Origin of the sequence: Nocardia sp. NPDC005745, from assembly GCF_040630775.1 — a bacterium.
In the GTDB taxonomy this organism is placed as follows: domain Bacteria; phylum Actinomycetota; class Actinomycetes; order Mycobacteriales; family Mycobacteriaceae; genus Nocardia.
Window position 1 is genome coordinate 1 of the sequence record NZ_JBEXYF010000013.1, and the last position, 203,618, is coordinate 203,618.

Genomic DNA, 203,618 nt, shown 5'->3' on the forward strand with positions numbered 1-203,618 from the left:
ACGCACGAGACAGCGGTGGCCACCGCGCCGATCGACTCGCCGATCGGGCCGATCGCGCCGGGAGGTGTCGCCGCGCAACGCTTCCGCTGGCAGGGTCAAGGGGCCGCGAACACCCAGCGCCGCAGGCGCTGGAAAACAACTCAGAACGCGGCCTCGTCCAGGTTCATGATCTCGTCGTCGAGGGCGGCGATGATCCCGCGCACCGCGGCCAGGTTGGGCAGCACGTTCTTCGCGAAGAAGCTCGCGACGGCGACCTTTCCGGTGTAGAAAGCGCGATCCTTCTCCGGCGCGTCGGTGGCCAGTGCGGTGGCCGCGATCTCCGCCTGCACCAGCAGGCGCCAGCCGATGAGCAGGTCGCCGACGGCGAGCAGGAAGCGCACCGAACCGAGGCCGACCTTGTACAGCTCGGTGGGCTTCTGCTGGGCGGCCATCAAGAAGCCGGTGAGCGAGGCGGCCATCGCCTGCACGTCCTCCGCGGCCGTGCGCAGCAGGTCGCGCTCGGTGTCGAACCGTCCGGTCTTCGCGTCGAGGAACGCCGCGATCCGCGCGCTGACGTGCCCGAGCGCCGCACCTTTGTCGCGAATGATCTTGCGGAAGAAGAAGTCCTGCGCCTGGATGGCGGTGGTGCCTTCGTAGAGCGAGTCGATCTTCGCGTCGCGGATGTATTGCTCGATCGGGTAGTCCTGTAGATAACCGGAACCGCCCAAGGTCTGCAACGACTCGGTGAGGAACTGGTAGGCGCGCTCGGAACCGACGCCCTTGACGATCGGCAGCAGCAGATCGTCCACCCGGTGCGCCAGATCTGGGTCGGCGCCCGAAACGAGCTGGGCCACATCGGCGTTCTGGTGCGCGGCGGTGTACAGGTACACCGCGCGCAGGCCCTCGGCGTACGCCTTCTGCATCGCCAGTGAACGACGCACGTCCGGATGCCGGGTGATGGCCACGCGGGGCGCGGCCTTGTCGGTCATCTGGGTCAGATCCGCGCCTTGGACACGTTCTCTGGCGTAGTCCAGCGCGTTGAGATAACCGGTCGACAAGGTGCCGGAGGATTTGACGCCGACCATCATGCGCGCGTTCTCGATCACCTGGAACATCTGCGCGATGCCGTTGTGCACGTCGCCGACCAGCCAGCCCTTGGCCGGTACGCCGTGGCCGCCGAAGGTCAGCTCGCAGGTGGGCGAGGATTTCAGGCCCATCTTGTGCTCGACCCCGGTGACGTACACGCCGTTGCGCTCGCCGAGTTCCAAGGTGTCGGGGTCGAAGAGGAACTTCGGCACGTAGAACAGCGACAGGCCCTTGGTACCGGGTCCGGCGCCCTCCGGCCGGGCCAGCACCAGGTGGAAGACGTTATCGGCGGTGTCGCCGACCTCCGCGCCGGAGATGAACCGCTTGACGCCCTCGATGTGCCAGGTGCCGTCTTCTTGCGGAATCGCCTTGGTGCGTCCCGCGCCGACATCGGAACCGGCGTCGGGCTCGGTCAGCACCATGGTGCCCTGCCAGCCCTTCTCGAAGCCGAGCGTGGCCCAGTGCCGCTGCTGCTCGGTGCCGACGTTGTACAGCACGGACGCCATGACCGGCCCCATGTTGAAGAACGACGCCGACGGGTTGGCGCAGGTGATCATCTCGGCGACGGCCCAGACCAGCGGCGCGGGCGCGGGGGTGCCGCCCATGCCCTCCGGCATGCCCAGCCTGCTCCAGCCCGCGTCGCGCACGGCGGCGACGGTCCTACGGAGCGGCTCCGGAACAGCGATCGAGAAGGTGGTCGCGTCATAGGCCACCGGATCGCGATCGGCCGCCGCGAAGGAGTCCGCCACCGGCCCCTCGGCCAGTCGCCGAACCTCCGAGAGGATCTCCCGGGCGGTGTCGGAATCGAGGTCGCCGTAGGCGCCGGTATCGAGGAGTTTGTCCAGCTCGAGCACTTCGAACAGGTTGAATTCGATATCCCGCAAGTTCGCCTTGTAGTGGCCCATCTGGTCCTCCTCGACTCGAGTCCGCGGCCCGCCGCCGCGGCTTGGGACGGTTCAGATGTCGTACGAATCGAAGCGTGCCGCATCGCGGCGACGCTACGCAACCGTAGCCACATCCGCCCCGGCCAGCGGGTTTGCCCGGATCTCACAACCGTTCACCGTCCGTTTACGGGAAAGGTTCACACGAGCGAAACAGACGAAATGGACTTGTCATCGAGAGATATTCCGGCGCAACAAGTCCTGTCTACCGTTCGCATCACGAATACAGCCGTTGTATACAGGCCCGTCTACAGCCGTGAGCGGGGCGAAGACGGCGGTATTCGATGCGGCGCCCTGCCGACGCCGCCGCAACACCTGATGAGGAGAGGGTTCGCCCCATGCCAGATTCCCGTGCCACCCATCGCTCCAGGCGTTTGGTCCGAGCGGTGGCGGTGCCCACCGCGGTCGCGCTCGCCGGCCTGTTGCTGACCGCCTGCGGCGCCAAGGACGACGCCTCGACCACCGGATCCGGCGCCGCCTCCTGCGTCGACACCTCGAAGGACACGATCAAGGTCGGTTCACTGCACTCGCTGTCCGGCACGATGGCCATCTCCGAGGTCACCGTCGCCAACTCGACCAAGCTGGCCGTCGACCAGATCAACGCCGCGGGCGGCGTGCTCGGCAAGAAGATCGATCTGGTGCTCGAGGACGGTGCCTCGGACCCGAAGACCTTCGCGGAGAAGGCGGAGAAGCTGATCAGCTCCGACTGCGTCGCCGCGGTGTTCGGCGGCTGGACCTCGTCGAGCCGCAAGGCCATGAAGCCGAAATTCGAGAGCCTGAACTCGCTGCTCTACTACCCGGTCCAGTACGAGGGCCTGGAGGACAGCAAGAACATCTTCTACACCGGCGCCACCACCAATCAGCAGATCGTTCCGGCGCTGGACTACCTCAAGCAGAAGGGCATCACGTCCCTGTACCTGGTCGGCAGCGACTACGTCTTCCCGCAGACCGCCAATCGTGAGATCAAGGCGTACGCCGCCGCCAACGGCATCGAGATCAAGGGCGAGGACTACACCCCGCTCGGCTCCACCGACTTCTCCACCATCGTGAACAAGGTCCGCTCCGCCAAGGCGGGCGCGGTGTTCAACACCCTCAACGGCGACTCCAACGTCGCGTTCTTCCGCGAGTACAGCAACGCGGGCCTCAAAGCCGCGGAGATGCCGGTGATCTCGGTGTCCATCGCCGAGGAAGAGGTGGCGGGCATCGGCGCGCAGCACATCGCAGGCCAGCTCACCGCGTGGAACTACTACCAGACCGTGGACACCCCGGTGAACAAGAAGTTCGTCGCCGACTACAAGGCCGCCTTCGGCGCCGACAAGCCGACCTCGGACCCGATGGAAGCCGCCTACGCGTCGGTCTACCTGTGGAAGAACACCGTCGAGAAGGCGCGGTCGTTCAAGGTGGAGGACGTCCAGGCCGCCGCCGACGGCGTCAGCTTCGAGGCGCCGGAGGGCCTGGTCACCATCGACGGCTCCAACCACCACATCACCAAGACCGCCCGCATCGGCGAGATCCGTCCCGACGGACTCATCTACACCGTGTGGGACTCCGGCAAGGCCGTGACGCCGGACCCCTACCTGAAGTCCTACGACTGGGCCAAAGGCCTGAAGTAGTCCGCGGCTGTCCGCGGCCCAGCTACCGGTGCCCGCCCGGCGACCCAGTCGCCGCGGCGATCACGCGGAGCGCGTAATGAGGGGGGCCGCGGACAGCATCGGACATCAAGGCACCCAACGCGCCCCCGAGCGCCTCGACTCCCGGTTTCGAGCGAAGCGAGACCGAGCATGTTCCGTTCGCGGCGCTGGAAAATCCAACACAGGAGCTCGCATGGACGTTGTGATCGGACAGCTCTTCACCGGGCTGAGTCTGGGATCGATTCTCTTGCTCGCCGCGCTCGGCCTCTCGCTGACCTTCGGGCAGATGGGCGTGATCAACATGGCGCACGGCGAGTTCATCATGGCCGGTTGCTACACGACCTACGTTGTGCAGAAGGTCATCTCGTCGGCGGGCGTCTCGCTCGTCGTCTCGCTGCTGATCGGTTTCCTGGTCGGGGGCCTGCTCGGCGCCGCGCTGGAGATGGGCCTGATCCGCTGGATGTACGACCGGCCGCTGGACACGTTGCTGGTCACCTTCGGCGTCGGGCTGGTGCTGCAACAGCTGGCCCGTGACATCTTCGGCGCGCCCGCGAAGAACGTCATCGCGCCGGAGTGGCTCAGCGGCGGCGTCACGATCCTGGGCGCGGTGGTGCCGAAGACGCGCATCTTCATCCTCGTCCTGGCGGTGGTCGCGGTGACCGCGCTGGCCGCGGTGCTCAAGGCGACTCCGCTCGGCCGCCGGATCCGCGCGGTGGTGCAGAACCGCGGCTTGGCCGAAACCTCGGGCGTTTCCAGCCGTTTCACCGATATCAGCACGTTCTTCATCGGCTCCGGCCTGGCGGGCGTGGCCGGTGTCGCGCTCACCCTGATCGGCTCGACCAGCCCGACCATCGGCCAGAGCTATTTGATCGATGCGTTCCTCGTGGTGGTCATCGGCGGGCTGGGCCAGATCAAGGGCACCGTGATCGCGGCGTTCGCGCTCGGCCTGCTCAATTCCTACATCGAATACTCGACCACCGCGTCCATCGCGAAAGTCGTCGTCTTCGTCGTCATCGTGATCTTCCTGCAGGTCCGTCCGCAGGGCCTGTTCACCGTCCGGACAAGGAGTTTGGCATGACCACACTCGTACAACGGTGGCGCGCGCATTCCTCGCTCACCGCGTTGGCCGGGTTCGCCGTCGCCGCCGTCCTGTTGTTCGCGGTCGCGCCCGCGGTGCTCAGCGATTTCCGGCTCAACCTGCTGGCGAAGTTCTTGTGCTTCGCGATCGTCGCGGTGGGCATCGGGCTGGCCTGGGGACGCGGCGGAATGCTCACCCTCGGGCAGGGCGTGTTCTTCGGCATCGGCGCCTACATCATGGCCATGCATCTGCAGATGGCCGACGCCGCCCGGCTCGGCAACGACGTGCCGGAGTTCATGGAGATCGCGGGCATTCGCGAATTGCCGTCGTTCTGGACGCCGTTCGCGTCGGGTCCGGTGGCGCTGCTCGGCATCCTCGTGCTGCCCGCGCTGATCGCGGCGGCACTCGGTTACGGCGTATTCAAGCGCCGCGTGAAGGGCGCGTACTTCGCCATCCTCAGTCAGGCGCTCGCCGCCGCGCTGGCCATCCTGCTGACCGGCCAGCAGGCCATCGGCGGATTCACCGGTCTGTCGGATTTTCGCGCGTTCTTCGGGTTCAAGCTGTCCGACCCGGTCAACCGGCAGATGCTGTTCTTCATCGCGGCGGGCACGCTGCTGGTGGTGGTCGCGCTGGTGCGGCAACTGATGCACAGCAGGTACGGCGAGTTGCTCGTCGCGGTGCGCGACCAGGAGGAGCGGGTGCGCTTCCTGGGATACGACCCGGCGAACGTGAAGATCGTCGCCTATGTGGTCGCGGCGTTCTTCGCCGGCATCGCCGGTGCGCTGTTCACTCCGATCGTGGGCATCATCTCCCCCGCCGACATCGGCGTCGTTCCGTCCATCGCGTTTCTCATCGGCGTCGCGATCGGCGGCCGGACCACCCTGCTCGGGCCGGTGCTCGGCGCGGTCGGCGTGGCATGGGCGCAGACGGCGCTGTCCGAGGAGTTCCCCTCGGGGTGGACGTATCTGCAAGGCGTGCTGTTCATCGTGGTGGTCGGTTTCGTGCCCGCGGGCCTCGCCGGATTGTGGCCCTTGCTGAAAGGTGTGCTGGGCAACCGGTTGCGGCGGCCAGCGGACCCGCCTGCCGCCACGGTGGTCGAGGCGCTGCCGGAACCCGCGACGGAGAAGGTGGAATCGCGATGACCGAGACGACGCACGAACCGAAGCTCGGCGGCAACGCGGGAATGTCCAGCGAGTACCTGGAGATCCGTGGCCTGTCGGTGAGTTTCGACGGTTTCAAGGCCGTCACCGATGTCGATCTGACGGTGTTGCAGGGCGATCTGCGTTTCCTCATCGGTCCCAACGGCGCGGGCAAGACGACGCTCATCGACGCGATCACCGGTCTGGTCCCGGCGACCGGGTCGGCGCAGAAGACCGGCGTGGAACTGCTCGGCAAGAAGGTGCACCGGATCGCCCGGCTCGGCGTCGGAAGGACGTTCCAGACCGCGAGCGTGTTCGAGCAGCTCAGCGTGCTGCAAAACCTCGACATCGCGGCGGGCGCGGGCCGTTCGGCGCTCACCATGCTGCGCCGCCGCAAATCGGTGCTCCCCGTGATCGAGGAGGCGCTGGAGACCACCGGTCTGACCCGCCTGCGCGACAAGCCCGCCGGGGTACTCGCGCACGGGCAGAAGCAATGGCTCGAGATCGGCATGCTCCTGGTGCAGAACGCGTCGGTGCTGCTGCTGGACGAGCCGGTGGCCGGCATGAGCGCCGAGGAACGGGAGGAGACCGGAAACCTGTTGCGCCGCATCGGCGGCGACCGGGTGGTCGTGGTGGTCGAGCACGACATGGATTTCATGCGCGCCTTCGCCACCTCGGTCACCGTTCTCGCGGGCGGCAAGGTGCTCAGCGAGGGGACCGTCGAACAGGTGCAGGCGGACCCGAAGGTCCAGGAGGTCTACCTCGGCACCGCCGCGGCCGTCGGCACCGAACTCGAGGACGCCTCGACCGCGCCGAGCCCGGAGTCACCCCGGAAAGGGGACAGCGATGCTTGAACTCACCGATATCCACTCCGGCTACGGCCGCACCGAAGTCATCCACGGCGTCTCGGTGACCGTCCCGGACGACAGCGTGGTCGCCGTCATGGGGCACAACGGCGCGGGGAAGACCACGTTGCTGCGCACGGCCGTCGGCCTGATCGGCACGAAGTCGGGCCGGATCGAGTTCGACGGGGAGGCCATCACCAAACTGTCGCCGTCGCGGCGGGTGCGTCGCGGGATCGCGTACGTGCCGCAGGGCCAGCAGAGTTTCCCGCAACTGACCACCGCGGAGAATCTGCAGGTGGTCGCGGACGGCCGTAAACGCGGCAAGGCGCTGATCGACGAATCGCTCGATCTGTTCCCCGCGCTGCGCGAACTGCTCGCGCGGAAGGCGGGCCTGCTGTCCGGCGGCCAGCGCCAGCAACTGGCCATCGCGCGGGCGCTGATCACCGAGCCGAAGCTGCTCATCCTGGACGAGCCGACCGAGGGCATCCAGCCGTCGGTGGTCGCCGAGATCGAGCGCACCATCATCGATCTCACCCGCCGGGGCGGACTGAGCGTGCTGCTGGTCGAACAGCACATCGGCTTCGCGTTGCAGGCGGCGCAGCGCTACTACGTGCTGCGTTCCGGCCGGGTGACCTCCACGGGCGCGGGTGGCGCGGGCGCCGAGAGCGAAGTCCGCTCGGCGATGGCGATCTGAGCGCCGCCATGACCCGCGGCAGGGGTCGGATTCCATTGCGCGAGCAGGTGTACGACTCGTTGCGGCGGGATCTGGCCACCGGAGCGATCGTGCCGACCGAACGGCTCGGCGAGGAACGCCTCGCCGAGGCCTACGGGGTGTCGCGCACCCCGGTGCGCGAGGCGCTGGCCCGGTTGCAGGCCGACGGCTTGGTCGAGCGGCTCGCCGACGGCCTCTACCCGTACCGGCCCCGGCTCGACGAACTCGATCACCTATACGAGTTGCGGCTGGTGCTGGAAGCCAGGGGGATGCAACGCGTGCGGGCGCCCGGTGAGGCGCCCGCGCACGATCTGGATCTCGTGCGCGCGGAACTCGACGCCTGGCGCGCGCTGCGCGACGACCCGCCCGAACCGGGACCGGCGCTGGTGGCCGCCGACGAACGGTTCCACACCACCTTGCTCGCCGCCGCGGGCAACGCCGCACTCGCCGAGGCGCTCACCGCCGTGCACATCCGGGTGCGCCCGGTGCGCACACTGGACATGCCGACTCCGGAGCGGATCGCCACCATGACCGCCGAGCACATCGCGGTCGCCGAACTCCTGGTGTCGGGTGCGGTGGACGCGGCGGCGGAGACCCTCACCGCCCATATCGACACCTCCCGGACACACGTGCTGGCTCGCGCCCAGCACGCACTGCGCCTGACCAAGCTGGGCCGCGCCGTGCGGGATTGACAGGTCAGCAGTTCTGCTGGAAGGGGAAGCATTCGGTGGGCCGGTGCGACGGCGGCGACGGGGTGGTAGTCGTCGTACCGGTGGCCGGAATCGGTTGCGCCGAGTCGTGCGCCAGCGCGGTGGCGATCACGCCGAGCACGAACAGGACCCCGACCACGGCGATCACGACGACCGACCAGCCCGCGTAGGCCTGGCTCTTCGTCGCGGCGCCGGGCTTCGGCTCGACCCGCGGCTTCGGTGTGCGCGGAACGGTCGTGACCGGCTCCGGCGCGTTCTCCTCGAAGCCCGCCTCGAGAAGTTCCGCGCGGGTCGGGGCGATCTCCGCCAGACCGAGCGCGCCGCACGCGCCGATCACCCGGTCCGCGGTCCAGTCGCGCGGTCCAGCGGAGAATCCCTCCAGGTAGATCCGCAACTCGGTCGCGTCGGTGACATTTCCGACCACCACGTCCAACCCCGGGCGCAGGTTCGTACGCGCCGGACGCACCACGGCACCACGGAACGGGACGAGCACCACGGCGCCGCTGATGTGCCCCGGGTCCTGCAGCGCCCGCTGGAGCATGTGCTTGACCGCGTAGATGCCGTGTTCCACGCGCTCGGCGGGGCTTCCGGATTCCGGGTCGTCCAATTCCACCGGCGCGTCGCTGATCTTCCACGGCCCTTCGGCCGGTGTGCTCAGAATGCCGCTCTGCCTGCGCTGGAATCCGTGCACCTCCAGCACGGTCAGGCCCCGCGGGGTGCACACCACCGCGTCGACACGCCGGTTGTCCGCCTCGAGATCGATCACGGCGAAACCGGTGGTCGGATACGACCGCAGGCACGCGACGAATTCCCGCTCGGCGCCGGAAAGCTCCGCTCCGGGCCTGATCCTCACCAGCATCTGTTCCCCTGCCGACCTGTTGTCCACACCTGACGCCGCGCCAACTCATTGCGGCCGCGGTGACCCGCACCGGTACTGATGATGACGGGGTACCCGGCCGAAAACCACTCCGAAAGCAAAAGAATGGCGGGCTCCGCGCGGGATACTGCCGAGTAGGCTCTTTCTCGGCCGGCACCGACGCCGGCCGCACAGACCACGCGGAGGTGGCAACCACGATGGTTTCAGCGCTGCAACCACGCATCTCGCCCGGACGGCTACGGGAACTCGGGCCGCTCAACTGGGTTGTCTGGCAGGTGCTTTCCCGCGCCGCGGGCACCGGCGACGCCCACTTGTTCAGCACCCTCGGCCGCACCCGCGGATTGTTCCGCGGCTGGCTGCACTACTCGGGCAAACTCATGCCGGGCGGGCGGCTACCGCGCCACGAGTCGGAACTGGTGATCATCCGGGTCGCGCATCTGCGCGGCTGCGACTACGAAATGGACCATCACATCCGGCTCGGTCGCCGCGCGGGGGTGACCACCGAAATCCTCGAGCGGCTGCGTAAGGGTCCCGAAGCGGCAGGTTGGTCGGACAAGCACCGAGCGCTGCTGGCCGCGGTGGACCAGCTCGTCGAGACGCGGGACCTCGACGACGACGCCTGGGCCGAGCTGGCGAAGCACTACGACGAGCGCAGCCTCATCGAAATCGTGCTGCTGATCAATCAATACGACGGGCTGGCCGCGACGATCACCGCCCTGCGCATCCAGCGCGACGGCGTCTAGACCCCCGCGGACGGTCCCTCGATGCGGCGCGCCAGGCCGTCGAGCACCAGCGTCAGCCCGAACTCGTAGGCATGGTCGGCGCTGTAGGCAGCGTCGTGCGCCTGGCCAGCGGCCGCGCCGACACGGGCGGCGAGCGGGTAGCGCTCCGCGTCGAACACCTGCGCCAGCACGGGCGCGGCCCGTTCCCACCACTGCCCGTCGGACAGCGAGCTGTCCGACGCCGCCCGCGCGCTGTCGATGGCGATACGGGCCACGGAGGTGACGAACCCGAGCACGAACGTGAGCGCGGCGTCCATCGCGACGTCGTCGAGCCCGAGGTCAGCGAAGGCCCCCAGCTCATGGTCGTACTTGGCGGCGAGGCCGGGGCCGAGTGGCGGCCGGGTGGTCGGCAGATACGCCACCCACGGATGGCGGGCCAGCATGGCGCGGTTCTCGGCCGCGATCCGGACGACCCGCTCGCGCCAGGGCAGACCGGTGAGGTCCGCGCGCTCCATCCGCGCGTACACCGTGTCCAGCATCAAGTCGATCAGCTCGGCTTTGCCCGGCACATACGTGTAGGTGGCCATGGGGGTCAGGCCGAGCCGGTTGGCGACGGCGCGCATCGTGAGCGCTCCGATCCCCTCCGCATCGGCGATCTCGAGCGCGGCGGCGATCACCGCCTCGACGCTGCTGCGCTGCTTCGGGCCCCGGCCCGCGCCCGACTCCGGCGGAATCCGCCATAGCAGCTCCAACGTGCGAACCGGGTCGCCCGCGCCGCTGCGTTCCTTCGGCTGTCCCACCGCTGCCTCCTCGACCACCTCGAACCACCGATGGTATCGGTGTGACACAGGTCATAATGCGCGCCGCTCAAAAATTCTCTACAAAGTACAGTGTACTTAGTACAGATTTCTGACGCCGAGGAGAGTTCATGAACATCACCGCTTCCGCCGTCTCACTCAACGTCCCCGACCCGGCCGCCTCGGCGAAATTCCTCATCGACCACCTCGGCTTCGAGGAGAAGATGTCGGCCGACGGGTTCGTCTCCCTCGCCCGCGACGACGCCGGACTGAACGTCATCTACTTGCGCACCGGGCTGGCGAGTTTCAAACCGAAGAGCAAGGCCGGCAGTGCGGGCGAAGGGCTGCTCGTCGCCTTCGTGGTCGACGACATCGACGCGGAATACGCTCGGTTGCAGGGCGAGGGGGTGCCGATCGTCACGCCCATCGAAACCGAGGAATGGGGCGAGCGGTACTTCCAGATGAGCGATCCGAACGGGATCATCATCCAGCTGGTGCAGTGGGTGTAGCACTCGAGCTTCACTCGAACCGGTAGCCGGGCCGGATGTGGCGGCATGGAAACAGGCCGCCGCATCGCACCCCCGACAGCCACCGTCGCGAGGCGGTGGCCCTACGCGCAACCGATAAGTGTCAGCCCAGCGCCGCGCGGAAGACTTCGACAGCCCGGGTAGCCGGTCGGCCCAGCAATTTCTCCAGGTCCCCGGAGCGAACGTCGAGGATGCCGCGGGCGATGCCCGCGTCGGCGTCGGCCAGCGTTTCGGCGTAGGCCGCCGGCAACCCGGCCTGGATCAGCGCGGCGGCGTAGTCCGCTTCCGACAGGTTCTCGTAGCGCACCGGCTTGCCTGCGGCTTCCGAAATCGCCTGCGCCAGTTCGGCATAGGTGAGGCTTTCGCCACCGCCGAGTTCGTATACCCCGCCCGCGTGACCATCGGTGGTGAGCACCCGGGCGGCCGCTTCGGCGTAGTCGGCGCGCGCCGCGCCCGCCACGCGCCCCTCGCCCGCGGCGCCGTACAGTACGCCCGACTCCACCGCCTGCGCGAGACCGCCCACGTAGTTCTCCCAATACCAGCCGTTGCGCAGCAGTACGTGCGGCACGGCCGATTCGGCGAGCACCGCCTCGGTGCCCTTGTGTTCTTGCGCGAGGATCAGCGGGTTGTCGGTAGCGCCCGGAATGCTCGTATAGGCGAGCAGTTCCACGCCGGCGCGTTCGGCCGCACGAATGACATTGGTGTGCTGCGCTACTCGCGCGCCGAACTCGTTGCCCGAGATGAGCAGCACCCGGTCGACGCCGTCGAGGGCGCGCACCAGCGCGGCCGGGTCGTCGTAGGCGGCCCCGCGGACGTCCACGCCGCGTTCGGCCAGGTCGGCGACCTTCCCCGGATCACGCACGATCGCGACGGGCGTCGATCCCGCGCGCGACAACTCCTCCACCACGAGTCGGCCCAGCTGCCCGCTCGCTCCGGTTACGGCGATGGTCATGACTACCTCCAGGGTGTGTACTGCTTTACATGCACTAACTATTCGTAAGTACTATGCATTCCATACCCACTGCGGTCAAGTTGGGTACGATGACGGGTATGACGACCCAGCACACCGGCTCGGCGGAGGCCGACGACCCGACGCTGGAAGCCGACGTCTTCGCGCGCAACTGCACCTCACGGCCGGTCCTGCAGACCGTGGCCAGTCGCTGGGGCACCCTGGCGCTGGTCGCGCTGCGTGAAGGCCCGTACCGGTTCAGCGCCCTGCGGCGAAGGGTCGACGGCGTGAGCGAACGCATGTTGTCGCAGACTCTGCAAGCGCTGGAACGCGACGGCATGGTGCACCGCGAGGTGCAGGAGACGATTCCGCCGCGCGTCGAATACACCCTCACCGAATTGGGCGCCGAGGTGGCCGCGCACCTGGAATCGCTGATCCAGGTGCTGGAGACCAACATGCCCCGCGTACGCGAGGCACAGGCGGCCTACCACCGCGATTGACCGGGGAAGAGACTCCCCGCGCCGCGGGTTACACGGGCATGGAACTCGCCGCCGCCGTCGCTTTCGCACGCGAACATCGCAGGTCCGTGCTCACCACGATCCGCCGCAACGGGCGCCCGCAGCTGTCCAACGTGCTGCACGTCATCGGCGCCGACGGCCGGATCCGCATCTCCATCACCGCCGACCGCGCGAAGTATCACAACCTCGTGCGCGATCCTTGGGCGGCACTGCACGTGACCCGCGATGATTTCTTCGCCTACGCAGTGCTCGAAGGCACGGTCGAACTCACTCCGGTCGCCACCGCGCCCGGCGACCCCACCGTCGACGCGCTCGTCGACTACTACCGCACCGCCAACGGCGAGCACCCCGACTGGGACGAGTACCGCGCCGCGATGGTCACCGACCGCCGCGCCTTGGTCCTGTTCACCCCCACCCACGCCTACGGCATGCTCCCGGCCGCCGGTTAGCGGAGCGGCCGAGGTCCGCAGCGACTACGACCGAGTGGCGGGCGCTCCGACGCGACTCCGATCCACCGCCGGACCGGCGCGGCGCACGGCCGAATCAGCGGGCCATCAGGTCGGACACGGTGACGAATTGATAGCCCGCGGCGCGCAATTCGGTGACGATGCGGGGGATGGCGGCGAGCGACGCCTCAGCGTTCCCGTACATGACGTGCAAGAGGATGATCGAACCGGGACGGACCTTGCCGAGCGTCTCGGCGACGATGTCGTCGGCGGTGACGTCCGCCCGGCCCGAATCGGGCTCTACGTCCCACGTCACGGTGACCCGGTCGTGCTCGGCGAGATAGTGCGGCAGCATCCACAATTTCTTGCCGTAGGGCGGCCGGAAGGTGATCGGGCCCGCGTAACCGGTCTTCGTGATCTCGGCGTCCGTGCCCTCCACCTCGTCCCGGACCGTGCCGGGGGTGACGAACACCATCCGCCGATGCGAATAGGTGTGGTTGCCGATCTCATGGCCCGCGGCCGCGATCGCCCTGCCGTGCTCCGGATGCGCGGCGAGATCACGCCCGTTCAAGTAGAACGTGGCGGGAACTCGCGCGTCAGCAAGGACTTTCAGCACTTCGGGAGCGCGATCGGACGGCCCGTCGTCCAACGTCAGCGCGACGACCCGCGCGTCGGTGTCCACCCTGCTGACCACGTGACCGGCCAACTGGAAGGTGCGCGCGTTCATCAGGTAGAAGGTGCCCGTCCCGAGCAGCACCACCACGACGAGCACCGGCACACTTCCGATCAACCACCTGCGAAGCATGCACGCTGTATAGCAGACCGTCCGCGCCCGCGCCGACCTCCAGCGACCCTACCGAGGCGGAAACCATTGGCCGACAAAGCAAAAGGGCGTGCGATCTACGACCGCACGCCCTCTCTCCGCGACCGGATCAGAAGTTGATCATGTGGCCGGCCAGGCCGTGGAAGGCTTCCTGGAGGGCCTCGCTGAGCGTCGGGTGGGTGTGCACGTTCCGGGTCAGCTCGTTGACCGTCAGGTCCCACTTCTGCGCGAGGGTGAGCTCGGGCAGCAGCTCGGAGACGTCCGGGCCGATGAGGTGCCCGCCGATCAGCTCGCCGTACTTGGCATCGGCGATGAGCTTGACGAAACCGGTGGGGTCGCCGAGGCCGTGCGCCTTGCCGTTGGCGGTGAACGGGAAGGTCGCGACCTTCACGTCGTAGCCCTCGTCCCGGGCCTGCTGCTCGGTCAGACCGAAGCTGGCGACCTGCGGCTGGCAGAAGGTGGCGCGCGGCATCATCCGGTAGTCGCCGAGGGTGACGGTCTCCGCACCCGCGATGGTCTCGGCCGCGACCACGCCTTGGGCCTCCGCGACGTGCGCGAGTTGCAGCTTGCCGGTGACGTCGCCGATCGCGTAGATGTGCGGCACGTTGGTGCGCATGTAGTCGTCGATCCCGATCGCGCCGCGGTCGGTGACCACCACGCCGGTGGTCTCCAAGCCGTAGCCGTCGACGCGCGGTGCGAAGCCGACGGCCTGCAGCACCTTGTCGACGGTGACGGTCTCGACCGAGCCGGACTTGTTGTCCTTGATCGAGACGGTGACCTTGGCGCCGTCGTCCTCGATGGACTGCACGGCCGCACCGGTGGTGATGGTGATGCCGAGCTTCTTGTACTGCTTGGTGATCTCCTTGGAGACGTCCGCGTCCTCGTTCGGCAGCGCGCGGTCGAGGAACTCGACGATGCGCACGTCGACGCCGTAGTTCTTCAGGACGTAGCCGAACTCCATGCCGATCGCGCCCGCACCGACGATGAGGATCGAGCCGGGCAGGTCACGGGTGAGGATCTGCTCCTCGTAGGTGACCACGTTCGCGCTGAGCTGGGTGCCGGGCAGCAGCTTGGTGACGGTGCCTGCCGCGATGATCGCGTTGTCGAACGTGATCGCCTCGGTGCCGCCCTTGGAGAGCTCGACCGTGAGCGAGTTCGGGCCGGTGAAGGTGCCCTTGCCGTCGAACTCGTCGATCTTGTTCTTCTTCATCAGGAAGTGGACGCCCTTGACCCGGCCGTCGGCGACCTTGCGGCTGCGGTCGAAGGCGACCCCGAAGTCGAAGTTCACCTCGCCGGAGATGCCGAAGGTCTTCGCCTCCTTGGTGAAGATGTGGGCGAGTTCGGCGTTTCGCAGGAGCGCCTTGGACGGGATGCAGCCGACGTTCAGGCACACACCGCCCCAGTATTTCTGCTCGACGATCGCTGTTCGCAGGCCGAGTTGAGCGGCGCGGATCGCGGCGACGTATCCGCCGGGACCAGCACCGAGAACGACGACATCGTAGTGGGAAGTCACGAACCGAGCCTAACTCCGCAGCGGTATGTTCACCCACCCATCCCCCACCCTGGTGAGGCGTGGGCCACACCCACCCGCAAACTTTCCGTGATCGGGAAGAACACGGTGGTGTCGCCGCGCTAGCATGCCGCCCGAGCAGGCGTATTCAACCGATCCCGGCACCCGTTCCCCCAGGCGCGCGAACGTCCGTGAGCGGCACCTGGCCGCGGTGAAACGCGAGTGGACCTCTCCGTGGTGTGCCCCTCGCGGGGGTCGCACCCGGTGGTGAGCCGCTGCGGTCAGCTGCGCCAGACCTGGCGGGCGGCGCGGCGGAAGTTCTCACCGAAGACCGCTGCCCGGTCCGCTGCGGTGAAACCACGACCGGCCAGCACCTCGTCGAGGCCGGGTACGTCGGCGGCCCCGGTCAGATCCTCGGGCGGCACCCATTGCAGCGCGCCCCATGCGGTGTATGCCTCGGAGAAGGCGTCCGGATTGTTCGCCAGTTCGGCGTTGAAGTCCTCGGCGTCGAAGGAGTAGTCCGAGCCGATTCCGATGTGCTCGATGCCGACCAGTTCGGCGCCGTATTCGATGTGCCGCGCCATCGCCGCGATCCGCTCGGCGCGTTCGTCGGCGGCGTTGCGGCCCAGGAAGATTCCAACGCCGTTGATTCCGATCACGCCGCCGGTCGCGGCGCAGGCCCGCGCCTGCTCGTCGGTGATGTTGCGCGGATGGTCCCACAGGGCCGCGAAGTTCGAGTGGCTGTAGATCATCGGGACGACGCTCAACTCGGCCAGTTCCAGCCCGGTGCGCCGGGAACAATGCGAGCCGTCGGCGAACATGCCGACTTCGTTGAGCGCATGGACGAGATCGCGGCCGTACCCCGTGAGTCCGGTGTCCTCGGTGTCCAGGCATCCGCAGCCCGCGGCGTTGGCGTGGTTGTAGGTGGGCAGCAACGACCGCACCCCGAGGTCGTAGAACCGCGCGACGTTGTCCAGGTCGCCCCCCAGCGGGCCGGAGTCCTCCAGATCGAACGCGAGCGCGACGGCGCCGGGCGCCCCGATGTCATCGATGCCGCGCACCAGGCGAAACCGGCCGTCCGCCGACGCCTCGCGGCGGAATCGGTCCAGCAACGCCAGCGAGTCCGCGGTCGACTGCGGCGAGTAACCCACGTTCACCGACAAATACGATCCGGCCGGGTAGCGCGCGAGGTCGCCGATGCGCGCGGCGGGCGAGAGCGGCAGGCAGCAGTGCTGCTCCCAGAGAAACGGTGGCAACCTCGAACCTCCTGCTCGGATCGGCCTCGCAGGCAGCGATCCTACTTGTCCGCGCCGAGCCGGCATCGGCCCCAGCGAACGGCGAGCCGCCGCTCCTCGGCCGCGGTGGACGAGTTTTCCCGTTCGCCAACACTTTTCGCCGCAATGGTCGGTAACAGCGCGCTCACCTCGACCGATGCACGTTGTACATCAATCCCCCGTGCCCCGAAGGCGGTGCGACCATGCGTCGCTTGCTTCCCCTTTTCTTCTCCTTCCTGACAATCGCCGGTCTCTGGATCGCGCCCGCCCCGGCCTCCGCCGCCCCGGCGTGTGCGTCCGGTTGGGGTTCGATGCCCAAGACGAGCCAGGCCCGCACGCTCACGCCGCTGACCGGGGTCCGCGCCGGGCGGCACGACTGCTTCGACCGCCTGGTGTTCGACCTCGCCGGGCCCGTGACGGGTTACCACGTCGGCTACGTCGAGCGGGTGACCATGGACGGCTCCGGCGCACCCGTCCCGCTGCGCGGGGAGGCGTACCTGAGCATCACCGTCAACGCCCCTGCCTACGACGACTCGTTCACCCCCACCTACAACCCCGCCAATCGGGCCGAGCTCACCGAGGTGCGGGACTACCGGACTTTCCGTCAGGTGGCCTGGGCCGGCTCTTTCGAAGGCCAGACCACGGTCGGTCTCGGGACGCGCGCCCGGCTGCCGTTCCAGACCTACACCCTCGACGGACCGGGCAGCGGATCGCGCATCGTGGTCGACGTAGCGCACTCCTGGTAACCGCGCGCCGGGCGGCTCGTCCACAATGTGGGGATGAGCGGTGTGGAGAATGTGACCGACCCCTACCTCTGGCTGGAAGAAGTGACCGGCGAGCGGCCCTTGGACTGGGCCCGCGCGCACAATGCCGTCGTGCACTCCCGGTTCGCCGACTCCGATCGCTTCCGGGAGCTGGAGCGGCGCATCCTCGGCATGCTCGACACCGATACGAAGATCGCCTACCCGTCTCGCCGCGGCCCCTGGCTCTACAACTTCTGGCGAGACGCCGAGCACCCGCGCGGCCTCTGGCGGCGCACTACGTTCGCCGAGTACGCCGAGGACTCGCCGGACTGGGACGTGCTGATCGATCTCGACGCACTGGCCGCCGCCGAGGACGAGAACTGGGTGTGGGGCGGAGCCGCGGTACTGCGCCCGGAACAGTCCCGCGCGCTGATCAGCCTGTCGCGCGGCGGCGCGGACGCGAAGGTGGTCCGCGAATTCGACCTCGAGCGGCGGGTGTTCGTCGACCCGGCCGACGGCGGCTTCTTCCTGCCCGAGGCGAAGTCGGAGATCCGCTGGATCGATATCGACTCGGTGTACGTGGGCACCGACTTCGGCCCCGGCTCGCTGACCGATTCGGGGTATCCGCGGATCGCGAAACGCTGGCGGCGCGGCACCGCCCTGGACGAGGCGACCACCGTTTTCGAGGGCGAGACCGGAGATGTCGCGGTCTCGGCGGGCTACGACCGCACACCGGGTTACGAACGGCACTACGTCGGCCGCGCCACCGACTTCTTCAACGAAGAGGTGTACCTGCTGGCCGACGACGGAACGCTGCGGCATCTCGACATCCCCAGCGACGCCAGCGAATCCTGGTACAAGGACTGGCTGCTGGTGCGGTTGAAGTCGCCGTGGGAGGTGGGCGGCGCGAGCTATCCCGCGGGTGCGCTGCTGGCCGCCGACTTCGAGAAGTTCCTGTCCGGCGCACGGGATTTCGAGGTCCTCTTCACCCCGGACGCGCACACCGCGCTGCACGGCTACGGCTGGACCGAGAATCACCTGCTGCTGGTCACGCTCGAGGACGTGCAGACCAAGCTGCACGTGCTCACCCCGGCCACGGACGGCTGGCGTCGCAGGCCACTGACCGATACCCCGCCGATGGCCACCACCAGCGTGCTGAATCTCGACCCGCTGGAGGGCGGCGACGAGTTCATGCTCAGCACCAGCGGGTTCACCACGCCGGCCACGCTGCTGGCCAGTGCGGTCGGCGGGCGCACCGAGCGGCTCAAGCAGGAGCCCGGATTCTTCGACGCCGGCGGCGTGGAGACCGAGCAGTTCTTCGCCACGTCCGATGACGGCACGCCGGTGCCCTACTTCGTGATCCGCCATCGCGACCGCAAGGACCAGCCTGGGCCGACGGTGATGTCCGGGTACGGCGGTTTCGAAGTGTCGCGCACTCCGGGTTACAGCGGCGCCTCGGGGATGGGCTGGCTGGAGCGCGGCGGTACCTGGGTGATGACGAACATCCGCGGCGGCGGCGAGTACGGGCCGCAATGGCACACCTCGGTGCAGAAAGCCAACCGGCACAAGGTGTACGAGGACTTCTCCTCGATCGCGAAAGACCTCGTCGGGCGCGGTATCACCACGGCGGATCAGCTCGGCGCGGTCGGCGGCAGCAACGGCGGGCTGCTCATGGGCGTGATGCTGACCCGCTACCCCGAATTGTTCGGCGCGATCGTCTGCCAGGTGCCGCTGCTGGACATGAAGCGCTACCACTTGCTGCTGGCGGGCGCCTCGTGGATGGCCGAGTACGGCGACCCCGACAAGCCGGAGGAATGGGAGTACATCGGCAAGTACTCGCCTTATCAGAACGTGCGCGCCGACCGCGCCTACCCGCCGATCCTGCTCACCACCTCGACCAGGGACGACCGGGTGCATCCCGGCCACGCCCGTAAGATGGCCGCGCTGCTGGAGGAGCAGGGCCACGAGTTCTGGTACCACGAGAACATCGAGGGCGGCCACGGCGGCGCCGCCGACAACAAGCAGTCGGCTTTCCAGGCGGCGCTGATCTACGAGTTCTTCACCCAGATGCTGATCGAGCGACGCGCCTGACGAAGGCCGGGCCGGACGCGGTCCGGGCGCGCCTCAGCGGTCGCGCAGCCACTTCTCGATCTGGTCGACGGTGCTCGCGCACTGCCGGATCCAGCCGTTGTGGCCGAGCGGTTCCGGCTGTCGCCAGCGCGTCACCTCGGCGTTGGGCAGCTTCTCCAGCAGGTGCTCGGCGGAGCTGGGCGGGGTGAGGTCGTCGCCGGTCATCGTGATGGACAGCACCGGAAGCCGCAGCCGTGCGATGCGCTCCTCGTAGTCGATGTCCGCGCCGACCGGGACGAACCGGCCGGTGCGCGCGAGCCGGGCCCAATCGGAGATCAGCACTTTGGACTGGCGGCCGAAGCCCATCGACACCCGGTCGCCGGGCCAGAAGCCCGCCAAGTTGGCCGTCAGCGAGATCGCCGCGGTGCCGACCAGCATGCCCGGGCCCGAAAGTCCGCGATAGCCGCGGTAATACGGCGTGCCGGACGCGACCAGGACGAGTCCGCCGAGCCTGCCGCGGATGCGGGCGGCGTACATGACGCCGAGCTGGCCGCCCATGCTGTGGCCGAGCAGGTACGGCGTGCTGTCCGGGAATTGTTCGCGGACCACCTCGAAGATCGCCGGGAAGTCGACCGAGACCAGCTCGTGGTAGCCGAAGGTGCTGGCGGAACTCGGCTTCGGCCTGCTGTCGCCGTTGCCGCGCAACTCACCGATGGCCACGTCGAACCCGCGTGCCGCCAGGCTCGAGGCGAACAGTTCGTAGTAACCCCCCGGGACACCGAGTCCGGGCACGATCACCAGCACCGGACGCGGCGCGTCCGGTGTGACCGGGTGCCGGTGCACGCCCCCGGCGGGGATCAACCGCACCGGAACCGTGGTGCCGTCCGGCATCTGGATCGGAACTGTCTGCATCCCCGAACGCTACCGCGCTCGTGCCTGCCGGTCCCGCAGGCCGGGACGCTATGCGCGGACCGCGCCGATGATCACTCTGCTCAGCACCCGGATCACGTCGTCGAGCGGCGGACGCGGCTCCGCACCGCTCCACGAGTCCACCACGTAGTTGACGGCGCCGATGATGGCCAGCATCCGCATCTCGTAGTCGCCCGCGGGTATCTCGCCGTGCAGCGCGGCGTCTTCGGCGGCGCCGGCCAGCAGCGAACCCCACTCCCGGCGCACCGCGAGACGGAACTTCTCCACCTTCGGGCCCGCGCCGACCACTTCGACCAAGGCGACGCGCGCCTTGCGCGGATCGGATCCGATGGATTCGACGTACGCGCGAACCGCGGCATCGATGACGTCCAGCGACTTGGCGCCGGACTTCGCGTCCAACGCCTTCTTCACGGCATCGCGCGACTCCCGGTCGATCTGCTCGTACAGCTCTAGGAGCAGGGACTCGCGACCGGTGAACTCCTCGTAGAACTGTCGCGAGGAGAGTCCGGCGTCCTTACAGATGGCGCCGACCGAACTATTGGCGTAGCCGTCCCGCGCGAAGACCGTCAGGCCTGACTCCAGAAAACGCGCACGCCGCTGACGCTGCCGGTCCTCCACGGGTTGCCCGGCATACATTCGACCCGTATTCGCATCCTGTGACATTGGGGCAGACAATACAGAAGGGCCCGAACTCATCGTCATGGATCGGGCCCTTCGTTACAACCTGCGGCCTACATCGCGTTAGCCGAAAGTTGGCTGAGCAGTTGCTACCTCATTGATCGGTCGCCGAGCCGAAGCCCGGCGACCATAGTAGTTTGCGCACAAGCACGCTCATCAGCGAATCGAGCATCCGGCAACTCCGATCTGTCCGTGAGACATTCCTTGTCACTGGCCATTTGCCGGAACAGACGATACCTAGCGGCGTCGTGTTTGCGGGCAATTTTAGAGGGAAACTGTAGAATTTTTTGTTTCATTCCGATTCGTCGGTTACGGCAAGTTCGCCCGACTCCGCCGACCCGGCCAGCAATTCCGGCAGCGCGGCCACGGAATCGATGACGTGATCGGGCGCGCGGTCGGCCGATGCCAGTACGCCGGGACGAAATTTACCGGTCCGTACCAGAACCCCGGTCAACCCCGCGTCCTGCGCCGCCAGCACATCCGAATACAGATCGTCACCGATCATCAGGACTTCCGAAGGATCCAGCCGCATCAGTGCGGCGGCGGTCCGGAAACCGGCTGCGGCGGGCTTGCCGACCACCTCGATGCGCGCATTGCCCGCAGCCTCCAGGCCGGGCAGGTAGGCGCCCGCGTCGACGCGGAGCCCTTTCGCTGTGGCCCAAGTCAACCCGCTGTGCATGGCGACGACGGGCACACCGTCCAGCATCAGTTCCACCACCCGGCTCAGCGCGGCGTGATCGAATTCCGGTCCCGCTCCGCCGATCACGACCACGTCCGGATGATCGTCGTCGAGCGTCAGACCGGTGAGATCCGCCGTGATGTCGCCGTGGTTGAGCACCCAGACGGCGGCATCGGGGTAGCGTCCGCGCACGAACTCGGCGGTGAGCCTTGCGGCGGTGACGATCTCGCCCTGCTCGACCTCGATACCGGTGTCGCACAGGCGCTGCGCGATCTCGGCGCAAGTGCGCGAGGTGGTGTTGGTCAGGAAAGCGCGGCGCAGCCCGCTCTCGCCGATCCGGCGCACCGCGGCGGCGGCGCCCTCGATCTCCTGCCAGGAGGTCACCAGGACGCCGTCGATGTCGTAGAGCACGCCTCGGATCCGACCGCGGTCAGGCATGGGTTCAGCGTACGACCGGCCCGCCCGCCGGGCACGCGGACTCGGGGTGATCAATGCCGAAGGCGCCGATACGCACTGGAGGAGGGCCGTCGCCGCTGATGTGGAGCACGCGCCCGGCGGCCGGTTCAGCGCTGAGCGCCGGTGATGACCGCGTCCAGCAGGCCGGGGAAGCGCTGCTCCAGATCGTCGCGCCGTAATTCGACCAGCCGGTTGCGGCCGGAGACGAAGGTCGTCGTAATGCCCGCGTCCCGCAGCACCTTCCAGTGGTGCGAGGCGGTCGCCGCCGTGATCTCCACGTCGAACTCCCGGACATTGCAGCTCAGCGGTTCGCGCTCGCCGGCGAGCGCGCGCACCAGTTCGAGCCGGACCGGGTCGGCGAGGGCGCTGAGCACCCGGACCAGGTCGATGTCGGCGGTACTCGGCTGCGGCAGCGGGCGCATCTCCATTCTCCGATCATTTGACAACAATCGAATCATATCCCACCCTCATCCTATGATGCTTCGACAATCATCTAACAATCTGTATCGATCGCTCCTACCGCTCGCCGTGGGCACTTTCGTGCTCGGCACCGACGGCTTCGTGCTCAGCGGCCTGCTCCCGCTGATCGCCGCCGACCTGCACGTCTCCGTGTCCACCGCGGGCCAGCTGACCACGATGTTCGCCTGGACCTACGCCATCGCCTCGCCCCTGATCGCCGCCGCGACCGGCTCCTGGGACCGCCGACGGCTACTCGGCGGCGGCGCCGCGCTTTTCGTGCTCGGCATGATCGGGCAGGCCGCCGCGGAGAGCTTCGGTGTCATGGCGGCGGCGCGTGTGGTGGCGGCCATCGGAGCGGCGGCCTTCCAGGCCAACGCGTTCGCCGTCGCGGGCGTCGTCGCCGATGACGCGCACCGGGGACGGGCGCTGTCGATCGTCACCGCGGGCATCACACTGTCCAGCGTCGCGGGCGTGCCGATCGGCATCTTCGCCGAGCACTGGATCGGCTGGCGGGGCGTGCTGTGGGGAATCGCGGTCGGCGGAGCCGTCGCGGCGGCGCTGGTCCTCCTGCTGCCCCGGGTGATGCTGCCGAGCACCGGCCTGCGCGACCGGATCGGCGTGCTGACCCGTCCGGCGGTGCTGCGCGTGCTGATCGTGACGACCACGCAGATCACCGCCGTCTACACCACCATCGTCTACCTGCCGGTGGTGGTCGCGACCTCCGTGCCGCAGAGCATGCTCGCGTGGTTGCTGCTGGCCATGGGCATCGGCCAGGTGATCGGCAACGCGCAGGCCGGGCGCGCGGTAGACCGGTACGGTCCGCAGCGCACGCTGACGGTGGGGCTGCTCGGCGCACTGGCGGGCCTGGCCCTGCTCGGCGTGGCCGTCCATGCCGCGTGGGCGGTGTTCGTCGTGCTCGCCGTCACCGGGTTGTTCGGTGCGGCGATCCTGGTACCGCAACAGCATCGCCTGTTCGGCATCGCCCACGACGCGCCCACCGTCGCCCTCGGCCTGAACGGATCGGCCATCTACCTCGGCGCGGGCATCGGGTCCATCGTCGGTGCGACCGTACTGGATTCCTCCGGTAGCCAGTGGCTGCCGTGGACATCCGCGCTCATCGCGTGCCTGGCGCTCGCACTCGCGCTCCGCAAGGCTCGGCCCGCCGTCCGAACTCCGGTTCCCGCCTAGCCCTGTCCAGCAACGATGCGACCACGACTCGCGCCGCCGGTGAGTCGATCCGCTCCACTCCCACGGTTCCACCACACCGGCCGGTCGACCCTTCGCCACACCGACCGGAGGGCGCCGAGCATCGCCGTTCGGTGACTCCGTGGCCGTGAGCGGCCCGATCCGGTCGCGGGTGCGTCCGATTTCTGCCCGCGGATGACTAAGCGGCCGGATCGGGCCGGATCGAGTCGAGCCGATCGGCGCATCGAATCAGCAAGTCCTGCAAGGTAGCTCGTTCGGCGTCGGTGAATTCCTCGGCCAGGGCTCGTTCGACGCGGACCGCGCGGGCGTCCGCGTCCCGCATCACCGCCGCGCCCTTCTCGGTCAGCGTGGTCTCCAGGACGTTCTTGTGCCAGGGGTGCGGCGTGCGTTCGATCAGCCCGCGGTCTTGGAGGTTGCTCAGCACGGTGTTCATCGAGGGCGGGGTGACGCCGCAGAGCCGGGCCAGGGCGGCGGCCGAGATACCGGGATTCTCCGCGAGGAACAGCAGTGCGGCGTACTGCGGCACGGTGACGCCCGCCGGCTTCAACGCGGCGTTCTTCGCCGTGTTGAGGGACTGCTCGGCACGTTTGAGATACGAACCGATCCGTTCGGCGGCGGGCAAGGACGTCATAAACGCATGGTATCCGCACAACTTATCGTTCCAGCCTTGACGATCATTAGAGTTCTAACTTAGATTTGTGCTCATTCTCAAGTGTGAACAAACTCGTTTGAGCGAGCCCTAAGAGGTAGACCCAATGTCCCATGCTCTGTCCCACCTGCTGTCGAGCCTGGCCGCAGGAAGCGCCTGCATCACACTCATGGCCTGCGGCACCGGCGATACGCCGACCAGCCCCGTCCATACCGCCTACGAACTGCCGGGCGACCACGTCTACCCGGAGGGGATCGCGGTCGACGCACGCACCGGAGACAGTTACGTCGGGTCCTACACCACCGGCGCCGTCTACCGCGCGACACCGGATGCCCATCGCGCCGAGGTCTTCCTGCCCGAAGGCGCCAACAACCACAAGACCGCCAACGGCTTGAAAGTCGACCCGGCCGGGCGGCTGTGGGTGACCGACTCGACCGCTGGCGTCGCGGTGTACGACGTCGCGACCCGCGCGCTGCTCGCCGACTTCACGGTGCCCGGAAGCGACCCTCGCTTCGTGAACGATCTCGCCATCACCCCGGACGGCACGGCGTACCTGACCGACAGCACGCGGGCGGTGGTCTATCGCGTCACTCCCGATCAACTGGCCGCCGCCAGTGCACACGGCGGGCGCGGGGAACTGACTCCGCAGTTCGACTTGCGTTCCGTACTGCCGCCGATCGAGCCGGGCGGCTTCAGCCTGAACGGCATCGTCGCCGATCCGGCGGGCCGTTACCTGCTCACGGTCGACATGCCGCGCGGCGACCTGTACCGCATCGCGTTGACGCCGGAAGCGAATCCGATCAGCAAGGTCGCCCTGCGTGGCGGCGATCTCCGGCAGGGCGACGGACTGGAATTGCGCGAGGACACCCTGTGGGCCGTCCACAACACGACCAACACGATCAGCCGCTGGACCGTCTCCGACGACGGCGCCACCGTGACGCTGGCACAGCAGCGCACCGACGAGGCGCTGTCCATCCCGACGACGCTGGCCCGCGCCGGTGACCGAACCCTGATCGTCTCCTCCCAATTCGACAAGGGCGGCCCGATGGGGCCCGGCAGCCCGAGGACGCCGTTCGCCGTCGTCACCCTCGACGGAATCTGACGCGCGAAAACGCCGGAAGCCGGCCCACCTCGCGGTGGACCGGCTTCCGGTTCGAACTGTGCTGCCGGGTGGCCGGACTCAGAAGTCCATGCCGCCCATGCCACCGGTCGGGTCGCCGGCGGGAGCGGCGGACTTCTCCGGCTTGTCGGCGACAACGGCCTCCGTGGTCAGGAACAGGGCCGCGATCGAAGCCGCGTTCTGCAGCGCCGAGCGGGTGACCTTGACCGGGTCGGCAACGCCGGCGGCCAGCAGGTCCTCGTACTCGCCCGAGTCGGCGTTCAGGCCGTGACCCGCGGGCAGGTTCGACACCTTCTCGGCGACCACACCGGGCTCGAGGCCCGCGTTGAACGCGATCTGCTTCAGCGGAGCCGACAGCGCGACCCGCACGATGTTCGCGCCGGTCGCCTCGTCACCGGTGAGCTTCAGCTCGTCCAGCGCCGGAGCCGACTGCAGCAGGGCCACGCCACCACCGGCGACGATGCCCTCCTCGACGGCCGCCTTCGCGTTACGAACGGCGTCCTCGATGCGGTGCTTGCGCTCCTTGAGCTCCACCTCGGTGGCCGCGCCCGCCTTGATCACCGCGACACCGCCGGCCAGCTTGGCCAGGCGCTCCTGCAGCTTCTCGCGGTCGTAGTCCGAGTCGGAGTTCTCGATCTCGGTGCGGATCTGCTGAACCCGGCCCTTGATGGCCTCCGGGTCGCCCGCACCCTCGACGATGGTGGTCTCGTCCTTGGTGACGACGACCTTGCGCGCCTGGCCGAGCAGCTCGACGCCCGCGCTCTCCAGCGAGAGGCCGACCTCTTCGCTGATGACCTCGCCGCCGGTCAGGATGGCGATGTCGGCCAGCTGCGCCTTGCGGCGGTCACCGAAGCCGGGCGCCTTGACGGCGACGGACTTGAAGGTGCCGCGGATCTTGTTCACGACCAGGGTCGACAGGGCCTCGCCCTCGACGTCCTCGGCGATGATCAGCAGCGGCTTGCCCGCCTGGATGACCTTCTCCAGCAGCGGCAGCAGGTCCTTGACGGTCGAGATCTTCGAGCCGACCAGCAGGATGTACGGGTCCTCGAGGACCGCTTCCTGACGCTCCGGGTCGGTGACGAAGTAGCCGGAGATGTAGCCCTTGTCGAAGCGCATACCCTCGGTGAGCTCCAGCTGGAGCCCGAAGGTGTTGCTCTCCTCGACGGTGATGACACCTTCCTTGCCGACCTTGTCCATGGCCTCGGCGATCAGCTCACCGATGGACGAGTCGCCCGCCGAGATGCCCGCGGTAGCAGCGATCTGCTCCTTGGTGTCGATCTCCTTGGCGGTGTCGAGCAGCTTGGCGGTGACAGCCTCGACGGCCTTCTCGATGCCCCGCTTCAGGCCCAGCGGGTTCGCACCGGCCGCGACGTTGCGCAGACCCTCGCGCACCAGCGCCTGGGCGAGCACGGTCGCGGTGGTGGTGCCGTCGCCCGCGACGTCGTCGGTCTTCTTGGCGACTTCCTTGACCAGCTCGGCGCCGATCTTCTCGTACGGGTCCTCCAGCTCGATCTCCTTGGCGATGGACACACCATCGTTGGTGATCGTGGGAGCGCCCCACTTCTTCTCCAGGACAACGTTGCGACCCTTGGGGCCCAGCGTCACCTTGACCGCGTCGGCGAGGCTGTTGAGGCCCCGCTCGAGGCCGCGGCGGGCCTCTTCGTCATACGCAATTGTCTTGGCCATGGCGTTGTTGAGATCCTCCATGTGGATGGCTGACACACAGGACGACCGCTGGTCGGGTCGCCCCAGTTACGCTGGCCAGGTTCGGTGCCCGCGACGGACGACCGAGGGTGTCTACGGAACCCGGTCTCACCGTCCCGACCTGGCACTCACCGATAGGGAGTGCCAAAAGCATTTTTAGCACTCTAGGGTGGCGAGTGCAAGGTCCGCGCCGGGCTAGCGCCGGTCATCCACGCGGAAGACCAGCGCGACGAACGCGTCGGTGCGCCGTTCCTCCGGCGTGCGGGGCTCTCCACCCTCGACCGTGACGAGCTCGGCGTCGTGCAGCAGCAACTCCGCCTCCACCCGCATGATGGCGCGAATGAACGGCGGGGCGACGTCCGGCGGAAGGTCGCCGTTCAGCACATAGCTGCCGTCCGGTTGGTGCTCGGTGGACACATACGAAAGCGCGCGCAGCAGATCTGCGCGCCGTTCCCCCGCTATTAGGTCGGAATCTGTTTCATCCGCCATTGCTATAGCTTAGCCGCCGGCGGTTCACATCTTCGGCCGGACGATTCGCGCCTCCCGGCCCCGTCGGTAGAAGCGCAGGTCACGAGGCCGCTGCCGGGTTATCCGCAGACTCACTGCCGCGCCCGCCCGCCCGCGGCGGCGTAGATTCCGAGGGGATCATGATCGACCTCATCCCGGAAGGGGACGCGGGTGACCGACCTGCCGTTCGATTCGCTGTACCGGCACGGCTTCGCGCGGGTGGCGGTCGCGGTCCCCCGGGTACGGGTGGCCGACCCCGCCTACAACGTCGAGCAGACCGTGGAGCTGGCCGCGCGGGCCGCGGCGGCCGGTGCCGTGCTGACGGTGTTCCCCGAGCTGGGGCTCTCCTCGTACACCGCCGACGACCTGTTCCACCAGGACGCGCTGGACGCCGCAGTCGAGGCGGCGCTGGCCCGGCTCGTCGCGGCGAGCACGGACATCGACACGGTGCTCGTGGTGGGCGCCCCGGTGCGCGCTCACCACCGGTTGTTCAACTGCGCGATCGCGATCTGCCGTGGCATCGTGCTCGGCGTCGCACCGAAGAGCTACCTGCCGAATTACCGGGAGTTCTACGAGAAACGCCAGTTCGCGGCGGCGCGGGAGGTGCTGGAGGATCACGTCACCGTCGCCGGGCACCGTGCGCCGTTCGGCTCCGATCTGCTGTTCCGGGCGAGCAATCTGGACGACTTCGTCTTCCACCTGGAGATCTGCGAGGACGGGTGGGTTCCGTTGCCGCCCAGCGGCTTCGCCGCGCTGGCCGGCGCGACCGTGCTGATCAACCTGTCCGCGAGCAACATCGTGATCGGCAAGGCGGACTACCGGCGATCGCTGTGCACCTCGCATTCGGCGCGCTATCTCGCGGCGTATCTGTACTCCGCCGCGGGGACCGGGGAGTCGACGACCGATCTCGCCTGGGACGGGCAGGCGCTGATCTGCGAGAACGGCGACCTGCTCGCGGAGGGCGAGCGGTTCTGCGATCATCCCCAGCTGGTCACCGCCGACCTGGACCTGCGCCGCCTCGCCGCGGATCGTCTGCGCACCACCAGCTTCGCCGACAACGTGCACGACCACCGCGACCGGCTGGCCGCGCTGCGACGCATCGACGTGCGGCTGCCGATCCCCGAGAACCCGGTCGCGCTGGAGCGTGAGATCGAGCGCTTCCCGTACGTTCCCGCCGACCCGGCTCTGCGCAACGAGCGCTGCGCCGAGGTGCACCACATCCAGGTCGAGGGCCTGAGCACGCGGTTGCGCGCGACCGGCACGCAACGCGTGGTGATCGGGGTGTCCGGCGGCTTGGACTCCACCCAGGCGCTGATCGTCGCCGCGCAGACGATGGACCGGCTCGGCCTGCCGCGGGCGAACGTGCTGGCCTACACCATGCCCGGCTTCGCGACCAGCACCAGGACCAAGACCGACGCGCACCGGCTGATGGCCGCTCTCGGCGTCACGGCACGCGAGATCGACATCCGCCCCTCGGCCACGCAGATGCTGCGCGACCTCGGCCACCCGGCCGCCGACGGCGCGTCGCAGTACGACATCACCTACGAGAACGTGCAGGCCGGTGAGCGCACCTCGCACCTGTTCCGGCTGGCCAATATGCACGGCGCGCTGGTGGTGGGCACCGGCGACCTCAGCGAACTGGCGCTGGGCTGGTGCACATTCGGCGTCGGGGATCATATGGCGCACTACAGCGTCAACGCGTCGGTGCCCAAGACGCTGATCAAACACCTGATCGCCTGGGCGGTGGACACCGAGCAGCTCGGCGCGGAAGCGGGCGAGGTGCTTTCGTCGATCCTGCGCACCGAGATCTCCCCCGAACTGATCCCGAACGCCGACTCCTCCGCACCGGGCCAGAGTTCGGAGGCCACCGTCGGCCCGTACGAATTACAGGACTTCCACCTCTATTACCTGTTGCGTTTCGGCTACCGCCCCAGCCGCGTGGCCTATCTGGCCAGGCACGCCTGGTCGGATGCCGCCACCGGCCGCTGGCCCGACCTCGTCCCCGTCGATCAGCGCAACGCCTACGACCTCGCCACTATCAAGCACTGGCTGGGCGAGTTCCTGCTGCGCTTCGTGCAGACCAGCCAGTTCAAACGCTCGACGCTGCCGAACGCGCCGAAGGTCGGCTCCGGCGGTTCGCTCTCGCCGCGCGGCGACTGGCGCGCGCCCAGCGACGCGTCCGCGGCGGCCTGGCTCGAGGAGCTCGCCCGCAACGTGCCGGATGCCTGAGGCATCGCAGCGCTCGACACCCCGACTACGACCGGATGCGCCCTGCCTATGGTGGCTGCGTGAGTGAACGACCCGGCTGGGATGCGATCGATGATGCGTTGCGGCCGCTGTACGGCGATATCGAGCCCTTCCACTGGGCATCCGACCACCCGTGGTCCCTCGGCGGGTCCGACCCGCTCGACGGGATCAGCGCGTACTCCCGCGCCGACCCGGTGCCGCACTGGCATTACATCAGCTACGGGATGACCGAGCTGCACGAGAAGGAGTGGGACGACCCGGCGGAGTCCGGCTGGGGCTTCGAATTCACCTTCCGGCCGGCGCGCGGGCCCGAGGACACCGAACCGCCCGCGTGGCCGGCGAATTTGATGCAGAACCTGGCCCATTACGTCTTCCAGTCCGGCAAGTGGTTCGAACCGGGACGCACCGTCAAAACGAACGGGCCGATCGCGGCCGACCACCCCGACTGCACCTGTCACGCCGTCTGTTTCACGACCGACCCCGAACTGGGCGCCGTCGACAGCCCGAACGGCCGCGTGCGGTTCCTGCAGATCGTCGGGCTGACCATGCCGGAATACCGTGCGGCACAAGGAGGAGGCGCACTGCCCCTGCTCGCCGAGCTGGAACCGCGACTACCCCTCTACGTCACCGACATCTACCGTGAGCCGCTGGTCGCCGAGCCGAAACCGCAGGCCCGCTGGCCACGGTGGGGTGGCGGCCTGGCCGGGCGCGGGTGATCAGGCCGCTGGGGTCGATCACCGGCGAGGACACCGCGAGGGCGAGTGCGATCCGCGCACGGAACTTCGCACCGCCCACGCGGGTCAGGATTTCTCGGAGCTGATGGACGCGAGCAGTTCGCCCAGATGCGTTTCGGCCTTCGCCTTGTCGACGCCGAGATCGCTGAGCAGACCGGCGCCGTTCTCCTGCTCGAGCAGGGCGAGCAGGATGTGCTCGGTGCCGATGTAGTTGTGCCCCAGCCGGAGCGCTTCCCGGAAGGTGAGTTCGAGGACCTTCTTGGCCTCCGCGCCGAACGGCACGAGCGCGGGGACGTCCCCCTCACCCGGTGGCAGGGACGCGGTGGCGGCGGCGGAGATCACGTCGACGGCGACGCCTTGGTGGACGAGTTCGTGCACCGCGAGGCCCTGTGGTTCGGTGAGCAGCCCCAGCACCACGTGCCCGACCGAGATCTCGCGGTTGCCCGCCGCGCGCGCCGCCTCCTGCGCCGCCATCACGACCGCCCGTGCCCGCTGGGTGAAGCGCGCGAAGCCCGTGTTCGGGTCCATGGCCGCCGCCGCGGCCGGCTCGGGCACCTTGGGCACGAACCGCTTCTGGGCGGCCTGCTTGGTGACGCCCATGCTGGCGCCGATGTCGGTCCACGAGGCGCCGGAGCGCCGGGCCTGGTCCACGAAGTGGCCGATCAGGTGGTCGGCCACTTCGTCGAGGTGATTCGCCACGACGACGGCATCGGACAGTTGCTCGAGCACGTTGTCGGGACGGGCTTTCTTGATGCCGTCGATCAGGTCGTCGAGGCGGAATTGTGAGGTCATACGTCAACCATAAGTTGACGATGACCTATCGTCAACCGTTAGTTGACGATTGGATTCAGGGGCGCGCCGCCCCGGCCGCGAAGCGCACGATGCGCTCCTTGACCCACGCCGCCGTCCGCCCGGTCAGCACCGTCCGAGCCGGTGCGTCGTCGGCGTGCACGGCCTGCACGACTCCGTCTGCGCGGCCCAGGCTGAGGCAATGGAGTACATAGCGGAACCGGAACTCCTTCGGCTCGCGACCACGCATCCGCGCGACGACGGCATCGGCCGCGTGTTTGCCGGTGGGCAGCGCCGTGGCGCATGCCATGCGTAGATCTCGCCCGCCGGGCCCCGCGATGACGGCGGCGTCACCCGCGGCGAAGATGTCCGGGTGCGACACCGAACGCAGGGTGGCGTCGGTGCGCACCCGGCCGTCGGAATCGACCGCCAGACCGGAGCGGGCGGCCAGGTCGGGCACCCGGAAACCCGTGGTCCACACCGTCGCCGCGGCCTCGACCAGCGAACCGTCGGCCAAGCGCGGCCCATCGGAGGTCACCTCGATCACCTTGGCGCCGGACACGATCTCGACGCCGAGCCGCTCCAACGTCCGCCTGATGTGCGCCTGCGCGCGCGCCGAAAGCCAGGCGCCGGGCTCCTCCGACCCGAGCAGCAGCACCCGGGTTCCCGGCCGGGATTCGGCGAGTTCCGCCGCCAGTTCGATGCCGGTCGCTCCGGCGCCGACGATCGCCACCGGCCCGCCGAGGGCGGACAGGTCGCGCACGTCTTCTTGCGTCGCAATGGAATACGCGTGTTCGGCGACGCCCGGGACGCTCTGGACATCGGCGATGCCGCCGAGGGCGTAGACCAAGGCGTCGTACTCGACCGCGGGCCCCGCGTCGAGCACCACGCGCTTCGCTACCGTGTCGATCTCCGTCGCCAGGGCGCGCACGAAGTCGATATCCCTGCGTGCCAGTGATTCCCGCAGGTCCAACGTGGCGATCCGCTGTCCGGCCGCCCGCTGGTGCAGTCGCACTCGCTCGACGAACGACGCGTGAGCGTCCACCACGGTGATCCGGGCGTCCCCCGCCGTGCGAGCGAGCCTGCGTGCCGCCGCCAGCCCCGCGTACCCGGCGCCGAGGACGACGATCCGATGCTGTCCGGTCATGATGTGGCTCCTTTCGATCGGCCATCACCCTTCAGACCGGACAGCCCCCCGATTGCTGACAGTCCCGCGCCGTGAAGCGCGTCACAGCGGACGGCGCGGCCGGTCCGGCAGCGTGCCCACCGACCCACCCGAGCCTGCGAAATAAGCCAGCTTGTCCGGGTTGAGGATCAACCGCAGCGCTGTGACCAAGCCGTCGGCCACATCGATCCCCAGCACCACCAGCGGCGCACCGTTCACCCGCGCGACGACGGCAGGCGCGCCGTTGACCTCTTCCACGAGCAACCGCGTCCCCGGCACCTCCCAGCGCGACAGACCCGCCAGGTACCGCGCCACCTGATTCGCGCCGTGTATCGGCCGCCGCGCCGCGGTGATCTTGCCGCCGCCGTCGGCCGTCGCGATCACGTCGGCGGCGAGCATCCGCTCCAGCGACGCGATGTCACCGTCGCGCGCCGCCTTCAGGAATCGTTCGATCAGCTCGCGGGCATGCTCCGGCGGAATGCCGAAGCGGGCCCGGCCTTCTCGCACGCGCTGGGCCGCCCGGCGGAAGATCTGTTGCGAGTTCGACTCGGTGACGTCGAGCATGTCGGCGATCTCGCGATGCGCGTATCCGAACGCCTCGCGCAGCACGAAGACGGCGCGCTCGACCGGGGTCAGCCGCTCCAGTGCCGTCAGCAGCGCGAGCGAGACCTGTTCGCGCTCCTCGACGGTCTCCAGCGGGCCGAGTTCGCCGCGCGCGGTCGGCACCGGCTCGGGCAGCCACGGCCCGACGTAGCTCTCCCGCCGCGCCCGCGCCGAAACAAGCCAGGTGCGGCAGAGATTCACCAGCGCGGTGGTCAACCACGCCTCGGGGGAGCGGATACCGGCTCGGTCGACGCCGTCCCAGCGCAGATAGGTCTCCTGCACCGCGTCCTCCGCCTCACTCGCCGAGCCGAGCATCCGGTAGGCGAGCGCGAACAGGCGCGGCCGATGCAGTTCGAATTCCCGCAACCCATCGGACTCCATCGCTGTCCCGCCTCTCCGAGTAATCAGGCCGTACCAGCCGGTGGCGCGAGATCCGCGTGCAGGTCCTGCGTTCGGCGCCGCTCGGTCTTCGGGCGTACCCGACCAGTTACCCATGTGCTCACGAGATCGATTGTCCGTCCGACTAATCGGCGTCCCGCGGCGGATAACCGTTCTCACGTTGCTTCGCCCCGGGTCGGCGCAGACGCAGACGCGCCGAGCCGCGGATCGCCGGACGCGGGATGGCCGGGCGCCGGATCGCGGGCAGCCGCCGGTTCGCCCGCCGTTGCGCACGCCGCTCGGCGGGTTTGTGCGTCCACGTCTCCGGACGCGCGGCCACCCAGCGCTGGGAATGCCAGGCGAACGGGATATGTCCCAGGTACAGCACGACCAGCACCAGCAACAGCACGATCGGATAGGTGACCAGCGCCGCCGCGGCGAGCGCGACCAGCACCAGCAGCCCGGCCGCGGCCTGCGGCGCCACCGACACCGATTTCATGGCCAGCGTCGGGATGGTGCTGACCGCCAGTGCGGCGGCGAACACCGTCCACGCGGCGACCTCGTAGAAGCCGACCCACCAGCCGTCGCCGAACTGCACGAACAGCGCCACCGGAACCATCGCGATGAGCGCGCCCGCCGGGGCGGGCACACCGACGAAGTACTCCCGCGCCCAGTCCGGCCGGTTGTCCTCGTCCATCAGGGTGTTGAACCGCGCCAGGCGCAGCACGATGCTGACCGCGAACAGCAGCGCGACGATCCATCCCACGCTGTTGCTGCTGAGCAGCGTCACATACAGGACGAGCGCGGGAGCGACGCCGAAGGAGATGGCGTCCGACAGCGAGTCCAGCTCGGCGCCCATCTTCGTGGTGGCGTCGAGCATCCTGGCCAGCCTGCCGTCGAGGGTGTCCAGCACGGCCGCCGCACCGATCATGGCCAGCGCGATACCGAGTTTGCCGTCCAGGCCGAATTTCACCGCGGACAGCCCGGAGCACAGCGCCAGGATGGTGACGATGCTGGGCAGCAGCCGAATGCTCCGCCGCCTGCGCCGCTGGGTGGGTACCGCCGCTTCCATCACGCGCCGGCGGGTGAGCCGAGCACGGCGAGCACGGTCTCGCCGCCGATAGTGCGCTGGCCGGGCTGCACGAGTAGTTCGGTGCCCGCCGGGAAGTAGGTGTCGACCCGCGAGCCGAAGCGGATCAGGCCGTAGGTGTCCGCGATGGTCAGCACGTCGCCGACCTGGGCGTCGCAGACGATCCGGCGCGCGAGCAGTCCGGCGATCTGCACCACCACGACCTGGCTGCCCTCCGGCGTCTCCAGCACCATGCTGTTGCGCTCGTTGACCGAACTCGCCTCGGGCAGGTCCGCGGAACGGAATTGTCCCGGCTGGTGCAGCACCGTGCGCACGACGCCGGAGACCGGCGTGCGCTGCACGTGGACGTCCAGCACGGACAAGAAGATGCTCACCCGCGGCAGCGGCGCGTCACCGAGACCCAACTCGGCGGGGGGAGCGGCGATATCGACCAACGCGATCTCGCCGTCGGCGGGGGCGACCACGACGCCCGGCCGGTTCGGCGGCACGCGATGCGGGTGACGGAAGAAGGTCGCGCAGGCCGCCGCGGCGAAGAGACCCGTGCGCCGCACCCATTTGCGCTTGCCGCCGACGACGGCGACCGCGAGGGGTGCGGCGACGAACGGGAGCCCGGCGGGATGCAACGGAGGGATCGCGTTGCGGACCAGGTCGACGACATGGCCGACTCCGGTCGTTTCAGGCGTGCCGGGCGGGGTGGGACGGCGGGCCACAGGCTCCTCTTTCGTGCTCGATGCAAACGGGTTGCGCTCACCCAACGATAGGCCGGGCGCAAGCGTTCACACCTTACGGGAAGGAGCCTGTGGCACGCGCGGTCACGACCTGACCCGGGACCCCGTGACCAGTCGCACCAGGAACAGCAGGATGACCGCCCCAGCCAGGCAGGTGAAGAAGCTGAACCAGAGCCCGCCGCCCTCGACGTCGACTCCGAACAACTTCAGAAGGAACCCACCGAGCAGGCCGCCGACCACGCCGACGACGATATTGAGCAGAATGCCCTGCTGGGCGTCTGTCTTCATGATCTTGCTGGCGATCCATCCGGCAAGACCGCCGATGATGATCCATCCGATAATCCCGAGACCGAGCATGGTGTCCTCGCATCCTAGTTGGGCCACGCCTCGTACAGCAGTGGCGTGCGAGGACGAGATACCCACCGATTGTCGGAATACGCGCGGCAGATGAGCGACTTTCAAGCTAATATGAGGAAGCCTCATGTCTATCCCGCTGATGGGCAGTGGCTGATGAGGGACCGATTTCGATGCTTCGGGGAATCCCCGGCGGCGCCGCCGCAGGTACATAGGAGACGCAGATGGCTGCTCGAATCGCCCAGACCACCGGGGCAGAGCACACGGCGATCCTCGGGCTCGGCGTTTACCGCCCTGCTCGAGTGGTCACCAACGACGAGGTGGCGGGTCCGATCAACTCGAGCGACGAGTGGATCCGGACCAGGTCGGGCATCAAGACCCGGCGGTTCGCCGACGAATCGGAGACCATTCAGAGCATGAGCGTCGCGGCCGCGCGCGGCGCGCTGGAGTCCTCGGGCATCGCGGTGGACCAAGTCGATTGCGTGATCGTTGCTACGTCGACCCATCTGCTGCTGACGCCGGCCGCCGCCCCGCGCATCGCCACCGAACTCGGCATGAACGGCGCCGCCGCCTTCGACGTCTCGGCGGGCTGCGCGGGCTTCTGCCACTCACTCGCGCTGGCATCGGACCTGGTCCGGGCCGGTACCGCCCACCATGTCCTGGTGATCGGCGTGGAGAAACTGACGAACACGGTCAATCCCACCGATCGCTCCACCGCGTTCCTCTTCGCCGACGGCGCGGGCGCCGTGATCGTCGGTCCCTCCGACGAGCCGGGTATCGGCCCCACCGTCTGGGGCTCGGACGGCACCCAGCACCACGCCATCCGGCAGGACAAGGACTGGATGGAGTACTTCCACGAGATCGACGAGAAGGGCCTGGACGCGGTGCGGCCCTATCTGGCCATGGAGGGCACCGCGGTGTTCCGCTGGGCCGCCCACTCGCTGGAGAAGGTCTGCCGCGACGCCATCGACCGCGCGGGGCTGTCCCCCGAGGACCTGGACGCGATGATCCCGCACCAGGCCAACGGCCGGATCATCGAGATCATGGCCCGGGTGCTGAAGTTGCCGGAGCACTGCGCGCTGGCCAACGACATCGAGGAGGCGGGCAACACCTCGGCCGCCTCGATCCCGCTGGCCATGGAGGCGCTGCTGCGCAAGGGCGAGTCCAAGCCGGGTGACACCGCGCTGCTCATCGCGTTCGGCGCCGGCCTGTCCTACGCGGCTCAGGTCGTGCACCTGCCCAATTGGAAGTAAGCCGCTCGCGGCGCTCGCCGCGGTGACACCACCGCGGCGAGCGCCGCGTGACGCGCTTTCGGGTCGCCTGGCGCGACCCGTGCTCAGGCGCCGGCTTCGACCGCCGTCTTGATCTTGCCCAGCGTCTCGTTCATGCCGCGCACCAGCACTTCCTCGAACGGGGCCTCGCCGCCGAGCGCGGCCTCGATCGCCTTGCGGGAGAACCAGGTGGTGCCGTTGGGCACGTCCCGCCGCTCGATCAGCCGCGTGCCGGACTCGGTCGGTTCCAGGGTGTAGCTCCACACCGTCCGGTTCTCGTTGACCCGGAAGGCGAACGCCCGGTTCGGCTCGAATCGCACGATCCGCGAGGTGGTCGGCCAGTACTTCTTACCGTCACGATTGAAGTTGAGCGTCCAGGCGCCCGCCTTGGGCGAGCCGAGCGTCATCATGCGCACGCACTGCGGGCTGAACTCCGGCATCCGCTTCAGATCGGAGACCACCGCCCACACCCGCTCCGGGGGCGCGGAGATGTCGATGCTGGCTTCGAGGTTTTTCGGCAACGCTGCCTCCGGATACGAGCGACGGACCGACGGCCATCCGTCCGACCGCGGTGGGACTGGTCGCACACATTTTAAACGGACGGGCAGTTGCGTCACATTTCCGCTACTCGCGCCCCGGCCGCTGTAATGAACGGCGCACGATCATAGATACACGAAGCACAGACACTGCCTCCAACATTTCGGCGTACCAACGTGAGGTGATCGGCCGTGAGACTGCGCTCCCTGCTGCATCGGCAACCGGCGGACCAGGTTCCGCTGCTTCCCGCTGTCGAGCCCGACGACGGGCGCACAGCGCGCGCCGCGTCGGCATTCCCCCGGAGCGCTCGCGCGGCCGCCCGCGAAGAACGCCTCGAGCGTCTGCTCACGCCGAGTGAGCTCGATCTCGTCTTGCGTCATCGGCTCTGAGCCCTGCGCGAACGCCCACGACAGACCGGGCCGAGAGGCTCCATACTCGTCAGGTGACTTCACCCGCTGCTACGAAACCGGCCATCCTGAGCGTCGATGACGACCCGGGGGTTTCCCGGGCGGTCGTCCGCGACCTGCGCCGCCGTTACGGCGCCGATTACCGGATTCTGCGCGCGGAATCGGGGGCCCAGGCACTCGACGCGCTGCGCGAGATGAAGCTGCGCGGCCAGCCCGTCGCGGTGCTGATCGCCGACTACCGGATGCCCGGCATGGACGGTATCGAATTCTTGGAGCAGGCGATGGACCTGCACCCGTACGCGCGCCGCGTGCTGCTGACCGCCTATGCCGACACCAACGCCGCGATCAACGCGATCAACGTCGTCGACCTGGACCATTACCTGCTCAAGCCGTGGGACCCGCCGGAGGAGAAGCTCTACCCGGTGCTGGACGGCCTGCTGGACGCCTGGCGCAGCAGCGAGCACCGGCCGGTCACCGAGACCAAGGTGATCGGCAATCGCTGGTCGCCGCGATCGTCGCAGGTGCGTGAGTTCCTCGCCCGCAACCAGCTGCCCTACCGGTGGTACCTGGCCGACGAGCCCGAGGGTGCGCGACTGCTGGAAGCGGCGGGGGCCGACCCCGAGCGCTGTCCGGTGGTGATCACTTCGGCGGGCGAGGCGCTCGTGCAGCCCTCCGACAGCGAACTGGCCCAGAACGTCGGCCTCACCGTCGATCCGGCGGGCGAGTTCTACGACCTGATCGTGGTCGGCGGCGGTCCCGCCGGTCTCGGCGCGGCGGTCTACGGCGCGTCCGAGGGTCTGCGCACCGTACTCGTCGAGCGGACCGCCACCGGCGGGCAGGCGGGGCAGAGTTCGCGCATCGAGAACTACCTCGGCTTCCCCGACGGCCTGTCCGGCGCGCAGCTGGCCGATCGGGCCCGGCGGCAGGCGGCGAAGTTCGGCGCCGAGGTGATCACGACGCGCGAGGTGGTCGGGCTGGAGGTCAATGGGTCCGCGCGCACCGTGCGGTTCGCCGACGGCGGCAGCCTGTGCGCGCACACCGTGATCATCGCGACCGGTGTCGACTACCGCCGCCACTCCGCGCCTGGCGTCGACGACTTCACCGGGCGCGGCGTCTACTACGGTTCGGCGATGACCGAGGCGTCCGAGTGCGCCGATCACGAGGTCTACATCGTGGGCGGCGCGAACTCCGCGGGCCAGGCGGCGGTGTTCCTGTCCCGCAACGCGCGCACCGTACATTTGGTGGTCCGGGCGGATTCGCTGGAAAAGTCCATGTCGCACTACCTCATCCAGCAGATCGCGCAGATCGCGAACATCGAGGTGCACACCAACACCGAGGTGATCGCCGCCGACGGGGACGATCACCTGCAACAGATCGTGCTGCGCGACAACAAGACCGGCGCGGAGGAGAAGGCCGACGCGGAGCGGCTGTTCCTGTTCATCGGCGCCGCGCCGCAGACCGATTGGCTCGACGGAGTGATCATCCGCGACAGCGCCGGGTACGTGCTCGCCGGGCCGGACCTGATGGTGGACGGCGCGCGCCCCGCGGGCTGGGAGCTGTCCCGGTCGCCGCATCATCTCGAGACGAGCGTGCCCGGCGTGTTCGTGGCGGGCGACGTGCACGCCGAATCGGCCAAGCGCGTCGCCTCCGCCGTCGGCGAGGGCGCCATGGCCGTCATGCTCGTGCACCGCTATCTCGCGTAACCAGGAGGCCGCAGATGACTTCGAACCAAACCGCGGACCGCAGCAGCCGGTCGGTGTGCGACCCCGCCGAGCTGCGCGGTTTGTTCCTGTTCGAGAAGCTGACCGACGAGCAGCTGGCATGGCTGTGCGCCGATGGGCGGATCGAGACCATCGAACCGGGCCTCGTCTTCCGCGAGGGCGAGCCGGCCACCTGCTTCTACGTGCTGATGGACGGCGAGCTGGTGCTCACCAAGCAGTCCGGCGGCGCGGAGATCGAGCTTGTCCGCACCGAGCACCGCGGTTCGTACGCGGGCGCCTGGATGTCCTACATCGGCGAAAAGGTGGACCAGACCTACAGCGGGACCATGCACGTGACGCGGCCGTCGCGGTTCTACGTGCTGGACGCCGAGGTCTTCTCCCGGATGATGCACGAGTGGTTCCCGATGGCCGTGCACCTGCTGGAGGGCGCGTTCTTCGGCAACCGCAATACCAACGCCCGCATCAGCGAGCGGGAACGGCTGCTCGCGCTCGGTTCGCTGTCCGCGGGCCTCACCCACGAGCTGAACAACCCGGCCGCCGCCGCGGTGCGCGCCACCTCGGGCCTGCGTGAGCGGGTCGCGGGCATGCGGCACAAGCTGGCGATGATGGCGGACGGCAAGTTCGACCCGGCGTCCCTCGGCTCCTTGGTGCGCCTGCAGGAGGAGGCGGCGGCCCAAGTCGCGAAGGCTCCGGAGCTGACGCCGATGGAGGCCGCCGACCGCGAGGACATGCTCGGCGAATGGCTCGAGGAGCACGGGATCACCGACGGCTGGAATCTCGCGCCGAACTTCGTGCAAGCCGGATTCGACACCGACTGGCTCGAGCGGGTGGCCGCCACCCTGGATGGCGCTCCGGAGCAGGTGTTCCAAGGGGCGATCCGCTGGCTGAACTACACCATCGAGACCGAGCTGCTGATGAACGAGATCGCCGACTCGACGACGCGGATCTCCTCGCTGGTCGGCGCCGCGAAGCAGTACTCGCAGATGGATCGTGCGCCGTTCCAGGTGGTCGACATCCACGACCTGCTGGACAGCACGCTGGTGATGCTCAGCCGCAAGATCGGCGACGGCGTGCGCGTTGTCAAGGAATACGACCGCACCCTGCCGCAGGTGCCGTGCTACGCGGCCGAACTCAACCAGGTGTGGACCAACCTGATCGACAACGCGGTGTACGCGATGAACGGCGCCGGTACGCTGACCATCCGCACCAGGCACGAGAACGACTGCGCGGTCGTCGAGATCGGCGACACCGGGTCCGGCATCGCGCCGGAGGCCCGCAACCGGATCTTCGAACCGTTCTTCACCACCAAGCCGATGGGTGAGGGCACCGGCCTCGGGCTGGACATCTCGTTCCGCATCGTGGTCAACAAGCACAACGGCGACATCCGGGTGGACTCCGAGCCGGGCGACACCAGGTTCACCGTCTGGCTGCCGCTGCGCCGCCCCGAACAAGAGCCTGTCACCGCAACCGATACGGAAGGGCAGTCATGACCGAGCAATTCGCAGGCATCGACCCCGCGGTACCACCCAGCGGCCCTGGTTGCCTGGAGTGCGAGCAGACCTCCGGCTGGTGGGTGCATCTGCGCCGCTGCGCGCAGTGCGGGCACGTCGGGTGCTGCGATACCTCGCCCGCGCAGCACGCCTCAGCGCACGCCGAGAGCACCGGCCATCCGTTCATCCAGAGTTTCGAACCGGGCGAGGAGTGGTTCTACAACTTCGAGACCGAAGAGATGTACAGCGGCGGGCCGGAATTGGCGCCACCGCGTAGTCATCCCGCGGATCAGGGCGTGCCGGGCCCGCGCGAACGGGTTCCGGCGGATTGGCAGGCACACATCCACTGACCCCGCCGCAACCGGTACGCTGCTGCGAACGCCGGGGCCTCCGGCACCACGATCCACCCGGGAAAGCACGGTATGAAACGAACTTCCGCCATCGTCCTGATCGCTGGGACGATGGGTTTCCTGCTTGCAGGCTGCGGCGGAGGGGACGAGTCCGCCGACGCGAACGGATTGCGCAAGGGCGCCGCGAGCACGAGCACATCCACCTCGGTCGCGCACACCACGACCGCTCCCGGCACCGCGCCGCCGAGTTCCCCGTCGGACACCGACGCCCCGGTCACGACCAAGCAGCGCGACTCCTCCCTCGGTCCCGCGTCGAGCACCACCTGCGGTGAGTTCCGCAAGCTCGACACCGACCAGGAGAAAGCGCTGATCGAGCAGATCCTGGCGGAGAACCCCGGCGGCCCGTTCGACGGCAGCCCGAACGTCGCGCTGGGCACCGCCAAGCTGGTCTGCCTGGCGCCGAGCGTTGCCGACCACTCGGTCGCGGTCGCGGCCGGAATCGTGAAGAAGTAGCCGTCCACGTATTCCGGGACGACGAACCGTGACCGATCGCGGGCCGCGCGGCAGAATGGCACAGTGGCAGAACTGGCACTCACCGCTCGCCTGAATCCCTCGGCCGCCGATGCCCGCCGCGGGGTGGTCCGGCTGCATCCGGAGGCGCTGACCGCGCTCGGGTTGCGCGAGTGGGACGGAATCATGCTGGTCGGCTCCCGCCGCACGGCCGCGGTGGTCGGCGTCGCCCGGCAGGGAACGCCCGCCGGAGTCGCCCTGCTCGACGACGTGACGCTCTCCAACGCCGGGCTGCGCGAGGACGCGACCGTGGTGGTCTCCCCCGCGACCGTCTACGGCGCGAAACAGATCACGGTGAGCGGCTCGGTGCACGCCACCCGCACGATTCCGGCCGCCACGCTGCGGCAGGCGCTGCTCGGGAAGGTCGTCACGGTCGGCGACGCGGTCTCCCTGTTGCCGCGCGACCTCGGCCCCGACATCAGCTCCGTGGCGGCCACCCAGGCGCTGTCGCGCACCTTCGGCATCGCCTGGACCACGGAGCTGCTCACCGTCACCGCCACCGATCCGCGCGGCCCCGTGAGCGTTCAGCCGAATACCGCGGTGACCTGGGGTGCGGGCGCGGTCGCCGCGTGGGACATCCCGGCGTCGGCCGGAGCACCGCTCACGGTGGACGAGGGATCCCGCGGCGTCGGCGGAGCCGTCGCCCCCGGTGCGGTCACGGGCCCCGACGGCGTCGCGGTGGCAGGCGATGCCACACCGAGTATCTCGGTCGAAGACCTGGCGGGCGCGCGCACTCAGGCCGCGAAGCTCCAGGAGTGGCTCAGCCTCGCCTTGGACGAGCCCGAACTGTTGCGCACCCTCGGCGCCCGTCCGCATCTCGGCGTGCTGATCACCGGCCCGGCAGGCGTCGGCAAGGCTACGCTGGCCCGCGCGGTCGCGGCGCCGCGGCGCATAGTGGAACTGGACGGCCCCACCATCGGCGCGGCCGAGAGCGGTGCGCGGCTGCGCGAGGTCGCCGAGGCGGTGGCCGACATCGGCTGCGGCAAGGGCGGCGTCCTGCTGATCACCGACATCGACGCGCTGCTGCCCGCTGACGCCGAGCCGGTCGCCACGCTCATCCTGGACCAGTTGCGCGCCGCGATCGCCGAACCCTGCGTCGCGTTCATCGCCACCACGGCGCATCCCGCCGGCGTCGACCCGCGGTTGCGGGCGCCGGACCTGTGCGACCGCGAACTCGCGCTGCCGCTGCCCACCGCCGCCGTGCGCAAGGCGCTGCTGGAGCACCTGCTGCGCCGGGTGCCGACCGCGGATCTGAGACTCGAGGAGATCGCGGCGCGTACACCCGGATTCGTGGTGTCCGATCTGGCGGCGCTGTGCCGGGAGGCGGCGCTGCGCGCGGCGTCGCGGGCCAGGGAGCACGGCAATCCACAGCTCACCCAACCCGACCTGGTCGGCGCGCTGGAGGTCATCCGGCCGCTGTCGCGCTCGGGCATGGAGGAACTCGCCATCGGCAGCCTGCACCTCGACGACGTCGGCGACATGGTGGAAACCAAGCAAGCGCTCACCGAGGCGGTGCTGTGGCCGCTGCGGCACCCCGACTCCTTCGCCCGCCTCGGCATCGAGCCACCGCGCGGGGTGCTGCTCTACGGCCCGCCCGGCTGCGGCAAGACCTTCCTGGTGCGTGCGCTGGCCGGTACCGGTCAGCTCAGCGTGCACGCGGTCAAGGGCGCCGAACTGCTGGACCGGTGGGTCGGCTCGTCGGAGCGCGCGGTGCGGGAACTGTTCCAGCGCGCACGGGATTCCGCGCCGTCGATGATCTTCCTGGACGAGGTGGACGCGTTGGCCCCACGCCGGGGGCAAAGTGCCGACGCGGGTGTGGGCGACCGGGTGGTCGCGGCCCTGCTCACCGAACTCGACGGCGTGGAACCGCTACGCGACGTGGTGGTGCTGGGCGCGACCAACCGACCGGAACTGATCGACCCGGCGTTGCTACGCCCCGGCAGACTCGAACGGCTGGTCTTCGTACCACCGCCGGACGCCGCCGCCCGCCGGGAGATCCTGCGCACCGCGGGGCGTGCGGTGCCGCTGGCCGCCGACGTCGATCTCGACGCCCTCGCGGAGGAACTGGAGGGTTACTCCGCCGCCGACTGCGCCGCGCTGCTGCGCGAATCCGCGCTAACGGCGATGCGCCGGGACGTGCACGCCGCCGATGTCACCGCCGCCGACGTGCTGGCCGCCCAGGCGGTGGTGCGGCCCTCGCTGGACCCGTCGCAGATCGATACCTTGCGCCGCTATGCCGACAGCCGCGGGTAGGCGGCGAGCGGTAATCGCCTTTCAGGCAATCTTTGGCAAATCGGTGTGAGCCGCACCTTTCCAATCCGAGACATTTCTAGCGAATATTCGGCAATCCATAGATCGCGCGCACACCACGGGTAAGTTCGACAACCGTGCGCAGGGTCGGCGACATTGTCGACGCGACCGCGGCCTTCACGGGAGCCGCGGTCGCGGGTGTCACGCTGTTCCTGCCGGTCACCGTCAGCACCCGAGGCCAGTCGACGTCGTACCGGATCGCCGGTCTGCTCAACAGCGTGCCCCGTAGCGCGGCGCTGGGAGTGATCGTCGCCGTGACGGTCGCCGTGCTGGTCACCACGACCAAGCGGCCGCTGACCGGGTGGGCCACGGCGACGGCCGCCGCGCTGGCCCAGCTGATCAATCACTTCGCCGGACGCCACGTGGCGACGGCCGAGATCCTGACCACGCAGAACTACATCGACTCGATCTGCGCCGCCGTGCTGCTCGGCGGCCTGGGCGCCGTTGTGCTGCGCAGACCGTTGCCGGGCGCCGCGTTCGCGGTGGGCGGCGTCGGATTCTTCGGCTTCGGCGATCTGGCGAACCTGCTCGACATCAACCCGGATCCGTACGCGGTGCTGGAGACTCCGACACGCTGGATGATCGGCGTCGCCTTGTCCCTGCTGGTGATCAGCACCTTGCACAACTGGAAGCGCACCGACGAGCCGAAGACGCCGGGGATGGCGATCGCCCTGCCGGTGACGCCGATCCTCGCCGCCATGGTGCTCGCGCTGGTGGTACTGGCCGGCACGGAATGGCTGGGCCGCCAGTACAGCAAACTGCCCGCCGAGAGTCACGCGATCGAGATCGGGATCGTCGCCGCCGCGACCATTGTGAGCGCGACCGCGGCGGCCATGCTGTTGCCCGGCCGCGACGGCACCGGCGTGTACCTGGCCGTGAGCCTCACCGCGGCGGTCGACGCCGTCGGCTACGCCGTCCGGCCCGGCTGGACTTCGGCGGTGCTCATCGCGTTGACCGCCGCCGGACTCTTCATCGGCTCCCGGATGCCCTCGACGGCTCTCGCCATCCTGTTCCTCATCGGCATCACGGTCTTCGCCCAGGTCACCTCGACGTCCTCGGGTACCGTCGCCTTCGCCGTGATCAGCGGAATCATCGCGTTGACCGCGGGTTACTGCTGCGGGACGGTGTGGCCGCATTACCCGCCCGGCGGTGTGCTCGCGCTCACCGCGCTCTACCTTCCTTCGGCGGTGTCGGTGATGCCGGACCGGGTCGAGGACTGGCGCGAGGACGTGGCGGTACACGACGCGACACCGGGGCGCACCGCGCTGGCCATCGTCATCGGCAGCGCGATCGGGCTGATCATGCTGCGGAAATTGCGGCCGCGCTGTAAGCCGCAACCGAAAAGGCAACCGGAAAGCGAATCGTTAGCGGATATATAGCCCCGATTCGCGGGGATGGCGGACGCCATACTCACCCCGGCCACGAAAGACGCAGGCTTTCCGTAGGCTTGTCCCGAACACCCCGCCGCCCCGACTCGACGGAGTGAAGTTTGCTCGCAATCCTGCTCGTGCACGCCGCAGCCGCCCTGGTGGCTCCGCTGGGGGTGCGGGCACTGGGGCGCAATGCTTTCTACCTGCTGGCCGCGGTCCCGCTCGGCAGTTCGGCCTGGGTGATCGCGAATTGGTCCGAGCCGCAGCGCGTCCGGCTGACCTGGGCGCCGAGCATCGGACTGAACATCGATCTGCGTTTCGACACGCTCGCTGCCATCCTGTGCCTGCTCGTGCTGGGCATCGGAGCGCTGGTGCTGGTGTACTGCGCCAGGTACTTCGAGAACGACGAGCCGCGGCTGGGGGTGTTCGCCGCCGAGCTCGTCGCGTTCGCCGGGGCCATGTTCGGGCTGGTCACCAGCGACAACATGGTGCTGCTCTACGTGTTCTGGGAAGCGACCACGGTGCTGTCGTTCCTGCTGATCGGCCACAACGCCGAGCAGGCGGCCAGCAGACGGGCCGCGATCCAGGCGCTGCTGGTGACCGGGGCGGGCGGATTGGCGATGCTGGCCGGCATCGTCGTGCTCGGCACCGCGAACGGCAGCTATCTGCTGTCGGATCTGCTGTCCGGCGCCCCCAGCGGGACGGCCGTCGACGTGGCGGTGGCGCTGCTGCTGGTGGGCGCGCTCACCAAATCCGCCGTGGTGCCCTTGCATTTCTGGCTGCCCGGCGCGATGGCCGCGCCGACGCCGGTGAGCGCGTACCTGCACGCCGCGGCCATGGTGAAGGCCGGTGTGTACTTGATCGCCCGGCTCGCACCGGCGTTCGCGCAGAACCCGGTGTGGCACCCGCTGGTGCTCACTCTCGGCCTGGCGTCGATGCTGTTGGCCGGGCTGCGCGCACTGCAGGTCGTGGATCTGAAATTGGTGCTGGCCTTCGGTACGGTGAGCCAGCTGGGCTTCCTGATCGTGCTGGTCGGCCTCGGCACGCCCGCCGCAGCGCTGGCCGGAGTGACGATGATCGTCGCGCACGCGCTGTTCAAGGCGAGCCTGTTCCTGGTGGTCGGGATCATCGATCACGGTGCGGGAACCCGCGACCTACGCCGGTTGTCCGGTCTCGGCCGCCGGGCGCCGGTGCTGTGCGCCACCGCGATCCTCGCCGCGCTAAGCATGGCGGGCATTCCGCCGCTGCTCGGCTTCGTCGGTAAGGAGAGCGCGCTGAGCGCCGTGCTGGACGCGGACATTCTCGCCGTGCCCGCCCGCGGCGCGGTGTTCGCCGGGGTGGTCCTCGGCTCGATGCTGACCGTCGGCTACAGCATCAGGTTCGTCTGGGGCGCCTTCGCGGACAAGAGTGTCGAGCCGGACCCCGCTCCCGGCGCCGCGCCCCTGGCCCACCATCCGAGCGAAGTGCCCGTAGCCGGGCGAGAATCCGAGGAGCGCCTCCGCTGGCACCCGCCGGGCGCGCTTTTCCTGGCGGCACCGGTGATCCTCGCCGCCGCGAGCCTCGCGGCCGGTCTCGCGCCGTCCTGGCTGGACGCACGGTTGCGCCCCTATGCCGAAACGTTTGCCGGACCCCCGCTTTCCCATCTGGCGCTGTGGCACGGCTTCACCCCCGTGCTGGCGTGGACGCTGCTGATCGTCGCGGTCGGTGTCGGGCTGTACCGGCTGCGCGCCCGCTTCACCGAATCGGCGCACCCGCGCCTCGGCAACGCCGACCGCGCCTACGACGCCACGCTGCGCGCGATGGACACCCTCTCGCTGCGAATGACCGGCACCGTGCAACGCGGGTCGCTGCCGCTGAGCCAGGCGGCGATCCTGGTCACACTGATCATCCTGCCGACCGTCCTGCTCGCCCTCGGCACCCGCACCGGCGTCACGCTGCGCCTGTGGGATTCGCCGCTGCAAGCGGCCGTGGGCGTGATCATGGCGGTGACCGCGCTCGCCGCGACGGTGCTGCGCAACCGACTGGCGAGCGTGCTGGTGGTGGGCGTGACCGGATACGGCAGCGGCGTGATCTTCGCGCTGCACGGCGCGCCCGACCTCGCACTGACCCAATTCCTGGTGGAGACGCTGACACTGGTGATCTTCGTCCTCGTCCTGCGCGCCTTCCCCGCGCGGATCGAGGCCCGCCGCAGGACCGCGTTCAAGATCCGCAGGGCGATTCTGGCCGCGGGGACCGGAACGGTGGTCGCGGTCCTGGCCGGTTTCGCCGTCGCGGCGCGCACCGCCGAACCCGTCTGGCCCCGGATTCCCGAGGCCGCTTATACCTTCGGTGGTGGAAAGAACGCCCTGAACGTCCTGCTCGTAGACCTGCGGGCGTGGGACACCCTCGGCGAGATCTCGGTACTCGTCGTCGCCGCCACGGGCGTCGCCTCCCTGGTGTTCCGCAGCAGGCGTTTCGGCAGCGCCCCGCGCGCGACGGACTCCCCCGATTACGACCCGGAACTGGTGAGCTGGCTGCCGGCGGGCCGGTTGGTCGACCGGGCCGATCGGTCGATGGTCCTGCAGATCACCACGCGGCTGGTGTTCCCGACCATCATGGTGCTGTCGGTCTACTTCTTCTTCTCCGGTCACAACGCGCCAGGCGGCGGGTTCGCGGGCGGACTCACCGCGGGGCTCGCGCTGACCCTGCGGTATCTCGCGGGCGGCCGCTACGAACTGGGCGAGGCGCTCCCCGTCGACGCGGGCCATGTTCTCGGCGCGGGCCTCACCTTGGCCGCGGGCACCGCGGTCTCGTCGCTGCTGCTCGGCGCGCCGCCGCTGTCCTCGGCGATCATCGAGGTCTCGTTGCCGGTGGTCGGCCACGTCAAGGTGGTCACCGCGCTGCTGTTCGATCTCGGCGTCTATCTCATCGTGGTCGGCCTGGTGCTGGACGTGTTGCGCAGCCTCGGCGCGCGGCTGGACAGCGAGCTGGCCGACGCCGATACCCCAGCCACGAAGGGAGGTTCCGGCGCATGACGGCGAATCTGACGCTGCTGATCGTGATCGGCATCCTGGTCGCGTGCGGGGTCTATCTGCTCCTGGAACGCGCGGTGTCGAAGATGCTGCTCGGGCTGATCCTGTTCGGCAACGCGGTGAACCTGCTGATCCTCACCGCGGGCGGCGCCAACGGCAAGCCGCCCATCCGCGGCGCTGCCGAGACCGAGGAGATGGCCGACCCGCTCGCCCAGGCGATGGTGCTCACCGCCATCGTGATCACCATGGGCATCGCGGCATTCGTGCTCGCCCTCGCCTACCGCGCCTACATGCTCACCACCAGCGACGACGTCGCCAACGATCAGGAAGACGAGGATGTCGCCCGGCGGCGTGCCGGAGAGGATCCGGAGAAGTGAACCTCTCGCCCGGTCTGCTGCCGATCCTCGCGCCGCTGCCGGTACTCGTTCCGCTGCTCGGCGCCGCCGCCACCCTCGTGTTCGGTCGCAGGCCCCGCATCCAAAGCGTGGTCATCGTCGGCGCGCTCACCGCCGTCGTGGTGATCTGCGGGTTGCTGCTGTATCTGGCCGACCGGGACGGCACCACCGCGTTGCAGGTCGGCAACTGGGCGGCCCCGATCGGCATCACGCTGGTGGTGGACCGGCTCTCCGCGGCGATGCTGGTCGTCTCGTCCATCGTGCTGCTCTCGGTCGCCCTCTACGGCGCGGGCCAGAACATCCGCGACGGCGACGAACGGCAGCCCACCTCCATCTACCGGCCCACATATCTGGTTCTCACCGCCGGTGTCTCGGCCGCCTTCCTGGCCGGTGACCTGTTCAACCTCTTCGTGGGCTTCGAGATCCTGCTCGCGGCCTCGTTCGTGCTGCTGACGGTGGGCGCGACCACCGAGCGCATCCGGGCGGGCGTGGCCTACGTGATGGTGTCGATGGTCTCGTCGCTGATCTTCCTCACCGGCATCGGGCTGACCTACGCGGCCACCGGAACGCTGAATCTGGCCCAGCTCGCCGTCCGGTTCGGCGCCGTGCCGGACGGCACCCGCACGGCGATCTTCGCGGTGCTGCTGGTGGCGTTCGGCATCAAGGCGGCCGTCTTCCCGCTGTCGAACTGGCTGCCCGACTCCTACCCGACCGCCCCGGCTCCGGTCACCGCCGTGTTCGCCGGCCTGCTCACCAAAGTGGGTGTGTACGCGATCATCCGGACCCACTCGCTGCTGTTTCCCGACGGCGGCTTCGACTCGGTGCTGCTGGTATGCGGCCTGCTCACCATGCTCGTCGGCATCCTCGGCGCCATCGCGCAGAGCGACATCCGCCGTCTGCTGTCGTTCACACTGGTCAGCCACATCGGATACATGGTGTTCGGGGTCGGTCTGGCCACCGCGTCCGGGCTGGCCGGCGCGGTGTTCTACGTGGCGCACCACATCCTGGTGCAGACGGCGCTGTTCCTGGTGGCCGGCCTGATCGAGCGGCAAGCCGGATCGACCTCGCTGCGCAGACTGGGCGGGCTCGCCGCGGCCAGCCCGCTGCTCGCGGTGCTGTTCCTGATCCCCGCGCTGAATCTCGGCGGAATACCGCCGTTCTCCGGATTCATCGGCAAGGTGGCGCTCTTGCAGGCGGGCGCCGAGCGCGGCAGCGCGCTGGCCTGGGTGCTGGTCGGGGGCGCCGTGCTCACCAGCCTGCTCACGCTCTATACCGTGGCCAGGGTGTGGAGCAAAGCGTTCTGGCGGCCCCGCGCGGACGCTCCGGAGGGCCATCTCACCGCGGCGAAGCCCCCGACGCTCATCGAGGACGCGACCGACGTGCACTACGACGAGCGCACCGACCCCGGCCGGATGCCACCGCTGATGGTGTTGTCCACCGCGGCGCTCGTGACGGTCGGGTTGTGCCTGACCGTGCTGGCAGGCCCGATTCTCACGATCGCCGACCGGGCGGCGGCCGACCTGCGCGACCCCGGCGTGTACATCGGTGCGGTACTGGGTGATTCGCGCGGCGATGCGGGAGGCCCGCGATGAGCGTCGAGCAGAACGGACGCGGCCGGCGGCGCGAGACGGTCGTCCGAATCGGCGTACTCGCGTGGCTCACCATGGTCTGGCTCGCCCTGTGGGGCGATCTCAGCGTCGCGAACCTGCTGGGCGGGCTGGTGGTCGGCGCGCTGATCATGCTGGCGCTGCCGCTGCCGCGCGTGCCGGTGTCCGGTCGGCTGAACCCGCTTCCGCTGGTCGCGTTGATCGTGTCGAGCGCGTACTACGCGCTGGAGTCGAGCCTCCAGGTCGCCTGGTTCGCGATCCGCCCTGCTCCGATGCCGGTATCCGGGGTGCTGCGGGTATACGCCCGCACGAGATCGGATCTGGTGCTGGTGCTGTGGACCGATGTGCTCAACCTGATCCCCGGCACGATGGTGCTGGAGATCGATCGCAGGCGCTGGGTCGTCTACGTCCACGTCCTCGACGTCGGCAGCGACGCCGCGGTGGACGAGTTCTACCGGATCACCCGGCGGCTGGAACGCCTGCTGATCGACGCGTTCGAACGTCCGACCGGCTGGCCGCGCTCCCGGGCCGCCGCGCTCCCGGAGGTGCCATCGTGACCGTCGTCGCCGTGATCGCCGCCGTCATCCTGACCGCGGCCGGTCTGCTCACCACCTACCGTGTCGTCATGGGGCCGAGCACGCTGGACCGGGTCGTCGGCGTCGACTCGCTGACGGCCATCGCCGCCTCCGGCCTGGCCGTGTGGGCGGCCTACAGCGCCGACACCACCGTGGTGCCCGCGATCGTCGCGCTGGCGCTGGTCGGATTCCTCGGCTCGGCCGCGGTGTCCCGATTCCGGGTGCGGGACGACAAATGAACCTCTGGCATGCGCTCGCGGGCGCCCTGATCCTGTTCGGCTCGACGCTGGCGCTGACCGCGGCGCTCGGGATCGTGCGCTTCCCCGACACGCTCACCCGAATGCACGCTGCCACAAAACCGCAGGTCATCGGGCTGATCCTGGTGCTGGCAGGCGCCGCGATCCAGCTGCGCGGGCACGGCAACGTCTGGACGCTGGTGCTGGTCGGGCTGTTCACCCTGCTCACGGCCCCCGTGATCGCCCACCTCATCGGCCGCACCGCCTACCGCGAGCAGCGCTACCGCGACGGTCTGTTGCGCGTCAACGCTTTGCGCGACGACGACGTGGAATAACCCCCGCTCAGCGCGTAGTGGGCTCGACTCCGCGCCGGCCGGCTCGGCCGGACCCCCGCTCGGGGCGTGGCGGGCTCGCCCCCGCGCCTGCCGGCTCGCCCGGACACCCGCTCAGGGCGTGGCGGGTTCGACCTCTCGTTCGGCCCGCAGCGGTTGCCGCACGGTCACGAACCACGTGGCGTGGAACGCGGCCGCCAGTCCGGCCAGCAGCCCGAGCACCACGGTGCCCGCGAGCACCGGGTACTCGGCCATCGGCACCGCGAGGTAGCGGTAGGCCAGCAGTAGCGCGGCCAGGACGACCACACCGGAGCCGACCAGCCGGACCCGGAACCATCCCCAGCCGCGCTCCGGCTCGCGCAGCGCCGATTCGACGGTGAGGCACAGCACCGCGCCCGCGACCAGGTCGACGCCGTAGTGGTAGCCGAAACCGAGGGTGGCGGTGAGGGTGGCCAGCAGCCAGAACGCGCCGCCCCAGCGCAGCCAGGCCGGGGCCGGCTCGCCGTCGCTGTCGCGGCGGGTGTGCAGGAACACCGACAGCGCCCAGGCCGTGTGCATCGAGGGCATGCAGTTGCGCGGAATCGCCGCGTCGAACGGCAGCGGCAGCGGATTCCGGTCGATCGGCGGCACCACACCCGGCCAGTAGTTGCCCAGTTGCAGCCCGTTTCCGTCCGGTCCGAACGCGAACATCGGCCCGACCACCGGGAACAGCACGTACACCAGGGGACCGATCAATCCGAGCACCAGGAAGGTTCGCACCAGATAGTGCGACGGCCACCGCCCCGAGGACACCACCCCGCGCAGCTGCCACACCGCCACGACGATGGCCGCCACGGGCAACTCGATGTAGACCCAGTGCAGCACCGCGTAGACCACCGGCCCGAGCGCGTCGACCGCCCGGCCGAGCACCCACGACGGATCGCCCAGCGCGTGGTCGGCCAGGATCACGTACTCGTCGAGCACCGTCGGCCTGCCGATCACGGTGACGTGCAGCCAGACGTCGCCGACCTTGGTGGCCAGTATGAGCAGCGCGCCGAGCGCGGCCGCGTGCAGCGCGTTCCGCCGTTCGGCGCCGGACCAGCGCAGCCACGCGACCAGCGCCAGGCCGGTCAGCACGATCACCGGCCCGTTCCCGATCACGAACGGCTCTCCGGCCAGCAAGCGGGCGCCCGCCCACACCACGTCGACGGCGACCGCGACCCCCACCGCGACCAGTCTGCGGCGGGCCGAGATGCCCACCAGTGCAAGGACCAGCCCCGCCCAGGGCACCGACATGGACTTGGGAGTGCCGATGTAGTCCCGCGCCACGCTCTCGAGCGGGCCGTCGAACCCCTGCCAGACAGCGACGACCTGCAACACGATCAGCAGGACAGGGACCGCGGCCACCGCCGCGGTGACCCGGACCCGAGTCCGCGGTACGGGACGGCGCGATACCGCGCTTCCTGCTTTGGCACCCGGGTCTTCGACTAGCATCCGACCATAGTAAACGGGGGATGAACGCCATCCCCCTGGCCAGCTGAACGACAGCCGACCTATCCGCGCCCGGACGTTACTGTTTCAGCTCCTCGACCAGGGCGTCCACCACCGCGATCAGGTCGCCCTGCGATGCCGCGGCGACGCGGCGCTGCCGTTGATAGGACGCGCCCCGCTTGGGAATCTCGGCGACCATCGCGAGTTCGTCCGCGCAGCCCAGTCGCGCCGCCGTCGGCTCCAGCCGGTTCAGCAGATCGTCCAGGTCGTCGGTGACCAAGCGCTCGTTGCTGTCGGCATCGGTGATGATGATCGCGTCCAGTCCGTACCGGGCGGCCCGCCACTTGTTCTCCTGCACATGCCACGGCGGCAGGGTGGGCAGGGTTTCGCCGTTCTCGACACGCTGGTCCAGGTCGACGATCAGGCAATGGATGAGCGCGGCCAGTGCTGCGAGTTCGGCGCGCGTGGAGATGCCGTCGCAGACCCGCACCTCGATGGTGCCCCACTTGGGCGCCGGGCGGATGTCCCAGTGCATGCCGCCCAGCTGGGTGAACACACCGGTCTTGACCTCGTCGTGCACGAAATGCTCGAACTGGGTCCAGTTCTCGAACTGGAACGGCAGGCCCGCGGTCGGCAGCTGCTGGAACATCAGCGTCCGGTTGCTGGCGTAGCCGGTGTCCGATCCGGACCACATCGGCGAGCCCGCCGACAGCGCGAGCAGATGCGGATACGACAGCAGCAACGAGTTGAGGATCGGAAACACCTTGTCGCGGTGCGAAACTCCGACGTGCACGTGCACGCCCCAGATCATCATCTGGCGACCCCACCACTGTGTGCGCTCGATCAGCTCGTCGTAGTGCTCCGACCGGGTGAGCTGCTGGGCCGACCACTGCGCGAACGGATGGGTGCCCGCGCAGAACAGGTCGACGCCGAGCGGCTCAGCCGCGCGCCGCACCGTGTTCATGGTGCCGGTCAGGTCCTCCACCGCGGCGCCTACGGTCTCGTGCACGCCGGTGACGAACTCGACGGTGTTGCGCAGCAGCTCTTTGGTCACCTGCGGGGTGCCGTCGTGGGCCCGCAGCTCACCGAGTGAATCGAACACCTCGGCGGCGGTATTCGACAGATCCCGGGTCACCTTGTCCACCAAGGCGATCTCCCATTCGACCCCGATCGTTGGCCGAGGCGAACCTTCGAAGGGAACGTGCTCGATTCCTGCCCCGGCCATATACCACCGCGCTACTGGATCACGCCACAGGCGACACGGCCGCCCGCGTCGCCCGTCGCTAGGGTCGTCTCGTCAGGACCCGCGACGCCATCGGCGCGGTTGTAACGATTCGGGATGTTGCCGAAGTTGTCGGCGTCGGCGTGGATGATCAGGGCCTTGCCCTTCACGTCGTCCAGCGTCACCGCGTCGGTGGTGGTGACCAGCTTGGCGACGCCGTCGCCACGCACCTCCAGCGAGGTCAGATCACCGCTGGCCGGATGCGCGTTGGCGCTGCCGACCTGCAGATGACCACCGGCGGAGAGGAAGTCGCCCGCCGGGCCGCCGGTCGGTGCGACGGAGTTCGGCTCGCACTTGCCCGCCTGGTGCACATGCAGGCCGTGGAAGCCGGGGCGCAGCCCGTGGGCCTCGACGGTGACCTGCAGGTGGTTGCCGTCCTTGGCGAAGTTCGCGGTGCCCACCGAGGCGCCGGAGGGGTCTTTCAACTGCACGTTCACCCCCTGCTCCGTGCTCGGCGTGCCGTGCTCGGTGCTCGACTGCCCGGCCGGGGCGGCGGACCCGGTCCACACCGGCGGGGTGGTTCCCTGGACGTCACTCGACTCCTGGCTGTTCGAGCAGGCGGCGAGGCCGAACACCGCGACCGCGAGCACCGGGGTCACAGTCCGCCAAGACGGGCGGCGAGTTGTGGACGGGGCCATCGGGGAACTCCTTTACGAGTACCGAGTTTACGAGTAAAGCTGGGTGGACACGTTCGTTACCGGACAAGATGATGCCACGCCGCCATGCCGTGTCCCCGACAGGGCGGCGCGCCCTCACCTCACGTTCGCCGGTCCGAGCGTGCGAACAGCGGCCACACGGGTCAGTTACCCGTGACGATCACCGTTACACCCGGTCCGGTGTCCCCGATTCCGTCCGACTTCGGCGCCACCGACGCGCCGAGCTCGTCCGCGACGGCCTGCGCCGCCTCCTTGTCGCCGGGCGAAGTGCCGTAGTACACAGTGGTTTTCGAGATACTCGCGCCGGGGTAGTTGCCCGTTTCCGCGATCGTCCACCCGCTCGCCGAGAGCTGGCCCGCCGTCTTGGCGGCGAGTCCGGGCACCATGCTGTTGTTCAGCACGCGCACCGGGACCGAACGGGCCGCCGCGGAGGTGGTCGCCGCGGCGGTCGTGGTCGGCGTGACCGTCGCCACCGCGGTGGACGAGGACGCGACCGAGGTCGCCGCCTTGGGCGTGGTCGTGCTCGCCCGGATCTGGGGCGCGGCCGTCGCGCTCGAGGTGGGCGATTCGCTGGTTCCCGAGGCGTCGCTGTCGGCGTCGGAACTCGACAACGACATCGCGCCCAGACCGGCGAAGACGATGGCCAACGCGATCAGCACCATCGCAAGGGCGCGCAACGGTGGCCCACCGGAGGTGGGATTCGGGTAGCTCACCCTCGCGAGCCTAGTCGCACGAGGCGGGTCAGGGTCCGCATCGCCGGGTCAGACCTGGAATCCCAGCCGCCGCGCCGCACGCGCCTTCTGCCTGCTCGCGCGCAGCCTGCGCAGCCGCTTCACCAGCATCGGGTCGGCGGCCAGCGACTCCGGCCGGTCCACCACCGCGTTGAGCACTTGGTAGTAGCGGGTCGGCGACATGGCGAACAGCTCGCGGATCGCCTCCTCCTTGGCCCCCGCGTACTTCCACCACTGCCGCTCGAAAGCCAGGATGTCGAGTTCGCGACGGCTCAACCCGGAGCCGTCCGCCTGGTCGGCCGGAGCCTGCCCTGTCGTGACATCTTCGCTCGCGGAAGGGCCGTCCTGGCTCTCGGAAAGATTCCGTGCCGCTGCGCCGTCCATCTCGCTCCCTCGCCGAGTGACCACCAGACGAAAATGGTGCTTGTACGTCGCGGAACATTCAACCACGCAGCCCGGGAATCGCCCTGGCCACGACGCGGCGTGTTCCCTACCTGCCGGTAGCCGCGGTACCCGAAGCGCTGTGACGTGGCACCCACGGCAATAATTGGCCCATGGCAATCCTCCCGATCGTGATCGTCGGCGACCCGGTTCTGCACAACCCGACCGAACGGGTCACCCGATCGCCGGAGGAATTGGCTCCGCTCATCGCGGACATGTACGAGACGCTCGACGCGGCGCACGGCGTCGGTCTCGCGGCCAACCAGGTCGGCGTTCCGCTGCGCCTGTTCGTCTACGACTGCCCCGACCTGGGCGCGGACGGCGCCGCGACCCGGCGCCGCGGCGTGGTGGTCAACCCGGTACTGGAGACCTCGCAGATCCCGGAGTCCATGCCCGACCCGGACGACGACGAGGAGGGCTGTTTGTCGGTACCCGGCGAGCAGTTCCCCACCGGCCGCGCCGAATGGGCGAAGGTGACCGGCACCGACGAGCACGGCGAGCCGGTCGAGGTGGAGGGCAAGGGTTTCTTCGCCCGCATGCTCCAGCACGAGGTCGGGCATCTGGACGGGTTCCTCTACGTGGATGTGCTGATCGGCCGCAACGCACGGGCCGCCAAGAAGGCGATCAAACGCAACGGCTGGGGCACACCGGGTTTGAGCTGGCTGCCCGGCACCGACCCCGACCCGTTCGGGCATGACGACTGACCCCGCCGCCGGCCTGCCCGATATTCCGCTCGGCCGCCGCGTGGTGCTGCGCTATCGGTTGCCCGCGGGTTATCCCCAACCGTTGACCGACGTGATCGGCGAACTCGTCGCGCTGGATCCGCCGACCGTGCGCGGCGCCGACGGCACGGTCGTATCGGTGGCGCCGGAGCGCGTGGTGGCGCTGAAAGCGCTCGGACCAAGGCCGATTCGCACCAAGGAGATCCGCGCGCTGGAGGCCGCGGCCGCCTACGCCTGGCCGGGCGTGGAACACGCGTGGATCGACGGCTGGCTGGCGCGTGCGGGTCGCGGGTACACCGGCCGCGCGAACTCCGCTGTGCCGCTGGGCAGTTCCGAGGCGCCCGCCACCGTGTCCGCGGAGACGCTGCACCGGATCGGCGAGTGGTACACCGCGCACGGCCTGCCCTTGCAACTCGCGCTGCCCGATCGGCTGGCCCCCGTGCCGCCCGGCTGGCACAGCTGGCGAGAAACGCTCATTCTCGCCATCGACATCGACAATTTCGTGCTGCCCCAGGGTCCTTCGATGGTGCGGATCGCCGCCGCCCCTGACGCCGACTGGCTGGAGATGCACCGTTACGGCGGCGAAGTTCACACCGGGCAGGCGATTCCTCCACCGGATCCCGAGGTGCTGACCGCGGTCCTCGACGGCGAACTCGGCTTCGCCTCGCTCGGCCTGCCGCGCCCCATCGCGATCGGCCGCGGCGCGCTCACCACCGCCCCGGACGGACGCCGCTGGGTCGGCCTCACCTGTGTGGCCGTCGCCGCCGCGCACCGCAGGCACGGGCTCGGCTCGCTGGTCTGCGCCGAGCTGGTTCGCTGGGGCCACGACCGCGGCGCGACACACGCCTACCTCCAGGTGGAGGCCACCAACGAGGCGGCCCGCGCGATGTACCGCGAACTGGGCTTCGTCGAACACCACGCCTACCGCTACGCCGCGCCGGAGCCACTCGCCGGGTCCGGCGGCCTGCGGTAGAACAGACCTGTCACCCGCGCGAAGGAAGGCCGCCGTGCGTCTCGCCACCTGGAATGTCAACTCGATCCGCTCCCGGCTCGACCGTGTCGCGGACTGGCTCGACCGCCAAGACATCGACGTGCTCGCCCTTCAGGAGACCAAGTGCCGGGACGACCAGTTCCCGTTCGAGCGCTTCGACGAACTGGGCTACGAAGTGGCCCACCTGGGCATCAACCAGTGGAACGGAGTGGCGATCGCCTCCCGGGTCGGCCTCGCCGACGTCGAATTCGCCTTCCCCGAGCAACCTGGTTTCGACAAGGACGCGGGCGAGTCGCTGATCAGCACGCCGGTCGTCGAGTCCCGCGCGATCGGTGCCACCTGCGGTGGCGTGCGGGTGTGGAGCCTGTACGTACCCAACGGCCGCACCTTGGCCGACCCGCACTACGCCTACAAGCTGGAATGGCTTGGCGCCCTGCGGGACAACGGCGCGCGCTGGCTGGCCGAGGACCCGCAGGCCAAGATCGCGCTGGTGGGCGACTGGAACATCGCGCCGACCGACGACGATGTCTGGTCCGTGGAGTACTTCGCCGACAAGACGCACACGTCGAAACCGGAACGCGATGCCTTCCAGGCCGTCGTCGACGCCGGGTACGCGGACGTCATGCGTCCGTTCGCACCGGGGCCGGGCGTCTACACCTACTGGGACTACACCCAGCTGCGCTTCCCGCGCAAGGAAGGGATGCGCATCGATTTCATCCTCGCCTCCCCCGCGCTCGCCGCCACCGTGACGGACGCGATGGTCGATCGCGAGGCACGAAAGGGCAAGGGGGCCAGCGATCACGCTCCGGTGATCGCCGATTTCGCCGACGGACCCGGGCCCTCGTGACCCGCCCGGCGCAGCCGCCCTTCCCGCGCCGCAGTGGAAACCGGGCAACCGGCGCCCGGCTGGGCGGGGTGAACAGCGACTCGGCCATGGGGCAACGGCAACGGGCGCAGCACCTCGGCCCGGAGCGCCGCCGCCCGCAGGTGCTCGACACCGCGCTGGCCATCGCCGTCGACAACGGCATCGCCGCGGTCACCATGGCCGCGATCGCGGAGCGGATGAAGGTGACCCGGCCGGTGGTCTACGCCTGCTTCGCCGATCGGGTCGAGCTGATCGAGGCGCTGATCCAACGCGAGGAGGGCTACCTGGTCAGCGGCGTGCTGGAGGTGGTGACGCCGCGCGACGTGGACGCGGACGAGACCGTGTTCGTCGAGGGGTTCCGCGCGCTGCTGACGAAGGCCGCGAGCCGCCCCGATGCCTGGCGGCTGGTCTACGGCAACCCCGACCCCGCCGTGGCGAAGTCGTTCGGCCGCGGCCGCAAGCTGGTCATCGAGCGCTGCGCCAAACTGCTGCGACCGACGCTGCGCGCGTGGGGCACCGCCGACGCCGAGCGCAAGCTGCCCGTGCTGGTGGAGCAGTGGGTCTCCGCGGGCGAGGGGGCGGTGCGCGCGCTGCTCGCGGACCAGGAGGGCTGGACACCGGCGGATCTCGGCGCGTTCGTCGGGGCCGCGGTCTACCGCGCCCTGCGAAACGCCTGATAGGCGACGCGGCCGCACTACGATGGTGATCAACTATCCGACCACCGGTTGGCGGAGGAACGGTCATGGCGTTCTATCGGCAAGTGGGTGCGGTACCGCCGAAGCGGCACACCCAGCATCGGGATGAGCAGGGCCGGCTCTACTACGAGGAGCTGATGGGCGAGGAGGGCTTCTCCGGCGACTCCTCGCTGCTCTATCACCGCGGCCTGCCGCCCGCGCTGGTCGATTCGACGGTCTGGGAGTTGCCCGATCAGCGGACCACGCCGAATCATCCACTGCGCCATCGTCATCTGCGGCTGCACAACCTGTTTCCCGGCGACACCCCGTCGGAGACCGATCCGGTCACCGGGCGGCGGTTGCTGCTCGGCAACGCCGACGTGCGCATCTCCTACGTCGTCGCCAAGGGCGGATCGCCGTTGTACCGCAACGCTATCGGCGACGAACTGGTGTACGTGGAGTCCGGCGCGGCGGTGGTCGAGACCGTGTTCGGCGCGCTGCACGCGCGGCAGGGCGATCAAGTGCTCATTCCGCGAGCCACCACGCATCGCTGGCGGCCCACCGGCCCGGAACCGCTGCGAGCGTATGTGATCGAGGCTGCCGGCCATATCACTCCGCCGAAGCGCTATCTGTCGAAGTTCGGTCAGCTGCTCGAGCACGCCCCGTACTGCGAGCGCGACCTGCACGGACCGGCCGAGACGATCACCGCGACCGGCACCGAGGTGGAGGTGCTGGTCAAACACCGGGCCGGCGGGCAGGTCGTCGGCACCCGGATGGTCTACGCCACCCACCCGTTCGACGTGGTCGGCTGGGACGGCTGCCTGTATCCGTTCACGTTCAGTATCGCCGACTTCGAGCCGATCACCGGGCGCATCCATCAGCCGCCGCCCGTCCATCAGGCATTCGAGGGCGGCAACTTCGTCATCTGCAATTTCGTGCCGCGCAAGGTGGACTACCACCCGCTGTCGATCCCCGTGCCGTACTACCATTCCAACGTCGATTCCGACGAGGTCATGTTCTATTGCGGCGGCAACTACGAGGCGCGCAAGGGTTCCGGGATCACCCAGGGCTCGGTGTCGGTGCACCCCGGCGGTTACGCCCACGGTCCGCAACCCGGCGCCTACGAGAACAGCATCGGCATCGAGTACTTCGACGAGCTGGCCGTCATGGTGGACACCTTCCGTCCGCTGGAACTCGGTGAAGGCGCCCTGGCCTGCGAGGACCCGACCTACGCGTGGACCTGGTCCGGGCGGGGCCCCGCGTGAGGACGAGGGTCGAGGTATCCCCGGAGTCTTTGTTCGGTCCGGACAACCTGCCGTACGGGGTGTTCGCACCGAGGGGAAGAAGCCACCGGGTGGGTGTGCGGCTCGGCGAACACGTCGTCGATGTGCTCGCGCTCCTGGATGATCCGGTGTTCGCCGAACCGAGCCTGAACGCCTTCCTGGCGCAGGGGCCCGGACGCTGGCGCGCGGTCCGCGACCGGATTCGCGAGGCGGTCGAAGGCGAGCTGGACAGCGCCGCGGTCCATCCCCTGTCCGACGTGGAACTACGGCTGCCCGTACGGATCGGCGACTACGTGGACTTCTACGCGAGCATTGATCACGCGACGAATCTCGGCCGCCTGTTCCGGCCGGACGGCGACCCGCTGCTGCCGAACTGGCGCCACCTGCCGGTGGGCTATCACGGGCGGGCGGGGACCGTGGTGGTGTCCGGCACCGAGGTGGCGCGGCCGTGCGGGCAGCGCCGATCCGAATCCGGTGCGCCGGAGTTCGGCCCCTCCCGGCGGCTGGACATCGAGGCCGAACTCGGCTTCGTGATCGGTGTCGGCTCGCGGCTCGGCGTGCCGGTCGGCATCGACGAATTCGCCGACCGGGTCTTCGGCGTCGCGCTGGTCAACGATTGGTCCGCGCGCGATATCCAGGCCTGGGAGTATCAACCACTCGGACCTTTCCTCGGTAAGTCGTTCGCGACCTCGCTCGCACCGTGGATCACGCCGCTGGCCGCACTGGAGTCCGCGCGCATACCGCTGCCCGAGCAGTCGCCCGCGCCGCTGCCCTACCTGCGGGGTAACGAGGCGTGGGGCCTGGACATCGATCTCACCGTGGCGTGGAACGGGCAACCGGTCGCGCACCCGCCCTATGCCCGGATGTACTGGTCACCGGCGCAGATGCTCGCTCATCTCACCGCGAACGGAGCTGCTACCCGCCCCGGTGATCTGTACGCGTCGGGCACCATCTCCGGCCCCGAACCGGACCAGCGCGGGTCGTTCATCGAGTTGTCCTGGGGTGGGAGTCAACCGATTCCGGTGAACGACGGGCAACGCACCTTTCTCGAAGACGGCGACGAAGTGACGATCACGGCATCTGCTCCCGGTCCTCAAACGTCTCGCATCGGATTGGGCGAGGTCACCGGCCGCATCCGCCCCGCGCATCCGCGCTGAACCCCGAGCAATCTTCCAGCGCTTGAGCTCGCCCCCTTCCGGGTACGCCGCGCTACGGTTGCATCCGCCAGACAAGGAGCGAGGTCATGACCGATCGCCCGGACGTAGCGCACCGCAGGCCCGACGGCGTCGACGACACCACGGTCGCCGCCACCGGCAAACTGTCGGAGGCGCTGGAGATCATCGAACGCGCCCGCGGTCACCTGTACTCCTTCCACCAGCTGACCGGCGGCGCCGACCTGGCGCTCGACGAGGCCGTGGAGCTGTTCCGCGAGGCGGGCCATGCCCGCATCGCCGACCGGATATCCACCGAATTGATCGGTCGCAACGTGCTGGCCGGACGCTGGACGTTCCAGATCATCGAAGAATACGACGACGGCTACTACGCCCTGTTCCGCGAAATCGACCGGGCCGCCCGAGACGAATTGCTCGACGGTCGCCGCCACCTCTACGAAGCCGAGATGAAAGAAGCCCGCCGCACCCGCGGCGCGCCCGGCCATTCGGCCAAACCGGAAGAGTTGTGATCTCGACCGGGAATCCCGGGCATGCCGCCTGGCCGGGCGCCCTCGCCGTCGGCGCCACACCGACCGAACACGCATGCTCCCAGGTCGATTGCACCGCCTGTTCGTCGCGCGGAGTCCGCCGCCACACCTTCCTGAGCGCCTGGCCGGACTCCCGGGTATTCAGCAGCGCCTCATCCCGGCACGCGACTTCCAGCCGCGCCTCGGCACGTCGTCACCGATGTCCACTGCCTGTGAGTTCGCTCGATCGCGGCGAATCGCCGGGCACGCGGCCGGGCGGTCCGGGTATGGTCGGGCGGGAAAATTTCACAACCAACGGGGGCTCGCACCAGCGGGCTGAGAGGACGGCTAGCCGAGAGGCGTCAGGGCCGTCGACCGTATGAACCTGACCGGGTAATGCCGGCGTAGGGAGGAAAAGATGGCACCCGCCGCTGCGTCCGACGGCGCAACCGCACCAGTCGACAGCGTCACCACCGGCCCCATCGAGGGCAGCGTCAAGCACTATCTCGAAGTCGAAGACCTGCGCATACCCGTGCGCCGGATCAATCTGACCAATGGCGAGCACTTCGATGTCTACGACACGTCTGGGCCGTACACCGACGAGACGGCGACGATCGATCTCGAAGGCGGTCTACCGAAGCTGCGCGACACCTGGCCCAGATCAGAGGGGGCGGGCCCGCGCACCCAGCTCGCCTGGGCCCGCGAGGGCATCGTCACGCCCGAGATGCGCTTCATCGCCGCGCGTGAAGGCGTCGCGCCGGAGCTGGTGCGCGAAGAGGTCGCCGCGGGCCGCGCGGTGATCCCGGCCAACCATAAGCATCCGGAACTCGAGCCGACCATCATCGGCAAGAAATTCCTGGTCAAGATCAACGCGAACATCGGGAACTCGGCCGTCTCCTCCTCGATCGCCGAGGAGGTGGAGAAGATGGTGTGGGCGACCCGCTGGGGCGCGGACACCATCATGGACCTGTCCACCGGCAAGAACATCCACGAGACGCGCGAGTGGATCCTGCGCAACTCCCCCGTCCCGGTCGGCACCGTGCCGATCTACCAGGCGCTGGAGAAGGTGAACGGCGACCCGACCGCGCTCACCTGGGAGATTTACCGCGACACCGTGATCGAGCAGTGCGAGCAGGGCGTGGACTACATGACCGTGCACGCGGGCGTGCTGCTGCGCTACATCCCGCTGACCGCCAAGCGGGTGACCGGCATCGTCTCGCGCGGCGGGTCGATCATGGCGGCTTGGTGCCTGGCGCATCACCAGGAATCGTTCCTGTACACGCACTTCGAGGAACTCTGCGAGATCCTCGCGCGCTACGACGTCACCTTCTCCCTCGGCGACGGCCTGCGGCCCGGCTCCATCGCCGACGCCAACGACGAGGCGCAATTCGCCGAACTGCGCACCCTGGGCGAACTGACCAAGATCGCGAAATCCCATGGCGTACAGGTGATGATCGAGGGTCCCGGTCACGTGCCGATGCACAAGATCGTGGAGAACGTCCGGCTCGAGGAGGAGTGGTGCGAGGAGGCGCCGTTCTACACACTCGGCCCGCTCGCCACCGACATCGCACCGGCCTACGACCACATCACCTCGGCCATCGGCGCGGCCATCATCGCGCAGGCGGGCACCGCCATGCTCTGCTACGTCACGCCGAAGGAACACCTGGGCCTGCCCAACCGCGACGACGTGAAAGTCGGCGTGATCACCTACAAGATCGCCGCGCACGCCGCCGACCTGGCCAAGGGACACCCGCACGCCCAGCAGCGGGACGACGAACTGTCCAAGGCCCGCTTCGAATTCCGCTGGCGTGACCAGTTCGCCCTGTCGCTCGACCCGGACACGGCGCGCGAGTACCACGACGAAACGCTGCCCGCCGAACCCGCCAAGACCGCGCACTTCTGCTCGATGTGCGGCCCGAAGTTCTGCTCGATGCGGATCTCGGCGGACGTGCGCGAATACGCCGAGCGCCACGGCCTGAACGAGGTCGAGGCGCTGGAAGCGGGCATGGCGGAGAAGTCCGCCGAGTTCGCGGGCAAAGGCAACGCCGTCTACCTGCCCGTCGTCTCGTAACGACCACCCGCCGCTCGCCGCATACCTACGATGCGGCGGGCGGCGGGACGCCGGGTTCGAATGGAACTCTCGGCGACAACCGGTTGAAAGTGCAATCGGTGTACACGTAATGCGTTGCTGTAGCTGATATTCCAGTCTTCTAGGAACTGCGAATTCGCGCATTCCGGGGGGTCAGGGTGCGACGCTTGGCGACGATCCGGCCGAGCAGGTCTTTGGCGGATCGCTGTTCGATCAGCCACATGGCTTTTCCGATCAGGACCGCTCGGCGATCAGTAGGACTGGAGTTCGATCAGTGTGCCCTCCGGGTCACGCAGGTGGGCGGTGCGCAGCCCGGGGCCCCACTGCGGCCGATCGGCTGGACCTGCGACAACCGTGGCGCCGTGCTCGGCACACAGTGTCGCACCCGCGTCGACATCGCGGACCCGGCAGACGAACATGACCGCGTCCTGCGACGGCGCGGCTCGCTCCGGCAGCGCCGATGTCGCGACGACCTCCGCCATCGCGGAGCGATCGAAGAGCACAAGCGCACCTTGATCCCCGACGTCCCAGTTCGCGTAGGGACCCGCAGCGGTTCCCTTGATCAGGGTCGCCCCGATCAGCTCGGGCAGCACGGCCGCGTAGAACTCGAAGCACTCGGCGAATCGGGTGACCAGAAGTCTCGGATGAAGTGCGTCCACGGCGTCTCCAACTAGTTGGTGCCGACCTATTGTAGGTCCACACCTACAATAGATCCATGGACTCCGGACGCGCACTGCCGCCGAGCCTGCTCGGCCTCGACATCTACCTTCTGTCCCGGGTGGGCAAGACCGCGCGCGGCCGATTCGCCGACCGGCTCGCCGCTCGCGGCCTGCGGCTGTGGCACATGGCCATCCTCGCGGCGCTCGCCGATTTCGGCCCGCACGCCCAACGGGATCTGGCCGAGCGCCTGACCATCCACCCCAGCGACGTCGCCAAGATCGTCGACGAACTGGAAGCCGCCGGTCGGGTGGAACGCACGCGCGACGACCGCGACCGTCGCCGGATCACCGTGCGCGTCACCCGCACCGGCCGCGCAGCATTGCGTTCCCTCGATCGCGAGGCCGGTCGGGTCGGCGACGAAATCCTCGCCCCATTGGACACGGCCGAGCGCGATCAACTGCATGCGATGCTGGAACGCGTCTTCACGCATGCGCATCCGGAGTCCGCTATCGAGTGATTTCGGCGACGACCGTTGCGTGAAGATCTCCGGCGGCATCGGGCGAGGGCGACTACCTCGCTCTGGTCGCTCGTACGAGTCGGACGAATGGTCACCGTCGCGCCATGACCGCGCCGATATGCGAGATCAGAGCACCGTCTGCTCGATCAGGCGGCGGGCCGCGCGATCGGTGCGCTCGACCTCGCCGGTGATCATCCGGTCCTGCAAAATCCCTCGCAAGCCCGACACAAGCAGGGTCGCGACGACTTCGGGGTCGTCAATGGACGGAAGGTTGCGCAGCCCGTCCGCCAGCGCCGACACGAACGCGGCGATGGCGGAGATGGCGTAGTCGGCATACGGACTCCGTGGTGCACAGGCTGCGCCGAGGACTTGCAGCATCACCCGGACGCTCGTTCGGCCCTCACCCGAGGTGTTCGCGGTCCAGAAGTCCCACAGCCGGTCGCGGAGTTCGGACGGGTCACCGATGTCGGCGAAGAGGGCTGCGAGGTCAGGGCGCTGCGTCGCCAGCGCTTGGACCAGCAGCTCCTCCTTGGTCGTGAAGTAGTAGATCAGCATCCGCGAACTGGTGCCGAGTTCGGCGGCCAGTGGGCGCAGCGACAGGTCCGCGAGGCCGTGGTCGGCGATGTACCGCACCACGGCGGCGAGCAGTTCGGCGCGTTTGGCGTGGTCTAGGGGGCGGGCCATGGGTTGACCGTAGCGATTGGTACAGGTATTCATGACATCGTGACTGTAACAATCGCTTCAGAAACTCGGGATTCGGTGGTGGTCACCGGGTACGCGGCGACCACGTCGCTGGCCGACGATATGGACACGACCTGGTCCGAACTGCTGGCGGGGCACAGCGGAATCGGCGCGCTCGAGGACGATTTCGTAGCCGAGTACGACCTTCCGGTCCGCATCGGCGGCAAGCTGAAGTCACAGCCCGGCGCCGAGCTCACCCGGGTCGAACAGCGCAGGCATTCCTACGTCGAGCAAATGGCGCTGGTGCTCGGCCGCCGGGTGTGGCGTTCCGCCGGCGCCCCCGAGGTGGACGGTGACCGATTGGCGGTGGCCATCGGCACCGGGCTCGGGGGCGGCGACGCGCTGATCTCGGCGGTCGACGCGATGCGCGCGGGCGGCTATCGCAAGGTGTCGCCGATGTCGGTGCCGATGGTGATGCCGAACGGTCCCGCCGCCACCGTCGGGCTCGAGATCGGAGCGAGGGCAGGTGTTTTCGCTCCGGTGTCGGCCTGCTCCTCGGGTTCGGAGGCGATCGCGCACGCGTGGCGGCTGATCACCACCGGCGAGGCGGACGTGGTGGTGGCGGGCGGCGTCGAAGGGCATATCGACGCCGTGCCCATCGCGAGTTTCGCCATGATGCGCGCCATGAGCACCCGCAACGACGACCCGGAACGCGCGTCACGCCCGTTCGACCGCGACCGCGACGGATTCGTCTTCGGCGAGGCGGGCGCGCTGCTGGTGCTCGAGTCCGAGCGGCACGCTCGCGCGCGCAGGGCCGCCGTGCACGGGCGGGTGCTCGGCGCGGGCATCACCTCCGACGCCTATCACATCGTCGCGTCCGAGCCGGAGGGCATCGGCGCGGCTCGCGCGATGCGCAAGGCCATCGAGACCGCAGGACTGCGGGCTTCGGATATCCAGCATGTGAACGCGCACGCCACGTCGACCTCCATCGGCGACGCCTCGGAGGCCAACGCGATCGCGTCCGTGGTGCCCGATGCCTCGGTCTACGCGCCAAAATCCGCGCTCGGGCATTCCATCGGGGCGGTCGGCGCGTTGGAGTCGCTGGTCACCATGCTCACCCTGCGGGATCAGGTCGTCCCGCCCACCTTGAACCTCGACAATCTCGACCCAGCGATCGACCTGGACATCGTCGCGGGCGCGCCGCGCACCCAGCGCATCGATTTCGCGCTGAACAATTCGTTCGGCTTCGGGGGGCACAACGTCGCGCTGGCGTTCGGCCGGGTCTGACCTCGAGTTCCGTTCCGGAGCGGGCTACCGTCGTTGTACAACCGACCGATCGGCCCGAAGGACGGACAGCGACGTGAGCGAGCACCGGCGAAGGAACCGAGGAGCGTGCGCGCGGGCGTGCGCGACGGAATCGAGCGCAGGCGGGGCGCTGTGAGCGACGCCTTCTACCTTCCCGACCCCGACCGGCCGGATCGCTTTCTGTCCACCGAGCTGACCCGCGGCCCCTGGTCGCCGGATGCCCAGCACGCGGGTCCGCCCTCGGCGCTGCTCGGGCACGTGATCGAGCGGTGCGAGCCGCGCCCGGGATTCCAGGTCGGCCGGGTCGCGGTCGAGATCCTCGGCCCGGTGCCGCTGGCACCGCTCACCGCGGCGGCGCGGGTCGTCCGCCCCGGCCGCAGCGTCGAACTCATCGAGGCGACGCTGTCCACCGAGCGCGGGCCGGTGATGCGGGCGAATGCCTGGCGGTTCAAGCTTTCCGAACCGGAATTGCCGCTGCCGGAACGTTTCCTGCCCACCGGCACACGCCCCGGTCCCGAACACGCGGACGTTCCCGCGCCGTTCCCCTCCACCCAACCGGTGGGCTTCCACACCGCCATCGAATACCGCTTCGTCAGCGGCTCTTTCACCGAGCCGGGTCCGGCGGTGTGCTGGATCAGGATCAAATACCCGATCGTCGCGGGCACCGACCCGAGCCCGCTGGAACGCACCCTCGCGGCGGCGGATTCCGGAAACGGCGTCAGCGCGGTGATGGACTGGTCGAAGTACCTGTTCATCAACACCGACCTGACGGTCACCCTGCACCGCCAACCCGCAGGTGAATGGGTCTGCCTCGACGCCGTCACCTACCCCCAACCCCATGGCATAGGTATGGCCGAATCGGCGCTCTACGACGAAAAGGGTCCCTTGGGCCGCAGCACGCAAACCCTCTTCCTCGGCAACCGATAGCCGAGGCAGACCCACTCGGCGTTCGTCGCGACAACCCTCACGGACGGGTCGAGATCTGCTGGACGCCCCAGCCGTTCCCGTCCGGGTCGGTGAAGAAGAAGAATCCGACGTTGTCGAGTGGGTCGGGCATGGGGGCGGGGTTCTCGCCGAGGACTTGGATCTCGGTGACCTCGACGCCTCGGGCGGTGAGCTCATCGTGGGCTTTGCGCAGGTCGTTGACCACGAGTTGCAGGCCCTGCTGGGAGCCGGGTGTCATGTCGGGCACCGCGCCCTTGCCGATCACGATCGAACAACCCGAGCCGGGTGGGGTCAGTTGCACGATGCGGACGTTGTCGTCGATCTCGGTGTCGTGGTCGACGGCGAAGCCGAGTTGCTCCGCGTAGAAGTTCTTGGCTCGGTCGATATCCGACACGGGCACGATGACGACCTCGAGTGTCCAGTTCACGGCGCATCCTTTCGGGGCGGACAGCGGTATTCCTACCAGTGCGGACCGGTCGGCACGGGAGAAATCATCGCCGAGCCCAGCGCCAGTTGAACTCGTCCGGCGCGGGCGGGGGGCCGGGAAGTTCGCCGTCCGCGCTCAGCCCGGCCAGCAGCATCGCGAGCACGCGGCGGCGCAGCTGGACCGTGCGCTGCGGATCGGGCACCGCGACGGCCGCGCAGGACTCCAGGATCAGGCCGAGATCCTGCGGGGTGACGTCCGAACGCAGTTCGCCGGTGGCGTGGGCACGGCGCACGAGATCCTCCGTGACCTTCGCGGAGTGCTGCACATCGGGCAGCATCGATTCGTCGGGGGTGAAAGTGCCCGCGAGATGCACGGCCAGCGAGTGCACGTCGGCGTCCACCACTCGCTCGAGAAAGCCGACCAGGCCTTGCCAGCCGTCCGGATCTTCCAGCGCCGCATCGGCTTCCGCGTTGTACCGGCGCAGACCCTCGTGGCAGAGCGTGCGCAGCAGCACCTCCTTGCTCGGATAGCGGCGATACAGCGCACTGATCCCGACGCCCGCGCGTTCCGCGACGGCGGAAATCGGGGCCGTGGCATCGGCGAGGAACACGGCACGGGCGGCCTCCAGGATCAAGCCGTCATTGCGGGCGGCCTGCGCCTTGCGGCCGGGTAAACCCTTCTGAGCTGGGTCATCGGATGTCTTCGGCATGACAACAGGATAGCACTTGAACGGAACGATCCGTTCTGTTACGGTTCAATCAGAACAGAGCATTCCGTTTCAAAAGGAGTAAGACATGAACGCGATCACCCCCTTCCGCATCGACGTCGACCAGGCCGACCTGGACGACCTGCGCGATCGCCTCGCTCGCACCCGCTGGGCCGAGCAGATCCCCGGCTCGGGCGATACCTACGGGGTGAGCGTCGAGCGGGTGCGCCACCTGGTCGGTTACTGGCGCGACGGGTTCGACTGGCGCGGGGTGGAGAACTCGTTGAACGCCTACCCGCAGTTCACCACCGAGATCGACGGCCAGAACATCCATTTCCTGCACGTGAAGTCCAGCCGGGAGGACGCGTTTCCGCTGATCCTCACGCACGGCTGGCCCGGCACCTTCGTCGAGTTCATCGGCGTCATCGAGCCGCTCATTGCCGCCGGGTTCGACCTGGTGATCCCTTCCGTGCCCGGTTACGGCTTCTCCGGCCCCACCACCGAGGCGGGCTGGAACGACAGCCGGATCGCACGCGCTTGGGCGGAGCTGATGCGGCGGCTCGGCTACACCCGCTACGGCGCGGTGGGCAACGACGGCGGTTCGCAGATCTCGCCGGAACTCGGGCGGGTGGCGCCGGACCAGGTGGTCGGCGTGCACGTGACGCAGGTGTACTCGTTCCCGTCCGGCGATCCAGCGGAACTGGCCGATCTCGACGAGGACGAGCAGCGGTCGCTGGCCACCCTGGACTGGTTCGTGAAGAACAAGATGGGCTTCAACGTGCTGCAATCGCAGCAACCGCAGACGCTGGCGCACGCGATCACGGACTCGCCCGCCGGGCTGGTCGGCTGGAACGGCCAGTTGCTCGGTCCGGACCTCGACGACGACTTCGTGCTGACCAACATCGCGATCCACTGGCTCACCGGCACCGCGGGTTCGGCGATACGGCACTACTTCGAGAAGGACAAGGCCGAGCACCCCGCGGCGCCGACCACGGTTCCGCTCGCGCTGTGCGGCTCCGCCGGGGATTTCCACGGCATCCGCCGCTTCGCCGAGCGCGACCACAACATCGTGTCCTGGCGCACGCACGACGTGTTCACCCACTACCTGCACCACGTGGCGCCCGCGTTGATGGCGGAGGAGATCACGGAGTTCTTCGCCGAGCTGCGCTGAGACTTTCTCTTATGGCATCGAGACTTGTGGCCATGGTTCGTCTCGTTTCCCGCTGATGTACTGGATTCATCAACGGCACAGCAGCTTTCGAAACAGGAGAGAGAACCATGAAAATCGCAGTCTTCGGAGCCACCGGGACCGTCGGCCGTCTCGTCGTCGAGCAGGCGCTGCGGGAGGGCCACGAGGTGACGGCCTTCACCCGCAGCGCCGCGAGCGTCACGCAGCGGCACGACCGGCTGCGCGTGGTGGAAGGCGATGTGCTGGACACGAATTCGGTGCGGCGAGCGGTGCAGGGGCAGGACGCGGTGCTGATCTCACTCGGCAACGGGCGCAAGGGCGTGGTCCGGGCGGGCGGCACCGCGGCGATCATCGACGCGATGAATCGCACGGGCGTCAAGCGCCTGATCTGCCAGACGACGCTCGGCGTCGGCGACAGCCGGGGCAACCTGAACTTCCTGTGGAAGTACGTGATGTTCGGGTTGCTGCTGCGCCCGGCGTATGCCGATCACGTCCGGCAGGAGGAATACGTCCTGGCCAGCGACCTTGACTGGACGATAGTGCGGCCAAGCGCGTTCACCGACGGACCGGCCACCGGCAGCTACCGGCGCGGATTCCCGGCGGGCGAGCGCGGTCTGAGCCTGAAGATCGCCCGTGCCGACATCGCCGACTTCATGATCGAGCAACTGACCGACACGACTTACCTCCGCCAGGCGCCCGGCATCTCGAACTGAGCGCGCCATGCGGTGGCACGGCAGCGGCCCATGCCCCGAAGCCAGGAGCATGGGCCGCGATCTTCAGGCGTGCTCGTGCAGTTCCCCCCACGCCGGGAAGGGATCGGGATACTCGGCCCACGCGCCCGGCCCCTCGGCGAACTCCGCGTCGGTGAGCAGGGCGCCATCGAGTAGCGAGCGCACCTTATCGCAATCCAGCTTTATGCCGATGAGGACGATCTCCTGCCCCGGCGGCACTTCCAGCGACGACCACCAGGCGGCGGGTTCGAAGACCAGGTTCGGTCCCGCTTGTGACCACACCGCGGCCAGCGTCGACCGGCTCGCGATCCAGCAGAATCCTTTGCTGCGCAGCAGACCTCGCAACTGTTCCAGCGCGCCCGACAGACGCAGCGGATGGAAAGGCCGATCGGCCGTGTAGGTGAGGCTGCGAATGCCGTACTCCTCGGTCTCCGGTGTGTGCCCGCCGGCGAGTTCCTCCGCCCAGCCTTCAGCCTCCGCGGCGACCACCGGGTCGTAGCGGCCGGTGTCCAGGACCTCGGACAGATCGACCACGCCGTTGCTGGTGCGCAGCACGTGGGCGCGCGGGTTCATGCGGCGCACCGTCGCCTCCACCGCCCCCGCCGCGACCGCGCCGACCAGGTCGGTCTTGTTGACCAGCAGGACGTCGGCGAACTCGACCTGATCCACCAGCAGGTCGGCGATGGTGCGCCCGTCGCCGTCGCTCGCTTGCAGGTTCCGCTCCGCCAGCGCCTGACCGCGCGCCACCTCCGCGAGGAAGGTCGAAGCGTCGACCACGGTCACCATGGTGTCCAGCCGAGCGACGTCACCGAGCCGGAAGCCGTCCTCGAATTCCCAGTCGAACGTCGCGGCCACCGGCATCGGCTCGGAGATGCCGGTCGATTCGATCACCAATTGATCGAAGCGGCCTTCGCGAGCGAGCCGGGCCACGGCTTCGATCAGGTCCTCGCGCAGACTGCAGCAGATGCAGCCGTTGGTCAGCTCGACCAGCTTCTCCTCGGTGCGGTCCAGGTGGCCCTGGCCGGCGACCAGCGCGGCGTCGATGTTGACCTCGCTCATGTCGTTGACGATGACCGCCACCCGGCGGCCCTCCCGGTTGGCCAGGATGTGGTTGAGCAGCGTCGTCTTGCCCGCACCGAGAAAGCCGGACAGCACGGTGACGGGAAGCAGGTCGGAGTCCATGACATTAATGATAACGATTTTCATTTGCCATCCGCGGGCGGGTTCCGGTTGCCGATGGACACCGGACCGAGTCGCCGTAGGGTTTGTGTCGTGAAACTGCTGCCATTGCCCGCCGAGGGGCAGACCCCCGTCCGGGCGCTCACCATCGCCGGTACCGATTCCGGCGGAGGCGCCGGAATCCAAGCCGATACCCGCACCATGGCGCTGTGCGGTGTGCACGCACTTGTGGCCGTCGCGGCGGTGACCGTGCAGAACACGGTGGGCGTCAGCGGCTTTCACGAGATTCCGCCGCAGGTCGTGGCCGATCAGGTGCGCTCGGTGACCACGGACATCGGCGTCGGCGCCGCGAAGACCGGCATGCTCGCCTCCACCGCGATCATCGAGGCGGTGGCGGCGGTGTGCCAGGAGGTCGGCATCGGTCGCGACGGCGAGATTCCGCTGGTCGTCGATCCGGTCGCGGCCTCGATGCACGGCGATCCACTGCTGCACGCCGAGGCGCTCGACGCGCTGCGCAGCACCCTGATCCCGCTCGCCACTGTGGTGACACCGAACCTGGACGAGGTCCGCCTGCTCACGGGCATCGACGTCGACGACGAGGATTCGGCGCGGCGCGCCGCCGAGGCGCTGCACAAGCTGGGGCCGCGGTGGGCGATCGTGAAGGGCGGGCACCTGCGTTCCTCCGAGTACAGCACCGACCTGCTGTTCGACGGCGAGCGGTTCCTCGAGTTCACCGCCCCGCGCATCGCGACCGGCAACGACCACGGCGGCGGCGACACGCTGGCCGCCGCGACCGCCTGCGCGCTGGCCCATGGCTATTCGGTACCCGAAGCGGTTGAGTTCGCCAAGGAGTGGACCTACCGCTGCCTGGCCGCGTCCTACGATCTGGGCGCGGGCCACGGGCCGGTGTCCCCGCTGTGGCGGTTGCACGGAAACTGAGCGGAGCAACCGCACGGCGCACGCCATTTATTGTCGGTGGGCGCTGCGATACTGAGGACGTCGCCGACACGGATGGCTTCAACGGCGAGGCGATCGGAACAACGACGTTCGGCGTGGATGCGGCGAAGACCTCGGCGCCCGGCCCGGGGGGCGCTGGCGGTCACATAGCGGAAAAGGCGCGATGCAGCGGAAGATCGGCTGCGATCGCGATGCCATGCAGCCGAGCGCTGGCCGCCACGAGCGCGAAGATGATCTCGCTCAGATAGGCGGCGAACTGCTCGACCGGCATGGCGGGCGGCTCCACCCGGTTCACCCCCAGCCACCAATCGGTGGCCGAGGCCACCGCACCGAAGATCGAATAGATCACCAGTTCCGCGCTCGCGACCTGCACCGACTCCTCGTGCACGGCACCGGCGAACAGTTCGGCGGCGCGGTGGGCGGACTGCCGGGCCGATTGCAGCGCGCGATCGGCGTCGTCGGAGCGTTGCGTGAAGTGGCTGTGCAGCATGAACCGGAAGACGTTCGGCTGCCGCGACACCACCTGCGCGTATTCGGACGCGGCGCGGCGCACCAGGTCGGCGGCCGAGTCGCCGGTCAGGTCGAAACTGGTCATGATCTGTTCCCAGAGCATGTCGCGCACCCGGTCGACGATCGCGTTGTAGAGGTCGGTCTTGTCTTCGAAATGGCGATACAGCTTCGGTTTGGCCGCGCCCGCCTCCTTGGCGATATCGCCCATGCTGACCGCGGGGCCGAATTTGTCGAGCGCGCGGAAAGCCGCGTCGACGAATTCTTCGCGCACCTTCCGGCGATGCTCGCGCCAACGCTCGGTGCGCGCGTCCACACGTTTGCGCGGCGGGTCGTCTTCCGTCCGGCCGCTGAGCATCACGAATCCGGATGCTACCTGTCGACCCGGGTACGGAGACCCGGCCGTCGGCCGGGTCCCATCCCACCGGTCAGTGTTTGCTGGAACCAGCGCCGCTGTCACCCGCGGTCTTGGCCTTCTTCTCCGCTCGCTTTTCCTTCAGGGACTTCCCGGATTTCTTGGACATCGAACTGCGCGGAGATTTGTCGGACAAACGTGGTCCTTTGCTCGGAGAACCTGAATGGTCCCGCTGTGATCGACCGTACGCTATGTGGCCTGCCCGCGGCGTGATCCGGCTCGGGCGGCACCCCCAGGAACCTCACAGCTGAGGCCCAGCAGCGTGGCAGCGTAGCCGTCGAGTGTTGTTCGCATGACCGAGACCTTGACCGTCGCGGCGGCGGAACGGACCGAGACCACGGGTGCGCCCGTGCTGGACGTGGTGATACCCGTCTACAACGAAGAGGCCGACCTCGGCGTGTGCGTCCGCAGACTGCACGCCTACCTGCGTGACGGGTTCCCCTTCCCGGCGCGCATCACGGTCGCCGACAACGCGAGCACCGACGACACGCTACAGGTCGCCCAGCTGCTCGCCGAAGAACTGGACGACGTACGGGTGGTGCACCTGTCCGCCAAGGGGCGCGGGCGGGCGCTGCGAGCGGTGTGGGAACGTTCCGACGCGCAGGTGGTCGCCTATATGGACGTCGACCTGTCCACCGACTTGAACGCGCTGCTGCCCCTGGTCGCACCGCTGATCACCGGGCATTCCGACCTGGCCATCGGCACCCGGCTCGACGCCGCGTCGCGGGTGGTGCGCGGGCCCAAGCGCGAGATCATCTCGCGCTGCTACAACCTGCTGCTGAAAGCCTCGCTGCGCGCGCACTTCTCCGACGCCCAGTGCGGCTTCAAGGCCATGCGCACCGACGTGGCGCGCCGCCTGCTGCCGCTGGTGCACGACGGCGAGTGGTTCTTCGACACCGAATTGCTGGTGCTCGCCGAGCGGGCGGGGCTGCGCATCCACGAGGTTCCGGTGGACTGGATCGATGATCCGGACAGCCGCGTCGACATCGTCGACACCGCGCGCAAAGACCTCCTCGGCATCTGGCGGCTCGGTCGGGCGCTGGCCACCGGCACGCTGCCGCTCGAGGAACTGCGCCGGTCGGTGGGCCGCGAACCGCTGGTGCCGGGGGTGCCGCTGGGCATGGTCGGGCAACTCGTGCGGTTCGCGATCGTCGGCGTGCTGAGCACGCTGGCCTATCTGCTGCTCTACGTGCTGTTGCAGCCCCTCGCCGGCGCGCAGGTGGCGAACTTCGCCGCGCTGCTGATCACGGCGGTGGGCAATACCGCCGCCAACCGGGCCTTCACCTTCGGCGTGCGCGGCTCGAACGGAGCCGTGTCGCATCAGTTCCAAGGGCTGGTGATCTTCGGCATCGGATTGGCGCTCACCAGCGGATCGCTGTTCGCGCTGCATCGGTGGGCGCCGGACGCCTCGGTGCACCTGGAGCTGTTCGTCCTGGTGGTGGCCAATCTGGTGGCGACGCTGTTGCGGTTCGTCGGGCTGCGCTGGGTGTTCCGCGACAGCGGAGGCGACGGCGCGTCGAGCGCACCGGCTCTCGCCGCCACCGGAAGCGCCGCCGAGGGAGACCGTTGATGACGGCGACGCTCACCGCGCAACCCGCCGCGACCGAACCGCGGCCGAGGCCGCGCCGGAACTGGGAGTATCCGGCGCTGGCGGCGCTACTGATCGGCACGGCGGTGGCGTATCTGTGCAATCTGAGCGCCAACGGTTGGGCGAACTCGTTCTACTCGGCTGCGGTACAGGCGGGTTCGGTCTCGTGGAAGGCGTTCTTCTTCGGGTCCTCCGACGCGGCGAACTCGATCACCGTGGACAAACCGCCCGCCTCACTGTGGCTGATGGAGCTGTCGGTCCGGGCCTTCGGACTGGGCAGCTGGAGCATCCTGGTGCCGGAGGTGCTGCTCGGGGTGGCCGGTGTGGCAGTGCTGTGGGCGACGGTGCGCAGGCCGTTCGGGCCCGCGGCCGGATTGCTCGCCGGGTTGGCACTGGCGGTGACGCCCGTCGCGGCGCTCATGTTCCGGTTCAACAATCCCGAGGCGCTGCTGGTGTTCCTGATGGTCGCGGCCGCCTGGGCGATGACGCGGGCGGTGGAGGACGGCCGCTGGCGCTGGCTGATCCTGACCGGCGCGCTGATCGGCTTCGGCTTCCTCACCAAGCAATTGCAGGTGCTGCTGGTGGTTCCGGCGCTCGCGCTGACCTACTCGATCGCGGGCCCGCCGAAACTCGGTAAGCGCATCCTGCAACTCTTCGCCGCCGCGGCCGCGATGGTGGTGGCCGCGGGCTGGTGGTTGCTGGCGGTCGAACTGTGGCCCGCCTCGTCACGTCCGTGGATCGGCGGCTCGCACGACAACTCGATCCTGGAACTCACCCTCGGCTACAACGGGCTCGGCAGGCTCAACGGCAACGAGCGCGGCAGCGTGGGACCGGGGGGCGACCTTCCGCCGGGCGGCAACGGCATGTGGGGAAGCACCGGCATCACGCGGATGTTCGAACCGGCGCAAGGCGGTCAGATCGCGTGGCTGATCCCCGCCGCGCTGGTCGCGCTCGTGGTGGGAATCCTGCTGCGCGGCAAAGCCGCTCGCACCGATCCGCAGCGCGCCTCGCTCGTCCTCTGGGGCGGATGGCTGCTGGGGACCGGGCTGGTCTTCAGCTTCATGGCCGGCATCTTCCACCAGTACTACACCGTGGCCCTGGCTCCGGCCATCGCCGCGCTCGTCGGCGCGGGTGCGGTGCTGTCGTGGCGGGGACGGCACCGGCTGTGGGTGCGGATGGCGTCGGCGCTCGCGGTGGGTCTCACCACGGCGACCGCCTGGTTGCTGTTGTCCCGCAGTCCGGAATGGCAGTCGTGGCTGCGCTGGACGGTGCTGGTCGTCGGTGTGATCGCGACGCTCGCCGTGCTCTTGCCCGCGCCGCGCAAGCTCGCCGTGGCGTCGGCGCTGGCCGTGGCGTTCACCTTCCTCGCCGGACCGGTCGCCTACGCCGTCGACACGATCGCGACGCCGCACGCGGGTTCGATTCCTTCGGCCGGGCCGAACGTCGCGATGCGTGGTCGGCCACCGTGGGGCGAGGGAATGCCGGGGATGAATCGCCGGATGCCGGACGGAACCGGGACCACCGGCCGCGATGGTGCCGGACAGGTCCCAGGCGGTACGCCGCCGGATGGGCGTTCGCCGGGAACGAGCCCGCAGGGCACGACACCGGACGGCCGTATTCCCCAGCCGGGCAACGCGCCCGGCGGGCAGATACCGGACGGCACGGGCACACCGCCCGGCTTCCCGGCTGGTGCCGCGCCACAGGCCGACGGCACGATGATCCCGCCCGGAATGATGCCCGATGGGCAGGGAATCCCGCCGATGCAGGGTATGCCCGGCACGCCCGGAGACGGCGGTCCCGGCCCCAACGGCGGCGGAATCGGCGGTCTGCTCGGGGCGAGCGAACCCAGCGCCCAGGTCGTGTCCCTGCTCGAGCAGAATGGCGGCGACTACACCTGGGTGGCCGCGGCCATCGGCTCGAACAGCGCCGCGGGCTTGCAGCTGGCCACCGAACTGCCCGTGATGCCCATCGGCGGCTTCAACGGCAGCGACCCCTCGCCGACACTGGAGCAGTTCAAGCACTATGTCGCCGAAGGGAAGATCCATTACTTCGTCGGCGGCGGACGGGGCGGACCGGGTTCGTCCGACTCCTCCCCCAGCGCCCAGATCACGCAGTGGGTCCAGGAGAACTTCACCGCCACCCAGGTGGACGGGGTCACTTTGTACGACCTGACCGCCACCCACTGAAACCGCGCGATGCGGTCCTGTCGCCCTGCATTCCCCGGGGCCGCATCGCCTCCCGGTGTTCAGCGCGACCCCCTGCGCCCGCTGAACACCGCATCCGCACCGGCGCCATACCTCGGCGCCGGTGCGGATCGCGTTGTGCGGCAGTCACCTTCCCTGGTCGCAATCCCGCGAATGCGCGCGGGCGCACAGCGGCGGAACCTCGAACATGCGACCGGCGCCGATGATTCGAGCGCCCACTCTTGGCATCCCCCAAAACTCCAGCGATGATGATCGGACGCGTGACGGCTCCGGGCCGGTAGCCGGACCATCAGCTGACGTGTCCACCGCGAACTTTCAGGGAAACAGTTGAACGCTTTCATGAAGCTGGCCGTGACGGTGGTCAGCGCACTGGTCGCAACCGCGCTCACCGTCGGATTCGCCGCCACCGCGTCGGCGGCCCCCGCCGACCGAGCCGAATCGATCGTCGCGGCAACCGGCGAACCCCCGCAGGTGACCTACATCAAGGCATGCCTGCCGCCCGGCGACACCATCGAACTGCGCACGGGAATCGGCGCGGCGATCGGCGCCGCCATCGGCGCGCTCGTCGGCCTGCCCGTCTTCTTCGTCGGCGCGATTCCCGGCGCGATCATCGTCGGCCTGATCGGCGCCGCCATCGGAGCTTCCTCCTACGCCATCGATTCGGGAAGGCTCGAGCAGCAAGGTCTGTGCTGAGCAGCGCGGCGTGCGGCGCGCCGCGATGCGCAGGCCGCTCGGCGAGCGCCGCGGGTCAATCGCTCCCGGCGGCCAGCGCGCGCACCAGCCGGTCCAACGCGGGGCGCGGATCGAAGTCCGCCGCCGGGTTCACCAGCTGATGCAGGATGACCCCGTCGAGTTGGTCGACCACGATCCGCGCCACCGCCTGATCCACGCCGATACCCGTCAGCAGCGACGCGGTCCATTCGGTCAGCCGCAGATGTCCTCGGCGGATGGTCTCGCGTAGCGCGGGAATGCACTGCGCCTCCAGGAACAGGGCATAGCGGGCCAAGGTGCGCACCTGGTCGGCGCGCACCGCGTGCACGACGAAAGCGGCCATGCCCTCGACGAGTTCGTCGATCGTGCCGGGCGCGGGCTGCCGGGTGAGCACCTCCCAATCCGCGTAGTCGCGCGCCTCTAGGCGCTCGGTGATACCGATCAGCAGCGCTTCCCGGGTGCGGAAGTAATTGGACGCCGATCCGGCGGGCATGCCCGCGGCCTCGTCGACCGCGCGGTGGGTGAGCGCGCGGGTACCGCGGGATCCCAGCAGGTCGATCGCCGCGTCCAAGACGAGGTCGCGTTTGGTGGACACCCTTCGAATACTACGTAGGTAGTGACACAGGTTACAGTTCCCCCTCCTGACACTACAGAAATAGTAGCCGTATCGTTAGTCCCGCTTACGGTTTCAGCGTTGCCCGCAGGATCGGCCCGGTCACCATCTCCGGCTCCGATCCCGCCCGATTCAACCGACATCTGATGAAGGAAAAGGCATGGCGACTGTCGCACCGGCGACAACTGTCGTTGTCGCGCCTGCGACGGAGCTACCGGTCGCGCGCAGCCCTCGTCCGCGAACCCGGCCGGCGCTGGGCGCGGCCATCGTTTTCACCGCGGCCTCGCTCACCCTCTGGTTGCTGTTCTTGCGCCCCAACTGGGAGATGTACTGGCACCAAATAGATCTGCAGGTCTACATGTGGGGCGGCAACGCCGCCGCGCTGCACCCGGCCCAGTTGTACACCGCACGCGGCCCGCTGTTCCTGCCGTTCCTCTATCCCGTCTTCGCAGCGTGGATCTGCGCGGAACTGGCGCGGTTCCCGATCAACTATGTCGGCACCGGCATGGTGGTCGCGACACTGATCGCCTTGTATGCCGGCGTGTGGTGCACCGCCGTGCTGCTGCGGTATCGGCGCGGGCTCGGCATGCTCGCGGTGACACTGGCCGTCGGCAGCGCCGCGCTCTGGCTCGAGCCCGTACAGCAGACCTTCCGCTTCGGACAGATCAGCATGATCCTGATGGCGATGGTCCTGGGCGATTTCACGATCCCGAAAGAGCACTGGAGCCGCGGCATCCTCATCGGGATCGCCACCGGGATCAAGCTCACGCCCGCGGTGTTCATCGTCTATCTCGTGGTCACGCGCCAGATCAAGGCCGCCGCCATCGCCATGGGCGCCTTCGCGGCGACGGTCGCGGCCGGTTTCTGGTATCGGCCGACCGAGGCGGCCCAGTTCTGGACCACGACCGTGGCGTCCCAGAACCGGATCGGCTTCGCCTACGTGCAGAATCAGTCGCTCAACGGTCTGCTCGGCCGCCTGCAATGGACCACATGGGACAGCCACGTGCTGTGGCTGCTCGGCGCGGGCGCGCTCGGCCTGGCCGGACTGGCCGCGGCTCGGATCGCGCACGCACGAGGCGACGAGATGCTCGGCATCCTGCTCGCCGCCGGTGTGACGCTGCTGTGCTCACCGATCTCCTGGACCCACTACTGGGTGTGGATGGTGCCCGCGCTGGTATGGGCCGGTCACGCGCTGTCCCGCCGATCACGGGCGGGCGCGATCGCCGTGCCCGCCGCGATCATGCTGTTCGCCTTCGCCTGGCCGATGCAGGTGGACTCGATCGGAGCCTGGGATGAAACCCTTCCGCTGCTGCCGCAAGGGCTGATCTGGTTCGTGCCGCAGACCAACGGCCGCGAATTCCATTGGGATATCGTGCAATTCCTGGACGGCAACTCCTACGCCCTGCTTACGCTCGCCGCGCTCGTCACCGCTATCGTCCTGCTCTCGCGCACACCGAGACCGGTACTCGAGCCATCGCGTCCGGCCCGGTCGCGGGCTCCGGTTCAGCGGGAGGCGTGCAAGGCGGCGTGAAGCGTGGCCGCCCACTGTTCGACTATCCGCTTACGGCGGGCCGAATCGTCGGTGAGGACGTCGGCGAGGCCGAGACCGCGGGCCATGTCCAGGGTCGCCTGCACCAAATGGTGGGTGACCGGGTCCGAGTCGTCCACACCCAGGGCTTCGACCGCGCGGCGGTGCGAGGCGCGCCCGAAGCGGGCCTCCAGCGGGACGATCCGCTCCCGCAACACCGGGTCGGCGGCGGCGTGCGTCCAGACTTGCAGGGCCGCCTTGAACAACGGGCTGGTGTAGGACTCGACCAGCCCCGCCACCACCGCCTCGGTGCGGGCCAGGCCGTCACCCAGCTCCGTCAGCGTCGCGGCTTCCTGCACCGCCTGCCCGCTGCGCGTGTCGAACATGTACTCCAGCGCGGCGGTGATCAGATCCTCCCTGGTGGGAAAGTGATGCTGCGCCGCGCCACGCGACACCCCGGCCCGTTCGGCGACCACGGCGACCGTCGCGGCCGCCCAGCCCATCTCGGCCAGGCAGTCGATGGTCGCCTCGAGCAGGCGCTGGCGGGTGGCGCGGCTGCGGTCCTGCTTGGGTTCGTGGGGTGTCGCCATGGTCGTCATTCTGCCCAGCTCGGCGGGCGGCGCTGCAAAAAGGCCAGCATGCCCTCGTGTACCTCGGGGGTGCCGAAGAAGCTCGCCGAACGCCGCGCGAGTTCTTCGGCGGAAGTGTCGAACTCGGCGAGGATGCCCGCGTTGACCAGTCGCTTGGCCTCCGCCAGCCCCTGCGGGGAGCCCTTGCGCACCTCCGCGCACAGCCGCGCCACCTCGGCCGCCGGGTCGTCGGCGGTGACGGTGACCAGGCCGATCTCCTCGGCCACGGCGGCGTCGAACTTCTCGCCGGTCAGGTAGTACCGGCCGGCCGCACGCGGGCTGAGCCTGGGCAGCAGGGTCAGCGAGATCATGAACGGCGCCAGCCCGATGCGCACCTCGGTGAGCGCGAAACTGCTGGCCGGTCCGGCGACGACGAGGTCGCAGCCCGCCACGATGCCCATACCGCCTGCCCGCACGTTGCCGTCGATCCGCGCGATCACCGGCTTCGGAATCTCCACCAGCCTGCGCAGCACGCCGATCATGACCCGGGTGCGCTCATCGGCGGCCACGGCCGGATCGGCGTCACTGGCCTCGCTCAGATCGGCGCCCGCGCAGAAGGTGTTGCCGGTGTGCGCGAGCACGACGACGCGCACCGCGTCGTCGGCGGCCGCGTCGTCGAGCCCGCGCAGCAGCTCGGCGACCAGCTTGGACGACAGCGCGTTGCGGTTGTGCGGCGAATCGAAGGTGAGCGTCGCGACGCCGTCGCTCACCTCGTAGCGGACGAACGGAGCCGTCTCGGTCATGCGACGTCCCCTCAGTACGACTTCGGCAGGCCCAGCGAGTACTGGGCGACGAAGTTGAGGACCATTTCCCGGCTGACCGGCGCGATGCGGCCGATGCGCGCGGCGGCGAGCATCGCGGCCAGCCCGACGTCCCTGGTCAGGCCGGAGCCGCCGTGGGTCTGGATGGCCTGGTCGAGCGCCTTGATGCTGGCCTCCGCCGCCGCGTATTTCGCCATGTTGGCGGCCTCGGCGGCGCCCATCTCGTCGCCCGTGTCGTACAGGGTCGCGGCCTTCTGCATCATGAGCTTCGCCAGCTCCAGTTCGACCTTCACCTGGGCGAGCGGATGCGAGATGCCCTGGTGCGCACCGATCGGCGTCTTCCACACCGTGCGCTCCTTGGCGTATTCCACGGCGCGATCGATGGCGTAGCGGGCCAGGCCGATCGCCATGGCCGCGCCCATGATGCGCTCCGGGTTGAGGCCCGCGAACAGCTGCATCAACGCCGCGTCCTCCTTGCCGACCAGCGCGGTGGAGGGCAGCCGGACGTCGTCGAGGAACAGGCTGTACTGGTGGTCGGGCTCGATGATGTCCATCTCCTGCGCCGTCTTGGTGAAGCCTTCGGCGTCGGTCGGCACGATGAACAGGGCGGGCTTGAGTTTGCCGGTCTTGTGGTCCTCGGTGCGGGACACGATCAGCACGGCCTCGGCCTGGTCTACGCCGGAGATGAAGATCTTGCGGCCGTTGAGGATCCAGTCGTCGCCGTCGCGGCGCGCGGTGGTGGTGATCTGGTGGGAGTTGGAGCCGGCGTCCGGCTCGGTGATGCCGAAGACCATCTTGCCGGAGCCGTCGGCGAGCTTGGGCAGCCACTCCTGCTTCTGCTCGTCGGTGCCGTACTCGGTGATGATGGTGCCGCAGATGGCCGGGGAGACCACCATGAGCAGCAGGCCCGCTCCCTGCGCGGACAGCTCCTCCATCACCAGCGACAGCTCGTACATGCCCGCGCCGCCGCCACCGTACTCCTCGGGCAGGTTCACTCCGAGGAAGCCGAGTTTGCCCGCCTCCTGCCACAATTCGTCCAGCGGCTCGTTCTTGCGCGCCTTCGGCAGCACGTAGTCGCGGTAGTTGTATTTCGCGGCCAGTGCGGCGACGGCGGCCCGCAGCGCCTTCTGCTCGTCGGTTTCGATGAAGCTCATCAGTTCTCCTGTATCTTGCGGGGGCTCCCGCACCCCGTCGGCTCGATGAGCGCTGCGCGATTGTGGCTCATCGGTTCTCCTGCGTTTCTACGGGTTCGACGACCGCAAGCACGGCGCCGACGTCGACCTGCTGGCCGACGGTGACGTTCACGGCGCTGAGCACGCCCGCGGCGGGCGCGGCGATGGTGTGCTCCATCTTCATCGCCTCCAGCCACAGAATCGGCTGACCTTGTTCGACCTGGCTGCCGACCTCGGCGCCGAGCCGGATCACGCTGCCGGGCATGGGCGCCAGCAGCGAGCCGGTGGCCACCTGGTCGGCGGGGTCGCTGAAGCGCGGCGCCCGGCGCAGCGCCACCGGGCCGAGCGGCGAGTCGACGTAGACCTGGTCGCCGTAGCGGGCGACCTCGAATCGCCTGCGCACCGGGCCGCGTTCGCCCGGAACCGACAGCACGACACGATCGGGAGCCGACTCGACGAGTTCCAGGCCGTCGTGACCGTCCACGGTGACGCCGGTCCGGCCGAAGCGGTATCCCACCTCGTGCGTCCCGGTCGCGCGGCTCTCGTACGACTTGCGCTGCGATTGCGACGGCAGGTTCCGCCATCCGCTGGGCAGCCCGCCGCCCACCCGCGCGCGGCCACGGTTGGCGGCGGCCTCGGCGAGTGCCGCCGCCACGACGGACAACGCCTCGTCGGACGCCGACACCAGCGGAGCGGCGAGGACGTCCAGCCCGTGCGTGGTGAAGAACGCGGTGTCGGTGTCACCGGCCAGGAACGCCGGATGACGCAGCACGCGCACCAGCAGGTCGCGGTTGGTGACCAGGCCGTGGATCTTGGCACGATGCAGGGCAGCGGCCAGCAAGCGGGCCGCTTCGCCGCGCGTCTCGGCGTAGGAGATGACCTTGGCCAGCATCGGGTCGTAGTGCACGCCGACCACCGAGCCGTCTACGACGCCCGTGTCCAGGCGCACGCCCGGCCGGTCCAGCAGATCGAATTCGGTGCGCACCGAGGGTATGTCGATCCGGTGCACGGTTCCGCTCTGCGGCTGCCAGTCCTGCGCCGGGTCCTCGGCGTAGAGCCGCACCTCGATGGAGTGTCCGCGCATCGCGGGCGGTTCGGCGGGTAGCGCGCCGCCCACGGCGACGTCAAGTTGCAGCCGGACCAGGTCCAGGCCGGTGGTGCACTCGGTGACCGGATGCTCCACTTGCAGACGGGTGTTCATCTCCAGGAAGAAGAACTCGCCCTGCTCGTCGGCGAGGAACTCCACGGTGCCCGCGCCGGTGTAGCCGATCGCGCCCGCCGCGAGGCGGGCCGCCTCGAAAAGTCGCTCCCGCATGCCTTCGATGCGTTCCACCAGCGGCGACGGAGCCTCCTCGATCACCTTCTGGTGGCGGCGCTGGATGGAGCACTCGCGCTCGCCCACCGCCCAGATGGCGCCGTGCGTGTCCGCCATCACCTGGACCTCGATGTGCCTGCCGGTCTCCAGGTAGCGCTCGCAGAAGACCGTCGGATCGCCGAAGGCGGATTCCGCCTCGCGCCGTGCGGCCTCGATCTGCGGGGTCAGATCGGCCAGCTCGCGCACCACGCGCATGCCGCGCCCGCCGCCGCCCGCGGAGGCCTTGATCAGCACCGGGAGGTGGGACTCGGTGACCTCGGCCGGGTCCAGCTCGGCCAGCACCGGCACTCCGGCGGCGTCCATCATTTTCTTCGAGGCGACCTTCGAGCCCATCTGCTCGATCGCCTCGACCGGCGGGCCGATCCAGACCAGCCCTGCGTCGAGAACGGCCTTGGCGAAATCGGAGTTCTCGGACAGGAACCCGTAACCCGGGTGGATGGCGTCGGCGCCCGCGGCCAGTGCGGCCTCGATGATCAGTTCACCGCGCAGATAGGTTTCGGCGGGCGTGTTGCCGGGCAGCCGCACCGCGGCGTCCGCCTCGGTGACGTGCGGCGCGGCGGCATCCGCGTCGGAGTACACCGCGACGCTGCCCAGACCCATCCGGCGGCAGGTGGCGAAGACCCGGCGCGCGATCTCGCCACGGTTGGCGACGAGAACGTTCGTGATCTGCCCACCCGTATTCGAATCGCCGTGCGATGCAGTCATATCCGGCCTCACATTCGGAAGACGCCGAAGCCGTCGGCGCCTTTGATCGGGGCATTGTGAATGGCCGACAGGGACATTCCCAACACGGTGCGGGTGTCGCGCGGGTCGATGACTCCGTCGTCGTAGAGCCGCCCGGACATGAACATCGCCAGCGATTCGGCCTCGATCTGCGCCTCCACCATGGCGCGCATCCCGGCGTCGGCCTCCTCGTCGAACGGCAGGCCCTTGGCCTCGGCGGCGGCCCGGCCGACGATCGAGATGACGCCCGCCAGCTGCGCGCCGCCCATCACGGCGGATTTCGCACTGGGCCAAGCGAAGACGAAACGCGGGTCGTAGGCCCGGCCGCACATGCCGTAGTGGCCCGCGCCGTAGGACGAACCCATCAGCACCGAGATGTGCGGCACCTTCGAATTGGAGACCGCGTTGATCATCATCGCGCCGTGCTTGATGATGCCCTTCTGCTCGTATTCCTTGCCCACCATGTAACCGGTGGTGTTGTGCAGGAACAGCAGTGGCGTGTTCGTCTTGTTGGCCAGCTGGATGAACTGGGTGGCCTTCTGCGATTCCTCGGAGAACAGCACGCCGCGCGCGTTGGCCAGGATGCCCACCGGATAGCCGTGCAGTTCGGCCCATCCGGTGACCAGGCTGCTGCCGTAGAGCGGCTTGAACTCGTCGAAGTCCGAACCGTCCACGATGCGCGCGATCACCTCGCGCGGGTCGAACGGGATCTTCAGGTCCGACGGCACGATGCCGAGCAGATCCTCCGGGTCGTGCAGCGGCTCGATCACCTCGGCGCGCGGAGCCGGGCCCTGCTTGCGCCAGTTCAGCCGCTTGACGATGGAGCGGCCGATGCGGATCGCGTCCTGCTCGTCCAGCGCGTAGTAATCCGCGAGGCCGGAGACCCGCGCGTGCATGTCGGCGCCGCCGAGGGATTCGTCGTCGGACTCCTCACCGGTGGCCATCTTGACCAGCGGCGGACCACCGAGGAACACCTTGGAGCGCTCCTTGATCATCACCACGTGGTCGGACATGCCGGGAATGTAGGCGCCGCCCGCGGTGGAGTTGCCGAACACCAGCGCGATGGTCGGGATGCCCGCCGCCGACGCCTGGGTGAGGTCGCGGAACATCCGGCCGCCGGGGACGAACACCTCCTTCTGCGTGGGCAGATCGGCGCCGCCGGATTCCACCAGCGAGATCACCGGCAGCCGGTTCTCCCGCACGATGTCGTTGATGCGCAACGTCTTGCGCAGCGTCCACGGGTTGGAGGTGCCGCCGCGCACGGTCGGGTCGGGCGCGACGATCATGCACTCGACGCCCTCCACGATGCCGATCCCGGCGATGGTGCTGCCGCCCACGTGGAATTCACTGCCCCAGCCCGCCAGCGGGCACAGTTCCAGGAACGGCGAGTCCTCGTCGACGAGCAGTTCGATGCGCTCACGCGCGGTGAGCTTGCCGCGCTTGCGGTGCCGGGCCAGCTTGTCCGGTCCGCCGCCCGCGATGGCCTTGGCGAACTCGGCCTCCACCTCCGCGAGCTTGGCCGTCATCGCGTCGGCGGCGGCCTCATACTCGGGCGCCGCGGTGTCAAGAGCGCTGCGCAGAATGGTCATTTCTGGTACCCCAATCGCTTCGCCGCCAGTCCGGTGAGGATTTCGGTCGTGCCGCCGCCGATGCCGAGGATGCGCATATCCCGGTACTGGCGTTCGATCTCCGATTCGCGCATGTAGCCGAGACCGCCGAACAGCTGGACGGCCTGGTTGGCCACCCACTCGCCCGCCTCGACGGCGGTGTTCTTCGCGAAGCACACCTCGGCGATCAGATCGGTCTCGCCTTCGGCGCTGCGCTGCACCACATCACGGGTGTAGACGCGGGCGACGTCGATGCGCCGCGCCATCTCGGTGACCGTGTTCTGCACCGCCTGCCTGCTGATCAGCGGCCGCCCGAAGGTCTCCCGGTCGCGCACCCACTCCAGGGTCAGGTCCAGGCACCGCTGCGCGCTGGAGTACGCCTGCACCGCGAGGCCGACGCGCTCGCTGACGAACGCGCCCGCGATCTGGAAGAAGCCGGAGTTCTCCGGACCGACCAGGTTATCCACCGGCACCCGGACGTCGATGTAGGACAACTCGGCGGTGTCGGAGGCCAGCCAGCCCATCTTGTCCAGCTTGCGGCTGACCGTGAAGCCGGGCGTGTTCTTGTCGACGATGAGCAACGAGATACCGCCGGAGCCCGGCCCGCCGGTGCGCACCGCGGTGACCACGAAGTCGGCGCGGACGCCGGAGGTGATGTAGGTCTTGGCGCCGTTGACGATGTAGTGATCGCCGTCGCGGCGCGCGGTGGTGGTGAGGTGCCCGACATCCGATCCGCCGCCGGGTTCGGTGATCGCGAGCGAACCGATCTTCTCGCCCGCCAGCGTCGGCCGCACCCAGCGTTCGATCTGCTCGGCGTTGCCAGAGGCGATGATGTGCGGAACGGAGATGCCGCAGGTGAACAGCGAGGCGAACAGTCCGCCGGACGCACCGGCCTGATGCATCTCCTCGCACACGATCATCGCGTCCACGCCGTCGCCGCCGGAACCGCCCGCGGATTCCGGGAACTGCACGCCGAGCAGGCCGAGCGCGCCCGCCTTCTTGTGCAGCTCGCGCGGGATCTCCCCGGCGCGCTCCCAGCCGTCCAGGTAGGGCAGGATCTCGCGTTCCACGAAGCCACGGACCGTGGCGCGCAATTCGCGCCGTTCCGGCGTTTCCCAGAGTTTCGTCATGACAGCAGCTCCACTGGAATGTCGAGGTGACGAGACCGCAGCCATTCGCCGAGTCCCTTGGCCTGCGGGTCGAAGCGGGCCTGATAGGCCACGCCCTGACCGAGCAGGCCTTCGATGATGAAGTTCAGCGCCCGCAGATTGGGCAACACATGCCGGGTGACCGTCAGCGAGGCCGTCTCCGGCAGAAGTTCTTTGACGCGCGCCACGGTGAGGGTGTGCACCAGCCAGCGCCATTGTTCGTCGGTGCGGACCCACACGCCGATATTCGCGTCACCGCCTTTGTCGCCGCTGCGGGCCAGCGCGATCGTCCCCAGCGGTGCGCGGCGGGTTTCCCCGGCGGGCAGCGCTTCCGGGGCGGGCGGCTCGGCGACCGCGGCGAGTTCGGCCGTTTCGGCGGACGGCGGCACGCCGACGCGGGTGCCGTCGGGCAGCACCGCCGTGTGCGGGACCTCCGCGGCGTCGACGAACCCGGGCGTGAACACGCCGTAGGGCGATCCGTTGCCGGGCAGGGTCGTGAAACTGCATCCGGGATAGCTGGCCAGCGCCAACTCCACCGCGACGTTGGAGAAGGCGCGCCCGACCTTGTTCGGGTCCGGGTCGCGGACCACGCAGCGCAGCAGCGCGCTGGCCTGCTCCTCGGTCTGCGCGTCCGGCCGGTCCAGGCGGGCCAGCGTCCAGGTCAGCTCGGCGGGGCGGGTCGGCAGCCAGGATTCCAGCTGTCGTTGCGCCAGTTCGGCTTTCGCCTCGATGTCCAGCCCGGTGAGCACGAACTCCATCTCGTTGCGGAAGCCGCCGAGCGTGTTCAGCGAGACCTTGAGCCGGGGCGGCGGGGCCTCGCCGGTGACGCCGCTGATCCGCACCCGGTCCGGGCCGTCCTGGTCGAGCCGGATGGTGTCCAGGCGGGAGGTCACGTCGGGTCCCGCGTAGCGGGGCCCCTGGATCTCGTACATCAGCTGGGCCTCGACGGTGTCGACCGTGACCGCCCCGCCGGTGCCCGCGTGCTTGGTGATGACGCTGCTGCCGTCGGCGCGGATCTCCGCGATCGGGAAGCCCGGCCTGCCCAGATCGGCGAGTTCGGTGAAGAAGGCGTAGTTGCCGCCGGTGGCCTGGGTGCCGCACTCGATCACGTGCCCGGCCACCACCGCGCCGGCCAGCCGGTCGTAATCGGTTCGGCCCCAGCCGAAGTGCGCGGCGGCCGGGCCGACGATCACCGACGCGTCGGTGACCCGGCCGGTGACCACGATGTCCGCGCCCGCGTTCAGGCATTCGACGATGCCCCAGGCGCCGAGGTAGGCGTTGGCGGTCAGCGGCGCGCCGAAACCGAGGTCACCGGCGCGGGCGAGGAGGTCGTCGCCCTCCACGTGCGCGATCTTCGCGTCCAGCCCGAGGTCGGCGGCCACCTTGCGCAGTTTCGCCGCCAAGCCGGCCGGGTTCAGGCCGCCCGCGTTGGTCACGATGCGCACGTTGCGTTCCAGCGCGAGCCCGAGGCAGTCCTCGATCTGCTTGACGAAGGTCTTGGCGTAGCCGAGGTCCGGGTCCTTCATGCGGTCCCGGCCGAGGATCAGCATGGTCAGCTCGGCGAGATAGTCGCCGGTGAGCACGTCGATCGGGCCACCGTCCAGCATCTCGCGCATGGCGCCGAGCCGATCACCGTAGAAGCCGGAACAGTTGCCGATCCGGAGCACGTCCGGGTCGGCGGCCAGCATACTCATCAGCGGGAATGCCTCCTGTACGGCGAACCGTCAGGATGGGCCGCATGCCGCACCCGTGAAGTCCGCGTTCCGCGACCAGCATCACACCCGGGCCAGAAAAAAGCAAGCATGCGTGCTTGTTAATTGCACCCCGAACGATCCCCACCCGCACGGCGGTGGTCGAGCGGGCCGGAGCAAGATGGGCACGGTGTCCAGCGACGTCACCGTGATCGTTCTGTTCGCCCTGGCCGGGTTCCTGCTCGGCGGCGCCTACACCACCTGGAAGACGGCCCGGCCGCTGTCGATCGCGCTGGTCGTCTGCGCCGTTCTCGCGGCGGGCGGCGCGCTGGCCTGGTGGCTCGGTTAGCCCCTGGACAGCCGGAAGATCCGCAGGTCATCGGGGACGCCGCTGAGCGGAGCCGCGAACAGGCCGCGGCGATACTGCTTGACCGTCAAACCCAGCTCCGCCAGCGTCTCCGGCCGCAACCCCAGCAGCGTGGCCTCCGACAGCATGGTGTTGCCGTTGCCGCCGGCCTCCATCACCCGGGCCGCGATCGTCACGTCCACCCCGAGCCAGTCACCCCCGATCTCGCGCGGGGAACCGGTGTGCAAACCGATCCGCATGTTGGGGGTGTAGCCGCGCACCTGCACGTCGGCCAGGTTGCGCTTGGCGGTCACCGCGGCGCGTATCGCCCGGTCCGCCGAGGGGAACACCGCCATCACGCCGTCGCCCATGCGCTTGACCACCTGACCGCCGCGTTCGGCGATCGGCGGCTCGATGGCCTTGGCCACCTTGCGCAGCAGTTCGAGGGTGGCCTCGTCACCGGCCGACAGCGACCAGCGCGAGAAGGCCACCAGGTCGGTGAACATGACAGTTATTTCCTGGCTACCTCTGCCGCGCCCCATCCGCTCCAGCGCGGCCTGCCAGACCTGCAAGGCCCCGAAACCGATTTCGCGCGCCGCGCTGGGGGCGTCGCCGACCAGCTTGTCCGCCGCGCGCGCCACCGCCCGCGCGCCACCGGGCCCGGAAACCGACAGCGGATCGCCGAAAGCAGGGTCCCCAGGCAGCTGCTGGCGCGCCCTGCGCAGCGCGCCGATCAGATCAGCCCGCTGATTCGCGGCGTTCACCAGGGCGGACAGCTGCCCGCGACGGAATCTACCGGAACGGCGGGAAGGATCGATCCCATCGGACGGCTCCAACGGAATGACCACCTCGGGCGGCACGCCTCCATCGGCCTCCGGCCCCGGCCCCGACTCGGGGCCGCCGGAAGGTGTTTCATTCACGCCCCGAGAGTATCTCAGCCGATCTGACGTCGGCAGATTACCGATCATCGCCATCTCTCACCTCCGCGACGAACACAGCGAGCACGTCGGCGGGCTCCGCGTTGGATAACGAGCTGGTTGCTGAAACGAGGCTACTCGGCCGAGAAGGGGTCTCGGAAGCGGCATGCGGCATAGTTTCCGCGATGTTCACACGCACGATCGGCCCGGCGCGAGCATTCGCGCCGGGCCGATCGACGCACCGTCCGCCGGGCAGTGGCGGGCGGTGGACGGAGCGCCGGACCTCCCGACAAGGTCGGCGCCCCGCCGACCCGAGTGGCGAGGGATGGCGACTCGGGTGGTCGAGCGGCCTCGCCCGCGTGCGTCACGCGTCGCGCTGGTTCACCACGACCAAGGCCGCGCCGAAGACGATCGCGACGAAGACGGTGAAGTACAGCAGGCTGCCCCACGGCCCCCAGTGCCAGTTGGCCGTGGCCGTGGACGCGGAGGCGCTGAAGAAGTGGTTCGCGTTCGCGAACGGCAGGAACGGGGTCACGTTGCGGCCGAAGCTGCCGAACGCTCCGAGCAGCCCCTCGATGAGCAGCGGCCACAGCACGATCAGCGAGATCGCGGCGGCGGACTGCCGCACCAGCACGCCGATGCCGATCGCGAGCAGGACGCACAGGAACGCGTAGATCGGGATGCCGTAGACCTCGCGCCAGTCCTCCGCGCTGGACAGCGTGAGGGCCACGCCCGCGTCCGGTCCGCTCAGCGCCTTGGCCACCAGGTAGGCGAGGAACACCAGGACGAAGGTCAGCACCGCGCCGTACCCGCCGACCAACCCGGCCTTGGTCGCGACGACCTTGGCCCGATGCGGCGTCGCCTGGAACGTCGTCCGGATGAGGCCGAAGCGATATTCGCTGGTCACGGTCAAGGTCGCCATGATCATCAGGACCATCACGCCGAAGCCGCTGATCCCGGCCACCGCGGTGGAGACGGTCAGGTCGATCGCGCCCTCCTTGCCGTGGGACGCGCGCGCCACCGAGGCGAGCAGCGCGGCCATCCCGAGCGCGAGGGCGACGACGATCGCCGAACACCACCAGGGCGACCTGGTGGAGGTGAGCTTGATTCTTTCCGCTGCCAGCACGCCCATCAGAGCGCACCTCCCATCGCTGTGTAGGAGCCGCCGTCCGCGGTTACGCGAGCTGCCGCATCCGGGCCCGACGCTCCCGTCGGGTCGAAGCCTTCGCCGTGGTACTGCACGGCGCCACCGGTCATCCGCATGAACGCCTCTTCCAGCGACGCGCGCTGGGGGGCCAGCTCGAACAGCGTGATGTTGTGCTCGCCGGCCAGCTTGCCCACCGCGTCACTGGCCACGCCCGCCACCATGAGCGCGGGGCCGTCGGCTCCCGCGCCGTCCTCGCGGATGGTCATCCCGTTCGAGGTGAGCACGCTGCGCAGCTGGTCGAGCTGCGGGCTGCGCACCCGCACCGACTGCTCGGAGGCGCGTTCGATGAACTCCTGGGTGGTCGAGTCCGAGATGAGCTTGCCGCGCCCGATGACCACCAGGTGCTCGGCGGTCTGCGCCATCTCCGACAGCAGGTGGCTGGAGACCAGTACCGTGCGCCCCTCGGTGGCCAGCCGCTGCATGAACCGGCGGATCCACAGGATGCCCTCCGGGTCGAGGCCGTTCACCGGCTCGTCGAACAGCAACACCTCCGGGTCGCCCAGCAGCGCGCCGGCCAGGCCGAGGCGCTGCGACATGCCCAGCGAGAAACCGCCCGCCGTCTTGCTCGCCACCTCCGAAAGGCCGACCAGCCGCAGCACCTCCTCCACCCGGGACTTGGCGATGTCGTTGGACGCGGCCATCCACTCCAGATGGGCGCGCGCCGACCGGTTCGGGTGCACCCATTTGGCATCCAGCAGCGCGCCGACGGTGCGCAGCGGATGGTCCAGTTCGTGGTACGGCTTGCCCTTGATCAGCGCGGTGCCCGCGGTGGGCTTGTCCAACCCGAGGATCATCCGCATGGTGGTCGACTTGCCCGCACCGTTGGGCCCCAGGAATCCCGTCACTTGGCCGGGTCGAACGGTGAAGGACAGATCCTGCACCGCTACGGTCTGCCCGTAGTGCTTGGTCAGGCCTCTCAGTTCGATCATGCGCCCAGCATTCCGCAAATCGCGGCCGCGCGCGTCGGTAAATAGTGCCGAGTTGGATCATCCTCGAGGATGAGGAAGACGTGTGCGGGTGGGTGCAAGCCCGTACGGGTAGGTCCAGTGAGCTGTAGTTTCCCACTCTGGCGCACTCTCGTGGATTCCCCGTACGAACGGAATTGTGCCAAGTTGGTGACACGCTCACCAGAACAGAGAAGGTCAACCAGACGAATCGGTTGCGGGCCTTCGTGGTGTTGAGCGGTCCACGTTCGGTGGTCGGTCGTAGGCGTCGATCAAGTCAGATCTTGATGTTGGCCCACATGGCGAACCGGGCGAGTTGGTCGGTGCCGCGCCGTGCGTTGGCGAGCACCCGCACTGTCTCGTGCACCTGGGGGTGGTTGCGCGTCAGCTCCGGCGCGATCCGTCGCGCCTGGTCCAGACCGGCGAGCGCGCGGTCCTTGTCCCCATGCAGCAGCCAGGCGCGGGACACGTCGATCCAGTGATGCCCGGCGCGCGACGGCGCCACCGACGCGGGCAGGCGGATCTGCTCGGCGCGAGCCACGGCCGTGGTTCCATCGGATAGTTCAACGGGTACGGCAACGGAGTGGATGTCGACGTTCGACGGTCGGAACCCGGTTCCATAGTTGCGGTACTTGTCCGCACCGATCGCCGCGGCGATACCGCGAGCCTCCTGTATGTGCGAGTCCGCGGCGTCGCTATCGAGTGCTCGAGCCGAGAGGATGGCCCCGCGCAGGTGCAGTGCGCCGCGCACCGCGAGCAGATCAGGCGTCGTAGCCAGTTGCTCGCTGGCGGTGTGGGCGCGTTCAATCGTCCGCAATCCTCCGACATAGGCACCGGAGGACAGCAAGACCAGGGCCCGGTTGTACTCGGCAGCGATCGGCCAAATCGGGTCGCCGCTGCGTTCGGCCGCCCACCCGCAGCGTTCCGCGGCCAGCCCTGCCAGGTCGAGGTAGCCGTATTGGTAGGCGAACAGCATGGCCTTGCTGTAGGCGTAGGCGAGGGTGGAGTGGATTGCTTCCCGATGGCGGCTGGAGTGCTCGTCGTCGGCGAGCATGTGCAGGCCCCGGATGGCGTCGGGAAGGTCGGCGGTCAGCTCCGAGTAGTGAGCCCGGCGCATCCCCTCCCGTACGCGGTCGACAGCGTCGGTCAGTTCCTCGAATGTGGTTGGCCCGGCGAGGGGTTCGTCGTTGAACGCGACGATGGCGCGCCGAAGTTCGGGAATCGCGGCGTGCGCCGCGGTGTCGGTGCGGTCCTGGATGTAGGGCTGTCCGGTCAGGTCGGCGACATTCAGCCCCAGTACGCGAGCGACGGCAGCAATGAACGCGGGCGAGGCCGGGCGGTCACCCTGTTCGACCTTGCGTAACAGGGACAGCGACAAGTTTGCCTTGTGCGCAAGCTGAGTTTGTGTGAGCCGCGCCAGCTTGCGCGCCCTGGCGGTCCGTCCTCCGACCCCCATCTCATCCATGCTTCAACGCTGCCACATGTTGTGGCGATTCGCAGCGGTCCCCGCAGACCACACTTTCTGTAGCACCCAGCGCCGGGTCGAGCCCCGAACTCCTCGGCGGCGGGTGCCCACCAACACACCACAATGCAAGGGGGTTCCGGAGTGACCGAACTCGCTGTCACCTTGATCGTCATGGCCGCTGTAGGCGGCTTGCTGATCCTGCTGTTCTGGGTGCTGCCGTGGCTACTCGAGTTCGGTGACGATCCGGACGAGCGCGTGCCGTTCCGTGAGGTCATGGACCGAATCGACCGCGAGGAGCAGCGATGACGCCGCGGCGCAGCTGGATCCAGGACTATTGCGAGGACAGCAACTGGCCCGTCGATGAGAAGCACGCGCAGGGCCTGCTGAAGCTCCATGCCACATGCACCCCGCCGTGCCCGCGCAAGCTGTCCGCTGAGCGGTGGCTCCGCGAGTGCGGCACGAGCAGTGAACCGGACAACACAGTCGGCGACAGGTAACTCAGCCCATCCGGTTACGTCGTGACCACCGGCGCGCCGAAGCCTCAGCGGCTCACCAGTTCGGCGACGTGCAGGAGCGGCGTAACCGGGGATCGGGCTCGGATCACGCAGCACGCCCGATACCGGGATCCGGGTCGAAAGGTCGGCCGCGACGCCCGAGAGATCGCGGCGATGCGGTCTCGAGCCAGCCCGACGGCCGCGATCAGGAGGTCGCGAGCGCGATGACGCGGGTGAGCGCGGCCGCCGCGTCGAGGAGGGCGTGGGAGCGAGCGGTGATGCTCGCGTCCCTGGCCACGAGGGCGGCGTCGACGTCCGCGGATCGGTCGCCGCGCGGCAGGTCGGGCATCAAGGTCCGAAGGGTGTCGACGCTGTATCCCGCGCTGCGAAGCTGGTGGACGATCCGAGCGTCGCGAACCTGAGCAGGTGAGTACCGCCGCGTCCGGTGTGTGGCGGCACGGTCCGGGACCACGAGTCCCTCGGTGTCCCAATGCCGCAGTGTCGAGGGGCGTACGCCCAGCGCGGCGGCGAGTTCGGCGACGCTCATCGAATCGGACGCACGAACGTCATCGATCGGCTCGGCCGAGATCGCCGAGGCCGCACGCTTCGCCAGCGCGAGGTCCGTTCGCTCACGGTGCAGGCGCGCGTGCGCCGCGTCGAGTAGCGCGAGCGCCTCGTGGATGGGGCGGTCGCGCACGGCGCGGAGGATTCGCTTGGCTTCGACAGGACCGACGCCCGCCGCCAGCGCGCGGTATGCCAGCGCGGATCGCACGTGTACCTCCCCGTACCCGCGATAGCCCGATGCCGTGCGCAGCGCAGGCGGCAGCACACCGTCCCGCTCGAGATTGCGGATCTGCTGCACCGAGTACCCGGCGCGCCGCGCCACATCGACCGTGCGTATCCGCGAGTTGAGAGTTTCCACGCTTTTGGTCCTCGATCTTCCGGCCGAAGTCTCCACAAGCACCTTAATGAAACGCTGGAGCACATGACCATCGACGAGATCATCGGCTTCGTCTCCGCGCTCGACGGAGTCCACACCCTCCGCCCCGGCCCCGGCGACGGCTCACCGGAGATCAGCTGGGGCGACACGTTCTTCTACTACTCACCCGACGGCGTCGTCCCGAAGGCGACCCAACCCTTCGCGACGATCGTCACGAAGAACTACCCCGGCGACGAGGAATCCCGCTTGGACCGCCCGGACGCCTTCCGAGTCAACATCGCAGCCGGAAAAGAAGCCTTCATCCGGTGGACCGGCCACTCCCCCCGCGAACCATCTGCCGATCACGATCCGAGCGCGACGGACACGGTCATCGCACACCCTGTCTACGGCTCCGCTGGTTGGCTCGCGGTGGTGAACCCCGCCCAGCGAACCGACGAACCAACCCGCGAACTCCTCCGAACGGCCTACGACCTCGCCCGCTCACGCTACGAACGACGTGCAGCCGCAACCCGCGATTGACACCGCGCGAGTGGCACCATGCGCCACTTGGGCCTTGGGCACGAAAATGCCCGATCTTGATCCCAACGAGAAGTGCTGCGGCGCGTGATTTTTCATTGGACCGGAACGCAGGGTTCGAAGCGGGCGGAGGATCCGGATCGTCGCTGTTGACATGGAGCGCGCTCCAGCACCTAGCGTCGGCAACGACGGATTCGAACCCAGGAGGTTGCAGCATGATCGACGTTTCCACTCGGCGGCTCGGCGAACTCGAAGTCTCCGCGCAGGGTCTGGGATGTATGGGCATGAGTCACGCTTACGGCGAAGCGGACGACGCGCAGTCGATCGCGACGCTGCACCACGCCCTCGACCTCGGTGTGACCCTGTTGGACACCGCCGACTTCTACGGCGCGGGGCACAACGAGGAATTGATCGGGCGGGCCATCGCGCAGCGCCGTGACGAGGTGGTGCTGGCCACGAAGTTCGGCTTCGCCAACCGCCTGGGCGAGCCCACCCACATCCGTGGCGACGCCCCCTACGTGCGGCAGGCGTGCGAGGCGTCGCTGCGCAGGCTCGCAGTCGACCACATCGACCTCTACTACCTGCACCGGGTGGACCCGAAGGTGCCGATCGAGGAGACGGTCGGAGCGATGGCCGACCTGGTAGAGGCGGGGAAGGTGCGCCACCTCGGGCTGTCGGAGGCGGGCGCGCAGACCATCCGGCGCGCGCACGCCGTGCATCCGATCGCCGCGTTGCAGAGCGAGTGGTCGCTGTGGACCCGCGATCCGGAAGCCGAGGTCGCGCCGGTCTGCCGGGAACTCGGCATCGGCCTTGTCCCGTTCTCCCCGCTCGGGCGCGGTTTCCTGACCGGCCGCTACAACTCGGTCGAGGGTTTGGCGGAGACCGATGTGCGGCGCAGCCAGCCGCGTTTCGCCGAGGGCAACCTCGAACGGAACCTCGCGATCGTCGCGAAGCTGACCGAGCTGGCCGCGGCGAAGGGGGTCACGGCGGGCCAGCTCGCGCTGGCCTGGGTGCAGCACCGCGGCGAGGACGTGGTGCCGATCCCCGGCACCCGGCGGCAGCGCTATCTGGAGGAGAACCTCGCGGCCCTGGCCATCGAGCTGTCCCCCGAGGACCTCGCCGCTGTCGAGGCCGCCGCCCCGCCCGAGCAGGTCGCGGGCACCCGCTACGACTCGACGAATCTCACCTTCGTCAACCGCTGAGGCCCGCGACAACGGCGCGTCCCGGACCGGCGCCACCCACCGCCGCGGACCGGCCGGGCCTACCGAGTGATGCCCGGGCCCGGCCTTCGCCACCCAGTAGTGGCCGCCGGGGTCGGGAGCTCGTTCACGGCCTCCGGGAACTGGCCGGGAGGGTCAGGGACGCGAGTAAGCCGCTCACGGCGCCGGGGACGACGCCTGTGCCCAGAACCGCTTCGGGATGCGCCCGGCCAGCCGGGCCGCATACCCGGCGCGGACGGCGTCCGCCATCGCCGCTGCCATCAGTTCGGGGCGGCGAGCCCTGGTCACGGCCGTGGCGAGCAGTACCGCCGAGCACCCGAGTTCCATGGCGAGGGCGGCGTCGCTGGCGGTGCCGATGCCCGCGTCCAGGATGACCGGGACCTCGGCGTCCGCGACGATCATCTCGATGTTGTGCGGGTTGCCGATGCCGAGGCCGGTGCCGATGGGCGCGCCGAGCGGCATCACGGCCGCGCAGCCTGCGTCCTGCAAGCGGCGGGCCAGCACCGGGTCGTCGTTGGTGTAGGGCAGCACGACGAACCCGTCGTCGACGAGTTGTTCGGCGGCGGTGAGCAGTTCGATCGGGTCGGGCAGCAGGGTGCGCTCGTCGGCGACCACCTCCAGCTTCACCCAGTCGGTGTCCAGCGCCTCGCGCGCCAGCTGCGCGGTGAGCACCGCTTCGGCCGCGGTGCGACAGCCCGCCGTGTTCGGCAGCGGCGCGATGTCCAGTCGTTTCAGCAGGTCGAGCACGCCGGTGCCGCCCGCGGCGTCGATGCGCCGCATGGCCACGGTGGTCAACTCGGTGCCGGAGGCGATCAGCGCCTCCTCCAGGACGGCGAGGTTCTCCGCGCCGCCGGTGCCCATGATCAGGCGGGAACCGAACTCGCGGTCCGCGATCCGCAGCGGCGCGTCGGCCCTCCCGGCTTCCGCCGCGGCCTCAGCCACCTTGGACCGCCGTCAGCACCTCGATCTGCCAGCCGCGCCCGACCGGTTCGTCCCAGCGCGACTTGGGGAACACCGCGCCGTCCACCGCCAGCGCGACGCCCCGGCACGGCAGGTCGAGGCGCTCCAGCAGCTCGCGTACGGTCAGTGGATCGGCGAACTCGTGCTCGTCGCCGTTCACCGTGACACCGATGGGGACGGATGACAGCGTCATCTACTTCCTCCTACAGTCGTCGAAAAGCGTTGCGGGTCGGCAACTTCCGCTTCGGGCAGCACCGCCCCGCCGAGCAGGCCGGTCACCGCGTCCACGGTGAGCGGCACGGTCAGCATGCCGTTGCGGCCGTGCCCGGTGGCCACCACGATCCGGTCGGTGAGCCGGCCGATCAGCGGCAGGTTGTCCGGGCTGCCCGGCCGGGAACCGGCGCCGGCCTCGGCGAGTTCGTATTCGCCGATGCCGGGGAACACCGCCTCCGCGTCGGCGATCAGATCGCGAACGCCCGCTACGGTGACGGCGGTGTCGAAACCCGCTTCGTACTGCGTGGCGCCGACGACGATGCCCTCCGCGCGCGGCACCAGGTATACCGCCCGCCCGTGCACCCGGGCCCGGATCACCCGGCGCGGCGCGGGGGCGACGCCCGGCCGGTGCCGCAGGCGCAGGATCTCGCCCTTGACCGGGCGGACCGGCAATTCCGGCCACAACGCCGCCGACGCGGCTCCCGCCGCGAGCACGACTTGGTCGTGTGGAAGTTCCGTCAGCGAGTCTACGGACTCGGCGCGCACCACGACGCCCGCCGTCTCGGCCGCCTGCCGCAGTGCGGCGAGCAGCTTGCGGTTGTCGATCGCGGGTTCGGCGGGCGCGAGCAGCGCGGCGCGCACTGTTCGGGCCAGGCCGGGTTCCCGCTCGCGAACTCCTGCGCGGTCCAGCATCCGCAGCTCGTGCCCGCGGCTGCCGACCCAGTCGGCCACGGTGCGCAGGTCGGCCGCGTCGGCCGCGTCCAGCGCGACGGTCATGGTCTCGTCCGCCACGAAGACCGACACGCCGGTCGCGGCTTCGAGCCGGGCGGCGAAGGCGGGCCAGCGGGCCAGCGATGCCGCGCCGAATTCCAGCACCCGGTCCTCGCCGGGCCAGCCTTCCGACAGCGGTGCGAGCATTCCTCCGGCCACCCAGGAGGCCCCGGTCGCGACCGCCGGATCGAGCAGCGTGACCGACCAACCGGCCTCGGCGGCCCGCCAGGCCACGGCGAGCCCGATGGCGCCGCCACCGACGACGGCCAGAGTCCGCATCCCGATCCACCTGCCTCCTGTTTCGCATCCCCACGGTAGCGCGGCTACGGTCGAAGGCGTGCAACCCTCCCACCCCAATCGACCCGCCTCGCCGCGGGAGCGTCTGGCGAACGCGCGGCTGTATCTCTGCACCGACGCACGCCGGGAGAAGGGCGATCTGGCGAAGTTCGCCGAGGCCGCTTTCGCAGGCGGAGTCGACATCATCCAGCTCAGAGACAAGGGATCACCGGGCGAAGCGAAGTTCGGTCCGCTCGAGGCCAGGGCCGAACTCGGCGCGCTGGCCGAACTGAAATCCGCCGCGCGCAGGCACGGCGGGCTGGTCGCGGTGAACGATCGCGCCGACATCGCCCTCGCCTCCAGCGCCGACGTGCTGCACCTCGGGCAGGGCGACCTCCCGCCCTGGTACGCGCGCCGGATTCTCGGGCCCGAGGTGGTGATCGGACGATCCACGCACAATCGCGCGCAGGCCGGGCTCGCCGCGATCGACGAGCACATCGATTACTTCTGCACCGGACCGATCTGGGCGACCCCGACCAAACCGGGCAGGCAGGCGGCGGGCCCGGAACTGATCCGCTCCACCGCGGAAGCCCATCCCACCCGGCCCTGGTTCGCGATCGGCGGGATCAACGCCGAGAACCTCGCGCAAGTGCTGGAAGCCGGAGCGAAGCGGGTCGTGGTGGTGCGCGCGATCACCGAAGCGCGCGATCCGGAAGCCGCCGCGCGCGAGCTGAAAACGGCGCTGCTGGCGAACGCGTGAGCGGCGCGGTCAGGAAAGCACCTGTCCGCGGGTGAACGAAAGCGCGGTCTCCACCGCCGTGCTTCCGGCCGAGGCGGGCTCCGTGACCTGCGCGCCCGGCTCGTCGATGATCCTGGCGTAATCGCCGGGCCCGGCCGGATCCGAATGCAGCCAGACGAAACCGAGGTCGGCGAGGTCGAGCGTGCGCGGCAGCGCGGCGGCGACGGCTCGGTCGCCCGCGATCTCGGCGAGCAGCACCCGCGCGGGCGCGGCGCGCAGGGTGGGCCAGGACGCCGCGAAGCCCGGATGCAGCGGGCGGGCGTCGACCTCGTCCTCGGGGACCCAGGCCAACTCGGTACTTTCGCGATTACCGGTGGTCGGGAGCGTCATCACCGCGTCGGCGACGACCGTCGTGTAGGTCCAGCCGCTCAAGGCCGACGCCGTCACCCGCTCGCCGCGCACCCGGACGTCGGCGGGGTCGATGCCCGTCTCCTCCCAAGCCTCGCGGACCGCCGCGTGCACGGGCGTCTCGTGGCTGTCGCGCGCCCCGCCGGGCAATGCCCAGGTGCCGCCTTGATGACTCCACGGAGCGCGGTGTTGCAGCAGCACCGCCGAACCGCCCTCGGCCAGCGGAGCGCGCAGGAGGAGTCCGGCGGCGCCGAAGCGACCCCAGTGCCGCAGCCCGTCCGGGCCCAGCGACCAACCGTCACCGTCACCACGCATCTCGTACCCATCCTCGTCCAGCTGCGGCAGCGCCCACCATCGTTTCCTCCCAACCGAGGGTGTTTCACACGCAACGGCTCCCGTACGACCACAATAAACTCCGCACCAACACGCACGGGTCGATCGGATCTTCGGTCCAACCGTCGAGAAATCCGCGTACGCGGCCCAAACTGGGGAGGTGGACATGGCTAGCTCCGAGCCGACGACGGCCGAACTCCGGCCATCGTCCGTGCCCGAGGCCGCCGGTCGGGACGATCCGGGCGGGCTGAGCGTCGCGGTGGTGCGCGAACGTCTCGACCTGGCCAACCTGCGCTCGTTCGCCAATTCCTCACCCGGACGGCTGATCGCGCTCGGGCTGCTGCTGATCGGATTGTGCCTGGCCGCGGGTTCGATGACCGCCGCGACGGTCGGTGACCGGCAGCAGAGCCTGGACGTGCTGCTCTACGACACCGAACCGGACGCCGATTCCGCGCATCGGCTCTACACCTCGCTGTCGATCGCCGACGCCGCGGCGAGCACGGCCTTCATCGCGGGCGGGCTGGAGCCGCAGGCGGTGCGCGATCGCTACACGCAGGCACTGGGCGAAGCAGCCGCGGAGTTGGTGACCCAATCCGACCGGGCGGGGCCGGGGGCGGCGATCGATCCGGATGCCAGGCTGCGCACCGGCATAGTCACCGGCCTGCCGGTGTACTCAGGTCTGGTGGAAACCGCACGGACGAACAATCGCAGCGGATATCCGGTCGGCGCCGCGTATTTGAGCGAGGCGTCCAACCAGATGCAGACGACGCTGCTACCGATGGCCGAGGAGCTGCACAACCATCGCTCGGCGGCGGTGACCGACGCGCAGCGCAACCACGTGCGCCCGCCGTGGGGCGCCATCGGGCTGCTGATCCTCACCCTCGGCGTGCTGGTCTGGGTGCAGCGGGATCTGGCGCGACGCTGGCGGCGGGTGCTCAATCCCGGCCTGCTGCTCGCGTCGGTGGCCATGCTGATCCTGCTGGCGTGGACAGTGATCGCGGGTTCGGTGTCGGCGGCGTCGATGATCAGCGCCCGCGACGACGGGGCGGTACCTTCCTCGCGTCTGACCGAGAGCCGGATCCTGGCGCAGCAGGCGCGCGCCGCGGAGACGTTGAAACTGGTTCGCCGGGACGCGACCGGCGACTACGACCGCACCTACGACGCGGACATCGAACGGCTGGCCGATCTGATCGGCAACTATCCCGGCTCCGCGCCCGCGGCGGGCGAGGTGCGCAACGCCGTTCCGGCGCTGGCGCGCTGGCGTGTGGCGCATCAGCGGATGAACGACGCGCTGGCCAAGGGCGATTTCAACAGCGCGGCCGTGGTGGCTACCGGTCCCGGCTCCGCCGACGCCACCGTGCAGGTGGAGGCGCTGGACCGTTCGCTAGAGCAAGGTATCGCCGCGACCAGGAACACGCTGCGCGACGAGATCTCCCAGGCCGCGCGCGTCCTGGACTTCCTGGGCGCGGGAGCGATGGTGCTCGGCGTCCTGGCGGCAGGCTATGTCGGACTGGGCATATGGCCCCGGCTTCGGGAGTACCGATGAGATCCTCCCGCGGCATTCTGGTGGCCGCCGTCCTCGTGGTCGCGCTGACGGGCGGCTGTGCGAGCGATTCCAGCGCGCCGGTGTCGACCAAGACGCCGAAGTACACCGATTCCCCGTTTCCCGCCAGAGCCGTTCCGGTGCTTACCGATTCGCCGGTCCCGCCGCCGCCGGGCACACCGCGATGCGGCGACCCGACCGCCAGTCTGCGCCCGAGCGGCGCGGGGGCGGGCGCGCACGGACCGACGATCGATGCGATCCGGGCGCGCGGCAGGCTGCTCGTCGGCCTGGACACCGGCAGCAATCTGTTCAGCTACCGTGACCCGATCTCCGGCGCCATCGTCGGTTTCGACGCCGACATCGCCAGGGAGGTGGCCCGCGACCTGCTCGGCAGCCCGGATCTGATCGAATTCCGCAGTCTCGGCTCCGCCGAGCGCGAGACCGCGTTGCAGAACCGCACCGTGGACCTGGTCGCCAAAACCATGACGATCACCTGTGAGCGGCGCGAGAAGGTCGCGTTCTCCACCGTCTACCTCCACGCCAACCAACGGGTGCTCGCGGTGAAGAACTCCGGGATCCGGAGTCTGGCCGATCTGGCGGGCCGACGGGTGTGCATCGTCTCCGGCACCACGTCGCTGGAGCACATGCGCCGCGACCAACCCGCCGCGACCATCCTCGCCGTACCGAGCTGGGCCGATTGCCTGGTCGTCCTGCAACAGCGCCAGGTGGACGCGGTGAGCACCGACGACGCCGTCCTCGCGGGCCTGGCCGCGCAGGACCCGTACACCGAGCTGGTCGGCGGCAGCATCAGCGAAGAGCCGTACGGCATCGGCATCACCAAAGGCAACGACGATCTCGTGCGATTCGTCAACGGCACGCTGGAACGCATCCGTAACGACGGCACGTGGGTCGGGCTGTACCAGAAATATCTCACCGTCCTCGGTCCCGTTCCCGCCCCGCCCGCCCCTACCTATCAGGACTGACCGGCCGATGAGCACACGGCCCGCCCCCGAGCCCGACCCGGACGAAACCGCCCCGGGGCGGCCCGGCCCGGCCGAGGTGTTCGAGGACGGGTGCACCGGAGCGGCCGGGCGTCATCCGGGCGCGGCGGCGAAACCGCCGCACGGAGACCACACGGGCACACGACACCTGGATGCTCACCCGCAGGCAACCGGCAGGGGGGTGGGCTCGGTCGATCCGGAATCGCCTGGGGCCGAGGAGCTTCAGCACACGGTCCACACGCCGATCGACCGTATGGCTGTCTCGCCGGGCACGGTCGCCCGGCACCGTGCCGAGGACGCGGACCCGTCAGGTGCGGCGCTGGATCCATCGGTCGCTCGAGACACCACACCAGCCGCCTCCGGCGAGGTCGCGGCCAGCACCGGTGAAGACCAGCCCGCCGCACCGACACGAACCGCGGGCGCCGGGCAAGAAGCGTCGTCCGCGAAATCGGAACGGCAAGCGGCGGAGCAAGACTCGGACGCAACCCGCATGCAGGTCAACCGTCCCTACACCCCATCGGTCACGACGGAACAGACAGCGGCCGACCAAGACTCCGACTCGACCCGGATACAGGCCGATCATCCGGACACACCGTCGGGCACTGTCGCGTGGACGCGCGACTCCGGACCGGAGAAGCCCCCGGCGTTCGCGCCGGACGAAATCCCCGGCACGGAAAAGGCGGGCGACCAGCCGGTGACCGCGGCGGCGGGACCCGACCAAACGCGCCGCACCGCATCCGAACCCACGTCGTCGCCGCTGCGCACCTCCGGACGCAGCGTGCGCACCGCGCGCACCCGTCCGGCGGTGCGGCGGCTCGGCGCGGGACTGGTGCCGATTCCGACGGTGACGCCCGCCGATCCCCGCGACGCCGTCCTCACCGACGCGGTGGTCTCCGAGGGCAGGCGATTCTGCTGGCGCTGCGGCAAACCGGTCGGCCGGGCGACGGCGACCCGGCCCGCGACCACGGCGGGCACGTGCGCGACCTGCGAGGCGCCCTTCGACTTCCGTCCCACGCTGCACGCGGGAGACATGGTGGCGGGGCAGTACGAGGTGCAGGGCTGCATCGCGCACGGCGGACTCGGCTGGATCTACCTGGCGATCGACCGCAATGTCAGCGATCGCTGGGTCGTGCTGAAGGGCCTGCTGCACAGCGGTGACGGCGAAGCGCAGGCGGTGGCCATGGCCGAACGCCAATTCCTGGCCGAGGTGGCGCACCCGAGCATCGTCAAGATCTACAACTTCGTCGAGCACACCGGCGCCGACGGCACACCGGTCGGTTACATCGTCATGGAGTACGTGGGCGGCCGGTCGCTGCGCGACATCCTCGACTCCTACGAACGCCCGAAGCGCATGCCGGTCGCCGAGGCGATCGCCTATCTGCTGGAAATCCTGCCCGCGCTGGAGTATCTGCACTCGACCGGCCTGACCTACAACGATCTCAAGCCCGACAACGTCATGGTCACCGAGGACCAGGTGAAGCTGATCGACCTCGGCGCCGTCGCCACCATCGAGGCATACGGAAACCTCTATGGCACCAGGGGTTTCCAGGCGCCGGAAATCTCGCGAACCGGCCCGACCGTCGCCTCCGACATCTATACCGTGGGGCGCACGCTGGCCGTGCTGACCCTGCGCATGCCTTCGGAGCACGGACGCTATCTCGACGGGCTCCCCGATCCCGCCGACGAGCCGGTGCTGGCGCGCTACGAGTTCTTCCATCGACTGCTGCTGTGTGCCACCGACCCGGATCCGCGGCGGCGCTTCCCCTCGGCCCGTGCGATGTCCGCGCAGCTGTCCGGCGTGCTGCGGGAGATCCTCGCGTTGGAGACCGACACCGAGCACCCGCAGTTGTCCACCGTCTTCGCGCCGCCGCGGACCAGTTTCGGCACCGAGGAGCTGATCAGCCAGACCGACGCCTACACCGACGGCCGTCCGCGCAGCAGCATGCTCGACGCCCGCGACGTGGTGGCCGGGTTGCCGATCCCGCTGCTCGATCCGGTCGATCCGGCCGCATCCCTGCTCTCGGCCGCGGTGCATCCAGAGCCGGACCACGCGCTGGAGGCGCTGCGCACCGTCCGCGAACGAGCCGAGGCCGATCCCGGCAACGCCCCGGAGACGCTCGATCTGGAACTCTCCCTCGCCGAGGCGCGCGTGCGGCTCGATCTGCGGGAGTCGGCCACCGTCCTGGACCTGCTCGCGCGGTTGCCCGAGCGGGAGTGGCGGGTGAGCTGGTACCGCGGTATGGCCGAGTTGCTCGAGCGGGAGTACGAGCGCGCCTTCTCGAATTTCGACGAGGTCCTCCGTGTGCTCCCCGGCGAGCTGGCTCCTCAGCTCGCCCTCGCCGCCACGGCCGAACTCATTCTCCAGCATTGGGATTCACCGGATCCCGAGCAATGGCGCGCGTACGCCGAAAAGGCGTACGAGACCGTGTGGCGCACCGACCGCACCGTGGTGAGCGCTGCCTTCGGGCTGGCCAGGCAGCTGGCCGCGGACGGCAGGGTGGACGAGGCCGTGCGGGCGCTGGACGCCGTGCCCGCCGCGTCGCGGCATTTCACCACCGCACGGATGACCGCCGTACTGTTCCTGCTCACGGCCGCGCCGGTGGCCGATCTCGACGAGGCAACCCTGCACATCTCGGCGTCCCGGGTGCTGAGCCTGCCCACGGGCGAAGGTCGGGCGGTGCAGATGCGGGTGCTGGTGCTCGGCGCCGCCTTGGCCTGGCTGCAAGCGGGCAACACGCCGAAACGTCCCGATGCCACGCTGTTCGGCGCGCCGTTCACCGAACGCGAACTGCGGACCGGCACCGAGGCGGGGCTGCGCTCGCTGGCCCGCGGAGCGCCCGATCGCAAACATCGCTACGCGCTCGTCGACCTGGCGAACGCTATTCGCGCGAAGACCTGGATCTAGCCGCGCCGCTCGACCAGTCGCCGTGCGGCGCGGGCGATGGCCAGCTCCTCGTTGGTCGGCACCACGAGCACCGCGACCGGCGCGCCGGACGGGGAGATGAGTCGCGCGGCACGGCTTTCCGCGATGTTGGCCACCGGATCGACTTCGATGCCGAACCGGCTCAGCCCGGCCAGGGCGTCGGCGCGCACCTGCGGACTGTTCTCCCCGACTCCGGCGGTGAAGGTGATCGCGTCGACCCCGCCGAGTTCGATCAGATACGCCCCGAGGTAACGCCGCAGCCGATGGATGTACACGTCGTAGGCCAGCCGCGCGGCCTCGTCCCCGCTCGCGATGAGGCGCCGCAGTTCGCGGAAATCGTTCACGCCGGACAGGCCCTTGATGCCGGAATCCCGGTTGAGCAGGGCGTCGATCTGGTCGATGTCCAGGTGTGCCGACCGCGCCAGATGCGCGACGATGCCGGGATCGAGATCGCCGGACCTGGTGCCCATCACCAGCCCTTCCAGCGGGGTGAGGCCCATGCTGGTGTCGACCGGCCGACCGCCCCGGATGGCCGACGCCGACGCGCCGTTGCCGAGATGGAAGACGATCTGGTTCAGCTCGGCGGGGTCGCGGCCGAGCAGCTCGGCCGCACGGCCGGACACGTACTCGTGCGAGGTGCCGTGGAAGCCGTACTTCCGGATGCCGTGCGCGGCGGCCACCTTGGCGTCGATGGCGTAGGTCTTGGCGGCGGCGGGCAAGCCGTGGAAGAACGCCGTGTCGAACACGGCGACCTGCGGCACTCCCGGCAACAGCGCCCGCGCGCTCTCGATCCCGGCGACGTTGGCCGGATTGTGCAGCGGCGCCAGCGCGGCGAGTTCGGAGATCGAGGCCACCACGTCGTCGTCGATCAGGGTGGGCCGGTAGAATACCTCGCCGCCGTGCACCACCCGGTGCCCGACCGCTCGCACGCCCTCGCGTACCAGATCATGGCCCGTCGCGGCGAAGGTGTCGAAGACCAGCCGCAACCCGGCGGCGTGGTCGGCGATCGGCTCGCGGCGCTCGGTGGTCTCGCCGTCGACGCGATGCTCGAGCCCGCCCTCGTCCTCACCGATCCGCTCGACCATGCCGGAGGCCGCGACCACACCCGAATCGGGATCCAGCAGTTGATATTTGATGGACGAGGAGCCGGAGTTGATCACCAGCACCATGTTCTCGGCCGTCTCGCTCATCGAACCTCCCGCATCCCGCGCGCCCGCATCAACTCTCCTGCGCCTGAATGGCGGTGATCGCCACGGTGTTGACGATGTCGGCCACGAGTGCGCCGCGCGACAGGTCGTTGACCGGCTTGCGCAGGCCTTGCAGCACCGGTCCGATGGCGATCGCTCCCGCGCTGCGCTGCACCGCCTTGTAGGTGTTGTTGCCGGTATTGAGGTCGGGAAACACGAACACCGTCGCGCGGCCGGCCACTTCGGAATCGGGCAGCTTGGCGTCGGCGACGGTCGGTTCGATCGCCGCGTCGTATTGGATCGGGCCCTCCACCGGCAGCTCCGGCGCGCGTTCACGCGCCAGTTTGGTCGCCACGCGCACCTTGTCCACGTCGGCCCCGCTGCCCGATTCGCCCGTCGAATACGACAGCATCGCGACCCGGGGTTCGATGCCGAAGCGTTCGGCGGTCGCCGCGGAGGAGATCGCGATATCGGCCAGCTGTTGTGCCGTCGGGTCCGGCACGACCGCGCAGTCACCGTAGGCGAGCACCCGGTCGGCCAGGCACATGAGAAACACGCTGGAGACGGTGGAGACCCCTTCCACCGTCTTGATGATCTCCAGCGAGGGCCGGATGGTGTGCGCCGTGGTGTGCGCCGCGCCGGAGACCATGCCGTCGGCGATCCCCTTGTACACCATCATGGTGCCGAAATACGAGATGTCGGCGACGGTTTCGCGGGCCCGCTCCACCGTCATGCCCTTGTGTCTGCGCAGTTCGGCGTACTCGGCGGCGAACTCGTCCAGGTAACCGGAGGTGCGCGGGTCGAGCACCTGCGCGGCGGAGATGTCCACCCCGAGTTCGGCGGCACGCGCGCGCACCGTCGTCTCGTCGCCCAGGATGACCAGGTCGGCGATCTTGCGCTGCAACACCCGGCCCGCGGCGCGCAGGATACGGTCGTCGTCACCCTCGGGCAGCACGATGCGCTTGCGATCGGCTCGTGCGCGCTCGATGAGCTGGTATTCGAACATCTGCGGCGTGACCACCGGACTGGGCGGAACATCGACGCGCCGCAACAGTTCCACGGCGTCCACGCGTTCTTCCATCAGCGCCAGGGCGGTGTCCACCTTGCGTGGGTTGCCCGCGGACATCCGCCCGCGGGTGCGGTAGGCGGCTCCTGCCGTGTCGTAGGTGCCGAGTTCGGTGGTGAGGATCGGCAGTTTGGGCTTGAGCCCGGTCATCAGCCGCGCCACCGCGGGATGCGGCAGCAGGCCACCGTTCATGATGATGCCCGACAGCGACGGAAAGCCCTCCGCCTCGTGCGCGTTGACGACGCTGAGCAGCACGTCCGACCGATCGCCCGGCGCGATCACCACCACGCCCTCGACCAGCCGTTCCAGGATGTGTTCCGCCGTCATGCCGCCGACCATGATCTTCAGCGCCTCACGGTGCAGCAATTCCGGATCGCCGCTGTACATCTCGCCGCCGATGGCGGTGCACAGCTCGGCCATGGTCGGCGCGATCAACAGCGGGACCTCGGGCAGCGTCCAGGAGGGGACGCCGAAGCCGCGCAGCGCCGAGGCCACCTCGTCCAGCCGCTGCGGGTCGCAGCGATTGGCGATGACGGCGACCAGCTGCGCGTGCTCGTGGGCCAGCTCGGCCGCGCACAGGTCGGCCAGCTGCTTCACCTCGTCCGGGGTGCGTCCGGCGCCGCGCACCACCAGCAGCACCGGTGCGCCCAGATTGACCGCGATCCTGGCGTTGAAGCGCAACTCGCTCGGGCTCGCCACGTCGGTGTAGTCGCTGCCGACCACGACCACCGCGTCGCACATCTTGGCGACCTCGTGGAAGCGCAGCACGATCTCGCTGATCGCCGCGTCCGGGTCGGCGTGCACCTGCTCGTAGGTGGTGCCGATCGCCTGCGCGTAGTCGATGTCCGCCGTGCTGTGCTCGAGCAGCAGTTCGAGGATGTAGTCGGGCTCGGTGGTCGAGCGCGTGATCGGCCGGAACACGCCGACCCGCGCGGTCGTCGCACACAGCATCTGCAGCACCCCGAGGGCCACCGTCGACTTGCCGGTGTCGCCCTCGGGAGAGGCGATGTACACGGCGGATAGAGCGTTGTCGGCCATGCCGCAGAGCTTAGTGAACCGAGGGCAACCGGGCCGCGCCGCGCGACGGTGATCACTCGCCGGGCAAGCGAGCGCGGCCGCCGCAGGGCCGTCCCGGAACACTCCGGGCCGCGACGGCAGCCGGTCTGCCGGCCGGTTTCCGCCCCGCTATAGTCCGGGCATGGCTGAGCAATTTCCGGATCGGCAGTGGGGTTCGCGCACCAATCTGTTCGCCCGCGCGGCAAGCAGATTCGCGGCCACCAAGCCGGGCTCCCGGTTGGTCCGCGCCCTCACCCCGCTGGACCGGGCGGTCCTGGAGCGCACCGGCGCCAAGTACACCGTGCTCGGCCCGATCGGCGCGCCGGTCATCCTGCTCACGACCATCGGACGCAAATCCGGGCAGCCGCGCACCCAGCCGTTGCTCTACGTGCACGACGGCGACACGCTCTACGTGATCGGCAGCAACTTCGGCCAGGCACACCACCCCGCCTGGACCGCCAACCTCCTGGCCAACCCCACCGCCACGGTAGCGATAGCCGGCGAACGCATCCCCGTAACCGCCACCCCCGTCGAAGACCCCGACAAAACCCCCATCTTCCAACGCTTCGTCGACATCACCGGCGCCTACGCCGCCTACCGCTCCCGCACCACCCGCGACCTCCGCATCTTCGCCCTCCGCCGGGCATGACGCCGCGAGTGGCACACCACCGCGGCATCGGCCGAAAGGGCATCGCCGTGGTGTGCCACTCGTGAACGTCAGGCGAGGGCGCGCAGGCGTGGGGCGAGGTCGCGCTGGAAGAGGTCGAGGAAGCGGCGCTGGTCGTGGCCGGGGGCGTGGAAGACCAGGTGGTTGAGGCCGGCGTCGAGGTAGGGCTTGATCTGGGCGACCGCCTCGTCGGGGTCGCTCGCGACGATCCAGCGCTTGGCGATCTGCTCGATGGGCAGCGCGTCGGCGGCGGCCTCCATCTCGATCGGGTCGGTGATGCTGTGCTTCTGCTCCGCGGTGAGCGAGAGCGGGGCCCAGAACCGGGTGTTCTCCCTGGCCAGTTCGGGATCGGTGTCGTAGGACAGCTTGATCTCGATCATCCGGTCGATGACCTCCACGCTGCGCCCGGCCTTCGCGGCGCCCTCGGCGACGGCGGGCATCAACTTCTCGGTGTAGAGGTCCATGCCCTTGCCCGACGTGCAGATGAAGCCGTCGCCCGCGCGTCCCGCGTACCGCGCGACCAACGGGCCGCCCGCGGCGATGTAGATCGGGATGCCGCCCTTGGGCACGTCGTAGATGGAGGCGCCGACGGTCTTGTAGTACTCGCCGTCGTAATCGACGCGGTCGCCGGTCCACAGTGCGCGCATCAGGTCGACCGCCTCGCGCAGCCGCGCGAAACGCTCCTTGAACTCGGGCCATTCGCCGGTGTATCCGGTGGCGATCTCGTTGAGCGCCTCACCGGTGCCGACCCCCAGCATGACGCGATCCGGGTACAGGCAGCCCAAGGTGGCGAAGGACTGCGCGATCACCGCGGGGTTGTAGCGGAAGGTCGGAGTGAGCACCGAGGTGCCGAGCTGAATGCGCTGGGTACGCTCGCCGACCGCGGCCAACCAGGCCAGCGAGAAGGGCGCGTGCCCGCCTTTGTGCCGCCAGGGCTGGAAATGGTCGCTCACCGTGGCGCTGTCCAAGCCGTGTTGCTCGGCCAGCACCGCGATCTCGACGAGTTCACGGGGGCCGAACTGCTCCGCCGATGCCTTGTATCCGAGCTTGAGTCCACTCATCTGCCACGCTCCTCGCGTTTCGTTTCGCCGCCGTCGCGATCCGTTCTCGACAGTAGTCAACGCTGCCGCCTCCGCGCCGACGGCCTGGCGCGGATGATCTGCACAGCTTGCCGGTCGTGGCCGTTCCGGTCGCGGCGCGATAGCGGATAATGGCCCGCGTGACCGCAGACGAGCCGATCCTGTCCTACTTGACCGATATGGACGGCGTGCTGGTGCACGAGGACCATCTCATCCCGGGCGCCGACAAATTCCTCGCCGAATTGCGCGCCAACGACACCCCGTTCCTGGTGCTGACCAACAACTCGATCCGCACGCCGCGCGATCTACAGGCGCGGCTGCGGCACACCGGGCTGGACATCCCGGAAGAAGCGATCTGGACCTCCGCGCTGGCCACCGCCACCTTCCTGAACGAGCAGCGGCCCAACGGCACCGCGTACGTGGTGGGCGAATCCGGGCTCACCACCGCCTTGCACGAGATCGGCTACGTGCTGACCGACAGCGATCCCGATTACGTCGTGCTCGGCGAGACCCGCACGTACTCCTTCGAGGCGATCACCACCGCGATCCGGCTGGTCGAGCGAGGCGCCCGCTTCATCGCGACCAATCCGGACCCGACCGGTCCTTCCCGGGACGGCTCGCTGCCCGCGACCGGCTCGGTGGCCGCGCTGATCACCCGCGCCACCGGCCGCGACCCGTACTACGTCGGCAAGCCGAACCCGCTGATGATGCGCTCCGCGCTGCGTCGCATCGGCGCCCATTCCCAGTCGACGGTGATGATCGGCGACCGGATGGACACCGACGTCATCTCCGGCCTGGAGGCGGGCATGCGCACCATCCTGGTCACTTCCGGCATCTCCACCCGCGCGTCCTTCGAGGCCTTCCCCTACCGCCCCACGATGGTGGTGGACTCCGTCGCCGACCTGATCGGGAAGACCGGGTCCCCGTTCACGGATTGAGCGGTGCGTCCCCGTCGCCTTCCGTGGTGATCGCGTCCACGGCGGCGGACAACGCGGTGAGCGCCTCGACCGCGCGCGCGAGCTGCTCGTGGCCGAGCTCGTCCACGAGCCGTTCGGCCATCACCTTGTGCCGCGGGTTGATGCGGCGTACCGCGGCCAGTCCCGACTCGGTGATGGCGACGAGTTTCGCGCGGCGGTGCGCGGGATTGGGTCGGTATTCGGCGAGTCCCTTGTCCACCAACAGATCCGCGATGCGCTGGACGCTCTGCCGGGTGATGCCCATTTCGCGGGCGATGCCCGCGACAGGCAGCGGCGTGCGCGTCACCGCTCCGAGCACCTGCCACCAGGCGGCGGTCAGACCCGCCGGTCGGGCCAATTCCTCGGCCACCGCGAGGAATTGACCGTTCAGGCGGAACGACGTGATCGCCGCCGTGGCGAACAACTCCTGTTCAGGGGTCATGCGGCACCTCCCGATGTCGGCGATCCGGCCGGATCACCGGCAATTCTCGCTTACGCGTGCTCCGCGTCGTACTCCGCGAGCACCGCCCAGCCGCCGGGATCGGCGTGTGCGAACAACCGGTACCAGCCGTCCAGCACGTGCGGCTCGTACACGCCGAGCCTGCCGAGCACCTCGCGCGCGAATTCGAACGGCGCGCTCGCACTGGCGGTGATCACGTCACCGTCGGTGACAGCCGGGGCCTCGACATAGTGGTCCGCGCCCGCATAGCCGCTGTAGCGCAGGAATTCCGCGACATTGCTGGTGTGCCGGCGGTTGTCGAGCAAGCCGGCCTTGGCCAGGCCGAACGTCGCGCCGCAGATCGCGGCGACCGGCACGCCCGCGTCGACGAATTCGCGTGCCTTGTGCGCGAACGGGTCCAGCTCCGGCCCTTCCCAGGTATCCGCCCCCGGCAGGATCAGCATCGCGCTGTCGGCGGGCGTGAGATCGGCGAGCACGACGTCCGGCACGATGCGCATGCCTCCGATGGTGGTGATCGGCTCCGCACTCGGGCCGACCGTCTTCACCTGCCATGTTCCCGGCTCCCGGTGCCAGGTCGGCTTGTTGATGTGCGCGGTGGCCGCGCCCACCTCCCAATCGGCGAGCGTGTCGTAAACGGCCATGTGCACTGCCTTCATAGTCATGACAGTATGCTGTCATCTTTGACAGCATACTGTCAATAGCGAAGAGCGATTCTCCCGACGAACCGGCAACTACGCTGGGAGCATGCGAATCTCGGTGGCGGCGGACGAGCGGGTCGGAGTGGCCCGGGAACTGATCGACGAGTTGGGCAAGCGCGGCCACGAGATCGTGCCGCACGGCGCGCTGTGCGACACGGAACGCGACGACTGGGCATGGGCCAGCGAGGCGGCGGCCCGTGACGTCGCTTCCGGCGCGGCGGACCAGGCGATCGTCTGCTGCTGGACCGGCACCGGCGCCTCGATCGCGGCCAACAAGGTTCCCGGCGTGCGCGCCGCGCTCTGCGCCGACGCTTCGACCGCCGCGGGCGCCCGCACCTGGAACGACGCCAACGTCCTCGCCCTGAGCCTGCGTTCGACCTCCAGCGCCGAACTCCGGGAAATCCTCGATGCCTGGTTCACCACCGAACCGAGCGCAGGCCACGACGACCAGGCCAACATCGCCCATCTCTCCGAGATCGAACGGCGAGTCTGACGCAGGCTCCCTACCCGATCCGCAGGCGACCGCCGAGCGGGATCAGGACAGGGCGCGGTCGAGGTCGTCGAGGAGGTCTTCGACGTCTTCCAGGCCCACCGAGATACGCACGACGCCGTCGGTCAGGCCGATGGTGGCCCGGCCTTCGGGACCCATGGCGCGGTGGGTCGTGGTAGCCGGGTGCGTGATCAGGGTCTTCGCGTCACCGAGGTTGTTGGAGATGTCGACGATGCGCAACCGGTTGAGGACTTCGAAAGCGCGCTTCTTCGCCTCGTTCTCGGGTGCGCTCAGCTCGAAGGTGATCACGGTGCCGCCCGCGCTCATCTGACCGGTGGCCAGCGCGTACTGCGGATGAGATTCCAGGAACGGGTACCGCACCCAGCTGACGGCCGGGTTGCCCTCCAGGAAACGGGCGATGCGCAGGGCGGAGTCCGCCGAGTGGCGCACCCGCAGCGGCATCGTCTCCAGGCCCTTGAGCAGGGTCCACGCGTTGAACGGGCTCAGCGCCGGGCCGGTATGGCGCATCAGCGTTTTCACCGGGCCGTCGATGTAGTCCCGGTCGCCGAGGATCGCTCCGCCGAGCACGCGGCCCTGCCCATCGATGTGCTTGGTGCCCGAGTAGACCACCACGTCGGCGCCGAGTTCGAAGCCACGTTGCAGCAGCGGAGTGGCGAACACGTTGTCCAGCACCACTTTCGCGCCCGCCGCGTGCGCCAGCTCGGTCACCCGGCGCACGTCGACCAAGGTCTGCATCGGATTGGCGGGCGTCTCGAAGAACACCGCCTGGGTGGGCACCGACAGCGCCTGCTCCCACTGGTCGAGATCCTCGCCGTCGACGAAGACGGTCTCCACGCCCCAGCGCGGCAGGATCTCGTTGCACACCACGAAGCACGAGCCGAACAGGCTGCGCGCGGCGACGAGCCGGTCACCCGCCTTCAGCAGCGCGCCCAGCGCGGTGAACACCGCGGACATGCCGCTGGCGGTGGCGAAACACGCCTCGGCGCCGTCGATCAGGCGCATCCGCTCCTCGAACATGGCCACCGTGGGGTTGCCGTAGCGGGAGTACACGAAATGCTCGACCTCGCCGGTGAACGCGGCCTCCGCGGCCTCGGCGCTCTCGTAGACGAAGCCGGAGGTCAGATAGAGCGCCTCGGCGGTTTCCTCGAAACCGGAGCGCCGCAGCCCGCCGCGCACGCCCAGCGTCGCGGGACCGACGCCGTCGGGCAGCGGCTTGTCGAACGCGCCGCCGGTGATCACGACTGCCGCCAGGGCAATCCGAGGGCACGCCAGCCCGCGCCGCCGCGATGCCCGAATTCGTCGAGCGGGCCTTCGAAGCCCTCCAGCACGTTGTAGGAGGTGCGGTAACCCGCCGAGGTTGCGGCGATCGCCGCACCGATCGAACGCTGACCGGAGCGACAGAGGAAGACGACGGGAGCCTCGGGATCGTGGCCGTCGAGCGCCTGCTTCAACTGCTCGACGAACGTCTCGTTGCGCGCGCCCGTGGAATCGACCCACTCGATCAGCACGGTGGGCCGTTCGATCGAACTGGTGTCGGGGACGCCGACGAACTTCCATTCCGCTTCCGTCCGCACGTCCACGAGGACGGCCTCGGGATCGTCCCGCAGCAGCTCCCAGGCTTGCTGTGGGGTGATGTCACCGGCATAACTCATGTGCACCTCCTGCGAATCCGCACTTGCCGCGCCCGGGACCAAGGCGCCGCCAGGTCGTCACCCGGAGCACCCCACCGCGGAGGAGGGTTGCCGACCAGTAATGCCGGGGCTTGACACTGGTTCTCATGACCTTCGACTGAGATTGCACCGACCCGGGTCACCCTGTCAAACGGTGGCGCACACTGCGCGAACGCTCAGGTGCAGACCAGCCACTTACCGCCGGATCGGGTGAGATTCCAGGTCGAGGTCCGCTCCTGCCCGTCCACCTTCGTGGTCACGGTCGCCTTCCCCCGGTCGCCGTCCATGATCGGACTGTCGATTTTCGTGATCTCGACCGGCTTTCCGGCGCCGTCCTGCCCCGCCAGCGGCGAGCGGGTCGCGTCGAAACCCTGGCACGCGGTGCCGGGCGGCGGCACGGCGTCGCTGCGGTTGGAGCCGTCGACGAAATTGCGGACGGCCGCCGCGATGCGGTCGGCTTCTGTGACATTTTTCTCAGCGGGCGACAGCACGCCGCCGAGCACGATCGCGATCAGCACGATCGCCGCGACCACCGCGGCCGCGATGAACGGGGCCGCCGAGCGCTTGTCGGTCTGATCCACCCGGATGATCTCGTCCTCGCCCGGGGTCGGCTGCTGTTCGGTCATGGCTCGATGATCCCTGGTCGGCGCGGGTATCGAGCGATCGACCCCCGGCCGCGGACCAGGGCGGCGCCGGCCGGGTCCGGCCGTCCGCGATAGGCCGCGCGCGAGCGGGTAAGCGACGATTGTGGCTTTCGACGGCATCCGCCGAGTTCACGCACCGACGCGGGGTGGCATCGGCCATCCCGATAGAATCGCGGGACGGCGGCCTGCTGTCATAGCGAATCGGCAGCTCCACGCCGCGGCGAACGGAGCACCGTGCAGCCACGAGCCGGCAACGCAGGCGTGCGCCCCGAGGGCGCGACCGAGCCGGTGCGTCAACTTAGCCTAAGCTAAGCCAGACGTCATTAATTGTTTCGACCGTAAGGTGCGCGTAAAGAGATGACCGAACAGAGTGCAGTAGAGGATGGCGGTGTTCGCGAGCCCTCCGTGGTGACGCAGGCTTCCTCCGCCGGGCCTGACGCGCACACCGCGAGGACCCGCCCGCTCCGCATCGCGATCGTGGGCGCCGGTCCGGCCGGGATCTACGCCGCCGACGCGTTGATGAAGTCCGATGCCGAGGTGAGCATCGACCTGTTCGAGCGCATGCCCGCGCCGTTCGGGTTGATCCGCTACGGCGTCGCGCCGGACCACCCGCGGATCAAGGGCATCATCACCGCCCTGCACAAGGTGCTGGACAAGCCGCAGGTGCGCCTGCTGGGCAATATCGACTACGGCACCGACATCACACTGGACGACCTGCGGGCCTTCTACGACGCGGTGATCTTCTCCACCGGCGCCAACGCCGACCGCGCCCTGCCCATCCCCGGCATCGACCTCGACGGATCCTTCGGCGCCGCCGACTTCGTCTCCTGGTACGACGGCCACCCCGACGTCCCCCGCACCTGGCCGCTGGACGCGGAGAAGGTCGCCGTCCTCGGCGTGGGCAACGTCGCTCTCGACGTGGCTCGCGTGCTGGCCAAGACCGGCGACGAGTTGCTGCCCACCGAGATCCCGCCGAACGTCTACAAGGGCCTCAAGGCCAACAAGGCCGTCGAGGTGCACGTCTTCGGCCGCCGCGGGCCCGCCCAGGCCAAGTTCACCCCGCTGGAACTGCGCGAACTCGACCACTCCCCCACCATCGAGGTCATCGTCGACCCCGAGGACATCGACTACGACGAAGGCTCCGAAGCCGCGCGCAGGCATTCCAAGCAGGTCGACATGGTCGCCAACACGCTCGAGCAGTGGGCCATCCGCGACGCCGGTGACCGGCCGCACAAGCTGTTCCTGCACTTCTTCGAATCCCCCGCCGAAGTGCTCGGCGAGAACGGCAAGGTCGTCGGCCTGCGCACCGAGCGCACCCAGCTCGACGGCACCGGCAACGTCAAGGGCACCGGCGTGTTCAAGGACTGGGACGTGCAGGCGATCTATCGCGCCGTCGGCTATTTGTCGCAGAACCTGACCCAGCTGCCGTTCGACGACCAGGCGGGCACCGTGCCGAACGAAGCGGGTCGCGTGATCGCCGACGAGAACGCCGACGGCGCCGCGCGCTACATGCCCGCGACCTACGTCACCGGCTGGATCAAGCGCGGCCCGGTCGGCCTGATCGGCCACACCAAGGGCGACGCCAACGAGACCATCGCCTGCCTGCTGGACGATGCTCCCGGCTTCACCCCGGCGCAGCGCCCCGAACCCGAGGCCGTCACCGAGTTCTTGGAGAGCAAGGGCATCCCGTTCACCACCTGGGCAGGCTGGTACCGCCTCGACGCGCACGAACGCTCCCTCGGCGAGCCGGAGGGCCGCGAGCGCGTCAAGGTCGTCGAGCGCGAGGACATGCTGCGCGCCAGCGAACCGCACAAGGTCTGATCACCCCGGCTGCGAACCGACTCCGCTGCCACAACGACACCCCAGCTGTGGCAGCGGAAAATTCGACCCTGAGGCATTCTGTACAAGTGTTCGATGCCCACCTGCACATCTTCGACCCGCGATTTCCGCTGGCCGAGAACGAGGGCTACCTGCCCGACCCGTTCACCATCGCCGATTACCGCAAGCGCATGTCGCGCTTCGACGTCGCGGGCGGCGCGGTGGTCAGCGGGTCGTTCCAGGGCACGGACCAGACCTATCTGAAGGCCGCCCTCGCCGAACTCGGCGAGGGCTGGGTCGGCGTCACCCGGCTCGACTTGGACGCCACCGACGAGGAAATCCTCGAACTGGACCGCATCGGCGTGCGCGCGCTGCGGTTCAACCTCAAGCGGGCGGCGGCCGACATCACCGGAATGACGTTGCAGGCGTTGCGCGCGCACGAACTGGCCGGCTGGCACGTCGAGGTCTACATCGACGGCACGATGCTGGCGTCGCTGCAACCGGTCATCTCCAAGCTGCCCGCGCTGTCGGTCGACCATCTGGGCATGTCCGCGGAGGGGCTGCCCTTCCTGCTGGATCTCGTCGACCGCGGAGCCAAGGTCAAGGCGACCGGTTTCGGCCGGGTCGCGATGAATGTGGCCGACACGCTGCGCCGCGTCCACGCGGTGAATCCCGAAGCCCTCATGTTCGGCACCGACCTGCCCGGCACAAGGGCCGGACGCCCGTTCCGTGACTCTGATGTGGATCTGCTCTGCGACGTGGTGGGCACCGACATGTACGCGGTGCTGGAGGACAACGCGCGCGCGTTCTACCGGCTCCCGGCCCGCGAGCGCGTGGTCAGCGACGATCCGGCCCCCACGCTGCCGCTGTACCGCCCGGAACCGCCGACCCTCCGGCTGCGCCGCGACGATCTCCCGGAAAACCGGGCGGGCGATACGATTCCGTTCCCCGCCATCGATCGGTAGCGCTCAGACGGCGAAGACGCCGACGAGCCAGACCCCGGTGGCCAGCAACGCGCCGAAGAGTTCGATCAGGATGGACAGGCCGACGCCCTTCAACGCGTGCACCGTCGCCTGCCACGCTTCCCGGTTGACCCGCAGCCGCTGGAGTTCGGAAAGATACACGCCGAGAACGAAACCCACGAACAGGCCGATCACCGGGATCACGAAGAAACCGATGATGCCGAGGACCGCGCCGAGGAAGACCGCCCGGCCCGCCACGCCCGCGTCCTTCATCTTGCGTCCGGGCCACGTGTATTTGACGACGCCGGAAAGCACCAGCAACAACGCGCTGATCGCGAAAACCGTCCACGCCGTCGCGCCACCGGTGAGGAAGGCCCAGACGGCGATGGCCGCGAAGATCAGGATGACGCCCGGCAGGATCGGCACGACGACCCCGACGAGGCCGACCAGAATCGCGAGGCCGGCGAGAAGGTTGTACCACCCCTGATCAGACAGCGCTTCCACACGTGCAGCCTAGAGCGGCCCACAGCCGCGGGCGAGCCGTAGCAGCGCGGCGTTATTGTCATACTGTCAATACACCCCTCCCGGTCGCGTCCGGGAGGACACACCGGTCACCGGTGTGCTGGATCAACGACGAACCGAGGTAGGGCGTGAGCACTCCATCCACCGCCAAGCAGGGCCCGCTCGCGGGCATCAAGGTCATCGAGCTGGCCGGCATCGGTCCCGGTCCGCACGCCGCGCTGCTGCTCGCCGATCTGGGCGCCGACGTGGTGCGGGTGCAGCGCGCGGGTCAGCTGCCGGGCGGATTCGACCGGCCGCAGCTGCGCGGCCGGACCATCGTCGAGGCCGACCTCAAGGATCCCGCCGACATCGAGAAGGTGCTCGGCCTCGTCGAGAAGGCGGATGTGCTGATCGAGGGCTTCCGCCCCGGCGTCACCGAGCGGATGGGCCTGGGTCCGGACGACGCGCTGGCCCGCAACCCGCGCCTGGTCTACGGACGGATGACCGGCTGGGGCCAGGAGGGCCCGCTGGCCGACCGCGCGGGACACGACATCAACTACATCTCCATCACCGGCGTGCTGCACGCCATCGGCCGCAAGGGCGAACGCCCGGTCCCGCCGCTGAACATGGTGGGCGATTTCGGCGGCGGCTCGATGTTCCTGGTGTTCGGCATCCTCGCCGCGCTGGTCGAGCGGCAGCAGTCCGGTAAGGGCCAGGTGATCGACGCGGCCATGGTCGATGGCGCCCTTGCCCTTTCGCACATGATCTGGGGTATGCGCGGCTCGGGCGCCTGGTCCGACGAGCGCGGCGTCAACCTGCTCGACACCGGAATGTCGTTCTACGACACCTACGAGACCTCCGACGGCAAGTACATGGCGGTCGGCGCGATCGAACCGCAGTTCTACGCCCAGTTGCTCGCCGGCCTCGAGATCGACGCGGACGGCCTGCCCTTCCAGCTCGACCCCGCCGGGCAGGAGACGCTGAAAAAGCTGTTCACCGAACGTTTCCGGACCAAGACCCGGGACGAGTGGTCCGAGATCTTCACCGGCACCGACGCGTGCGTCTCACCCGTGCTCACCTTCGAGGAGGCGACGCGCAACGAGCACATCGCGGCTCGCGGCTCGTTGCTGGAGCTGGACGCCATCACCCAGCACGCCCCCGCGCCGCGATTCTCCCGCACTCCCAACGGGATTCCGACACCGCCGCCCACCACCGCGACGCCGATCGAGTCGGTCTGGGCAGACTGAGCACCCGGCGGGGTGCCGTGGCGCGTCGCCCGGCACTCCGTCCCGCTGCGGGTAATTGAAAATTACAACATACCAACCGGTTCGACAGCTCGGCACCGGGCCTGCCATACTGTCCGCGAGCAGGCGGCTTTCGTGGGCAGCGAACTTCTCCGGGCATCGTCCGGTCCGCTCCTTGACCGCCGCTCGAGTTGGCGGCCGAGGCGCCGTGCGAGCTTCCGCACGCCGCCCGGGCACGACCAGGGCCAGTCCCGAGGGGTGACCGGCCACTCGTGCCCGGCGGCGCTCGGAGGGGAGTGCCGCCGGCGGCGGCTCCCCTCCCCCGGATCAGAACAGCGAAATCTCCTCAGTAGCAGGTCAAGGGCGTCAGCGGGTCCGCGGCGCGGGGCGTCAGCGCGGCATAGGCGGACGCGATGGCCTTGACCGCCAACCGCAATTCGGGCTCCCGGTGGGTGAACGGCAGCCGCAGGAACCTTTCGAACGCGCCCTGTACGCCGAATCGGGGCCCGGCGGCGAGCAATACGCCGTGGTTGGGCGCCGTGGCGGCGAGCGCGGTGGAGACCGAGGTCGGCAGCTGCGCCCACACCGACATGCCGCCCGCGCCGACGGTGACGCGCCAGTCCGGTAGTTCCTCGGCGAGCGTGTCGAGCAGAGCGGCACGCTGCGAACGCAACTGGTCGCGGCGGCGGTCGAGAATCACGTCCGCGTGCTCGAGCAGGTGCACGGTGGCCAGCTGGTCCATGACGGGGGTACCGAGGTCGACGGTGGAGCGGATGCCGAGGAGCTTGGTGATCAGCGTCTGATTGGTCCGTATCCAGCCGACCCGCAGACCGCCCCAGAACGATTTCGAGGCCGAGCCGATGGTGATGATCTCGGAGCCTTTGGCGAAGGCGGCGACCGGCGGCGGTGCGATGTCCGTGCCGAGGCCGAGATCGGCCATGGATTCGTCGATCACGACGGTCATCCTGGTATCCCTGGCGATGGCGGCCAGTTCGGCGCGGCCGTCGGCGTCCAGCAGCAAGCCGGTCGGGTTGTTGTAGTCCGGCACCAGGTAGGCCAGGCTCGCCGCGGTCTGCCGGGCGGCACTGCGGATTCCGTCGAGATCCCAGCCGCCCGCCGGATCCTCCGGCCGCAGCGGCACCGGCACCGGCCGGGCGCCGACGTCGCGGATCGCCTCGATGGCGTTCGGATAGGTGGGGTGATCGATGAGCACACGGGCGGCGGGCGCGGTCAGCACGTTCAGCAGCAGGCGCAGGCCGTGCTGGGCGCCGAGGGTGACCAGGATCTGGTCGGGTTCGGTCGGCAGCCCGCGCGCGGTGTAGCGGCGGGCGATCGCCTCCCGCAGCGCCAGCACGCCGACCGGGTCCATGCCGTGCGTGCCGAGGTAGGCCGGAATCCCTTCCAGGGCAGCTGAGTACGCGTCCTGCATCTCCAGCGGGGCGGCCATCGCGGCATAGGTCATGTCGATGGTCGGCAGTTCGGGCGAGGCCATCATCGCCAGGATGCTCCTGGCCGGTTTGACGCCGTCGTGCTGCACGTCCCGGGGCAGGGCCACCGTGCTGCGCGAGCCCTGGCGGCTGATCAGGTAGCCGTGTTCGCGCAGCAGCGCGTAGGTGGAGGTGATGGTGGTGCGGCTGACCCCGAGGGTGGCGGCGAGATCGCGTTCGCTGGGCAAGGCGACACCCAGCGGTGCGCGACCGTCGTGGATCAGCAGGCGGATGCCTTCGGCGAGGGCCAGATAGGCCGGACGGGCGGAGCGCCGCCCGGCCGGATCCGGATCACCGTCGTGCGCGTGCCGCCAACGGCCCAGATCGCGGGCCAAACTGCCCGCGCCGATCACTCTCGTCGCCATGCGGTCCAGTATCGGCCGATTGGATATTCCTTGGCAAGGCCAGTAGCGCGCACGCTGGCGGACATGACCGCCCTCGCCACCCTGTTCCTGGTCGCCCTGTCCGGCTACCTGATCCACCGCTTCGCGCCGAAACGCGACGAGCGCGCCTTCCGTCTCGAGCGCTTCCACCCGGGCACGCCGATGTCCGACCACATCCCTTCACACTACGATTACCAGCGGCGATACTCTGATCTCGCCGCGATACACGGCCGACTGGATGTGCCGGATCCGGGCGTGCCCAACGGCGCGTAATCCTCACGAAGCCTCTCGGGACCGCCCGCTTCGAGGCACGGAAGAGCGCTGACGAAAGCCATAGCGCCCGCATCAGGCCAGTGCGGCAGCCACCCGCGTCCCGTCATGTGACTTCAGGTCTCTCCACCGCGCGCACCCGGCTCGGCTACCGCTTCTTCAAAGGCCAGTTCTGAATAACTGGACTGCTAATTGCCTATTTGTCGGTCCCACGGTGCAGACTTGGCTCCATGAGTGACGCCATGAGCCTCGCCGCCGATCGTCCGGCGACCGAGGCCATCGGTTCGGCCACGGAGCCCCCGATCCCGGTCCGTCCCGCGCCGACCCGCCGAGCCGCGGCGACGCTGTTCGACACCGTGATCGGCTGCTGCGCGATCGCGTGGAGCGATGCGGGTGTGATCCGATTCCAGCTCCCGGAGGCGAGCACGGCGGCCACCCGGGCGCGCATCACCCGCGCACACGCGGGCGAGAAGCTGAACGAAGAGCCACCCACCGGCGCGATGGCCGAGGCCATCGCGGGTATCCGCGCCCACCTCGCGGGCGAACTCGACGACCTGCGTTGGATCTCCGTGGACACCAGCGGGATTCCGCAGTTCCACCGCGCCGTCTACGCCGTCACGCGCGCTATCGACCCCGGCCGCACCCTCAGCTACGGCCAGGTCGCCGACCGCGTCGGCGCGCCCGGCGGCGCGCAGGCGGTCGGACAGGCATTGGGCCGCAACCCGATCCCGCTGATCATCCCGTGCCACCGCGTGCTCGCCGCCGACCACGCCCTGCACGGCTTCTCCGCCCCGGGCGGTATCGACACCAAGCAGCGTTTGCTGACCATCGAGCGCACACCGGGATTCGGCGAACCCACGCTGTTCTGAGCCGCTCTCGTCCGTCGCCTTCCTCCACGGCTCTTTCGGCCGACCTGCTCGGCATGCCGCCCTGGCCGCGCGGGAGCCCGCGTCGGCATGCCTGATTCGGCTGCGGCCGAAGCCGAGGCTCGATGGAATCGGAGTCCCCACCGGCGTACGCGACCACACCGGCTCGATATTCGAGCGGAGCTAGTCCGAGCATCCGATGTTCGCGCCGCGGGCGCTGCGAAACTACAGCACCGGGTGCGCTCGAAAGAATTCGCAGGCGTCGCCGGTGATGTAGCCGTCCTCGCAGCCGAAATAAGTCTGAATACAGGCGTTCGTCGAGCAACCGAGTTCGATCAGCTTCTGCCGGATCCGGGCGTTGCGCTCCTGAGGCGTCTCGGTCTTCGACGCCACCGTCGCCGACGGGCGCGCCGAACTGGTTACCGGTTGCGGCTGCCCGTCCGAGCACCCGGCGGCCAGGAGGATTCCGGCTGCCAGCGCGCAGATCACCGCGGCCGGTCGCCAGGTCATCCTCCGCTCCCCGACTCGCCGCGCATCAGCGCCCCGAGGGACTCGCGATCGGTGACGTCCATTTTGATGCAGGCCCGGTAGAGGTGGCCCTCCACGGTGCGCACCGACACCGTGAGCCGGTCGGCGATCTGCCGGTTGGACAGACCCGCGGCGACGAGGTTCGCGATCTCGCGTTCCCGCGCGGTCAAGGGCAAGGGCTGCGCCGCCTGCCGCAGCGCCGGGGTGCTCGCTCCGCCGCAGGCGGCGGCCAGGCGGTTGGCCATGGCGGCGGACTCCAGCAACCTGCGCCGATCCCCGGAACGCTCATGGGCCGACGCGGCCTGCGCCGCGGCGTCGGCGGCCGACAGCAGCACGCCGAGACGCTCGAATTCGGCTGCCGCCGCGTCCAGCCCGGGTCCGTCGTGGGCGGCGAGCGCCACCGCGTGCCGGGCCTGCGTCTGCACCAGCCGTCCTTCCACCCGGACGGCCAGCTCCGCCAGCCGTCCGGACACCGAATGGTCGCCGAAGCGGGCCGCGGCGTGCAGTGCCATGGCCTCGATCGCGTGCTGATGCGAGTGTGCGGCCGCGTCGGCGGCGCCCACCGCGATCCGGATGGCCGGGGTCACGGTTCCTTCGGCGGCGGCCAGCCAAGCGCGGGCCACTTCCAGCTGCGGTTCGTACACCGCGCTGTGCCTTCCGCCCCGGGCGGTGGCATGCGCGATCGACTCGGCGGCCTCGGCGGCGCGCCCGAGCGCCGAATACGCCTCCGCCAGACGGATTCGCGCGGGGAACATCCACGCGGCTGCGCCCTCCGCGGCCAGTGCGGCCAGCGCCTGTTCCAGATTGTCGATGCCGTCCAGGAACCGCCCCTGCGCCACATCGACGGTGCCCTGCAGGATCTTCGACATGCCCCAGGCCAGATACTGCCCCGGCGAGGAGTAGCCGACGAACGACCCGGCACGGCGTCGCGCGGCGTCCAGATCACCGGTGAAGGTCAGGGCGAGCACCTCGGCGTGTGTGGACATGAAGCGGTTGAGCCCGTCGATGTGCTCTTCCGCCTCGTGCCCGCGGGCCGCGTACTGCCTGGCCTCTTCTCCCCTGCCCATCAACGCCAGCGCCAGGCCGCCACCGAACGCCGCCCACCACACCGCCCACGGCGGCGCGCCGTCGGCGGAGATCACCGTCTCGGCTTCGGCGATCGCGTCGTCGACCCGGTTCTCGTTGACCAGGCTCGCGGAGGCCAGCCCGGTGAAGATCGCCGCGATCTTCGGATGCCGCACCTTCCCGCGCACCAGCTTCAGCACCTCGTCGGCGCGATCGGCATCGCCCATGGCCCACAACAGGTTCGCCACCCGGGTGCTGCCCCAGCGTGCCAGCTGCACCTCGTCGAGCTGGTCGGGGTCGAAGCTGGCCAGGGTGCGCTCGGCCTCGATCCGATGTCCCTGCCAGAGCAGGGCGCGCGCCAGCAGGTCGGCGGCCTCCACGCCGCCGCGCCGCTCCACCGCGGCGCGGGCGAAGCGCTCGCCCAGCGGCAGATTCGCCAATCCGATCGCGTCGGCCGCGGCCGCCTCGAACAATTCCAGATCCGCGGATTTGTCGCTGTCCAGCGCCAATTCGGCCAACCGGATACGGTCGGCGGCGGAATTGATCCGGCGCTCCTTCAGCGACGAATACAACCTGCCACGCAGCCGTCGCGCCGAGGCGATGCCCAGCCTGCGCCGGATCACCTCGCCGAACAGCGGATGGTTGTAGCGGACGATCAGATCCCGGGAATTTTCCACGACCCGGATCACCCCGCGCGTTTCGGCGGCTTCCACCGCGTCCTCGCCCGCCAATTCGGCGAGGACGTCGAGATCGATCGGCTCACAGAAGGTCAGCAGTTCCAGCACCCGCAGCACCGGCTCTGGCAGTTGCTCGACCCGATCCTCCAGCAGCGCGGCCAGCTCCGAGGTCACCGCGGCGCGGCCGCGCAACTGCCACACCCCGTTGACCTGGCGCAGCGTGCCCGCCTCCAGCGCGCCCTCGACCAGATGCCGCAGGAACAACGCGTTTCCGGCGGAGGACTCCCACATCAGATTGGCGGTGAACCCCTCGAGCTGCCCGCCGAGCATCGACTCCACCAGCTCGACGCTCTGGCGCTGGGTGAACGGACGCAGGTCGATGCGCGTCAGGTGACCGTCTTTCCACAGCGAGGTGACCGCGTCCGGCACCGGAACGCCGCTGCGCACGGTCACCACGATGTGCGCGGCTTTGTCGATGGCCAGCTGGAGCAGCAGGGTGGCGGAGAGTTGATCGAGCAGATGCGCGTCGTCCACGCCGATCACGGTGTCCCCGTCGGCGAGCAACGCCTCGCGCGCCGCCGACATGAAGGTGACCGGATCGTGCGCCGTATAGACGCCGACCATGTGCGCGAAGACCCCCAGGGGAATGCTGCGCGCCGATTCGGTGCCCGCCACCCAGCGAACATTGCCGCCGAGCGCGGACGTGGCATGCCTGGCCAAGGTGGTCTTGCCCACCCCGGCGTCGCCGGTCAGCACCACACCGACGTGCTCCGAACCGGTCAGCGCCGCGCGGATCGCCTCGAATTCGCTTTCGCGCTCGATCATCGGCCAGTTCCGAGCCATGCTCTAACTGTAGTTCTTCACCGATCATGATCGAAGCCGAGCGACCACGATAGATGGGGTGAATTTCTGGTGACTTCGCCGAATTTCCGCTGGACCACGCGGAATTCGAACAGGTTCTAGCCGAGTACGTCGTGCCGGACGATGGTTTGATCACGCCCGGGACCCACGCCGATGCAGGAAATCCTGGCGCCGGACAGCTCCTCCAAACGCAACACGTACGCCTGGGCGTTGGCGGGCAACTCCTCGAAGGTGCGCGCGTGGGAGATATCCTCCCACCAACCGGGCATTTGCTCGAAAATGGGCTTCGCGTGATGGAATTCGGTCTGCGTGGTCGGCATCTGCTCGACCCGCTCGCCGTCGACCTCGTAGGCGACGCAGATCGGCACCGTCTCCAGACTGGATAGAACGTCCAGTTTGGTGAGGAAGTAGTCGGTGATCCCGTTGACCCGGGTGGCGTAGCGCGCGATCACGGCGTCGAACCAACCGCAGCGGCGGGCGCGTCCGGTGGTGACGCCGACCTCGCCGCCGGTCTTGGCCAGGTAGGCGCCGAACTCGTCGAACAGCTCGGTCGGGAACGGGCCGGAACCGACCCGGGTGGTGTAGCACTTCAGGATGCCGAGCACCGTGTTGATCTTGTTGGGGCCGATGCCCGCACCGACCGCCGCGCCGCCCGAGGTCGGATTCGACGACGTGACGTACGGGTAGGTGCCGTGGTCGACGTCCAGCAGGGTGCCCTGCGAGCCCTCCAGCAGCACCGTCTCACCGCGCTCGAGCGCCAGGTTCAGCTTCAGGCGAGTGTCGGCGATCCGGTGGGAGAAGCTCTCGGCCTGCGTGAGCACCTCGTCGACCACCTGCTGCGGGTCCAGCGCGCGGCGGTTGTAGATCTTGACCAGCACCTGGTTCTTGAACTCCAGCGCCGCCTCGACCTTCTGGGTGAGGATCTTCTCGTCCAGCACGTCGGCGACGCGCACGCCGACGCGGGCGACCTTGTCCTGGTAGCACGGGCCGATACCGCGGCCGGTGGTGCCGATCTTCTTGTTGCCGAGGAAACGCTCGGTGACCTTATCGATGGCCACGTGATACGGCATGATCAGGTGCGCGTCGGCCGAGAGCAGCAGGCCGGAGGTGTCCACGCCGCGCTCTTCCAGCCCGGCCAGCTCGTCCAGCAGCACGCCCGGGTCGACGACGACGCCGTTGCCGATGACATTTGTCACGCCAGGGGTCAGGATGCCGGAGGGGATGAGGTGCAGCGCGAAGTTGTCACCGTTGGGCAACACCACGGTGTGACCGGCGTTGTTGCCACCTTGGTACCGGACCACCCAGTCCACCCGACCACCGAGCAGATCGGTTGCTTTGCCCTTCCCCTCGTCGCCCCACTGGGCGCCGATCAGGACGATTGCCGGCATGGTCGTGTCTCCTACGGTTCGACAGGCAACACTGGCGTGTTGCAGCTACCTGCCGTACTGAGGCGGTGGCCGGAAGGACAGTCTAGCCGACCCGTCCGCGGCGGCATCGAAGCGGATCTCGTCGTAGGCTCGACACCCGTGTGGTCACGGCCGGGCAGGGCTATGGTTGCACGGCACACCGAGCGGAAGCGCGGCGTGCACGGGCGAGCCGCAACTTGGTTCGGCCGCGATGCGAGGGGCCCGACGGTGTCGGCTCGAACCGAGGAGGGTGTACGGCAGCTTGAGTACCCATGTTCTCCGCTGCGACGGCGCCCCCGTACCCATCGCCCTCGCGGCGCTGCCGACCACCCAGACGGCCGCCGTCCCCGATTCCGCGGTGATCGATGAGCTGCTTCCCGTGCTGGCCGCCGACAGCCTCCCGCGCCTGATCGTGCTCGGTGAGGATCCCGCGCTGGCCGCTGTGCTCACCCATCTGATGCGCACCGAGCGCTTGCACGTGGAGATCGGATACGTGCCGGTCGAGAAGACCTACGGTTCCCGTGCCTACCAGACCGGCACCGGCAACGCCGCCGCCAAACGCGCCATCGACGGCCGCGCGGTCGAGACGCCGCTGGTTCGCGACGACACCGGCAAGGTGCTCGTGGGCCGAGCGGTGATCGCGGGCATCGGTGGCGAGAAACTGGAGGGCGAAGCCTATGTCGACGACACGCTGCTGTTCTCCGGACGGGTGACCGCCATGCTCGTCTCGCCGTGCCTCGAACCACCCGGTGTGCGGGCCACCGTGCGCAAACGCTTCCGCAAGCGGCGCTGGGTGGAGGGGCGAGCCGCACAGCTCGGCACGCCCGGCGCGATCGTGACCAGGGACGGCGACCGCGCCGATCGCCCGGTGCCGCGCTCGACTTTCTACCGCCACCACGAATCCTGGCTGCTGGTGCGATGAACGCCCCGTTCCCGATCGGCCGCAGGTCGCGCGCGGTCCGGCCGAGCCCGGTGTTCCTGCTCGTGATCGCCCTGACCGCGGTGGGCGGCGCGCTGGCCTGGGACGCCGCACTCGACTCGACCCGAGCGAAGGCCGGTGTCTTCGTCTTAGTCGTGTCCGGCTGGGTGGTATCGCTGTGCCTGCACGAGTTCGCGCACGCCTACACCGCTTGGCGCGCGGGCGACCGCGAGGTCGAGTTGCGCGGCTATCTGACGCTCAATCCGCTGAAGTACAGCCATCCCCTGCTGTCGATCGTGCTGCCGATCGTGTTCATCGCGCTCGGCGGGATCGGCTTGCCGGGTGGCGCGGTCTACGTGCACACGCACAATGTGGCGCCGCGCACGCAGCGGATCATCAGCGGCGCCGGGCCCGCCGTGAACGCGCTGTGCGCGGTGCTGCTCCTGGTGACCGTGCGGATCTGGGGCAGCTCCAGCAGCCATCCCGCGTTCTGGTTCGGCGTGAGTTTCCTTGCGTTCCTTCAGATCACGGCGGCGCTGCTGAACCTGATCCCGCTGCCAGGACTGGACGGCTACGGCATCGTCGAGCCGTCGCTGAGCTACCAGACCAGACGCTCGCTCGATCAGTTCAAGCCGTTCGGCATGCTGATCCTCTTCGCGCTGCTGTTCACCCCCGCCATCAACCAGGTGTTCTTCGACGCGGTGTACGCGCTGTTCGAACTGTCCGGCGTCCCGTCGAATTGGTCGCGCTACGGCGGCTACCTGACGCGATTCTGGACCTGATCGCCGGCGCGCCCACTCGGCGACGCCGGTGCGGCGCAGGGCCGCCCGGTCAGGTCGGCCGGACGGCCCCGCTTCTTCGCCCGCTTCCGATCCGCCCCGCCTCTCGGCCATCACACCCCTTGGCCGAGAGGTCCTTTCGTCCACGTGCGAAGCGGTCGACCGCGATACCCCTCGAGTCGCGGTCACATCGCAAAGCTACGGCGGGACAACGCACGGAACGCGAGTAGCGGACTACTCGAAGATCGAACTTTCGCCGCGCCGCACCGGGCGCGGAGCACGGTGCCCGGCGCTGATGTCCGAATACCGCTGAGTAGTACGGGTTCACACCTCGGGCCGCACGTAGGGATTCTTGACCGTCGGCGGCAGCAGGGCAATCGCCGAGATACGTTGCACGCCGCACACCTGCATCAGGTCTACCAGCGTGGAACGCACCTGCGCGAAGACGACGTGCGCCGAAAGCCCCGCACCCGCTACCAGTTCCGGGCGCGCGCCCTTCGCGACGGAGCGCAGTACCCGGGCCGCCTCGGCGCGGTCGGGCTGCTCGCCGGGGTCGGCCAGCATCATCCGGCGCACTACGTCGACGGCTTGGCCGAGGCGCTCCACCTCGTCGATCAAGCCGGGATCGAGGATTTCGTCGTCGCGCACCAGGGTCAGCGAGCGCCGCAACAGGACTCGGGTGTTGCGGATGGCGTTGTCCAGTGGGTCCGCGGTGGCCCTGATGCGTTCGAGACGGTCACGGGAGTTCCAGTACAACGGCGAGATCCGGCTGATCTCCCTGCCGCCTTCCAAGGTGGCGCGCAAGGAGTCGATCTGCGGCTGCGTGGCGCGCATCGCCGACAGCGCGTGGTGCAGCTTCTCCGGATCCTGTTCGAGCAGTCCGTCGGCGCAGCTGCTGATCGATCTGCCCATCACGGCGAGGATGTCCGCGGCGAGCGTCCGCGCTCTGCGCACCGGATGCAGCGGGATCGCGGCGACCACCAGCACGCCGACCAGACCACCCACCAAGGCGTCGATCATGCGGGAGAGGCCGCCGCCCGCCGATGGCGGGAGCAACGTCGCGACGAGCACGGCGGAACCGGCCGCCTGCACGGTGATGACCGAACCGCCGTCCAGGAACACCGCCGCGGCCATGGCGACCGCGACCACCAGCGCGATCTGCCACACGCCGGTGCCGACGCGGGAGATGAACAGATCGCCGATGCCGATGCCGACCGCGACGCCGACCACCAGTTCCACCGAGCGACGCAGCCGCGCGCCGAAGGAGATGCCCATCGACACCACGGCTGCGGTCGGCGCGAAGAACGGAAGCGCGTGACCGATCACGTGATGGGCGAGGAACCAGGCCAGCGCGGCGCCGACCGAACACTGGATGATCGGCAGCGCCGACCGGCGCAGCCGCGACCAGGAGGCGCGCAGCCTCGCCATGCTGTTCGCGCGGGCCACGCCGACCCGGGACCTCGGGTCGAACGCACCCCTCGCCCGGCCACCACCCCTGCTCGAATCGCTACGCGGTACTCCGATCACTACGACTCAGTCGAGGCCGAGCTCCGCGGCCGCCCGAGGGTCGCAGTCTTCCAGCAGATCGAGGCAGCGGGCGTACTCGTCGGTCTCGCCGATCAGCTTGGCGGCCCGGGCCAGCGCGCCGACGCTGCGCAGGAAGCCCCGATTGGGCTCGTGGCTCCACGGCACGGGACCGAAGCCCTTCCAGCCGTTGCGGCGCAGCAGGTCCAGGCCGCGATGGTAGCCGGTGCGGGCGAACGCGTACGCGGCGACGATGTCGTGATTGATCGCCTCGTCCTGGGCTTCACCACGGGTCAGCGCCGCCTCGGCGAGGTACGCCCAGGCGATCGAGGCGGCCGGATGCTCGGCCGCGACCCGCACCGGATCGGCGTTGTCGAGCAGCGCGTCCTCGGCGTCGGGGATTTCGGGTAGCAGTACCGGTTGCGGTCCGAGCAGGTCACCGAACGAGGTCATGCGGTTCATTGTGCACGGCACGACGGTTTGCTCGACAGGCGGCTTCGCCCGCCGGGCGCAGGTCCGAGGACGAACCTCGGGCGGCTCGGCGTTCGTTCGGCTGGACGTGGGCTGATGCCGGACCTCGTCGGGCCGCGACCATTAGGCTGGCCGTCGAGTTCAAACAGTTCCGCTTTGACGAGGGGTGTGCGTGTCCGACCCGAACGACGAGAAGAATCCGGCGCGGGACAGCGCCGAACCGGCCGACGCCGGAGCCGACGCACACCCCGGTGCCGCCGCGGAACGTAAACCCGACGCATCGGCTGCGCCCACCGAGCGCATCGCCAAGGGACAGCGGCCGAATGCCGCGCCGTCGGGTACGGACCGATCCGCGTCCGGCGCGGACGCGGGCAACCGCGGTCCAGCCCCCAGCGCCCCGCGAGCCGGAGACCCCGGACAAGCACCTGCCAACCCGGGCAGCGGTCCGGCCTCGTCGAGAAACACGGACGCGACGTCGAACACGGCGGGCGCGAAACCGGCGAACGGCCCAGCGGGCAGTCCGAACTCACCGGTCCCCGCATCGAACACGCCAGGTGGGAAACCGGCGAATGGTCCCGCGGCTGGTGCTGACGCACCGTCCTCCGCCACGACTTCGAGCGCCTCCGCAGCGGCGGGCGGCCCCGCGCGTGCCGCGGGCTCCACGCAGCAGCCCGATCCGTCCGGCGGTGCGAAGCCCCCGACACCGGACAACCGAACTGGTTCTGCCTCCCGACCTGCTCCCTCGAACTCCTCGGCAGCCGGATCGAACGCACCCGCGCCCGGTGGCACGAGCGCCAAGGGCGGGCCGTCCTCTGGCCGCGCCGCCGAGGCTCCGCCCTCGAGTTCAGCGTCGAGGCCCGCGGGCAGCACACCCGGCGCGGCACCGGGCGGCACCGGTAAGCCGAACGCACCCACTTCCGCGACGTCCCCGGCGGCCCAACGATCAGCGCAACCACCTGTCGCACAGTCCAGCGGCCAGAACACCCCGCCCGCCGCCGACTCGGCCGCTTCCGGCGCGCCCGCCACGAAGAGCACCTCACCTTCCGGGCCGGCAGGTCCCGGCGCGGGCCAGCGGCCCACGCAACCCCCTGTCCAGGGCAACCAGAACACCCCGCCCGCTTCCAGCGCCCCCAGCACAGCGCCATCCGGCCCATCGGGTCCCGGCCGGGCGAACACCCCAGCGGGCCAGCGCCCCGCGCAACCGACTACCGCGCAATCCAGCGGCCACAACGCCCCGCCCGCCGGGTCGGCCACTTCGAGCGCACCCGGCACCCCGGGCTCAGCACCTTCCGAACCGGCAGGTCCCGGCCGGGCGAACACTCCGGCGGCGCAACGACCTTCGCAACCGCCCGTCCAGGGCAACCAGAACACACCGTCCGGCACACCCGGCACGACACCCTCCGGACCAGCGGGTCCCGGCCGGGCCGATCCCCCAGCGGGTCAGCGCCCTCCGCAACCGCCTACCGCACAGTCCAGCGGGCAGAACGCGCCGTCCTCCGCCGGGTCGGCCACTTCGAGCACGCCCGGCACCACGGGCACGACACCTTCCGGCCCGGCAGGTTCCGGGCGGGCGAACACCCCTGCGGGCCAGCGCCCCGCGCAACCGACTACCGCCCAGTCCAGCGGCCACAACGCCCCGCCCGCCGGGTCGGCCACTTCGAGCGCGCCCGGCACCAAGGGCACAGCACCGTCCGGACCGGCGGGTCCCAGCCGGGCGAAGGACGGGGGCGAACCAGCGCGCTCCGGCGCGGGCGCGTCTGCCTCGGCCCCGGCGCAAGGCGCCGATGCGGAGACGGCCGCGATCGATCGGACGGCCGCACCGAGGCAATCGGAGTCCGGTGGCGCGTCGAAGCCCGGTTCCGCACCGAACCAGTCGGCCGAAGCGCGCACCGTGGTGATCAAACGGGACCAGACGCCGTCCGGTCCGGCGCGCGGTTCCGCGCCGGGCACGGCCCCTGCCGGGAAGTCGGCTTCCAAAGACGCTGCGGCGCAATCCGAGCAGGGCGCAGCGGCGCCCGAATCCGGACAGGCCGCCGCGGAGAAACCCGCCCGACGGGCGACGCCCGAAACCGCAGCGAGTGACTCCACCGGCCCCGAGGCGAAGACCGCCTCGATCCCGCAGGGCACTGAAGGCGCGACCGTTGTGATGCGCAGGCCGCAGCCTCCGGCCGGCCCGGCGACTCCCCGCGCGCAGACGGCCGACGAGTCCACAAAGGGTGATGATCAGAAGAACCCGCCCGGTTCGGATGACGTCACGATGGCGATGCCGGTGATCGGCGTAGACGACGCGAAAACCGTCGCGCTCCCCATCCAGCGCCCCGCCGACGGCGGCAGGCAGGGGACCGATCGTGTGGTCGCGTCATCGGCGGGGCCGGTCCCGATCACGAAGCCCCCGAGCACGCCGCGCCCGGCTTCCGGTCCCAGGCAGCCCGGCCCGCACGGCCCGTCCGCGCCGCCGCAGCACGGCCCGGGAGTCGAGGAGACGCGCCCGTCGCCGCAGCGCCCACAGGGCAGGCCGCGACAGGTGGCGACCGCCCCGTCACCCGCGGACGTCCAGCAGACCGTGCCCGCGCAGTCGATGACGGGCCCGCGCGCGCCGCACACCCGGCCCGTCGCGCCGCCGCAGCGGATCCCCCCGGCCGCGCAAGGCGCCGGGGCGTCCGCCACCGAGCCTGCCCGGAACAACCGCTTGCTGCTCATCGCGGGCGGGGCGGTCGTGCTGGTGGTCGCTCTCCTGGCGGTGATCGTGGCGCTGGTCACGATGTCCGGCGACGACTCCCCCGAGGCTCAGGTGCGCAGCGCGATCACCAGCTACACCGAGGCGCTGAAGACCGGCGACCTGGAGGCGCTTCGCTCCACGACGTGCGGTCCACTGCACGACTTCTATCAGAGCATCCCGAGCGACCAGTTCGCCGGTGTGCACAAGCTATCGGTGGAGCGGAAGAACATTCCGGTGGTGGACAGCATCGACGCCATCCGCATCACCGACGCCACCGCCATCGCGCAGGCGACGGTCTACACCGAAGCCGACCCGGCGAAGCGGTCCGCGCGCACCTTCGACCTGCAGCGCACCGACGACGGATGGAAGGTCTGCGACCCGCCCGGCAGCACTCAGTAACCGCTCGGCGGCGTGATAGCCGACACGCATCGATGCCGGTCGCACGCGTCACACACACCTGGTCAATAGTCCGGTTCAGCAGTAGCATGGCCCGGATCATGAGCAGGGAACAGACGATGGCGCGGCCGGATGTCGATGTCGTTCCGGTGACGCCGACCGGACAGCGATTCCGGGTGCGGGACCATTACGAGGTCGGCCGCGAGAAGGTCCGGGAGTACGCCCGCGGGGTCCAGAACCACCACGCGGCGCATCAGCGCGAAGCCGACGCACGCGCGCTCGGGTATCCCGGGATCATCGCGCCGCCGACCTTCGCGTCGGTGATCGGGATGTCCGCGACCAGGGCGCTGCTCGACTCCGTGCTCACCCAGTACGACCTCTCCCAGTTCCTGCAGACCGATCAGGTCTTCGAGATCTACCGGCCGATCCTGGCCGGTGACCGGGTACGCAGCGAGATCGTCATCGAGTCGATTCGCCGGTTCGGGGACAACGACTTCATCGTGGTGCGCTTCTCGCTGAGCAATCAGCACGGTGAGGTCGCCATCGTCGGCTCGACCACGATCGTCGCCCGCCGCGGCACCGAGGTCGACGCCGCCCTGGACGACGTGGTCGAGAACATCATGATGCACGGGCGCCCGGTCGACTCCGGAGCCGATCTCGCGCCCAATGACATGTTGGTGCCGCTGGGCGTCGGCCCGCTGGTCGAGCCTGCCGAACACGAGCGCACGACCGTGCACACGCTGCCCTCGTTCGACGAACTCGCCCCGGGCGATCAGCTTCCCGAAGGCGCCTTCCGGCTCACCCGCGGTGACCTGGCGAACTACGCGGGCGTGTCCGGCGACGCCAACCCGATCCACTTCAGCGACCACGCCGCGCAGCTGGCCGGGCTGCCGACCGTGGTCGCGCACGGCATGCTGACCATGGGCTTGGCCGGTAGCTATCTCACCGCGTGGCTGGGCGATCCGACCGCCATCCAGAAGTTCAGCGTGCGGTTCTCCGGCTTCGTTCCGGTCGCCGCCGACGCGGCGAGCACGGTCGATTTCACCGGCCGGATCAAGTCGCTCGACCCGGCCGCGCGCACCGCGACCATCCTGCTCGGCGGCTCCTCCGAAGGGCGCAAGCTGTTCGGTCGCGCGGTGGCCGAGGTGCGGCTGCGTTAGCCCGGATCACTCGTTCACGACCGAGTGCATCAGGTAGACGTTGTAGTCACTCCAGGTCGAGATGGTGAAGTAGAGGTCCGATCCCGAGGACCACGGGTGGATGAACCCGCCGTACAGCTCCGGATAGGTCAGCGCCGAGACCGTCGGCGTGCTCTCCGACCACACGCCCTGCGGCGTGTCCGCCTCCCGGACGACGATGGCGGCCTTGGTCGTGTCCAGATAGCTCATCTGCCAGACGTCGCGGGCGGCGTCGTAGCGGACGGACAGCTCACCGACGGTGCCGTCCACGATCGGCGTGGCCGAGGCGAAGCCACCGACGGGCGTCCAGACACCGTCCTGCCAATACTGGTAGGCGGTGGTGTTGAGCAGTTGGTCCTCCGGTACCCGGGCCAGGCCGACCGCGCCGAGGCGGGTGTTGGGCGTGCCGAACATGTAGACGTAACCGCCGTGCGGAACCATCGCGCTCACCTGGAAATTCGCCAGGCCGAAGATGTTGTCCCAGCGGGCGTGCGGATCCTTCGTCCAGGTCTCACCGTGATCGTCGGAGTAGGCGATGCCGCCGTAGTTGGTGAAGAACGTGCCGGGCAGGCTGTTCCAGGTCCGAATCGACATGTAGCTCAGGTATTGTCGCTCGCCGAGCGCGAAACCCGAGGTGGGAATGGTGGTGACCTCGACGTTGTCGAGTTTCCGGCTGGAGAGCACCTCGGCCGCGTGGCAGCGGTCGTCGGTGACCATCCGGTCGAAGGTCACCCCGTCGGCGAGGTCGCGGTCGGTGCTGAAGGCGAGCACGTTGCTGCGCCAATCCAGCCCCATGCCACCCGGCGGATGGAAGCCGCGTCCGACGGTGTCACCGAACGCGGTCGCGATCTCGCCCGGTGCGCTCTCCCACATGATGCCGAGGTCGGTACCGTCCACCTGCCATCGCTTGTCGGTGCGGTTCACCGAATTCGCGCCGGTCAGCTTCGCCACCTCGCGGGCGGGGCCGAGGCGAGGGGCGGGCCGGGCGGGTGACTGCGACGCGGGTTCGACCGGCGGCCGCACCGGCGCGGGCCGCGGCGGCACCTGACCGGGGTCGGGACCTGGCCCGGGAATCGCGAAGTGGAACGGCTTGGGATTCAGCAGGATATCCGGAATGCCCAGCTGTCCGGCGAGACTCGGCGGCGCGCCGGGCAGATCGGTGAGGTCGGGGCAAGGATCGGCGCACGGATCGGGCGGAAGCTCCATCCGCGTTCGTTTCGGCGCGGGGTCCGGCGCCTGCTGCGGGAGCACGGTGACCACCGGATAGGGAATCGGCACCTCCACCGTTTTCGGCACCAGCGGCTCGTGGGTCGGCACCGGATCGGTCGCGCACGGCCCCACCCCCGCCGGGCCTTCGGCCGCTTCCGGCGCCGCGGCGGCGGACCCATCGGTGTAGACGAGCAACCCCGCGCCGACCACGATCGCACCGACGGCGGCCAGCATTCGCATCGCCATAGCAAACCCCTCGAAATCCATTGCGGACACGAACCTTGCGAAGACGAACCAGCGGAACGACCCTACCGCGTTCGACTTTCGAAAACCGGCGGAGCGACACGCTCATTTAAAAGGATGAAATTGCTTCATTTGCAAGGAATAGCGCCAGAACTTTGCTAGCGTCCACTCCGCGACGGCTCCTGTCGGGGAGAGCGGCCGTCCGGAGCACCGCTCCGGGTCATTGTTCGAACCTGTTGCCGCCGAGCGCGTTCCGCCGCGCCCGGCGCTGACCGAGAACGGATCACATGAAGAACACGCTCTTGCGCACCCTGCTCGGCATCGGCTCCGCCTGTCTGGTCACCACCGCCGCGCTCGCCATCGGCTCGCCCGTCGCGGCGGCCGATCCACTCACCGACCTGCTCTGCAGCTCAGGATCCGCACAGTTCTGCGCACCGCCCGCGGCGCCGCCGCAAGCTCCCCCGCCACCACCGAACAACCCGCCGCAACCGAACAACCCGCCGCACTCGAACCCACCCCCGCAAGCGCCCCCGGGTGGCCCGTCCTACAAGAACTGCACCGAGGTTCGCAACGCGGGTAAGGCTCCGCTGTTGCGCGGACAGCCGGGTTACGCCCCGCACCTGGACCGGGACAACGACGGAATCGCCTGCGAGTGAATCGCACCGGCGCACCGGCCGCCGCGGGAGCAGGATGGAAGGCGTGACCGAGTCAGTTCTCCGCATCGCGCCCGCGATCGGGGCGGCGCTGCTGGCGGCCGGAGCGAGTGCGCTCGTGCCGTCGGCGGCGTCCGCCGTCCCGTCTCCTGTCGTCGCGATCGCCGGACCGCACGATGACCATCCGATACCGCACAACCGGTCCGGGCCGAAGGGCGACAGCGAGCGCCCCGAGGAATCCGATGGGCGGTCGCCGAAGATTTACACCGATTGCGACCAGGTGCGCGCGGAGGGCGCCGGACCGCTCTTGCGCGGGCAGCCCGGTTTCAACGCGCATCTGGACCGGGACGGCAACGGAATCGCCTGCGACTAGCCCAGTGCCTGGAAGGTGATGATCGTCCCGCCGATTCGGATCTGGTCGCCGTCGGCGAGCAGCACTCCGCTGTCGATCGGATCCTCGTTGACGAAGACGCCGTTGGCCGAATGCAAATCCTTGATGAGCAGACCGGAGCGGCTCGGCATGATGTGCGCGTGGTAGCGGCTGGCCCGCGGGTCCTCCAGCACCAAGTCGTTGTCGGTCATCCGGCCGATGCGCAGACCGCCCTGGGCGATCGCCACCATCCGGCCGTCCGGCATCCGCAGCCGGCCGCTGCGCACCGCGCCCGGCATCTCGGTGACCGTCTCGGTCATGGCCGCGGCAAGGCGCTCCACCTGCCGGAGTTCGACCGTGCTGAGCGGCTCCTGCCGCAGGACGCGCTGCTCCAGATCGACCAGCCCCGGTCCAGGGTCGATGCCGAGCTCGTCGGCGAGCACGCCGCGCACCTTCCGGCACGCCTCCAGCGCGTCCGCCTGACGTCCGGACAGATACAGCGCGGTGATCAGCTGACCCCACAGCGGTTCGCGCAGCGGGTGCTCGTTGGTCATCGCGACCAGCTCGCCGATCACCGAGGACGCGCGCCCGCAGGCGATCTCGGCGTCGATCCGGGCCGAGGCGGCCAGCAGCCGCTCCTCGTCCATGGCGGTGGCGAAGCCGTCGGCGAACTGCAGACCGGCCAGATCGGCCAGCGCCCGGCCGCTCCACTCGCGCAGGGCGGAGCCGAACAACTGCGCCGCCCCGGCATGATCGCCCAGTTCCGCGGCGCGCGAGCCGGCCTCCCGCGCCGCCTCGAAACGTCCGAGATCGCAGGCGGTCTCGTCGATCTCCAGCCGATAGCCCGACGACTCGGTGCGCAGCACCGTCGCCGGGTCGACCCCGGAGTTCCGCAGCGCCTTACGGATGTTCGAGACGAAGACCTGCAGGCTCGCGGCATAGGAGTCGGGTGGTTCCTCGTTCCACACCAGATCGGCGAGCGCGGCCGAGGACACCGCGCGCCGCCGATTAACCGTGAGCGCGGCGAGCAGAGCTCGCGGTTTGGGCCCGCCGACGGCCACCGGTTCACCACCGACGAGCAGTCGCACGGGCCCGAGCACGCGCACATCCAGACTCATGCGCACCAAGCCCCTGACGGGTGAATCAGGGTCAGGCGCTGATCGAGCGTCCGGCGGAGTGCAGGTCGTTGCACGCCTCGACCACGCGGGCCGCCATCGACGCCTCGGCCTTCTTCAGGTAGCTGCGCGGGTCGTAGGCCTTCTTGTTGCCCACTTCGCCGTCGATCTTCAGCACGCCGTCGTAGTTGGCGAACATGTGCCCGGCCACCGGCCGCGTGAACGCGTACTGGGTGTCGGTGTCGACGTTCATCTTCACCACGCCGAAGCGCAGCGAGTCCTCGATCTCGGACTTCAGCGAGCCGGAACCGCCGTGGAAGACGAAGTCGAACGGCTGCGCGTCGGCGCCGAGGCCGAGCTTGGCCGCCGCGACGCGCTGACCCTCGGCGAGCACCTCGGGCTTGAGCACGACGTTGCCCGGCTTGTACACGCCGTGCACGTTGCCGAAGGTGGCCGCGAGCAGGTACTTGCCGTTCTCGCCAGAGCCGAGGGCGTCGATGGTCTTCTGGAAGTCCTCCGGCGAGGTGTAGAGCTTCTCGTTGATCTCCGCCTCGACGCCGTCCTCTTCACCGCCGACGACACCGATCTCGACCTCGAGAATGATGTTCGCGGCGTGCGTGGCCTTCAGCAGTTCCTTGGCGATCTCGAGGTTCTCGTCGATCGGAATCGCGGAGCCGTCCCACATGTGCGACTGGAACAGCGGGTTCTTACCCGCGTTGACCCGCTCCTGGGAGATCGCCAGCAGCGGCCGGACGAAGGTGTCCAGCTTGTCCTTGGGGCAGTGGTCGGTGTGCAGCGCGATGGTCACGTCGTACCTGGCCGCGACCACGTGCGCGAACTCGGCCAGCGCCACCGCGCCGGTGACCATGTCCTTCACACCCTGGCCGGAGCCGAATTCCGCGCCGCCGGTGGAGAACTGGATGATGCCGTCGCTGCCCGCGTCCGCGAAACCCTTGATGGCCGCGTTGACCGTCTCCGACGACGTGCAGTTGATGGCCGGGAAGGCGAAGGAATTGGCTTTGGCCCGACCGAGCATCTCGGCGTAGACCTCCGGAGTCGCGATGGGCACAGTAAGACCTCCGTGTTGTGCGGCAAAGACCTATTTTGTCAGTCCTTACCCTAAGGCAGCTGTGTTTCGCCTGGTATGCAGGGAGGGAGTGGACAGGTGACCCACCGGTAATTTCGCGCACTGCGCGAGCATTCTCAGGCGGAGCCGGTACTGTGGGGCCGGTAATTTGCGCTGGCAGCTTCCGACGCGGTGGCAAGCGATGCACGCCAGCCGTATCGGGACAGGAGGCCACGTGATTCTGCAGGCAGCGACAGAATCGGTGACGAGCAACCTCGCGCTTACCGAGTTGCTCGACCCGATGCACCTGCTCACGGAGACGTGGCTGAAGAACGCGGTGCTGCCGGCCATCCTGGTCATCGTCTTCATCGAGACCGGCTTGCTGTTCCCGATCCTGCCCGGCGATTCGCTGCTGTTCACCGGCGGCCTGCTGTCCGCGCAGCCGAATCCGCCGGTGTCGATCTGGGTTCTGGTGCCCGCCGTCGTCCTGGTCGCGTTCGCGGGCGACCAGTGTGCCTACTGGATCGGACGAGCGATCGGACCGGCGCTGTTCCAGAAAGAGGACACCCGGTTCTTCAAGAAGCATTACGTCACGGAGACCCACGAATTCTTCGAGAAGCACGGCCCGAAGACGATCGTCCTGGCCCGGTTCGTGCCGATCGTGCGCACCTTCATGCCGGTCCTGGCCGGAGTCTCCAAAATGGACTATCGCAAGTACGTCGCGTTCGACATCGTCGGCGCGGTGCTGTGGGGCGGCGGCGTCACGGTGCTCGGCTACTTCCTGGGCAACGTCGCGTTCATCCGTAACCACGTCGAGGCGATCTTCCTGCTCATCGTCTTCGTGTCGATCCTGCCCGGCATCACCGCCGTGGTGAAGAAGATTCGCCGCGGTACACCCGTGTCCGAGGCGGTCGAGAGCGAGCTGACCGCTTCGACCAGCGAGCGCACCCGCTGAAGCCGGTGACGACGGACTCGTCGCCCCTAGCGGTGGGCAGTTTCGATCCGCTACTCTCCGCGGGCCCCGCGCTCGTCTGGGCAGTGGTGTTGACCTTCGTCTTCCTCGAGTGCGCGGTGATCCTCGGGCTGTTCCTGCCCGGTGACTCGATGCTCATCACCGCGGGCATCGTGATGGCATCGCACGCTTCGGGCGAGGCGCATGTGTGGGCGCTGTCGCTGGGCGCGATGGTGGCGGCCATCGCGGGCAACCAGGTCGGCTACGTCATCGGGCATCGGACCGGACGGCATCTGGTCGCCCGCAAGAACGGCAGATACATCAACGTCCGCAATCTGCAGCGCGTCGCCGAACTGCTGCACCGGCACGGATTCGTCGCGGTGCTGGTCGCCCGGTGGATCCCCTGGGTGCGCACCCTGTGCCCCTCGGTCGCGGGCGCGGCGCGAATGGACCACCGCAAATTCACCGTGGCCAGCACCGTCGGGGCGATCGTCTGGGCGCCGGTGCTGTTGCTCATCGGCTACTACGCGGGCAACTTCCTGGGGCGGGTGCCGTGGCTGATGCCGATCGTGATCGGCACGCTGGTGGTGGGCTTGATCATCGGGACGGTGCTCGGCGTGCGGCACTACCGGCAGGAGATGTCCCAGCCCGCAGAGGACTTCGCGCTGGAGACGGCCCCGGGCGCGGTGCTGGAGTCCGAGAGCTGATCCGCGCTCACAGCCCCGCGGCGCTGACCTGGTAGGCCGCCTCCATGAGCAGCCAGCCGGACAACTGCACCGACATGTCGCGTCCCGGCACCTTCGACGAGGTCACCGAGCCGCCCGCGGTGAAGTAACCGGCTCCCGCGCTGCCGCCGGGCAGTTGCGCGGGCTTGCTCCAGTCGTGCCCGAACAAGGGTTCGCCCTCCACTTGCAGCCGGTTCGCCCACGCCGCCGCGGCGGACGCGGTGACGATCGCGGCGGCCGCACGGCGGTCGGCGACCTGTTCGGAGTCCTCCCCGGGCAACATCACCGCGACCAGCGCCAGGTATCGGGCCAGGATGCCGTTGAACAGTCCGCCGTCGCCCCCGCCGCCGCCGTTGACGACACCGTCGGTGGTCATGTGTTCCTCGACGGCCGCGAGCAGCCGGTGCACGCGTTCGGTGTGCTTCGGGTCGCCCGTCTGCACGGCCAGTTCGGTCTCCAAGCCGAGCGCCACGCCCTGGCAGTAGGTGAACACGGGGCGCTCGATCTCGCCGGAGGGCAGATGGATTCCGTCGAGGATCAAACCGGTCTCCGGATCGCGCAGCGTCGCGTCCAGCCAGTCGGCCATCTCCTGAGCGCGCTGGATGCGCCCGAGCCGTAACAGCGCGATCGCGGCGGGGCCGTTGGCCGGCGCGTTGAAATAATCCGAACCGGTGCGCCAGGGCAGGCCGCCGCCGATCTGCGGCTGCCAGCCGTCGTGCAGTTGCTTCTCCAGGGCGGCCAGCGCGCTGCGCACGTCGGTGCCCTGGGTGCGCTCGGCGCGTTCCAGTGCGATGGCCAGCCATGCCATGTCGTCGTAGTACCGGTTGGTCCAGCCGGTGATGTTGCGGATGCGATGCGAGCGCGCCAGCGCGGCGATCCGCCTGCGGCGCAGCGGAGTCGGCGCCCGGTTCGCGGCATCGATCGCGCATTCGATCAGATGCGCCTGCCACCAGTAGTGCCACCCGCCGAAGACCCGCTCGCGCTTGGTTGCGGGCCAGCCGACCACGCCGAGTTCGGTGCCCGGCAGCGCCCACAGCGCGCGCAGGTGCCGCGAGATGATCGCCGATTCCGCCATGTCGGCCCGTTCGGACCACAGCGTCGCGGGCGCGACGGCCTCCCGGCCCGTCCGTGCCCGGACAGCCGGCGGACGCGGTACCGCGGAGCCCTTTTCGGCGTGCTCCACGCGCGGCACCTCGATGTCGTCGCTCCGCGAGGTCATGGATCAATGGTGCCAGGCCCGAACGGATTTATGCGCCCGATTTGTTACGAAAGCGATGTGCAATCGTGCCGGTGCGCTCCGGGACCGGAAGATCTCCTGCTCACACGGCCGAACACGCGGAAGGCACTCACCACGCGGTCGTCAGATCGGCGTGTTGCCGCACCCACGCGTGCATGGCGATCCCCGCGGCCACGCCGGCGTTGATGCTGCGGGTGGAACCGAACTGCGCGATCGACACCGTCATCACGGCGGCTTGCTTGGCGTGGTCGGTGACACCGGGCCCCTCCTGGCCGAACAGCAACAGGCACGCGCGCGGCAGTGTGACCGTCTCCAGCGGGACCGAACCCGGTACGTTGTCGACGGCGACCACCGTCAACCCGGCGCGCTCGCTGAACGCGAGCAGCTCGCCGATGTCGGTGTGGTGCCGGATGTGCTGGTAGCGGTCGGTCACCATGGCGCCGCGCCGATTCCAGCGTCGTCTGCCGACGATGTGCACGGCCGCGGCGGCGAAGGCGTTGGCCGTGCGGACCACCGTGCCGATGTTCGCGTCGTGCCCGAAGTTCTCGATCGCGACGTGGAACGGATGCCTGCGCCGGTCGATGTCGGCGACGATGGCCTCCCGCCTCCAGTACCGGTACGCGTCGACCACGTTGCGGCGGTCGCCCGCGGCCAGCAGCTCAGGGTCGAGGCGCGGATCGTCCGGCGGCGGCTCGGCGTGCTCGCTCGCCCACGGGCCGACGCCGTTCGGGTGCTCGCCCCACTCCGTCGGCCCTGGTAGGTCCTGCTCCGCCGCATCCGGCACCGGGTGACTCACCCCGACGATGCTAATTCCGGTCACCGCGCCAGTGACGGGTGGCCGGGTACCGGCTCAGTAACCGGACGAGCTGCCCGCGAACGCGCCGACCAGGCCGAGCACCAGCAACAACAGCAGGAACAGCAAGGTCAGGCACATCAGTGCGGTGGCGATGATGCCGCAGATGTATCCCGCGTTGACGTTCCCCCGCCCACCGATGGTGCCGCCGGAGGCGTCGATCTCGTTGAGCGCCCGCTTGCCCATCACCCAGGCGACGGGTCCGATGAACTGGCACAGCACGAGGCTCAGAATGCCCAGGATCAGGATCGTGGTGGCTCTCGGATGGTCCGGGGGTCCGTAGGCCCCATAGGCTGGATAGCCGTACGGCTGCTGCGGCGGATAGCTCATCAGCAGGATCGTAGTAGGTGTGGCGGGCTACACCACATCTTCGGCGGGCAGCTCCATCGAACCTCGAAAGCACCGCGACGACCATGGATTCCAGACCGAGACAGACGCCGGACCGACCCTTGTCGAGCTCGACCTACCGCCCTCCGAGACCCACCACCATCGCGTGCCGGCGGTATTGCGACTCGAGGGCTGATGACGCTGCCGTTTGTCGGCCCGCTGTGCCAGACTGGCCGCAACGCGGTATCCGTGTGGGGAGGGGAGGAAGCGATGACCGTCGACGTGAACTGGCCTGATCATCTGCTGACCCTGGAGGACTGGATCGCGCTGCCGGAGGACAGCAGCCGGAATTACGAGCTCGTCGAGGGGGTTCTGGTCGTGTCACCGAGGCCGGTCTTGCGTCATCAATTCGCGGTCTGGCAACTGGCGGCTCAAATTCACCCTCAATTACCGAAAGAGCTCGCCGCGGTGGCGGAGGCCGAGTTGGTAGTCGATTCGGCACAACCTCCCACAGTGCGTGTACCGGACGCCTTGGTCATCCGACGCAACGCGCTCACGGACGATCTCGCACGTGTGCATCCCGAGGATGTGAAGCTCGCCGTCGAGATCCTGTCGGCCGGTTCCCGGCGGACCGATCGTGTCACCAAGTTCTTCGAGTACGCCGAAGTCGGCATCGAACACTACTGGCTCATCGATCTCGATGCACCGATCAGCCTCAGCGCCTACCGACTGATCGACAGTGACTACGAACTCGTCACCGAGCGGTCGGGCTCGGTGACAGTCGACCTGGCCGGAACTCCGGTCACGATCGACCTTGCCGCCCTGTCCAGCGATTACGCGGGCGGATAGCGCCGCACCCGGTGATGCGCCCGGCCTATCCTGGAGGTCTGGCGCTCGGGGTGGAGGCTGGTATGGATCACGAGCGGATATTGCGCACGGTGCTCGGGGTGACCGCCGGGTATCTGATCCTGCTGGCGCTGTGGCTGGGATGGGTGGTGCATCGGACGCCGCCGGGGACCGTGCCCTATCAGATCGTGGCGCTGGTCGGGCTGTTCGGCTCGTGTGTCGGGATCGGGATGATGCTGGCCGCGCGGCCGTCCAAGGCGGATCGCCAGTTGTGGCGGCACGGCTTGGAGGGCTGGGCGACCGTGGAGGGCGTGCATCCCTTGGAACGCACCGATCATCACACCGAACTAACCGAGCTGGATCTCGAACTGACCGTGCCGGGCTCGGAAAGTTACCGGGGCACTGTCGTTTTCGATGCCACCCCGGCGGACAAACCGCGGCTCGCGGTCGGCGAGATCCTGTCCATCCGCGTCGACCCGGCGAACCGTGATCGCATCATTCTGGTGCTGTGATCACCGGTTCGACGTGTGCTTTCGGATCGGCGAGCAGATACTGCGCGGCCGTGTAGGTCGCCAGAATCACGCCTTCGGTCACCCGGCGGGCTCGCTGACCGCGTGCGAACAATCGCCGCAGCACGATGAGCCCATCGGAGATGGTGAACAGCAGTGCCCCGAGGCCGAGGCGACTGCGCGGGTCGGCGCCGGGAACATTCACGCCCGCAACGTTTTTCGCGGCGGGCGCGAGCGCAGGGTCGGATGCCAGCACGGCCGCGGCCCCCAGGGTGACCCCGTAGGCCGTCAGTGGTGTGGCCACCGAGGGCGCCTTCTTCCGCAGTAATCCGGCGGCGCCCAGCCACGCGGCCACCCGCGGCACGGCCACCCCGGCGGCGGGCCTGCCGCCCATCCGCCACCACAGGGTGGCGTATCCGGCCTGCATCACCGCGAACGACGACGCGCCCGCGATCAGCTTGCGGTCGTCATCCGGATCGATGAGCAGGATGTCGCCGATGGTCGCCGCTCCCAGCGACCCGATCAGCATGGTGCGCTCGGTGGACGGCAGTTCTCTGCCCTCGGTCACCACATCGGCCGCGAGCAGCGGCATCAACAGCGGCTTCGCGATCCACTGCGCCTTCTCGCGCCCGGTGACGGCGCCGTAGACGGTGACTGCCGCGGCGACGAGATACCCGGCTCGCAACGGGCGCACGACTAGAAGCTCGGGTCGGCCGGGGCGGGCGGCAACGTGACGACCTGGCCCGCGTAGCTGAGACCGGCGCCGAAACCGAGCAGCAACGCCGTCTGCCCGCCCTTCGCCTTGCCGGTGACCAGCATCTCCTCGATCGCGAGCGGAATGGACGCGGCCGAGGTATTGCCGGTGTTCTCGATGTCGTTGGCCATCGGGATCTCGTCGGCCAACCCCAGGTTCTTCTTCATCAGCTCGTTGATCCGGGCGTTGGCCTGATGCGGGACGAAGACCTCGATGTCCTCCTTGGCCACGCCGGAGATCTCGAGCGCGGTGGACAGCGCACGCGGCAGGGTGACCGCCGCCCAGCGGAAGACCCGCGGTCCCTCCATCCGCAGCGACATCCGGCCGACCGGATCGACGGCCGGGTCCATACCCTGCATGGACTGGGCGCGGTGCATGTACTCCAGGAAGTCGATGTCCTGCATGATCGCGGCCGCGTTCTCGCCGTCGCTGCCCCAGACCGTGGGCGAGATGCCGTTCTCGTCGCTCGGCCCGACCACTACCGCGCCCGCGCCGTCCCCGAAGATCATCGCGGTGCCGCGGTCGGTGGGGTCGAGCCCGACGGTCATCGTCTCGGCGCCGATGAGCAGCACGTACTCGGCGGAGCCGGACCGGATCATGTCGGCGGCCACACCGAGGCCGTAGCCGAAGCCGCCGCAGCCGGAGGTCAGGTCGAAGGCGGCGACGCCGTTCATCCCCATGTCGTAGGCCACCTGCGGCGCGCCGTGCGGAGTCAGGGTCAGCCAGCTGGAGGTGGCCAGGATCACGGCGCCGATCTTCGACCGATCGACGCCGCTGTTGACGATCGCACGCTCGCCCGCCGCCGCGGCGATCGACCGGAGCGTCTCCTCGCCGCTTATCCAGCGCCGGTTGCGGACACCGGTGCGCTCGTAGATCCACTCGTCGGTGGAGTCCAGGACTTCGCAGACCTCGGCGTTGCTGACCAGGCGCTTGGGTCGGTAAGCGCCGATTCCGAGCATCGCAACGTTTTCGCGACTCTTGTTGACTGCAATGCTCACCACTGGGGACTCACACGACCCTTCACCTTCGAAGACTTAGACCATCGTCCAGGCTATCCCAGGGCGAGATCCTTGAGGCCGAGGATCGACCGGTACTCCAGTCCTTCCGCGGCGATCACCTGGTCAGCGCCGGTTTCCCGGTCGACGACGGTGGCGACGCCGACCACGGTAGCGCCCGCCGCGCGCAGCGCCCGCACCGCGGTCAGCGGCGAATTGCCGGTCGTGGTGGTGTCCTCGACGACCAGCACCCGCTTGCCCACGATGTCCGGGCCCTCGATCTGCCGCTGCATGCCGTGCGACTTCGCCGCCTTGCGCACCACGAACGCATCGATCGGGCGACCGGGTGCGTGCATCACGGCCAGCGCCACCGGGTCCGCGCCCATGGTGAGGCCGCCGACGGCGTCGAAATCCCAGTCCGCGACGAGCTCGCGTAGCAGCTTGCCGATCAGCGGGCCCGCGCCGTGGTGCAGGGTCGCGCGGCGCAGGTCGACGTAGTAGTCGGCCTCCTTGCCGGAGGACAAGGTCACCCGGCCGTGCACCACGGCGAGTTCGCGTACCAGCGCGGCCAGCCTGTCCCTGTCGTTGGTAATCACGTCGATCATCTCAAGTCCTTCCGCGTGCGTTGAACAGCCCGCGATTGAGCCGGGCCCCCAGGGTTCGCGGGATCGCTCCGGCGAGGGTGGTGAGCGCTTTGTACTGCATCCCGGGCACGCTGAGCACCCGGCCCTTCTCCAGATCACGCAGTGAGCCGGCGACTACCTGCTCGACGCTCAGCCACAACGCTTTGGGCAGCGAGGACATCTCGATGCCTGCTCGCCGATGGAATTCCGTGCGGACGAATCCCGGGCACAGGGCTTGGACCCGGACTCCGGTCCCGGCCAATCCCCCTGCCAACCCTTCCGTGAAGGATACGACGTAGGCCTTGGACGCCGAATACGTCGACCCTCGTCCGGGGATCAGGCCCGCCACGCTGGCCACGTTGACGACGCAACCGTTCGCCGCCGCGATCATCGACGGCAGCGCGGCCCTGGTGAGCAGCACCACGGCGGTGACATTGACGTCCAGTTGCGCCTGCAACTGCTCGGGCGGCAGCGTCCAGAACTCGCTGGAGTGCGCGAAACCGGCATTGTTGACCAGGAATTCGACGCCCTCGGTCAGCCGCGCCGCGACCTGTTCGCGGTCCTCGGCCCTGGCCAGATCGGCGACGAGGATCTGCGAGCGGGTGCCGAAGCGGTGCTCCACCTCGGTCGCGAGGGCCGTGAGACGCCGCTCGTCCCGGGCGGCCAGCACCAGGTCGTAACCGAGCGAGGCCAGGCGGGTCGCGTAGCCGCGGCCGATACCCGAGGTCGGTCCGGTGATCAAGGCCACCGGACGGGTGGCGCCGGGCAGCCTGGGGTGTGGATGCTCGGTCATGTGGGCGCGTGGCCGGTCACTTCGGCACAGGTCCCTGGTAGGGCCGGAATCCGGGATGGAACGGTCCGCCGGGCGGGTCGGTGGGCCGCTGCCGCGACTCGGGATCGGCCCGGCCCTCGGCGTCGCGCTCCTCGCGCGGCCGCGCCTTCTCGTCCTCGCGCCCGCGGGCACGGGTATTCGGCACGACGGCGAGCGACGGGCGGCGCGCCGGTTCCTGCCCCGGCTCGTCCGCGGGCTCGTGGGCGTAGGAGTCGTCGTCGGGCAGCTCGTCGTCATCGGCCTCGGCGCGCGGCCGGTCGTCGGCGTCGTCCTCGCGCCTGCGTTCACGGGGGCGCGGACGGCCCGGATCGTGTCCGCCGCCGTCGAAGCGCGGCTCGCTGACCGGCGGCAGTACGTGCAGCAGGCCGGACAGGCGCAGCACCGCGTCGATCGCGCCTTCCCAGTCCTTCGGAGTGGTGCCCACCAGCAGCATGCCCAGCGTCCAGTTGCCCTCGCTCCAGAGCATCTGCACGGTGTCCGGCAGATTCTCGATGAAGGCGACCATGCGCTGATCGACAGCGTGCCTGGCGATTTCGGGATTGGTGGCGAAGACCACGCGGTCGCCGATCGCGCCGAGCAGCTCCAGATCGTGGTCCTTGGGCGGTGCGGCCGTCTTCAACCGCATGTCCACGTCGATGTCCGAGCCGATCTGGCGGCGCACCGCGACCAGCGTCGCGGAATCCTCCAGATCGAACAGCACGAACTTCTCGCCCTTACGGATGCCGGAGACCACGTCGACCGCGGAGAGATAGCCCAATTTGGCCAGGGCGCCGCGGCGCCACGTGGACGGCAGCGCGGGTTCCACGGACACGTAGGTATAGCCCTGCGACTTCGCCCAGACCTGTCGCGCGTGACCGGTCCGCTGCCGCTGGAGCCGATCGAAATACAGCAGCACGATCGCGCCCACGAGCGCGATCGCCGCCAACCCGAACCACATTGCCGTCATCGACGCCTAGCCTAATAGTCCCGGCCGGACATGGTCCGTCATTACCCCCGCGCCGGGCCGAGCGAAAGCGGAACGGGCGCCGATCCGCGGGTGAACGCGCGGCCCCGCGCACCGGAGGCGGCCGGCCCGGTTCATCGTCCGCCGCCGGGCAGCGAGGTACCGATGATGATCTTGGCCTGGATCGATCCGTCCGGGCCCTTGTCGCCCTGGATCATGACGAGCTCACCGGGGGCCAGATCGGATACCGCGGTGCCCGACAACGCGATCACCTGGGTGCTCGCGTCCGTGCGCACCGTGATGGTGTTTCCCATCACCGAACTGACCGTCAGGGTGCCCCCGTCGTTGGCGGTGATGGTGCCCACCGTCGCGCCGAGGCCGTCGACATCGCCGAGGCCGGGCACGCTGGGCAGCCCGCTCGGCGGGGTCGGCTGCGCGTTCCTGGTTCCCGGCGCCGGCTTCGTCGTGACGCGCGCCGTCGTGGCCGCCGCCGTGTCGGCCGAACCGGAATCGCTGCTGCCCAGCAGCACGCCCGCGACCACCCCGATGGCTCCGATCAGCAACACCACGCCGAGACCGAGGGCGATCCACAGGCCGGTGTTGCGCCGCGGCGGCTGCGGCGGCCCCGGCGGCGGTCCGCCACCGGGCGGCATCGCGCCACCGGGCGGCCCCGCCGTGCCCGGCCACCGATCGCCGCCGCTGTCCGGATAGGCGGCCCACTGGGCGTCGTAGGCGGGGAACTCGCGCGTCGCGTTGGTGCCCGGCGGCCCCCACGCTCCGTAATGCTCCGTCGGGGGATATTCCGACGGCGCGGCGGTGCCGTACGCATCGAGGTACTCCGTGGTGTGCGCGGGGTCCCCGTATCCGGACTTGCCCGGCGGACCCAGGTGTTCGGTCGGCGCATCCTCCGGCCGCTGTCCCCAGGGATCGTTCGGGTTGGTCATGCGTTCCAGCGTAGGCTTTGTTCGCGCACTCGCGACCGCACCCGCTGAACCGGTGCGCCCTCCGGAAGACCCACGCCGGAGCCCGATCCCTTGCACGCGAGGCGGCCGTCGATCTACTCCGGCCGGTGTCGCCACCCTGCCGAGACGATGAAACATGCTGTGCGCGAATCGAGTCGCGCAGTGGTCATCCAACGGGCCTCGCCCCGAGCGCTGCCCGGAGCGAGGCCGCTCGCTCACCGTCCCACGATCAGGCCGTCCCCGTCGGGGCTGACGCTCACCTTGACGCTGTCGCCGTCGGTGACCTCGCCCGCGAGCAGTTCCTTGGCCAGGGAGTCGCCGATGGCCTGCTGGATCAGCCTGCGCAGCGGACGCGCTCCGTAGGCGGGGTCGTAGCCGCGCACGGCGAGCCAGAACCGGGCCGAATCGCTGACCTCCAGCTTCAGCCTGCGCTGCGCCAGCCGTTTCTGCAGCTGGTCGAGCTGGATGTCGACGATGCGCTCGAGTTGCTCTTCGTCGAGCGCGTGGAACATCACGATGTCGTCGAGGCGGTTGAGGAACTCCGGCTTGAAGGCCGAACGCACCGCGTTCATGACGAACTCGCGATCACCGCCCGCACCCAGGTTCGAGGTCAGGATGAGGATGGTGTTGCGGAAGTCCACCGTGCGGCCTTGGCCGTCGGTGAGCCTGCCCTCGTCGAGTACTTGGAGCAGGATGTCGAACACGTCCGGGTGCGCCTTCTCGATCTCGTCGAACAGCACCACCGTGTAGGGCCTGCGCCGCACCGCCTCGGTGAGCTGACCGCCCTGGTCGTAACCGACGTAGCCGGGCGGGGCGCCGACCAGCCGGGCCACCGAGTGCTTCTCGCTGTACTCGCTCATGTCGATGCGGACCATGGCGCGCTCGTCGTCGAACAGGAAGTCCGCCAACGACTTCGCCAGCTCGGTCTTACCGACGCCGGTCGGGCCGATGAACATGAACGAGCCGGTCGGGCGGTTCGGATCGGCGACACCCGCGCGGGCCCTGCGCACCGCGTCGGACACCGCCTGCACCGCCTCGGTCTGACCGACCACGCGGCGGCCCAGCTCCTCCTCCATACGCAGCAGCTTCTGCGTCTCCCCTTCCAGCATCCGGCCCACCGGGATGCCGGTCCACGAGGACACCACCTCGGCGATGTCGTCCGGGCCGACCTCCTCCTTGAGCATGACCTCGCCGTCTCCGGCTGTGGCGGAGGTCTTCTCGGCTTCGTCGAGCTGCTTCTCCAGCGCCGGGATGCGGCCGTAGCGCAGTTCGGCCGCCTTGCCTAGGTCGCCGTCGCGCTCGGCGCGCTCGGATTCGCCGCGCAGCGCTTCGAGTTGCTCTTTGAGCGTGCGCACCTGGTCGATCGCGTTCTTCTCGTTCTGCCAGCGGGTGGTCAGCTGGTTGAGCTTCTCCCGGTCGTCGGCGAGTTCGGCGCGCAGTTTCTCCAGCCGCTGCTTGGATGCCTCGTCGGTCTCCTTGGCGAGCGCGACCTCTTCGATCTCCAGCCTGCGCACCGCGCGCTCCACCTCGTCGATCTCCACCGGGCGGGAGTCGATCTCCATGCGCAACCGCGAGGCCGACTCGTCGACCAGGTCGATCGCCTTGTCCGGCAGGAACCGGGAGGTGATGTAGCGGTCCGACAGCGTGGCGGCGGCGACCAGGGCGGAGTCGGTGATGCGCACGCCGTGGTGCACTTCGTAGCGATCCTTGATGCCGCGCAGGATGCCGATGGTGTCCTCCACCGACGGCTCCCCGACCAGCACCTGCTGGAAGCGCCGCTCCAGGGCCGCGTCCTTCTCGATGTGCTTGCGGTATTCGTCCAGCGTTGTCGCGCCGACCAGGCGCAACTCGCCGCGAGCCAGCATCGGCTTGATCATGTTCCCCGCGTCCATCGCCGATTCGCCGGTCGCGCCCGCGCCGACGATGGTGTGCAGCTCATCGATGAACGTGATGATCTGGCCCGCGCTGTTCTTGATGTCCTCCAGCACGGCCTTGAGCCGCTCCTCGAATTCGCCGCGGTACTTCGCGCCCGCGACCATCGCGCCGAGGTCGAGCGCCACCACGGACTTGCCGCGCAGCGACTCCGGGACATCGCCCGCCACGATGCGCTGGGCCAGGCCCTCGACGATCGCCGTCTTGCCGACGCCCGGCTCGCCGATCAGCACCGGGTTGTTCTTGGTGCGCCTGCTCAAGACCTGCACCACCCGGCGGATCTCGGTGTCCCGGCCGATCACCGGGTCGAGTTTGCCGGAGCGGGCGGCTTCGGTGAGATCGGTGGAGTACTTCTCCAGAGCTTGGTAGCTGCCTTCCGGATCAGGGCTGGTCACCCGGGCGCTGCCGCGGACCGCGGTGAACGCCGAACGCAGCGCGTCGGCGGTGGCGCCGTACTTGGTGAGCAGCATGGTCACGTCGGAGTCGCCCGCGGCGAGGCCGACCATCACGTGCTCGGTGGAGACGTACTCGTCACCGAGTTCGGTGGCCAGGCGCTGCGCCGCGGTGATCGCGGCGAGCGCCTCGCGGCCCAGCGGCGGTGTGGTGGTGGCGCCGGTCGCCCGCGGCAGCCGGTCCACCAGGTCCTGTGCCTCGCGTCGCACGGTCGCCGGATCCGTTCCGACGGCCTTCAGCAAGGGCGCGGCGATGCCGTCGGTCTGGTCCAGCAACGCCACCAGCAAGTGCGCCGGACGGATCTCCGGGTTGCCCGCGGCGGAGGCCGCCTGCAGGGCGGCGGTGAGCGCCGCCTGAGTCTTGGTGGTGGGATTGAACGAGTCCACGAGTCACCTTCCTACTAGTCGATTCGCACGACGCCGAGCACGATCCGGTGCGGCCGAAGCCCTCGCTTCGTCTCGCCGCTCGTCTACCGGCTCGCCGCCGTTCCTTACCGTCCAACGTCGGAAAGGTTGAGTCTGTTCCGCTCAAGTTTGAATTTTTTCGGCGCGCCCGCCCGGCACCGGGGATCGGATCGAACGCTACGCCCCGACACCGGCGAAAGCGACGCCTCGCCGACACCGCCGATGCGGTGATTCCGCACGTCGGCGGGGTTCGGATGCCTACGATGACCTCGGCCGTCACTTGTTGCATCACTCTTCACCCCGAATCAAGGAGCGAATGGATGCGCGCGATCGTGGTACGGAAGTTCGGAGCGACGCCGGAACTGGCCGAGATGCCGATGCCCGAACCCGGACCCGGAGCCGTGCGGGTCCAACTCCAGGCGGCCGGGGTGAACCCCTTCGACCGAAAAGTGGCCTCCGGGATTCTGGACGGCAGACTGCCCCATGACTTCCCGATGATCCTCGGGGTGGACGGGGCGGGCACCGTCGCCACGATCGGCGCGGGCGTCAGCCGCTTCGCCGTCGGGGACCGGGTGGTCGGCAAGTTCCTCACACCGCCGGTGGGCCACGGCAGCTTCGCCGAGTACGCGGTGCTCCCGGAGGGCGGCACGCTGGTGCCGATCCCGCCCGGCGTGCCGACCGTCGCGGCCGCCGCGCTGCCGACCGCCGGAGTCACCGCGCAGGATCTCGTGGACGCCACGCACATCAAGCCCGGCCAGACCGTGTTGATCGTTGGCGCGACCGGCGGCGTCGGCTCCTTCCTGGTGCAACTGGCCAATATCGCGGGCGCGCACGTCATCGCGACGGCGCGCGGCGGTTCCGCCGATCAAATGACCCGGCTGGGCGCGGCCGAGACGGTGGACTACACCGCGGCGCCGGTGCGCGACCAGGTCGCCGCCGCGCATCCGGACGGCATCGACGTGCTGTTCGACCTGGTGAGCCCGCCCGAGGCGCTCGCAGAACTGACCACGCTGGTCCGCGACGGCGGCACGGTCTACTCCACCACCTTCGCCGCCGACGAGGACGCGTTGCGGGCGCGGTCGATCAAGGGCGGCAACATCGAATCCCAGGGCAAAGCGCCGGAACTGGCCAGGCTGATCCAGCGCGTCGCCGCGGGTGACGTGGTCGTGCCGATCGACGCCACCGTCCCGCTCGCGGAGGGCCCCGCGGTCATCGGAGCGCCCGGCGCGCGCGGAAAGACCGTGCTGGCCATCTGAGCCGTACCGGCCCGCTGAGCCGGCCTCCCGCGAGACCCCCCGGAGGTGTGCGCTGAACACCCGAGTGCCCCGATTCGGCCTGTTCCTGATCCCGGAGGCCGAGGACTTTCGCAGGCTCGCCGAGCTGAGCGTGTACGCCGACGTATCCGGGCTCGACCTGATCGGCATCCAGGACCACCCCTACCAGCGCCGTTTCCTGGACACCTGGACCCTGATCACCGCTCTGGTCGCGCGGACCGAGCGGATCACCTTCTTCCCGGACGTAGCGAACCTGCCGCTGCGCCACCCCGCGCTGCTCGCGAAATCGGTGGCCTCGCTCGACATCATCAGCGACGGCCGCATCCAGCTCGGCCTCGGCGCGGGCGCGTTCTGGGACGCTGTGGCCGGGATGGGCGGACCGCGCAGAACCGGTGGCGAAGCGGTGCGCGCCCTCGGCGAGGCGATCGCGGTCATCCGCGCCTTGTGGAGCGACGCGCGATCGGTCCGGGTGCCCGGATCCTTCTACTCCCTCGCGGGCGCGCATCCCGGTCCCCGTCCGCGGCACGATCCCGGCATCTGGCTCGGCGCGCGGGGCCCGCGCATGCTCGAGCTCACCGGGCGCGCCGCCGACGGCTGGGTGCCGTCGGCCGCGTGGGCGCCGCCGGAGTTCCTCGCCGACGCTGGCAGGCGGATCGATGACGCCGCCGCCGCGGCGGACCGGGACCCGCTGGCGGTGCGGCGGGTGTTGAACGTGTCCGGGACCATCACCGCGGACGGAACCGACCGCGGCTTCCTGGAGGGTCCGGCCGCGCGGTGGGTCGACGATCTCCTGGTTCTGCACCGTGACCAGCGGATCGACGGATTCGTCTTCTGGCCGACCGAGGGGGAACCGGTCGAGCAGATCCGCCGTTATACCGAGCAGGTCGTGCCCGCGGTTCGGGCCGGCGCCGGGTCGTGACCGGCGTCTGCTCGGCGGGGACGGGCCGCGAAGCCGCGGCGCCGTTCGTCCGTGGCTCCGGTTACCGAAGGGTCAGCAACGTCCGCCGTTTGCCCACCGATTACCGTTTGGCCGGGTCCTACGGCACCGACGGTCCCGGCCGGAGGTAGTTCGTCTCCAGCCCGTGCCCGGCCGGAGCGAAGGCGAAGGTATGCCTATACCCACACGACCACGGCATTTTCGGGGATACTTGTCGGCGGGAGACCGCCGGTAACGGGTATGTCCCCGGGCAGAACTGAGGGAAAGGAAGCTCCACGTCGTGGATGCGCGTTCGGCTGCGCTGGTCCGCGCCAATTTTCGTTCGGTGATCGAGTCACCGAATGGACCCGAGCGGTTGGTCAGTGCGTTCTACGGACATTTGTTCGCCGAGAATCCCCGGCTGCGCGAATTGTTCCCGCCCGCCATGGAGATGCAGGCCAAGCGCATCGCCACGGCCATCCAGTACGTGCTCGATCACCTGGAGGACTGGGACCGGGCACAGAAATTCCTGGAGCAACTCGCCCGCGACCATCGCAAGTACGGCGTCGAGGCCGCGCACTACGACGTGGCGGGCCGTGCGCTGCTCGCGGCGTTCCGTGCCTACAACGGCGCGGCCTGGAACCGGGGCCTGGAGGAGGGCTGGCGCGACATCACCATCCTGATCTCCGCGTCCATGGCCATCGGCGCCAACTCCGACAAGTCGCAGCCGGTGTGGGAGGCGACCGTGGTGGGCCATCGCCGCGTGCTGGAGGACCTGGCCATCGTGCGGCTGCAATCGGACGGGCCGGTGCCCTACCAGGCCGGACAGTACGTGCCGGTCACGATTCCGCAGCGGCCCAAGATGTGGCGCTATTTCTCCCCGGCCATCCCGTCCAACCCATACGGCGAGATCGAGTTCCACGTGCGCAAGATCCGCGGCGGCTGGGTGAGCCCCGCGATCGTCAACGAGACCAGGGTCGGCGACCGCTGGCGGATAGCGGGCCCGCTGGGCGGACTGCACGTCGACCGGGACAGCGGCCGCGACGTGCTCATGATCGGCGCGGGCACCGGCATCGCGCCGCTGCGCGCCCAGCTGATCGAGATGGGCCAGCGCGGCATCAATCCGCGCGTGCACTTCTTCATCGGGGGCCGCTATCCCTGCGATCTGTACGACGTGGAGAACATGTGGCAGCTCTCGCAGAGCAACCCGTGGCTGACCATCGTGCCGGTGTGCGAGCAGAAGACCAATCCGTGGTGGTACCCCCATCCGCCGCAGGACGCACCGTACGGCATGCACCGGCGCCTGATCGGTAATCTGGGCGCCGTCGTCGCGAGCTTCGGCGCGTGGGAGGACCGCCAGATCCAGATCGCCGGATCGGCCCGGATGATCGCGGATACTCAGCGCGCGCTCATCGCGGTCGGCACGCCGGAGCAGAACATCAGCTGCGACCCTGTGTAACGAAGGAGGCCCCGTTGGGGGATCCGAGCATGCTCGGTAACGGTCATGAAGCGCCGGAGTGGACCTCGACCGTGGTCGGCCATCATCGGCTCCGGCACGATCTCGCGGTGATCCGCCTGATCGGCGAGTTCGTGCCGTTCGCCGCCGGGCAATCGGTCGAGGTGCGAGTCCCGCAGCATCCCGGCGTGCGCCGCAGGTTCTCCCCCGCGCTACCGCCCTCCCTGGACGGCAAGCTGGAGTTCCACGTGCGCACGGTGCCGGGCGGCTGGTGCAGCGGCGCCATCGTCGCCGACACGCAGCCGGGCGACGAGTGGCGAATCGGCGCTCCGGCGGGCGGGTTCTGGGTCGACCCGGACGGCGACGAGGTGGTCATGATCGCCGGCGGCACGGGATTGGCGCCGATGCGCGCCCAGATCCTGGAACTGGCGCGCAAGCCTTCTCCACCACCGACCTACCTCTTCGTCGGCGGGCGCTCCCCCCGCGACCTGTACGCCTCGGACATGCTCTTCCTGCTGGCCGCCGAATTGCCCTGGCTCACCGTCATCCCCGTGGTGGAAAGCCTGGCGGACCCGCACTGGGTCGACGAATGGTACGAGCAGTCCCGGGTCGACATCGGCTTCTCACCCGACGACCTGCTCTACGGCACACTCGCCGAAGTCCTCGGCTCCCACGGCGCCTTCCGCGAGCACCAAGTGCTGGTCTGCGGCTCCCCCGCCATGGTCCAGACCACGGTCGACCGCCTCCTGGAAACCGGAACACCCCCGGAGCGAATCCAATTCGAGGGCCTGTGACCTTTACCGCCGACCATCCCAAACAGCACCGCGCACGGCGGGAGAAGGTCTATCGCAACGACATCGGGCCAACCATGTCTTTCTCGATCCGCACAAGGGCCGAGCCCCCAGCGCCGCAGAGGTAGAACCCGACACAGCGTTCGCACCGAGAGGCACCAGCACCGATCTCACGCCCTGCCAGGCCATTGCCCTAGGTCGCGCGCTCATCCACCACACGCGACCCCACCAGCTCAACCCCCGGTTTCGAGCGAAGCGAGACCGAGCATGCGCCGTTCGCGGCCCGGCTCGCGTCCGAGTGGCCGCCGCGTCCGCGACAAAGGAGCAAGCGGCGGTCGCTCGGACGCGAGCCGTGAAGGGGCGCGAACACCCAGCGCCCCAGGCGCTGGAAAAACAAACACAGCCCGGCTCGCGTCCGAGTGGCCGTCGCGTAGGCGACGGCAGGCGCTGGAAAATCAACTCAGTACAGCGGATCGTGGCGGATGTTTTTCGCCAGGGTTCCCGCTGCCATGAGGCGGAACTTGGTGGTCTGCACCATCGACGGTGAACCGACGATCTGAACATCGCGGTCGGACCAGGCGCCGAAGCTCGCGACGACCTTGCCGATCTGACCGGTCACGCGTGGTTCCAGGCCGGGCCAAGTGGTGCGCGGCTCTTCGGGTTCCGCGTACCACCAAGGGTTTTCGTCGTGTTCGCTCACCGGCGTGACGGTGAGCCAGCGGTTGGCCATCGCCAGCTTGCTCAACGTCTCCAGGTCGTAGAGGTCGCACGGGTGGTGCCCGCCGACGAACAGATGCACCTTCGGATTGGTCCGCCGCATCGCCATCGACATCAGCTGGGCGCGCAGCGGCGCGATTCCGGTGCCGCAGCCGACCATCAGCATCTTGCGTTTGGTGTTGCGCGGAACGCCGAGGCCGCCGAGCGGCGAGCCCAGCAGCCACTGGTCGCCGACGACGGTCTGGCCGACGATGGCCGAGCTGACCCAGCCGCCCAGCACACTGCGGACGTGGAACTCGATCTCACCGTTGGTGTTCGCGGGCACGGCGGGCGAGAGATAGCGCCACATGCGCGGCCGCGAGGGGATCTGCACGCTCAGGTACTGACCCGCGGCGTAGCGCATCGGCTGGTCCAGTTGCAGCCGGACGACGACGAGGTTGCGCAGCACCTCGCGGCGCTCGATCACCGTGCCGGTCCACGCCGACGGTGTGGTCTCCTTCTCCGCCGCGCCGATCATGGTGTCGGCGATGATCTTCAGGCCCTCGTCCCAGGCCCGGTCGACCTCGTCGGTCCACATCTCGGTCCCCGCGAACACCTTGACGGCGGTCTTCAGCGCGGTGGACACGGCGGCGTAGTGCGCGGGCTGCACGCCGTATTTGCGGTGATCCCTACCGAGTTGAGCCAGGAAGGGCAGTAGCTTGTCGGGCTCTTCCAACCGGTCCAGCGCGTAGGAGATCGCCTTGACCAGGCGATCGCGCTGGGAGTCCATCGCGGCGGGAAAGAAATCGCGGACGTGCGGGTAGTCGGTGAACAAGATCGCGTAGAACGATCTCGCCAGTTTCTCCGGCCCCCCATCCTCCGCAGCAACCGCCTTGAAAGTTGTTCTGATCAAAGCGACAGCGCGTGAATCCATTGATGTCACAACCCCATTTCGCACTCGTTCACGAACCTTGCCGGCGAGTGAGGTGCTGCGGGCCACTCGACAGCAGCCGACGGAAAGGAGTGTAGGCGAGGTTTGCCAGCAACGGAATCATTCGAAGGAACATCACGCGTGTAATTTCGTCGAAACGAGGATATTCAGCGAGACACGCCAGAGAAACCGACTGCAAGACCGTAGATCTGACGCGAAATCGGTCATATGCACACCGAAAAGGTAAGGGGCACTTCGTCAATTTCGTCCCGATTGGTCTGTTCTAGCGACATCGGGGCAACATGAAGGCCCTCGGACTAGGACCGAACCGGGCAAACAGCACCGGCTCCGTAAACATAGCTACGGTAGAAATGCCCAGTTGATTCGACAACGAAATGAACTCCGCCGCACGACTTCCGTCGAACATGTTCTGGTTTACTCTCAGCAAATTACCGGTGGTAGCGGCGGTGAAACCACGACGGCCCCGGCCTCTGATCGCGATGTGCGATCGAGGCCGGGGCCGTCGTGGTGCCGGTTATCGTCTGCGCTGACCGTCCTCGCGACGGTGCCGTGGCTGCCAGACCACCAGCGCGGTACTGCGTTGCGGGGCGAGGTCGGGACGGTATCCGGCCCGGGTTCGCTCCAGCTCGGCCGACAGTTCCGCGACCTGCTGCCGCAGCTCCTCCACCTGATTGGTCAGCTCGATGATGCGCTTGATGCCCGCGAGGTTGACGCCCTCGTCCTGGGACAACCGCTGCACCTCGCGCAGCAGCTCCACGTCCCGGGCCGAGTAGCGCCGACCGCCGCCCGAAGTACGTTGCGGCGTGACCAGTCCCAGACGGTCATACGTGCGCAGTGTCTGCGCGTGCATGCCGGCCAGCTGGGCCGCCACCGAGATCATGAAGAACTCGGCCCGCGACCCGCCGGACGCGTTCTTCGGTTCCGAGGACATCACGCACCTGCCCATCCCGCACGTGGATCGAAGCCACTGGCCCGCTCCGCCTCCTGGTAGCGCTCGAGCGCCTCGACGGCCTCGCGGTCCAGTTTCTGCGGGACCGCGACCTTCACCGTCACCAGCAGGTCACCCGCGCCGCCGCCGCGCTTGGGCACACCGCGGCCGCGTACCCGCAGGGTGCGGCCGTCGGCGGTACCCGGAGGCACCTTGACGCCGACCCGGCCGTCCAGGGTCGGCACCGAAACCGTAGTGCCGAGCACCAATTCACTGTAACTGACCGGAAGCACCAGGGTCAGGTCGTCGCCGTTGCGGCCGAAGACCTTGTCCTGGCTGACGTGGACGGTGACGTAGAGGTCGCCCGAGGGCGCCCCGCGCAGTCCCGCCTCACCTTGACCGGCCAGCCGGATCCGTTGCCCGTCACCGACTCCAGGGGGAATCCGCACCGTGATCGTGCGCGTGCGGTTCTGGATGCCGCTGCCGTGGCAGTCGACGCACGGATCGTCGATGATCGATCCGCTGCCCCGGCACTCGTCACACGGCTCGCTGAAGCCGAACGCGCCCTGGTTGCGGCTGACGATGCCGGTTCCGTTGCAGATCGGGCAGACCCGCGGGCTCGTGCCCGGTTTCGCGCCGCTGCCGTGACACGTGGTGCACGGCGACGGGCTGGTCATCCGCAGTGGAACCGTGACGCCCTGGGCCGCCTCCCGGAAACCGAGCGTCGTCTCGGTCTCCACGTCGGAGCCGCGCCGGGGGCGGCTCGATGACGTCCGCGTGCCGCCGCCTCGGTTGAACAGACCGCCGAGCAGGTCACCGAGGCCACCGTCGCCGGCGCCGCCGCCGCCGAAGATGTCCCCGATGTTGAACTCCTGCGAGAAGCCGCCCCCCGCAGCGGATCCGAACCCACCGCGACCGTAGCCGCCACCCGCGAAGAGCTTGCGAGTGTCGTCGTACTCCTTGCGCTTGGCCGGATCCGACAGCACCGCGTGCGCCTCGCTGACGGCCTTGAACCGCTCCTCGGCTTTGTTGTCACCGGGGTTGGCGTCCGGATGCAAATCACGCGCGAGCTTGCGATAGGCCTTCTTGATCTCGTCCTGCGAGGCGCTGGAGGAAACACCCAGCTCCTTGTAGAAGTCCTTTTCGATCCACTCCCGTTGGCTCACCGAGCATCTCCTCCTCTCGCATCATTGGTCGTTCGCGCCGGCATCATCATCCGATGCCTCTTCGGTCGGCTGTTCGGCGTTTTCCGTCAGATCGGCCACGCCGTCGGTTACCCCGACGAGTGCGTGCCGAAGCACCCTATCGCCGAAGCGATAGCCTTTGCGCATCACAATGCCGATCACCGGATCGTGGCCGGAGCCCTCGTGCTGCACGGCCTCGTGCAAGGTCGGATCGAAGGGCTCACCCTCCGAACCGAACTCCTCGAGACCCTGCTTGTGCAGCGCGGTCGACAGCTTGTCGGCCACCGACTTCAGCGGACCGGAATCGAGGTCGCCGTGCGCCCGCGCGCGATCGAGATCGTCGAGTACGCCGAGCAGTTCGGTCACCACCGACGCCTTGGCGGAATCGATCGTGGCCTTGCGGTCGCGCTCGACCCGGCGCCGGTAGTTGGCGTACTCCGCGGTCAGCCGCTGCAGGTCGGCGGTGCGCTCGGCGAGCTCACCGCTGATGGCGTCGGCCAGGGCGTCGCCGCCGTTGCCGTTCTCCACACCGTTGCCCGACTCCGGGGCCTGCGCGGCCGCGGCGCCGTTGTCCGCGGCCGGCTGCCTGATCTCACCGGTCTCCGGATCGATCTTCCGGTTGTCGACGAAGGTGATCGGCTCCTTCTCAGAGTTGCCCTCGGTCACTTCTTCTCCGTGTCGACCGGCTCGTCCACGACCTCGGCATCCACGACCTGGTCATCGTCCTGCGCGTTGCTCGACGCGCCGTTGCCCTGCGCCGCGGCGTCCGCGGCGGAGGCCTCGTAGATGGCCTGGCCGAGGGCCTGCGACTCGGTCGCCAGCTTCTCGACGGCCGCCTTGACCGCCGCGATGTCGGTGCCCTTGAGGGCCTCGTTCGCCTCGGCGATGGCCGCCTCGACCTTGGACTTGACGTCCGCGGGGACCTTGTCCTCGTTCTCCTTGATGAACTTCTCGGTCTGGTGCACCAGCGACTCGGCCTGGTTGCGGGTCTCGGCCTCCTCGCGGCGGGCCTTGTCCTCGGCGGCGTGCGCCTCGGCGTCCTTGACCATCCGGTCGATCTCCTCCTTGGACAAGCCGGAGCCGTCCTGGATCTTGATCGTGTTCTCCTTGCCGGTGCCCTTGTCCTTCGCGGTGACGTGCACGATGCCGTTGGCGTCGATGTCGAAGGTGACCTCGATCTGCGGCACGCCGCGCGGGGCGGGCGGGATGCCGGTCAGCTCGAAGGAGCCGAGCAGCTTGTTGTGCGAGGCGATCTCGCGCTCACCCTGGAACACCTGGATCTGCACCGACGGCTGGTTGTCGTCGGCGGTGGTGAAGGTCTCCGAGCGCTTGGTGGGGATGGTGGTGTTGCGCTCGATGAGCTTCGTCATCACGCCGCCCTTGGTCTCGATGCCCAGCGACAGCGGGGTCACATCGAGCAGCAGGACGTCCTTGACCTCACCCTTGAGCACACCGGCCTGCAGGGCGGCGCCGACGGCGACGACCTCGTCCGGGTTCACGCCCTTGTTGGGCTCCTTGCCGCCGGTCAGTTCCTTGACCAGATCGGAGACGGCGGGCATACGGGTGGAGCCGCCGACGAGCACCACGTGGTCGATGTCGGACACCTTGATGCCCGCGTCCTTGATTACGGACTGGAACGGCGCGCGGGTGCGGTCGAGCAGGTCCGAGGTGATCTTCTGGAACTCGGCGCGGGTCAGCTGCTCGTCGAGGAACAGCGGGTTCTTGTCCGCGTCGACGGTGATGTAGGGCAGGTTGATCGAGGTGCTCTGCGAGGAGCTGAGTTCGATCTTGGCCTTCTCGGCGGCCTCACGCAGCCGCTGCATGGCCATCTTGTCCTTGGTCAGGTCGATGCCCGAGCTGGCCTTGAACTTGTCGACCAGCCACTGCACGACCCGCTCGTCCCAGTCGTCACCACCGAGGTGGTTGTCGCCGGAGGTGGCGCGGACCTCGACGACGCCCTCGCCGATTTCCAGCAGCGAGACGTCGAAGGTGCCGCCACCGAGGTCGAAGACCAGGATGGTCTGCTCCTTGTCGCCCTTGTCCAGGCCGTAGGCCAGCGCCGCCGCGGTGGGCTCGTTGACGATGCGCAGGACGTTCAGGCCCGCGATCTGGCCTGCTTCCTTCGTGGCCTGCCGCTGGGCATCCTCGAAGTAGGCGGGCACGGTGATGACCGCGTCGGTGATCTCCTCACCGAGGTAGGACTCCGCGTCGCGCTTCAGCTTCATCAGCGTGCGCGCGCTGATCTCCTGCGGCGTGTACTTCTTGCCATCGATCTCGACGGTCCAGTCGGTGCCGATGTGCCGCTTGACGGAGCGAATGGTGCGGTCGACGTTGGTGACGGCCTGGTTCTTGGCCGGCTGGCCGACCAGCACCTCGCCGTTCTTCGCGAACGCGACGATCGACGGGGTGGTGCGCGATCCTTCCGAGTTGGCCACGACGACCGGTTCGCCGCCTTCGAGAACGGCGACGACCGAGTTCGTGGTCCCGAGGTCGATTCCGACCGCACGAGCCATTGTGGTTCCTCCTAGTTGACGTACCAATGTGTGTCGGTGCCGGGCGAAAACCGCCCTGCGACGTCCGATGAAGGACGCCGCGAGACCTCGCCCCTAGCACCTCACGGAGCACGGCCCCAGCAACACTGAGCGTGGTCGGCTCAATCCTGCCTCGCCGGAGTTCCGGAGTCAACCGAAACTTGAGCCATACACACTCAATCTTGTCGAAAAGCTCAACGGGCGGCTCGCGCGATTAATTCCCGGACGACCACCGGAGCGCGTGATCCGCGTCACGTAATTGCCGCCGGGGCATTCGCTGTCTTCAGCCCGCGAGGCCCTACCACCGCCGTACACCGAGCACAGTCACGGCGGCGCCCTCGCGCAGTAGGGTGACGGCGGGTGGCCGGGTCGGCCGCCGTGCGCCGTCGATCCGAGGAGCCGCCATGAGGGCCGCCGTCGTCACCGCCGCCGAGTTCGAGGTCGCGGAGCTGCCCACGCCCCGGCCGGGCGCCGGTCAACTGCTGATCGACGTGTCGCGCTGCGGTATCTGCGGCTCGGACCTGCATGCCCGCACCCACGCCGACGAACTGTCCGACTTGGCCGTGGCCACGGGATACGAGCACTTCATGCGTTCGGATCAGAGCGTGGTGCTCGGGCACGAATTCAGCGGGACAGTTGTCGATTACGGCCCGGACTGCCGCAGGAGATGGCGGACGGGGACACCGGTGGTGGCGCTTCCGATCGTCCGGCACGGCGAGCAGCCCCACCTGGTAGGGCTGTCGACCGCGGCGCCGGGCGGCTACGCCGAGCAGGTGGTGGTGCAGGAATCGATGACGATGCCGGTGCCCAACGGCTTGTCCGCGGAACACGCCGCGCTGACCGAACCCATGGCGGTGGCCTGGCACGCGGTACGCCGAGGCCGCGTCGGGAAGGGGCAGACGGCCTTCGTCATCGGCTGCGGGCCGATCGGCCTCGCGGTGATCAGCATGCTGAAGGCCGCGGGGGTGCGCACCGTGGTCGCCAGCGACTTCTCGCCACGCCGGCGGGAACTCGCCACCGCCTGCGGCGCCGATGTGGTGGTGGACCCGGCGACGGAATCGCCCTGGACGGCCGCTCCGAAGAAGGGCCGGATCAACGGCGTCACCGACATACTCGCTCTCGGCTTCGACGCCATGGACCGCTTGCGGCGGGTCCCCAACCTGCCGTGGTGGTACGTGTTCCGGCTGGCCCACACGTTGAACAAGGGGCCGAGCGGGCCGGTGATCTTCGAGTGCGTCGGCGTGCCCGGCATCATCGACCAGATCCTGGCGGCCGCACCGCCGCTGTCACGCGTGGTGGTGGTCGGGGTGTGCATGGAGACCGACCGCTTCCATCCCGCGATGGCCATCAACAAGGAGATCGAGCTGCGCTTCGTGCTCGGCTACGACCCCGGCGAGTTCCGCGACACCTTGCACATGCTCGCCGAGGGCGAGGTCGACCCCAGCCCGCTGATCACCGGGACCGTCGGGCTGGACGGCGTGGCCGATGCCTTCACCGCCCTCGGCAACCCGGAGCGGCACGCGAAGATCCTGATAGATCCGCGCGCTTCCGGCGCCGCCCTGATCTGAGGACGCGCGCTCAGGGCGCGGCGGCGAGAACTTCGTCGGCGATCTTCTCGTCCAGCGTCACCCGCACCAAGGCGGCGGCGAGTTCCGCCGTGTGGTGATCCGGCGCCAGCCGCGCCAGTCGGTCGGGATCCTCCGGCAACTGCACGCGCTTGGCACCGCGCAAAGCCCGTTCGTCGAAATGCGGGCGGACCCAGGTCCAGATGTCCTGGATCTCGCGCAGGAAGATATGCGCCCCGGTCGGACCGATGCCGTCGAACTCTTGGAGCAGATCCGCGGCTCGCTCAGGGTCGTTGTCCGCTTTCTTCGCCAGTTCCCGCAGGTCACCTTGGTAGCGGTCGAGCACGCGCGTGGCGTTGTGGTGCAGCCTGGTGGCGGTGCTCTCGTCGTAGCGGCGATAGTTCGCCCGCCCCAGCGCGTCGACCAGTTCCTGCCACTCCGCGTCGGCCACCCGGTGCGGCGTCCGGTAGCCGCTGCTGATCAGCTCTCGCGTGGCCCCGATCGCGATATCGGCGGAAATGCGGGTGCTGAGCAGTTGGGAAAGCATGAGCAACTGGAAGAGCGCGGCCGGTTTGTCATCGAGCGTGATGCCCGCTTCCTCGGCATATCCCGTGCCCGCGCGGACGAGCAATTCGTGTACGACGTCCTCTTGGCTCATCGTTACCTCCTCTCGCTACCAAGGCGCATACCCGGCCCCACGGCGACTACACCGCTCACTGGCAGCGGAATGCGCCCGTCCGCGCAGGTCACGGCGCTTCGGAGGTGGCGGTCAGCGGCTCATTCCGGCAGCACGCTCAAGGTGCCCTCCGCGCTGCGGGCGGCGGTCAGGCAGGCCGTGGCGGTGAACTGGTCGGCCAAGGGGTGGCGCGCCCGGGCACGCCATTTCCGGACCGCGGCCACCGCTTGTGCGCGCTGGGCGGGGAACGGCGCGTCGGACGGAAGGCCCAGACGCAGGTGGGGTGCGATTCCCGAGCCGCCGATGAGGCGATGGAGTTCGGCGAGATCGTCGGCGGGCAGCGCCAATTCGTCGGTGCGCAGGCGGCCGAGCAGACGCAGCTCGGCGAAACCGTGCACGTCCGCGAGCAAGGTGCGCACCCTGGGCAGCAGGCGATCGGCCGGGGTGCCACGGTAGGCGGTCAGCACCCTGGCCAGCGCGGTGAGCGCGGAATGCGCTTTGAGCTGGTCGGCGCGCTGACCGAACTGCACGTCGAGCACCGAGCGCAGTTCGTCCACTCCGCTGCGGCTGGTCAATTCCTCGGCCAGCGTGGCCGAATCGCGCACGCCGAGCCGGATCAGCGTGACCGCCATGCGAATGCCGAACAACCCGAACCGCTCGGCGAGCTGCGCACGCAGCTCCGGCGGCACCGGGAGCGGCATGTCGGCGCGCGCGAAACGATCGGCGGAGAGCAGCGCCGCGCTCAGTTCGTCGACCGGCACCCCCGCCAGCGTCTCGAACGCCGCGAACTCCTGCTGACGCAGCGTCGCCGCGGCGAACGCGAGCAGTCCGGCGACCGGGATCACGGCCTGGCACAGCCCCGTCCGCTCCAGCTCCCCGGCGAAACGCGTTGCGACATCCCGTGCCGAGTGCAGCGCGTCGATCCGGCCCGCCCCGATCTCGTCGGCCCGCGACACCACGCCGACGATGCCGAGCGGACCGGGCGCCCCCGGCCCGCCGTTGGCCGCGACGGTTCCCGCGCCCACACGCTCGAGGAACTGCACGTCCGTCGCGTCCAGCCTGCGCAGCAGGTACACGACGGCGTCGGCGCCCGGGATCGCGATGCCCTGCTCGGTTCGCTCGTCGTCCGCGCCCGGCGTCAGCAGACGCGCGGTGCGCCGCGACACCTCGCGCGACAGCGAGGACGTGCCGGGGGTGTCGATGATCGTGGTCTGCGTGAGCGCCGCGGCGGGCCACTCGACCTCGAGATGGTCGACCTCGCGCGCGGCCGGTGCGTTCCAGTTGAGCCGGTCCAGATCGAAGGTCAGCCCGTGCGTTCCGCTGCCGCGCCGGACCACGACATGAGCGCGGGCGCCATCGGGGGCGTAGGCCGTCACGCTGGGTGTCGATCCGTACCGATACCAGGTGACCACCCTGGTGCACTCGGTCGCGTCGGTGGGCGCGATGTCTTGTCCGACAAGGGAATTCAGCAATGTGGATTTGCCCGCCTTGATCGAACCGGCCAGCGCGACGCGCAACGGCTGGTCCAATCGGCGGGCACAATCGGCCAGCAGGGCACGCGGGCGTGGCTCGCCCGCCAGCGCCGCCTGCGCCGCGCCGACCAGCCGATGGGCCTCGGCGACGATTCCCGGCACCGGGCCACCATCACGTCTCACGGGGCTACCGTACCGGCGGGTCCCATCGGTAGTGCGGTCTGCATGGCATCGGCGTATCGGCGCAGTTCCGCGACCACGCGCAGCTGCTGTTCCAGTTGCGCACCGCGTTCGGCCCGGCTGGTGGCGACCATGGACGCCGCCTCCTGCGCGGCCCGCAGCGACTCGTCGATCGAGCGAAGGCTGCGTTCGGCGACGCCCGCGTAGTGGTCGCGCAACGCGCGATGGATGCGGTGCAGCCGGTCCTTCGACTCCTTGCCCGCCTGGAACGCCACGTCGTCCACGAAGCGGCGCACCGCCGCCTTCGCCTCGTTGCGCCGCTTGGCCAGCCTGGCCTGCTTGTCATCCCGGAAAGCCTTGCCGCCCACGATCAATCCCGCGCCGATGGAGATCGGGTTGAGCATGGCCAGTCCGGCGAAAGTACTGGCCAGCCCGACCATGAGCACACCGCCGTATGAACCGCGCATGCCGACGAGCAGCTTGCTGCCGAAACCGATGTCGGGTTCCAGATCGGCGAGCGTGCCGGAGAGGGCGCGGCCGGAGTCGGCTCCGGCGCCGGGGCGCACGTCCGGCAGGTCGACGGCGCCGAGTTCGGAGAAATGTTCGGCGACACGCTCGGCGAGTTGGACAGCCCGGGAATGGGTCCACAGCAGGTTGTCGCCGAGGGCCGTGTCGACGGTGCCGGTGAGGTGTTCGGCGATGCGGTCCCAGTGCCTGCCCGGGTCGTGCTCGTCGATCCATTCCTCGGTGGTGCGGGCGAGGTTGCGCAGACGGTCGCGCAGATCGTGGTCGACGTCCCCGGCCAGGTCGGTGATGCCATCCGCGAGCGTCTGCTGCCATGCGGCGGTCCTGCGGTGCAGTTCCTCTGCCGAGGCGCGGGCGGATTGCAGCTCGCGCACCGCCGCCGCGCCCTGCGCCGGATCGCGGATCGCGACCAGCTCGCTGCCCAGCGCCAGCGCGAGATGCTCCGCCGCGGAACGGATATCGCGGGCCACGGCGGCCCGGGTGGCCAGCTGGTCGCGCGCCACGACCTGGTCGCGCAGAAATGTGTAGAGCACGCCGAAGCCGGATTCGACGCCGAGCTGCTGGTCCTGCAATCGCATCGCGTGGCTGCGCAGCAGCGACGACACCGGGATCATCGGCACGTCGAGGCGGGCCCGTGCGAGATGGTGCAGATCGGCTTCGTGCACCTGCCGCCAATGCGGGTACAGGTCGGTCTTGGTGAGCAACAGCGCGACCGTCGGGCACAGCTCTCGCACCTGCCGCAGGAATGCCAGTTCGGGCTCGGTGAGTTCGGTCGACGCGTCCGACAGCACCAGCACCGCGTCCGCGGCGGGCACCATTCCGAGCACGCCCGCCGCGTGGGCGTTGCCGTGTCCGCCGACGCCCGGGGTGTCGATCAGCACGATCCCGTCGGCCAGCAGCGCGTTGGGTATCTGGACCTCGAGGCGCACTATCCGCCGTCCCTGCGCGAGCGGTGAGCGCTGATCGATCGCGCCGATCTCCGAGATCGGCACCGCCACCCTGGTCTCCGCGCCGCTGGAATCGCCGTGCGCCGCGAGCACCAGCTCCGCGCGCGGCTCAGCGCCGTGCGCGAGCAGCATCGGCACCGTGGTGGTGGCGTCGTCACCCACCGGGCAGATGTCCAGGTTCAGGAGAGCGTTGACGAAACGGCTCTTGCCCTGGTCCAGCTGTCCGGCGACGACGATGCGCCTGCGCGGGTCACGAACCCGGTCGGCCGCCACTTCCAGGCGGCCGACCAGATCGTTGCGGCCCGCGGCACGGGCCGCCGCGATGGTTTCACCGAGTACCGAGAGCAGCGGTACCGCCGGTGGAGTGGCGTTCGGCGCGGGCGTCCCCATCGCGGTATGGACCTCTTTCCGTATTACCGGGCAACTGTCAGTGCAGGAATGTATCGCCACCCAGGTCGGCGCCCGCCGAACCACCGAACTCCGTGCTCGCGTGGCTCTCTCCGAACAGGCCCGCGTCGGTGTCGCCGCCGCTGTCCAGGCCCGACCCGAAGGCGCTCGACACATCCAGCGAGGACCAGGTGTGCGCGGTCGAGCCGACACTGCCGCCGAGACCCGCGCCGGTGTCCACCGCGCCGTGCGCCGCCCCGCTCGCCGAACCCGCCATTCCGGCGCCCGCGTCTACCGCGCCACCGACGGCCGACTGCGCGGTACCGCCGAGACCAGCCCCAGCGTCGAGGCCCGAGGACGCGTGCGAGCCGATGCCGCTGTCCAGACTCGAACCGACGTGCGCACCCGCACTCGACGCGCCTTCCAGACCGCTCGACAGGCCCCCGCCCACGTTGCCCGCGGCGCCGAGACCAGTGGACAGGCCGCTCTCCAAGCCCGCGCCTGCGTGGCCTGCCGCGCCGACACCGGTCGACAAGCCGCTCTCCAAGCCCGCGCCTGCGTGGCCTGCCGCGCCGACACCGGTCGACAAGCCACTCCCCAAGCCCGCGCCCGCACCGACCGCGCTGTCGATTCCGGTCGAGAGGCCAGAGCCCAGCCCGGCGCCCGCATGCGCACCCGCATCGAGCCCGGCCGACAGACCCGAACCGAGACCCGCACCAGCCTGAGCACCGGCATCGAGTCCGGCCGACAGGCCCGAACCCAGTCCGGCACCCGCCTGAGTTCCGGCGTCGAGGGCGCCGGTGAGTCCGGTTCCCAGGCCGGTACCGGCGTGCACCGCACCGTCCACGCCGGTGGACAGCCCACCGCCGAGGCCGGTGGACAGGCCTGTCTCCAGTCCGGTCGCACCGTGGACCCCGGCATCGAGCGCCCCGCCGAGCCCGCTTTCCAGGCCCGCGCCGCCCTGCACGCCGGTGTTCAGCGAACTCTCCAGTCCGCCACCGAGTTCCGCTCCGGTGCTCACGGCAGCGCCCAGACCCGTCGCGAGCCCGGTCTCGAGACCCGCCGTCGCTTGCGTTCCCAGATTTCCGGCTCCGCCGACGGCAGAGGAGAAATTGCTTCCGAGTCCGGCGGCCGCATTACCGGAGCCTTGTGCCGCGGGGCCGATTCCGCCGGTGAGCCCGGCCGTCGCCTGGCCCGCGGCGCCGAGCGCGCCGCCCAGACCGGTCTCCAGACCGGAACCGATCTGCGCACCCGCGTCTGCCGCACCGTGCAGTCCGGTGGAAATCCCGGCACCGGCCTGCCCAGCGGCGCCGAGGCCTGCGTTCAGACCACTCGCGGCGTCCACAGCGCCCCCGAGACCGGCACCAGCCGAGCCGCCCGCATTCAGCGCCGCATCGGCAGCGCCTTGCAGGCCACCACCCACACCGGCACCGAGACCAGCCGTCAGATCAGTCGCCGCACCGGCAACGCCACCCGCCGCGCCGTCGAGGCTCGCACCCGAGCCGGTCGCCGCGTCGACAGCGCCCCCGAGACCCGCACTCAGACCGGAGGAGAGGTCCGCGGCGCCACCCACCGTGCTCTCGAAGCCACCGGTCAGGTCAGTCGCCGCACCCGCGGCGCCGCCCAGACCCGTGGCGGCATCCGCCGCACCACCGATTGCGCCACCGAGACCGGTCGCGGCATCGACGGCACCCTCCAGACCCGCGCCGAGCCCCGTGGTCACGTCGGTCGCCGCGCCCAAACCACCTTCGAGACCCGCGCCCACTCCCGTGGAGAGGTTCGCGGCACCACCGATCGCGCTTTCGAAACCGGCGGTCAGATCGGTCGACGCGCCGGCGGAACCTCCGAGACCAGCACCCAGACCCGTAGTGACGTCCGCCGCACCAGCAACCGCGCCCTCCAAACCCGCGCCGAGCCCGGCACCAGCCTGCCCACCGGCGCCCAGGGCCGCATCCACACCCGTGGTCAATCCACCAACCGCGTCGACTGCGCCCTCGAGACCCGCACCCACACCGGTCGCCGGATTCGCTGCGCCTCCGACGGCACCTCCCAAACCCGCGCCGAGTCCGGTTGTCGCATCCACCGCGCCGCCGAGCCCGGCACCCGCCTGTCCACCGGCGCCGAGCGCCGCGTCCAGACCGGTCGTCGAACCACCGACAGCGCCTTCGAGACCCGCGCCGACGCCGGTTGCCAGATCCGCCGCACCACCCACCGCACTGTCGAAACCGGCGGTCAGATCAGTCGCCGCACTCGCGACACCCCCCAGGCCCGTGGTGACATCCGCCGCAGCACCGACCGCGCCCTCCAAACCCGCGCCGAGCCCGGTCGTCGCATCGACGGCACCGTTGAGACCAGCGCCGAGGCCCGTGGTCGCATCGACAGCGCCCTCCAGACCCGCGCCGAGGCCCGCGCTCACATCGGTCGCCGCGCCGAGACCTCCCTCGAGGCCCGCGTTCAAGCCGGTGCTGATGTCCGCCGCGCCTTCCAGACCTGCGCCGAGACCCGTGGTGATGTCCGCCGCGCCACCGATGGCGGTTTCCAGACCGGCACCGAGTCCGGTCGTCGCGCCGACAGCGCCTTCGAGGCCCGCGCCCACACCGGCGCCGAGGTCGGCGCCCGTCTGCGCGCCGCCGCCGAGGCCCGCGGTCAGGTCGGTTGCCACGCCCGCCGCAGCTTCGAGGCCCGCGCCGAGCCCGGTCGCCAAACCGGTCGTCGCGTCCACGACGCCGCCCAGGCCCGCGCCGAGACCAGCGCCCGCCTGCGCACCGGCGCCGAGCACGGCATCCACACCCGTTGTCAAGCCGGCCGCCGCGTCAACCGCACCCTGGAGTCCAGCGCCCAGGCCGGCACCGAGGTCCGCTGCCCCGTTCACCGCGCCCTCCAGCCCGCCGCCCAGGCCCGCCGCCGCGTCCACCGCGCCTTCCAGGCCCGCGCCGAGTCCGGCGCCCACTGCCGCGTCGATACCGGTGGAAAGGCCGGTGCCGAGTCCTGCGCCGATGTTTCCCGCGCCTTCGGCGTCGGCGTCCAGGTCGATACCCCCGCCGATGCCACTGATCACCTGCGCGCCCGCACCGAGCAGGCCGCCCACGGCGGCGGACAAGTCGGCGCCCGCGCTCACCACGGTGTCGAGCCCCGCGGCCAGTCCCGCGCCCAGACCGGCGCCGAGTTCCAGCCCGGTCTCGATCGCGGTGTTCAGGCCCGCACCGACGTCGACGCCCGTACCGATACCCAGGTCGACGCCGCCGCCCGCCCCGAGGTCCACTCCGAGATCAGCACCCAGGTCGACTCCGGCATCCGCCACTGCCGCCACACCCACGGTGCTCGCCGCGCCGACCGCGGCGGCCGCACCGGTCTGTGCGCCCACCGCCACGATGGACTGCAACTGGGAACCGCCGGTCACCAGCGCCGACTCCGCGACCATCGGAGCGCAGAGGGCGATGTCCTCCGGCGTCACCGCGCTCAGGCCCGCGGCGGCCAGCGCCTGGGTCGGGTTGGCGCAGTAGGCGACCGCGGCTTCGTGGTTCCGCAGCAGATCGAGGATGAACTCCAGAATCGCATTGGGTGTCATGAGAATCTTCTCCTGAGTCCCGGCGGACCTCGCTGATCCGCAGTCGTTGGAATGCAAATCACGCTAGGAGCGCATCCCGTTACGCCGAAACGGGGCGAACCCCTACGACCGGCCGGGGGCACCCGATAGGGGCCGGAGCGGAATTAGGGGAATTTCCCTAAACGATCCCCTAACGAGGTAACGGCTGATGGCCAGCAACCGACAGAACGGTTGCGTCGGCAACTACAACGCCCAGCGCACCAGCTCGGACACACAGCAGCGACACCGGACCAGACAGTTTTTCGAACGGGGTTCTCGAATGACACAGCGCCTGGCGCTCGGCATCACTGTCGGGGCGTCGAATTCGGTCGCCGTGGCGGCAACGGAAGAGGGCGACGACGGCCTCGGCCCCTCCGGCGGCGGATATCTACGCTCGCATCCGAGCGTGTTGCGGCTGTCGGAGGACATGGCGCCCACGCTGGGCGCGGGTGCGCGCTCCACCGGCCGCCATTCCAGCGACGTCCTGCTGGAAGGCTTTCTCGCCAGGGTCGGCGATCCGGTCGGCATCCTGGCCGAGGACGGCTCCTCTTATTCCGCGCCCGACCTGGTGGCGACCGCGATCGGATGCCTGGTCGACGAGATCGCCGCCGAGACGGGACGAAGCGGCGCCCAGGCGACGGTCGCCTGCCACCCGGCGTGGTGGTCGCGGCACACCGTCGACATCCAGCGCGACGCTTTGGAGCGAGCCGGGCTCGGCGAGGTGACGCTGGTGCCGGAGCCGACCGCGGCGATCCGCTGGCTCGACGCCGCGCACGGTTGGGCCGACGACGGCGCGGTGATCGTCTTCGATCTCGGCGCGACCGGCTCGACCGTCTCGGTGGTACGCACCGGCGAGCACGCCAGCCTGCTGGGCACGCCGCTGCGCAACACCGACGTCGCCGGCGCCGAATTCGATCTGCTGACCATGCGCTATGTCCTGGCAAATGCGGTGCTCGCCGCAGATTTCGATCCGTTCGATCCAGTGGTGGAACGCGAATTGTCGGCTTTGCGTGAGCGCTGCAGAAAAGCGAAAGAAGAGCTTTCCATAAACACCGCGACGGTTGTTCCGGTTCGGCTGGACCCCGCGGATCCGCACGGCACCGTACGGCTGGTGCGCGGTGAACTGGAAGACCTGCTGCGTGGACCGCTGTCGAGTGCGATGGACCTGATCCGCGACGCGGTGCACCGGGCCGGGCTCGACATCGGCGATGTCGGCCGCGTCCTGCTCACCGGTGGGGGCGGCGCGATCCCCCTGCTCGCCGAACTGGTCTCCACCGAATTCGGATTGCCCGTCGTGGCGGCTCCCGATCCGGAGCACACCACCGCCCGCGGCGCCGCGCTGCTGGCCGCCGATCTGCTCGCCGCCGAGACCGACCAGCTCCCGTTGGTCGACCCGGTGGCCGAGGACGAGACGGTGCCGCAGCCCAGAGCGCTCCCCTCGGCGGGACTCGCGGCGTTGCCCGAGGAACGTCCCGCCCGCCGTCGCGCGCTGACCAGCAGGCAGCGCCTCGCGGTCGTGGCGGGCACCGCGGCCGCCATCGGCCTGCTGGCCACCGGCACCCTGGCCCTCGGCACGGGCATCCAGTCCGGCCCGAGCACTCCCGCCTCGACCGAGCAGTCCTCCACCGGCGCCGCACAGGTCGCCGCGACGCCGGGAGCGCGGACGAGCGACCCGTCCGCACCGTCCGGCGTCGCCGCCACGGACTCCGCGAGTTCGCCCGGGCGGCCTGGCACCGGGACCTCGCAGGCCGGTTCGCCAACGTCCCCGGCCCAAGGCACCACCGTGGCGGTGGTGAACAGCGAGCAGAGCCCCGATCAACCCGCCCCTGCCCCCGCCGCGGACTCCCCGGCGCCGCAACCCGCGCCCCAGCCGCAATCCCAGCAGCCTTCTCCCGCTCCCGCGCCCGCACCGGCGCCGGCGCCCACCAACCCGTCGCCGCCCACCCAGCAGCAGCCGCGGCCCACCCAGCCCACCGCGCCGAGCCTGCCGACCGGCGTGCTGGGCGACACCCTGGGCACGGTGCTTCGCGCCCCCGGCGAGATCCTGGGAGGCTCCGGTGGCTGATACCGCCTTCGACACCCTCCCGTGCGCCCGCGACATCTTCCGTGATCTGGATTCCGCCGACGACCAGCCGGTGGTCTACCTGATCCGCGGCCGGTCCCAGACCGGCAAGTCGACACTGCTCGCGGAGATCCGGGCTCGCCTGCGCGCCAGGGGCGTCCCGCTACAGGACGACATCGCGGCTCTCCAGCACGCGCGCGCGGGCAACGGCGCGCATTCGCTGACCCGCACGCCGGCCACGGTCGCGGGCGGCGCGGCAGGCGTGACGACCGATACCGCCCGCCCGGCCCTGATCATCGACAACGCCCACACGCTCGGCCGGCTCGATCTCGAATATCTCTGCGCCGTGGTGGAATCCGGGCAGCGCACGATGGTCATCGCCGCTCAGCCCCGCCCGCACGATCCGCGTCTGCGGATGCTCGCCGACGCGGTCGCCCGGCGCGGTCGCGTCGTGGACCTCCGCCCGCTCGGCGTCGCGGACATGGCGCCGTTCGCCAGGGAACTGGGCATGATGGTGCCGCGCCAGGTCGCTCAGCACATCCACCTGCAGACCGCCGGTATCCGCGGCGGTGTGGTGGCGGCGCTCACCGCCGCGTGTTCGGCGCGCCTGGACGCGGGCATCTCCGCCGTCGACACGGCCGTCGCCGCGTGGGCGCGCGGGTTGCTGGACAACCTCGAGCCCGACCTGCTGGAGACCCTGGTGGTGGCCACCACGGGCACGGGTCTGGATGCCAGCGAGCTCACCGAGGTGCTCGGCGTCGACCAGTCCGTCGCGCAGGATCTCATCGACCGAGCCAGGGCCAGCGCCCTGGTGACCGATGCCGACCTGCTGCTGGAACCCGCCGTCGCGCCCCTGCGCACGCTGCTCGGCGACCGCAGGTTCGTCGCGGTCGAGCGCCGGTTGCTCGGCGCCCGGCTGGAGGCCGGCCTGCTGCGCGACCGCACCGCGCTGCAACTGGCCGAGTCCGGCGTCCGGGACCCTCGTCTGGCCGACTTCCTCGTCGGCGCTGCGGAGCAGGCGGGCCGCGACGCGGTTCGCTACTACGCCGCCGCCGCGGCCGCCGGAGCCGAACTCGATCTGATCGCGCTGCGCTGGGCCGAGGCCGCGGCACGGACCGGTGACGGCGATACGGCCATGCGGCTGGCCGAGCCGATGCTTGCGCGTTCGGGCAGCACCGGTACGGAACTGGCGACGGCGGTGCGGATCTGCGCGGCGGTGCTCACCCGACGTGGCCTGGTCGGTCGCGCGGCGCAGCTGTACACCTGGCTCGGCGGGCACCGGGTCGGCCCCGACTGGGCGATCGGCGCCACGGTGTTGTGCCTGGCGGGCGACGTGCCGGGCGCAAGGGAGATGTCCTCCTCGTCGACGAAGTGGCCGCCCACCGAGGCAGGCGCGCACGCGCGGCTGATCGCGACCGCGCTCGCGGACACCATCGAACCGGGCAACAACACCGCGGCGGCGGTATCGGCGCTGGTGCAAGCCGCGCACGCGGACGCGGGCGTGGACCGCTTCCTGCCGTGCACGGCGGCCTCCATCGCCACGCTGCTCTCGCTGGGCACCGGCGAGCCCCGCCGCGCCCAGGACGCCTTACGGCGGGCCACCGCGAGCGGGCTGCGCTGCCATCAGCTCGACGTGCTCGCGGCCTGGACGGCGATGCTCGGCGGCGACGAGCGCGCCGCAGCGGCGACCGTGGCCGCGCTGGACCACGACCGGCTCGACCTGCGCGACCGGCTGCTGGCGCACGGCGTCGCGGTCGGCCTCGCCCGGCGCAGCGGCGATCACACCGCGCTGGCGCGCGCATGGCAGGAGGCGTATCCGCTGTTCGACGACGTGCAGGCCGACCTGCTCGCGCTGCTGCCGATCGGCGAATTGTGGCTGGCCGCCATCCGGATGCGCGACGAACGCCGCATCACGCCCCTGGTGGACGCGGCGCTCGCGCTGCTGCATCGCTTGAACGATCCGCCCGCGTGGTCCAACGCCTTCCACTGGTACGGCGTGCAGGCCGCGATCGCGCACGAGAGCCCCGAGGCGCTGTTGCCGCACGCGCGAGCGCTGAAGGCCGCGGCCGAGGCGGGTGACCGGCACGCCGCCGTGCTCGCCGACGCGGGCCGCACCTGGGTGCTCGTGCTGCGCGGCCAGGTCGCCACCGCACCGGTCCACGCGGCGGTCGCCGCACTCACCGAGATCGGCATGACCTGGGACGGCGCCCGGCTGGCCAGCGAGGCGGCGCTCGCGGCGCCCGACTCCGCGACGGCCACCGCGCTGCTGAAACTGGCCCGCACGGTCCGCGCCGACGCCCGTCCGCAGGAGCCGCAGCCCCGGCCGCAGGCCCCGGCCGCCGCGAACGGCGAGGCCGCGCCGCCGCCCACGCCGCCGCAGGCCACGATCCTCAGCGAACGGGAACGCGAAGTGGCGGAACTGGTTCTGCTCGGACTCACCTATCGCGAGATCGGTGCGCGCCTGTACATTTCGGCGAAGACGGTCGAGCACCACGTAGCGCGCATCCGACGCCGGGTCGGTGCCCGTTCCCGTTCGGAGCTATTGTCGATGCTCCGCGCCATGGGACACGGTTCGCTTCTGGTGTGACCGGGCGCGGTTCATCAGCGGGAACGCCGAAGCAAGGTAGGTGAGATGGCCACTGGGGTGGGCCTGCGCGTCGCCGAGGACGAGTGCACGGCTGTCATCGTCACCGACGGTGACGAGGAGCCGCGGTACATCGTCCGCGAGTCGATCCTGCACATGTCCGAGGACGGTGACGCCGCGTTGGGCGGTCCCCCGCCCACCGGATCCCATTCGATCACCGGTTTCGTGTCCGCCATGGGCGACCCTGCGGGCATCCGGGTCGACGACGGCGAGGCCTATCGCGCCGAAGATCTCTTCGCCACCGCGATGTTCTGCCTGATCAACCTGGCCGCCGAGCATCTCAGCGGTCCGGCCGAGTTCTACGCGACCTATCCGCCGGACTGGCCCGCCGAATACGTGCGCTCTCTGCGCGACGCGCTGGACTACCTGGGTCTGCGCTCGGTGCTGCTGGTCAGCGAGGGTGAGCTGCCCAGCGCCGAGACCGGAGCAGGCGGTCCGTCGTTCGCCTACGACGCGGCCAGAGGGGCGCTGGCGGCCGTGCTCGCCACCCCCGCGGGCGCCACCCCGCCGGACCCGTCCACCGCGGAGAACTCCACGGTGGACACCATCGTCATCCCCGCTGTGCCCGCCGCCGACGCGCAGCCGCAGGCGTACTCGGCGGCCATCCCGATCTCCGGGCCGGTCGCGACCGCCGAACCGGAACCGGCCGAGAAGCAGTCGCGGCCAACGGTTCCCGCGAAGGATCCGAGGCGTACGCCGCTGCTGATCGCGTGCGCCGCCGCGATCGGTCTCGTGCTCGGCGGCATCGTGATGGCCATGCTGTTCCGCGACGGGGACGAGACACCGGTGCCGCCGCTGCCGGACGCCAAGTCCGAGCCGACGTCGGTGAGTCCGGCCCCGCCTCCGCCGGTCGTCACCACCACGACGCCCACCACCGAGCCCGAGCCGCCGGTGGTGATCACCGAGACCACGACGCCGGAGCCGACGACCACGACGCCGCCGCCCACCACCGAGCCGCCGAGCACGACGCCCACCACGACCACGCGGACCACGACCACGCGGACCACTACGACCACGACCAACCCGTTCGGGCAGCAGCTGCCGCAGATCCCCACCATCCCCGGCATGGGAATACCGAGTAGTCGGTGATTAGTAGCGTCCCAGTCGGGTTTGTGGCTTAGAGTGTTGCGCTGACCGTGTTGTCGGATGAATTTCCGCACCGGTCGGTTGCTGGACGAAGACTGTGCGCCAATGGATTCTGCCGTGGCCACGGATTTAGCTGGCACGTGCGTGCCGACGAAGGGACTTCATGCGCAAGTTGGTGGCGCGTCGCGCCGCGGTCAAAGCTGTCGCCATCGCATCGACCGTTCTTTTGGCTCCCTTGTTCGGCACGACTACCGCCTCGGCGGTTCCCGAAGCCCCCGCGCAGCTCGCCGCGGACAACCTCCCCCCGGAACTGGTGCAGGCCATCGCCCGGGATCTGCAGATGACGCCGACGGAGTATCTGGACCGCGCCGCGCGCGCCCAGCAGCTGCGTGACTACGCGCGCGATTTCCGTTCGGAGCGGCCGGATTCCTTCGCGGGCGCCTGGATCGGCGCCGACGGCAAGCCCGTCATGGCGGTCACCTCGCTGGACGCCGCCAAGATCGTCGCGGCCGACGGCTATCAGACCCGGCTCGCCCCCGTCTCGGCGGACAGCCTGGAGGGCTCGCTGGTACAGCTCAACCAGTGGATCACCGGCCTACCTCGGGAGATCTCGCAGGCGATCAACTCCGTGGCGATCGACTTCTTGAACAGCCAGCTGGTGCTCAGCGTCGCCAACACCCCCGCGGGCCACATGCTCAACCTGCCCACCCTGCTGGCGAACATCAAGGTCATCCTGTCGCCGAACAGCGGAGGCCCGGTCGAGCGCAGGCCGATGGGCGGTGACACCTACATCAGCGCGCCCAGTTCGCTCGCCGACTCGTCGCTGCGCGCCGTCGACGTGTGCTCGTTCGGGTTCAACAGCATCGACGCGTCCGGCAACGCGCTGAACATCAGTGCGGGCCACTGTGATCCGAATCTGGGCAAGGGCAACCAGGAGGCGGGCGTCTATCTGCCGAACGTCCGGGACATCCCGGCCAGCCCCGAACTGGGCACCTTCGTGCGCGCCTCGCTGGGCGGGCAGTCCGCGCTGGACTACTCGGTGATCAAGCTGAACGAGCGCGCGGTGCGGGCGGGCATGGACCAGCCCTCGGTGCGCGGCGCCAACGGCACCACGCTGGCGATCACCGGCACCGCCGACCCGATCACCGGCGCCCCGGTCTGCAAGTCCGGTCAGTCGTCCACCTTCACCTGCGGTTTCGTCGTCGCCGATCGGGTGGAGACCCAGCTCTTCACCGCCGAGGGCGAGAGCAAGACCGTGCGCGGGTTCGCCAGCTCGGCCTGCACCCTCGGCGGCGACAGCGGCGGCGCGATCGTGTCCGGCACGCTGGCTCTGGGCATCACCAGCGGTTCCAACGCCGCCGACGCGCCGAACTGCAACGAGGCCAATGTCGCTCTGGCGCAGTACGGCGGCACCGCTTCGCTCGGCATCCCGATCCGGGCGATCCTGGCCGATGTCGACGCCTCCTCCGGCGGCGGTATCGGCAGCGGAATCGCGGTGCGCACCCGGCCGAATGCGGGCTGAGCGCGCGCCCGAATTATGTGGCAATGCCCATATCCCCGGTCGACGGGCTATGAGGGAGTCGAGAACCTCGAGATGAGTAGGCATACCGCGCCAAACCCCATATAGTCTGCTCATGCTCCTGCCACGTATAGGACCTCCACGCTCGACTGCGCGACAGACCGTAATCCGAAAGACAGTGATCGCCGCCTCGGCGGCGATACTGCTGTTCGGACCCACTGCGGCGGTAGCGACGGCTCAGCCGGACCAGGCTCCCGGCCTCCCCGCCGAACTGATCGCCGCGGTGACTCGCGATCTGAAGATCTCGCCCGACGAGTACCTGCACCGCGCGGAGCTGGCGCAGCAGGTGGCCGCGTTCGCCACCACCGCCCAGCGGCAGTACCCGGCCGTGTTCGCCGGCTCCTGGCTGGACGATGCGGGCAAGGCGGTCGTGGCACTGGCCCAGGGTCCCGGCGCCGACGATGCGAAGAAGGCGGCCGAGTCGGCCGGTTTCGAGGTCCGCAATGTCGCCAAGAGCGAAGCGGCCCTGCGTGGCGAGAAGAGCGCGTTCGAGCGCTGGCTGGAGGGCCAGCCCGAGGCGGTGCGGTCGCTGGTGCGCGGCGCGGTGGTGGACACCGTGAACAACACGATCGCGGTGCGTGTCGACCAGGCGGGCCTGCCGATGCCGAACTTCATCGACCCGGCGCGCGTCATCGTGATGGCCCCGCCCGTGGCGGGCGAGCAGGGCACCCTGCAAGCCGGTGATATCGCCGGAGAGGCGCGCGGCGCCCTCGCGGGCGGCGACGGCTTCGCCTCGGTCGCCGGACGCAGCTCGCTGCGCTGCTCGCTCGGCTTCAACGGCACCGACCGCAACGGCAACACGGTGAACATCACCGCGGGCCACTGCAACCCCGACATCCCGTCCGCGGGCAGCGGCAACGCCGCCGGCGTGTACGAGATGAACGGCGACCGCCTCGGCGCGCAGCTCGGCGTCTTCCAGAAGTCGGTGCTCGGCGAGCAGGACTACTCGATCATCCGGGTCAACGACCAGGCCAAGGACCGGTTCGCCAACAACGGTGTCCGTGCGCCCGGCGCGGCTCCGATCGCCGTCGACGGCGTGGCGACTCCGGTCGTCGGCGCCCCGGTGTGCAAGTCCGGTGCGCGCACCGGCTTCAGCTGCGGCGTGGTCAACGCCGTCGACCAGACCGTGCAGGTCGGCGACCGGGAGCTCACCCAGAGCTTCTCGGCCAACATCTGCGCGCTGCCCGGCGACAGCGGCGGCCCGATCGTCACCGGCCGCCTGGCGCTCGGCATCTCCAGCGCGTCGTCGGTGGCGGACTACCCGATCTGCGAGATCCCGAATCTGATCGGCGCTCTGACCGGCAACGTGCCGCAGCTGTTCGCGCAGCCGGTGCACGTGGTGCTCTCGGACAACCCGGGGCTGCGCGTACGCACCAACTGACCGCAGGACCGCGAAAAGGCCGGCAGCTGTTGAGCTGTCGGCCTTTTCGCCGTCTCAGGGTCCTTCCGCTGCCCTTGCGCGGCCTCCCGGGCGGGAAACGCCGCATGGACTGCGGTGGCGGTCCGGCATTCTGGTCGCATGTGTTTGGTGTTGATCGGCTGGCGCGCGCATCCGGATTACCGGTTGATCGTGGCCGCCAACCGGGACGAGTTCTACACTCGGTCGACCGAGTCCATGCGCTGGTGGCCGGAGGCGCCCGGCCTGCTCGCCGGACGCGACACCGGAGCCCCGGGCCGCGCCGAGGGCGAACCTCCCGGCACCTGGCTGGGCTTGAGCACCCACCCGCACGGCAACAATCGCTTCGCGACCGTCACGAACGTGCGCGATCCCGCCGATCAACGCCTCGATGCCCGTTCCCGCGGCGCGCTGCTGATGGATTTCCTGCGCGGCGCCGCCGACCGCGGTACGGCCGGGGAGTTCCCCGGGCCGGAGAAATACGTCCTCGACGTCGCCGCCGCTCCCGACGACTACAACGGCTACAACTTGGTCGTGTCCGACCTGCGCACGCTTTGGTGGCATTCCAATCGCAGCGCCGTGGAACCGAGTGAACTCGCTCCGGGCTTCCACGGGCTCTCCAACGGCACGTTCGTCACGTCCGGGGGTCCGAGCCTGGGGGAAGAGGATCTGATCGCCCCACAGCCCATCTGGCCCAAAGTCCGGGCGGGCCTGACCGGGCTGCGCGAGATCGTGCGAACCGATCCCGGTGCGGTGGACCGCTACTTCGAGGTGCTGGCCGACCGGACCGAAGCCCCCGACGAGCGGTTGCCGCGGACCGGGGTCCCGCACGAGTTGGAGCGGGCGCTCTCGGCGAGGTTCGTCGCGCACACCGTCCACGGCACCAGAGCGAGCACGGTGCTGGTGGTCGGCGAGGACGGGACGTTCGAAATGGTCGAGCGCTCGTTCGGCAGGATGGGCGAGGAACTGGGCGAGGTCGTCGTCCGCGGCCTGCTCGATCTCACCGGCTGAAACGAGCGGCGGCCCGCCCTCCGAGGAGAGCGGGCCGCCGTGATCTGACGATCGGGGTGGGACCGAAGGCTTACTTCGGCTTGTCCGCCCACTTCGTGGTGCCCTCGGGCGCCTGCAGCGTGTTGATCAGGTCGATCCCAGCGACAGCCAGCATGGGGCCACCGACCGCCACGGTGCCGAGGATGCCGCCGATGCCCGCGCCCGCGATCGCGGCCGGGATGCAGCCGACGCCGAGGAACGGCAGGCCGAGGATGCAGCCGATCACCGCACCGCCGATGACACCGATCGCGGTGCCGAGGAAGCCGCCGACCGCGGTCGCGATGCCGAACTGGCTGGCGAACTCGTTCTGCGCGCGCTGGTTCTCGATCGGCGAGGCGATCGGCTGCGCGACGACGTTGACCGCGTTGGCCGGCTTGTCCTTGGGCACGGCGACACTCTGGTCAGGCGTCAGCTCCAAGACGGTGTTGTCGTCCTTCACCACCGGCTTCACCGGAACGACGGTGTCGGCGACCTTGAAGGCGATCGGCAACGTGAGAACCGCGTTGCCCTGCGAGTCCTTGACCCGGTAGACGTCGTCTTCCTTGACGTCCTCGGAGGATTTCGCCAGCTCGAAGGTTCCCCCCTTGAGCGTCGTCACGACGGTCTTCTCCACCAGCTTGACCGAGTACCGGATGGGGTCGGCGGCGGCCGGTTCGGCATCGGCATGGGCGGTCCCCAACCCGATGGTCATCGCACCGATGACCATCGCGGCCGCCGCGGTGGTTCTGCGGAATTTCATTCAGTTTCCAATCCATCATCAGGTCGTACGTCACCACTGGTCTTCAACACGCGAGAGCTCTATCCAGCACATCCGGGTGTCGGCTCCGGATCCTCCCCGAGCGGTGCGAAGACGGTCGCAGTGATCAGAACGTCGTGAGCCTAATAGAAGGCCGCGTTTTAAGCGAGATCCCTTATCAGCCATGGGGACTAAGCCAATCCTTACCGACTGGACGGGATGGTTCGGCGTTTACGGTGGTGAACAACCGGTCGGCAGGCGGATCGGTGCGAATTACTGTGACATTGATCACAGGTAAATAATGGGTCAAGCCCCAGCATATGGGGCTATAGCCCAAAAGCCGATCGTACGATGGACATGGTTGTTACTGGCGGGTAACTTACTGCCAGTTAGGATACGAGCGAACCGAGGCGGTAGCGGAAACCAACCGCAACTCGGGGTGCCTCTAAAGAAAGGTCGCGACATGAATGCCCTGACAGTGACGCTGGGCACGATTGGGGCGGCGCTCAGCCTCCTGTGTTGGGCGTCGTTCATCGGCGGCGTCCGCAATATCGCGCGCGCCATCATGATCGGGCAGCCCGCTCCGGATCGTTGGCGGCCCTTCTTCCCGCGCTTCAAGCAGATGATCGTGGAGTTCCTCGCGCACACGCGCATGAACAAATTCCGCACCGTCGGCTGGGCGCACTGGCTGGTGATGATCGGCTTCATCGGCGGCGCCATGCTGTGGTTCGAGGCGTACGGGCAGACCTTCGACCCGGCGTTCCACTGGCCGATCATCGGCGATCTGGCGATCTACCACCTGTGGGACGAGATCCTCGGCATCGGCACCGTGGTCGGCATCCTGACGCTGATCACCCTGCGCCAGCTCAACCATCCCCGGCTGCCCGAGCGGCTTTCCCGCTTCAGCGGATCCAAGTTCGCCCCGGCCTACGTCATCGAGGCGATCGTGCTGCTCGAGGGCCTCGGCATGATCTTCGTGAAGGCGGGCAAGATCGCCGCCTACGGCCACTCGGATCCGGCCACCGACTTCTTCACCATGCAGGTGGCGAAACTGCTGCCCGCGAACACCACGATGGTGGCGCTGTTCGCCTTCGTGAAGCTGATGTCCGGCATGGCGTTCCTGTACTTCGTCGGCCGCAACGTCACCTGGGGCGTGGCCTGGCACCGCTTCTCGGCCTTCCCGAACATCTACTTCAAGCGGGAAGAGGACGGCGGCGTCGCCCTGGGCCCGGCCAAGCCGATGATGTCGAAGGGCAAGCCGGTCGACATGGAGACCGCGGACCCGGATACCGACACCTTCGGGGCGGGCCGGATCGAGGACTTCTCCTGGAAGGGCTGGCTGGACTTCACCACCTGCACCGAGTGCGGTCGCTGCCAGTCACAGTGCCCCGCGTGGAACACCGGCAAGCCGCTGTCGCCGAAGCTGCTGATCATGTCGCTGCGCGACCACGGTTACGCGAAGGCCCCCTATCTGCTGGCCGGCGGCCGCAAGGACATTGGCGGCGACGAGGTCGGCCTGGTCGACGCCGAGGGCAACCCGGACGAGGCAAAGCTGGCCAAGATCTCCGAGGCCGCCAAGGCCGAGGCCGAGCGGCCGCTGGTCGGCGGCGCGGACGTGAACGGCATCATCGATCCCGAGGTGCTGTGGAGCTGCACCACCTGCGGCGCGTGCGTCGAGCAGTGCCCGGTGGACATCGAGCACGTCGACCACATCATCGACATGCGCCGCTACCAGGTGCTGATCGAGTCGGAGTTCCCGTCCGAGCTCGCCGGCCTGTTCAAGAACCTGGAGAACAAGGGCAACCCCTGGGGCCAGAACGCCAAGGACCGGCTCAACTGGATCAACGAACTCGATTTCCAGATCCCGGTCTTCGGACAGGATGCCGACAGCTTCGACGGCTACGACTACCTGTTCTGGGTCGGCTGCGCGGGCGCCTACGAGGACCGCGCCAAGAAGACCACCAAGGCGGTCGCCGAGTTGCTGGCCACCGCGGGCGTGAAGTTCATGGTGCTCGGCGCGGAGGAGACCTGCACCGGTGACTCCGCTCGCCGCGCGGGCAACGAGTTCCTGTTCCAGCAGCTGGCCCAGCAGAACATCGAGCTGCTGAACTCGGTGTTCGAGGGGGTCGAGGATCGCAAGAAGAAGATCGTCGTCACCTGTGCGCACTGCTTCAACGCGCTGAACAACGAGTACCCGCAGGTCGGCGGCAGCTACGAGGTCGTGCACCACACCCAGCTGCTCAACCGCCTGGTGCGGCAGAAGCAGCTGATCCCGGTGGCGTCGGTGTCGCAGAACGTCACCTACCACGACCCCTGCTACCTCGGCAGGCACAACAAGATCTACAACGCGCCACGTGAGCTGATGGCCGCGGCCGGTTCGAACCTGGTCGAGATGCCCCGCCACGGCGAGCGGTCCATGTGCTGTGGCGCCGGTGGCGCGCGGATGTGGATGGAAGAGCAACTGGGCAAGCGCGTAAACATCGACCGGGTGGAGGAGGGATTGAGCACCCTCGCCGCGCCTTCTGGTCGCTCCGCGGGCTCCGCTCCTGGGAAGATCGCGACCGGCTGCCCGTTCTGCCGCGTGATGCTCACCGACGGCGTCACCGCGCGCCAGGAGAAGGGCGAGGGCGAAGGCGTCGAGGTGGTGGACGTCGCGCAGCTGATGCTGGACGCCATCGAGCGCGTCGAGCCCGCCGTGCTGACCGAGAACCTGACCGTCATCCAGGAACCCAAGGCGCCCGAAGCGGAACCCGAGCCGGAGCCCGAACCCGCCCCGGCCGCCGAAGCGCCCGCACCGGCCGAGGCCGCGCCCGCCGGCGGCGGTCTGGCGATGAAGGGCCCCGCGAAAGCACCCGGCGGCGGTGGTCTGGCCATGAAGGGCCCGGCCAAGGCCCCCGGCGGCGGCCTCGGAATGAAGGGCGCGGCGAAGGCGCCCGGCGCGAAGGCTCCGGCCGCGGAACCTGCGGAGACCGAGGCCACCTCGGCGCCCGCCGCTCCGGCCAAGGGTCTCGCCATGAAGGGTCCGGCGAAAGCGCCCGGTGGTCTCGGGATGAAGGGCGGAGCCAAGGCGCCCGGCGCCAAGGCTGCCGCGGCCCCCGCCGCCGAATCCGCGCCCGCGGCCGAGGCAGCCGAGACAGCGGCTCCCGCGGCCAAGCCGGTCAAGGGGCTCGGTTTGAAGGGTGGCGCCAAGGCGCCCGGTGGCGGTCTCGGAATGAAGGGTGCGGCCAAGGCGCCCGGCGCGAAGGCTCCGGCGTCGGCTGCCCCGGCGGCCGAGGCAGCGCCCGCAACGACCGCCGAACCGGCTGAAGCCGAGCCGACCAAAACCAAGGCGACCGAAGCCGGGCCGACCGAGACCAAGCCCACGGTGCCCGCCAAGGGTCTGGCCATGAAGTCCGGCTTCAAGCGGCCCGGCGCCAAGGCCCCCGGTAAGCCTGCCGCGGCTCCCGCGGCGTCGGCCCCGGCGGACGCGGCTCCCGCCGAACCGGCTTCGACGGAGAAAGCTCCCGCCGCGGAGACTCCTGCGGCGCAGGCCGAACCGGCTGCCGAGCCGGAGCAATCCAACGGCGTGAGCGGCAACGGCGCATCCGAAGCCGCGCCGCCCGCCGCCAAGCCCGGTGGTCTCGGTTTCAAGGCCGGTGCGAAGGCGCCGGGCCGGAAGAACTGAGCCTGCAGCCAACTCCACACCGACATCGGCCGGGTCCAGAAATGGACCCGGCCGAGTCATATCAGGGGGTACACGACGTCGCGCACACTGACCGGCATCGACGACGATGCTCTCTCGCTCACCGCCCCGCTGCGGGAGGTGGCGAACCGACGTGCGTTCTCGAAGGTGCTCCAGCAGCTGCGCACAGCCAGACGGATCTGTCGGCCGAGACGATGAAAGGCGCATGGCACTGAGACCTCGGCGACGGCCGAGGCGTACGGGGCGACCGTCCTGCCCGTTGGCAGCCGGTATCAGACGATCACCGACATGACCGGTCGGCCACATCGGTGGCTCGGGACGAGCTGACGCGGTGACCGGCCGGTACAGCGGGCAGCGGGCACAGTACGGAAGTCGGTGCCGGGCCGGGATGGCAGCCCCGGCCCTGCACCGGACTACGGGCGGGTCAGTGCGGCGTACCGGGCGAGATGTTCATCGGTGGAGCCGAATTCGTGCTCCACCACGGTGAGCCGCTTGAAGTAGTGGCCGATGGCCAGCTCTTCGGTCATGCCCATCGCACCGTGCAGTTGCACCGCGTTCTGTCCGATGAAACGCGCCGCCCTGGCGACGGTGACCTTCGCCGCCGAGACGGTGCGTGCGCGGTCGTCGGCGGGTGCCCGCAGCGAGTGGACGGCCAGATGTACTGCCGCGACGGCTTGTTCGAGTTCGATGTACATATCGACCATGCGGTGCTGCAACGCCTGGAAACTGCCGATCGGCTGACCGAACTGCTCGCGCTGTTTGGCGTAGTCGATGGTGTCGGCGAGCACCTTGCGCATGCAGCCGACCGCCTCGGCGCAGATCGCCGCGGTGGCCTCCGCGATGGTCGGCTCGATGACGGTCCAACCGTCCGACTCCGCGCCCAGCAACGCCTCGGAGGGCAGGCGCAGGCCGGTGAACACGAGATCGGACGCGGTCCGGTCGTCGATGGTGCGGTAGGAATGCACCTCGACTCCGGCGGGCGGATCGGACGCGTCGAATTCGAGCCGGAACAGCGAGATGCCCGCCTTGTCGCGCCGTTCGCCGGAGGTGCGCGCGGTGATCAGCAGATCGGTGGCCAGCGGGGCGCCGGTCACCACGGTCTTCGCACCGTCGAGTACCCAGGCGTCACCGTCGCGGCGGGCGGTGGTCGACACGTCGTGCAGCGCGTGCCCCGACGTCGGTTCCAGCGCGGCGAACGCGATGAGCGCGTCACCGGACACGATCCGGCGCAGCACGGCGTCGGCCTGCTCTCCGCCGGTCCGCTCGAGCAGTCCGGCGCCGATCACGACGGTGTCCACGAACGGCTCGACCACCAGTGCCCGCCCGAGTTCCTCGGCGATCACCATGAGTTCGACGGGGCCGCCACCGGTGCCGTCCACCCGCTCGGGCAGCGTCGCGCCGAGAATGCCCAGTTCATCGGCGAATCCGCGCCAGACGGCGGGCTGCCAGCCCGACTCCGATTTCGCCGCGGCGCGGCTCTTCTCCAAGTCGTAGCGGGCGCCGAGGTATCCGGCGATCGCGGAGCGGAGCATTTCCTGCTCGTCGGTAAGCGTGAAGTCCATCAGAGCCCCAATGCTGCTTTGGCGAGGATGTTTCGCTGAATCTCGTTGCTGCCCGCGTAGATCGAGCCCGCTCGGTCGTTGAAGTACTTCAGCGGCGCGACGGCCTGCCAGTCCGCGCCGCTGCGGTAACCGTCGGCAGGCGGCGTGAACTGGGCGATCGGCCCGCCCGGCTCGGTGGCGTGCGGCTGGTAGACGCGACCGCGCGGCCCTGCGGCTTCCAGCGCCAGCTCGGTGAGCTTCTGGCTGAGTTCGGTGCCGAGGATCTTGAGTATGGAGGACGCCGGCCCCGGATTCTTGCCCTGCGCCATCGCGGAGAGGGTGCGGTACTCCAGGACTTCGAGCACCTCGGTGCGGATTCGCAGGTCCGCCAGCTTCGCCGCGAACGCGCGGTCGTCGATCAGCGGGTTGCCGTCCGGGCCGGGCCGCTGGGCGGCGTTGACGGCGATGTCCTGGGCCATGACCTGGAGCCAGGGCGCCGCCGCTCCGCCGCGCTCGTGCACCAGCAGATACTTCGCGACGGTCCACCCGTCATCGATCCGGCCGAGCACATTGGTTTTGGGCACCCGCACGTTGTCGAAGAAGACCTGGTTCTGCACCTGCTCACCCGAGGTCATCACCAACGGCCGGATCTCGATGCCCGGCGCGGTCATGTCGATCAGCAGGAACGTGATGCCCTGCTGCTTCTTACCCGTGCGCGAGGTGCGCACCAGGCAGAAGATCCAATTCGCCTCGGTGGCGTGGGTGGTCCAGATCTTGCTGCCGGTGCACACGAAATCCTCGCCGTCGTCGACGGCGGCCATGGACAGCGCGGCCAGATCGGACCCGGCCTCGGGTTCGGAGTAACCCTGGCAGAAGAAGACCTCGCCGGTGAGGATGCGCGGCAGATAGAACGCCTTCTGCTCCTCGGTGCCGAACGCGATGATCGCGGGCGCCACCATCCTGATGCCCATCGGCGACAGCGCTGGCGCGCCGGCCAGCGCCGATTCCCGCTGGAAGATGTAGTGCTGGGTCAGGCTCCAGTCGCATCCGCCGTGTTCCACCGGCCAGGCGGGCGCCGCCCAGCCGCGCTCATGGAGGATGTGCTGCCATTCCATGCTCGCCTCGTGGTCGGGATACACGCTCGTCGCCAAGCGCCCGGCCCGCCGCAATTCCGGCGTCAGCTTCGCGGCGAGGAATTCCCGCACCTCGTCCCGAAACGCCAGATCCCCCGCTGACCAGTCGTAATCCATCTGCCCTCCCAGAGGGTGTGCACCGTTGCTTCCGTGGCGAATATCCCGCCACCACGAGACAGAATGTACGGCCGCTTCTCTCAGCGAGTCAAACTGACGTCACACGCCCGCAGATTCCCGGCGGAGGCCCGGCGAGCGCCGCCGCCAGCCGGGCCCGCATCACGGACCCGGCTACCCATGGGCACACCTGGAGCGTCAGCCGCAGGAACTCGGTTCACCGATCTTGACCACCGACAGCACCGCCTCGCCTTCGCCGATCAACGATCCCGGCGCGGGTGCCTGCGCCACCACGATCCAATTCCGGTCCAGCACCTGCATGCGCCCCTTCCCGGTCGCGTCCTTGGATCGGGAGAAGAAGACACCGGCCGCCTGGATCGCGTCCTGCGCATCCTGCAAGTTCATGCACACGACGTTCGGCATAGGGGCGCGGGAAGCTGCCGGTGGCGAGGCCTGCGCAGGAGGAGGCATCGATGCCGCGGGAGCGGCAGGCACCGCCGGGGCAGGCACCGCCGGGGCAGGCACCGCCGCAGCGGATGTCACCGAGGCGACCACAGCACTTCGACCGGCCGGAGTCGCGGAGGTTCGTTGCGACGTCGAGTGGTCCTTGCCGTTATCTCCGACAGCACTGCCGATCGCGCCCAGTGCCAGCAGCCCGCCTAGGACGGCCGCCACCCATACCCACAGCGGCGTCCGCTTCTTCTGTGGCTGCTGCCCGGTAAGCGGACCGTACGCGTTCGGCGGGGGCGGATATGTCATCGGCAGTTCCTTACTCTCATCCGTGTTCACGCACCGGGTTCGATACGCACGGGCATCACATCGAGACTCGGATCACATTTGTTACCACTTTGCTATCAATCCAGGTGGCGAGCAGGAAACGCGGTCAGCAGTCCTCGAAGAAGGCCTTCGCGAAGCCCACGGATTGGTAGGCGTAGTCGTAAGCCCAGCGTGGGAGGGAGAGGTCGGGTTCGGGGTCGGTGAAGAGGAGTTCTCCGTCCCAGCACCTCCGCAGGATGTAGCGGGCGCGGGAGATGTGGGGAGTGAAGGTGACGACGATGACTCGGCGCCAGTTGTTGGCGCGGGCGAGGCGGGCCAGTTCCCGGCCCTCGCCGCGAGTGGTGCGCGGCGACGGGTCGAAGCACAGGACCTCGAAGCTGTAGCCGCCGTGGCAGATCCGGTTCAGCACGGCGCTGTTCTCGTAGGGATCGGAGAACACCACGCGCGGCGCGTACCCCTCGCGCGCCAAGCGCAGGGCCAACTGTTCACGGCCGTCGTGCGCCCCGCCCAAGACGAGAACGGCATCCGCCGGAGCGGGCGGGTCGGTGCGCGGACGCACGTACACCGGCCACAGCGCGACCGTCGCGACGACCACCGCCAGACCCGCGCCGAGCACGGTCCAGGCCCATCGATGACGTCGCACCACGCCGATGCTAGCGGGGCCACGACTACCGTTGCGCCAGGTCAGGGCACCCGGCCCGGCGCCGTCGCCGCATGTACACCTGCTGTTGCCCCGACCCTTGCCTCGCTGACGTGGCGTGGCCACCGGCGGGGCTTACCAATCGATCATGCGATGCACAGTCTTCGGAACCGGGTATCTCGGGGCCACGCACGCGGCGTGCATGGCCGAACTCGGGCACCACGTCATCGGAGTGGACGTGGACCCGGGCAAGGTCGCGAAGCTGTCCGACGGAGTGGTGCCGTTCTACGAACCGGGCCTGGAGGGTGTGCTGCGCCGCAACCTCGATGCGGGCCGCCTGCGGTTCACCACCTCCTACGCCGAAGCGGCGGCGCACGCGGAGGTGCACTTCCTCGGCGTGGGCACCCCGCAGAAGAAGGGTGAGTACGCCGCCGATCTGAAGTACGTGCACGCGGTGGTGGATACGCTCGCCCCGCTGCTGGAACGCCCCTCGGTGATCATCGGCAAGTCCACGGTCCCGGTCGGCACGGCGGCCGCGCTCGGATCACGTGCCCGCGCATTGAGTTCCGCCGACGTCGAGGTGGCGTGGAATCCGGAGTTCCTCCGGGAAGGCTTCGCGGTCAAGGACACCTTGCGGCCGGACCGGCTGGTTCTCGGCGTCGACCGGGACCGCGCCGCCGCCGGATGGGTGGAGGACCTCGTACGCGAGATATACGCCGACCTGATCACCGCCGAGGTGCCGTTCTTGCTGACCGACCTGGCCACAGCGGAATTGGTGAAGGTCTCCGCGAACGCCTTCCTGGCGACGAAGATTTCGTTCATCAACGCGGTGTCGGAGGTGTGCGAGGCGACCGGCGCCGACGTGACGATGCTGGCCGACGCGCTCGGCTACGACGCGCGCATCGGCCGCCGATTCCTCAACGCGGGCCTCGGCTTCGGCGGCGGGTGTCTGCCGAAGGACATCCGCGCGTTCATGGCCCGCTCCGGTGAACTCGGCGCCGATCACGCCGTCGCCTTCCTGCGCGAGGTGGACAACATCAATATGCGCCGCCGCACCAAGGTGGTCGACATGGCGGCCCGCGCCTGCGGCGGCTCGCTGCTCGGGGCCAACGTCGCGGTGCTCGGCGCGGCGTTCAAACCGGAATCCGACGACGTCCGCGACTCCCCCGCGCTGAATGTGGCCGGCATGATCCAGCTGCACGGGGCGGTGGTGACCGTCTACGACCCCAAGGCGCTGGAGAATTCGCGGCGCGTCTTCCCCACCCTGAACTACGCGACCTCGGTCGCGGAGGCGTGCGAACGCGCCGACGTGGTGCTCGTGCTCACCGAGTGGGACGAATTCACCGCCCTGCGCCCGCGCGATCTGGAGGGCGTGGTGCGTGCCCGCTCGATCATCGACGGCCGGAACTGTCTCAATCGTGCCACGTGGAGAGCAGCGGGATGGGTGTACGCGGGACTCGGTACACCGTAGAGTTGCGGGGCGAGGCGGGCTACTGCCAGACAGACGACCAGTCCGCCCTAAGCACAGCTGATCGCCGGCGGTAGGGTCCGTCCAGCGGGCCTCCGCCGACGGACGGCGCAGGCTCGCATGTCGTGCAGTGTGAAACGAGATGGGCAGCTGATGAGTTCGGTACTGGGAGTTTCGGTGGGGGCCGGCGCTGTCCGTATGGCGCGACCACACGCCGACAACCCCCACGGACATGTCTCCCCGCATTCCTTCGATCTGCAGACCATTCCGGTTGTCGACCAGAGCGTGGAAGAGCTGGCTGCCGAAGCCATCGGCGTCACCCTGGAAGCCACGCCGGGGATCGGCGCCACCGCGATCGCCTACCGCAGCGAGCAGCACGCCCGCGCCATTCGCGCGGCCATGGCGCGTCAGCAGCTGACCAATTACGAACTCGTGCCGGAGATCGCGGCGGCACTCGAGTTCGCGCAGGCCACCGGCGATATCCGGGGCATCTCCTCGCTGGTCGTTTACGACCTGGGCAGCTCGGGCCTGACGGTGAGCGTAATCGACACCCACTCCCGCGAGGTGCGCCACAGCGAGCGCACCAGCGACATCAGCGGTGACTATCTCGACTCGTTGATTCGTGAGCAGCAGATCGCCTCCGGGCGGATCGCGCATCCGCCGAACGCCGCGGGCCTGGCCGCCCTGGACGCGCTGTGCCGGGAGGCGAAGGAGCAGCTGACCACCAACACCGCGGTGGCGCTGCCGAGCGAGCAAGGGCTGGTCCTGCTCGCGCAGGAGAACTTCGAATCGTTGATCATGCTGGCGATCGAGTCCTCGGCGCGGATGGCACGCGACGTGATCGTGCGCTCGGACCGCCCCGTGCACGGTGTGCTGGCCATCGGCGGTTGCGCCCGGATCCCGTTGGTGGCCAAGGTGCTCGAACGCTGGATGGGCGTGCCCGTGATCGTGCCGGACAGCCCGGAGACCGTGATGGCCCGTGGCGCCGCGCTGCTGGCCAGGCCGGTGGGCAAGGAGACTCCCGCCGCGGCCGCCTTGGACGACGAGCTGTCGCCCGCCTGGTTGGCCGCCCCCGCCCAGCGTGGCAGACGCGAGATCAGCGGGGCCGTGCTGACGGTCAGCGCGCTGGCCGTGGTCGCCGCGATCGGGCTCGGCCTCGGGTACGGACCGCAGGTGCTGGAACGGGATTCGCACACCAGCGAGGGCTCGCCGTCGTTGTCGCCGACCACCACACCGCGCACGACCAGCTTGGATCCGCAGATCGCCGTCGCGCCCGGTACCACGGAGTCGCCCGCCCACGAGTCGGTCGCCGCGCCGCCGCCGAACCGGCGGCAGACCACCAGCGAGGCGCCGCCGACGCCCGGCCCGAACACCATCGTGGTGCCCGGCCTTCCGCCGATCGTGGTCCCCACGATCCCGCCGGAGGTCTTCCCCTTCCCTCCACCACCGCCACGCTGAGCGAGCGATCGCGCGTCTCGGGGCGCGGTGAAATCAGACCCTGACGTGCCGTGGGCGAGCTCAGGCGCCGACGTGCCGGACTCCATGAGGACGCGGGGGCGGTGAAGTTCAGGCCCTGGCGTGCCGGGCTCGGCGCGGACGCGGGGGCGGGGGCGGTGCAGGCTCTTTGGCCTTGAAGGGCCGGGCCAGCAGCACCGCGATGCCCGTGGTCAACGGCACCGACAGCGCCAGTGCGATACCGCCGACCGCCGAGCGCGCGATCTCGATGGCCACCGCGTCACCGGTCAGCACGTCGCGGATCGACCGTCCCGCCACGCTGAACAGCAGCAGCAACGGCAGCGCCCCACCGGCGTAGGCCAGCACCAGCGTGTAGACGGTGCTGGCGATGTGGTCGCGCCCCACGCGCATGGCGGCGGCGAAAACCTCGCGCCGGGAGGCTGATTCGTCGAGGGCGGCCAGCTCGAACGCGGCCGACGCCTGGGTGATCGTGACGTCGTTGAGCACACCGAGCGAACCGATGATGAACCCGGCCAGCAGCAGGCCGGTGATGCTGACGTGCTCGATGTAGGTCGCGACGTTCGTGTTCTGTTCCTCGGAAAGCCCGGTCAGATGGGTGATCTCGATGGTGAGCCAGGACAGCGCGGCGGCGAGCAGCATCGAGGTCAGCGTGCCGAGCAGCGCCGAACTGGTGCGCAGGTTCACCCCGTGGGCGAGATACAGCACCGCGTAGAGGATCAGGGAGCCCGCGACCAACGCGACCGGGATCGCGGGTTTGCCGTCCAGCAAGGCGGGCAGCAGGAACAGCACCAGCACCGCGAAGGCGAACACCAAGCCCAAGAGCGCGCGGACGCCGCGCCAGCGCGCCACCGCGATGATCACCACCACGAAAACCACGACGATCAGCGTGAGCGGCATCCCGCGTGAGTAGTCCTCGAACGAGTACAGCGGCGTGCCGCTCGGATCGGTCTGGCGGACCAATCGCAGTTCGTCGCCCGCGTGCAGGTCGGGTTGCCCTGGGCCAGGGGCGATCTCGAGCAACGTGCGGTTGCCCTTGTGCGGCCCGGACTCGATCGAGATCAGGCTGCGCTGACAGGTGTAGGCGGTGCTGCGCGGTGGTTCGGGCTTCTCGACGAACACCTTGCCCAGCGACGGGCTGCCGCACGGACCGACATCTTGCAGCACCACGGTGCCCGCCTCGGTCTGCACCGCGCCGCCGCCCGCGTTCTGCATCGGCAGCGGGATGTCGATGTGCTGCTTGCTCGGCCACAGCACGATCGCGGCGATGACGACGGCGACCCCGATCACGGTGAGTAGCCCGACGACCACTCGCGCCGCGGTCGCGCCGATCGCGATCGGCCCCGAATGATCGTGGTGATGGTGGTGGTCGCTCACCGCGCTCCTACCTGTCAGATGTGGTTCTGCCCGGAGCGAGCCTAAAGGATTTCATTTTCAAGACCGTCGCGGCGTCGCCGAACACAGTGGATACACGGCCAGAGCGATCCGATCGAAAAAGAAAGGGGGTTTAGAGGGGGCGGCGGAGAGCAGGGGGATGTCTCCGCCGCCCGCAGGGCAGGCGGCCCAGGGGGGTAGGCGGCCTAACCCGAGGCCGGATGTGCCCAGGGGGGTAGGCAATCCGACCAGGCACTCGAGAGTGCCGAGAACCACTGTACACAAAAGTACTTCTTATGCGCTAGTTAGTCGCCAAACCCGACATGTATCCGTACATCGAGTTTGTTTACCGGCCAGAAGCCGGGCGATTATATGGTTCGCCGCCAACTTCTCACTACTGGCGATAGCTGGCGAGGAAGTTGCCGAAGCGTTCGATCGCGACCGCCAGATCCCGGGCCCATGGCAGCGTGACGATCCGCAGATGGTCGTGATCGGGCCAGTTGAAGCCGGTGCCCTGCACCATCAGGATCTTCTCCTGCAGTAGCAGATCCAGGATCAACTTGGAGTCGTCGTAGATCTCGTAGACGTTCGGATCCAGCCTCGGGAACGCGTAGAGCGCGCCCTTCGGCTTCACACACGACACGCCGGGGATCATGTTCAACCGCTCCCAGGCGACGTCGCGCTGTTCGAGCAGCCTGCCGCCGGGCAGGATCAGATCCTCGATGCTCTGATGACCGCCGAGCGCGACTTGAATCGCGTGCTGCGCGGGCACGTTCGGGCACAACCGCGAAGAGGCGAGCAGGTCGATGCCCTCCAGGAAACCGGCCGCGTGCTCCTTCGGGCCGGTGATCGCCAGCCAGCCCGAGCGGTAGCCCGCGACCCGATAGGCCTTGGACAGCCCGTTGAAGGTCAGGCACAGCAGGTCGGGCGCCATGGTGGCCAGCGAGATGTGCTTGGCGTCGTCGTAGAGGATCTTGTCGTAGATCTCGTCGGCGAGCAGCAACAGCTGATGCTTGCGCGCGAGGTCGGCGAGCTGCTGGAGCACTTCGGCGGAGTACACCGCGCCGGTGGGATTGTTCGGGTTGATCACCAGCAGCGCCTTGGTGCGGTCGGTGATCTTCGATTCGATGTCCGCGATATCGGGCTGCCAGCCGTTGGCCTCGTCACACAGGTAATGCACGGGAGTGCCGCCCGCCAGGCTGGTCATGGCGGTCCACAGCGGGTAGTCCGGGGCCGGGATCAGCACCTCGTCGCCGTTGTCCAGCAGAGCCTGCATGGTGATCGTGATCAGCTCGGAGACGCCGTTGCCGAGGTAGACGCCGTCCACGTCGAGTTCGGGGAAGCCGGGCACGAGTTCGTAGCGGGTCACGATCGCGCGCCGCGCCGACAGGATGCCCTTGGACTCGGAGTAACCCTGGGCGTACGGGAGCGCCGCGATGATGTCGCGCATGATCACATCCGGCGCCTCGAACCCGAACGGGGCGGGGTTGCCGATATTGAGCTTGAGGATGCGGTGGCCCTCGGCCTCCAGCCGTGCCGCGTGCGCGTGTACCGGTCCACGGATCTCGTAGACGACGTTCTGGAGCTTCGTGGACTGCTCCAGAACACGCGGGGGGCGGTGCGGATGATGAGGACTCACCCGTCCCATGGTGCCATCCGTCGCAACCGGATAAACCGTCACTCCGAGCTGGTCCCCGGGCTCCGCGCCCGCGACGGCGTCCCGGGCACAGCGAAGTGTGACACGTCACTCACTGGGCCGGGCCGCCCGGCGGGATGCCCTTCGCCGCGGTGGAGCCGCAGAATTCCTCGATCCGCTCGTCCAACCGGCGCGCCTCGACCGAGTCGCGGAAGGCAGGGGCCGCGATCCCCCTGCGCATATCGGTCAGCCGCTCCTCGAGCTGCGCGATGCGTTTGTCCTCCTCGAGCCCCAGCACCGGTTGCAGCGCCTCGGCCGCACCGTCCAGGCTGCCGTTGATCAGGTGAGCGGCCGCGCAGTCGACCCTGGCCAAGGCTTCCGCGCCGTAGGAGCGCTGTTCGGACGGCCCGTTCGAGTACAGCTCGATGGCCCGCTGCGTGGCGCCGAGCGCGCGTTCCGCCTGACCGAGGTGGATATAGGTGGCGCCTGCGTAGTAATTGGCCTTGGCGTCGTTGAAGCCGAAGACCCCGCCGACTTCGTCGTGCAAGGTGTCGGTCGCGGCGATCTCGCGGGCGTCGTCGGCCGCCCGGACGCAGCGATCGGTGTCCGCGGCGCTGCCCAGCGCCGACCAGATGCGCGCCTCGATGTTGAGCAGGCGCACCTGCGCGGTCGCCGACTCGGCGAACTCCTGCCCGCTCTGGGCGAGCTGAACCGCCCGGCGGGGGCGCTGCGACCAATACTCGATCAGCGCGTGCATGCCGCGGGTCCAGGCGCGAAGCCCGTTGTGCCCGCACAGCTCCGCGTAGGCCCAGGCGGCACGGATCTGCTCCCCGGCCGCGTCGTAGTAGCCCAGGTCGGTGCTCGCGTTGGCGAGCAGACCCGAGAGCGTGCCCGCCAAGAGATACAGATGACCGGTATCGGAGGGCCGCTGATGGCCTTCCAGCAATCGGTACACCCGGCGGCGCACCCGCACCATGTCCACCATCATCGGCACCGGCGGAATACGAACGTAGTCGTTCGCGATGCGCACCACATCCGCGTCGAGCTGTTCCAATGTGCTCGCACCGACATTGGTGCTCTCGGCCTTGCCGGCGTGCTCGCTGGCCTCGTGGGCAGCCGCCATGATCAGATCCCTCTCCGAAATCGCTGCTAACGCAACACCTCTCATCGCACCGGCGTCTATGAGAGCCAAAAGGTCCGCGTCACTCGAATAATCAACGCGCGCCGAGGCGTCGGCGCGCGCATCGAATCCCGGCGGGACGGCTCGATCGCTCGAGGGCTGATCGATCAAAGCCGCGAACCGGGCTCGCACCACATCGTCGGACCTGGCCAGTGAGGTATCCAGAGCGGCTTGGTTGATCGGTCGTGGATGAACCCGGACGCCCCCGGCTTCCCACTTCGACACCAAGCGTTCGTGCACACCCAGATGGGCGGCGAATTCCCTGATGCTCATCCGCTTGGCATCGCGAAGGGCGCGGGCCTCTTTGCCTGACCAATGCCTGACCACGGTGCCATCCCTTCCGAACGAACCCCTTCCAGAGTACGAGCGCTTTGTGAGCGCGGCCACAGCTGAATTGCGATCGGTATCAAAGGCAGCCGAAGGGCAGCGGTAAGGGGGCTGACGGGCGATACCCAATCACGCTGCGGGCCGCGAACATTGAGTCGGAAGGCAAGGAGTTCGCCGTGAATGTCGAGAAACTCAGGACCGTCGACGATTGGGTGGCGTTCTATCGGCACGAGTTCGGGTTGCCGGTCACCGAGCGTGGCGGTTTCGCCATGCTGCCGGTCACCGGTCGCGTCTGCGTAGTCCACCTGCCGACCGCGCGTGCCGAAAAGGTCCGCGTCGCACTGGAACAGCAGGGAACGAGGGGTCCCATGTTGGCCAGGCAGATCCGATGGAGCTTCCTCGCCGAGCCCGACAGTCGACCGGGACCGCAGGTGCTCGAGGTGCTCAATCGGCTGGATATCGGCCTGCCCGCCGTGGGCAGCGCCGTGATGTTGCCGACCGGTCTCGGTCGCTGGACCCGGGAAGGGTGCTTCTGGGTCAGCCCGCCGAGCCGCGGTGACGCGCTTCCACCGCTGTCCGTCATCCTCACTACGGCGCTCGCGGTGGGAGCGGGCGGCGGGGACTGATCACCTCCGCGATCAGATCCCCGCCGCCGTCCGCCGGGTCCGCTTCTCCCCCACAGTCGACGAAGCGGACCCGGCGGTCAGCGTGTTTCGGCGGCGTCGACCGCGTCGGCCGGAATCGGGAAGTTGAGATAGGACCGCGACGGAGTCGGCCCGCGCTGGCCCTGATACTTCGAACCCGCCACGGTGCTGCCGTACGGATGCTCCGCCGGGCTGGTCAGCCTGAGCAGGCACAACTGGCCGATCTTCATACCGGGCCACAGCGTGATCGGCAGATTGGCCACGTTGGACAGCTCCAGCGTGATGTGCCCGCTGAACCCGGGATCGATGAAGCCCGCGGTCGAGTGGGTCAGCAGGCCCAATCGGCCCAGGCTGGACTTGCCCTCCAACCGTCCGGCCAGATCGTCCGGCAGCGTGCACACCTCGAGGGTGGAGCCGAGCACGAACTCGCCGGGGTGCAACACGAACGGTTCACCGTCGGCCGGCTCGACCAGACTGGTGAGTTCGTCCTGCTGCTTCGCGGGATCGATGTGGGTATAGCGGGTGTTGTTGAACACCCGGAACATCCGGTCCAGGCGCACGTCGATGCTCGACGGCTGGATCAGGTTCTCCAGCAGCGGCTCGACCCCGAGACGCCCAGCGGCGATCTCCGCACGGATGTCACGATCGGAAAGCAGCACGCGACGAGCGTAGCGCCTGCTCGCCGGGGCTCCTCAGCCGCACAGTGATAGGAAGAGAGCGATATCCTCGCATTCATTCGGGCGGCGCCGCCCGCGATCGAAGGGACTCTCAATGACCGTGTCAAGCCACCAGCCCTGCGGGGGACGGCGTGGCGTTGGTGAATTCCCGACCGTCACGCAGCAGTGCCCACAGGACGT

At 69.2% G+C, this 203,618-nt stretch carries 186 protein-coding genes, 2 pseudogenes and 2 riboswitches; of the genes and pseudogenes, 90 read left to right on the forward strand and 98 right to left on the reverse strand.

Going from position 1 to position 203,618, the window contains the following annotated elements:
* Positions 1-93 (forward strand): annotated as a pseudogene (locus tag ABZ420_RS15485) (hypothetical protein); the annotation flags it as partial.
* A gap of 47 nt (positions 94-140) precedes the next feature.
* Here ABZ420_RS15485 and ABZ420_RS15490 read toward each other — a convergent pair.
* Positions 141-1,970 carry an acyl-CoA dehydrogenase gene (locus ABZ420_RS15490; protein ID WP_357122445.1) on the reverse strand — a complete coding sequence of 610 codons (1,830 nt, stop codon included), beginning with the start codon at positions 1,968-1,970 and terminating at the stop codon, positions 141-143.
* 374 nt (positions 1,971-2,344) lie between these two features.
* Between ABZ420_RS15490 and urtA the strand changes: the two genes are divergently transcribed.
* The 6 genes from urtA (at position 2,345) to ABZ420_RS15520 (ending at position 8,103) form a co-directional block, all read left to right on the forward strand.
* Positions 2,345-3,619: an urea ABC transporter substrate-binding protein gene (urtA, locus tag ABZ420_RS15495; RefSeq protein WP_357122448.1), complete on the forward strand. Its 1,275-nt coding sequence runs from the start codon at positions 2,345-2,347 to the stop codon at positions 3,617-3,619.
* A 211-nt stretch (positions 3,620-3,830) separates the two neighbouring features.
* Complete coding sequence (urtB, locus tag ABZ420_RS15500) at positions 3,831-4,715, forward strand: urea ABC transporter permease subunit UrtB (RefSeq protein ID WP_040870580.1); 885 nt, start codon at positions 3,831-3,833, stop codon at positions 4,713-4,715.
* Entirely contained in the window at positions 4,712-5,857 is a 1,146-nt protein-coding gene (urtC, locus tag ABZ420_RS15505; RefSeq protein WP_357122451.1) for an urea ABC transporter permease subunit UrtC, read from the forward strand. The genes urtB and urtC overlap by 4 nt, the downstream gene beginning before the upstream one ends.
* Positions 5,854-6,708 (forward strand): urea ABC transporter ATP-binding protein UrtD, encoded by an 855-nt coding sequence (gene urtD, locus ABZ420_RS15510; RefSeq protein ID WP_357122454.1) that lies wholly within the window; start codon positions 5,854-5,856, stop codon positions 6,706-6,708. Before urtC ends, urtD begins: the two co-directional genes overlap by 4 nt.
* Complete coding sequence (gene urtE / locus ABZ420_RS15515; RefSeq protein ID WP_040870583.1) at positions 6,701-7,393, forward strand: urea ABC transporter ATP-binding subunit UrtE; 693 nt, start codon at positions 6,701-6,703, stop codon at positions 7,391-7,393. The genes urtD and urtE overlap by 8 nt, the downstream gene beginning before the upstream one ends.
* An 8-nt stretch (positions 7,394-7,401) precedes the next feature.
* The gene (locus ABZ420_RS15520) at positions 7,402-8,103 is read left to right on the forward strand and encodes a GntR family transcriptional regulator (protein ID WP_357122457.1); all 702 of its coding nucleotides are present in this window, start codon (positions 7,402-7,404) and stop codon (positions 8,101-8,103) included.
* Positions 8,104-8,107: 4 nt separating this feature from the next.
* Here the strand turns inward: ABZ420_RS15520 and ABZ420_RS15525 are convergent, their stop codons facing one another.
* Positions 8,108-8,980, reverse strand: a complete 873-nt coding sequence (locus ABZ420_RS15525) for an NERD domain-containing protein (protein WP_357122460.1) — start codon at positions 8,978-8,980, stop codon at positions 8,108-8,110.
* Between the two features lie 227 nt (positions 8,981-9,207).
* Here ABZ420_RS15525 and ABZ420_RS15530 point away from each other — a divergent pair, with 227 nt between their 5' ends.
* Complete coding sequence (locus ABZ420_RS15530; protein WP_357122878.1) at positions 9,208-9,741, forward strand: carboxymuconolactone decarboxylase family protein; 534 nt, start codon at positions 9,208-9,210, stop codon at positions 9,739-9,741.
* On the opposite strand, the gene ABZ420_RS15535 is transcribed toward ABZ420_RS15530, so the two are convergent.
* Positions 9,738-10,520: a TetR/AcrR family transcriptional regulator gene (locus tag ABZ420_RS15535; RefSeq protein WP_357122463.1), complete on the reverse strand. Its 783-nt coding sequence runs from the start codon at positions 10,518-10,520 to the stop codon at positions 9,738-9,740. The two genes, ABZ420_RS15530 and ABZ420_RS15535, sit on opposite strands and share 4 nt — an antisense overlap.
* A 128-nt stretch (positions 10,521-10,648) precedes the next feature.
* Between ABZ420_RS15535 and ABZ420_RS15540 the strand changes: the two genes are divergently transcribed.
* The gene (locus ABZ420_RS15540) at positions 10,649-11,026 is read left to right on the forward strand and encodes a VOC family protein (protein WP_357122466.1); all 378 of its coding nucleotides are present in this window, start codon (positions 10,649-10,651) and stop codon (positions 11,024-11,026) included.
* Between the two features lie 121 nt (positions 11,027-11,147).
* Here the strand turns inward: ABZ420_RS15540 and ABZ420_RS15545 are convergent, their stop codons facing one another.
* Positions 11,148-11,996, reverse strand: a complete 849-nt coding sequence (locus ABZ420_RS15545; RefSeq protein ID WP_357122469.1) for an SDR family oxidoreductase — start codon at positions 11,994-11,996, stop codon at positions 11,148-11,150.
* A 98-nt stretch (positions 11,997-12,094) separates the two neighbouring features.
* On the opposite strand from ABZ420_RS15545, the gene ABZ420_RS15550 reads away from it, so the two are divergent.
* On the forward strand, positions 12,095-12,493 hold the full coding sequence (locus ABZ420_RS15550; protein WP_040870863.1) for a helix-turn-helix domain-containing protein: 399 nt from the start codon (positions 12,095-12,097) through the stop codon (positions 12,491-12,493).
* Between the two features lie 38 nt (positions 12,494-12,531).
* Positions 12,532-12,960: a PPOX class F420-dependent oxidoreductase gene (locus tag ABZ420_RS15555; protein WP_357122881.1), complete on the forward strand. Its 429-nt coding sequence runs from the start codon at positions 12,532-12,534 to the stop codon at positions 12,958-12,960.
* A gap of 94 nt (positions 12,961-13,054) precedes the next feature.
* Here ABZ420_RS15555 and ABZ420_RS15560 read toward each other — a convergent pair whose 3' ends face one another.
* From ABZ420_RS15560 to ABZ420_RS15570, 3 genes are all read right to left on the reverse strand, one after another.
* A complete protein-coding gene (locus tag ABZ420_RS15560; RefSeq protein ID WP_357122472.1) occupies positions 13,055-13,762 on the reverse strand; it encodes a polysaccharide deacetylase family protein in 708 nt (235 codons plus the stop codon).
* 127 nt (positions 13,763-13,889) lie between these two features.
* Positions 13,890-15,293: a dihydrolipoyl dehydrogenase gene (gene lpdA / locus ABZ420_RS15565; RefSeq protein ID WP_357122475.1), complete on the reverse strand. Its 1,404-nt coding sequence runs from the start codon at positions 15,291-15,293 to the stop codon at positions 13,890-13,892.
* 278 nt (positions 15,294-15,571) lie between these two features.
* Complete coding sequence (locus ABZ420_RS15570; RefSeq protein WP_357122478.1) at positions 15,572-16,546, reverse strand: membrane dipeptidase; 975 nt, start codon at positions 16,544-16,546, stop codon at positions 15,572-15,574.
* A 329-nt stretch (positions 16,547-16,875) separates the two neighbouring features.
* On the opposite strand from ABZ420_RS15570, the gene ABZ420_RS15575 reads away from it, so the two are divergent.
* A complete protein-coding gene (locus ABZ420_RS15575; protein WP_357122481.1) occupies positions 16,876-17,310 on the forward strand; it encodes a hypothetical protein in 435 nt (144 codons plus the stop codon).
* 15 nt (positions 17,311-17,325) lie between these two features.
* Positions 17,326-19,398, forward strand: a pseudogene (locus ABZ420_RS15580) (prolyl oligopeptidase family serine peptidase); the annotation flags it as partial.
* A 33-nt stretch (positions 19,399-19,431) separates the two neighbouring features.
* Here the strand turns inward: ABZ420_RS15580 and ABZ420_RS15585 are convergent.
* The 4 genes from ABZ420_RS15585 to ABZ420_RS15600 all read right to left on the reverse strand — a co-directional run bounded on the left by ABZ420_RS15585 (position 19,432) and on the right by ABZ420_RS15600 (position 22,548).
* Positions 19,432-20,289 (reverse strand): alpha/beta fold hydrolase, encoded by an 858-nt coding sequence (locus ABZ420_RS15585; protein ID WP_040870605.1) that lies wholly within the window; start codon positions 20,287-20,289, stop codon positions 19,432-19,434.
* A gap of 48 nt (positions 20,290-20,337) precedes the next feature.
* Entirely contained in the window at positions 20,338-20,970 is a 633-nt protein-coding gene (locus tag ABZ420_RS15590; protein ID WP_245659782.1) for a TetR/AcrR family transcriptional regulator, read from the reverse strand.
* A gap of 307 nt (positions 20,971-21,277) precedes the next feature.
* Positions 21,278-22,102, reverse strand: a complete 825-nt coding sequence (locus tag ABZ420_RS15595) for an HAD-IIA family hydrolase (protein WP_357122485.1) — start codon at positions 22,100-22,102, stop codon at positions 21,278-21,280.
* Positions 22,103-22,227: 125 nt separating this feature from the next.
* Positions 22,228-22,548: a helix-turn-helix transcriptional regulator gene (locus ABZ420_RS15600; protein ID WP_201298008.1), complete on the reverse strand. Its 321-nt coding sequence runs from the start codon at positions 22,546-22,548 to the stop codon at positions 22,228-22,230.
* A gap of 100 nt (positions 22,549-22,648) precedes the next feature.
* Between ABZ420_RS15600 and ABZ420_RS15605 the strand changes: the two genes are divergently transcribed.
* Complete coding sequence (locus ABZ420_RS15605) at positions 22,649-23,767, forward strand: MFS transporter (protein WP_357122488.1); 1,119 nt, start codon at positions 22,649-22,651, stop codon at positions 23,765-23,767.
* A 196-nt stretch (positions 23,768-23,963) separates the two neighbouring features.
* Here ABZ420_RS15605 and ABZ420_RS15610 read toward each other — a convergent pair whose 3' ends face one another.
* Positions 23,964-24,416 (reverse strand): MarR family transcriptional regulator, encoded by a 453-nt coding sequence (locus ABZ420_RS15610; RefSeq protein WP_357122491.1) that lies wholly within the window; start codon positions 24,414-24,416, stop codon positions 23,964-23,966.
* Between the two features lie 124 nt (positions 24,417-24,540).
* Here ABZ420_RS15610 and ABZ420_RS15615 point away from each other — a divergent pair, with 124 nt between their 5' ends.
* Positions 24,541-25,536: a superoxide dismutase gene (locus ABZ420_RS15615; protein WP_357122494.1), complete on the forward strand. Its 996-nt coding sequence runs from the start codon at positions 24,541-24,543 to the stop codon at positions 25,534-25,536.
* 78 nt (positions 25,537-25,614) lie between these two features.
* On the opposite strand, the gene groL is transcribed toward ABZ420_RS15615, so the two are convergent.
* Positions 25,615-27,240: a chaperonin GroEL gene (gene groL / locus ABZ420_RS15620; protein WP_062968339.1), complete on the reverse strand. Its 1,626-nt coding sequence runs from the start codon at positions 27,238-27,240 to the stop codon at positions 25,615-25,617.
* Positions 27,241-27,453: 213 nt separating this feature from the next.
* Complete coding sequence (locus tag ABZ420_RS15625; RefSeq protein ID WP_357122498.1) at positions 27,454-27,747, reverse strand: hypothetical protein; 294 nt, start codon at positions 27,745-27,747, stop codon at positions 27,454-27,456.
* 189 nt (positions 27,748-27,936) lie between these two features.
* Here ABZ420_RS15625 and ABZ420_RS15630 point away from each other — a divergent pair, with 189 nt between their 5' ends.
* Together ABZ420_RS15630 and ABZ420_RS15635 are read left to right on the forward strand one after the other, a co-directional pair.
* Positions 27,937-29,994 (forward strand): NAD(+) synthase, encoded by a 2,058-nt coding sequence (locus ABZ420_RS15630; protein ID WP_357122501.1) that lies wholly within the window; start codon positions 27,937-27,939, stop codon positions 29,992-29,994.
* 59 nt (positions 29,995-30,053) lie between these two features.
* Positions 30,054-30,728, forward strand: a complete 675-nt coding sequence (locus ABZ420_RS15635; RefSeq protein WP_357122504.1) for a suppressor of fused domain protein — start codon at positions 30,054-30,056, stop codon at positions 30,726-30,728.
* A gap of 84 nt (positions 30,729-30,812) precedes the next feature.
* Here the strand turns inward: ABZ420_RS15635 and ABZ420_RS15640 are convergent, their stop codons facing one another.
* The 6 genes from ABZ420_RS15640 to ABZ420_RS15665 all read right to left on the reverse strand — a co-directional run bounded on the left by ABZ420_RS15640 (position 30,813) and on the right by ABZ420_RS15665 (position 35,856).
* A complete protein-coding gene (locus ABZ420_RS15640; RefSeq protein WP_357122507.1) occupies positions 30,813-31,538 on the reverse strand; it encodes a Clp protease N-terminal domain-containing protein in 726 nt (241 codons plus the stop codon).
* A 55-nt stretch (positions 31,539-31,593) separates the two neighbouring features.
* Entirely contained in the window at positions 31,594-32,682 is a 1,089-nt protein-coding gene (locus ABZ420_RS15645; protein ID WP_357122510.1) for an FAD-dependent oxidoreductase, read from the reverse strand.
* 81 nt (positions 32,683-32,763) lie between these two features.
* A complete protein-coding gene (locus ABZ420_RS15650; RefSeq protein ID WP_357122513.1) occupies positions 32,764-33,684 on the reverse strand; it encodes an RNA polymerase sigma-70 factor in 921 nt (306 codons plus the stop codon).
* A 142-nt stretch (positions 33,685-33,826) separates the two neighbouring features.
* A complete protein-coding gene (locus ABZ420_RS15655; protein ID WP_357122884.1) occupies positions 33,827-34,753 on the reverse strand; it encodes a phosphatidylcholine/phosphatidylserine synthase in 927 nt (308 codons plus the stop codon).
* The gene (locus ABZ420_RS15660) at positions 34,753-35,481 is read right to left on the reverse strand and encodes a phosphatidylserine decarboxylase (protein WP_357122516.1); all 729 of its coding nucleotides are present in this window, start codon (positions 35,479-35,481) and stop codon (positions 34,753-34,755) included. Before ABZ420_RS15660 ends, ABZ420_RS15655 begins: the two co-directional genes overlap by 1 nt.
* 102 nt (positions 35,482-35,583) lie before the next feature.
* Positions 35,584-35,856 carry a GlsB/YeaQ/YmgE family stress response membrane protein gene (locus ABZ420_RS15665; protein ID WP_062967980.1) on the reverse strand — a complete coding sequence of 91 codons (273 nt, stop codon included), beginning with the start codon at positions 35,854-35,856 and terminating at the stop codon, positions 35,584-35,586.
* Between the two features lie 221 nt (positions 35,857-36,077).
* Here ABZ420_RS15665 and ABZ420_RS15670 point away from each other — a divergent pair, with 221 nt between their 5' ends.
* A complete protein-coding gene (locus ABZ420_RS15670; protein ID WP_357122519.1) occupies positions 36,078-37,106 on the forward strand; it encodes a beta-ketoacyl-ACP synthase III in 1,029 nt (342 codons plus the stop codon).
* Positions 37,107-37,189: 83 nt separating this feature from the next.
* Here the strand turns inward: ABZ420_RS15670 and ABZ420_RS15675 are convergent, their stop codons facing one another.
* A complete protein-coding gene (locus tag ABZ420_RS15675; protein ID WP_040870871.1) occupies positions 37,190-37,645 on the reverse strand; it encodes an SRPBCC family protein in 456 nt (151 codons plus the stop codon).
* Positions 37,646-37,852: 207 nt separating this feature from the next.
* Between ABZ420_RS15675 and ABZ420_RS15680 the strand changes: the two genes are divergently transcribed.
* The 13 genes from ABZ420_RS15680 to mnhG all read left to right on the forward strand — a co-directional run bounded on the left by ABZ420_RS15680 (position 37,853) and on the right by mnhG (position 52,038).
* Positions 37,853-38,050, forward strand: a complete 198-nt coding sequence (locus ABZ420_RS15680; protein ID WP_357122521.1) for a hypothetical protein — start codon at positions 37,853-37,855, stop codon at positions 38,048-38,050.
* Between the two features lie 53 nt (positions 38,051-38,103).
* On the forward strand, positions 38,104-39,771 hold the full coding sequence (locus ABZ420_RS15685; protein ID WP_357122524.1) for an FAD-dependent oxidoreductase: 1,668 nt from the start codon (positions 38,104-38,106) through the stop codon (positions 39,769-39,771).
* A 14-nt stretch (positions 39,772-39,785) separates the two neighbouring features.
* Positions 39,786-41,279 carry an ATP-binding protein gene (locus tag ABZ420_RS15690; protein ID WP_357122526.1) on the forward strand — a complete coding sequence of 498 codons (1,494 nt, stop codon included), beginning with the start codon at positions 39,786-39,788 and terminating at the stop codon, positions 41,277-41,279.
* Positions 41,276-41,629: a UBP-type zinc finger domain-containing protein gene (locus ABZ420_RS15695; RefSeq protein ID WP_040870628.1), complete on the forward strand. Its 354-nt coding sequence runs from the start codon at positions 41,276-41,278 to the stop codon at positions 41,627-41,629. Before ABZ420_RS15690 ends, ABZ420_RS15695 begins: the two co-directional genes overlap by 4 nt.
* A 72-nt stretch (positions 41,630-41,701) precedes the next feature.
* Positions 41,702-42,142, forward strand: a complete 441-nt coding sequence (locus ABZ420_RS15700; protein ID WP_357122529.1) for a hypothetical protein — start codon at positions 41,702-41,704, stop codon at positions 42,140-42,142.
* Between the two features lie 63 nt (positions 42,143-42,205).
* Positions 42,206-44,452 (forward strand): AAA family ATPase, encoded by a 2,247-nt coding sequence (locus ABZ420_RS15705; protein ID WP_357122531.1) that lies wholly within the window; start codon positions 42,206-42,208, stop codon positions 44,450-44,452.
* Positions 44,453-44,586: 134 nt separating this feature from the next.
* A complete protein-coding gene (locus ABZ420_RS15710; RefSeq protein ID WP_357122533.1) occupies positions 44,587-45,888 on the forward strand; it encodes a hypothetical protein in 1,302 nt (433 codons plus the stop codon).
* Between the two features lie 110 nt (positions 45,889-45,998).
* Entirely contained in the window at positions 45,999-48,893 is a 2,895-nt protein-coding gene (locus ABZ420_RS15715; RefSeq protein WP_357122536.1) for a Na+/H+ antiporter subunit A, read from the forward strand.
* Entirely contained in the window at positions 48,890-49,267 is a 378-nt protein-coding gene (locus ABZ420_RS15720; RefSeq protein ID WP_357122539.1) for a Na(+)/H(+) antiporter subunit C, read from the forward strand. The genes ABZ420_RS15715 and ABZ420_RS15720 overlap by 4 nt, the downstream gene beginning before the upstream one ends.
* Positions 49,264-50,877, forward strand: a complete 1,614-nt coding sequence (locus ABZ420_RS15725; protein ID WP_357122541.1) for a Na+/H+ antiporter subunit D — start codon at positions 49,264-49,266, stop codon at positions 50,875-50,877. Before ABZ420_RS15720 ends, ABZ420_RS15725 begins: the two co-directional genes overlap by 4 nt.
* On the forward strand, positions 50,874-51,449 hold the full coding sequence (locus ABZ420_RS15730) for a Na+/H+ antiporter subunit E (RefSeq protein ID WP_357122544.1): 576 nt from the start codon (positions 50,874-50,876) through the stop codon (positions 51,447-51,449). The genes ABZ420_RS15725 and ABZ420_RS15730 overlap by 4 nt, the downstream gene beginning before the upstream one ends.
* Entirely contained in the window at positions 51,446-51,706 is a 261-nt protein-coding gene (locus ABZ420_RS15735) for a monovalent cation/H+ antiporter complex subunit F (RefSeq protein ID WP_357122547.1), read from the forward strand. The genes ABZ420_RS15730 and ABZ420_RS15735 overlap by 4 nt, the downstream gene beginning before the upstream one ends.
* Positions 51,703-52,038, forward strand: a complete 336-nt coding sequence (gene mnhG / locus ABZ420_RS15740; RefSeq protein WP_357122550.1) for a monovalent cation/H(+) antiporter subunit G — start codon at positions 51,703-51,705, stop codon at positions 52,036-52,038. The genes ABZ420_RS15735 and mnhG overlap by 4 nt, the downstream gene beginning before the upstream one ends.
* A 111-nt stretch (positions 52,039-52,149) precedes the next feature.
* Here the strand turns inward: mnhG and ABZ420_RS15745 are convergent, their stop codons facing one another.
* The 5 genes from ABZ420_RS15745 to ABZ420_RS15765 all read right to left on the reverse strand — a co-directional run bounded on the left by ABZ420_RS15745 (position 52,150) and on the right by ABZ420_RS15765 (position 56,558).
* Positions 52,150-53,508 (reverse strand): DUF5933 domain-containing protein, encoded by a 1,359-nt coding sequence (locus ABZ420_RS15745; RefSeq protein ID WP_357122553.1) that lies wholly within the window; start codon positions 53,506-53,508, stop codon positions 52,150-52,152.
* Between the two features lie 76 nt (positions 53,509-53,584).
* Positions 53,585-54,730, reverse strand: a complete 1,146-nt coding sequence (locus ABZ420_RS15750; protein ID WP_357122556.1) for a glutamate--cysteine ligase — start codon at positions 54,728-54,730, stop codon at positions 53,585-53,587.
* Positions 54,731-54,741: 11 nt separating this feature from the next.
* Positions 54,742-55,425: a superoxide dismutase family protein gene (locus ABZ420_RS15755; RefSeq protein WP_357122559.1), complete on the reverse strand. Its 684-nt coding sequence runs from the start codon at positions 55,423-55,425 to the stop codon at positions 54,742-54,744.
* A gap of 161 nt (positions 55,426-55,586) precedes the next feature.
* Positions 55,587-56,156 carry a LytR C-terminal domain-containing protein gene (locus ABZ420_RS15760; protein WP_357122562.1) on the reverse strand — a complete coding sequence of 190 codons (570 nt, stop codon included), beginning with the start codon at positions 56,154-56,156 and terminating at the stop codon, positions 55,587-55,589.
* Positions 56,157-56,204: 48 nt separating this feature from the next.
* Entirely contained in the window at positions 56,205-56,558 is a 354-nt protein-coding gene (locus ABZ420_RS15765; RefSeq protein WP_040870643.1) for a DUF3263 domain-containing protein, read from the reverse strand.
* A 170-nt stretch (positions 56,559-56,728) separates the two neighbouring features.
* On the opposite strand from ABZ420_RS15765, the gene ABZ420_RS15770 reads away from it, so the two are divergent.
* From ABZ420_RS15770 to thiC, 8 genes are all read left to right on the forward strand, one after another.
* Positions 56,729-57,319, forward strand: coding sequence for a peptide deformylase (locus ABZ420_RS15770; protein WP_357122565.1), 591 nt, complete (start codon positions 56,729-56,731; stop codon positions 57,317-57,319).
* On the forward strand, positions 57,309-58,310 hold the full coding sequence (locus ABZ420_RS15775) for a GNAT family N-acetyltransferase (RefSeq protein WP_357122568.1): 1,002 nt from the start codon (positions 57,309-57,311) through the stop codon (positions 58,308-58,310). The genes ABZ420_RS15770 and ABZ420_RS15775 overlap by 11 nt, the downstream gene beginning before the upstream one ends.
* 34 nt (positions 58,311-58,344) lie before the next feature.
* A complete protein-coding gene (locus tag ABZ420_RS15780) occupies positions 58,345-59,175 on the forward strand; it encodes an exodeoxyribonuclease III (protein WP_357122571.1) in 831 nt (276 codons plus the stop codon).
* An 86-nt stretch (positions 59,176-59,261) separates the two neighbouring features.
* Entirely contained in the window at positions 59,262-59,870 is a 609-nt protein-coding gene (locus ABZ420_RS15785) for a TetR/AcrR family transcriptional regulator (RefSeq protein WP_357122887.1), read from the forward strand.
* 65 nt (positions 59,871-59,935) lie between these two features.
* Positions 59,936-61,132, forward strand: a complete 1,197-nt coding sequence (locus ABZ420_RS15790) for a homogentisate 1,2-dioxygenase (protein ID WP_357122574.1) — start codon at positions 59,936-59,938, stop codon at positions 61,130-61,132.
* Positions 61,129-62,307, forward strand: coding sequence for a fumarylacetoacetase (fahA, locus tag ABZ420_RS15795; protein WP_357122577.1), 1,179 nt, complete (start codon positions 61,129-61,131; stop codon positions 62,305-62,307). Before ABZ420_RS15790 ends, fahA begins: the two co-directional genes overlap by 4 nt.
* Before the next feature lie 86 nt (positions 62,308-62,393).
* The gene (locus ABZ420_RS15800; RefSeq protein WP_357122580.1) at positions 62,394-62,831 is read left to right on the forward strand and encodes a hypothetical protein; all 438 of its coding nucleotides are present in this window, start codon (positions 62,394-62,396) and stop codon (positions 62,829-62,831) included.
* 302 nt (positions 62,832-63,133) lie between these two features.
* Positions 63,134-63,256: riboswitch (TPP riboswitch) on the forward strand.
* On the forward strand, positions 63,247-64,899 hold the full coding sequence (gene thiC / locus ABZ420_RS15805) for a phosphomethylpyrimidine synthase ThiC (protein ID WP_357122583.1): 1,653 nt from the start codon (positions 63,247-63,249) through the stop codon (positions 64,897-64,899). (Overlaps the previous riboswitch by 10 nt.)
* Positions 64,900-65,168: 269 nt before the next feature.
* Here thiC and ABZ420_RS15810 read toward each other — a convergent pair whose 3' ends face one another.
* Positions 65,169-65,576 (reverse strand): VOC family protein, encoded by a 408-nt coding sequence (locus tag ABZ420_RS15810; RefSeq protein ID WP_357122586.1) that lies wholly within the window; start codon positions 65,574-65,576, stop codon positions 65,169-65,171.
* A gap of 56 nt (positions 65,577-65,632) precedes the next feature.
* Between ABZ420_RS15810 and ABZ420_RS15815 the strand changes: the two genes are divergently transcribed.
* Positions 65,633-66,094: a MarR family winged helix-turn-helix transcriptional regulator gene (locus ABZ420_RS15815; RefSeq protein WP_357122589.1), complete on the forward strand. Its 462-nt coding sequence runs from the start codon at positions 65,633-65,635 to the stop codon at positions 66,092-66,094.
* Positions 66,095-66,220: 126 nt separating this feature from the next.
* On the opposite strand, the gene ABZ420_RS15820 is transcribed toward ABZ420_RS15815, so the two are convergent.
* Positions 66,221-66,778, reverse strand: a complete 558-nt coding sequence (locus tag ABZ420_RS15820) for a TetR/AcrR family transcriptional regulator (protein WP_357122592.1) — start codon at positions 66,776-66,778, stop codon at positions 66,221-66,223.
* Positions 66,779-66,817: 39 nt separating this feature from the next.
* Here ABZ420_RS15820 and ABZ420_RS15825 point away from each other — a divergent pair, with 39 nt between their 5' ends.
* Together ABZ420_RS15825 and ABZ420_RS15830 are read left to right on the forward strand one after the other, a co-directional pair.
* The gene (locus ABZ420_RS15825; protein WP_357122595.1) at positions 66,818-68,062 is read left to right on the forward strand and encodes a KasA/KasB family beta-ketoacyl-ACP synthase; all 1,245 of its coding nucleotides are present in this window, start codon (positions 66,818-66,820) and stop codon (positions 68,060-68,062) included.
* A 117-nt stretch (positions 68,063-68,179) separates the two neighbouring features.
* Positions 68,180-69,007: a thioesterase family protein gene (locus ABZ420_RS15830; protein WP_357122597.1), complete on the forward strand. Its 828-nt coding sequence runs from the start codon at positions 68,180-68,182 to the stop codon at positions 69,005-69,007.
* 37 nt (positions 69,008-69,044) lie between these two features.
* Here the strand turns inward: ABZ420_RS15830 and ABZ420_RS15835 are convergent, their stop codons facing one another.
* Together ABZ420_RS15835 and ABZ420_RS15840 are read right to left on the reverse strand one after the other, a co-directional pair.
* Positions 69,045-69,452: a VOC family protein gene (locus ABZ420_RS15835; protein ID WP_357122600.1), complete on the reverse strand. Its 408-nt coding sequence runs from the start codon at positions 69,450-69,452 to the stop codon at positions 69,045-69,047.
* A 64-nt stretch (positions 69,453-69,516) separates the two neighbouring features.
* Positions 69,517-70,161: a TetR/AcrR family transcriptional regulator gene (locus tag ABZ420_RS15840; RefSeq protein ID WP_357122603.1), complete on the reverse strand. Its 645-nt coding sequence runs from the start codon at positions 70,159-70,161 to the stop codon at positions 69,517-69,519.
* An 85-nt stretch (positions 70,162-70,246) separates the two neighbouring features.
* Here ABZ420_RS15840 and ABZ420_RS15845 point away from each other — a divergent pair, with 85 nt between their 5' ends.
* Positions 70,247-71,329, forward strand: coding sequence for an epoxide hydrolase family protein (locus tag ABZ420_RS15845; protein WP_357122606.1), 1,083 nt, complete (start codon positions 70,247-70,249; stop codon positions 71,327-71,329).
* Positions 71,330-71,436: 107 nt separating this feature from the next.
* The gene (locus ABZ420_RS15850) at positions 71,437-72,060 is read left to right on the forward strand and encodes an SDR family oxidoreductase (protein ID WP_357122609.1); all 624 of its coding nucleotides are present in this window, start codon (positions 71,437-71,439) and stop codon (positions 72,058-72,060) included.
* Positions 72,061-72,123: 63 nt separating this feature from the next.
* Here the strand turns inward: ABZ420_RS15850 and ABZ420_RS15855 are convergent, their stop codons facing one another.
* Positions 72,124-73,260 (reverse strand): GTP-binding protein, encoded by a 1,137-nt coding sequence (locus ABZ420_RS15855; RefSeq protein ID WP_357122612.1) that lies wholly within the window; start codon positions 73,258-73,260, stop codon positions 72,124-72,126.
* A gap of 90 nt (positions 73,261-73,350) precedes the next feature.
* On the opposite strand from ABZ420_RS15855, the gene thiD reads away from it, so the two are divergent.
* Complete coding sequence (gene thiD, locus ABZ420_RS15860; RefSeq protein WP_357122615.1) at positions 73,351-74,196, forward strand: bifunctional hydroxymethylpyrimidine kinase/phosphomethylpyrimidine kinase; 846 nt, start codon at positions 73,351-73,353, stop codon at positions 74,194-74,196.
* A 160-nt stretch (positions 74,197-74,356) separates the two neighbouring features.
* On the opposite strand, the gene ABZ420_RS15865 is transcribed toward thiD, so the two are convergent.
* Positions 74,357-75,079, reverse strand: coding sequence for a TetR/AcrR family transcriptional regulator (locus tag ABZ420_RS15865; RefSeq protein ID WP_357122890.1), 723 nt, complete (start codon positions 75,077-75,079; stop codon positions 74,357-74,359).
* 70 nt (positions 75,080-75,149) lie between these two features.
* A complete protein-coding gene (locus tag ABZ420_RS15870; protein WP_281032571.1) occupies positions 75,150-75,272 on the reverse strand; it encodes a hypothetical protein in 123 nt (40 codons plus the stop codon).
* Positions 75,273-75,428: 156 nt separating this feature from the next.
* Here ABZ420_RS15870 and ABZ420_RS15875 point away from each other — a divergent pair, with 156 nt between their 5' ends.
* The 3 genes from ABZ420_RS15875 to ABZ420_RS15885 all read left to right on the forward strand — a co-directional run bounded on the left by ABZ420_RS15875 (position 75,429) and on the right by ABZ420_RS15885 (position 79,621).
* Positions 75,429-76,706, forward strand: coding sequence for a bifunctional glycosyltransferase family 2/GtrA family protein (locus ABZ420_RS15875; RefSeq protein ID WP_357122618.1), 1,278 nt, complete (start codon positions 75,429-75,431; stop codon positions 76,704-76,706).
* Positions 76,706-78,910, forward strand: coding sequence for a glycosyltransferase family 39 protein (locus tag ABZ420_RS15880; protein WP_357122621.1), 2,205 nt, complete (start codon positions 76,706-76,708; stop codon positions 78,908-78,910). The genes ABZ420_RS15875 and ABZ420_RS15880 overlap by 1 nt, the downstream gene beginning before the upstream one ends.
* A 345-nt stretch (positions 78,911-79,255) precedes the next feature.
* On the forward strand, positions 79,256-79,621 hold the full coding sequence (locus ABZ420_RS15885) for a hypothetical protein (RefSeq protein ID WP_357034792.1): 366 nt from the start codon (positions 79,256-79,258) through the stop codon (positions 79,619-79,621).
* A 55-nt stretch (positions 79,622-79,676) separates the two neighbouring features.
* On the opposite strand, the gene ABZ420_RS15890 is transcribed toward ABZ420_RS15885, so the two are convergent.
* The gene (locus tag ABZ420_RS15890) at positions 79,677-80,234 is read right to left on the reverse strand and encodes a TetR family transcriptional regulator (protein ID WP_357122624.1); all 558 of its coding nucleotides are present in this window, start codon (positions 80,232-80,234) and stop codon (positions 79,677-79,679) included.
* Between the two features lie 178 nt (positions 80,235-80,412).
* Between ABZ420_RS15890 and ABZ420_RS15895 the strand changes: the two genes are divergently transcribed.
* Positions 80,413-81,783 carry a glycosyltransferase 87 family protein gene (locus ABZ420_RS15895; protein WP_357122627.1) on the forward strand — a complete coding sequence of 457 codons (1,371 nt, stop codon included), beginning with the start codon at positions 80,413-80,415 and terminating at the stop codon, positions 81,781-81,783.
* Here ABZ420_RS15895 and ABZ420_RS15900 read toward each other — a convergent pair.
* The 7 genes from ABZ420_RS15900 to ABZ420_RS15930 form a co-directional block, all read right to left on the reverse strand.
* Positions 81,756-82,370, reverse strand: a complete 615-nt coding sequence (locus ABZ420_RS15900; RefSeq protein WP_357122630.1) for a TetR/AcrR family transcriptional regulator — start codon at positions 82,368-82,370, stop codon at positions 81,756-81,758. The two genes, ABZ420_RS15895 and ABZ420_RS15900, sit on opposite strands and share 28 nt — an antisense overlap.
* Positions 82,371-82,375: 5 nt before the next feature.
* A complete protein-coding gene (locus ABZ420_RS15905; protein WP_357122633.1) occupies positions 82,376-83,152 on the reverse strand; it encodes an enoyl-CoA hydratase family protein in 777 nt (258 codons plus the stop codon).
* 11 nt (positions 83,153-83,163) lie between these two features.
* Positions 83,164-84,324 (reverse strand): acyl-CoA dehydrogenase family protein, encoded by a 1,161-nt coding sequence (locus ABZ420_RS15910; protein ID WP_357122636.1) that lies wholly within the window; start codon positions 84,322-84,324, stop codon positions 83,164-83,166.
* Positions 84,325-84,391: 67 nt separating this feature from the next.
* Entirely contained in the window at positions 84,392-86,422 is a 2,031-nt protein-coding gene (locus tag ABZ420_RS15915) for a biotin carboxylase N-terminal domain-containing protein (protein WP_357122639.1), read from the reverse strand.
* A gap of 8 nt (positions 86,423-86,430) precedes the next feature.
* The gene (locus tag ABZ420_RS15920; RefSeq protein ID WP_357122641.1) at positions 86,431-88,029 is read right to left on the reverse strand and encodes a carboxyl transferase domain-containing protein; all 1,599 of its coding nucleotides are present in this window, start codon (positions 88,027-88,029) and stop codon (positions 86,431-86,433) included.
* A complete protein-coding gene (locus ABZ420_RS15925; RefSeq protein WP_357122644.1) occupies positions 88,026-89,177 on the reverse strand; it encodes an acyl-CoA dehydrogenase family protein in 1,152 nt (383 codons plus the stop codon). Before ABZ420_RS15925 ends, ABZ420_RS15920 begins: the two co-directional genes overlap by 4 nt.
* Complete coding sequence (locus ABZ420_RS15930; RefSeq protein ID WP_357122647.1) at positions 89,174-90,889, reverse strand: acyclic terpene utilization AtuA family protein; 1,716 nt, start codon at positions 90,887-90,889, stop codon at positions 89,174-89,176. Before ABZ420_RS15930 ends, ABZ420_RS15925 begins: the two co-directional genes overlap by 4 nt.
* 178 nt (positions 90,890-91,067) lie before the next feature.
* On the opposite strand from ABZ420_RS15930, the gene ABZ420_RS15935 reads away from it, so the two are divergent.
* Positions 91,068-91,235 carry a hypothetical protein gene (locus ABZ420_RS15935; RefSeq protein WP_357122650.1) on the forward strand — a complete coding sequence of 56 codons (168 nt, stop codon included), beginning with the start codon at positions 91,068-91,070 and terminating at the stop codon, positions 91,233-91,235.
* Here ABZ420_RS15935 and ABZ420_RS15940 read toward each other — a convergent pair.
* The 4 genes from ABZ420_RS15940 to ABZ420_RS15955 all read right to left on the reverse strand — a co-directional run bounded on the left by ABZ420_RS15940 (position 91,232) and on the right by ABZ420_RS15955 (position 95,765).
* Positions 91,232-92,050 (reverse strand): adenylate/guanylate cyclase domain-containing protein, encoded by an 819-nt coding sequence (locus ABZ420_RS15940; protein ID WP_357122893.1) that lies wholly within the window; start codon positions 92,048-92,050, stop codon positions 91,232-91,234. The genes ABZ420_RS15935 and ABZ420_RS15940 overlap by 4 nt on opposite strands.
* 463 nt (positions 92,051-92,513) lie before the next feature.
* On the reverse strand, positions 92,514-93,281 hold the full coding sequence (locus tag ABZ420_RS15945) for an ABC transporter permease (RefSeq protein ID WP_357122653.1): 768 nt from the start codon (positions 93,279-93,281) through the stop codon (positions 92,514-92,516).
* Positions 93,281-94,285, reverse strand: a complete 1,005-nt coding sequence (locus tag ABZ420_RS15950) for an ABC transporter ATP-binding protein (RefSeq protein ID WP_357122656.1) — start codon at positions 94,283-94,285, stop codon at positions 93,281-93,283. Before ABZ420_RS15950 ends, ABZ420_RS15945 begins: the two co-directional genes overlap by 1 nt.
* Before the next feature lie 292 nt (positions 94,286-94,577).
* Positions 94,578-95,765, reverse strand: a complete 1,188-nt coding sequence (locus ABZ420_RS15955; RefSeq protein ID WP_357122659.1) for a helix-turn-helix domain-containing protein — start codon at positions 95,763-95,765, stop codon at positions 94,578-94,580.
* Positions 95,766-95,906: 141 nt separating this feature from the next.
* On the opposite strand from ABZ420_RS15955, the gene ABZ420_RS15960 reads away from it, so the two are divergent.
* Positions 95,907-96,071: a hypothetical protein gene (locus ABZ420_RS15960; RefSeq protein ID WP_357122662.1), complete on the forward strand. Its 165-nt coding sequence runs from the start codon at positions 95,907-95,909 to the stop codon at positions 96,069-96,071.
* 393 nt (positions 96,072-96,464) lie between these two features.
* Here ABZ420_RS15960 and ABZ420_RS15965 read toward each other — a convergent pair whose 3' ends face one another.
* Positions 96,465-97,181: a MerR family transcriptional regulator gene (locus tag ABZ420_RS15965; protein WP_357122665.1), complete on the reverse strand. Its 717-nt coding sequence runs from the start codon at positions 97,179-97,181 to the stop codon at positions 96,465-96,467.
* 63 nt (positions 97,182-97,244) lie between these two features.
* Here ABZ420_RS15965 and ABZ420_RS15970 point away from each other — a divergent pair, with 63 nt between their 5' ends.
* Together ABZ420_RS15970 and ABZ420_RS15975 are read left to right on the forward strand one after the other, a co-directional pair.
* On the forward strand, positions 97,245-97,718 hold the full coding sequence (locus ABZ420_RS15970) for a DUF6194 family protein (protein WP_357122668.1): 474 nt from the start codon (positions 97,245-97,247) through the stop codon (positions 97,716-97,718).
* Between the two features lie 212 nt (positions 97,719-97,930).
* Complete coding sequence (locus tag ABZ420_RS15975; protein WP_357122671.1) at positions 97,931-98,917, forward strand: aldo/keto reductase; 987 nt, start codon at positions 97,931-97,933, stop codon at positions 98,915-98,917.
* A 174-nt stretch (positions 98,918-99,091) separates the two neighbouring features.
* On the opposite strand, the gene ABZ420_RS15980 is transcribed toward ABZ420_RS15975, so the two are convergent.
* The 3 genes from ABZ420_RS15980 to thiO are packed head-to-tail and all read right to left on the reverse strand — an operon-like array spanning position 99,092 to position 101,158.
* Entirely contained in the window at positions 99,092-99,877 is a 786-nt protein-coding gene (locus ABZ420_RS15980; RefSeq protein WP_357122674.1) for a thiazole synthase, read from the reverse strand.
* Positions 99,870-100,088, reverse strand: a complete 219-nt coding sequence (thiS, locus tag ABZ420_RS15985; RefSeq protein WP_357122677.1) for a sulfur carrier protein ThiS — start codon at positions 100,086-100,088, stop codon at positions 99,870-99,872. The genes ABZ420_RS15980 and thiS overlap by 8 nt, the downstream gene beginning before the upstream one ends.
* The gene (thiO, locus tag ABZ420_RS15990; protein ID WP_357122680.1) at positions 100,085-101,158 is read right to left on the reverse strand and encodes a glycine oxidase ThiO; all 1,074 of its coding nucleotides are present in this window, start codon (positions 101,156-101,158) and stop codon (positions 100,085-100,087) included. Before thiO ends, thiS begins: the two co-directional genes overlap by 4 nt.
* A 58-nt stretch (positions 101,159-101,216) precedes the next feature.
* Here thiO and thiE point away from each other — a divergent pair, with 58 nt between their 5' ends.
* On the forward strand, positions 101,217-101,915 hold the full coding sequence (gene thiE / locus ABZ420_RS15995) for a thiamine phosphate synthase (RefSeq protein WP_357034825.1): 699 nt from the start codon (positions 101,217-101,219) through the stop codon (positions 101,913-101,915).
* A 9-nt stretch (positions 101,916-101,924) separates the two neighbouring features.
* On the opposite strand, the gene ABZ420_RS16000 is transcribed toward thiE, so the two are convergent.
* On the reverse strand, positions 101,925-102,617 hold the full coding sequence (locus ABZ420_RS16000; RefSeq protein ID WP_357122683.1) for an NUDIX hydrolase: 693 nt from the start codon (positions 102,615-102,617) through the stop codon (positions 101,925-101,927).
* Positions 102,618-102,801: 184 nt separating this feature from the next.
* Here ABZ420_RS16000 and ABZ420_RS16005 point away from each other — a divergent pair, with 184 nt between their 5' ends.
* Genes ABZ420_RS16005 through ABZ420_RS16015 form a run of 3 tightly spaced genes read left to right on the forward strand, consistent with a single transcriptional unit; the run spans position 102,802 to position 108,084 of the window.
* On the forward strand, positions 102,802-104,181 hold the full coding sequence (locus ABZ420_RS16005) for a hypothetical protein (RefSeq protein WP_357122686.1): 1,380 nt from the start codon (positions 102,802-102,804) through the stop codon (positions 104,179-104,181).
* The gene (locus ABZ420_RS16010; RefSeq protein WP_357122689.1) at positions 104,178-105,161 is read left to right on the forward strand and encodes a glutamate ABC transporter substrate-binding protein; all 984 of its coding nucleotides are present in this window, start codon (positions 104,178-104,180) and stop codon (positions 105,159-105,161) included. The genes ABZ420_RS16005 and ABZ420_RS16010 overlap by 4 nt, the downstream gene beginning before the upstream one ends.
* Before the next feature lie 7 nt (positions 105,162-105,168).
* On the forward strand, positions 105,169-108,084 hold the full coding sequence (locus ABZ420_RS16015) for a tetratricopeptide repeat protein (RefSeq protein ID WP_357122692.1): 2,916 nt from the start codon (positions 105,169-105,171) through the stop codon (positions 108,082-108,084).
* On the opposite strand, the gene ABZ420_RS16020 is transcribed toward ABZ420_RS16015, so the two are convergent.
* The gene (locus ABZ420_RS16020) at positions 108,081-109,292 is read right to left on the reverse strand and encodes an acetate kinase (protein WP_357122695.1); all 1,212 of its coding nucleotides are present in this window, start codon (positions 109,290-109,292) and stop codon (positions 108,081-108,083) included. The genes ABZ420_RS16015 and ABZ420_RS16020 overlap by 4 nt on opposite strands.
* Positions 109,293-109,320: 28 nt before the next feature.
* Positions 109,321-111,393, reverse strand: coding sequence for a phosphate acetyltransferase (gene pta, locus ABZ420_RS16025; protein ID WP_357122698.1), 2,073 nt, complete (start codon positions 111,391-111,393; stop codon positions 109,321-109,323).
* A gap of 160 nt (positions 111,394-111,553) precedes the next feature.
* Here pta and ABZ420_RS16030 point away from each other — a divergent pair, with 160 nt between their 5' ends.
* The gene (locus tag ABZ420_RS16030; RefSeq protein ID WP_062967849.1) at positions 111,554-112,060 is read left to right on the forward strand and encodes a nitroreductase/quinone reductase family protein; all 507 of its coding nucleotides are present in this window, start codon (positions 111,554-111,556) and stop codon (positions 112,058-112,060) included.
* A 68-nt stretch (positions 112,061-112,128) separates the two neighbouring features.
* On the opposite strand, the gene fgd is transcribed toward ABZ420_RS16030, so the two are convergent.
* On the reverse strand, positions 112,129-113,139 hold the full coding sequence (gene fgd / locus ABZ420_RS16035; protein WP_040870708.1) for a glucose-6-phosphate dehydrogenase (coenzyme-F420): 1,011 nt from the start codon (positions 113,137-113,139) through the stop codon (positions 112,129-112,131).
* Positions 113,140-113,288: 149 nt separating this feature from the next.
* Between fgd and ABZ420_RS16040 the strand changes: the two genes are divergently transcribed.
* Complete coding sequence (locus ABZ420_RS16040; protein ID WP_040870710.1) at positions 113,289-114,095, forward strand: HAD-IIA family hydrolase; 807 nt, start codon at positions 113,289-113,291, stop codon at positions 114,093-114,095.
* Here ABZ420_RS16040 and ABZ420_RS16045 read toward each other — a convergent pair.
* Both ABZ420_RS16045 and ABZ420_RS16050 read right to left on the reverse strand, forming a co-directional pair.
* Entirely contained in the window at positions 114,085-114,555 is a 471-nt protein-coding gene (locus ABZ420_RS16045) for a MarR family transcriptional regulator (protein ID WP_357122702.1), read from the reverse strand. The genes ABZ420_RS16040 and ABZ420_RS16045 overlap by 11 nt on opposite strands.
* 50 nt (positions 114,556-114,605) lie before the next feature.
* A complete protein-coding gene (locus tag ABZ420_RS16050; protein ID WP_357122705.1) occupies positions 114,606-115,235 on the reverse strand; it encodes a type 1 glutamine amidotransferase family protein in 630 nt (209 codons plus the stop codon).
* Between the two features lie 82 nt (positions 115,236-115,317).
* On the opposite strand from ABZ420_RS16050, the gene ABZ420_RS16055 reads away from it, so the two are divergent.
* A complete protein-coding gene (locus ABZ420_RS16055; protein WP_357122708.1) occupies positions 115,318-115,764 on the forward strand; it encodes an RpiB/LacA/LacB family sugar-phosphate isomerase in 447 nt (148 codons plus the stop codon).
* 42 nt (positions 115,765-115,806) lie between these two features.
* Here the strand turns inward: ABZ420_RS16055 and ABZ420_RS16060 are convergent, their stop codons facing one another.
* From ABZ420_RS16060 to ABZ420_RS16070, 3 genes are all read right to left on the reverse strand, one after another.
* Positions 115,807-117,021 carry an O-succinylhomoserine sulfhydrylase gene (locus tag ABZ420_RS16060; RefSeq protein ID WP_357122710.1) on the reverse strand — a complete coding sequence of 405 codons (1,215 nt, stop codon included), beginning with the start codon at positions 117,019-117,021 and terminating at the stop codon, positions 115,807-115,809.
* The gene (locus tag ABZ420_RS16065) at positions 117,018-117,434 is read right to left on the reverse strand and encodes a rhodanese-like domain-containing protein (protein ID WP_062968324.1); all 417 of its coding nucleotides are present in this window, start codon (positions 117,432-117,434) and stop codon (positions 117,018-117,020) included. The genes ABZ420_RS16060 and ABZ420_RS16065 overlap by 4 nt, the downstream gene beginning before the upstream one ends.
* Positions 117,435-117,448: 14 nt before the next feature.
* Positions 117,449-117,565: riboswitch (SAM riboswitch) on the reverse strand.
* A gap of 63 nt (positions 117,566-117,628) precedes the next feature.
* Positions 117,629-118,078 carry a hypothetical protein gene (locus tag ABZ420_RS16070; protein WP_062967841.1) on the reverse strand — a complete coding sequence of 150 codons (450 nt, stop codon included), beginning with the start codon at positions 118,076-118,078 and terminating at the stop codon, positions 117,629-117,631.
* 375 nt (positions 118,079-118,453) lie between these two features.
* On the opposite strand from ABZ420_RS16070, the gene ABZ420_RS16075 reads away from it, so the two are divergent.
* Positions 118,454-119,917 (forward strand): FAD-dependent oxidoreductase, encoded by a 1,464-nt coding sequence (locus ABZ420_RS16075; RefSeq protein ID WP_357122713.1) that lies wholly within the window; start codon positions 118,454-118,456, stop codon positions 119,915-119,917.
* Positions 119,918-120,003: 86 nt separating this feature from the next.
* Positions 120,004-120,879, forward strand: a complete 876-nt coding sequence (locus ABZ420_RS16080) for an amidohydrolase family protein (protein ID WP_357122716.1) — start codon at positions 120,004-120,006, stop codon at positions 120,877-120,879.
* Positions 120,880-120,882: 3 nt separating this feature from the next.
* Here the strand turns inward: ABZ420_RS16080 and ABZ420_RS16085 are convergent, their stop codons facing one another.
* Positions 120,883-121,380: a DUF456 domain-containing protein gene (locus ABZ420_RS16085; RefSeq protein WP_357122719.1), complete on the reverse strand. Its 498-nt coding sequence runs from the start codon at positions 121,378-121,380 to the stop codon at positions 120,883-120,885.
* A 146-nt stretch (positions 121,381-121,526) separates the two neighbouring features.
* Between ABZ420_RS16085 and ABZ420_RS16090 the strand changes: the two genes are divergently transcribed.
* Positions 121,527-122,624: a CaiB/BaiF CoA-transferase family protein gene (locus ABZ420_RS16090; protein ID WP_357122722.1), complete on the forward strand. Its 1,098-nt coding sequence runs from the start codon at positions 121,527-121,529 to the stop codon at positions 122,622-122,624.
* Between the two features lie 343 nt (positions 122,625-122,967).
* Here ABZ420_RS16090 and ABZ420_RS16095 read toward each other — a convergent pair whose 3' ends face one another.
* Positions 122,968-124,473 (reverse strand): PLP-dependent aminotransferase family protein, encoded by a 1,506-nt coding sequence (locus ABZ420_RS16095; protein ID WP_357122725.1) that lies wholly within the window; start codon positions 124,471-124,473, stop codon positions 122,968-122,970.
* A 30-nt stretch (positions 124,474-124,503) separates the two neighbouring features.
* Here ABZ420_RS16095 and ABZ420_RS16100 point away from each other — a divergent pair, with 30 nt between their 5' ends.
* Together ABZ420_RS16100 and ABZ420_RS16105 are read left to right on the forward strand one after the other, a co-directional pair.
* Positions 124,504-124,764: a hypothetical protein gene (locus ABZ420_RS16100; RefSeq protein WP_357122728.1), complete on the forward strand. Its 261-nt coding sequence runs from the start codon at positions 124,504-124,506 to the stop codon at positions 124,762-124,764.
* Positions 124,765-124,991: 227 nt separating this feature from the next.
* Entirely contained in the window at positions 124,992-125,630 is a 639-nt protein-coding gene (locus ABZ420_RS16105) for a methylated-DNA--[protein]-cysteine S-methyltransferase (protein WP_357122731.1), read from the forward strand.
* Positions 125,631-125,852: 222 nt separating this feature from the next.
* On the opposite strand, the gene ABZ420_RS16110 is transcribed toward ABZ420_RS16105, so the two are convergent.
* The 3 genes from ABZ420_RS16110 to ABZ420_RS16120 all read right to left on the reverse strand — a co-directional run bounded on the left by ABZ420_RS16110 (position 125,853) and on the right by ABZ420_RS16120 (position 130,146).
* The gene (locus ABZ420_RS16110; protein ID WP_357122734.1) at positions 125,853-126,137 is read right to left on the reverse strand and encodes a hypothetical protein; all 285 of its coding nucleotides are present in this window, start codon (positions 126,135-126,137) and stop codon (positions 125,853-125,855) included.
* Positions 126,134-128,740: a LuxR C-terminal-related transcriptional regulator gene (locus ABZ420_RS16115; RefSeq protein ID WP_357122737.1), complete on the reverse strand. Its 2,607-nt coding sequence runs from the start codon at positions 128,738-128,740 to the stop codon at positions 126,134-126,136. Before ABZ420_RS16115 ends, ABZ420_RS16110 begins: the two co-directional genes overlap by 4 nt.
* A gap of 116 nt (positions 128,741-128,856) precedes the next feature.
* A complete protein-coding gene (locus ABZ420_RS16120; protein WP_357122740.1) occupies positions 128,857-130,146 on the reverse strand; it encodes an adenylosuccinate synthase in 1,290 nt (429 codons plus the stop codon).
* A 280-nt stretch (positions 130,147-130,426) separates the two neighbouring features.
* Here ABZ420_RS16120 and ABZ420_RS16125 point away from each other — a divergent pair, with 280 nt between their 5' ends.
* Both ABZ420_RS16125 and ABZ420_RS16130 read left to right on the forward strand, forming a co-directional pair.
* Positions 130,427-131,086, forward strand: coding sequence for a hypothetical protein (locus ABZ420_RS16125; protein WP_357122742.1), 660 nt, complete (start codon positions 130,427-130,429; stop codon positions 131,084-131,086).
* On the forward strand, positions 131,083-131,865 hold the full coding sequence (locus ABZ420_RS16130) for a site-2 protease family protein (protein ID WP_357122745.1): 783 nt from the start codon (positions 131,083-131,085) through the stop codon (positions 131,863-131,865). Before ABZ420_RS16125 ends, ABZ420_RS16130 begins: the two co-directional genes overlap by 4 nt.
* Positions 131,866-132,186: 321 nt before the next feature.
* Here ABZ420_RS16130 and ABZ420_RS16135 read toward each other — a convergent pair whose 3' ends face one another.
* The 4 genes from ABZ420_RS16135 to ABZ420_RS16150 all read right to left on the reverse strand — a co-directional run bounded on the left by ABZ420_RS16135 (position 132,187) and on the right by ABZ420_RS16150 (position 135,747).
* A complete protein-coding gene (locus tag ABZ420_RS16135; protein ID WP_357122896.1) occupies positions 132,187-133,290 on the reverse strand; it encodes an FUSC family protein in 1,104 nt (367 codons plus the stop codon).
* A 105-nt stretch (positions 133,291-133,395) separates the two neighbouring features.
* Positions 133,396-133,839: a DUF3151 domain-containing protein gene (locus ABZ420_RS16140; protein ID WP_040870895.1), complete on the reverse strand. Its 444-nt coding sequence runs from the start codon at positions 133,837-133,839 to the stop codon at positions 133,396-133,398.
* 159 nt (positions 133,840-133,998) lie between these two features.
* The gene (locus ABZ420_RS16145; RefSeq protein WP_357122748.1) at positions 133,999-135,129 is read right to left on the reverse strand and encodes a hypothetical protein; all 1,131 of its coding nucleotides are present in this window, start codon (positions 135,127-135,129) and stop codon (positions 133,999-134,001) included.
* Positions 135,130-135,297: 168 nt separating this feature from the next.
* Entirely contained in the window at positions 135,298-135,747 is a 450-nt protein-coding gene (locus ABZ420_RS16150; protein ID WP_357122751.1) for a hypothetical protein, read from the reverse strand.
* Position 135,748: 1 nt separating this feature from the next.
* Between ABZ420_RS16150 and ABZ420_RS16155 the strand changes: the two genes are divergently transcribed.
* Both ABZ420_RS16155 and ABZ420_RS16160 read left to right on the forward strand, forming a co-directional pair.
* Positions 135,749-136,975, forward strand: coding sequence for a hypothetical protein (locus ABZ420_RS16155; protein WP_357122754.1), 1,227 nt, complete (start codon positions 135,749-135,751; stop codon positions 136,973-136,975).
* A gap of 98 nt (positions 136,976-137,073) precedes the next feature.
* Positions 137,074-138,132: a fused (3R)-hydroxyacyl-ACP dehydratase subunits HadA/HadB gene (locus ABZ420_RS16160; RefSeq protein WP_357122757.1), complete on the forward strand. Its 1,059-nt coding sequence runs from the start codon at positions 137,074-137,076 to the stop codon at positions 138,130-138,132.
* A gap of 6 nt (positions 138,133-138,138) precedes the next feature.
* Here the strand turns inward: ABZ420_RS16160 and ABZ420_RS16165 are convergent, their stop codons facing one another.
* Positions 138,139-139,605, reverse strand: a complete 1,467-nt coding sequence (locus ABZ420_RS16165) for a DUF4185 domain-containing protein (protein WP_357122760.1) — start codon at positions 139,603-139,605, stop codon at positions 138,139-138,141.
* Between the two features lie 284 nt (positions 139,606-139,889).
* Between ABZ420_RS16165 and ABZ420_RS16170 the strand changes: the two genes are divergently transcribed.
* Positions 139,890-140,258, forward strand: coding sequence for an excalibur calcium-binding domain-containing protein (locus tag ABZ420_RS16170; RefSeq protein WP_357122763.1), 369 nt, complete (start codon positions 139,890-139,892; stop codon positions 140,256-140,258).
* Positions 140,259-140,301: 43 nt separating this feature from the next.
* Complete coding sequence (locus tag ABZ420_RS16175; protein WP_357122766.1) at positions 140,302-140,628, forward strand: excalibur calcium-binding domain-containing protein; 327 nt, start codon at positions 140,302-140,304, stop codon at positions 140,626-140,628.
* Here the strand turns inward: ABZ420_RS16175 and ABZ420_RS16180 are convergent.
* Both ABZ420_RS16180 and fbaA read right to left on the reverse strand, forming a co-directional pair.
* A complete protein-coding gene (locus ABZ420_RS16180) occupies positions 140,625-141,743 on the reverse strand; it encodes a BTAD domain-containing putative transcriptional regulator (RefSeq protein WP_357122769.1) in 1,119 nt (372 codons plus the stop codon). The genes ABZ420_RS16175 and ABZ420_RS16180 overlap by 4 nt on opposite strands.
* A 31-nt stretch (positions 141,744-141,774) precedes the next feature.
* On the reverse strand, positions 141,775-142,809 hold the full coding sequence (fbaA, locus tag ABZ420_RS16185) for a class II fructose-bisphosphate aldolase (RefSeq protein WP_357122772.1): 1,035 nt from the start codon (positions 142,807-142,809) through the stop codon (positions 141,775-141,777).
* Between the two features lie 298 nt (positions 142,810-143,107).
* On the opposite strand from fbaA, the gene ABZ420_RS16190 reads away from it, so the two are divergent.
* Both ABZ420_RS16190 and ABZ420_RS16195 read left to right on the forward strand, forming a co-directional pair.
* The gene (locus ABZ420_RS16190; protein WP_357122899.1) at positions 143,108-143,761 is read left to right on the forward strand and encodes a VTT domain-containing protein; all 654 of its coding nucleotides are present in this window, start codon (positions 143,108-143,110) and stop codon (positions 143,759-143,761) included.
* Positions 143,762-143,766: 5 nt separating this feature from the next.
* Positions 143,767-144,465, forward strand: coding sequence for a DedA family protein (locus ABZ420_RS16195; protein ID WP_357122775.1), 699 nt, complete (start codon positions 143,767-143,769; stop codon positions 144,463-144,465).
* 7 nt (positions 144,466-144,472) lie between these two features.
* On the opposite strand, the gene ABZ420_RS16200 is transcribed toward ABZ420_RS16195, so the two are convergent.
* The 3 genes from ABZ420_RS16200 to ABZ420_RS16210 all read right to left on the reverse strand — a co-directional run bounded on the left by ABZ420_RS16200 (position 144,473) and on the right by ABZ420_RS16210 (position 146,903).
* Complete coding sequence (locus ABZ420_RS16200) at positions 144,473-145,558, reverse strand: glycoside hydrolase family 76 protein (RefSeq protein WP_357122902.1); 1,086 nt, start codon at positions 145,556-145,558, stop codon at positions 144,473-144,475.
* A gap of 271 nt (positions 145,559-145,829) precedes the next feature.
* Positions 145,830-146,516 carry a TrmH family RNA methyltransferase gene (locus ABZ420_RS16205; RefSeq protein ID WP_062967807.1) on the reverse strand — a complete coding sequence of 229 codons (687 nt, stop codon included), beginning with the start codon at positions 146,514-146,516 and terminating at the stop codon, positions 145,830-145,832.
* 54 nt (positions 146,517-146,570) lie between these two features.
* Entirely contained in the window at positions 146,571-146,903 is a 333-nt protein-coding gene (locus ABZ420_RS16210) for a DUF4190 domain-containing protein (RefSeq protein WP_040870739.1), read from the reverse strand.
* Between the two features lie 267 nt (positions 146,904-147,170).
* On the opposite strand from ABZ420_RS16210, the gene ABZ420_RS16215 reads away from it, so the two are divergent.
* A complete protein-coding gene (locus tag ABZ420_RS16215; protein WP_357122778.1) occupies positions 147,171-147,749 on the forward strand; it encodes a Uma2 family endonuclease in 579 nt (192 codons plus the stop codon).
* Between the two features lie 62 nt (positions 147,750-147,811).
* Entirely contained in the window at positions 147,812-148,258 is a 447-nt protein-coding gene (locus ABZ420_RS16220; RefSeq protein ID WP_063016425.1) for a hypothetical protein, read from the forward strand.
* On the opposite strand, the gene ABZ420_RS16225 is transcribed toward ABZ420_RS16220, so the two are convergent.
* From ABZ420_RS16225 to clpB, 7 genes are all read right to left on the reverse strand, one after another.
* Entirely contained in the window at positions 148,242-148,949 is a 708-nt protein-coding gene (locus ABZ420_RS16225; RefSeq protein ID WP_357122781.1) for a lysoplasmalogenase, read from the reverse strand. The two genes, ABZ420_RS16220 and ABZ420_RS16225, sit on opposite strands and share 17 nt — an antisense overlap.
* Positions 148,950-148,951: 2 nt before the next feature.
* Positions 148,952-150,010 carry a beta-ketoacyl-ACP synthase 3 gene (locus ABZ420_RS16230; protein WP_357122784.1) on the reverse strand — a complete coding sequence of 353 codons (1,059 nt, stop codon included), beginning with the start codon at positions 150,008-150,010 and terminating at the stop codon, positions 148,952-148,954.
* 50 nt (positions 150,011-150,060) lie between these two features.
* On the reverse strand, positions 150,061-150,609 hold the full coding sequence (pyrE, locus tag ABZ420_RS16235; RefSeq protein ID WP_040870748.1) for an orotate phosphoribosyltransferase: 549 nt from the start codon (positions 150,607-150,609) through the stop codon (positions 150,061-150,063).
* Position 150,610: 1 nt separating this feature from the next.
* A complete protein-coding gene (locus ABZ420_RS16240) occupies positions 150,611-151,420 on the reverse strand; it encodes an SDR family NAD(P)-dependent oxidoreductase (RefSeq protein ID WP_357122787.1) in 810 nt (269 codons plus the stop codon).
* A gap of 16 nt (positions 151,421-151,436) precedes the next feature.
* Complete coding sequence (locus ABZ420_RS16245) at positions 151,437-152,396, reverse strand: hypothetical protein (RefSeq protein ID WP_357122905.1); 960 nt, start codon at positions 152,394-152,396, stop codon at positions 151,437-151,439.
* A gap of 140 nt (positions 152,397-152,536) precedes the next feature.
* On the reverse strand, positions 152,537-153,346 hold the full coding sequence (locus ABZ420_RS16250; RefSeq protein WP_357122790.1) for a DUF5666 domain-containing protein: 810 nt from the start codon (positions 153,344-153,346) through the stop codon (positions 152,537-152,539).
* Between the two features lie 233 nt (positions 153,347-153,579).
* Positions 153,580-156,135, reverse strand: coding sequence for an ATP-dependent chaperone ClpB (gene clpB / locus ABZ420_RS16255; protein ID WP_357122793.1), 2,556 nt, complete (start codon positions 156,133-156,135; stop codon positions 153,580-153,582).
* Positions 156,136-156,473: 338 nt separating this feature from the next.
* Between clpB and ABZ420_RS16260 the strand changes: the two genes are divergently transcribed.
* The 4 genes from ABZ420_RS16260 to ABZ420_RS16275 all read left to right on the forward strand — a co-directional run bounded on the left by ABZ420_RS16260 (position 156,474) and on the right by ABZ420_RS16275 (position 160,593).
* On the forward strand, positions 156,474-157,409 hold the full coding sequence (locus tag ABZ420_RS16260; RefSeq protein ID WP_357122797.1) for an NADP-dependent oxidoreductase: 936 nt from the start codon (positions 156,474-156,476) through the stop codon (positions 157,407-157,409).
* Between the two features lie 64 nt (positions 157,410-157,473).
* Complete coding sequence (locus ABZ420_RS16265; protein ID WP_357122799.1) at positions 157,474-158,346, forward strand: LLM class flavin-dependent oxidoreductase; 873 nt, start codon at positions 157,474-157,476, stop codon at positions 158,344-158,346.
* 298 nt (positions 158,347-158,644) lie between these two features.
* Positions 158,645-159,802, forward strand: a complete 1,158-nt coding sequence (locus ABZ420_RS16270; protein ID WP_357122802.1) for an FAD-binding oxidoreductase — start codon at positions 158,645-158,647, stop codon at positions 159,800-159,802.
* A 29-nt stretch (positions 159,803-159,831) separates the two neighbouring features.
* Complete coding sequence (locus ABZ420_RS16275; protein ID WP_357122908.1) at positions 159,832-160,593, forward strand: FAD-binding oxidoreductase; 762 nt, start codon at positions 159,832-159,834, stop codon at positions 160,591-160,593.
* Between the two features lie 457 nt (positions 160,594-161,050).
* Here ABZ420_RS16275 and ABZ420_RS16280 read toward each other — a convergent pair whose 3' ends face one another.
* From ABZ420_RS16280 to dnaK, 5 genes are all read right to left on the reverse strand, one after another.
* The gene (locus tag ABZ420_RS16280) at positions 161,051-162,220 is read right to left on the reverse strand and encodes a globin domain-containing protein (RefSeq protein WP_062977586.1); all 1,170 of its coding nucleotides are present in this window, start codon (positions 162,218-162,220) and stop codon (positions 161,051-161,053) included.
* A gap of 532 nt (positions 162,221-162,752) precedes the next feature.
* On the reverse strand, positions 162,753-163,169 hold the full coding sequence (locus ABZ420_RS16285) for a helix-turn-helix transcriptional regulator (protein ID WP_040870761.1): 417 nt from the start codon (positions 163,167-163,169) through the stop codon (positions 162,753-162,755).
* Positions 163,169-164,332, reverse strand: a complete 1,164-nt coding sequence (gene dnaJ, locus ABZ420_RS16290) for a molecular chaperone DnaJ (RefSeq protein ID WP_357122806.1) — start codon at positions 164,330-164,332, stop codon at positions 163,169-163,171. The genes ABZ420_RS16285 and dnaJ overlap by 1 nt, the downstream gene beginning before the upstream one ends.
* A 21-nt stretch (positions 164,333-164,353) precedes the next feature.
* The gene (grpE, locus tag ABZ420_RS16295; protein WP_357122809.1) at positions 164,354-165,016 is read right to left on the reverse strand and encodes a nucleotide exchange factor GrpE; all 663 of its coding nucleotides are present in this window, start codon (positions 165,014-165,016) and stop codon (positions 164,354-164,356) included.
* On the reverse strand, positions 165,013-166,863 hold the full coding sequence (gene dnaK / locus ABZ420_RS16300; protein ID WP_357122812.1) for a molecular chaperone DnaK: 1,851 nt from the start codon (positions 166,861-166,863) through the stop codon (positions 165,013-165,015). The genes grpE and dnaK overlap by 4 nt, the downstream gene beginning before the upstream one ends.
* 422 nt (positions 166,864-167,285) lie before the next feature.
* Here dnaK and ABZ420_RS16305 point away from each other — a divergent pair, with 422 nt between their 5' ends.
* On the forward strand, positions 167,286-168,449 hold the full coding sequence (locus ABZ420_RS16305; protein ID WP_357122815.1) for a zinc-binding dehydrogenase: 1,164 nt from the start codon (positions 167,286-167,288) through the stop codon (positions 168,447-168,449).
* A 10-nt stretch (positions 168,450-168,459) separates the two neighbouring features.
* Here the strand turns inward: ABZ420_RS16305 and ABZ420_RS16310 are convergent, their stop codons facing one another.
* From ABZ420_RS16310 to ABZ420_RS16325, 4 genes are all read right to left on the reverse strand, one after another.
* A complete protein-coding gene (locus ABZ420_RS16310) occupies positions 168,460-169,104 on the reverse strand; it encodes an endonuclease (protein WP_357122818.1) in 645 nt (214 codons plus the stop codon).
* 119 nt (positions 169,105-169,223) lie between these two features.
* Positions 169,224-170,777, reverse strand: coding sequence for a dynamin family protein (locus tag ABZ420_RS16315; RefSeq protein ID WP_357122821.1), 1,554 nt, complete (start codon positions 170,775-170,777; stop codon positions 169,224-169,226).
* A complete protein-coding gene (locus ABZ420_RS16320; protein WP_357122824.1) occupies positions 170,774-172,636 on the reverse strand; it encodes a dynamin family protein in 1,863 nt (620 codons plus the stop codon). The genes ABZ420_RS16315 and ABZ420_RS16320 overlap by 4 nt, the downstream gene beginning before the upstream one ends.
* A gap of 37 nt (positions 172,637-172,673) precedes the next feature.
* The gene (locus ABZ420_RS16325) at positions 172,674-176,201 is read right to left on the reverse strand and encodes an IniB N-terminal domain-containing protein (RefSeq protein WP_357122827.1); all 3,528 of its coding nucleotides are present in this window, start codon (positions 176,199-176,201) and stop codon (positions 172,674-172,676) included.
* A 298-nt stretch (positions 176,202-176,499) separates the two neighbouring features.
* Here ABZ420_RS16325 and ABZ420_RS16330 point away from each other — a divergent pair, with 298 nt between their 5' ends.
* From ABZ420_RS16330 to ABZ420_RS16355, 6 genes are all read left to right on the forward strand, one after another.
* Positions 176,500-178,284 carry an Hsp70 family protein gene (locus ABZ420_RS16330; protein ID WP_357122830.1) on the forward strand — a complete coding sequence of 595 codons (1,785 nt, stop codon included), beginning with the start codon at positions 176,500-176,502 and terminating at the stop codon, positions 178,282-178,284.
* Positions 178,277-180,868 (forward strand): LuxR C-terminal-related transcriptional regulator, encoded by a 2,592-nt coding sequence (locus ABZ420_RS16335; protein ID WP_357122833.1) that lies wholly within the window; start codon positions 178,277-178,279, stop codon positions 180,866-180,868. The genes ABZ420_RS16330 and ABZ420_RS16335 overlap by 8 nt, the downstream gene beginning before the upstream one ends.
* A gap of 45 nt (positions 180,869-180,913) precedes the next feature.
* On the forward strand, positions 180,914-182,014 hold the full coding sequence (locus ABZ420_RS16340; protein ID WP_357122836.1) for a hypothetical protein: 1,101 nt from the start codon (positions 180,914-180,916) through the stop codon (positions 182,012-182,014).
* A gap of 160 nt (positions 182,015-182,174) precedes the next feature.
* Positions 182,175-183,533 (forward strand): S1 family peptidase, encoded by a 1,359-nt coding sequence (locus ABZ420_RS16345; RefSeq protein WP_357122839.1) that lies wholly within the window; start codon positions 182,175-182,177, stop codon positions 183,531-183,533.
* Positions 183,534-183,708: 175 nt separating this feature from the next.
* Positions 183,709-184,971 (forward strand): S1 family peptidase, encoded by a 1,263-nt coding sequence (locus tag ABZ420_RS16350; RefSeq protein WP_357122842.1) that lies wholly within the window; start codon positions 183,709-183,711, stop codon positions 184,969-184,971.
* Positions 184,972-185,109: 138 nt separating this feature from the next.
* Entirely contained in the window at positions 185,110-185,997 is an 888-nt protein-coding gene (locus tag ABZ420_RS16355) for an NRDE family protein (RefSeq protein ID WP_357122845.1), read from the forward strand.
* Between the two features lie 70 nt (positions 185,998-186,067).
* On the opposite strand, the gene ABZ420_RS16360 is transcribed toward ABZ420_RS16355, so the two are convergent.
* On the reverse strand, positions 186,068-186,775 hold the full coding sequence (locus tag ABZ420_RS16360) for a hypothetical protein (protein WP_357122848.1): 708 nt from the start codon (positions 186,773-186,775) through the stop codon (positions 186,068-186,070).
* 460 nt (positions 186,776-187,235) lie between these two features.
* Here ABZ420_RS16360 and ABZ420_RS16365 point away from each other — a divergent pair, with 460 nt between their 5' ends.
* Positions 187,236-190,436 carry a (Fe-S)-binding protein gene (locus tag ABZ420_RS16365; protein ID WP_357122912.1) on the forward strand — a complete coding sequence of 1,067 codons (3,201 nt, stop codon included), beginning with the start codon at positions 187,236-187,238 and terminating at the stop codon, positions 190,434-190,436.
* Between the two features lie 431 nt (positions 190,437-190,867).
* Here the strand turns inward: ABZ420_RS16365 and ABZ420_RS16370 are convergent, their stop codons facing one another.
* The 4 genes from ABZ420_RS16370 to ABZ420_RS16385 form a co-directional block, all read right to left on the reverse strand.
* Entirely contained in the window at positions 190,868-192,016 is a 1,149-nt protein-coding gene (locus tag ABZ420_RS16370) for an acyl-CoA dehydrogenase family protein (protein ID WP_357122851.1), read from the reverse strand.
* Positions 192,016-193,245, reverse strand: a complete 1,230-nt coding sequence (locus tag ABZ420_RS16375; RefSeq protein ID WP_357122854.1) for an acyl-CoA dehydrogenase family protein — start codon at positions 193,243-193,245, stop codon at positions 192,016-192,018. The genes ABZ420_RS16370 and ABZ420_RS16375 overlap by 1 nt, the downstream gene beginning before the upstream one ends.
* Positions 193,246-193,440: 195 nt before the next feature.
* The gene (locus ABZ420_RS16380; RefSeq protein WP_357122857.1) at positions 193,441-193,647 is read right to left on the reverse strand and encodes a calcium-binding protein; all 207 of its coding nucleotides are present in this window, start codon (positions 193,645-193,647) and stop codon (positions 193,441-193,443) included.
* A gap of 478 nt (positions 193,648-194,125) precedes the next feature.
* The gene (locus ABZ420_RS16385; RefSeq protein ID WP_357122861.1) at positions 194,126-194,662 is read right to left on the reverse strand and encodes a YdcF family protein; all 537 of its coding nucleotides are present in this window, start codon (positions 194,660-194,662) and stop codon (positions 194,126-194,128) included.
* A gap of 145 nt (positions 194,663-194,807) precedes the next feature.
* On the opposite strand from ABZ420_RS16385, the gene ABZ420_RS16390 reads away from it, so the two are divergent.
* Positions 194,808-196,130, forward strand: a complete 1,323-nt coding sequence (locus ABZ420_RS16390) for a UDP-glucose/GDP-mannose dehydrogenase family protein (RefSeq protein WP_357122864.1) — start codon at positions 194,808-194,810, stop codon at positions 196,128-196,130.
* A 150-nt stretch (positions 196,131-196,280) separates the two neighbouring features.
* Positions 196,281-197,585 (forward strand): Hsp70 family protein, encoded by a 1,305-nt coding sequence (locus ABZ420_RS16395; RefSeq protein ID WP_357122867.1) that lies wholly within the window; start codon positions 196,281-196,283, stop codon positions 197,583-197,585.
* 108 nt (positions 197,586-197,693) lie between these two features.
* Here the strand turns inward: ABZ420_RS16395 and ABZ420_RS16400 are convergent, their stop codons facing one another.
* The 3 genes from ABZ420_RS16400 to ABZ420_RS16410 form a co-directional block, all read right to left on the reverse strand.
* A complete protein-coding gene (locus ABZ420_RS16400) occupies positions 197,694-198,977 on the reverse strand; it encodes a YibE/F family protein (protein ID WP_357122870.1) in 1,284 nt (427 codons plus the stop codon).
* Between the two features lie 391 nt (positions 198,978-199,368).
* Positions 199,369-200,622: a pyridoxal phosphate-dependent aminotransferase gene (locus tag ABZ420_RS16405; RefSeq protein ID WP_357035017.1), complete on the reverse strand. Its 1,254-nt coding sequence runs from the start codon at positions 200,620-200,622 to the stop codon at positions 199,369-199,371.
* Between the two features lie 100 nt (positions 200,623-200,722).
* Complete coding sequence (locus ABZ420_RS16410; protein WP_357122873.1) at positions 200,723-201,733, reverse strand: XRE family transcriptional regulator; 1,011 nt, start codon at positions 201,731-201,733, stop codon at positions 200,723-200,725.
* A 560-nt stretch (positions 201,734-202,293) separates the two neighbouring features.
* On the opposite strand from ABZ420_RS16410, the gene ABZ420_RS16415 reads away from it, so the two are divergent.
* The gene (locus ABZ420_RS16415) at positions 202,294-202,743 is read left to right on the forward strand and encodes a hypothetical protein (protein ID WP_357035020.1); all 450 of its coding nucleotides are present in this window, start codon (positions 202,294-202,296) and stop codon (positions 202,741-202,743) included.
* A gap of 77 nt (positions 202,744-202,820) precedes the next feature.
* Here ABZ420_RS16415 and dcd read toward each other — a convergent pair whose 3' ends face one another.
* Entirely contained in the window at positions 202,821-203,420 is a 600-nt protein-coding gene (gene dcd, locus ABZ420_RS16420; protein ID WP_357122875.1) for a dCTP deaminase, read from the reverse strand.
* Positions 203,421-203,618: the final 198 nt, after the last annotated feature.

Bases quoted from the DNA above. Each gene is read 5' to 3' on its own strand.
- ABZ420_RS15490 (WP_357122445.1), bottom strand. From the start codon at position 1,970: ATGGGCCACTACAAGGCGAACTTGCGGGATATCGAATTCAACCTGTTC.
- urtA (WP_357122448.1), top strand. From the start codon at position 2,345: ATGCCAGATTCCCGTGCCACCCATCGCTCCAGGCGTTTGGTCCGAGCG.
- urtB (WP_040870580.1), top strand. From the start codon at position 3,831: ATGGACGTTGTGATCGGACAGCTCTTCACCGGGCTGAGTCTGGGATCG.
- urtC (WP_357122451.1), top strand. From the start codon at position 4,712: ATGACCACACTCGTACAACGGTGGCGCGCGCATTCCTCGCTCACCGCG.
- urtD (WP_357122454.1), top strand. From the start codon at position 5,854: ATGACCGAGACGACGCACGAACCGAAGCTCGGCGGCAACGCGGGAATG.
- urtE (WP_040870583.1), top strand. From the start codon at position 6,701: ATGCTTGAACTCACCGATATCCACTCCGGCTACGGCCGCACCGAAGTC.
- ABZ420_RS15520 (WP_357122457.1), top strand. From the start codon at position 7,402: ATGACCCGCGGCAGGGGTCGGATTCCATTGCGCGAGCAGGTGTACGAC.
- ABZ420_RS15525 (WP_357122460.1), bottom strand. From the start codon at position 8,980: ATGCTGGTGAGGATCAGGCCCGGAGCGGAGCTTTCCGGCGCCGAGCGG.
- ABZ420_RS15540 (WP_357122466.1), top strand. From the start codon at position 10,649: ATGAACATCACCGCTTCCGCCGTCTCACTCAACGTCCCCGACCCGGCC.
- ABZ420_RS15545 (WP_357122469.1), bottom strand. From the start codon at position 11,996: ATGACCATCGCCGTAACCGGAGCGAGCGGGCAGCTGGGCCGACTCGTG.
- ABZ420_RS15550 (WP_040870863.1), top strand. From the start codon at position 12,095: ATGACGACCCAGCACACCGGCTCGGCGGAGGCCGACGACCCGACGCTG.
- ABZ420_RS15555 (WP_357122881.1), top strand. From the start codon at position 12,532: ATGGAACTCGCCGCCGCCGTCGCTTTCGCACGCGAACATCGCAGGTCC.
- ABZ420_RS15560 (WP_357122472.1), bottom strand. From the start codon at position 13,762: ATGCTTCGCAGGTGGTTGATCGGAAGTGTGCCGGTGCTCGTCGTGGTG.
- ABZ420_RS15575 (WP_357122481.1), top strand. From the start codon at position 16,876: ATGCCCAAGACGAGCCAGGCCCGCACGCTCACGCCGCTGACCGGGGTC.
- ABZ420_RS15585 (WP_040870605.1), bottom strand. From the start codon at position 20,289: ATGCAGACAGTTCCGATCCAGATGCCGGACGGCACCACGGTTCCGGTG.
- ABZ420_RS15590 (WP_245659782.1), bottom strand. From the start codon at position 20,970: ATGTCACAGGATGCGAATACGGGTCGAATGTATGCCGGGCAACCCGTG.
- ABZ420_RS15595 (WP_357122485.1), bottom strand. From the start codon at position 22,102: ATGCCTGACCGCGGTCGGATCCGAGGCGTGCTCTACGACATCGACGGC.
- ABZ420_RS15600 (WP_201298008.1), bottom strand. From the start codon at position 22,548: ATGGAGATGCGCCCGCTGCCGCAGCCGAGTACCGCCGACATCGACCTG.
- ABZ420_RS15610 (WP_357122491.1), bottom strand. From the start codon at position 24,416: ATGACGTCCTTGCCCGCCGCCGAACGGATCGGTTCGTATCTCAAACGT.
- ABZ420_RS15615 (WP_357122494.1), top strand. From the start codon at position 24,541: ATGTCCCATGCTCTGTCCCACCTGCTGTCGAGCCTGGCCGCAGGAAGC.
- groL (WP_062968339.1), bottom strand. From the start codon at position 27,240: ATGGCCAAGACAATTGCGTATGACGAAGAGGCCCGCCGCGGCCTCGAG.
- ABZ420_RS15625 (WP_357122498.1), bottom strand. From the start codon at position 27,747: ATGGCGGATGAAACAGATTCCGACCTAATAGCGGGGGAACGGCGCGCA.
- ABZ420_RS15640 (WP_357122507.1), bottom strand. From the start codon at position 31,538: ATGACCTCACAATTCCGCCTCGACGACCTGATCGACGGCATCAAGAAA.
- ABZ420_RS15645 (WP_357122510.1), bottom strand. From the start codon at position 32,682: ATGACCGGACAGCATCGGATCGTCGTCCTCGGCGCCGGGTACGCGGGG.
- ABZ420_RS15650 (WP_357122513.1), bottom strand. From the start codon at position 33,684: ATGGAGTCCGATGGGTTGCGGGAATTCGAACTGCATCGGCCGCGCCTG.
- ABZ420_RS15655 (WP_357122884.1), bottom strand. From the start codon at position 34,753: ATGGAAGCGGCGGTACCCACCCAGCGGCGCAGGCGGCGGAGCATTCGG.
- ABZ420_RS15665 (WP_062967980.1), bottom strand. From the start codon at position 35,856: ATGCTCGGTCTCGGGATTATCGGATGGATCATCATCGGCGGTCTTGCC.
- ABZ420_RS15670 (WP_357122519.1), top strand. From the start codon at position 36,078: ATGGCTGCTCGAATCGCCCAGACCACCGGGGCAGAGCACACGGCGATC.
- ABZ420_RS15690 (WP_357122526.1), top strand. From the start codon at position 39,786: ATGACTTCGAACCAAACCGCGGACCGCAGCAGCCGGTCGGTGTGCGAC.
- ABZ420_RS15695 (WP_040870628.1), top strand. From the start codon at position 41,276: ATGACCGAGCAATTCGCAGGCATCGACCCCGCGGTACCACCCAGCGGC.
- ABZ420_RS15700 (WP_357122529.1), top strand. From the start codon at position 41,702: ATGAAACGAACTTCCGCCATCGTCCTGATCGCTGGGACGATGGGTTTC.
- ABZ420_RS15720 (WP_357122539.1), top strand. From the start codon at position 48,890: ATGACGGCGAATCTGACGCTGCTGATCGTGATCGGCATCCTGGTCGCG.
- ABZ420_RS15730 (WP_357122544.1), top strand. From the start codon at position 50,874: ATGAGCGTCGAGCAGAACGGACGCGGCCGGCGGCGCGAGACGGTCGTC.
- mnhG (WP_357122550.1), top strand. From the start codon at position 51,703: ATGAACCTCTGGCATGCGCTCGCGGGCGCCCTGATCCTGTTCGGCTCG.
- ABZ420_RS15745 (WP_357122553.1), bottom strand. From the start codon at position 53,508: ATGCTAGTCGAAGACCCGGGTGCCAAAGCAGGAAGCGCGGTATCGCGC.
- ABZ420_RS15750 (WP_357122556.1), bottom strand. From the start codon at position 54,730: ATGGCCGGGGCAGGAATCGAGCACGTTCCCTTCGAAGGTTCGCCTCGG.
- ABZ420_RS15755 (WP_357122559.1), bottom strand. From the start codon at position 55,425: ATGGCCCCGTCCACAACTCGCCGCCCGTCTTGGCGGACTGTGACCCCG.
- ABZ420_RS15765 (WP_040870643.1), bottom strand. From the start codon at position 56,558: ATGGACGGCGCAGCGGCACGGAATCTTTCCGAGAGCCAGGACGGCCCT.
- ABZ420_RS15770 (WP_357122565.1), top strand. From the start codon at position 56,729: ATGGCAATCCTCCCGATCGTGATCGTCGGCGACCCGGTTCTGCACAAC.
- ABZ420_RS15775 (WP_357122568.1), top strand. From the start codon at position 57,309: ATGACGACTGACCCCGCCGCCGGCCTGCCCGATATTCCGCTCGGCCGC.
- ABZ420_RS15785 (WP_357122887.1), top strand. From the start codon at position 59,262: ATGGGGCAACGGCAACGGGCGCAGCACCTCGGCCCGGAGCGCCGCCGC.
- ABZ420_RS15790 (WP_357122574.1), top strand. From the start codon at position 59,936: ATGGCGTTCTATCGGCAAGTGGGTGCGGTACCGCCGAAGCGGCACACC.
- ABZ420_RS15800 (WP_357122580.1), top strand. From the start codon at position 62,394: ATGACCGATCGCCCGGACGTAGCGCACCGCAGGCCCGACGGCGTCGAC.
- thiC (WP_357122583.1), top strand. From the start codon at position 63,247: ATGGCACCCGCCGCTGCGTCCGACGGCGCAACCGCACCAGTCGACAGC.
- ABZ420_RS15815 (WP_357122589.1), top strand. From the start codon at position 65,633: ATGGACTCCGGACGCGCACTGCCGCCGAGCCTGCTCGGCCTCGACATC.
- ABZ420_RS15820 (WP_357122592.1), bottom strand. From the start codon at position 66,778: ATGGCCCGCCCCCTAGACCACGCCAAACGCGCCGAACTGCTCGCCGCC.
- ABZ420_RS15840 (WP_357122603.1), bottom strand. From the start codon at position 70,161: ATGCCGAAGACATCCGATGACCCAGCTCAGAAGGGTTTACCCGGCCGC.
- ABZ420_RS15845 (WP_357122606.1), top strand. From the start codon at position 70,247: ATGAACGCGATCACCCCCTTCCGCATCGACGTCGACCAGGCCGACCTG.
- ABZ420_RS15850 (WP_357122609.1), top strand. From the start codon at position 71,437: ATGAAAATCGCAGTCTTCGGAGCCACCGGGACCGTCGGCCGTCTCGTC.
- ABZ420_RS15855 (WP_357122612.1), bottom strand. From the start codon at position 73,260: ATGGACTCCGACCTGCTTCCCGTCACCGTGCTGTCCGGCTTTCTCGGT.
- ABZ420_RS15865 (WP_357122890.1), bottom strand. From the start codon at position 75,079: ATGCTCAGCGGCCGGACGGAAGACGACCCGCCGCGCAAACGTGTGGAC.
- ABZ420_RS15875 (WP_357122618.1), top strand. From the start codon at position 75,429: ATGACCGAGACCTTGACCGTCGCGGCGGCGGAACGGACCGAGACCACG.
- ABZ420_RS15880 (WP_357122621.1), top strand. From the start codon at position 76,706: ATGACGGCGACGCTCACCGCGCAACCCGCCGCGACCGAACCGCGGCCG.
- ABZ420_RS15895 (WP_357122627.1), top strand. From the start codon at position 80,413: ATGGCGACTGTCGCACCGGCGACAACTGTCGTTGTCGCGCCTGCGACG.
- ABZ420_RS15900 (WP_357122630.1), bottom strand. From the start codon at position 82,370: ATGGCGACACCCCACGAACCCAAGCAGGACCGCAGCCGCGCCACCCGC.
- ABZ420_RS15905 (WP_357122633.1), bottom strand. From the start codon at position 83,152: ATGACCGAGACGGCTCCGTTCGTCCGCTACGAGGTGAGCGACGGCGTC.
- ABZ420_RS15910 (WP_357122636.1), bottom strand. From the start codon at position 84,324: ATGAGCTTCATCGAAACCGACGAGCAGAAGGCGCTGCGGGCCGCCGTC.
- ABZ420_RS15915 (WP_357122639.1), bottom strand. From the start codon at position 86,422: ATGACTGCATCGCACGGCGATTCGAATACGGGTGGGCAGATCACGAAC.
- ABZ420_RS15920 (WP_357122641.1), bottom strand. From the start codon at position 88,029: ATGACCATTCTGCGCAGCGCTCTTGACACCGCGGCGCCCGAGTATGAG.
- ABZ420_RS15925 (WP_357122644.1), bottom strand. From the start codon at position 89,177: ATGACGAAACTCTGGGAAACGCCGGAACGGCGCGAATTGCGCGCCACG.
- ABZ420_RS15930 (WP_357122647.1), bottom strand. From the start codon at position 90,889: ATGAGTATGCTGGCCGCCGACCCGGACGTGCTCCGGATCGGCAACTGT.
- ABZ420_RS15935 (WP_357122650.1), top strand. From the start codon at position 91,068: ATGGGCACGGTGTCCAGCGACGTCACCGTGATCGTTCTGTTCGCCCTG.
- ABZ420_RS15945 (WP_357122653.1), bottom strand. From the start codon at position 93,281: ATGGGCGTGCTGGCAGCGGAAAGAATCAAGCTCACCTCCACCAGGTCG.
- ABZ420_RS15950 (WP_357122656.1), bottom strand. From the start codon at position 94,285: ATGATCGAACTGAGAGGCCTGACCAAGCACTACGGGCAGACCGTAGCG.
- ABZ420_RS15955 (WP_357122659.1), bottom strand. From the start codon at position 95,765: ATGGATGAGATGGGGGTCGGAGGACGGACCGCCAGGGCGCGCAAGCTG.
- ABZ420_RS15970 (WP_357122668.1), top strand. From the start codon at position 97,245: ATGACCATCGACGAGATCATCGGCTTCGTCTCCGCGCTCGACGGAGTC.
- ABZ420_RS15975 (WP_357122671.1), top strand. From the start codon at position 97,931: ATGATCGACGTTTCCACTCGGCGGCTCGGCGAACTCGAAGTCTCCGCG.
- thiS (WP_357122677.1), bottom strand. From the start codon at position 100,088: ATGACGCTGTCATCCGTCCCCATCGGTGTCACGGTGAACGGCGACGAG.
- thiO (WP_357122680.1), bottom strand. From the start codon at position 101,158: ATGCGGACTCTGGCCGTCGTCGGTGGCGGCGCCATCGGGCTCGCCGTG.
- ABZ420_RS16000 (WP_357122683.1), bottom strand. From the start codon at position 102,617: ATGCGTGGTGACGGTGACGGTTGGTCGCTGGGCCCGGACGGGCTGCGG.
- ABZ420_RS16005 (WP_357122686.1), top strand. From the start codon at position 102,802: ATGGCTAGCTCCGAGCCGACGACGGCCGAACTCCGGCCATCGTCCGTG.
- ABZ420_RS16010 (WP_357122689.1), top strand. From the start codon at position 104,178: ATGAGATCCTCCCGCGGCATTCTGGTGGCCGCCGTCCTCGTGGTCGCG.
- ABZ420_RS16015 (WP_357122692.1), top strand. From the start codon at position 105,169: ATGAGCACACGGCCCGCCCCCGAGCCCGACCCGGACGAAACCGCCCCG.
- ABZ420_RS16020 (WP_357122695.1), bottom strand. From the start codon at position 109,292: ATGAGCGAGACGGCCGAGAACATGGTGCTGGTGATCAACTCCGGCTCC.
- pta (WP_357122698.1), bottom strand. From the start codon at position 111,393: ATGGCCGACAACGCTCTATCCGCCGTGTACATCGCCTCTCCCGAGGGC.
- ABZ420_RS16030 (WP_062967849.1), top strand. From the start codon at position 111,554: ATGGCTGAGCAATTTCCGGATCGGCAGTGGGGTTCGCGCACCAATCTG.
- fgd (WP_040870708.1), bottom strand. From the start codon at position 113,139: ATGAGTGGACTCAAGCTCGGATACAAGGCATCGGCGGAGCAGTTCGGC.
- ABZ420_RS16040 (WP_040870710.1), top strand. From the start codon at position 113,289: ATGGCCCGCGTGACCGCAGACGAGCCGATCCTGTCCTACTTGACCGAT.
- ABZ420_RS16045 (WP_357122702.1), bottom strand. From the start codon at position 114,555: ATGACCCCTGAACAGGAGTTGTTCGCCACGGCGGCGATCACGTCGTTC.
- ABZ420_RS16050 (WP_357122705.1), bottom strand. From the start codon at position 115,235: ATGACTATGAAGGCAGTGCACATGGCCGTTTACGACACGCTCGCCGAT.
- ABZ420_RS16055 (WP_357122708.1), top strand. From the start codon at position 115,318: ATGCGAATCTCGGTGGCGGCGGACGAGCGGGTCGGAGTGGCCCGGGAA.
- ABZ420_RS16065 (WP_062968324.1), bottom strand. From the start codon at position 117,434: ATGAGTTATGCCGGTGACATCACCCCACAGCAAGCCTGGGAGCTGCTG.
- ABZ420_RS16070 (WP_062967841.1), bottom strand. From the start codon at position 118,078: ATGACCGAACAGCAGCCGACCCCGGGCGAGGACGAGATCATCCGGGTG.
- ABZ420_RS16075 (WP_357122713.1), top strand. From the start codon at position 118,454: ATGACCGAACAGAGTGCAGTAGAGGATGGCGGTGTTCGCGAGCCCTCC.
- ABZ420_RS16095 (WP_357122725.1), bottom strand. From the start codon at position 124,473: ATGGCGACGAGAGTGATCGGCGCGGGCAGTTTGGCCCGCGATCTGGGC.
- ABZ420_RS16105 (WP_357122731.1), top strand. From the start codon at position 124,992: ATGAGTGACGCCATGAGCCTCGCCGCCGATCGTCCGGCGACCGAGGCC.
- ABZ420_RS16110 (WP_357122734.1), bottom strand. From the start codon at position 126,137: ATGACCTGGCGACCGGCCGCGGTGATCTGCGCGCTGGCAGCCGGAATC.
- ABZ420_RS16115 (WP_357122737.1), bottom strand. From the start codon at position 128,740: ATGGCTCGGAACTGGCCGATGATCGAGCGCGAAAGCGAATTCGAGGCG.
- ABZ420_RS16120 (WP_357122740.1), bottom strand. From the start codon at position 130,146: ATGCCGGCAATCGTCCTGATCGGCGCCCAGTGGGGCGACGAGGGGAAG.
- ABZ420_RS16130 (WP_357122745.1), top strand. From the start codon at position 131,083: ATGAACGCCCCGTTCCCGATCGGCCGCAGGTCGCGCGCGGTCCGGCCG.
- ABZ420_RS16135 (WP_357122896.1), bottom strand. From the start codon at position 133,290: ATGGCGAGGCTGCGCGCCTCCTGGTCGCGGCTGCGCCGGTCGGCGCTG.
- ABZ420_RS16140 (WP_040870895.1), bottom strand. From the start codon at position 133,839: ATGACCTCGTTCGGTGACCTGCTCGGACCGCAACCGGTACTGCTACCC.
- ABZ420_RS16160 (WP_357122757.1), top strand. From the start codon at position 137,074: ATGAGCAGGGAACAGACGATGGCGCGGCCGGATGTCGATGTCGTTCCG.
- ABZ420_RS16165 (WP_357122760.1), bottom strand. From the start codon at position 139,605: ATGGCGATGCGAATGCTGGCCGCCGTCGGTGCGATCGTGGTCGGCGCG.
- ABZ420_RS16170 (WP_357122763.1), top strand. From the start codon at position 139,890: ATGAAGAACACGCTCTTGCGCACCCTGCTCGGCATCGGCTCCGCCTGT.
- ABZ420_RS16180 (WP_357122769.1), bottom strand. From the start codon at position 141,743: ATGAGTCTGGATGTGCGCGTGCTCGGGCCCGTGCGACTGCTCGTCGGT.
- ABZ420_RS16190 (WP_357122899.1), top strand. From the start codon at position 143,108: ATGCACCTGCTCACGGAGACGTGGCTGAAGAACGCGGTGCTGCCGGCC.
- ABZ420_RS16200 (WP_357122902.1), bottom strand. From the start codon at position 145,558: ATGGCGGAATCGGCGATCATCTCGCGGCACCTGCGCGCGCTGTGGGCG.
- ABZ420_RS16210 (WP_040870739.1), bottom strand. From the start codon at position 146,903: ATGAGCTATCCGCCGCAGCAGCCGTACGGCTATCCAGCCTATGGGGCC.
- ABZ420_RS16215 (WP_357122778.1), top strand. From the start codon at position 147,171: ATGACCGTCGACGTGAACTGGCCTGATCATCTGCTGACCCTGGAGGAC.
- ABZ420_RS16220 (WP_063016425.1), top strand. From the start codon at position 147,812: ATGGATCACGAGCGGATATTGCGCACGGTGCTCGGGGTGACCGCCGGG.
- pyrE (WP_040870748.1), bottom strand. From the start codon at position 150,609: ATGATCGACGTGATTACCAACGACAGGGACAGGCTGGCCGCGCTGGTA.
- ABZ420_RS16240 (WP_357122787.1), bottom strand. From the start codon at position 151,420: ATGACCGAGCATCCACACCCCAGGCTGCCCGGCGCCACCCGTCCGGTG.
- ABZ420_RS16245 (WP_357122905.1), bottom strand. From the start codon at position 152,396: ATGTGGTTCGGGTTGGCGGCGATCGCGCTCGTGGGCGCGATCGTGCTG.
- ABZ420_RS16250 (WP_357122790.1), bottom strand. From the start codon at position 153,346: ATGACCAACCCGAACGATCCCTGGGGACAGCGGCCGGAGGATGCGCCG.
- ABZ420_RS16260 (WP_357122797.1), top strand. From the start codon at position 156,474: ATGCGCGCGATCGTGGTACGGAAGTTCGGAGCGACGCCGGAACTGGCC.
- ABZ420_RS16275 (WP_357122908.1), top strand. From the start codon at position 159,832: ATGCTCGGTAACGGTCATGAAGCGCCGGAGTGGACCTCGACCGTGGTC.
- ABZ420_RS16280 (WP_062977586.1), bottom strand. From the start codon at position 162,220: ATGGATTCACGCGCTGTCGCTTTGATCAGAACAACTTTCAAGGCGGTT.
- ABZ420_RS16285 (WP_040870761.1), bottom strand. From the start codon at position 163,169: ATGTCCTCGGAACCGAAGAACGCGTCCGGCGGGTCGCGGGCCGAGTTC.
- dnaK (WP_357122812.1), bottom strand. From the start codon at position 166,863: ATGGCTCGTGCGGTCGGAATCGACCTCGGGACCACGAACTCGGTCGTC.
- ABZ420_RS16305 (WP_357122815.1), top strand. From the start codon at position 167,286: ATGAGGGCCGCCGTCGTCACCGCCGCCGAGTTCGAGGTCGCGGAGCTG.
- ABZ420_RS16310 (WP_357122818.1), bottom strand. From the start codon at position 169,104: ATGAGCCAAGAGGACGTCGTACACGAATTGCTCGTCCGCGCGGGCACG.
- ABZ420_RS16320 (WP_357122824.1), bottom strand. From the start codon at position 172,636: ATGGGGACGCCCGCGCCGAACGCCACTCCACCGGCGGTACCGCTGCTC.
- ABZ420_RS16325 (WP_357122827.1), bottom strand. From the start codon at position 176,201: ATGACACCCAATGCGATTCTGGAGTTCATCCTCGATCTGCTGCGGAAC.
- ABZ420_RS16330 (WP_357122830.1), top strand. From the start codon at position 176,500: ATGACACAGCGCCTGGCGCTCGGCATCACTGTCGGGGCGTCGAATTCG.
- ABZ420_RS16340 (WP_357122836.1), top strand. From the start codon at position 180,914: ATGGCCACTGGGGTGGGCCTGCGCGTCGCCGAGGACGAGTGCACGGCT.
- ABZ420_RS16345 (WP_357122839.1), top strand. From the start codon at position 182,175: ATGCGCAAGTTGGTGGCGCGTCGCGCCGCGGTCAAAGCTGTCGCCATC.
- ABZ420_RS16355 (WP_357122845.1), top strand. From the start codon at position 185,110: ATGTGTTTGGTGTTGATCGGCTGGCGCGCGCATCCGGATTACCGGTTG.
- ABZ420_RS16360 (WP_357122848.1), bottom strand. From the start codon at position 186,775: ATGAAATTCCGCAGAACCACCGCGGCGGCCGCGATGGTCATCGGTGCG.
- ABZ420_RS16365 (WP_357122912.1), top strand. From the start codon at position 187,236: ATGAATGCCCTGACAGTGACGCTGGGCACGATTGGGGCGGCGCTCAGC.
- ABZ420_RS16370 (WP_357122851.1), bottom strand. From the start codon at position 192,016: ATGGACTTCACGCTTACCGACGAGCAGGAAATGCTCCGCTCCGCGATC.
- ABZ420_RS16375 (WP_357122854.1), bottom strand. From the start codon at position 193,245: ATGGATTACGACTGGTCAGCGGGGGATCTGGCGTTTCGGGACGAGGTG.
- ABZ420_RS16380 (WP_357122857.1), bottom strand. From the start codon at position 193,647: ATGAACTTGCAGGATGCGCAGGACGCGATCCAGGCGGCCGGTGTCTTC.
- ABZ420_RS16390 (WP_357122864.1), top strand. From the start codon at position 194,808: ATGCGATGCACAGTCTTCGGAACCGGGTATCTCGGGGCCACGCACGCG.
- ABZ420_RS16395 (WP_357122867.1), top strand. From the start codon at position 196,281: ATGAGTTCGGTACTGGGAGTTTCGGTGGGGGCCGGCGCTGTCCGTATG.
- ABZ420_RS16405 (WP_357035017.1), bottom strand. From the start codon at position 200,622: ATGGGACGGGTGAGTCCTCATCATCCGCACCGCCCCCCGCGTGTTCTG.
- ABZ420_RS16410 (WP_357122873.1), bottom strand. From the start codon at position 201,733: ATGGCGGCTGCCCACGAGGCCAGCGAGCACGCCGGCAAGGCCGAGAGC.